General features: G+C 72.3%; 200 protein-coding genes and 1 pseudogene (2 of these 201 cut by a window edge). 112 read left to right on the top strand and 89 right to left on the bottom strand.

The genetic code is table 11. The features are described 5' to 3' along the window. The 3 genes in view from EIZ62_RS06755 to EIZ62_RS06745 are tightly spaced (each overlapping or abutting the next) and all read left to right on the top strand, a layout consistent with a single transcriptional unit that may run on beyond the window. On the top strand, positions 1-812 hold the 3' portion of the coding sequence (locus EIZ62_RS06755) for an inositol monophosphatase family protein (RefSeq protein WP_244375511.1). Its footprint begins 148 nt before the window's first position; 812 of the gene's 960 nt are visible here — the last part of the coding sequence; its start codon lies off the left edge, out of view; its stop codon occupies positions 810-812. Further along, the gene (locus EIZ62_RS06750; RefSeq protein WP_156691809.1) at positions 809-1,843 is read left to right on the top strand and encodes a zinc-dependent alcohol dehydrogenase; all 1,035 of its coding nucleotides are present in this window, start codon (positions 809-811) and stop codon (positions 1,841-1,843) included. Before EIZ62_RS06755 ends, EIZ62_RS06750 begins: the two co-directional genes overlap by 4 nt. Beyond that, positions 1,840-3,696, top strand: a complete 1,857-nt coding sequence (locus EIZ62_RS06745; protein ID WP_167536348.1) for a beta-galactosidase — start codon at positions 1,840-1,842, stop codon at positions 3,694-3,696. The genes EIZ62_RS06750 and EIZ62_RS06745 overlap by 4 nt, the downstream gene beginning before the upstream one ends. A gap of 58 nt (positions 3,697-3,754) precedes the next feature. Here EIZ62_RS06745 and EIZ62_RS06740 read toward each other — a convergent pair whose 3' ends face one another. Continuing rightward, positions 3,755-4,087 (bottom strand): hypothetical protein, encoded by a 333-nt coding sequence (locus EIZ62_RS06740; protein WP_156691807.1) that lies wholly within the window; start codon positions 4,085-4,087, stop codon positions 3,755-3,757. Between the two features lie 75 nt (positions 4,088-4,162). Here EIZ62_RS06740 and EIZ62_RS06735 point away from each other — a divergent pair, with 75 nt between their 5' ends. After that, complete coding sequence (locus EIZ62_RS06735) at positions 4,163-4,720, top strand: hypothetical protein (protein ID WP_156691806.1); 558 nt, start codon at positions 4,163-4,165, stop codon at positions 4,718-4,720. A gap of 19 nt (positions 4,721-4,739) precedes the next feature. Here the strand turns inward: EIZ62_RS06735 and EIZ62_RS06730 are convergent, their stop codons facing one another. Together EIZ62_RS06730 and EIZ62_RS06725 are read right to left on the bottom strand one after the other, a co-directional pair. Continuing rightward, positions 4,740-6,269, bottom strand: coding sequence for a helix-turn-helix domain-containing protein (locus tag EIZ62_RS06730; RefSeq protein ID WP_156691805.1), 1,530 nt, complete (start codon positions 6,267-6,269; stop codon positions 4,740-4,742). A 50-nt stretch (positions 6,270-6,319) separates the two neighbouring features. Continuing rightward, complete coding sequence (locus EIZ62_RS06725) at positions 6,320-6,676, bottom strand: VOC family protein (RefSeq protein ID WP_156691804.1); 357 nt, start codon at positions 6,674-6,676, stop codon at positions 6,320-6,322. A gap of 90 nt (positions 6,677-6,766) precedes the next feature. On the opposite strand from EIZ62_RS06725, the gene EIZ62_RS06720 reads away from it, so the two are divergent. The 3 genes from EIZ62_RS06720 (at position 6,767) to acnA (ending at position 10,915) form a co-directional block, all read left to right on the top strand. Continuing rightward, positions 6,767-7,219: a phosphatase domain-containing protein gene (locus EIZ62_RS06720; RefSeq protein WP_156691803.1), complete on the top strand. Its 453-nt coding sequence runs from the start codon at positions 6,767-6,769 to the stop codon at positions 7,217-7,219. A 51-nt stretch (positions 7,220-7,270) separates the two neighbouring features. Continuing rightward, a complete protein-coding gene (locus EIZ62_RS06715) occupies positions 7,271-7,861 on the top strand; it encodes a hypothetical protein (protein WP_244375509.1) in 591 nt (196 codons plus the stop codon). A gap of 339 nt (positions 7,862-8,200) precedes the next feature. Beyond that, the gene (acnA, locus tag EIZ62_RS06710; protein WP_156691802.1) at positions 8,201-10,915 is read left to right on the top strand and encodes an aconitate hydratase AcnA; all 2,715 of its coding nucleotides are present in this window, start codon (positions 8,201-8,203) and stop codon (positions 10,913-10,915) included. Between the two features lie 80 nt (positions 10,916-10,995). On the opposite strand, the gene EIZ62_RS06705 is transcribed toward acnA, so the two are convergent. Then, positions 10,996-14,829 (bottom strand): GH92 family glycosyl hydrolase, encoded by a 3,834-nt coding sequence (locus EIZ62_RS06705; protein WP_156691801.1) that lies wholly within the window; start codon positions 14,827-14,829, stop codon positions 10,996-10,998. Positions 14,830-15,246: 417 nt separating this feature from the next. Here EIZ62_RS06705 and ngcE point away from each other — a divergent pair, with 417 nt between their 5' ends. The 10 genes from ngcE (at position 15,247) to recQ (ending at position 29,764) form a co-directional block, all read left to right on the top strand. Continuing rightward, the gene (gene ngcE / locus EIZ62_RS06700; protein ID WP_156691800.1) at positions 15,247-16,725 is read left to right on the top strand and encodes an N-acetylglucosamine/diacetylchitobiose ABC transporter substrate-binding protein; all 1,479 of its coding nucleotides are present in this window, start codon (positions 15,247-15,249) and stop codon (positions 16,723-16,725) included. A gap of 73 nt (positions 16,726-16,798) precedes the next feature. Continuing rightward, entirely contained in the window at positions 16,799-17,722 is a 924-nt protein-coding gene (locus tag EIZ62_RS06695) for a carbohydrate ABC transporter permease (protein ID WP_156691799.1), read from the top strand. A gap of 11 nt (positions 17,723-17,733) precedes the next feature. After that, the gene (locus EIZ62_RS06690) at positions 17,734-18,663 is read left to right on the top strand and encodes a carbohydrate ABC transporter permease (protein WP_156691798.1); all 930 of its coding nucleotides are present in this window, start codon (positions 17,734-17,736) and stop codon (positions 18,661-18,663) included. A gap of 232 nt (positions 18,664-18,895) precedes the next feature. Beyond that, positions 18,896-20,095 carry an ROK family transcriptional regulator gene (locus EIZ62_RS06685; protein ID WP_156691797.1) on the top strand — a complete coding sequence of 400 codons (1,200 nt, stop codon included), beginning with the start codon at positions 18,896-18,898 and terminating at the stop codon, positions 20,093-20,095. A 121-nt stretch (positions 20,096-20,216) separates the two neighbouring features. Further along, positions 20,217-21,317, top strand: a complete 1,101-nt coding sequence (locus tag EIZ62_RS06680; protein ID WP_425281799.1) for a substrate-binding domain-containing protein — start codon at positions 20,217-20,219, stop codon at positions 21,315-21,317. 465 nt (positions 21,318-21,782) lie between these two features. Further along, the gene (locus EIZ62_RS06675) at positions 21,783-22,577 is read left to right on the top strand and encodes an ATP-binding cassette domain-containing protein (protein WP_156691796.1); all 795 of its coding nucleotides are present in this window, start codon (positions 21,783-21,785) and stop codon (positions 22,575-22,577) included. 170 nt (positions 22,578-22,747) lie between these two features. Continuing rightward, entirely contained in the window at positions 22,748-24,016 is a 1,269-nt protein-coding gene (locus EIZ62_RS06670; protein WP_156696247.1) for a sugar ABC transporter permease, read from the top strand. Positions 24,017-24,251: 235 nt separating this feature from the next. Continuing rightward, entirely contained in the window at positions 24,252-26,165 is a 1,914-nt protein-coding gene (dxs, locus tag EIZ62_RS06665) for a 1-deoxy-D-xylulose-5-phosphate synthase (protein WP_156691795.1), read from the top strand. Between the two features lie 187 nt (positions 26,166-26,352). After that, on the top strand, positions 26,353-27,837 hold the full coding sequence (locus EIZ62_RS06660; protein ID WP_156696246.1) for an amino acid permease: 1,485 nt from the start codon (positions 26,353-26,355) through the stop codon (positions 27,835-27,837). Positions 27,838-27,907: 70 nt separating this feature from the next. Further along, on the top strand, positions 27,908-29,764 hold the full coding sequence (recQ, locus tag EIZ62_RS06655; RefSeq protein ID WP_156691794.1) for a DNA helicase RecQ: 1,857 nt from the start codon (positions 27,908-27,910) through the stop codon (positions 29,762-29,764). 384 nt (positions 29,765-30,148) lie between these two features. Here the strand turns inward: recQ and EIZ62_RS06650 are convergent, their stop codons facing one another. The 5 genes from EIZ62_RS06650 to EIZ62_RS06630 all read right to left on the bottom strand — a co-directional run bounded on the left by EIZ62_RS06650 (position 30,149) and on the right by EIZ62_RS06630 (position 36,729). After that, positions 30,149-32,278, bottom strand: a complete 2,130-nt coding sequence (locus tag EIZ62_RS06650; protein WP_156691793.1) for a 3-hydroxyacyl-CoA dehydrogenase NAD-binding domain-containing protein — start codon at positions 32,276-32,278, stop codon at positions 30,149-30,151. Beyond that, complete coding sequence (locus EIZ62_RS06645) at positions 32,275-33,489, bottom strand: thiolase family protein (protein ID WP_156691792.1); 1,215 nt, start codon at positions 33,487-33,489, stop codon at positions 32,275-32,277. The genes EIZ62_RS06650 and EIZ62_RS06645 overlap by 4 nt, the downstream gene beginning before the upstream one ends. Positions 33,490-33,679: 190 nt before the next feature. Next, the gene (locus tag EIZ62_RS06640) at positions 33,680-34,975 is read right to left on the bottom strand and encodes a ribonuclease D (RefSeq protein WP_156691791.1); all 1,296 of its coding nucleotides are present in this window, start codon (positions 34,973-34,975) and stop codon (positions 33,680-33,682) included. Between the two features lie 78 nt (positions 34,976-35,053). Continuing rightward, positions 35,054-35,719: a response regulator transcription factor gene (locus EIZ62_RS06635; protein WP_064068756.1), complete on the bottom strand. Its 666-nt coding sequence runs from the start codon at positions 35,717-35,719 to the stop codon at positions 35,054-35,056. A gap of 335 nt (positions 35,720-36,054) precedes the next feature. After that, positions 36,055-36,729: a DUF3000 domain-containing protein gene (locus EIZ62_RS06630; RefSeq protein ID WP_156691790.1), complete on the bottom strand. Its 675-nt coding sequence runs from the start codon at positions 36,727-36,729 to the stop codon at positions 36,055-36,057. Positions 36,730-36,820: 91 nt separating this feature from the next. Between EIZ62_RS06630 and hemE the strand changes: the two genes are divergently transcribed. Beyond that, a complete protein-coding gene (gene hemE, locus EIZ62_RS06625) occupies positions 36,821-37,885 on the top strand; it encodes a uroporphyrinogen decarboxylase (protein ID WP_156691789.1) in 1,065 nt (354 codons plus the stop codon). 6 nt (positions 37,886-37,891) lie between these two features. On the opposite strand, the gene EIZ62_RS06620 is transcribed toward hemE, so the two are convergent. Both EIZ62_RS06620 and EIZ62_RS06615 read right to left on the bottom strand, forming a co-directional pair. Beyond that, positions 37,892-38,581 carry a DUF6882 domain-containing protein gene (locus EIZ62_RS06620; RefSeq protein ID WP_156691788.1) on the bottom strand — a complete coding sequence of 230 codons (690 nt, stop codon included), beginning with the start codon at positions 38,579-38,581 and terminating at the stop codon, positions 37,892-37,894. Positions 38,582-38,629: 48 nt separating this feature from the next. After that, on the bottom strand, positions 38,630-40,027 hold the full coding sequence (locus EIZ62_RS06615; protein WP_156691787.1) for an FAD-dependent oxidoreductase: 1,398 nt from the start codon (positions 40,025-40,027) through the stop codon (positions 38,630-38,632). Positions 40,028-40,114: 87 nt separating this feature from the next. On the opposite strand from EIZ62_RS06615, the gene hemG reads away from it, so the two are divergent. Both hemG and hemQ read left to right on the top strand, forming a co-directional pair. Continuing rightward, positions 40,115-41,563, top strand: coding sequence for a protoporphyrinogen oxidase (gene hemG / locus EIZ62_RS06610; protein WP_156691786.1), 1,449 nt, complete (start codon positions 40,115-40,117; stop codon positions 41,561-41,563). Between the two features lie 4 nt (positions 41,564-41,567). Continuing rightward, the gene (hemQ, locus tag EIZ62_RS06605; protein ID WP_156691785.1) at positions 41,568-42,281 is read left to right on the top strand and encodes a hydrogen peroxide-dependent heme synthase; all 714 of its coding nucleotides are present in this window, start codon (positions 41,568-41,570) and stop codon (positions 42,279-42,281) included. A 175-nt stretch (positions 42,282-42,456) separates the two neighbouring features. On the opposite strand, the gene EIZ62_RS06600 is transcribed toward hemQ, so the two are convergent. From EIZ62_RS06600 to EIZ62_RS06575, 6 genes are all read right to left on the bottom strand, one after another. After that, positions 42,457-43,218: a TIGR04222 domain-containing membrane protein gene (locus EIZ62_RS06600; RefSeq protein WP_156696245.1), complete on the bottom strand. Its 762-nt coding sequence runs from the start codon at positions 43,216-43,218 to the stop codon at positions 42,457-42,459. Between the two features lie 44 nt (positions 43,219-43,262). After that, positions 43,263-43,433 carry a hypothetical protein gene (locus tag EIZ62_RS06595; protein ID WP_156691784.1) on the bottom strand — a complete coding sequence of 57 codons (171 nt, stop codon included), beginning with the start codon at positions 43,431-43,433 and terminating at the stop codon, positions 43,263-43,265. Positions 43,434-43,540: 107 nt separating this feature from the next. Beyond that, a complete protein-coding gene (locus EIZ62_RS06590) occupies positions 43,541-44,548 on the bottom strand; it encodes a TIGR04222 domain-containing membrane protein (RefSeq protein WP_244375507.1) in 1,008 nt (335 codons plus the stop codon). Then, the gene (locus EIZ62_RS06585) at positions 44,545-45,858 is read right to left on the bottom strand and encodes an MbnB/TglH/ChrH family RiPP precursor modification enzyme (RefSeq protein ID WP_156691782.1); all 1,314 of its coding nucleotides are present in this window, start codon (positions 45,856-45,858) and stop codon (positions 44,545-44,547) included. Before EIZ62_RS06585 ends, EIZ62_RS06590 begins: the two co-directional genes overlap by 4 nt. A gap of 105 nt (positions 45,859-45,963) precedes the next feature. Further along, complete coding sequence (locus EIZ62_RS06580) at positions 45,964-46,728, bottom strand: DUF4142 domain-containing protein (protein ID WP_208827797.1); 765 nt, start codon at positions 46,726-46,728, stop codon at positions 45,964-45,966. A 65-nt stretch (positions 46,729-46,793) separates the two neighbouring features. Beyond that, positions 46,794-47,564, bottom strand: coding sequence for a peptidyl-tRNA hydrolase (locus EIZ62_RS06575; RefSeq protein WP_156691781.1), 771 nt, complete (start codon positions 47,562-47,564; stop codon positions 46,794-46,796). Between EIZ62_RS06575 and EIZ62_RS06570 the strand changes: the two genes are divergently transcribed. Together EIZ62_RS06570 and EIZ62_RS06565 are read left to right on the top strand one after the other, a co-directional pair. Next, the gene (locus tag EIZ62_RS06570; protein WP_156691780.1) at positions 47,533-48,210 is read left to right on the top strand and encodes an AIM24 family protein; all 678 of its coding nucleotides are present in this window, start codon (positions 47,533-47,535) and stop codon (positions 48,208-48,210) included. The genes EIZ62_RS06575 and EIZ62_RS06570 overlap by 32 nt on opposite strands. Positions 48,211-48,239: 29 nt before the next feature. Further along, the gene (locus EIZ62_RS06565) at positions 48,240-48,422 is read left to right on the top strand and encodes a hypothetical protein (protein ID WP_156691779.1); all 183 of its coding nucleotides are present in this window, start codon (positions 48,240-48,242) and stop codon (positions 48,420-48,422) included. Positions 48,423-48,428: 6 nt separating this feature from the next. Here EIZ62_RS06565 and EIZ62_RS06560 read toward each other — a convergent pair whose 3' ends face one another. Both EIZ62_RS06560 and EIZ62_RS06555 read right to left on the bottom strand, forming a co-directional pair. Then, positions 48,429-49,457 carry an aldo/keto reductase gene (locus tag EIZ62_RS06560; RefSeq protein WP_156691778.1) on the bottom strand — a complete coding sequence of 343 codons (1,029 nt, stop codon included), beginning with the start codon at positions 49,455-49,457 and terminating at the stop codon, positions 48,429-48,431. A gap of 62 nt (positions 49,458-49,519) precedes the next feature. Further along, positions 49,520-50,404 carry a polysaccharide deacetylase family protein gene (locus EIZ62_RS06555; RefSeq protein WP_244375503.1) on the bottom strand — a complete coding sequence of 295 codons (885 nt, stop codon included), beginning with the start codon at positions 50,402-50,404 and terminating at the stop codon, positions 49,520-49,522. A 127-nt stretch (positions 50,405-50,531) separates the two neighbouring features. On the opposite strand from EIZ62_RS06555, the gene EIZ62_RS06550 reads away from it, so the two are divergent. After that, the gene (locus EIZ62_RS06550; RefSeq protein WP_156691777.1) at positions 50,532-51,758 is read left to right on the top strand and encodes a cytochrome P450; all 1,227 of its coding nucleotides are present in this window, start codon (positions 50,532-50,534) and stop codon (positions 51,756-51,758) included. 238 nt (positions 51,759-51,996) lie between these two features. Here the strand turns inward: EIZ62_RS06550 and EIZ62_RS06545 are convergent, their stop codons facing one another. From EIZ62_RS06545 to zapE, 3 genes are all read right to left on the bottom strand, one after another. Continuing rightward, positions 51,997-53,412 carry an alkaline phosphatase PhoX gene (locus tag EIZ62_RS06545; protein ID WP_156691776.1) on the bottom strand — a complete coding sequence of 472 codons (1,416 nt, stop codon included), beginning with the start codon at positions 53,410-53,412 and terminating at the stop codon, positions 51,997-51,999. A 334-nt stretch (positions 53,413-53,746) separates the two neighbouring features. After that, positions 53,747-54,172, bottom strand: coding sequence for an OsmC family protein (locus EIZ62_RS06540; RefSeq protein ID WP_156691775.1), 426 nt, complete (start codon positions 54,170-54,172; stop codon positions 53,747-53,749). Positions 54,173-54,213: 41 nt separating this feature from the next. Next, the gene (gene zapE / locus EIZ62_RS06535; protein ID WP_156691774.1) at positions 54,214-55,284 is read right to left on the bottom strand and encodes a cell division protein ZapE; all 1,071 of its coding nucleotides are present in this window, start codon (positions 55,282-55,284) and stop codon (positions 54,214-54,216) included. Between the two features lie 37 nt (positions 55,285-55,321). Here zapE and EIZ62_RS06530 point away from each other — a divergent pair, with 37 nt between their 5' ends. From EIZ62_RS06530 to msrB, 4 genes are all read left to right on the top strand, one after another. Beyond that, complete coding sequence (locus EIZ62_RS06530) at positions 55,322-56,083, top strand: pyrimidine reductase family protein (RefSeq protein ID WP_208827795.1); 762 nt, start codon at positions 55,322-55,324, stop codon at positions 56,081-56,083. A 115-nt stretch (positions 56,084-56,198) separates the two neighbouring features. After that, positions 56,199-56,696, top strand: coding sequence for an indole-3-glycerol phosphate synthase (locus EIZ62_RS06525; RefSeq protein ID WP_156691772.1), 498 nt, complete (start codon positions 56,199-56,201; stop codon positions 56,694-56,696). A gap of 42 nt (positions 56,697-56,738) precedes the next feature. After that, the gene (gene murC, locus EIZ62_RS06520) at positions 56,739-58,145 is read left to right on the top strand and encodes a UDP-N-acetylmuramate--L-alanine ligase (protein WP_156691771.1); all 1,407 of its coding nucleotides are present in this window, start codon (positions 56,739-56,741) and stop codon (positions 58,143-58,145) included. Positions 58,146-58,155: 10 nt separating this feature from the next. Then, positions 58,156-58,563, top strand: a complete 408-nt coding sequence (msrB, locus tag EIZ62_RS06515; RefSeq protein ID WP_156691770.1) for a peptide-methionine (R)-S-oxide reductase MsrB — start codon at positions 58,156-58,158, stop codon at positions 58,561-58,563. On the opposite strand, the gene EIZ62_RS06510 is transcribed toward msrB, so the two are convergent. Continuing rightward, entirely contained in the window at positions 58,523-59,089 is a 567-nt protein-coding gene (locus EIZ62_RS06510; protein WP_156691769.1) for a GNAT family N-acetyltransferase, read from the bottom strand. The two genes, msrB and EIZ62_RS06510, sit on opposite strands and share 41 nt — an antisense overlap. Before the next feature lie 516 nt (positions 59,090-59,605). Here EIZ62_RS06510 and EIZ62_RS06505 point away from each other — a divergent pair. The 3 genes from EIZ62_RS06505 to EIZ62_RS06495 all read left to right on the top strand — a co-directional run bounded on the left by EIZ62_RS06505 (position 59,606) and on the right by EIZ62_RS06495 (position 61,447). After that, positions 59,606-60,136 (top strand): toxin-antitoxin system HicB family antitoxin, encoded by a 531-nt coding sequence (locus tag EIZ62_RS06505; RefSeq protein ID WP_156691768.1) that lies wholly within the window; start codon positions 59,606-59,608, stop codon positions 60,134-60,136. A 122-nt stretch (positions 60,137-60,258) separates the two neighbouring features. After that, positions 60,259-61,149: a DUF4097 family beta strand repeat-containing protein gene (locus tag EIZ62_RS06500; RefSeq protein WP_156691767.1), complete on the top strand. Its 891-nt coding sequence runs from the start codon at positions 60,259-60,261 to the stop codon at positions 61,147-61,149. 37 nt (positions 61,150-61,186) lie between these two features. Beyond that, positions 61,187-61,447, top strand: a complete 261-nt coding sequence (locus EIZ62_RS06495; protein WP_208827793.1) for a ferredoxin — start codon at positions 61,187-61,189, stop codon at positions 61,445-61,447. 85 nt (positions 61,448-61,532) lie between these two features. Here EIZ62_RS06495 and EIZ62_RS06490 read toward each other — a convergent pair whose 3' ends face one another. Next, positions 61,533-61,922: a VOC family protein gene (locus EIZ62_RS06490; protein WP_156691766.1), complete on the bottom strand. Its 390-nt coding sequence runs from the start codon at positions 61,920-61,922 to the stop codon at positions 61,533-61,535. 66 nt (positions 61,923-61,988) lie between these two features. Here EIZ62_RS06490 and EIZ62_RS06485 point away from each other — a divergent pair, with 66 nt between their 5' ends. Next, positions 61,989-62,615 carry a nucleoside/nucleotide kinase family protein gene (locus tag EIZ62_RS06485; protein ID WP_156691765.1) on the top strand — a complete coding sequence of 209 codons (627 nt, stop codon included), beginning with the start codon at positions 61,989-61,991 and terminating at the stop codon, positions 62,613-62,615. Positions 62,616-62,663: 48 nt separating this feature from the next. Here EIZ62_RS06485 and treZ read toward each other — a convergent pair whose 3' ends face one another. Continuing rightward, a complete protein-coding gene (treZ, locus tag EIZ62_RS06480; RefSeq protein ID WP_156691764.1) occupies positions 62,664-64,409 on the bottom strand; it encodes a malto-oligosyltrehalose trehalohydrolase in 1,746 nt (581 codons plus the stop codon). A 197-nt stretch (positions 64,410-64,606) separates the two neighbouring features. Between treZ and EIZ62_RS06475 the strand changes: the two genes are divergently transcribed. After that, entirely contained in the window at positions 64,607-65,155 is a 549-nt protein-coding gene (locus EIZ62_RS06475) for a DUF1707 and FHA domain-containing protein (RefSeq protein ID WP_156691763.1), read from the top strand. 122 nt (positions 65,156-65,277) lie between these two features. Here the strand turns inward: EIZ62_RS06475 and EIZ62_RS06470 are convergent, their stop codons facing one another. The 3 genes from EIZ62_RS06470 to glgX all read right to left on the bottom strand — a co-directional run bounded on the left by EIZ62_RS06470 (position 65,278) and on the right by glgX (position 70,459). Then, positions 65,278-65,634, bottom strand: a complete 357-nt coding sequence (locus EIZ62_RS06470) for a beta/gamma crystallin domain-containing protein (protein WP_156691762.1) — start codon at positions 65,632-65,634, stop codon at positions 65,278-65,280. A 238-nt stretch (positions 65,635-65,872) separates the two neighbouring features. After that, positions 65,873-68,209, bottom strand: a complete 2,337-nt coding sequence (treY, locus tag EIZ62_RS06465) for a malto-oligosyltrehalose synthase (protein ID WP_156691761.1) — start codon at positions 68,207-68,209, stop codon at positions 65,873-65,875. 126 nt (positions 68,210-68,335) lie between these two features. Further along, on the bottom strand, positions 68,336-70,459 hold the full coding sequence (gene glgX / locus EIZ62_RS06460; protein ID WP_156691760.1) for a glycogen debranching protein GlgX: 2,124 nt from the start codon (positions 70,457-70,459) through the stop codon (positions 68,336-68,338). 482 nt (positions 70,460-70,941) lie between these two features. On the opposite strand from glgX, the gene EIZ62_RS06455 reads away from it, so the two are divergent. Together EIZ62_RS06455 and EIZ62_RS06450 are read left to right on the top strand one after the other, a co-directional pair. Continuing rightward, on the top strand, positions 70,942-72,183 hold the full coding sequence (locus tag EIZ62_RS06455) for an SAV2148 family HEPN domain-containing protein (RefSeq protein WP_156691759.1): 1,242 nt from the start codon (positions 70,942-70,944) through the stop codon (positions 72,181-72,183). 105 nt (positions 72,184-72,288) lie between these two features. Further along, a complete protein-coding gene (locus EIZ62_RS06450; protein ID WP_156691758.1) occupies positions 72,289-73,020 on the top strand; it encodes a 3'-5' exonuclease in 732 nt (243 codons plus the stop codon). Positions 73,021-73,109: 89 nt separating this feature from the next. Here the strand turns inward: EIZ62_RS06450 and EIZ62_RS06445 are convergent, their stop codons facing one another. Continuing rightward, positions 73,110-73,967, bottom strand: a complete 858-nt coding sequence (locus EIZ62_RS06445; protein ID WP_156691757.1) for a phosphotransferase enzyme family protein — start codon at positions 73,965-73,967, stop codon at positions 73,110-73,112. A 128-nt stretch (positions 73,968-74,095) separates the two neighbouring features. Between EIZ62_RS06445 and EIZ62_RS06440 the strand changes: the two genes are divergently transcribed. From EIZ62_RS06440 to EIZ62_RS06415, 6 genes are all read left to right on the top strand, one after another. Beyond that, a complete protein-coding gene (locus EIZ62_RS06440; RefSeq protein WP_156691756.1) occupies positions 74,096-75,034 on the top strand; it encodes a carbohydrate ABC transporter permease in 939 nt (312 codons plus the stop codon). Next, complete coding sequence (locus EIZ62_RS06435; RefSeq protein WP_156691755.1) at positions 75,031-75,873, top strand: carbohydrate ABC transporter permease; 843 nt, start codon at positions 75,031-75,033, stop codon at positions 75,871-75,873. The genes EIZ62_RS06440 and EIZ62_RS06435 overlap by 4 nt, the downstream gene beginning before the upstream one ends. Continuing rightward, positions 75,870-77,177 (top strand): ABC transporter substrate-binding protein, encoded by a 1,308-nt coding sequence (locus EIZ62_RS06430; RefSeq protein ID WP_156691754.1) that lies wholly within the window; start codon positions 75,870-75,872, stop codon positions 77,175-77,177. Before EIZ62_RS06435 ends, EIZ62_RS06430 begins: the two co-directional genes overlap by 4 nt. 56 nt (positions 77,178-77,233) lie before the next feature. After that, positions 77,234-78,442 carry a macrolide-inactivating glycosyltransferase gene (mgt, locus tag EIZ62_RS06425; protein WP_156691753.1) on the top strand — a complete coding sequence of 403 codons (1,209 nt, stop codon included), beginning with the start codon at positions 77,234-77,236 and terminating at the stop codon, positions 78,440-78,442. A 297-nt stretch (positions 78,443-78,739) separates the two neighbouring features. Beyond that, on the top strand, positions 78,740-79,939 hold the full coding sequence (locus EIZ62_RS06420) for a S8 family peptidase (RefSeq protein ID WP_156691752.1): 1,200 nt from the start codon (positions 78,740-78,742) through the stop codon (positions 79,937-79,939). 73 nt (positions 79,940-80,012) lie between these two features. Beyond that, a complete protein-coding gene (locus tag EIZ62_RS06415; RefSeq protein ID WP_156691751.1) occupies positions 80,013-80,564 on the top strand; it encodes a DUF1697 domain-containing protein in 552 nt (183 codons plus the stop codon). Between the two features lie 20 nt (positions 80,565-80,584). Here EIZ62_RS06415 and EIZ62_RS06410 read toward each other — a convergent pair whose 3' ends face one another. The 14 genes from EIZ62_RS06410 to EIZ62_RS06350 form a co-directional block, all read right to left on the bottom strand. Continuing rightward, on the bottom strand, positions 80,585-81,322 hold the full coding sequence (locus tag EIZ62_RS06410; protein WP_156691750.1) for a sirohydrochlorin chelatase: 738 nt from the start codon (positions 81,320-81,322) through the stop codon (positions 80,585-80,587). Between the two features lie 10 nt (positions 81,323-81,332). Next, positions 81,333-82,229, bottom strand: a complete 897-nt coding sequence (locus tag EIZ62_RS06405) for an ABC transporter permease (protein WP_156691749.1) — start codon at positions 82,227-82,229, stop codon at positions 81,333-81,335. Next, positions 82,216-83,004, bottom strand: coding sequence for an ABC transporter ATP-binding protein (locus EIZ62_RS06400; RefSeq protein ID WP_156691748.1), 789 nt, complete (start codon positions 83,002-83,004; stop codon positions 82,216-82,218). The genes EIZ62_RS06405 and EIZ62_RS06400 overlap by 14 nt, the downstream gene beginning before the upstream one ends. A 42-nt stretch (positions 83,005-83,046) precedes the next feature. Beyond that, the gene (locus tag EIZ62_RS06395; protein ID WP_156691747.1) at positions 83,047-84,159 is read right to left on the bottom strand and encodes an ABC transporter substrate-binding protein; all 1,113 of its coding nucleotides are present in this window, start codon (positions 84,157-84,159) and stop codon (positions 83,047-83,049) included. 236 nt (positions 84,160-84,395) lie between these two features. Then, entirely contained in the window at positions 84,396-85,739 is a 1,344-nt protein-coding gene (locus EIZ62_RS06390; protein ID WP_156691746.1) for a sulfate adenylyltransferase subunit 1, read from the bottom strand. 2 nt (positions 85,740-85,741) lie between these two features. Beyond that, on the bottom strand, positions 85,742-86,674 hold the full coding sequence (gene cysD / locus EIZ62_RS06385) for a sulfate adenylyltransferase subunit CysD (protein ID WP_156691745.1): 933 nt from the start codon (positions 86,672-86,674) through the stop codon (positions 85,742-85,744). After that, positions 86,674-87,204 (bottom strand): adenylyl-sulfate kinase, encoded by a 531-nt coding sequence (cysC, locus tag EIZ62_RS06380; protein ID WP_156691744.1) that lies wholly within the window; start codon positions 87,202-87,204, stop codon positions 86,674-86,676. The genes cysD (EIZ62_RS06385) and cysC (EIZ62_RS06380) overlap by 1 nt, the downstream gene beginning before the upstream one ends. Positions 87,205-87,227: 23 nt before the next feature. Next, positions 87,228-87,929, bottom strand: coding sequence for a phosphoadenylyl-sulfate reductase (locus EIZ62_RS06375; RefSeq protein ID WP_156691743.1), 702 nt, complete (start codon positions 87,927-87,929; stop codon positions 87,228-87,230). After that, on the bottom strand, positions 87,926-88,105 hold the full coding sequence (locus EIZ62_RS06370; RefSeq protein ID WP_156691742.1) for a hypothetical protein: 180 nt from the start codon (positions 88,103-88,105) through the stop codon (positions 87,926-87,928). Before EIZ62_RS06370 ends, EIZ62_RS06375 begins: the two co-directional genes overlap by 4 nt. Then, complete coding sequence (locus EIZ62_RS06365; RefSeq protein ID WP_156691741.1) at positions 88,102-89,799, bottom strand: nitrite/sulfite reductase; 1,698 nt, start codon at positions 89,797-89,799, stop codon at positions 88,102-88,104. Before EIZ62_RS06365 ends, EIZ62_RS06370 begins: the two co-directional genes overlap by 4 nt. A gap of 125 nt (positions 89,800-89,924) precedes the next feature. After that, positions 89,925-90,008, bottom strand: coding sequence for a putative leader peptide (locus EIZ62_RS32810; protein ID WP_312846103.1), 84 nt, complete (start codon positions 90,006-90,008; stop codon positions 89,925-89,927). 140 nt (positions 90,009-90,148) lie between these two features. Beyond that, the gene (locus EIZ62_RS06360) at positions 90,149-90,721 is read right to left on the bottom strand and encodes a GNAT family N-acetyltransferase (protein WP_156691740.1); all 573 of its coding nucleotides are present in this window, start codon (positions 90,719-90,721) and stop codon (positions 90,149-90,151) included. Beyond that, positions 90,718-92,028: a GAF domain-containing protein gene (locus tag EIZ62_RS06355; RefSeq protein WP_156691739.1), complete on the bottom strand. Its 1,311-nt coding sequence runs from the start codon at positions 92,026-92,028 to the stop codon at positions 90,718-90,720. The genes EIZ62_RS06360 and EIZ62_RS06355 overlap by 4 nt, the downstream gene beginning before the upstream one ends. A gap of 137 nt (positions 92,029-92,165) precedes the next feature. Continuing rightward, on the bottom strand, positions 92,166-93,803 hold the full coding sequence (locus EIZ62_RS06350; protein WP_156691738.1) for an acyl-CoA dehydrogenase family protein: 1,638 nt from the start codon (positions 93,801-93,803) through the stop codon (positions 92,166-92,168). A gap of 17 nt (positions 93,804-93,820) precedes the next feature. Here EIZ62_RS06350 and EIZ62_RS06345 point away from each other — a divergent pair, with 17 nt between their 5' ends. Both EIZ62_RS06345 and EIZ62_RS06340 read left to right on the top strand, forming a co-directional pair. Continuing rightward, a complete protein-coding gene (locus tag EIZ62_RS06345) occupies positions 93,821-95,065 on the top strand; it encodes a YihY/virulence factor BrkB family protein (RefSeq protein ID WP_156691737.1) in 1,245 nt (414 codons plus the stop codon). A 1-nt stretch (position 95,066) separates the two neighbouring features. Beyond that, complete coding sequence (locus EIZ62_RS06340) at positions 95,067-95,804, top strand: helix-turn-helix domain-containing protein (protein ID WP_156696241.1); 738 nt, start codon at positions 95,067-95,069, stop codon at positions 95,802-95,804. Here the strand turns inward: EIZ62_RS06340 and EIZ62_RS06335 are convergent. Beyond that, positions 95,744-96,154 (bottom strand): VOC family protein, encoded by a 411-nt coding sequence (locus tag EIZ62_RS06335; RefSeq protein WP_156691736.1) that lies wholly within the window; start codon positions 96,152-96,154, stop codon positions 95,744-95,746. The genes EIZ62_RS06340 and EIZ62_RS06335 overlap by 61 nt on opposite strands. Positions 96,155-96,464: 310 nt before the next feature. On the opposite strand from EIZ62_RS06335, the gene rsgA reads away from it, so the two are divergent. Further along, the gene (gene rsgA, locus EIZ62_RS06330) at positions 96,465-97,568 is read left to right on the top strand and encodes a ribosome small subunit-dependent GTPase A (RefSeq protein WP_156691735.1); all 1,104 of its coding nucleotides are present in this window, start codon (positions 96,465-96,467) and stop codon (positions 97,566-97,568) included. 519 nt (positions 97,569-98,087) lie between these two features. After that, positions 98,088-99,485 carry a DNA-3-methyladenine glycosylase 2 family protein gene (locus EIZ62_RS06325; RefSeq protein WP_208827789.1) on the top strand — a complete coding sequence of 466 codons (1,398 nt, stop codon included), beginning with the start codon at positions 98,088-98,090 and terminating at the stop codon, positions 99,483-99,485. Here EIZ62_RS06325 and EIZ62_RS32135 read toward each other — a convergent pair. Both EIZ62_RS32135 and EIZ62_RS06315 read right to left on the bottom strand, forming a co-directional pair. Next, positions 99,394-99,876, bottom strand: coding sequence for a DUF456 domain-containing protein (locus EIZ62_RS32135; protein ID WP_156691734.1), 483 nt, complete (start codon positions 99,874-99,876; stop codon positions 99,394-99,396). The genes EIZ62_RS06325 and EIZ62_RS32135 overlap by 92 nt on opposite strands. A 36-nt stretch (positions 99,877-99,912) precedes the next feature. Continuing rightward, a complete protein-coding gene (locus EIZ62_RS06315) occupies positions 99,913-100,848 on the bottom strand; it encodes a helix-turn-helix transcriptional regulator (RefSeq protein ID WP_156691733.1) in 936 nt (311 codons plus the stop codon). Between the two features lie 221 nt (positions 100,849-101,069). Here EIZ62_RS06315 and EIZ62_RS06310 point away from each other — a divergent pair, with 221 nt between their 5' ends. From EIZ62_RS06310 to EIZ62_RS06300, 3 genes are all read left to right on the top strand, one after another. Beyond that, positions 101,070-102,299: a protein phosphatase 2C domain-containing protein gene (locus EIZ62_RS06310; RefSeq protein WP_156691732.1), complete on the top strand. Its 1,230-nt coding sequence runs from the start codon at positions 101,070-101,072 to the stop codon at positions 102,297-102,299. 27 nt (positions 102,300-102,326) lie between these two features. Beyond that, positions 102,327-104,069 (top strand): pyruvate dehydrogenase, encoded by a 1,743-nt coding sequence (locus EIZ62_RS06305; RefSeq protein ID WP_156691731.1) that lies wholly within the window; start codon positions 102,327-102,329, stop codon positions 104,067-104,069. Between the two features lie 356 nt (positions 104,070-104,425). Continuing rightward, positions 104,426-104,878 carry an ATP-binding protein gene (locus tag EIZ62_RS06300; protein ID WP_156696240.1) on the top strand — a complete coding sequence of 151 codons (453 nt, stop codon included), beginning with the start codon at positions 104,426-104,428 and terminating at the stop codon, positions 104,876-104,878. 28 nt (positions 104,879-104,906) lie between these two features. Here EIZ62_RS06300 and EIZ62_RS06295 read toward each other — a convergent pair whose 3' ends face one another. Together EIZ62_RS06295 and EIZ62_RS06290 are read right to left on the bottom strand one after the other, a co-directional pair. Next, entirely contained in the window at positions 104,907-106,007 is a 1,101-nt protein-coding gene (locus tag EIZ62_RS06295; RefSeq protein WP_156691730.1) for a DUF2637 domain-containing protein, read from the bottom strand. A gap of 207 nt (positions 106,008-106,214) precedes the next feature. Further along, positions 106,215-107,078 carry a (2Fe-2S)-binding protein gene (locus tag EIZ62_RS06290; RefSeq protein ID WP_156691729.1) on the bottom strand — a complete coding sequence of 288 codons (864 nt, stop codon included), beginning with the start codon at positions 107,076-107,078 and terminating at the stop codon, positions 106,215-106,217. A 152-nt stretch (positions 107,079-107,230) separates the two neighbouring features. Between EIZ62_RS06290 and EIZ62_RS06285 the strand changes: the two genes are divergently transcribed. Beyond that, positions 107,231-107,992 carry a GntR family transcriptional regulator gene (locus tag EIZ62_RS06285; RefSeq protein WP_156691728.1) on the top strand — a complete coding sequence of 254 codons (762 nt, stop codon included), beginning with the start codon at positions 107,231-107,233 and terminating at the stop codon, positions 107,990-107,992. Further along, on the top strand, positions 107,989-109,140 hold the full coding sequence (locus EIZ62_RS06280; RefSeq protein ID WP_156691727.1) for a WD40 repeat domain-containing protein: 1,152 nt from the start codon (positions 107,989-107,991) through the stop codon (positions 109,138-109,140). The genes EIZ62_RS06285 and EIZ62_RS06280 overlap by 4 nt, the downstream gene beginning before the upstream one ends. A gap of 51 nt (positions 109,141-109,191) precedes the next feature. Here the strand turns inward: EIZ62_RS06280 and EIZ62_RS06275 are convergent, their stop codons facing one another. The 3 genes from EIZ62_RS06275 to EIZ62_RS06265 form a co-directional block, all read right to left on the bottom strand. Continuing rightward, the gene (locus EIZ62_RS06275) at positions 109,192-109,953 is read right to left on the bottom strand and encodes a hypothetical protein (RefSeq protein ID WP_208827787.1); all 762 of its coding nucleotides are present in this window, start codon (positions 109,951-109,953) and stop codon (positions 109,192-109,194) included. 216 nt (positions 109,954-110,169) lie between these two features. After that, entirely contained in the window at positions 110,170-111,066 is an 897-nt protein-coding gene (locus EIZ62_RS06270) for a pentapeptide repeat-containing protein (RefSeq protein ID WP_156691725.1), read from the bottom strand. A 59-nt stretch (positions 111,067-111,125) separates the two neighbouring features. Continuing rightward, entirely contained in the window at positions 111,126-112,847 is a 1,722-nt protein-coding gene (locus EIZ62_RS06265; RefSeq protein WP_156691724.1) for a PucR family transcriptional regulator, read from the bottom strand. Positions 112,848-113,195: 348 nt separating this feature from the next. On the opposite strand from EIZ62_RS06265, the gene EIZ62_RS06260 reads away from it, so the two are divergent. The 13 genes from EIZ62_RS06260 to EIZ62_RS06205 all read left to right on the top strand — a co-directional run bounded on the left by EIZ62_RS06260 (position 113,196) and on the right by EIZ62_RS06205 (position 128,344). Beyond that, complete coding sequence (locus EIZ62_RS06260) at positions 113,196-114,086, top strand: FAD binding domain-containing protein (RefSeq protein WP_156691723.1); 891 nt, start codon at positions 113,196-113,198, stop codon at positions 114,084-114,086. Between the two features lie 2 nt (positions 114,087-114,088). Further along, on the top strand, positions 114,089-114,727 hold the full coding sequence (locus tag EIZ62_RS06255; protein WP_156691722.1) for a (2Fe-2S)-binding protein: 639 nt from the start codon (positions 114,089-114,091) through the stop codon (positions 114,725-114,727). A gap of 2 nt (positions 114,728-114,729) precedes the next feature. Continuing rightward, the gene (gene pucD, locus EIZ62_RS06250; RefSeq protein WP_156691721.1) at positions 114,730-117,138 is read left to right on the top strand and encodes a xanthine dehydrogenase subunit D; all 2,409 of its coding nucleotides are present in this window, start codon (positions 114,730-114,732) and stop codon (positions 117,136-117,138) included. 229 nt (positions 117,139-117,367) lie between these two features. Continuing rightward, positions 117,368-118,810, top strand: a complete 1,443-nt coding sequence (locus tag EIZ62_RS06245; protein WP_156691720.1) for an NCS2 family permease — start codon at positions 117,368-117,370, stop codon at positions 118,808-118,810. Between the two features lie 37 nt (positions 118,811-118,847). Continuing rightward, a complete protein-coding gene (locus EIZ62_RS06240; RefSeq protein ID WP_156691719.1) occupies positions 118,848-119,984 on the top strand; it encodes an XdhC family protein in 1,137 nt (378 codons plus the stop codon). Positions 119,985-120,135: 151 nt separating this feature from the next. Continuing rightward, on the top strand, positions 120,136-121,359 hold the full coding sequence (locus tag EIZ62_RS06235) for a GNAT family N-acetyltransferase (protein WP_156691718.1): 1,224 nt from the start codon (positions 120,136-120,138) through the stop codon (positions 121,357-121,359). 158 nt (positions 121,360-121,517) lie between these two features. Next, complete coding sequence (locus EIZ62_RS06230) at positions 121,518-122,624, top strand: glutamate--cysteine ligase (RefSeq protein ID WP_156691717.1); 1,107 nt, start codon at positions 121,518-121,520, stop codon at positions 122,622-122,624. 273 nt (positions 122,625-122,897) lie between these two features. Then, on the top strand, positions 122,898-123,065 hold the full coding sequence (locus EIZ62_RS31900) for a hypothetical protein (protein ID WP_167536346.1): 168 nt from the start codon (positions 122,898-122,900) through the stop codon (positions 123,063-123,065). 115 nt (positions 123,066-123,180) lie between these two features. Then, positions 123,181-123,663 (top strand): DUF5709 domain-containing protein, encoded by a 483-nt coding sequence (locus tag EIZ62_RS06225; protein WP_156691716.1) that lies wholly within the window; start codon positions 123,181-123,183, stop codon positions 123,661-123,663. Further along, complete coding sequence (locus EIZ62_RS06220) at positions 123,660-124,208, top strand: (2Fe-2S)-binding protein (protein WP_156691715.1); 549 nt, start codon at positions 123,660-123,662, stop codon at positions 124,206-124,208. The genes EIZ62_RS06225 and EIZ62_RS06220 overlap by 4 nt, the downstream gene beginning before the upstream one ends. Continuing rightward, positions 124,205-125,194 carry an FAD binding domain-containing protein gene (locus EIZ62_RS06215; protein ID WP_156691714.1) on the top strand — a complete coding sequence of 330 codons (990 nt, stop codon included), beginning with the start codon at positions 124,205-124,207 and terminating at the stop codon, positions 125,192-125,194. Before EIZ62_RS06220 ends, EIZ62_RS06215 begins: the two co-directional genes overlap by 4 nt. 42 nt (positions 125,195-125,236) lie before the next feature. After that, entirely contained in the window at positions 125,237-127,375 is a 2,139-nt protein-coding gene (locus tag EIZ62_RS06210) for a xanthine dehydrogenase family protein molybdopterin-binding subunit (RefSeq protein ID WP_156691713.1), read from the top strand. Positions 127,376-127,408: 33 nt separating this feature from the next. Beyond that, entirely contained in the window at positions 127,409-128,344 is a 936-nt protein-coding gene (locus tag EIZ62_RS06205) for a glutaminase (RefSeq protein ID WP_156691712.1), read from the top strand. Here EIZ62_RS06205 and EIZ62_RS06200 read toward each other — a convergent pair. Continuing rightward, positions 128,313-129,251: a helix-turn-helix transcriptional regulator gene (locus EIZ62_RS06200; RefSeq protein ID WP_156696239.1), complete on the bottom strand. Its 939-nt coding sequence runs from the start codon at positions 129,249-129,251 to the stop codon at positions 128,313-128,315. The genes EIZ62_RS06205 and EIZ62_RS06200 overlap by 32 nt on opposite strands. A 130-nt stretch (positions 129,252-129,381) precedes the next feature. On the opposite strand from EIZ62_RS06200, the gene EIZ62_RS06195 reads away from it, so the two are divergent. Both EIZ62_RS06195 and ctaD read left to right on the top strand, forming a co-directional pair. Beyond that, positions 129,382-130,026 carry an NAD(P)-dependent oxidoreductase gene (locus EIZ62_RS06195; RefSeq protein ID WP_156691711.1) on the top strand — a complete coding sequence of 215 codons (645 nt, stop codon included), beginning with the start codon at positions 129,382-129,384 and terminating at the stop codon, positions 130,024-130,026. A 170-nt stretch (positions 130,027-130,196) separates the two neighbouring features. Further along, entirely contained in the window at positions 130,197-131,939 is a 1,743-nt protein-coding gene (ctaD, locus tag EIZ62_RS06190) for an aa3-type cytochrome oxidase subunit I (RefSeq protein WP_156691710.1), read from the top strand. 55 nt (positions 131,940-131,994) lie between these two features. Here ctaD and EIZ62_RS06185 read toward each other — a convergent pair whose 3' ends face one another. The 6 genes from EIZ62_RS06185 to EIZ62_RS06160 all read right to left on the bottom strand — a co-directional run bounded on the left by EIZ62_RS06185 (position 131,995) and on the right by EIZ62_RS06160 (position 139,819). Beyond that, entirely contained in the window at positions 131,995-132,645 is a 651-nt protein-coding gene (locus EIZ62_RS06185; protein WP_156691709.1) for a phosphoribosyltransferase, read from the bottom strand. Positions 132,646-132,767: 122 nt separating this feature from the next. Beyond that, complete coding sequence (locus EIZ62_RS06180) at positions 132,768-134,090, bottom strand: lysine N(6)-hydroxylase/L-ornithine N(5)-oxygenase family protein (protein ID WP_156691708.1); 1,323 nt, start codon at positions 134,088-134,090, stop codon at positions 132,768-132,770. After that, a complete protein-coding gene (locus tag EIZ62_RS06175) occupies positions 134,087-134,680 on the bottom strand; it encodes a GNAT family N-acetyltransferase (protein WP_156691707.1) in 594 nt (197 codons plus the stop codon). Before EIZ62_RS06175 ends, EIZ62_RS06180 begins: the two co-directional genes overlap by 4 nt. Continuing rightward, entirely contained in the window at positions 134,677-136,461 is a 1,785-nt protein-coding gene (locus EIZ62_RS06170; protein ID WP_156691706.1) for an IucA/IucC family protein, read from the bottom strand. The genes EIZ62_RS06175 and EIZ62_RS06170 overlap by 4 nt, the downstream gene beginning before the upstream one ends. After that, positions 136,458-137,996, bottom strand: coding sequence for a pyridoxal phosphate-dependent decarboxylase family protein (locus EIZ62_RS06165; protein ID WP_244375501.1), 1,539 nt, complete (start codon positions 137,994-137,996; stop codon positions 136,458-136,460). The genes EIZ62_RS06170 and EIZ62_RS06165 overlap by 4 nt, the downstream gene beginning before the upstream one ends. A gap of 11 nt (positions 137,997-138,007) precedes the next feature. Beyond that, positions 138,008-139,819, bottom strand: a complete 1,812-nt coding sequence (locus EIZ62_RS06160; RefSeq protein WP_156691705.1) for an IucA/IucC family protein — start codon at positions 139,817-139,819, stop codon at positions 138,008-138,010. Positions 139,820-140,009: 190 nt separating this feature from the next. On the opposite strand from EIZ62_RS06160, the gene EIZ62_RS06155 reads away from it, so the two are divergent. Next, positions 140,010-141,524, top strand: coding sequence for an MFS transporter (locus EIZ62_RS06155; protein WP_156691704.1), 1,515 nt, complete (start codon positions 140,010-140,012; stop codon positions 141,522-141,524). A gap of 18 nt (positions 141,525-141,542) precedes the next feature. Here EIZ62_RS06155 and EIZ62_RS06150 read toward each other — a convergent pair whose 3' ends face one another. The 3 genes from EIZ62_RS06150 to EIZ62_RS06140 all read right to left on the bottom strand — a co-directional run bounded on the left by EIZ62_RS06150 (position 141,543) and on the right by EIZ62_RS06140 (position 145,505). Then, positions 141,543-143,618, bottom strand: coding sequence for an iron ABC transporter permease (locus EIZ62_RS06150; RefSeq protein WP_156691703.1), 2,076 nt, complete (start codon positions 143,616-143,618; stop codon positions 141,543-141,545). Then, entirely contained in the window at positions 143,618-144,610 is a 993-nt protein-coding gene (locus EIZ62_RS06145) for an ABC transporter substrate-binding protein (protein ID WP_156691702.1), read from the bottom strand. Before EIZ62_RS06145 ends, EIZ62_RS06150 begins: the two co-directional genes overlap by 1 nt. 91 nt (positions 144,611-144,701) lie before the next feature. After that, positions 144,702-145,505 carry an ABC transporter ATP-binding protein gene (locus EIZ62_RS06140; protein ID WP_156691701.1) on the bottom strand — a complete coding sequence of 268 codons (804 nt, stop codon included), beginning with the start codon at positions 145,503-145,505 and terminating at the stop codon, positions 144,702-144,704. A gap of 245 nt (positions 145,506-145,750) precedes the next feature. Here EIZ62_RS06140 and EIZ62_RS06135 point away from each other — a divergent pair, with 245 nt between their 5' ends. Next, positions 145,751-146,698 carry an NAD-dependent epimerase/dehydratase family protein gene (locus EIZ62_RS06135; RefSeq protein WP_156691700.1) on the top strand — a complete coding sequence of 316 codons (948 nt, stop codon included), beginning with the start codon at positions 145,751-145,753 and terminating at the stop codon, positions 146,696-146,698. A gap of 33 nt (positions 146,699-146,731) precedes the next feature. Here EIZ62_RS06135 and EIZ62_RS06130 read toward each other — a convergent pair whose 3' ends face one another. Continuing rightward, complete coding sequence (locus tag EIZ62_RS06130) at positions 146,732-147,388, bottom strand: maleylpyruvate isomerase N-terminal domain-containing protein (RefSeq protein ID WP_156691699.1); 657 nt, start codon at positions 147,386-147,388, stop codon at positions 146,732-146,734. 67 nt (positions 147,389-147,455) lie between these two features. Here EIZ62_RS06130 and EIZ62_RS06125 point away from each other — a divergent pair, with 67 nt between their 5' ends. The 3 genes from EIZ62_RS06125 to EIZ62_RS06115 all read left to right on the top strand — a co-directional run bounded on the left by EIZ62_RS06125 (position 147,456) and on the right by EIZ62_RS06115 (position 151,719). Continuing rightward, positions 147,456-147,860: a DUF6336 family protein gene (locus EIZ62_RS06125; protein ID WP_156691698.1), complete on the top strand. Its 405-nt coding sequence runs from the start codon at positions 147,456-147,458 to the stop codon at positions 147,858-147,860. Positions 147,861-148,068: 208 nt separating this feature from the next. Further along, entirely contained in the window at positions 148,069-149,364 is a 1,296-nt protein-coding gene (locus EIZ62_RS06120; RefSeq protein ID WP_156691697.1) for a hypothetical protein, read from the top strand. 249 nt (positions 149,365-149,613) lie between these two features. Continuing rightward, a complete protein-coding gene (locus EIZ62_RS06115) occupies positions 149,614-151,719 on the top strand; it encodes a DUF1996 domain-containing protein (RefSeq protein ID WP_425281798.1) in 2,106 nt (701 codons plus the stop codon). A gap of 132 nt (positions 151,720-151,851) precedes the next feature. Here the strand turns inward: EIZ62_RS06115 and EIZ62_RS06110 are convergent, their stop codons facing one another. Beyond that, the gene (locus tag EIZ62_RS06110) at positions 151,852-152,892 is read right to left on the bottom strand and encodes an inosamine-phosphate amidinotransferase 1 (protein WP_156691695.1); all 1,041 of its coding nucleotides are present in this window, start codon (positions 152,890-152,892) and stop codon (positions 151,852-151,854) included. A 1,067-nt stretch (positions 152,893-153,959) separates the two neighbouring features. On the opposite strand from EIZ62_RS06110, the gene EIZ62_RS06105 reads away from it, so the two are divergent. Continuing rightward, a complete protein-coding gene (locus EIZ62_RS06105; RefSeq protein ID WP_244375499.1) occupies positions 153,960-154,883 on the top strand; it encodes a response regulator in 924 nt (307 codons plus the stop codon). Between the two features lie 72 nt (positions 154,884-154,955). Here EIZ62_RS06105 and EIZ62_RS06100 read toward each other — a convergent pair whose 3' ends face one another. The 5 genes from EIZ62_RS06100 to EIZ62_RS06080 are packed head-to-tail and all read right to left on the bottom strand — an operon-like array spanning position 154,956 to position 163,394. After that, the gene (locus EIZ62_RS06100) at positions 154,956-156,080 is read right to left on the bottom strand and encodes an acyl-CoA dehydrogenase family protein (RefSeq protein WP_156691694.1); all 1,125 of its coding nucleotides are present in this window, start codon (positions 156,078-156,080) and stop codon (positions 154,956-154,958) included. 1 nt (position 156,081) lies between these two features. Further along, positions 156,082-157,236, bottom strand: a complete 1,155-nt coding sequence (locus EIZ62_RS06095; RefSeq protein WP_156691693.1) for an acyl-CoA dehydrogenase family protein — start codon at positions 157,234-157,236, stop codon at positions 156,082-156,084. A gap of 10 nt (positions 157,237-157,246) precedes the next feature. Then, complete coding sequence (locus EIZ62_RS06090; RefSeq protein WP_208827785.1) at positions 157,247-161,398, bottom strand: non-ribosomal peptide synthetase; 4,152 nt, start codon at positions 161,396-161,398, stop codon at positions 157,247-157,249. Further along, the gene (locus tag EIZ62_RS06085) at positions 161,395-162,519 is read right to left on the bottom strand and encodes a M20/M25/M40 family metallo-hydrolase (RefSeq protein WP_156691692.1); all 1,125 of its coding nucleotides are present in this window, start codon (positions 162,517-162,519) and stop codon (positions 161,395-161,397) included. Before EIZ62_RS06085 ends, EIZ62_RS06090 begins: the two co-directional genes overlap by 4 nt. Continuing rightward, positions 162,516-163,394 carry a RimK family alpha-L-glutamate ligase gene (locus EIZ62_RS06080; protein WP_156691691.1) on the bottom strand — a complete coding sequence of 293 codons (879 nt, stop codon included), beginning with the start codon at positions 163,392-163,394 and terminating at the stop codon, positions 162,516-162,518. The genes EIZ62_RS06085 and EIZ62_RS06080 overlap by 4 nt, the downstream gene beginning before the upstream one ends. Before the next feature lie 280 nt (positions 163,395-163,674). Here EIZ62_RS06080 and EIZ62_RS06075 point away from each other — a divergent pair, with 280 nt between their 5' ends. From EIZ62_RS06075 to EIZ62_RS05985, 19 genes are all read left to right on the top strand, one after another. Then, a complete protein-coding gene (locus EIZ62_RS06075; protein WP_208827783.1) occupies positions 163,675-164,409 on the top strand; it encodes a sulfotransferase-like domain-containing protein in 735 nt (244 codons plus the stop codon). 239 nt (positions 164,410-164,648) lie between these two features. Further along, positions 164,649-165,242, top strand: coding sequence for a hypothetical protein (locus EIZ62_RS06070; RefSeq protein WP_156691690.1), 594 nt, complete (start codon positions 164,649-164,651; stop codon positions 165,240-165,242). Further along, a complete protein-coding gene (locus EIZ62_RS06065; protein ID WP_156691689.1) occupies positions 165,239-166,309 on the top strand; it encodes a BtrH N-terminal domain-containing protein in 1,071 nt (356 codons plus the stop codon). Before EIZ62_RS06070 ends, EIZ62_RS06065 begins: the two co-directional genes overlap by 4 nt. Before the next feature lie 44 nt (positions 166,310-166,353). Continuing rightward, entirely contained in the window at positions 166,354-167,649 is a 1,296-nt protein-coding gene (locus tag EIZ62_RS06060) for a DegT/DnrJ/EryC1/StrS family aminotransferase (RefSeq protein WP_156691688.1), read from the top strand. Then, positions 167,646-168,488, top strand: coding sequence for a transketolase (locus EIZ62_RS06055; protein ID WP_156691687.1), 843 nt, complete (start codon positions 167,646-167,648; stop codon positions 168,486-168,488). The genes EIZ62_RS06060 and EIZ62_RS06055 overlap by 4 nt, the downstream gene beginning before the upstream one ends. Beyond that, complete coding sequence (locus tag EIZ62_RS06050) at positions 168,485-169,435, top strand: transketolase family protein (protein WP_156691686.1); 951 nt, start codon at positions 168,485-168,487, stop codon at positions 169,433-169,435. Before EIZ62_RS06055 ends, EIZ62_RS06050 begins: the two co-directional genes overlap by 4 nt. A gap of 22 nt (positions 169,436-169,457) precedes the next feature. Beyond that, the gene (gene lysW, locus EIZ62_RS06045; RefSeq protein WP_156696234.1) at positions 169,458-169,622 is read left to right on the top strand and encodes a lysine biosynthesis protein LysW; all 165 of its coding nucleotides are present in this window, start codon (positions 169,458-169,460) and stop codon (positions 169,620-169,622) included. 37 nt (positions 169,623-169,659) lie between these two features. Further along, entirely contained in the window at positions 169,660-170,685 is a 1,026-nt protein-coding gene (gene argC, locus EIZ62_RS06040; RefSeq protein ID WP_156691685.1) for an N-acetyl-gamma-glutamyl-phosphate reductase, read from the top strand. 22 nt (positions 170,686-170,707) lie between these two features. Beyond that, a complete protein-coding gene (locus tag EIZ62_RS06035) occupies positions 170,708-171,580 on the top strand; it encodes a [LysW]-aminoadipate kinase (RefSeq protein WP_156691684.1) in 873 nt (290 codons plus the stop codon). After that, a complete protein-coding gene (cysC, locus tag EIZ62_RS06030; protein ID WP_156691683.1) occupies positions 171,577-172,140 on the top strand; it encodes an adenylyl-sulfate kinase in 564 nt (187 codons plus the stop codon). Before EIZ62_RS06035 ends, cysC (EIZ62_RS06030) begins: the two co-directional genes overlap by 4 nt. After that, complete coding sequence (gene cysD / locus EIZ62_RS06025; RefSeq protein ID WP_156691682.1) at positions 172,137-173,102, top strand: sulfate adenylyltransferase subunit CysD; 966 nt, start codon at positions 172,137-172,139, stop codon at positions 173,100-173,102. The genes cysC (EIZ62_RS06030) and cysD (EIZ62_RS06025) overlap by 4 nt, the downstream gene beginning before the upstream one ends. A gap of 1 nt (position 173,103) precedes the next feature. Further along, a complete protein-coding gene (locus EIZ62_RS06020; RefSeq protein WP_156691681.1) occupies positions 173,104-174,429 on the top strand; it encodes a sulfate adenylyltransferase subunit 1 in 1,326 nt (441 codons plus the stop codon). Between the two features lie 100 nt (positions 174,430-174,529). Then, a complete protein-coding gene (gene rocD / locus EIZ62_RS06015) occupies positions 174,530-175,738 on the top strand; it encodes an ornithine--oxo-acid transaminase (RefSeq protein ID WP_156691680.1) in 1,209 nt (402 codons plus the stop codon). A gap of 252 nt (positions 175,739-175,990) precedes the next feature. Beyond that, entirely contained in the window at positions 175,991-177,289 is a 1,299-nt protein-coding gene (locus tag EIZ62_RS06010; protein ID WP_156691679.1) for an ATP-grasp domain-containing protein, read from the top strand. Next, positions 177,286-178,605, top strand: coding sequence for an MDR family MFS transporter (locus EIZ62_RS06005; RefSeq protein ID WP_156691678.1), 1,320 nt, complete (start codon positions 177,286-177,288; stop codon positions 178,603-178,605). Before EIZ62_RS06010 ends, EIZ62_RS06005 begins: the two co-directional genes overlap by 4 nt. After that, positions 178,602-179,360, top strand: coding sequence for an SDR family NAD(P)-dependent oxidoreductase (locus tag EIZ62_RS06000; RefSeq protein ID WP_156691677.1), 759 nt, complete (start codon positions 178,602-178,604; stop codon positions 179,358-179,360). Before EIZ62_RS06005 ends, EIZ62_RS06000 begins: the two co-directional genes overlap by 4 nt. Before the next feature lie 231 nt (positions 179,361-179,591). Then, positions 179,592-180,542, top strand: coding sequence for an ABC transporter substrate-binding protein (locus EIZ62_RS05995; RefSeq protein ID WP_244375495.1), 951 nt, complete (start codon positions 179,592-179,594; stop codon positions 180,540-180,542). Further along, the gene (locus EIZ62_RS05990) at positions 180,542-181,435 is read left to right on the top strand and encodes an amino acid ABC transporter permease (RefSeq protein WP_156691675.1); all 894 of its coding nucleotides are present in this window, start codon (positions 180,542-180,544) and stop codon (positions 181,433-181,435) included. The genes EIZ62_RS05995 and EIZ62_RS05990 overlap by 1 nt, the downstream gene beginning before the upstream one ends. A 78-nt stretch (positions 181,436-181,513) precedes the next feature. Beyond that, positions 181,514-182,791 carry a preATP grasp domain-containing protein gene (locus tag EIZ62_RS05985; protein WP_156691674.1) on the top strand — a complete coding sequence of 426 codons (1,278 nt, stop codon included), beginning with the start codon at positions 181,514-181,516 and terminating at the stop codon, positions 182,789-182,791. Here the strand turns inward: EIZ62_RS05985 and EIZ62_RS05980 are convergent. Next, positions 182,784-184,193, bottom strand: a complete 1,410-nt coding sequence (locus EIZ62_RS05980) for a M20/M25/M40 family metallo-hydrolase (protein WP_156691673.1) — start codon at positions 184,191-184,193, stop codon at positions 182,784-182,786. The genes EIZ62_RS05985 and EIZ62_RS05980 overlap by 8 nt on opposite strands. 247 nt (positions 184,194-184,440) lie before the next feature. Here EIZ62_RS05980 and EIZ62_RS05975 point away from each other — a divergent pair, with 247 nt between their 5' ends. Further along, positions 184,441-185,418, top strand: a complete 978-nt coding sequence (locus EIZ62_RS05975; RefSeq protein ID WP_167536345.1) for a toll/interleukin-1 receptor domain-containing protein — start codon at positions 184,441-184,443, stop codon at positions 185,416-185,418. Between the two features lie 82 nt (positions 185,419-185,500). Here the strand turns inward: EIZ62_RS05975 and EIZ62_RS05970 are convergent, their stop codons facing one another. The 4 genes from EIZ62_RS05970 to EIZ62_RS05960 all read right to left on the bottom strand — a co-directional run bounded on the left by EIZ62_RS05970 (position 185,501) and on the right by EIZ62_RS05960 (position 188,096). Next, the gene (locus tag EIZ62_RS05970; protein WP_156691671.1) at positions 185,501-185,980 is read right to left on the bottom strand and encodes a hypothetical protein; all 480 of its coding nucleotides are present in this window, start codon (positions 185,978-185,980) and stop codon (positions 185,501-185,503) included. After that, complete coding sequence (locus tag EIZ62_RS05965) at positions 185,977-186,978, bottom strand: caspase family protein (RefSeq protein WP_167536344.1); 1,002 nt, start codon at positions 186,976-186,978, stop codon at positions 185,977-185,979. The genes EIZ62_RS05970 and EIZ62_RS05965 overlap by 4 nt, the downstream gene beginning before the upstream one ends. Further along, complete coding sequence (locus EIZ62_RS31895) at positions 186,975-187,142, bottom strand: hypothetical protein (protein WP_167536343.1); 168 nt, start codon at positions 187,140-187,142, stop codon at positions 186,975-186,977. The genes EIZ62_RS05965 and EIZ62_RS31895 overlap by 4 nt, the downstream gene beginning before the upstream one ends. 276 nt (positions 187,143-187,418) lie before the next feature. After that, a complete protein-coding gene (locus tag EIZ62_RS05960) occupies positions 187,419-188,096 on the bottom strand; it encodes a DUF6338 family protein (protein ID WP_156691669.1) in 678 nt (225 codons plus the stop codon). Between the two features lie 199 nt (positions 188,097-188,295). Between EIZ62_RS05960 and EIZ62_RS05955 the strand changes: the two genes are divergently transcribed. Next, on the top strand, positions 188,296-189,972 hold the full coding sequence (locus EIZ62_RS05955) for a hypothetical protein (RefSeq protein ID WP_156691668.1): 1,677 nt from the start codon (positions 188,296-188,298) through the stop codon (positions 189,970-189,972). Between the two features lie 884 nt (positions 189,973-190,856). Next, positions 190,857-191,639, top strand: a complete 783-nt coding sequence (locus tag EIZ62_RS05950; protein ID WP_156691667.1) for a hypothetical protein — start codon at positions 190,857-190,859, stop codon at positions 191,637-191,639. A 310-nt stretch (positions 191,640-191,949) separates the two neighbouring features. Here the strand turns inward: EIZ62_RS05950 and EIZ62_RS05945 are convergent, their stop codons facing one another. Then, a complete protein-coding gene (locus EIZ62_RS05945; RefSeq protein WP_156691666.1) occupies positions 191,950-193,122 on the bottom strand; it encodes a magnesium and cobalt transport protein CorA in 1,173 nt (390 codons plus the stop codon). Between the two features lie 146 nt (positions 193,123-193,268). Between EIZ62_RS05945 and EIZ62_RS05940 the strand changes: the two genes are divergently transcribed. After that, entirely contained in the window at positions 193,269-194,375 is a 1,107-nt protein-coding gene (locus EIZ62_RS05940; protein ID WP_156691665.1) for a winged helix DNA-binding domain-containing protein, read from the top strand. Positions 194,376-194,401: 26 nt separating this feature from the next. On the opposite strand, the gene EIZ62_RS05935 is transcribed toward EIZ62_RS05940, so the two are convergent. Continuing rightward, complete coding sequence (locus EIZ62_RS05935; RefSeq protein WP_156691664.1) at positions 194,402-194,815, bottom strand: hypothetical protein; 414 nt, start codon at positions 194,813-194,815, stop codon at positions 194,402-194,404. 161 nt (positions 194,816-194,976) lie between these two features. On the opposite strand from EIZ62_RS05935, the gene EIZ62_RS05930 reads away from it, so the two are divergent. Then, entirely contained in the window at positions 194,977-195,390 is a 414-nt protein-coding gene (locus EIZ62_RS05930; protein ID WP_156691663.1) for a VOC family protein, read from the top strand. A 52-nt stretch (positions 195,391-195,442) separates the two neighbouring features. Here the strand turns inward: EIZ62_RS05930 and EIZ62_RS05925 are convergent, their stop codons facing one another. Further along, positions 195,443-196,099 (bottom strand): LysE family translocator, encoded by a 657-nt coding sequence (locus tag EIZ62_RS05925; RefSeq protein WP_156691662.1) that lies wholly within the window; start codon positions 196,097-196,099, stop codon positions 195,443-195,445. A gap of 80 nt (positions 196,100-196,179) precedes the next feature. Beyond that, positions 196,180-196,263: pseudogene (locus EIZ62_RS32350) on the bottom strand (helix-turn-helix transcriptional regulator); the annotation flags it as partial. A gap of 101 nt (positions 196,264-196,364) precedes the next feature. On the opposite strand from EIZ62_RS32350, the gene EIZ62_RS05915 reads away from it, so the two are divergent. Both EIZ62_RS05915 and EIZ62_RS05910 read left to right on the top strand, forming a co-directional pair. Beyond that, entirely contained in the window at positions 196,365-198,041 is a 1,677-nt protein-coding gene (locus tag EIZ62_RS05915) for an AMP-binding protein (RefSeq protein WP_156691661.1), read from the top strand. Further along, positions 198,038-199,669, top strand: coding sequence for an AMP-binding protein (locus EIZ62_RS05910; protein WP_156691660.1), 1,632 nt, complete (start codon positions 198,038-198,040; stop codon positions 199,667-199,669). The genes EIZ62_RS05915 and EIZ62_RS05910 overlap by 4 nt, the downstream gene beginning before the upstream one ends. Before the next feature lie 233 nt (positions 199,670-199,902). On the opposite strand, the gene EIZ62_RS05905 is transcribed toward EIZ62_RS05910, so the two are convergent. After that, a complete protein-coding gene (locus EIZ62_RS05905; RefSeq protein WP_156691659.1) occupies positions 199,903-200,823 on the bottom strand; it encodes a hypothetical protein in 921 nt (306 codons plus the stop codon). A gap of 198 nt (positions 200,824-201,021) precedes the next feature. On the opposite strand from EIZ62_RS05905, the gene gcl reads away from it, so the two are divergent. Continuing rightward, the gene (gene gcl, locus EIZ62_RS05900; protein ID WP_156691658.1) at positions 201,022-202,806 is read left to right on the top strand and encodes a glyoxylate carboligase; all 1,785 of its coding nucleotides are present in this window, start codon (positions 201,022-201,024) and stop codon (positions 202,804-202,806) included. Positions 202,807-202,898: 92 nt separating this feature from the next. On the opposite strand, the gene EIZ62_RS32345 is transcribed toward gcl, so the two are convergent. Continuing rightward, positions 202,899-203,792, bottom strand: a complete 894-nt coding sequence (locus EIZ62_RS32345) for a peptidoglycan recognition protein family protein (protein ID WP_244375492.1) — start codon at positions 203,790-203,792, stop codon at positions 202,899-202,901. Between the two features lie 74 nt (positions 203,793-203,866). Between EIZ62_RS32345 and EIZ62_RS05890 the strand changes: the two genes are divergently transcribed. Next, entirely contained in the window at positions 203,867-204,559 is a 693-nt protein-coding gene (locus EIZ62_RS05890) for an endonuclease VII domain-containing protein (RefSeq protein ID WP_208827780.1), read from the top strand. Positions 204,560-204,748: 189 nt separating this feature from the next. Continuing rightward, the gene (locus tag EIZ62_RS31890) at positions 204,749-204,910 is read left to right on the top strand and encodes a hypothetical protein (RefSeq protein WP_167536342.1); all 162 of its coding nucleotides are present in this window, start codon (positions 204,749-204,751) and stop codon (positions 204,908-204,910) included. Positions 204,911-204,913: 3 nt separating this feature from the next. On the opposite strand, the gene EIZ62_RS05885 is transcribed toward EIZ62_RS31890, so the two are convergent. Further along, positions 204,914-205,369: a MarR family transcriptional regulator gene (locus tag EIZ62_RS05885; RefSeq protein WP_156691657.1), complete on the bottom strand. Its 456-nt coding sequence runs from the start codon at positions 205,367-205,369 to the stop codon at positions 204,914-204,916. 162 nt (positions 205,370-205,531) lie between these two features. On the opposite strand from EIZ62_RS05885, the gene EIZ62_RS05880 reads away from it, so the two are divergent. From EIZ62_RS05880 to EIZ62_RS05865, 4 genes are all read left to right on the top strand, one after another. Beyond that, a complete protein-coding gene (locus EIZ62_RS05880) occupies positions 205,532-206,359 on the top strand; it encodes an alpha/beta fold hydrolase (RefSeq protein ID WP_156691656.1) in 828 nt (275 codons plus the stop codon). A gap of 256 nt (positions 206,360-206,615) precedes the next feature. Further along, positions 206,616-207,788, top strand: coding sequence for a heparin lyase I family protein (locus tag EIZ62_RS05875; RefSeq protein WP_167536341.1), 1,173 nt, complete (start codon positions 206,616-206,618; stop codon positions 207,786-207,788). A gap of 578 nt (positions 207,789-208,366) precedes the next feature. Further along, positions 208,367-209,224: a hypothetical protein gene (locus EIZ62_RS05870; protein WP_156691654.1), complete on the top strand. Its 858-nt coding sequence runs from the start codon at positions 208,367-208,369 to the stop codon at positions 209,222-209,224. An 82-nt stretch (positions 209,225-209,306) separates the two neighbouring features. Further along, positions 209,307-210,494, top strand: a complete 1,188-nt coding sequence (locus EIZ62_RS05865; RefSeq protein WP_244375490.1) for a hypothetical protein — start codon at positions 209,307-209,309, stop codon at positions 210,492-210,494. Between the two features lie 112 nt (positions 210,495-210,606). Here the strand turns inward: EIZ62_RS05865 and EIZ62_RS05860 are convergent, their stop codons facing one another. The 6 genes from EIZ62_RS05860 to EIZ62_RS05835 all read right to left on the bottom strand — a co-directional run bounded on the left by EIZ62_RS05860 (position 210,607) and on the right by EIZ62_RS05835 (position 216,639). Further along, positions 210,607-210,927 (bottom strand): coiled-coil domain-containing protein, encoded by a 321-nt coding sequence (locus EIZ62_RS05860; protein ID WP_244375488.1) that lies wholly within the window; start codon positions 210,925-210,927, stop codon positions 210,607-210,609. Between the two features lie 225 nt (positions 210,928-211,152). Further along, positions 211,153-211,689 (bottom strand): hypothetical protein, encoded by a 537-nt coding sequence (locus EIZ62_RS05855; RefSeq protein ID WP_244375486.1) that lies wholly within the window; start codon positions 211,687-211,689, stop codon positions 211,153-211,155. Positions 211,690-211,841: 152 nt separating this feature from the next. Beyond that, complete coding sequence (locus EIZ62_RS05850) at positions 211,842-212,051, bottom strand: hypothetical protein (protein ID WP_156691652.1); 210 nt, start codon at positions 212,049-212,051, stop codon at positions 211,842-211,844. A 1,168-nt stretch (positions 212,052-213,219) separates the two neighbouring features. After that, positions 213,220-214,677 (bottom strand): catalase, encoded by a 1,458-nt coding sequence (locus tag EIZ62_RS05845; protein WP_156691651.1) that lies wholly within the window; start codon positions 214,675-214,677, stop codon positions 213,220-213,222. Between the two features lie 197 nt (positions 214,678-214,874). Next, the gene (locus tag EIZ62_RS05840; protein WP_156691650.1) at positions 214,875-215,765 is read right to left on the bottom strand and encodes a 2-hydroxy-3-oxopropionate reductase; all 891 of its coding nucleotides are present in this window, start codon (positions 215,763-215,765) and stop codon (positions 214,875-214,877) included. A 34-nt stretch (positions 215,766-215,799) separates the two neighbouring features. After that, on the bottom strand, positions 215,800-216,639 hold the full coding sequence (locus tag EIZ62_RS05835) for a TIM barrel protein (protein WP_156691649.1): 840 nt from the start codon (positions 216,637-216,639) through the stop codon (positions 215,800-215,802). A gap of 264 nt (positions 216,640-216,903) precedes the next feature. On the opposite strand from EIZ62_RS05835, the gene EIZ62_RS05830 reads away from it, so the two are divergent. From EIZ62_RS05830 to EIZ62_RS05795, 8 genes are all read left to right on the top strand, one after another. Further along, complete coding sequence (locus EIZ62_RS05830; RefSeq protein WP_156691648.1) at positions 216,904-217,167, top strand: YkoF family thiamine-binding protein; 264 nt, start codon at positions 216,904-216,906, stop codon at positions 217,165-217,167. Continuing rightward, complete coding sequence (locus EIZ62_RS05825) at positions 217,164-217,541, top strand: helix-turn-helix domain-containing protein (RefSeq protein ID WP_156691647.1); 378 nt, start codon at positions 217,164-217,166, stop codon at positions 217,539-217,541. The genes EIZ62_RS05830 and EIZ62_RS05825 overlap by 4 nt, the downstream gene beginning before the upstream one ends. Positions 217,542-217,693: 152 nt before the next feature. Then, positions 217,694-218,239: a 2-oxo-4-hydroxy-4-carboxy-5-ureidoimidazoline decarboxylase gene (uraD, locus tag EIZ62_RS05820; protein ID WP_167536340.1), complete on the top strand. Its 546-nt coding sequence runs from the start codon at positions 217,694-217,696 to the stop codon at positions 218,237-218,239. Beyond that, entirely contained in the window at positions 218,236-218,640 is a 405-nt protein-coding gene (gene uraH, locus EIZ62_RS05815; protein WP_156691646.1) for a hydroxyisourate hydrolase, read from the top strand. The genes uraD and uraH overlap by 4 nt, the downstream gene beginning before the upstream one ends. Positions 218,641-218,647: 7 nt before the next feature. Next, the gene (pucL, locus tag EIZ62_RS05810; RefSeq protein ID WP_156691645.1) at positions 218,648-219,571 is read left to right on the top strand and encodes a factor-independent urate hydroxylase; all 924 of its coding nucleotides are present in this window, start codon (positions 218,648-218,650) and stop codon (positions 219,569-219,571) included. A gap of 69 nt (positions 219,572-219,640) precedes the next feature. Next, positions 219,641-221,041 (top strand): nucleobase:cation symporter-2 family protein, encoded by a 1,401-nt coding sequence (locus tag EIZ62_RS05805; RefSeq protein WP_156691644.1) that lies wholly within the window; start codon positions 219,641-219,643, stop codon positions 221,039-221,041. A 45-nt stretch (positions 221,042-221,086) separates the two neighbouring features. Next, the gene (locus EIZ62_RS05800) at positions 221,087-222,487 is read left to right on the top strand and encodes an 8-oxoguanine deaminase (RefSeq protein ID WP_156691643.1); all 1,401 of its coding nucleotides are present in this window, start codon (positions 221,087-221,089) and stop codon (positions 222,485-222,487) included. A 270-nt stretch (positions 222,488-222,757) separates the two neighbouring features. Then, positions 222,758-224,215, top strand: a complete 1,458-nt coding sequence (locus EIZ62_RS05795; RefSeq protein ID WP_167536339.1) for a nucleobase:cation symporter-2 family protein — start codon at positions 222,758-222,760, stop codon at positions 224,213-224,215. Between the two features lie 180 nt (positions 224,216-224,395). Here EIZ62_RS05795 and EIZ62_RS05790 read toward each other — a convergent pair whose 3' ends face one another. The 3 genes from EIZ62_RS05790 to EIZ62_RS05780 form a co-directional block, all read right to left on the bottom strand. Then, the gene (locus EIZ62_RS05790; protein WP_156691642.1) at positions 224,396-224,983 is read right to left on the bottom strand and encodes a 3'-5' exonuclease; all 588 of its coding nucleotides are present in this window, start codon (positions 224,981-224,983) and stop codon (positions 224,396-224,398) included. A 45-nt stretch (positions 224,984-225,028) separates the two neighbouring features. After that, positions 225,029-225,613, bottom strand: a complete 585-nt coding sequence (locus tag EIZ62_RS05785) for a TIGR03086 family metal-binding protein (protein WP_156691641.1) — start codon at positions 225,611-225,613, stop codon at positions 225,029-225,031. 84 nt (positions 225,614-225,697) lie between these two features. Then, positions 225,698-226,300: a hypothetical protein gene (locus EIZ62_RS05780; RefSeq protein WP_156691640.1), complete on the bottom strand. Its 603-nt coding sequence runs from the start codon at positions 226,298-226,300 to the stop codon at positions 225,698-225,700. A gap of 133 nt (positions 226,301-226,433) precedes the next feature. Between EIZ62_RS05780 and EIZ62_RS05775 the strand changes: the two genes are divergently transcribed. Continuing rightward, positions 226,434-228,628, top strand: the 5' portion of a protein-coding gene (locus EIZ62_RS05775) for a hypothetical protein (protein WP_156691639.1). 85 nt of this gene lie beyond the right edge of the window; only the first 2,195 of its 2,280 coding nucleotides appear in the window; it begins with the start codon at positions 226,434-226,436; its stop codon lies beyond the right edge, outside the window.

Raw genomic sequence — 228,628 nt, 5'->3', positions numbered from 1 at the left:
TACTGGACTACCTGCGGGAGAACGCCGAGATCCCCCTCGCCGTCTACACCGAGGACGGGTCGCTGGTCGAGCTCGCGCCCGACCCCCGGTACGTCCTGGTCGTCGACCCCATCGACGGCACCCGCCCCACCTCCGCCGGCCTGGAGATGGGCATGGTGTCCATCGCCGCGGCACCGCTCACCACCGCCTCACCGACCCTGGCCGACGTCACCGCCGCGCACCTCCTGGAGATCAAGAGCGGCGCCTGGATCTACGGCGACGACGAGGAGGGGCTGTCCAGCTCCGGCTACCGCCACGGGCTGCCGCGGCTCAGCCGGACGACCGACCCGGCGAGGATGTTCTGGTCGATCGAGTTCAACGGCCACCCCATGCACCTGATGAACGCGGCCTACGGGCACCTGGTGGACCGGTCGGCCAACACCGGCGGTGTCTTCGTGTTCAACAGCGCCACCTTCTCCATCTCCCGCATCATCACCGGCCAGCTCGACGCGTACGTCGACATCGGCAACCGCGTGCTGCGCGACCACCCGCGGACCGAGGCCGAGTTCCTGGCAGCCGGGCGCGGATCCATCCTCCACCTCTTCCCGTACGACATCGCCGCCGCGGTCTACCTCGCCAAGCAGTGCGGAGTGACGATCACCGACGCCTACGGCGACGACCTCGGGACCACCGCCCTGCTCGACCTGGACCCCATGAACCAGAAGTCCTGCGTCGCGACCGCCACCCCCGAGCTGCACAAGCACCTCCTGGACGCGATCCGGTGGGACATCCCGGCCACCGCCACCACCCCGACCACGGGAGACACCGCATGAAGGCCCTGATACTCGACGAACGGCGCACCCTCTCGCTCGTCGACCACCCCAAGCCGGAGGCCACCGCCCCCACGGACGTCGTCGTGCGGGTCGTCCAGACCGGGGTGTGCGGCACCGACCGCAGCGTGCTGGTCGGCAAGTTCCCCGCCGAGCCCGGCGTGGTGATGGGACACGAGGCGGTCGGCGTCGTCGACTCCACCGGCTCCGCCGTGACGGACCACAAGCCCGGTGACCGCGTCATCATCAACCCCACGCTCTACTGCGGCGGTTGCCCCACCTGCCTCGAGGGCCACTGGGACTTCTGCCAGAACAAGGCGGGCACCGAGGTCGGCCTCGACCTGGACGGCGCCTTCGCCGAGTACATCCGGCTGCCCCAGCGGTTCATCCACCCCATGCCCGACGGCATGGACTTCGACCGCGCGTCGGTGGTCGAACCCCTGGCCTGCGCCCTGAACAACATCGAGGCGGGCCGCCTCCAGGCCGGTGAGACGGCGGTCGTCGTCGGCGGCGGCCCCGTCGGCGTGGTGTGCGCGCTGGCCGCCCACCACTACGGCGCCCGGGTGCTGCTGACCGAACCCGACCCGTACCGCCAGGAACTGTGCCGCCAGGTGTTCTCCCACACCGACGACGGGCGGGTCAGCGTCCACGCCCCCGACGAGGAGGGCCTCACCGGACGCGGTGACGTCGTGATCGACACCGTCGGCAGCCTGCTCGAACAGAGCATGGAGTACGCCGCCACCCGCGGCCGGGTCGTCGTCATGGGCTACAACAGCAACGCGTCGGCGACCGTACGGCCCCTGGAGATCCTCCAGCGCGGCCTCCAGATCATCGGCGCCGGCGACTACAACAGCAGGCTGTTCCCCAAGGCGATCGAACTCGCCCGGTGGCTGCCGCTGGAGAAGCTGATCACCCACCGCTTCCCGCTGGAGGAGCACGACGAGGCGTTCGCCGCCCTCGCCGCGGCCCCCGGCACGCCGTACTCGGCACTCAAGGTCGTACTCGTCCCGGGACCGGCCGGAGCGCGCGGGTGAACCCTCCCTTCTCCTCCCACCTTCCCGGCCTCGACCGCCCGGTCGTCATCGGCGAGTACCCCTACTACCGGGCCCACCCCGACCGATGGGCCGCCAACCTGCGCGAACTGCGCGGACTCGGCGTCGACGTGGTCTCCTGCTACCTGCCGTGGCGCTTCCACGAGACCGTCACCGACGGGCAGCGCACCTTCGACTTCACCGGAGTCACCGACCCCCAGCGCGACGTGGCCGGCCTCCTCGACGCCGCCGCCGCGGCCGGGCTGCGCGTCCTGCTCAAGCCGGGGCCGTTCATCCACGCCGAGGTCCAGCTCGGCGGCCTGCCGGACCGGCTGTGCACCCCGGACCGCGCCCCCTACGCAGGGCTCCACGGCCGGGCGCTGACCTCCCAGGCCCAGCCGCTGCCCAGCCTGTTCGACCCGGACGTCCGCGACGAGGTCGCCGTCTGGATGCGGGCCGTGGCCGACCGGGTGATCACCCCGGCCCTCGCCCCGCACGGGCCCGTCGTGGCGGTCCAGTTGGGCAACGAGGGCATCTGCGGTGACGCCCACCTGCCGATCACCAGCCAGGACGCCGGCCCGGCCGCACGCGCCGAGTTCGCGAAATGGCTGGCCGGCCGCGGTGTCGGGGACCTGGCGCCCCAGGCGGCGGGCGACGCCGCCCAGTGGCCGCCGGAACTGCGCACACTGTGGTCCCAGTGGGCCGGCCACGCCATCACCGACGTGTGGGACTGGCTTGCCGGCCTCCTTCCGGACGGAGTCGCCAAGGTCGTCAACGTGCCGCTCGCGCCGGTCGCCGGCCCCGAGCCCACCGTCGACGCCTGGGCCGCGCGCACCCGAGCCATCGCCGGCTCCGGACACCACGTGGGCCACACCGAATGGGTGGGCAACCCGAGCGCCGACCCCGAGTCCTTCCGCGCCCACCTGCTCGGCATCCGGCTCGGCCGTACCGACGTCCTCGAAGCCAACTGGGGCTTCACCTGGACGGACAGCGGCTTCGCCGAGGCGCGCGTCCCGGTGTTCAACGCGCTCCTGGCGCTGATGCTCGGCTCCCGCACGGTGAGCGTCTACACGGCGTGCGCCACCTCCACGTGGGGCGCCGACATCGACATGGACGCCCAGGGCCTCCTGGCCGAAGGAGTGGAACCCGCGCTCCACGCCCCGCCCTACTGCCCGGGCGCGCCCGCCACCGAGAACGGCGAGCCCGGCGCCACGGCACAGGGACTGCGGCTGCTCAGCACGTTCCTCGACCGGTTCGGCGGCCACCTGCTGGCCGGGGAACTGGAACGGGACGCCGTCCTGGTCGTCGACCGCGCCCTGCCCGAGGCCGAGGCCTGGACGCCCGGCACGGACACCGCGCTGCGCCAGACCGCCGAAGCCGTCCACGACGTCCTGCTGCGGCGATCCCTCCTGGTCGACCCCCAGTGGCTCGGCGACGACGGCACCGTCCCCGGCGGCACCGGCGGGCTCCCCGTGGCGGTGCTCCGCCCCGGCGACGGCGCGCCCGCGGACCACGCGGTGGCCGAGCGGCTGGAGGAACTGCTCGCGGACGTGCCGTCGGCGGCATGGACCAGCACCGGGGGCCGGGCCGCCGTCCTGCGCCGGACGGACCGGGCTCGGCGCACCGAGTTCGTCGCCGCGTTCAACTCCACGCGGAGCACCGACCGGGTCACCGGACCGGTGGGCGACGAGCGCTGCGAGCTGACCGTCCCGCCCGGCACCGCCGTGGTGGCCGTCCTCACGGACGGCGCCCTCACGGCCTGGCTCACCACCCCCGCGTCACCCGGCGCCCCCGAGCCCGGCCTGACCGTGGGCGGCCGCCCCGCGGAGGACACCCGCATCCTGCCCCCGCACTGAGGCACGGGCCGCCGCCCGCGAACCACGGGCTCCCGCGCCACGGGAGCCCGTGGTCGCCTCACCGGCGAACCGCCCCCGACCCCGACCGCGCGGCCGCCTCCATCGCCACCACGGCCGCCAGACAGGCCGCGGCCGCGCCCATCGAGCCGAGGAACACCCCCTCGAACAGCACGCCGTTCGCCCCCTCGACCGTGCCGTCCTCGTGCACGCAGGACTTCTCGAAGGGGAACGCGGAGGTGCTCAGGTCCCCACACCGGTTCTCCAGGTCCTCGTGGACCACGCTCGCCCGCACCCAGGACACCGCCCACAACACCAGGAAGACCCCCGCGAAGGCGCACACGGCGCCCCACAGCCGGTTCAGCCGGACCTCACGCGCGCTGCTTCCCCTCATGCGCCGGAGCCTAACGGCCCCCGTTGAGTACGGGTACTCATGCCGTCGCCGCCGGCCCGTTCGTACGGTTGCCCCATGAGGAAGACCGCCCCGCTCCTGGCCCTGCTGCTCGCCGCCCTGACGGCCACCGGGTGCTCAGCCCTGGAGACCGACTACCCCTCCGGCGACCCGGAGGTGCTCCACCAGCGGCTGACCGACCGGGCGCAGTGGGCCTACGACGGCATGGCGCTCCCCCCGCACAAGGCGGTGACCCCCTCCACGGTGGACCCTGGTCACAGCTGCATGGCGGGCGGGTTCACCATCGAGGAGTCCCTCCCCGACGTGGTCACCTACGAACTCCGCTGGGAGGTCGAAGGCATCCCCGCCGAAGTCGCCCGCACCACGGAGGCCCGCCTGCGGAAGCGCTTCACCTCCGCGGGCTGGACCGTCACCCACCTGGACAACCGCAAGACCGCGCAGAGCATCCTGTACGGCTTCGTGGTGAAGGACCCGGCGACGGGCGACCAGTTCCACCTGGACTGGAACAACCACACCACCACCCTCTTCCTCACCGGCTACACCCCCTGCGCCCGCGTCCCCCAGGAAGCGGCCGACCACCCGTCACGCGAGACGTGGACCCCGCGAACCGGCTGACGGCCGCGTCATCCTTGTCTCAGATGTCCCGGAAGATCTCGATCTGCGCGCCCACCGAGTTCAGGCGCTCCGCCAGGTCCTCGTAACCCCGGTTGATGACGTACACGTTGCGCAGCACGGACGTCCCCTCGGCGGCCATCATGGCGAGCAGGACGACCACCGCGGGGCGCAGGGCGGGCGGGCACATCATCTCGGCGGCGCGCCAGCGGGTGGGGCCCTCGACGAGGACGCGGTGGGGGTCCAGGAGCTGGAGGCGGCCGCCCAGGCGGTTGAGGTCGGTGAGGTAGATCGCCCGGTTGTCGTAGACCCAGTCGTGGATGAGGGTCTGGCCCTGGGCGGCCGCCGCGATCGCCGCGAAGAACGGGACGTTGTCGATGTTCAGGCCCGGGAAGGGCATCGGGTGGATCTTGTCGATCGGAGCCTCCAGCTTGGAGGGCCGGACGGTCAGGTCCACCAGCCGGGTGCGGCCGTTGTCGGCGGCGTACTCGGCCGTGCGGTCGTGGTCGAGGCCCATCTCCTCCAGGACCGCGAGCTCGATCTCCAGGAACTCGATCGGTACGCGGCGGATCGTGAGCTCCGACTCGGTGACGACCGCCGCGGCCAGCAGGCTCATCGCCTCGACCGGGTCCTCGGAGGGGGAGTAGTCGACGTCCACGTCGATGGCCGGCACGCCGTGCACGGTGAGGGTGGTGGTGCCGATGCCCTCGACCCGTACACCCAGGGCCTCCAGGAAGAAGCACAGGTCCTGGACCATGTAGTTGGAGGAGGCGTTGCGGATGACCGTGACGCCGTTGTGGCGGGCGGCGGCGAGCAGCGCGTTCTCGGTCACCGTGTCGCCGCGCTCGGTCAGGACGATCGGCCGGTCCGGGGTGACCTGGCGGTCCACCTCCGCGTGGTACAGGCCCTCGGTGGCGGTGATGTCCAGGCCGAACCGGCGCAGGGCGATCATGTGCGGCTCGATCGTGCGCGTACCGAGGTCGCAGCCGCCCGCGTACGGGAGTTTGAACTGGCGCAGCCGGTGCAGCAGCGGGCCGAGGAACATGATGATGGACCGGGTGCGGCGGGCCGCGTCCGCGTCGATGGCCGCCATGTCGAGGTGCGCGGGCGGGACGATCTCCAGGTCCATCCCGTCGTTGATCCAACGGGTGCGCACGCCGATGGAGTTGAGGACCTCCAGCAGCCGGTAGACCTCCTCGATCCGGGCGACCCGCCGCAGCGTCGTTCGGCCCTTGTTGAGGAGCGAGGCGCACAGCAGCGCCACGCACGCGTTCTTGCTCGTCTTGACGTCGATGGAGCCGGAGAGCCGGCGCCCGCCCACTACGCGGAGGTGCATGGGTCCCGCGTACCCGAGTGACACGATTTCACTGTCGAGCGCCTCGCCGATCCGGGCGATCATCTCAAGGCTGATGTTCTGGTTCCCGCGCTCAATGCGGTTGACGGCGCTCTGACTTGTGGCCAGCGCCTCGGCGAGCTGCGTCTGCGTCCAGCCGCGGTGCTGCCGGGCGTCACGGATGAGCTTGCCGATGCGTACGAGGTAGTCGTCTGCCATGGGGGCAGGTTATCTCAGATATGAGATGACGCTCGCGTGGGGGTAGGCCATCAGGGTGACAGGCTGTGCGCCGTGGGGTGACGGGGTTCGTAGAGCGGGAGTTCGGCGCCGCTGGGCAGCCGTACCGCCGCCAGCAGGCCCCACCCCTGGTCACTGACCGGCCTTGAGACCTCCGCCCCCCGGTCCGCGAGCCTGCGGAGCGTGCCCTCGATGTCGTCGCACATCAGGTAGAACTCGTGCCGCGGCTCGCCCGGGGTCGGGTGTACGGCGACCTCGGCGGGCGGCAGCCTGAAGATGAGCCAGCCGCGCCCCGCGTCGACCCCGTCGAACCCGAGCACGTCCCTCAGGAACGCCCGGTCGGCGTCCGCGTCCTTGGTGTAGAGGATGACGTGCGCGCCACTGAACATGCTCCGATGCTCGGCACACCGGCCCGCCCCCGCCACCGGTGATCCGCCGTTCGGGGCCCACCGCCCCCGCGCCGTGACTACGGTGAGGGGATGACCCCCACCCCGAGCCCGCCCACCACCTGGAACGCCGACGAGCCGGGAGTCCTGCGGCTCCCCTCCGGGCGCCTGGTCCGCGGCCGTGCGCTGCGCCGGCCGCTCCCCGCGGGCCCCGCGCCCGACTTCGGGGTGTACCTGCTCGGCCGGCAGGCGCCCGCGGTTCCGTGGGAGGCGCGGTGGCTGCGCTGGCCGGACTTCCGGCTGCCCAGTGATCCGGTGCGGGCCCGGGACGTCCTGCGTATCGCGTGGGAGCGCGCCGCCGCCGAGCGCGTCGAGATCGCCTGCGGCGGCGGCCGCGGCCGGACCGGTACGGCGCTGGCCTGTCTCGCCGTACTCGACGGCGTCCCCGGGGACGAAGCGGTGCGCTTCGTGCGTCTCCACTACGACCGGCACGCCGTCGAGACCCCCTGGCAGAAGCGTTTCGTCCGCCGGTTCGACCGCCCCTGAGACACCCGCGGCCCCGCAAGGGTGCCGTGGAGCGGCGGATAGCGTGCCGGTATGACGATCACGACGGCGAGCAAGCGGCGGGTCCTGTACCGGCAGGGCACGGGTTTCTGGCGGATGACGGCGAAGTGGGCTCTGGTCTTCGGGGTCCTGGGCCTGCTGGACGGCGGGCTGCTCCGCTCCTGGGGCGACGGTCTGGTCTGGCTGGTGATCGGCGTCATTCTGTGGGTGCCGTTCGGCATCGGCGTCGTCTGGTACCCGAAGAAGGACCACCTGGTCACGCTGACGACGCGTGAACTGCGGATACGGCGCAAGCGCCTCCCCGTGGAGGAGGTGAACCTGCTCCATGTGGCGCGGCTGTGGCTGGAGGGGCGTTCGACCGCGGACGACCAGCCGGTGCTGGAGTGGCGGCGGTTTGACCGCGTGGTGTGGGTGCCGCTGCTGGACGGCCGGGCGTACGGCGTGGAGTTCCGCGACCCGGCCGCCTTCGCGAAGGTCTTCGGCGCCTTCGCGGTCGCGGCGTGCGGCGGGCCGGAGATCGTCCGCGCGAGGGCCGCGACGGCGAACTATCCCGAGCCGCGCCCGATGCGCGCCCGCCCCGCCGAGGGCGGATCCTGGGCGGATGCCCTGGACATCTTCGACTGAGCACCACACGAACGCACGGCGCCCACGGTGGGCCCCGCCGGTGCCCACGCGAGCCGCCGACAGGACGCACGCGAACCGCCGACAGGACGTACGCGAGCCGCCGACGAGACGCACGAGACCGCCCGCACCCGGCGAACCGCGACCGGCGACGGGGCGTGCCTCGTCGCGGGGCGGGGTCATGTACTAGAGTTATCTCGACATCGAGATATCTGCCGAAAGACGCACCGCAGCCGCGCCAGCCGGTAAGGGTTACCTAACTAAGTCTTACCTTAGCGGATCGGCGAGGAGCCTTCGAGGCAGGATGCGGTAAGAACGCGCACATTGATGAAGGAGACTGTCGTGTCGGCGAACAGCTTCGACGCCCGCAGCACGCTGCGCGTGGGCGACGAGTCGTACGAGATCTTCAGGCTGGACAAGGTCGAGGGCTCCGCGCGCCTCCCGTACAGCCTGAAGGTGCTCCTGGAGAACCTGCTCCGCACCGAGGACGGCGCGAACATCACCGCCGACCACATCCGGGCCCTCGGCAGCTGGGACTCCCAGGCTCAGCCGAGCCAGGAGATCCAGTTCACGCCGGCCCGCGTGATCATGCAGGACTTCACCGGTGTGCCGTGTGTCGTCGACCTCGCCACCATGCGCGAGGCCGTCAAGGAGCTCGGCGGCGACCCGGCGAAGGTCAACCCGCTCTCCCCGGCCGAGCTGGTCATCGACCACTCCGTCATCGCCGACAAGTTCGGCACCGCGGACGCCTTCGGCCAGAACGTCGAGCTGGAGTACGGCCGCAACAAGGAGCGCTACCAGTTCCTGCGCTGGGGCCAGACCGCGTTCGACGACTTCAAGGTCGTGCCCCCGGGCACCGGCATCGTCCACCAGGTGAACATCGAGCACCTGGCCCGCACCGTCATGGTCCGCAACGGCCAGGCGTACCCCGACACCCTCGTCGGCACCGACTCCCACACCACCATGGTCAACGGCCTCGGTGTGCTCGGCTGGGGCGTCGGCGGCATCGAGGCCGAGGCCGCCATGCTGGGCCAGCCGGTCTCCATGCTGATCCCGCGCGTGGTCGGCTTCAAGCTCACCGGCGAGCTGCCCACCGGCACCACCGCCACCGACCTGGTGCTCACCATCACCGAGATGCTGCGCAAGCACGGCGTCGTCGGCAAGTTCGTCGAGTTCTACGGCGAGGGCGTCGCCGCCACCTCCCTCGCGAACCGCGCCACCATCGGCAACATGTCGCCCGAGTTCGGCTCCACCGCCGCGATCTTCCCGATCGACGGCGAGACCCTGAGCTACCTCAAGCTCACCGGCCGCTCCGAGCAGCAGGTCGCCCTCGTCGAGGCGTACGCCAAGGAGCAGGGCCTCTGGCTCGACCCGGCCGCCGAGCCGGACTTCTCCGAGAAGCTGGAACTCGACCTCTCCACGGTCGTCCCCTCCATCGCCGGCCCGAAGCGCCCGCAGGACCGCATCGTCCTGGCGAACGCCGCCGAGCAGTTCAAGCAGGACGTCCGCAACTACGTCGACCTGGTCGACGAGGCGGGCCAGGAGTCCTTCCCGGCCTCCGACGCCCCGGCCATGAGCAACGGCGTGCCGTCCAACCCGGTCACCGTCACCGCCCCCGACGGCACCACCTACGAGCTGGACCACGGCGCCGTCACCGTCGCCGCGATCACCTCCTGCACCAACACCTCGAACCCGTACGTCATGGTCGCCGCCGCGCTGGTGGCCAAGAAGGCGGTCGAGAAGGGCCTGACCCGCAAGCCGTGGGTCAAGACCACCCTCGCCCCCGGCTCCAAGGTCGTCACCGACTACTTCGACAAGGCGGGCCTGACCCCGTACCTCGACAAGGTCGGCTTCAACCTCGTCGGCTACGGCTGCACCACCTGCATCGGCAACTCCGGCCCGCTGCCGGAGGAGGTCTCCAAGGCCGTCAACGACCACGACCTCGCCGTGACGTCGGTCCTCTCCGGCAACCGCAACTTCGAGGGCCGGATCAACCCCGACGTCAAGATGAACTACCTGGCGTCGCCGCCGCTGGTCGTCGCGTACGCCCTCGCCGGCTCCATGAAGGTGGACATCACCAAGGACGCCCTGGGCACCGACCAGGACGGCAAGCCGGTCTTCCTCAAGGACATCTGGCCCTCCGAGGCCGAGGTGAACGACGTCGTCGCGAGCGCCATCGGCGAGGACATGTTCAACAAGTCCTACCAGGACGTCTTCGCGGGAGACGCCCAGTGGCAGGCGCTGCCCATCCCGACCGGCAACACCTTCGAGTGGGACACCGAGTCCACCTACGTCCGCAAGCCCCCCTACTTCGAGGGCATGCAGATGGACCCGAGCCCCGTCACCGACATCACCGGCGCCCGCGTCCTCGCCAAGCTGGGCGACTCGGTCACCACCGACCACATCTCCCCGGCCGGCGCCATCAAGGCCGACACCCCCGCCGGCCAGTACCTCACGGAGCACGGCGTCGAGCGCCGCGACTTCAACAGCTACGGCTCGCGCCGCGGCAACCACGAGGTCATGATCCGCGGCACGTTCGCCAACATCCGCCTGCGCAACCAGATCGCGCCGGGCACCGAGGGCGGCTACACCCGCGACTTCACCCAGGCGGACGGCCCGGTGTCGTTCATCTACGACGCCTCCCGCAACTACATCGACCAGGGCATCCCGCTCGTCGTCCTGGCCGGCAAGGAGTACGGCTCCGGTTCGTCCCGTGACTGGGCCGCCAAGGGCACCGCGCTCCTCGGCGTCAAGGCCGTCATCGCCGAGTCCTACGAGCGCATCCACCGCTCGAACCTCATCGGCATGGGCGTCCTGCCGCTCCAGTTCCCCGAGGGCGCGTCCGCCCAGTCGCTCGGCCTGACCGGCGAGGAGACCTTCTCCTTCACCGGCGTCACCGAGCTCAACGAGGGCCGCACGCCCCGCACGGTGAAGGTCACCACCGACACCGGTGTCGAGTTCGACGCGGTCGTCCGCATCGACACCCCCGGTGAGGCCGACTACTACCGCAACGGCGGCATCATGCAGTACGTGCTGCGCAACCTGATCCGCAACTAAGGGTCGGTACGCGGCGAGGGCCGCACCCCGTCCGACGACGGGGTGCGGCCCTTCTGCGTATCGGAAAGCACACGCACGGCTCAGCGCAGCAGCTCCACCTCCGCCAGCACCGACACCGCGCCCGGCACCAGCCGGTACCTCGCGTACGTCCCCGGCCGGGACACGGTGAACACCCGGGTCTGCCGGTCCCAGGCGAACGACTCGCCCGACCGCCGGTCCAGGTCCGTCCACCGCGTACCGTCCCGCGACCCCTGGAGCACCCACCCCGTCGGGGCCGCGTCCCGCGCCGCCGACGTCAGCGTGTACCGCACCGCCCGCACACCGCCCGCCGGGACCGGCAGCTCCACCCCCTCCATGGAGGCGGACGTCGCCGAGGTGTCGTCGAACAGCTCGCCCGCGCCCGCCAGCACGTCACGCGGCGGCGAGGGCACCTTGTCGTCGCGGGTGAGGGAGACGGGCGCCGCGCCCGGCCCCGTGCCCCACGCCGAGGGCTCCGGCCCCATGGCGAACTCCAGCGTCCCGCCCCGCGCGAGCAGCGCGTGCGGCAGCGCCGTGGACGACCACCGCTCGCCGTTGACCTTCAGCCCCTGCACGTAGACGTTCCGCGCGCTGTTCTCCGGCGCCTTGACCACCAGCGTGCGGCCGTTGTCCATCCGCACGGTCGCCTTGGTGAACAGCGGCGAGCCGACCGCGTACTCCCCGCTCCCCATCACCAGCGGATAGAACCCGAGCGCCGAGAACAGCCACCAGGCGGACTGCTCGCCGTTGTCCTCGTCACCGTGGTAGCCCTGCCCGATCTCGCTGCCGGTGTAGAGGCGGGACAGCACCTCGCGCACCTTCTCCTGCGTCTTCCACGGCTGCGAGGCGGCATTGTACAGGTACGGGACGTGGTGCGCCACCTGGTTGGAGTGCCCGTACATGCCCATCCGCACGTCCCGCGCCTCCGTCATCTCGTGGATGACACTGCCGTACGAGCCGACGAACTCGGGCGAGGCGGTCTCGGGCGTGGCGAAGTAGGTGTCGAGCTTCTTCGCCAGCCCGGCCCGGCCGCCGTAGAGGTTGGCCAGGCCCCGGCTGTCCTGCGGGGCGGTGAAGGCGTACCCCCAGCCGTTGGTCTCGGTGTAGTCGTAGCCCCACACCCTCGGGTCGTACGAGGCCGACGGCACCCGCCACCCGCCCTTGAGGTCCCGGCCCTGGAAGAAGCCGGCCTCCTTGTCGAAGAGCGTGACGTAGGCGCGGGCCCGGTCGCGGAAGTAGGCGGCCTCCTCCCGGTAGCGCGCCTTTCCGGTCTTCTCGTGCAGCACCTCCGCCATCCTCGCCAGGCCGTAGTCGTTGAGGTAGCCCTCCAGCGACCAGGACAGGCCCTCGTGCGTCGCGGTCGAGGCGTAGCCGAGGAACGGTGACGTCTCCATGCCCTTGCGGCCGACGCCCGACGAGGGCGGCACCACCGTCGCGTTCTTCAGCGCCGCCTCGTACGCCGCCTCCGCGTCGAAGTCCACGCCCTTGACGTACGCGTCGGCGAAGGCCACGTCCGACGACGTGCCGGTCATCAGGTCCGCGTAGCCGGGGGAGGACCAGCGGGAGATCCAGCCGCCGTCCTTGTACTGCTGGACGAAGCCGTCCACCAGTTCGCCCGCCTTGCGCGGGGTGAGGAAGGAGTAGGCGGGCCAGGTGGTGCGATAGGTGTCCCAGAAGCCGTTGTTGACGTACACCTTCCCGTCCACGATCTTCGCACCGGTGTGCGTCGGGGTGTCGGGGCCGGTCCGCGGGGAGAACGGGCTCGCGTACCGGTTCTTCCCGCCGACCCTCTCGAAGCCCGAGTTGGGATAGAGGTAGAGCCGGTAGAGGTTGGAGTACAGGGTGACCAGCTGGTCGCGGGTCGCGCCCTCCACGGTCACCCGGCCGAGCAGCGTGTCCCAGGCGTCCTGCGCCCGCTCCCGCACCCGCTCGAACCGGGTGCCGGCCGGGATCTCCGCCGCCAGGTTCCGCTTCGCCTGGTCCACCCCGATCAGGGACGTCGCCATCCGCAGCGTCACGCTCCGGTCGGCGCCCGCGTCGAACCGCAGGTGCCCCTTGACGCCCGCCGACGCCGAGCCGGTGACCGGCGCGTCGAAGACGCCGTACACGAACATCCGGGTCGCGCCGGTCGACAGACCGCTCCTGACGTCCGAGAAGCCGGTGAACGACCGGGTCGCCGGGTCGAGCGTCAGCCCGCCCTCGTCGGTGACGTTGTCGAAGACGACCGACGCGTCCGCGCCCGGGTAGGTGAAGCGCATCATCGCCGCGTGGTCGGTCGGCGTGATCTCCGCCCTGATCCCGTTCTCGAAGGTCACCCCGTAGTAGTGCGGCCTCGCCGTCTCCTTCTCGTGGCGGAACGGCAGCGCCCGGCGCACCCGGTCGGTCTCCGGGGTACCGGTGGCCGCAGACGGCAGCAGCTGGAACGTCTGGCGGTCGCCCATCCAGGGGCTCGGCTCGTGACTGGCGGCGAATGCCTGCACCGTGGGCAGGTTGTCGGCGTTGTTGCCGCGCGCGTACTCGTACAACCAGCTCTTGGACGCCGCGTTGGTCACCGGCGTCCAGAAGTTGAAGCCATGGGGGACCGCCGTCGCGGGGAAGGCGTTGCCGCGCGAGAACGACCCGCTGGAGTGGGTGCCCCGTACGGTCGAGACGTGGTCGGAGGGGCGCAGGTGCCGCTCGGCCGGTGCGGCGCGCCCGATCGTGATGTCGTCGATCCAGCCCTGGAACGTCGCCGGGCCCTTGGGCGAGTCGTACGCCACCAGGATCCGGTCCACCGTCCGCCCGGCCGCCACCGACCCGATTCCGGACGTCACCTGGTTCCACTGGTTGACGTAGAGCCGCTTGGCCGCGCCCTGCCCCCGGGGCGAGAGCGGCCCGCCGTGGCTGTCGGCCGCCCGCAGGTCGCTCAGGTACGTGCCGTCGGTGAACGCCAGGTCGACCGCGACGTGGGTGGCGGGGTAGTGCAGGTCCGTCTCCGGCAGGGACGGGAAGATCCGGTACGACAGCTCGGTGTCGCGCCGCACGGCCGTGTGCACGTCGAAGACCTTGTTGTACGAGTACGCCCGGCCGCCCGGCCGGTGCGTGCCCGCGTACCGCAGCGCCCGCACCCCGGTGAACCCGGCGTTGGCCTTGGCCGTGGGGGAGCCGCCGGGGCCGCGGTGGACGTGGCTGCGCATGTCGGGCGGGACGGGGGTGGAGGTGTCACCGTTCGAGAACTGGACGTCGGCGAGCTGGACGATGTCCGGGGCGCCGTTGTTCGCGGTGACCTCCAGCCGGTAATGCGCGTACTCCGTTGAATTGTCGAAGTCGTACGTCCGGGTCTCGAAGCGCTTTTCGAATGTCTGGCCCTCGCGGGTGTCCAGCACCGTCCAGTCCGTGCCGTCGGCCGAACCCTTGAGCGTCCAGTTCCGTGGGTCGCGCGGGGCGTGGTCATTGGCGGAGGTGAGCGCGTACGTCACCACCTTGACGGGTTCGTCCAGGTCGAATTCGACCCAGGCGGTGGGGGAGAACGTCAGCCATTTGGTGCTCGGCTGGAGGTCGACCAGGTTTTCCTTGGTCTCGCCGGCCCCGCTGTTCTCCCCGCTCGCGCGCAGAGCGGTGACCTGGTCGGTGACGTTCCCCGGTATGCCCGCCGCGAAGCCCCCGTCGACCCCGGACGCCCGCTCGCGGCCGTCGGGTCCCCTCTCCACCGTGTCGCGCCAGTCCGGTGGGCGCTCGTCCGCCTCGAAGGACGACCGGAACTCCGTTCCCGTCGTGGGCGGTTGCCCGGGGAGGGCGAGGGCGGTGGCCGGTGGGGCGCCCGCCGCGAGCAGCGAAGCGGCCGCCACGAGGGCGGCCGTACGGGGGAATCGGTGACGGGTCCTGGGTCCGGACGTGCTGGGCTGTCTGGGCTGCATCCCGCGTCCTGCCTCCTGCCGAAAGCGCGTTGGACAACGTTGTCAGGCAATCTGCGCAGGAACCAGTAGGGAGGTAAGTGGCGCACGGTGTCAAGGGTGTTGACGGTACGGGAAGATCGTATTCAGCCGTTCTGTCGAAACCGGTGGCCGATGAATGCCGACCGGGCGCGGCGGCATTTCCCCGAGGTCTCAACTCGGGAAAGACTGCTGACCAAAGTTGCTTTCGATCTTGCTCAGATGACGAGAAGTGGACTATACCTGTCGGCGTCCGAGTGGCATGGCACGACCGGACTCGCGTGAACACCCAGCACCTGCACGACCCAGCAAATGACCGCGGTGGCGGGGCCCTTCGCCTCAGGCGAGCAGGACGGGCGACCGGTACACCGCCTGAGTCCTGGAGAAGGCGAGGACTTGAGCATGGGATCCACCTCCGCCCGCACCGATGAGGGCCTCGAGCACGAGGGCCACGGCAGCGAGGGCCTCGGTCGTCGCGATCTGATCAGGCGGTCCGCCGCGATCGGCCTGATCACCGTGCCCACCATGGGCTTCCTGTCCTCCTGCGCCACCGGCGGCGGTGGCGGCAACGCCAAGGAGACGAAGGCCCCCGGCGGCCCCAAGTCCGAGAAGAACCCGCTCGGCGTGGCCAAGGGCGCCCCGCTGGAGGCGTTCATCTTCAAGGGCGGCCTGGGCGACCAGTACGCCAAGGACGCCGAGGCCGACTACCGGTCCACCTACGGCGCCGACGTCAAGCACACCGGCACCCAGCAGGTCGGACCCAAGCTCACCCCGCGCTTCGCGGGCGGCAACCCGCCGGACGTCATCGACAACTCCGGCGCCGACCACCTCGACATGAACAAGCTGTCCACCCAGGGCCAGCTCCAGGACCTCGCCGCCCTGCTCGACGCGCCCTCCATGGACGACCCGGCCAAGAAGGTCCGCGACACCATCCACCCGAGCACCATCGAGAAGGGCACGCACGGCGACACGTTCGACGTGCTCTACTACGCCTTCACCATCTACGGCACCTGGTACTCGCAGAAGCTGCTCGCCGACAAGGGGTGGACGTACCCCAAGACCCTCTCCGAGATGGTCACGCTCTGCGGCGAGATCAAGAAGGCCGGCATCGCCCCCTGGACGTACGCGGGCAAGTTCCCCTACTACGTCCACTTCAACCTCTTCGCCCAGATCGCCAAGATCGGCGGCATGGAGAAGTGGATCGCGATCGACAACCTGGAGCCCGGCGCCTGGACCTCCAACGACGCGGTCAAGGAGGTCGTCGAGCACTACGAGGAGCTCGCCGCCAAGAAGTACTTCCTCGAAGGCAGCCAGGGCCTCACCCACATCCAGTCGCAGACCGCCTGGAACAAGGGCAAGGCCGTCTTCATCCCCAACGGCTCCTGGGTCGAGAACGAGGCGGCCCCGACCACGCCCGCCGACTTCGGCATGGCCGTCGGCGCGCTGTTCGACGGCACCGGCGACAAGATGCCGCACGGCACGCTGCGTGCCGAGCCGAGCGAGCCGTACCTGGTCGCCGCCAAGGGCAGGAACCCGGCGGGCGGCATGGAGCTGCTGCGCATCATGCTCTCCAAGAAGCACGCGCAGAACTTCGCGACGAAGGTGAAGTCCCTGACGTGCGTCATGAACGCCACCGAGGGCATGACCCTCTCGCCCGGCCTCGCCTCCGCCAGCAAGGTGTTCAAGGAGGCGGGGGACAACCTGATCAGCCTTCAGCTCCAGGAGTGGTACCCGGCGCTCACCGACGAGAAGATCGGCGGCCTGACCGGCCAGCTGCTCGCCGGCGAGCTGAAGGCCGCCGACTGGATCCGGAAGACGCAGGCGGAGTGCGACAAGGTCGCCAAGGACGACGCCGTCACCAAGTTCGAGCGCACCGCGTGAGGATCGCGGTACGGATCGCCTGACCTGGCAGTCCTACGGGTCCGACACAACGAGGGAAGGGCCGGGGAGCACCATGCAACACGGCAAGTACCGATTCATCGTGGGCTTCCTGGCCCTGCCTCTGATCGTCTACGGCGTCTTCGTCATCTCGCCCTTCGTCCAGGCCTTCCAGATCTCGATGACCGACTGGTCCGGCCTGGTGGGCACCGCGGAGTTCGTGGGCCTGGACAACTTCGCCAAGCTCTGGGAGAGCGACGACTTCTGGAACGCGCTGCGCCACAACGTCTACATGCTGGCGCTCGTCCCCGTGGTGACGCTCGCGCTGGGCCTCTTCTTCGCCTTCATGCTCAACGTGGGCGGCCGGCGCCGGAAGAACGAAGTCGTCACCGGCGTCGCCGGTTCCAAGCTCTACAAGTTCGTCTTCTTCTTCCCGCAGGTCATCTCCATCACGATCATCGCCGTCATCTGGTTCAACATCTACAACCCCGACCCGGACGACGGCATGCTCAACTCCTTCCTGGGCGCCGTCGGCCTGGACGGCCTGCAGAACTCCTGGCTGGGCGAGAAGAGCCTCGCCCTGTGGTGCATCAGCGCGGTCATGGTCTGGGGCCACGTCGGGTTCTTCGTGGTGTTGTTCTCCGCCGCCATGGCCTCCATCCCGCGGGACATCTACGAGGCGGCCCTGCTGGACGGTGCCAGCCGCTTCCACACGTTCTTCCGGATCACGCTGCCGCTTCTGTGGGACACGGTCCAGACCGGCTGGGTCTACATGGGCATCATCGCCCTGGACGCCTTCGCGCTCGTCCAGATCATGTCGGTGAACATGGGTGGCCCGGACGGCGCCACGGACGTGATGCCGCTGCGGCTGTACCTGACGGCATTCCGGGACAGCCAGTTCGGCTACGCCGCCGCCATGGGCGTCGCGATGCTCATCGTCACCATGACCTTCGCCGTGCTCACGATGCGCTTCGCGCGCCGTGAGCGGATCGAGTACTAGGGGTACGGCCGATGACGACCGAAGAGATCGAAACGGTGACCAAGCAGGGGCCCGCCGCGCCCGCCGAGGTCACCCGGCGGCTCGGCCCGACGAGCGGCCGCTCCTCCGAGGGCGGCGTGCTCAACGTCTTCTCCCACGGCATCCTCGTCGTGTGGGCGCTGATGGTGGGCGTGCCGCTGCTGTGGGTGCTGTGGAGCGCCTTCAAGGACAGCAATGGCATCCTGACCGACCCGTGGGGCCTGCCGACGACCCTGCACTGGGAGAACTGGTCCAACGCGTGGGACGACGCGAACATGGGGCAGTACTTCATCAACACGGCGATCGTGGTGGGCGGGTCCGTGGTGGGCACGATGGTGCTCGGTTCGATGGCCGCGTACGTCCTGGCCCGCTTCACCTTCCCCGGCAACCGGTTCATTTACTACTTGTTCGTCGCGGGCATGTCGTTCCCGGTCTTCATGCTGGTCATTCCGCTCTTCTTCGTCCTGCGGGACTTCCCCGGCAGCTCGCTGCTGGCGACGTACCACGGGCTGATCCTGGTCTACATCGCGTATTCGCTGCCGTTCACCGTCTTCTTCATGACGGCCTTCTTCCGTACGCTGCCGACCTCGGTCGCGGAGGCGGCGATGATCGACGGCGCCTCGCACACGCGGACCTTCTTCCAGGTGATGGTGCCGATGGCCAAGCCGGGCCTGATCAGCATCGGCATCTTCAACTTCCTGGGGCAGTGGAACCAGTACCTGCTGCCGATGGTGCTCAATCAGCAGGAGGACAAGTACGTCCTCACCCAGGGCCTGGCGATGATCGCGCTGCAACAGGGTTATGAGAACGACTGGGGCGCGCTGATGGCGGGCATGATGATCGCCATGCTGCCGGTGCTGATCGTCTACTCGGTCTTCCAGCGGCAGGTGCAGTCCGGTCTCACGGCCGGGGCGCTGAAGTAGGCCGCGTCGACAGTCCGCGTCCGTAGTTCGCGTCACGAACCGAAACGGCTCGCCGGTGGAGCAGGAGCTCCCGGCGGGCCGTTTCCTTGTGAACTGCTGCTAAATATCCGATTCCTCCGCATCCAATTCGCTCATCAGAGGCCTACAACGCTCAAGGTCTTGACGGGGACCAACCCAAAAGGCTCAGCTTAGAGTTCACATGTTGGAGAAAACGGCAGGAGTGAGTGAGTCGATGGAGACTCCGGGGTCGCAGACATCTCTGCATCGGGCCAATCTCGAGCGGGTCGTACGCGCCGTGCGCATGGCGGGTTCGCTCACCCAGGCGGAGATCGCCAGGACCACCGGCCTGTCCGCCGCCACGGTGTCCAACATCGTCCGCGAGCTCAAGGACAGCGGAACGGTCGAGGTCACGCCCACCTCCGCGGGAGGCCGCCGGGCCCGCAGCGTCTCGCTCAGCGGCGACGCCGGCATCGTCATCGGCGTCGACTTCGGCCACACCCACCTGCGGGTCGCCGTCGGCAACCTGGCCCACCAGGTGCTCGCCGAGGAGTCCGAGCCGCTCGATGTCGACGCGTCGTCCGCGGAGGGCTTCGACCGGGCGGAAGCCCTGGTCAAACGCCTGATCGCGGCCACCGGCATCAGCCAGGACAAGGTCGTCGGCGTCGGCCTCGGCGTACCGGGCCCGATCGACGTCTCCTCCGGCACCCTCGGCTCCACCTCCATCCTGCCGGGCTGGACGGGGATCAACCCGAGCGAGGAGCTGGCCGGGCGCCTCGGCGTCCCGGTGTACGTCGACAACGACGCCAACCTCGGGGCGCTCGGCGAGCTGGTCTGGGGCGGCGGCCGCGGGGTCAAAGACCTGGCGTACATCAAGGTGGCCAGCGGTGTCGGCGCCGGTCTGGTGATAGACGGGCAGATCTACCGGGGCCCCGGCGGCACCGCCGGCGAGATCGGCCACATCACGCTCGACGAGTCCGGCCCCGTCTGCCGCTGCGGCAACCGCGGCTGCCTCGAGACGTTCACCGCCGCCCGGTACGTGCTGCCACTGCTCCAGCCCAGCCACGGCCCCGACCTCACCATGGAGCGGGTGGTGCAGCTGGCCCGCGAGGGCGACCCCGGCTGCCGCCGGGTGATCGGGGACGTCGGGCGCCACATCGGCAGCGGCGTGGCCAACCTGTGCAACCTGCTCAACCCCAGCCGGGTCGTCCTCGGCGGCGACCTCGCGGAGGCCGGCGAGCTGGTGCTGGGCCCCATCCGCGAGTCGGTCTCCCGGTACGCCATCCCCAGCGCCGCCCGGCAGCTCTCGGTCGCTCCCGGTGCCCTCGGCGGCCGGGCCGAGGTGCTCGGCGCCCTCGCGCTCGTCCTGAGCGAGATGGGCGATTCGACCCTGTTGGAGAACGCTCTCGCGACCGCGAGCCCTGCGTTCACTTAGATAACGGATGGCACCGTTGTCATCTCGTTGTCAATTTACTCCTTGACGGCGACGTGGGGGCCGAGTTGACTTCCTGCCACCTCGGCCGCAACGTCGCGGCCTCGTCAGGGAGGCAACCCACATGAACGCAATGACGCGACGCATCGTCATAGGCACGGCAGCGGTCTCCATGGCCGCTTCCCTCGCCGCTTGTGGCAAGGCGGGCGACGGCGACAGCGCCGGCGGCGGTGGTGGCGACAACAAGACCATCGGTCTGTTGCTGCCGGAGAACAAGACGACCCGCTACGAGACCTTCGACCGCCCGATCATCGAGGCGAAGATCAAGGCTCTGTGCGGGGACTGCAAGGTGCAGTACAACAACGCCGCGCAGGACACCGAGACCCAGAAGAAGCAGTTCGACGCCCTCGTCACCCAGGGCGTCAAGGTGATCATCCTGGACTCGGTCGACTACAAGGCCACCAAGTCCTGGGTGCAGCAGGCCGACAAGCAGGGCGTGAAGGTCGTCGCGTACGACCGCCTCGCCGAGGGCCCCATCTCCGCGTACGTCAGCTACGACAACGAGAAGATCGGCCGCCTCCAGGGCGAGGGCCTGGTCAAGGCGCTGGGCGCCAAGGCCAAGGAGAGCAACGTTGTCATGATCAACGGCTCGCCGACCGACCCCAACGCCCCGCTGTTCAAGAAGGGCGCGCACAGCGTCCTGGACACCGGTGTCAAGAAGGTCGTCTACGAGCAGGACATCCCGGACTGGTCCCCGGACGAGGCCAACAAGAAGATGGGCGCCGCCATCGACTCCCTGGGCAAGGGCGGCTTCCAGGGCGTCTACTCGGCCAACGACGGCATGGCCGGCGGCATCATCACCGCCCTGAAGAAGCAGGGCGTCAAGGTCCCGGTCGGCGGCCAGGACGCCGAGCTCGCGGGTCTCCAGCGCATCCTGTCGGGCGACCAGGCGTTCACGATCTACAAGCAGATCAAGCCGGAGGCCGAGACCACCGCCGAGATCGCGGTCCGCCTGCTCAAGGGCGAGAAGATCGACGACCTCGCGCCGACGAAGGTCGACAGCCTCACCGGTGAGTTCAAGGGCATCCCGGCCAAGCTGTACGACGCGCAGGTCGTGACCAAGGAGAACATCGCCTCCACGATCATCGCGGACAAGGTCTACAAGGCCGCCGACATCTGCACGGCCGAGTACAAGGCGGCCTGCGCCGCCGCCGGCATCAAGTAACCCGCAGAAACGTTACGCCGCGCGCGGCCTGGCCACCCCGTGGTCTGCCCCGCCCCGTACCGGTCCGGCGACCCGCCCTTCCACGCCCCGCAAGCGCGGGCGGGCGCCGGACTCTCCCCGCCCCCGGCACGGCCCGCCCCGCGCGGGTCACGCCCCGGGAGCGGAGGCGGTCAGGGCGACCGGCGGGCGGGCGGGCCGGGGACCACGGCCACCGGTCGGGAGCCCCGGCCGGCGGCACCGGCACCAGGCCACCCGGCCCCCACCGCGTCACCAGGGCCACCAGGGCCACCGGCCCACCCACCGACGACCGGCCCCACGGCCCCCCAGCCCCCCAGGCCACCCTCCCCGCTCCGCGGTGAGACCCGGCCGCCCGGACCCGGAACCGCCGGGACGGTCAGGACCGCGCCGGGGCCACGTCTTCGTGCTCGACGTACCACCATCCCCGCCGGACAGGCGGCGAAGGAGATGATTCACGTGTTCGCTACGCCCGTGCTGGCGTTGCGCGGGGTCTCCAAGCGGTTCGGCGCCGTTCAGGCGCTGACCGACGTAGACCTGGAGATCCACGCCGGTGAGGTGGTCGCCCTGGTCGGCGACAACGGCGCCGGCAAGTCCACGCTCGTCAAGACCATCTCGGGGGTCCACCCCATCGACGACGGCGCCATCGAGTGGGAGGGCAGCACGGTCCGGATCAGCCGGCCGAACGACGCCCAGGACCTCGGCGTCGCGACCGTCTACCAGGACCTCGCCCTGTGCGACAACCTCGACGTCGTCGCCAACCTCTTCCTCGGCAGCGAGCTGAAGAGCCTCTCCGTCCTCGACGAGATCGCGATGGAGAAGCGCGCCAAGGAGCTGCTGGACACCCTGTCCATCCGCATCCCCAGCGTCCGCATACCCGTCGCCGCCCTGTCCGGCGGCCAGCGTCAGGTCGTCGCCATCGCGCGCGCCCTGATCGGCGACCCCAAGATCGTCATCCTGGACGAGCCGACCGCCGCCCTCGGCGTCGAGCAGACCGCGCAGGTCCTCGACCTGGTGGAGCGGCTGCGCGAGCGCGGCCACGGAGTCATCCTCATCAGCCACAACATGGCCGACGTCCGCGCCGTCGCCGACAAGGTCGCGGTGCTGCGCCTGGGCCGCAACAACGGTGTCTTCAACGTCGCGGACACCACGCACGAAGAGATCATCGCCGCGATCACCGGCGCCACGGACAACGCCGTGACCCGCCGGCAGGCGCGTACGGCCACGAAGGAGGACGCGAAGTGAGCGACCTCACCAAGACCCCCGGCGACCCCACCCCCGAGGGCACCACGAACCCCGACGGCACCACGAACCCCGACGGCACCGCCGACGCCTCAGCGGCTCCCGCCGGCGCCGGTGACGCCCCCGCGGCCCCTGTCGCCTCGACGGCCCCTGTCGTTACGACGGCCACCAAGGTGTCCGCCTCCGAGGCGACGGAGCAGTCGGCCGCACCCGTTCCGGCCGTCGACCCGCGCCTCCTCGTCCGCGAGGAGGGCCTCAAGGGCTACTGGACCGAGTTCACCCGCAAGGTGCGCGGCGGTGAGCTGGGCTCCCTGCCCGTGTTCATCGGTCTGATCGTCATCGCGATCGTCTTCCAGTCGCAGAACAGCAACTTCCTCTCCGCCAGCTCCGTCGCCAACATCGCGGTCTACACGTCCGGCCTCGGCATCATGGCGGTCGGCATCGTCTTCGTCCTGATCCTCGGCGAGATCGACCTGTCGGTCGGCTCCGTCGCGGGTGTCGGCGCCGCCGTCTGGGCCGTGCTCAACGTGAGCAACGGCATGAACGACTGGCTCGCCGTCGTGATCGCCGTGCTCTCCGGCCTCGCGCTCGGCCTGCTGCACGGCTTCTTCTTCGCCAAGATCGGCGTCCCGGCGTTCGTGGTCACCCTCGCCGGCTTCCTCGGCTGGTCGGGCCTCCAGATCTGGATGATGGGCAAGGAAGGCTCGATCAACGCGCCGACCGGCAGCGTCGTGGAGCACCTGACCGGCTACTACTTCGAGGACAAGGCCGCCGCGTACGGCCTCGCCGTGGTGGCCGTCCTCGCCTACGCCGCGTCCCTGCTGCTGGACAGCAAGCGCCGCAAGGCCGCCGCGCTGCCCGCCCGCCCCGCGAGCGAGATCGCGCTGCGGGCCGGCTTCGTCGCCGTGCTCTGCTTCGTCGTCGCGTACGTCCTGAACGAGCCCGCCGGCGCCCGCGGCCTGCCGCTCGCCCTGGTGCTCTTCCTCGCCGTGCTGGTCGTCGCCGACTTCGTCGCGCGCCGCACCACCTTCGGCCGTCAGGTGTTCGCGGTCGGCGGCAACGCCGAGGCGGCGCGCCGCGCCGGTATCAACGTCGACCGGGTCCGGATCGTCGTCTTCGGCCTCTCGGGCCTGCTCGCCGCCTTCGGCGGTCTCTTCGTGGCCAGCCTCTCCGGCGGCGCCACCAAGAGCCTGGGCGGCGGCAACACGCTGATGCTGGTCATCGCGGCGGCCGTCATCGGCGGCACCAGCCTCTTCGGCGGCCGGGGCAAGGTCTGGTCGGCGCTGCTCGGCATGATCGTGATCCAGTCGATCCAGCAGGGCCTGAACATGCTCGGCATGGCGTCGGAGATCCAGTACATGATCACCGGCGCGGTGCTCCTCGCCGCGGTCGTGATCGACTCCGTGTCCCGCCGGACCCAGAAGACCGCAGGTCGCGCCTAGTGTGACCGTGTCTGAACATGTCTGAGCAGGTCGGACCGTATCCGACGACACCTGCCCGGAAATGACCAACGTGTGACCATCGCAATGCCCGGCGCCCTCAACCGGCGCCGGGCATTGCTGCGTCTGAGCCAACGGCACGACGTGTAAGGCACCGCCCGATGACCATCACCAGGGGCGGAACATTAGACTCGACCAAATCGGCAGCTCGACCAGCTCAACACGCAAGGAGGCACGGGTGGCTCTGCTGACCCGTATCACGGGCCCGCGCGATCTCGACCGGCTCGCCCCGGAGCAGCTGGACCAGCTGGCCGCGGAGATCCGGTCCTTCCTGGTGGACGCCGTCTCCAAGACCGGCGGTCACCTCGGACCGAACCTCGGCGTGGTCGAGCTGACCATCGCCCTGCACCGCGTCTTCGAGTCCCCGAAGGACAAGATCCTCTGGGACACCGGCCACCAGTCCTACGTCCACAAGCTGCTCACCGGACGGCAGGACTTCTCCAAGCTGAAGATGAAGGGCGGTCTGTCCGGCTACCCGGCCCGCTCCGAGTCCGAGCACGACATCATCGAGAACAGCCACGCCTCGACCGTCCTCGGCTGGGCCGACGGCCTCGCCAAGGCCAACGAGGTGCTGGAGCGCGACGACCACGTCGTCGCCGTCATCGGTGACGGCGCCCTCACCGGCGGCATGGCCTGGGAGGCGCTCAACAACATCGCCGAGGCCAAGGACCGCCCGCTCGTCATCGTCGTCAACGACAACGAGCGCTCCTACGCCCCGACGATCGGCGGTCTCGCCAACCACCTCGCCACGCTGCGCACGACCGACGGCTACGAGCGCTTCCTCGCCCGTACGAAGGAGATCCTCGACCGCACGCCGGTCGTGGGCCGCCCGCTCTACGAGACGCTGCACGGCGCCAAGAAGGGCCTGAAGGACTTCATCGCCCCGCAGGGCATGTTCGAGGACCTCGGCCTGAAGTACGTCGGGCCCATCGACGGCCACGACATCGAGGCCCTGGAGTCCGCCCTGACCCGCGCCAAGCGGTTCGGCGGCCCGGTCATCGTGCACTGCCTGACCGAGAAGGGCCGCGGCTACCAGCCGGCCCTCGCCGACGAGGCCGACCGCTTCCACGCCGTCGGCAAGATCCACCCGGACACCGGCCTGCCGATCTCCACCTCCGGCGCCGACTGGACCGGCGTCTTCGCCGACGAGATGGTCAAGCTCGGCCACGAGCGCGAGGACATCGTCGCCATCACCGCGGCCATGCTCCAGCCGGTGGGCCTCGACAAGTTCGCCAAGGCCTTCCCCGAGCGGGTCTACGACGTCGGCATCGCCGAGCAGCACGGCGCCGTCTCCGCCGCCGGCCTCGCCACCGGCGGCCTCCACCCGGTCTTCGCCGTCTACGCCACCTTCCTCAACCGCGCCTTCGACCAGGTCCTGATGGACGTCGCCCTGCACAAGTGCGGAGTGACGTTCGTCCTCGACCGGGCCGGCATCACCGGCACCGACGGCGCCTCCCACAACGGCATGTGGGACATGTCGATCCTCCAGGTCGTCCCCGGCCTGCGGATCGCCGCCCCGCGCGACGCCGACCAGGTCCGCGCCCAGCTGCGCGAGGCCGTCGAGGTCGACGACGCGCCGACCGTCGTGCGCTACTCCAAGGGCGCGGTCGGCCCCGCCGTCGAGGCGGTCGGCCGCGTCGGCGGCATGGACGTGCTGCGCGAGGCCGGCACAGACACCCCGGACGTCCTCCTGGTCTCCGTCGGCGCCCTCGCGCCCATGTGCCTGGAGATCGCCGGCCTGCTCGACCAGCAGGGCATCTCCACCACCGTCGTCGACCCGCGCTGGGTCAAGCCGGTCGACGAGGCCATGGCGCCGCTCGCCGACCGCCACCGCGTCGTCGTCACCGTCGAGGACAACGGCCGCGTCGGCGGCGTCGGCTGCGCGGTCGCCCAGGCGCTGCGCGACGCGGGCGTCGACGTACCGCTGCGCGACTTCGGCATCCCGCCGCGCTTCCTGGACCACGCCTCCCGCAAGGAGGTCATGACCGAGATCGGGCTCACCGCCCCCGACATCGCGCGCCAGGTCACCGGCCTCGTCTCCAAGCTGGACGGCCGGTACGAGCAGGCGGAGGTCGAGGCCGCCCGCGACTGACGCAGCCGCCGTACCACCGCGCATTGGACCGGTCGGAGTAACCCCAGGGGTTTCCGGCCGGTCCATTCGTGTGAAAGGGGCTCTCAGGGCGGGCGCCGTCCCGCACCTCTCTCGATCATGGGCGGTAGAGGCCGATGGCTACGGAGGTACGCCGGTGAGTATGGGCCAGCAGTCACGCGACACCGGGATGTTCCGGACTAAGAGCGTCGAGCAGTCGATCCAGGACACCGAGGAGCCGGAACACGCACTCAAGAAGTCCCTGTCCGCCTGGGACCTGACGGTCTTCGGCGTCGGTGTCATCATCGGCACGGGCATCTTCGTCCTGACCGGAAAGGTCGCCAAGGAGAACGCGGGCCCGGCGACCGCGCTCGCGTTCGTCGCCGCCGGCATCGTCTGCGCCCTGGCGGCCCTCTGCTACGCGGAGTTCGCCTCCACGGTCCCCGTGGCCGGATCGGCGTACACCTTCGCGTACGCCTCCCTCGGCGAGCTGCCCGCCTGGATCATCGGCTGGGACCTGGTCCTGGAGTTCGCCCTGGGCACCGCGGTCGTCGCCGTCGGCTGGTCCGGCTACGTGCGCTCACTGATGGACAACGTCAACTGGCATCTACCCGCATGGTTGCAAGGGCCCGACGCGGAGGGCGGCACCTTCGACCTGCTCGCCTTCATCCTGGTCCTGGTGCTCACGGCCGTCCTGGTCGTCGGCATGAAGCTGTCGGCCCGCATCACCGCGCTCGTCGTGGCCATCAAGGTCACCGTGGTCATGATCGTGATCATCGCCGGCCTGTTCTTCATCGTGGGCGACAACTACTCGCCCTTCATCCCCAAGGCCGTGACCCCCGAGTCCTCGTCCGGCTGGGACGCCGCGCTCGTCCAGACGATCTTCGGCTACGACCCGACGAACTTCGGCGTCATGGGCATCTTCACCGCCGCGTCCATCGTCTTCTTCGCCTTCATCGGCTTCGACGTCGTCGCCACCGCCGCCGAGGAGACCAAGGTGCCGCAGCGGGACATGCCGCGCGGCATCCTCGGCTCGCTCCTCATCTGCACCATCCTCTACGTGGCGGTCGCGCTCGTCGTGACCGGTATGCAGCACTACACCGAGCTGTCCACCAGCGCCCCGCTCGCCGACGCGTTCAAAGCCGTCGGGCACCCCTTCTTCGGCGGCGTGATCGGCTTCGGCGCCGCGGTCGGTCTCACCACCGTGTGCCTCATCCTGCTGCTCGGCCAGACCCGCGTCTTCTTCGCCATGAGCCGCGACGGGCTGCTCCCGCGGTTCTTCTCGGTCACCCACCCGAAGTTCCGCACCCCCTACCGGCCGACCATCCTGCTCGGCGTGATCATCGCCTTCGTCGCCGGCTTCACCAGCATCGACGAGCTGGCGACCCTGGTGAACATCGGCACCCTCTTCGCCTTCGTCGTCGTCGCGATCGGCGTGATCATCCTGCGCCGCACCCGCCCCGACCTGCCCCGCGCCTTCCGCACCCCCTGGGTGCCCGTGGTGCCGATCCTGTCGGTGGCGGCCTCGCTGTGGCTGATGCTGAACCTGCCCAACGAGACGTGGTTCCGCTTCGCCGTCTGGATGGCGATCGGCATCGTCGTCTACTTCCTGTACGGGCGCTCCCACAGCCGCCTGAGCGGCCGCGGCCGCCCGGCGCGGACCGAGGCCCCGTAGCCCTACCGCAACCGCCGCCGCCCCGTCCGCCGTTTGGGCCGTTCGGGGCGGCCGCTCGTAGAATCGGCGGATGACATCCCCCGCCGGCCAGCACGCGACCGAGACCGAGACCGACGAAGCCCTGCGGGTGCTGGGCAAGGTCTTCGGGTACGACTCCTTCCGCGGCGAGCAGCGGGAGATCATCGACCACGTGGTGGGCGGCGGCGACGCCCTCGTCCTCATGCCGACCGGCGGCGGCAAGTCGCTGTGCTACCAGATCCCCGCCCTGGTCCGCCGGGGCGTCGGCGTCGTCGTCTCCCCGCTGATCGCCCTCATGCAGGACCAGGTCGACGCGCTGCGGGCCCTCGGCGTACGGGCCGGGTTCCTCAACTCCACCCAGGACCTGGACGAGCGGCGGCTGGTGGAGGCCGAGTTCGCCGCCGGGGAGCTGGACCTGCTGTACCTGGCGCCGGAGCGGCTGCGCGTGGAGTCCACGCTCCAGCTCCTCCAGCGCGGCACCATCTCGCTGTTCGCCATCGACGAGGCGCACTGCGTCGCCCAGTGGGGCCACGACTTCCGCCCCGACTACCTCCAGCTGTCCACGCTCCACGAGCGGTGGCCCGACGTGCCGCGCATCGCCCTCACGGCGACCGCCACCCGCGCCACCCACGCCGAGATCGCCGCCCGGCTCAACCTGGACGACGCCCGGCACTTCGTCGCGAGCTTCGACCGCCCCAACATCCAGTACCGCATCGCCCCCAAGAACGAGCCCAAGCGGCAGCTGCTGGAACTTATCCGCGCCGAGCACGCGGGCGACGCGGGCATCGTCTACTGCCTCTCGCGGGCGTCCGTCGAGAAGACCGCGGCGTTCCTCGTGCAGAACGGCATCGACGCCGTCCCGTACCACGCGGGCCTCGACGCCCGGGTCCGCGCCGAGAACCAGGCGCGGTTCCTCCGCGAGGACGGGCTCGTCGTCGTCGCCACCATCGCCTTCGGCATGGGCATCGACAAGCCCGACGTACGCTTCGTCGCCCACCTCGACCTGCCGAAGTCCGTCGAGGGCTACTACCAGGAGACCGGCCGCGCCGGGCGCGACGGCCTGCCGTCCACGGCCTGGCTCGCCTACGGGCTCCAGGACGTCGTCCAGCAGCGGAAGATGATCGACGGCAGCGAGGGCGACGCCGAGCACCGGCGCCGCCTCGCCGCGCACCTCGACGCCATGCTGGCCCTGTGCGAGACCGTCGAATGCCGCCGGGTGCGGCTGCTGGCGTACTTCGGCCAGGAGTCGGCGGCCTGCGGGAACTGCGACACCTGCCTGTCGCCGCCCAAGTCCTGGGACGGCACCATCGCCGCGCAGAAGCTGCTGTCGACGATCGTGCGGCTCAAACGGGAGCGGAACCAGAAGTTCGGCGCCGGCCAGCTCATCGACATCCTGCTCGGCCGCAAGACGGCCAAGGTGATCCAGTTCGACCACGACGCGCTGAGCGTCTTCGGCATCGGCACCGAGCTGAACGAGTCCCAGTGGCGCGGCGTCGTGCGCCAGCTCCTCGCCCAGGGCCTGCTCGCCGTCGAGGGCGACTACGGCACGCTCGTCCTCACCGACACCTCCGCCGACGTCCTCGGCGGCCGCCGCGAGGTCATGCTGCGCAGTGAACCGGAGCGCCCGGCCCGCGCGGCGAAGGCGGCCAAGCGCGCCCCGGTCGCCGACCTGCCCGAGGAGGCGCTCCCGGTCTTCGAGCGGCTCCGCGCCTGGCGGGCGGCCACCGCGAAGGAGCAGGGCGTCCCCGCGTACGTCATCTTCCACGACGCCACGCTCCGCCAGATCGCCACCGCCCCGCCCACCACGCTCGCCGAACTGGGCGGCGTCAGCGGTGTCGGCGAGAACAAGCTGGCCAAGTACGGCGAAGCCCTCCTCGAGGCTCTTGCGGAACCCGACCCGGAGGCCTGACCGCCCGTTGTGGGCAATCGTCCCGCCCCGTTGTGGGCAATCGTCCCGCCGGTCTCGGTGTGGGCAGTCGTCCCGCAGGGCGGGACGGGTGGGCACAACGGGACCGGGGCGGCGCCTTGTCCCGGTTCGCTGCGGGGCGGTGCCTCGTGCCGGTGACCCCCGGTGGGTGGGGGCGTGGCCCCTCCGGGCTCGCCTCCTCGGGGCCGGCGGCCTCGGGTCACGGGGATGGGAGCCCCGGTAACGCCGCCGGTCCCCTGCGGGGGCGACCCTGCACGGCCCCACCCCGGCGCGTCGCCGACTGCGGGCCGGTGAGTGGGGGCACGGCCCCGGAAACGGCCGACGGGCCGCAGGGGGACATCCCCCGCGGCCCGTCGCCTTCGGCGGTTACGCCGGGACGCTCGCCACGCCCTGCGCCAGGAAGCGCTTGCCGTTCACGCGCTCCGAGACGCCCTCGCGGTCCAGGTACGGCGTGATGCCGCCCAGGTGGAAGGGCCAGCCGGCGCCCGTGATGAGGCACAGGTCGATGTCCTGGGCCTCGGCGACGACGCCCTCGTCCAGCATGAGGCCGATCTCCTGCGCCACCGCGTCCAGGACGCGGTCCCGCACCTGCTGCTCCGTCAGGACGGTGTCGCCCTGCTTCAGCAGCGCCGCGACCTCGGGGTCCAGCTCGGGCTTGCCCGAGTCGTAGACGTAGAAGCCGCGCTTGCCCGCCTTGACGACGGCGGCGAGGTTCGGGGAGACCGTGAAGCGGTCCGGGAAGGCGCGGTTCAGGGTCTCCGAGACGTGCAGACCGATCGCCGGGCCGACCAGCTCCAGCAGCACCAGCGGGGACATCGGCAGACCGAGCGGCTCGATGGCCTTCTCCGCGGTCTCGACCGGCGTGCCCTCGTCGATGACGTTCTGGATCTCGCCCATGAAGCGGGTGAGGATGCGGTTCACGACGAACGCCGGGGCGTCCTTGGTGAGGACCGCGGTCTTCTTCAGCTTCTTCGCCACGCCGAAGGCGGTGGCGAGGGAGGCGTCGTCGGTCTGCTCGCCGCGGACGATCTCCAGCAGCGGGAGGATCGCGACCGGGTTGAAGAAGTGGAAGCCGACCACGCGCTCCGGGTGCTGGAGCTTGGAGGCCATCTCCGACACCGACAGCGAGGAGGTGTTGGTGGCGAGGATCGCGTGCGCCGGGGCGACCGCCTCGACCTCCGCGAACACCTTCTGCTTGACCGACATCTCCTCGAACACGGCCTCGATGATGAAGTCCGCGTCAGCGAAGCCCTCGGCCTTGTCCAGGACGCCCGAGACCAGGCCCTTGAGGCGGTTGGCCTTGTCCTGGTTGATGCGGCCCTTGCCGAGCAGCTTCTCGATCTCGCCGTGGACGTAGCCCACGCCCTTGTCGACGCGCTCCTGGTCGATGTCGGTCAGGACGACCGGCACCTCCAGGCGGCGCAGGAAGAGCAGCGCGAGCTGGGAGGCCATCAGACCGGCGCCGACGACGCCCACCTTGGTGACCGGACGGGCCAGGCTCTTGTCCGGGGCACCCGCCGGGCGCTTGGCGCGCTTCTGGACCAGGTTGAAGGCGTAGATGCCGGAGCGCAGCTCGCCGCCCATGATCAGGTCGGCCAGCGCGGTGTCCTCGGCATCGAAGCCCTTCTGGAGGTCCCCGTCCTTGGCCGCCTCGATGATGTCCAGGGCGCGGTACGCGGCCGGGGCCGCGCCGTGCACCTTGGAGTCCGCGATGAAGCGGCCCTTGGCGACGGCCGCGTCCCACGCCTCGCCGCGGTCGATCTCGGCGCGCTCGACGACGATCTCACCCTTGAGGACGGAGGCGGTCCACAGCAGGGACTGCTCCAGGAAGTCCGCGCCCTCGAAGATCGCGTCGGCGATCCCGAGCTCGTAGACCTGCTTGCCCTTGAGCTGCTTGTTCTGGTTGAGCGAGTTCTCGATGATCACCGAGACCGCACGGTCCGCGCCGATGAGGTTCGGCAGGATGGCGCAGCCGCCCCAGCCGGGAACCAGACCGAGGAACACCTCGGGCAGCGAGAACGCCGGCAGGGCCGCCGACACGGTGCGGTAGGTGCAGTGCAGACCGGCCTCGACACCGCCGCCCATGGCCGCGCCGTTGTAGTACGCGAAGGTCGGCACGCCCAGCGACGACAGCCGCTTGAAGACGTCGTGGCCGCCCTTGCCGATGGCCAGCGCGTCCTCGTGGCGCTTCAGCAGCTCGACGCCCTTGAGGTCGGCGCCGACGGCGAAGATGAACGGCTTGCCGGTGAGGCCGACGCCGACGATGGTGCCCTCGGCCGCCTCCTTCTCGACCTGGTCGATGGCGGTGTTCAGGTTCGCCAGCGACTGCGGGCCGAAGGTGGTCGGCTTGGTGTGGTCGAAGCCGTTGTCCAGCGTGATCAGCGCGAACCGGCCCGCCCCGAAGGGCAGGTCGAAGTGGCGTACGTGGGCGCTGGTGACGACCTCGTCCGGGAACAGCTCGGCCGCACCCTTCAAAAGCTCAGCGGTGGTGCTCACTTGCCCTCCCAGTGGGGGTTTTCCCAGATGACCGTCGCGCCCATGCCGAAGCCGACGCACATGGTGGTGAGGCCGTAACGGACCTCCGGCTGCTCCTCGAACTGCCGCGCCAGCTGCGTCATCAGACGCACGCCGGAGGAGGCGAGCGGGTGGCCGAAGGCGATGGCACCGCCGTACTGGTTGACGCGCGCGTCGTCGTCGGCGATGCCGTAGTGGTCCAGGAAGGCCAGCACCTGGACGGCGAAGGCCTCGTTGATCTCGAAGAGGTTGATGTCCTCGATCGACAGGCCGGCCTTGGCGAGGGCCTTCTCGGTGGCCGGGATCGGGCCGTAACCCATGACCTCGGGCTCGACGCCGGCGAAGGCGTACGACACGAGGCGCATCTTGACCGGGAGGTCGTTCTCGCGGGCGAAGTCCTCGGACGCGATGATCGACGCGGTGGCGCCGTCGTTGAGGCCCGCGGCGTTACCGGCGGTGACGTTGCCGTGGACGCGGAACGGCGTCTTCAGGCCGGCCAGCGACTCCAGGGTTGTGCCCGGGCGCATCGGCTCGTCGGCGGTGACCAGGCCCCAGCCCGTCTCGCCCGCCTCGGCGTTGGTGCGGCGCACCGAGATCGGCACCAGGTCGGCCTGGATCTTGCCGTTGGCGTACGCCTTGGCGGCCTTCTCCTGGGAGCGCACGGCGTACTCGTCGGCGCGCTGCTTGGTGATGTGCGGGTAGCGGTCGTGCAGGTTCTCGGCGGTCATGCCCATGAACAGGGCGGACTCGTCGACCAGCTTCTCGCTGACGAAACGGGGGTTCGGGTCGACGCCCTCGCCCATGGGGTGGCGGCCCATGTGCTCGACACCACCGGCGATGACGGCGTCGTACGCGCCGAAGGCGATCGAACCGGCGACCGAGGTCACGGCGGTCAGGGCGCCCGCGCACATGCGGTCGATCGAGTAGCCGGGCACCGACTGCGGCAGGCCCGCCAGGATGCCGGCGGTACGGCCGATGGTCAGGCCCTGGTCACCGATCTGGGTGGTCGCGGCGATGGCGACCTCGTCGATCCGCGCGGGGTCCAGGCCGGGGTTGCGGCGCAGCAGCTCCCGGATGGCCTTCACGACGAGATCGTCGGCGCGGGTCTCGTGGTAGATGCCCTTCGGGCCCGCCTTGCCGAACGGGGTGCGGACGCCGTCGACGAAGACGACGTCCCTGACGGTACGAGGCACGATGGCTCTCCTCCAGGGTGCGGGATGGCACTGCTGCGGGCACGCGGCTAAGCGCGCGCTTGCACGCCCCATGCTACTTACGGGTAACCAGACTGCACAGTCCCCCCGCCCGGAGCGTTGAACGTCACACCGCGTGGCCACGGAAGAAGGGTGCCCCCTCCGACGGAGGGGGCACCCTTCACTGCCGCTCTTACGCCTTCGAGGCGCTCAGCGCACCGACCAGCACCGGTGTGACCTGCTCGACCTGCCAGGACCGCGCCCCGTACCCGGCGAGCGCGCCCGCCACCGATTCGGCGGTGATCTCGGCGGGCGGCTCCCAGCACACCCGGCGCACCGTGTCCGGCGTGATCAGGTTCTCGGGGGGCAGGTTCAGCGCCTCGGCCAGCGCGGACACGGCCGCACGGGCGGCGGACAGCCGCGCCGCGGCCGCCGGGTCCTTGTCCGCCCAGGCGCGCGGCGGGGGCGGCCCCTGCACCTGCTGGCCGGGCTGCGGCAGCTCGGCGTCGGGCAGCGCCTTCGCGCGGTCCACCGCCGCCTGCCACTGCTCCAGCTGGCGGCGCCCCATGCGGTGCCCGAACCCGGGCAGGGCGGTCAGCGCGTGCACATTGGCCGGCAGCGCCAGGGCCGCCTCGACGATCGCGGCGTCGCTGAGGACCTTGCCGGGCGACACGTCACGCCGCTGGGCGATCCGGTCGCGCGCGGTCCACAGCTCCCGGACGACCGCCATCTGACGGCGCCGGCGCACCTTGTGCATGCCGGACGTCCGGCGCCAGGGGTCCTTGCGGGGCGGGGGCGGCGGGGCGGAGGCGATGGCGTCGAACTCCTGGTGCGCCCAGTCCAGCTTGCCCTGCCGGTCCAGCTCCTTCTCCAGCGCGTCACGCAGGTCGACGAGCAGCTCGACGTCCAGCGCGGCGTACCGGAGCCAGGGCTCGGGCAGCGGGCGGGTGGACCAGTCCACCGCGGAGTGGCCCTTCTCCAGGGCGAACCCCAGCACCGACTCGACCATCGCGCCGAGGCCGACCCGGGGGAACCCGGCGAGGCGGCCGGCCAGCTCCGTGTCGAACAGGCGGGTGGGCACCATGCCTATTTCGCGCAGGCACGGCAGGTCCTGGGTCGCGGCGTGCAGGATCCACTCCGCGCCGGCCAGGGCCTCGCCGAGGCCGGACAGGTCGGGGCAGCCGACCGGGTCGATCAGCGCGCTGCCCGCGCCCTCCCGGCGCAGCTGCACCAGGTAGGCCCGCTGGCCGTAGCGGTAGCCCGACGCGCGCTCGGCGTCGACGGCGACGGGGCCGGTGCCGCCCGCGAAGGCGGCGATCACCTCGGCGAGGGCATGCTCGTCGGCCACGACGGGCGGGATCCCCTCACGGGGCTCCAGCAGGGGAATGGGCGTCTCTTCGACCACGCCGTCTGCGACGCCGTCGTCCGGAGGGCCGCCCCCGGTGGTTCGCAGTGCTGTCTCTGCTGCGGTCTCTTGGGCGTCGGTCACCTGTCAAGGGTATCCGTGAACGGCGGGCGCCCGTCGACGGAACGTTCCGTCGACGGGCGCGGGGGTGGTGTGAACCGGTCAGTGGATGATTCCCGTACGAAGTGCCACGGCGACCATTCCGGCCCGGTCGCCGGTGCCCAGCTTGCGGGCGATGCGGGCGAGGTGGCTCTTGACGGTCAGCGCGGACAGGCCCATCGACACGCCGATGGCCTTGTTCGACTGACCCTCGGCGACCAGTCTGAGCACTTCGACCTCGCGGCCGGAGAGCTCCCGGTAGCCGCCCGGGTGGCTCGGGGCACCCGGGGGGCGGCGGTGGCCGAGCCGGGCCGCCGCGGCGCCGATGGGGGCGGCGCCGGGGCGGGTCGGGTGGCCGATGTTCGTGCGCGTACCGGTGACGACGTAACCCTTGACGCCGCCGGCCAGCGCGTTGCGCACCGCACCGATGTCGTCGGCGGCCGAGAGGGCGAGCCCGTTGGGCCAGCCCGCCGCACGGGTCTCGGACAGCAGGGTGAGCCCGGAGCCATCGGGCAGGTGGACGTCGGCAACGCAGATGTCGCGCGGGCTGCCGACGCGGGGACGAGCCTCCGCGATGGACGACGCCTCGATGACGTCACGCACTCCGAGCGCCCACAGGTGGCGGGTGACGGTGGAGCGGACGCGCGGGTCGGCCACGACGACCATGGCCGTCGGCTTGTTCGGGCGGTAGGCGACCAGGCTTGCGGGCTGCTCGAGGAGAACGGACACCAGGCCTCCTGGGAAGGTGCGGCACACAGCCGGCTCGGGGAAGAAGCCGGGCGAACCGTGTTTGAAGGGTCACAGACCTCTTCGGCAGCCCGGGCGCCCGCCTTTAGGGGAAGATCACGATTTAGTGAGTAACAATTGGGGCAATTCGGACAGGCGATCGATCATCCTACGAGCGCCCCGTCCCACGCGGGGCGCCCGCCGTCCGTCAGGACACGCCCCCGCGCGCCGGTTCGGACGCTGCCGGGAGTGCGGTGTGGGCGCGCCGCCGGTGCCCGCAGCCTATGGGCTCACGCCGGTGGTGCGGTCGGGCGCCGGAGCCTCCGGAGGGCGGCGCCCTACGGGTGTTGCGGGCCGCGGCGCTGGGGGAGGGAGACCACCGCCGCGGCGCCCGGCTCCAGCGGGCCCGGCGCGGAGGGCGGGAGGCCACCGATCTGGCAGAGCAGGTCACACCAGGCGGCGAGGTGCGCCGCCGTGTCCGGCACCCCGCCGTGGCCCTCGCGCGGCGTCCACGACGCCCGGATCTCGATCTGCGTCGCCGGGCGGCGCTCCGCGAGTCCACCGAAGTAGTGAGACCCCGCACGGGTGACCGTGCCCGAAGCCTCCTCGTACGACAGGCCGCGCGCCTCCAGCGCCCCCGTCAGCCACGACCAGGACACCTCCGGCAGCAGCGGGTCGGCCGCCATCTCGGGCTCCAGCTCGGCGCGGACCAGCGTCACCAGACGGAAGGTGCCCTGCCAGGCGTCGTGACCGGCCGGGTCGTGCAGCAGCACCAGGCGGCCGTCCGCGAGGTCCTCGTCGTCCTCGACGACCGCCGCCTCCAGGGCGTACGCGTAGGGGGCCAGCCGCTGGGGCGGGCGGGACGGATCCACCTCGATCTCCGGCCGCAGCCGCGCCCCGCGCAGCCCTTCCACCGCCAGCCGGAAGGCGGGCGGGACGGACGTACCCTCCCTGTCGTTCTTTCCTTCGGCGTCGTCGGAGTGATCGGAGAACTGTCCCTGAGCCGCAGCCATGCGGGGAAGAGTAGGCGGAAGGACGGCCTCGCGCAGGGAGGGACACCCTCACCATGCGAGCCGCTTGGCCACACATGCGAAGATTCGGGGCGTGAGTGCCATTGACCGCCCCTCGGGCCAGCAGACGAAGACCTACGACTCCGCGTTCCTGAAGGCGTGCAGGCGCGAGCCCGTGCCCCACACGCCGGTGTGGTTCATGCGGCAGGCGGGACGGTCGCTGCCGGAGTACCTGAAGGTGCGCGAAGGCATCCCCATGCTGGAGTCGTGCATGCGGCCCGAGCTGGTCACCGAGATCACGCTGCAGCCGGTGCGGCGCCACAAGGTCGACGCCGCGATCTTCTTCAGCGACATCGTGGTGCCGCTCAAGGCCATCGGCGTCGACCTCGACATCAAGCCGGGCGTCGGACCCGTTGTCGCCGAGCCGATCCGCACCCGCGCGGACCTGGACCGGCTGCGGACCCTCACCCCCGACGACGTCCGGTACGTCACCGAGGCCATCGGCATGCTCACCGGCGAGCTGGGCGCCACACCGCTCATCGGCTTCGCCGGCGCGCCCTTCACCCTCGCGAGCTACCTTGTCGAGGGCGGACCGTCCCGCAATCACGAGCACACCAAGGCCCTCATGCACGGCGACCCGGAGCTGTGGGCCGACCTGCTGGACCGGCTCGCCGACATCACCGCCGCCTTCCTGAAGGTGCAGATCGAGGCCGGCGCCTCGGCGGTGCAGCTCTTCGACTCGTGGGTCGGCGCGCTCGCTCCCGCCGACTACCGCCGCTCGGTGATGCCCGCGTCCGCGAAGGTGTTCCGCGCGGTCGAGGAGTACGGCGTACCGCGCATCCACTTCGGTGTCGGCACCGGCGAACTCCTCGGCCTCATGGGCGAGGCGGGCGCCGACGTGGTCGGCGTCGACTGGCGCGTCCCGCTGGACGAGGCGGCCCGCCGCGTCGGCCCCGGCAAGGCGCTCCAGGGCAACCTCGACCCGGCCGTCCTCTTCGCCGGCACCGAGGCGGTCGAGACGAAGACCCGCGAGGTCCTCGACTCCGCCGCAGGCCTGGAGGGCCACGTCTTCAACCTCGGCCACGGCGTCCTGCCGACCACCGACCCGGACGCCCTCACCCGCCTCGTGGAGTACGTCCACACGAACACCGCCCGCTGACGGTCCCTACACGGCGGTGACGTTCACCGACGCGATCCGCCCGGCCTCGTCGAACGCCACCGTCACCGGGGAGCCGTTCGGCAGGTCGGCGCCGATCGCGGCGGGCGACGGGCGCTGCGGCAGGCCGTGGTGGGCGAAGTAGCCCTCCACCACCGCGCGCGGCGCCGCGCCGGCGGTCACGCCCGCGCCGGTCAGCAACACCCTCGGCAGAGTGATCGCGTCCGGGGCGGTACGCGGCACCGACGGGTCGTCCGGGACCAGGTACAGCCGGGTGCCCGGCGCGGCCTCCACGCCCAGGTATCCGGCGGCGCCCAGCACTCCCATGGCGCCGAACGCCAGGTGCTCCACCGCCATGCGGGTGTCGGCGAAGCCGGAGAGGTCCACGCCCTCCTCGGTGAACTCCGGCACCCCGGCCCGCGCACCGCGCCGGCGCACCTCCGCCGAGGCGCCCACCACGGGCGCGTCCCCGAAACCGGGGTTGGCCCAGCCCCACAGCCACGAGCCGTCGGACTCGTCGAACGTCCCGAGTATGGAGATCCGCAGATCCCGGCCGCCCTGCCGGTACAGGCACGCGCCGAGGTCCGCGGTCCAGGGGCCGGACGGCATGAAGGCGGTGAACGCCTCGAGCTGCTCCCAGGCCCAGGCGGCATGGGGCTCGGTGGCACGGACGAAGGCGTCGCTGAAAGAAGTGATCATGACGCCGACCCTAAGCCCCGCCCCTGACACCCGGCGCCGCTCCCGGTGCTACGCGCCCGCCTTCCGCACCGCCGCCACCGCCTTGCGGGCCGCCGCCTGCACCGGGTCCCAGACCGGGGAGAAGGGCGGGGCGTACCCCAGGTCCAGGGCCGTGACCTGCTCCACCGTCATGCCCGCCGTCAGCGCCACCGCCGCGATGTCCACCCGCTTCGCCGCGCCCTCGCGGCCCACGATCTGGCAGCCCAGCAGCCGGCCGGTGCGCAGTTCGGCGAGCATCTTCACCGTCATCGGCGCCGCCCCGGGGTAGTACCCGGCCCGGCTCGTCGACTCGACCGTCACCGTCACGAACCGCAGGCCGACCGCGTGCGCGTCCTTCTCGCGCAGGCCGGTACGGGCGATCTCCAGCGAACAGACCTTGCTGACCGCCGTACCGACAACACCCGGGAACGTGCCGTAACCGCCCGCCACGTTCGACCCGATGACCTGACCGTGCTTGTTGGCGTGCGTGCCCAGCGGGATGTGCCGCTCACGGCCCGAGACCAGGTCCAGCACCTCCACGCAGTCACCGCCCGCCCAGATGTCCTCCCGGCCCCGCACCCGCATCGACAGGTCGGTGAGCAGCCCGCCGTACTCGCCCAGCGGCAGCCCGGCCTGTCGCGCCAGCGTCGTCTCCGGCGCCACGCCGAGGCCCAGCACGACGACGTCCGCCGGGTACTCGGCGTCCTCCGTCGCCACCGCCCGCACCCGGCCGTCCTCACCGGTGAGGATCTTGGTGACCTCCGCACCGGCGACCGTGGTGATGCCGAGGCCGTCCATCGCCTCGCGCACCAGCCGCCCCATGTCGGGGTCGAGCGTCGACATCGGCTGCTCGCCCCGGTTGAGGAGGGTCACCTCGTAGCCCCGGTTGAGGAGCGCCTCCGCCATCTCCACACCGATGTACCCGGCGCCCACCACCACCGCGCGCCGCCCCGGCGTGCCGTTCAGTCCGGTCAGCGTGTCGATGAGCGCCCGGCCGTCGTCCAGCGTCTGCACCCCGTGCACGCCCGCCGCGTCGATGCCCGGCAGCGGGGGCCGCACCGGGCGGGCACCCGTCGCGACGACCAGCTTGTCGTAGCCCTCCCACGACTCGGCGCCCGACTCCGCGTCCCGGACGCGCACCCGGCCCCGGTCCGGGTCGAGTTCGGTCACCTCCGTCCGCAGCCGCAGGTCGATGCCGCGTTCGCGGTGCGCCTCCGGCGTACGGGCGATGAGCCGGTCCGGTCCGTCGACGTCGCCCCCGACCCAGTACGGGATGCCGCACGCCGAGTACGAGGTGAAGTTCCCCCGCTCGAACGCGACGATCTCCAGCTCGTCGGGCCCCTTCAGGCGGCGCGCCTGCGACGCGGCGGACATCCCCGCCGCGTCCCCACCGATGATCAGCAGTCTTTCTCGTCCCAGCTGTCCCATGCGGGACACGCTACGTCCCGCGCTCCCGTCACGGCCGTCGGACCGGCCACCACGGGGACGGGGAACGGCGTTTGAGAGAGTGGAGCCATGAACGCGGACACAGGCGCCCCACACGAGCGCGGCCACATCGTCGTCATCGGCGGCGGCATCGCGGGCCTCGCCGCCGCCCACCGGCTGGCCACCGCCGGGCGGCGGGTGACCCTGCTGGAGGCCACCACCACCCTCGGCGGCAAGCTCCGGGCGGGCGAGATCGCCGGCGTGCCCGTCGACCTCGGCGCCGAGTCGATGCTGGCCCGCCGCCCCGAGGCGGTCGACCTGGCCCGCGCCGTCGGCCTCGGCGACCGCCTCCAGCCGCCCGCCACCACCAGCGCCGCCGTCTGGACCCGGGGGGCGCTCCGCCCGATGCCCAAGGGCCACGTCATGGGCGTCCCCGGCGACGCGACCGCCCTCGCCGGGCTGCTGACCGCCGAGGGCCTCGCCCGCATCGAGCACGAGCGGGACCTGCCCCCCGCCGACGCCACCGCCCTCGGCGACGACGTCGCCGTCGGCCGGTTCGTCGCCGACCGCCTGGGCCGCGAGGTCGTCGACCGGCTCGTCGAACCGCTCCTCGGCGGGGTGTACGCGGGTGACGCGTACGCGATCTCGATGCGCGCCGCCGTGCCCAAGCTCTTCGAGGCCGCCCGCGCCCACGGCACCCTCACCGAGGCGGTACGCGCCCTCCAGCGCGGCGCGCAGGCACAGACCGGGCCCGCGTTCATGGGCATCGCCGGCGGCATCGGCACCCTGCCCGGGGCGGTCGCCGACGCGATCACCGCGCAGGGCGGCGAGGTCCTCACCGACACGCCCGTCCACGGCCTGACCCGCTCGGCCCGGGGCGGCTGGGACGTCCGCACCGGCGACCTGGTCCGCCACGCCGACGCCGTGGTCGTCGCGACCCCCGCCTGGTCCGCCTCCGAGTTGCTCGCCGCCGAGTCCCCGTCCGCCGCCGCCGAACTGGCCGCCGTCGAGTACGCCTCCATGGCGCTGGTCACCCTCGCCTTCCGGCGGGCGGACGTGGCCGGCGCGCTGCCCGAGGGCTCCGGCTTCCTCGTCCCGCCCGTCGACGGCCGCACCATCAAGGCGTCCACCTTCTCGTCCCAGAAGTGGAAGTGGACCGGCGAGGGCTCCGGCGACCTCGTCGTCCTGCGCACCTCCGTCGGCCGGTACGGCGAGGAGGAGCACCTGCACCGGGAGGACGCCGAACTCGTGTCCGTGTCCCTCACCGACCTCGCCGCCGCCACCGGGCTGGCCGCCCGGCCCGTCGCCACCGAGGTCACCCGCTGGATCGGCGGCCTGCCGCAGTACCCCGTCGGCCACCTCGCCCGCGTCGCCCGCGTCCGTGACGCCGTCGCCAAGCTGCCCGCGCTGCGCGTGTGCGGAGCCGTGTACGACGGCGTCGGCATCCCCGCCTGCGTCGCCAGTGCCCGCCGTGCGGCGGACGAGATCCTCGCCACGCCGACCCTGGCGCAAGGCACCCTGAGTGACGAGCGAGAATAGCCCTATGAGTGCGCCCGAAAAGATCCCGAACGCCGGTAAGAAGGCGAAGGACCTCAACGAGGTCATCCGCTACACCCTGTGGTCCGTGTTCAAGCTGCGCGACGTCCTGCCCGAGGACCGGGCCGGGTACGCCGACGAGGTGCAGGAGCTGTTCGACCAGCTCGCCGGCAAGGACGTCACCGTCCGTGGCACGTACGACGTCTCCGGTCTGCGCGCCGACGCCGACCTGATGATCTGGTGGCACGCCGAGACCTCGGACGCGCTCCAGGAGGCGTACAACCTCTTCCGCCGCACCCGGCTCGGCCGTGCGCTGGAGCCGGTGTGGTCGAACATGGCGCTGCACCGCCCCGCCGAGTTCAACCGGTCGCACATCCCGGCTTTCCTCGCCGACGAGACCCCGCGCGACTACGTCTCGGTGTACCCCTTCGTGCGCTCCTACGACTGGTACCTGCTGCCCGACGAGGACCGGCGCCGGATGCTCGCCGACCACGGCAAGATGGCCCGCGGCTACCCCGACGTGCGCGCCAACACGGTCGCCTCGTTCTCCCTCGGCGACTACGAGTGGATCCTCGCGTTCGAGGCGGACGAGCTGTACCGGATCGTGGACCTGATGCGTCACCTGCGCGCCTCCGAGGCCCGGATGCACGTCCGGGAAGAGGTCCCGTTCTACACCGGCCGGCGCAAGTCGGTCGCGGATCTGGTCGCGGGTCTCGCCTGACGGCCTCGACCTGACCGACCTGGTGACGGCGGGCGCGGCGGTGTCACGACCGGCCGCCCGTACGTCACCCACCGACCCGGAAGATCAGACGGCGGCGCCCCGCGCCCGCCGCTCCAGCGACACCGGGTCCGGCTCCGGGTGCGGCGCGTGCACAGCGCGCCGCACCCGCGTCTTTTCACCGGTCGCCCGGCCGCCCCGGCGAGAGAGCCGCCCGCAGCTCCGGGTCGTCGAGCGCCTTGAGCCCGCCGATGGCGAGGGCGGCGAGCGGGTCGCGCGTGCCCGCCGTGCCCATCTTCGCCAGCAGGCTCTGCCCGGCCGGGGAGGCCCAGCGGGTGTACGGGTGGACCTCGACGCGCGCGATCACCAGGCACCCGAGGGTGAGGACCAGCGGGAGGGCGAACCAGGCCATCCCCCGGGCGTCCGGGGCGTGTTCGGCCGGCAGCAGCACGACGGTGGCCGCCGCGAGGACCACGGTCAGGACGGCCGCGCCCCGTACGGCCCGCAGCGCGGCGACGATGCCCGACCTGGCCGCGTCCGGGACGGCCAGCCCCGCCGTGACCAGCCGGTCGGCGAGCGCCCGTACCGCGTCGGCGGCCGACGCCGTGGCGCGTACCGCCGCTATCCGCGACTGGCCCCCGGGCCCTATCGCCCCGATCACGGACCGCTCCAGGTCGTCCGCGCCCTCCGGGTCCACCACCGTCGCCCAGCCGGTGTGCGCCAGCCACAGCCGTCGCCGCCGGTGCATCACCACCAGCGCCAGGTCGGTCACCCGCTGGGGGCCGCCGGCCAGGAACGCGGCCTCGTACAGGCTCAGTTCGGGCTCGCCGTGCGTGGTGGCGGGCACCGGCCGCGCGGCCTCGACGGCGGCCAGGCACAGCCGCGCACAGCTGATGGCCGCCGCGGCCCACGTCACCAGCAGGAAGGGGACCCAGAACATGCCGGAGTTGTACGCGAGGCGGGGGGTGCGGCGCCACGGGGTTTTCACGATGTGGACGTACGGTGACCGCTCGTCGTGATCGCCTCCAGGGCGTTCAGGTCCCGCAGGAGGAGGCGCACGACGTCGTCGGCGAGCGCCCGGACGAGGGTGTCGCCGGTGGTGGCGCGGATCTCGGCGGCGGCGGAGAAGAGGGCGCCGTGCTCCTGCCGCAGCATCGCATGGTGCGCCGCACGCTAGCGGGAGGCGCGGCGACCCGGCGGAAGGTTGCCGGGCCTGCCCTCAACTCTTCTGCCACAGTAGTACGTTGGACGGTCGGACGCCGTCAGTCGCCGCCTCCGCCTCCGCCGCCCCCGCAGCTGGACCCGCCACCGCCACCGCAGCTCGACCCGCCGCCGCCCCCACCGCTTCCGCAGCTCGACCCGCCGCTGCACGCGGAGCCGCCTCCGCCGCCGCCTCCGCAGCCTCCGCCGCAACTGGAGCCGCCCGTCTCGGCGCTGGCGCACCACACCGCGACCGTGACACCGGAGAACAGGTCGTCCCGCTCCCGTGCCGTGGTCGACGCGCCCACACCACGGCGCCTCCGTCCGCCGTACATCCGGGCGGCGGCGACCAGTTGCTCCTGGAACACCGGGTCGGGCAGCGCGCCCAGCCCGTTCAGCGCCACCAGGTCTCCCGGCCCGGTCCGGTGCCCCTCCGCCCTGCGGTACGCGGCGAGGGCGCGGCGGCCCGCGCCGGTCAGCCGCCTGCTCGCGACGGCTCCGCAGATCATCGCGATCACCAGGCCGGGGAGCACGGCGGGCAGGACGGTGACCACGAACGGGAACGGGGTGTCACCGAGGTCGGCGGCGGCGAACTCGGCCACGGTCACCAGGATCGACACGGGGAAGAGCACGAAGCAGCCGATCGCCTGCGCGGCGCTCCACCGGCGCCAGGTGCGTCCGGCCGAACGCGGCACGATGAGCCCGCGCGCGGCGAGCCGGTCGCCGATCTCCTGGACCGCCGGGTTGCGCATCGCGGCCAGCCGCACCACGTGCAGCGCACCGCTGGGCGCGGCGGACAGCTCGTGCAGCACGGCGCGCTCGACCGGGTCGTCGCCCACCGCGCGGACCACGTGCACGATGCCCGGTCCGCCGACGGTCACCCGCCCGTTGCCCTGCAGCGAGGCGAGCGCGGAGTCGACGACCCGGGCGGGGCCGCCGCCCAGGAACGCGGCCTCCACCCGGTAGTGGACGGAACCGCCCGGCCCGCGCCGCGAGGCGGCCACGCCCCTGATGAGGAGGGCCGACGAGACGACGACGGCGATGTAGACGAGGATGACGAGGACGTTCACGCGGCCCGCCTCCCCACGAACGCGGCACGGGCGGCGCGCACCAGCCGGGTCGCCCTGCCGGGCGGACGCGCCCCGGCACGGTCCTGCCACCAGGCGGTGAGCCTTTGGCGGGCTCCGGGGTCGTCGGGTCGCCCGGCTATCAGCAGGTGCTCCGCGAAGTCCAGCGCGTCCCGCCGGTAGCCGCCGCGCAGGGGGTGGGCCGCGGCGTACGCGAGGAACGCGTGCCGGTAGCCGTCGCCGAGGATCTCCGGCAGCTCGGGCGCCAGCCTGGCGACCACGCCGGCCCGCTTGCCGGCCAGCGCCCGGCTCTGCACCCGCAGCCGCGCGTGGTCGAACCCCTCGGGCGCGGGCGTCCCGGCCACCAGCGCCGACAGCAGCGCGGCCTGCGCGATCCCCAGCCGCTCCCGCGCCCCGGCCCCGGCATCCGGGCCGGTGCCGCCGGCGGCGGTTCGCGTACCCCGGGCACGGGTCGGCGCACCCGCCACGGCAGCGGCCGCCACCGTCGCGCGGATGGTGGCGAGTTCGCCCGCCAGCTCCTTTGGCGGCGGGAAGTCGTCGTCCCGTTCCAGCAGCACGCCCGGCGGGCTGACCCGGGAGGCGAGGTCCGACAGGACGTCCAGGACCGCGGGCGGGACCGGGTGGGCGTGGGTGTCGTGCCAGACGCCGTCCCGTTCGACGCCACCCGCCACGTGGACGTACGCGATCGCCTCCACCGGCAGCTCCGCCAGCGCCTTCGCCGGGTCCTCGCCCCGGTTGACGTGGTTGGTGTGCAGGTTCGCCACGTCGATCAGGAGGCGGACGCCCGTGCGCTCCACCAGCTCGGCGAGGAACTGCCCCTCCGTCAGCTCCTCGCCCGGCCAGGAGAACAGCGCGGCGATGTTCTCCAGCGCCAGCGGCACCGGGAGCGCGTCCTGGGCGATGCGGACGTTCTCGCACAGCACGTCCAGGGCGTCCCGGGTGCGCGGGACCGGCAGCAGGTGGCCCGCCTCCAGGGCGGGGGAGGCGGTCAGCGGGCCCCCGGCCCGGACGAACGCGATGTGCTCCGTGACCAGCGGCGCCCCCAGGGCCGTGGCCTTCGCCGCCAGCTCCGCGAGCCGCTCCGCGTCCGGCCGGTCCGCGCCGCCCAGGCCCAGCGACACGCCGTGCGGGACGACCGTCACGCCCCGCTCGCGCAGCCGCACGAGAGAGTCGGGGAGGTGGCCGGCGCAGACGTTCTCCGCGACCACCTCCACCCAGTCCACCCCGTCCAGCGCTTCCACCGCGTCCGCGATCTCCGGACGCCAGCCGATGCCGGTACCCAGTTCCCTCATGTCCCCCTCCTCCTGCGTCGGTCGGAAGGGTAATGGCCCCGCAGGCGGCGGCGCGAAACGAAGGAACCGCAGTTCAGAGCTTGATTTGAGGTTACGGACCGGTCATCACGGGCGGGTCGTGTTGATGGCCGTCGGCGGGCCGGGCTGCGTCGAGGGCCGGGACGTGAACGACTGGTCGTTCCCGGTCGGCACCGCCGGCGACGGCGCCGGCGGCAGGTTGCCGTTGGGGGCCGGCGGGCCGGACGGGCTCGCGGTCGCGTTCCCCGCCGCCTCGTTGGCGATCGCGTCGAAGTCGACCTTCCCGGTCGCCTCCAGCATCGTGATGTGGTCCAGCACCGTCTGGTTGGCGTCGCTCGCCAGCTGCCGTATCAGCGCGTTGCGGGTCGTGTGCCGGACCTGGGCGACCAGCGCGAAGACCTTGCCGTGCGCGTTGCGCAGCAGGTTGGCGAACTTGCGCTCGTACTCCTCGCCGCTGGCCGCCGACAGCTCGCGCAGCCAGCCCTGCTGCTGCTCGGACGGCTGGTTGGGCAGCTCCACGCCCAGCTTCGCCGCCACGTCCCGGGCGCGCTGGTCCAGGTCGGAGTGGCCCACGACGAGGTGGTCGCCGGCGTCCTTGATCGCCTGGCTGGGCGCCCGCTCGATCGCCTGCTGGCCGGCGGGCAGTTCCCACAGGCCCGCCAGCCGGACCTTCACCAGGAAGTCACGGTCCGTCGCCGACAGCGGGCCCCACTGGGTGGCCACGGTCGAGGCGTTGAGATTGGCCTGGCCGGTGCCGGAGCGGTCGGCGTACGACCAGACCGGGAACGCGAGCGCCCCGACCGTGACGACGAGGGCCGCGATGATGAGTGCCGTGCCGTTGATGCGTCGCAACAACAAGGTGGTGCCTCCCGAACTGATGGCAGTACTGGGAGGTACGTATACATGGAACGGAACGTTCAGTCGCCCTTGACCGGGAAGTCGGAGACCACGGTGGACGACCCGGGGGCGATCTCCGTGAAACCCGCGTCCCGCACCAACGGCAGCCCGCTCGTGGTCAGTTCGGCCCACCGGTCGGGGTGAACGGTGCGCACCGCGAGCGGGAAGCCGGCGTCCCGCCAGGCCTCGCGGTCCTCGTCCGTCATCGCCCACCACAGCAGCTGGGCGCCGTGACCGACCTGGGCCATCTCCTTGCCGGTCGACATGTGCAGGTCCGGGTTGAGCCACAGCAGCGCCTGCCCGGGGCGCACGTCGGGCAGTTCGCCGGTGTCGTCCAGTTCCGTGCCCGACACCTGGAGCTTGGCCAGCTCCTTGGGCCAGCCGTCCAGGGGCACGGGCGGGAAGACCCGCACCTCGGCCGTGGCGCCGGTGACCGTGATGCCCGGGAGCTGCGAGGCCTTGCGCCACTCCGCGCCGCGCGCCCTGCGCACCACCTTGCGGATCCGTGCGTCCTGCCAGGCGCGCACGGCCCCGGCCCACTCCCCGTCGCCGAGCGACCGGTCGTCGGACAGCATCACCAGCACCGCCCGCGCGGCGGTCTCCAGCGCGTCGGTGCGCTCGGGCGGCTCGGTCTTCTCGACGCGGACGACGAGGGGGAGGACGTACTGGGGTGCGTCGTTGCTGCTCACCCGGCCAGTCTGCCAGGCGCTTCGGACCCCGTTCTTGGCAGAACGGGCGGTTCCGGGACACCATGCCCGCATGAAAAGCGATCTTTTCGCGTCCGAGAACATGGCGCAGCAGGCGACGGTCCCCGGGATGACCCTCCAGAACGCGAAGTCGGTCAAGTACGCCGTCAACGGCGAGATGCACGCCCGGCAGGGATCGATGATCGCCTACCGGGGCAACCTCCAGTTCGAGCGCAAGGGCCAGGGCCTGGGCGGCATGCTCAAGCGGGCCGTCACCGGCGAGGGCCTGCCGCTGATGGCCGTCCGGGGCCAGGGGGAGGCGTGGTTCGCGCACGAGGCGCAGAACTGCTTCATCGTCGACATCGAGCAGGGTGACGCGCTCACCGTCAACGGCCGCAACGTCCTGTGCTTCGACGCGACCCTCTCGTACGAGATCAAGACCGTGAAGGGCGCCGGGATGACCGGGGGTGGCCTGTTCAACAGCCTCTTCTCCGGGCACGGCAAGCTCGCCGTCATCTGCGACGGCAACCCGGTCGTCATCCCGGTCACCACCAACCAGCCGGTGTACGTCGACACCGACGCCGTGGTCGGCTGGAGCGCCCAGCTGAACACCTCGCTGTCCCGCTCGCAGTCCCTCGGTTCGATGATCCGCGGCGGGTCCGGCGAGGCCGTGCAGCTGATGCTCCAGGGCGAGGGCTTCGTGATCGTCCGGCCCAGCGAGCTGACGCCCGAGAAGGCGAAGCAGGGCTGACGCGGGACGGGACGCGTAGGCTCGTACACATGGACGATCCCGATGTGTACGAGGAGACGGCACCCGCCGCCGGGGAGTCCCGGGGCGGGCCGCCGTACGCCGCGTGTGTCCAGTGCCAGGAGCCGACCGAGTACCCGGAGTCGACCAGGGGCATCACCCTGTGTCCGGTCTGCGAGTGGCGGGAGGCCGAGCGCGCCGCCTGCTCCGGCTGACTCCGGTCACCCCGTGCGGCCGGTGCGCCGGTCGTCGGTGCCGTCGATCTCGGCGTGCCGGTCGCCGTACACGTTGCGCACGATGCCGGGCTCGCGCAGGAAGTCGTGCGGGAATCCGAGCGAGACCGCGCTGACCCGGTCGAGCCGCTCGACGGCGTCCGCGTCCAGCTCCACGCCCAGGCACCCGAGGTTGTCGGCGAGCTGGTCCGGCCGGGAGGCGCCGATGAGGGGGACGATGCCGTCCGGCCGGGTGCGCAGCCAGGCCAGGGCGACCTGGGCCGGGCTCCAGCCACCCTGTCCGGCGATGTCCAGCACGGTGGTGATGATCGCGTGCTCCCGCTCGTCCTCCCGCGCCCCGTCGGCGAGGCGGCCCGTCTCGCCGAGGCGGTACTTGCCGGTGAGCTTCCCGGCGGCGAGCGGGGCCCAGGCGAAGACCGTCTGACCGAAGCCGCGGGCCTGGGGGAGCAGCTCGCGCTCGGGGGTCCGGTCCAGCAGGTTGTAGCGCAGCTGCGAGCCGGCGAAGCTCGTCCAGCCGCGCAGCTCGGCGAGGGTGTTCGCCCGGGCGATCTCCCAGGCGGCCCAGTCGGACACGCCGAGGTAGAGCACCTTTCCGGCGCGTACGAGATCGTCCAGGGCGCGCATGACCTCCTCGACCGGGGTGTACGCGTCGCGCGCGTGCACCCACAGCACGTCGAGGCGGTCGGTGCGCAGCCGGCGCAGGCTGGCCTCCACCGACTGGACCAGGTTCTTGCGGTGGTTGCCGCCGGAGTTCACATCGCCCGGGTGGGTCGCGCAGGTGTACTTGGAGGCCAGTACGAACCGGTCCCGGCGGCCCTGGAGGAGCGTGCCCACGACCTCCTCGGAGGCGCCGCCCCCGTAGACGTCGGCCGTGTCGACGACGTTGCCGCCCGCGTCCGCGTACGCGTCGAGGATGCGGCGGTTCACGTCACCGCCGGCGTCGTGGCCCATGGTCATGGCGCCCAGCGCCAGCTCGCTGACCCGCAGCCCGGTGCGGCCGAGCAGTGTGTAGCGCACGGTGTGTCCCCTCGTCGTCCTTGGTCATTCCGGTGCACCGACGCTAGGACCTGGAGCGCACTTCAGCGCAAGTCCGCCCGGGGGTCGCGCCCGGTGGTGGCCATCAGCTCCGAGACCTTGACGAAGCGGTAGCCGCGCTCGCGCAGCTCGGGCACGATGCGGCGGATCGCCCGCTCGGTGACGGGGGCGGCGCTGCGGGTGCAGTGCAGGACCACCAGCGAGCCCGGTGTCACGCCCGCGAGGACCTGTTCGGCGACCGCGTCGGCGTCCGTGGCGAACGCGTCGCCGCCGACCACGTCCCACTGGACGGCGGTCACCCGGGTGGTGGCCAGGGCGCGCAGCGCCTCGTCGTCGTGACAGCCGCCGGGGAAGCGGAAGTACGGCACGACGTTGCGCGCCCCGGCCGTGCGGAACGCGTCGAAGGCGCGGCGTACGTCGGCCGCCATGTCGGGGCGAGCCAGGGTGGGCAGCCCGTAGCAGGGGGCCTTGAAGGCGTGGTGGCTGTAGGAGTGGTTGGCGATCTCGAAGCGCGGGTCGTTGCCGATGGCCCTGGCCTGGTCGGGGTACTCCTCGGCCCAGCGGCCGGTCATGAAGACGGTCGCGTCGACCTTCAGGCGCCGCAGCGTGTCGATGAGGGCGGGGTTGTCGAACCGCTCGCCGCGCGCCGCGCGGGGCCCCTGGTCGGCCGTCATGTCGGCGTCGAAGGTGAGCGCCACGGTCTTGCCCGCCGTCGCGGGCCCGCGTGCGAACACGGGAGTGAGCCCGCCGGGGCCGGGTGCCATGGCCGGGGGCGTCCCGGCGGGGGAGGGGGCCGCGGCCCCGGCCGGCCGTTCCGGCGCGGCGGGCCGTGCGCCGCCGGACGTACCGCTGCCGGACGTACCGCCGCAGCCGGCGAGGACCGCGCAGAGGGCGACCGCGAGGGAGACATTCCGTACAAAAGTGATCACGTGCGGAAAATATACGACGATCGTAATGGTGGGTGCTCTTCGCGCTTCCGTCCGGAGTAGTCCAGCGCGATGTCCCGCCCCGCCCGGGTGATCGTGAGGGAAAACCCCATGTCGAAGGGACGGACGCATGATCGAGGACACCGCCACACGGCCCGTACTGGGTCCGCCCCCCGTGCGGCACTGGCCCGCGCTGGACATCAGCGGCACGGATTTCGACCCGGTGCTCGCGGAGCTGATGCGGGAAGGACCGGTCAGCCGCATCCAGCTGCCCCACGGCGAGGGCTGGGCCTGGCTGGTGACCCGCTACGAGGACGTCCGGATGGTCACCAACGACCCGCGCTTCACCCGCGCGCCCGTCGTCGACGGCAAGGTCACCCGGCTCGCGCCCCACTTCAAGCCCAAGAAGGGCTCACTGGCCTTCGCCGACCAGCCCGACCACAACCGGCTGCGGGCCGCCGTGGCGCCCGCCTTCACCCTGCGCGGCGTCGAACGGCTGCGCTCGCACGCCCAGGACACGCTGGACGGCATGGTGGACGCCCTGCTCGACGCCGGTCCGCCCGCGGACCTGGTCGCCCGCGTCCTGGAGCCCTTCCCCATCGCGGTGGTCTGCGACGTCATGGGCGTGCCCGCCGCCGACCGCGAGCGGATGCACGCCTGGACCCGGCAGATCGTCTCCTCCTCGGGCGGCGCCGAGGCCAGCGCGCGGGCCAAGGACGGCATGTACGGCTGGTTCACGGAGACCATCCGGTCGCGGTACGGCAGCACGGACGAGGACGTCATCTCCCTGCTGGGCGCCGCGGTCGGCCGGGGCGACATCACCGAGGAGGAGGCGATCGGCCTCGTCGGCCCGCTCCAGATCGGCGGGGAGGCGGTCACCGCCAACACCGGCCAGATGCTCTACCTCCTGCTCACCCGCCCGGCCCTCCTGGAGCGGCTGCGCACCGAGCCGGCCGCCCGGCCGCGTGCCCTCGACGAACTGCTGCGCTACATCCCGCACCGCAGCTCCGTGGGGCTCGCCCGGATCGCCCAGGAGGACGTGGAGCTCCACGGCGTGCGGATCAGCGCGGGAGACGCCGTCTACGTCTCCTACCTGGCCGCCAACCGCGACCCGGACGTCTTCCCCGACCCCGAGCGCATCGACCTCGACCGCGCGCCCAACCCGCACGTCGCCTTCGGGCACGGGCCGCACTACTGCATGGGGGCCATGCTGGCGCGGATGCAGACCGAGCTGCTCGTCGACACCCTCCTGGACCGCCTGCCGGCCACCCTCGGCCTTGCCGTCCCGCCCCAGGAGGTGCCCTGGCGGCGCAGCACGCTCATCCGCGGCCCGGAGGGCCTGCCCGTCACCTGGTGACCGCGCGGTTCGCGGTGACCGCGCGGCACCCGGCGCACGGACTCAGGGCCTTTCGTTCGGATCTTGCTGGGCTCGCGTGCCCTGGCACGCACATCTGCGGCGTTGTCGTCGGTCGCCAATGTCCCCCGTAGCCCTTCGGGCACGGGAGGTGCCCCCACCGCAGTGGCTCCCTCCTCCGCCTTGCATCTGCACGCACCAGACCCCGCTCACTGGTCCAGCCTGATCCAAACGAAAGGCCCTAGGCCCAGGGCCCGGTCACCGCGAACGTCGTCCCCGGCGTGTAGCAGTTGACGTACATCGTCCCGCCGTCCGGCGAGAACGTGACCCCCGCGAACTCGCCCCACTCCGGGTCCTCCGGCGTACCGATGTTCTGCGCGCCGCGCGCCATCGCGTACACCTCGCCCCGCTTGGTGAGCCCGTACACGTGCTGCGCGCCGTTGCCGTCCTCGCACACCATCAGGTTGCCGCCGGGCGCCAGGCAGATGTTGTCGGGGGACTCGCCCGGCAGCCGGACGTCGCTACTCGGCCCGAACACGACGACCAGCGTGAGCCGGCGCCGGTGCGGCTCGTACCTCCACACCTGGCCGTAGTGGTCGGCGGCCGAGCCCTCGGCGGCGCGCGCGAAGCTGGAGACGAAGTAGACGGACCGCCCGCCCCAGTAGCACCCCTCCAGCTTCTGGGCGTGCGTGATGCCCCGGGGTCCGAAGTCCTGATGCCGGATGGGCGTCTCGCGCGCCTGGCTGTCGGGCACCGGCACCCACTCCACGCCGTCGAACGCCGTGCCCGTCTCCTGGACGGCCGACAGGTCCGGCACGCCCGGTACGCGCATCGCCTCCAGCGCTCCGCCGGCCCGCAGCGAACCGGTGCCGCCGAGCGGCCTGCGCGGCAGGAAGCGGTAGAAGAGCCCGAACGGCTTCTCGAAGGCGTCCTCGGTCTCGTACACGATCCCGCTGCGCGGGTCGACGGCGACGGCCTCGTGCTGGAAGCGGCCCATCGCGGTCAGCGGTACGGCCCCGGTACGCAGCGGATCGGCCGGGTGGACCTCGAAGACGAAGCCGTGGTCCTTGGTGTAGCCGTTCGTTCCGGCCCTGTCCTCGGTCTCCTCGCAGGTGAGCCAGGTGCCCCAGGGGGTGAGCCCGCCCGAGCAGTTGACCGCGGTGCCCGCGATGGCGACGCGCTCGCCCAGGACGTTGTCGCGGCCGTCCAGCTCCAGCGCCGTGCAGCCGCCCTTGGCCGCCGGGTCGTAGGTCAGGCCACGGGCGGTGGGGACGCCGCGGGCGGCGGTGGCCCGGTTCTCGTGGTTGCGCACGAGGTGGACGCGCCCGCGCCGGCCGGCGAAGGCGCCCATGCCGTCATGGTTGCCGGGCACCCTGCCCTCGCCGGAGCGGAGCGGGTCGCCCTCGCGGGAGAGGACCTTGTAGCGGAACCCCCGGGGCAGGTCCAGCAGACCGGCGGGGTCGGCGACGAGGGGGCCGTATCCCGCGTGGCCCCGGGCGGCGGCGGTGCCGGTGAACAGTTCGGAGAAGGCACCGGTGAAGGCGATCCCGGCGACGGACGCGCCGGTGCGGGCCAGGACCTGGCGTCGAGTTGCGGACAGCCGGTCGGACACTTCGGGTGCTTCGGGCGCTTGTGAGGCTTTGGACGCTTCGGGCACGCGACAACTCCCTGCTGAGGGCCCCCGGGGCGAGCGGCCGAGGGGGAGGACAGGTGACCCGCATGTGTGTACCACGCAGTGTGGTGCACGTGAACCAGGTGAACCATGCGGGTCACGCCGTCCCGTGTACCGGGAGCCTTAGGGCCGTTCGTTCGGATCTTGCTGGGCTCGCGTGCCCTGGCACGCACATCTGCGGCGTTGTCGTCGGTCGCCAATGTCCCCCGTAGCCCTTCGGGCACGGGAGGTGCCCCCACCGCAGTGGCTCCCTCCTCCGCCTTGCATCTGCACGCACCAGACCCCGCTCACTGGTCCAGCCTGATCCAAACGAAAGGCCCTAGACGAGCTTGGCGGTGAGGGTGATCGTCGTCCCGGTGAGCGCCTGGCTGACGGGGCAGTTCTTCTTGGCGTCCTCGGCGGCCGCGGCGAAGCTCTCCGCGTCCATGCCCGGGACCTCGCCCTCCACGGTGAGGTGGATGCCGGTGATGCCCGTGCCCGGCTGGAAGGTCACCTCCGCCTTGGTGTTCAGGCGGGTCGGCGGGTTCCCGGCCTTCGCCAGGCCGCCGGAGAACGCCATGTTGAAGCAGCTGGAGTGCGCGGCCGCGATCAGCTCCTCAGGGCTGGTCTTGCCGTTCGGCTGCTCGGCGCGCGCCGGCCAGGACACCGGGTACTCGCCGATGCCGGAGGAGTCGAAGGTCACGACGCCCTTGCCCTGGAGGAGGTCGCCCTCCCAGACGGTGTGCGCCTGACGCGTGGTGGCCATGGTGGTTCCCTTCGTACGGTCTAAACCCGACTGGCCCAAACCTACTGCGCCACCAGCCCCTTCGCGTCGCGCGCCAGCGCGGTGAGCCGCGAGATCGCCCGGAAGTACTTCTTGCGGTACCCGCCGTTCAGCATCTCGTCACTGAACAGCTCGTCGAACGGCAGCCCCGAGGCGAGCACCGGGACCTCCCGGTCGTACAGCCGGTCGGCCAGCACCACCAGGCGCAGCGCGGTCGACTGGTCCGGCACGGGCGTCACGCCGGTGAGGCAGACCGCGCGCAGGTCGTCGGTCAGCGCGCCGTACCGGCTCGGGTGCACCCGAGCCAGGTGCGCGAGCAGGCTCGGGAAGTCGTCGAGCGACGCGCCGGGCGTGGCGTGCGCCGCCCTGGTCACCTGTTCGTCCGCGTACGGCGCCGGGGCCTCGGGCAGGCCGCGGTGGCGGTAGTCCTCGCCGTCGATGCGCAGCGGCCGGAAGTGCGCGGACAGGCCCTGGATCTCGCGCAGGAAGTCGGCGGCGGCGAACCGGCCCTCGCCGAGCTTGCCCGGCAGCGTGTTGGACGTGGCGGCCAGGGCCACGCCCGCGTCGACCAGCTTGCCCAGCAGCGTCGACACCAGCACGGTGTCGCCCGGGTCGTCCAGCTCGAACTCGTCGATGCACAGCAGCCGGTGCCCGCTCAGGGTGGCCACCGTCTGCTGGAAGCCGAGCGCCCCGACCAGGTTGGTCAGCTCCACGAAGGTGCCGAACGCCTTCAGGGACGGCTCGGCGGGCGTGGCGTGCCACAGGGAGGCCAGCAGGTGCGTCTTGCCGACGCCGTAGCCGCCGTCCAGGTACACCCCGCGCGGTGCGGCGGGCGCGGGCGGCTTCTTCTGGAACCAGCGCCGCCGTCCGGCGCCCGTCGCGTGGGCGCCGCCGAGCCCGGCCGCGAACGAGGCGAGCACCTCGACCGCCTGCGTCTGGCTCGGCTGGTTCGGGTCCGGGATGTACGTGTCGAAGCGGACCGCGTCGAAGCGCGGCGGCGGCACCATCTCGGCGACCAGACGGTCTGCCGGGACGTGCGGCTCGCGGGCGCAGAGGGACAGCGGGGCCGCTTCGGTTATGGCACTGGTCGACACGGTTACTCACTCTAATCGCCGTGCCACACTGCACGACATGCGACGACTGTTCCCTGTGACCGACCAGACAGTCCCCGTCACGGAGGGCGAGTGGTCCCTCGACCGGCTGGCCGAGGCCTACGCGTACCCCGAGCGGGGCCCCTGGCTGCGGGCCAACATGGTGTCGTCCCTGGACGGGGCGGCCCAGCACGAGGGGCGCTCCCAGCCCATCTCGTCCGACACCGACATGCGGATCTTCGGCACCCTGCGGGGCCTGGCCGATGTGGTGATCGTCGGCGCCGAAACGGTACGCCTCGAGGGGTACCGCCCGGCACGCGCGCGTGAGGCCTTCGCCGAGCGGCGGGCGGCGGCCGGGCAGGGCCCCGCGCCCGCGATCGCGGTGGTCAGCGCCTCGCTGGACCTGGACTTCGCCGCCCCGCTGTTCACCGCGCCGCTCGTCCCGACGCTGCTGCTCACCGGCGCGGGCGCGCCGCCGGACCGGGTCCGCGAGGCCGAGGCGGCCGGGGCCCGGGTGATCGTCGCGGGCGACGGCCCCGGCGTGGAGCCGCGCCGGGCCCTCGCCGCCCTGGCCGAGCGGGGGCTGACCCGCCTGCTGACGGAGGGCGGACCGCGTCTGCTGGGGCAGCTGGTGGCGGCGGGCGTACTGGACGAGCTGTGCCTGACGGTGTCGCCGACGCTGACCGCGGGGGAGGCCCAGCGGATCGCGGGCGGGCCGTCGCTGAAGGTCCCGGAGCGGTTCGCCCTCACGTCCCTGCTGGAGGAGGACGGCTTCCTCTTCACCCGGTACACGCGGTCCTGACCAGTCCGGGCAATCATCGGAATTATCCGTTCCGGTTAGCTCCGGGTGGGCAGACTTACTTTCGCAGTCCCCGTGCGGACACGGGGAAGGATGGTTTCCGCAGAAGGGCTCCCAAGTGTTCACAAGCGTTCTGATGATCGAGAAACCGCTGTCGTCCGTGGACGTGGAGTTCGTCACCACCCTCCACGCGGACGAACAGATGTCCTTCATCGTCCTGATGCAGCCGCGCGGCGACCAGGTCGTCCTGCTGCGAGCCATCGACGACGTCGCCCTCGGCGAGCTGAAGGAGGCCGTCAAGGAGGGCGAGGAACCCGAGGGCAAGGCCGCGAGACTCCCGGCCGGAGAGGGCCTGGAGCACTCCCTGCGCGCCCTGCGCGACGCCGGCTGCGAGGCCGTGGGCCAGGTCGTGGAGGACCACCCGCTGGACAAGCTGAAGGCCGTCGTCGACGAGGCCGGCGCCGACGAGGTGATCGTGCTCACCAAACCGCACTACGTCGAGGAGTTCTTCCACCGGGACTGGGCCTCCCGGGCCCGGCACAAGGTCGGCGTACCGGTGCTCAAGCTCTTCGCGCACAACGACGAGCCGGACACCGCACGGCCGGACACCGCATAGGCTGGGCCCCGTCACGCCGCCGCACCCCGGGGAGAACCACCCATGGCACCCGCCCTTCCTGCCGCCATGATTCCTGCCGCCATGGAGCGGCCGCACTTCATCGGCATCGGCGGCGCCGGAATGTCGGGCATCGCCAGGATCCTCGCCCAGCGCGGGGCCGAGGTCGCCGGCAGCGACGCGCGCGAGTCCGAGACCGCCGCGTCCCTGCGGGCGCTCGGCGCGACCGTCCACATCGGACACGCAGCGGAGAACGTCGCCGGGACGACGAGCTGTGTCGTCGTCTCCAGCGCCATCCGCGCCGACAACCCCGAGCTGGCCCGCGCCACCGAGCTGGGCATCCCGGTCGTCCACCGGTCCGACGCGCTGGCCGCCCTGATGAGCGGGCTGCGCGCGATCGCCGTGGCCGGGACGCACGGCAAGACCACCACCACCTCGATGCTCGCCGTCGCCCTCACCTCGCTCGGCCTCGCCCCGTCGTACGCCATCGGCGGCGACCTCGCCGGGCCCGGCACCAACGCCCTGCACGGCGACGGCGAGATCTTCGTCGCCGAGGCGGACGAGAGCGACCGCAGCTTCCAGAAGTACGACCCCGAGGTCGCCATCGTCCTCAACGTCGAGCTGGACCACCACGCCAACTACGCCTCGATGGACGAGATCTACGAGTCCTTCGAGGCCTTCGTCGCCAAGATCCGCCCCGGCGGCACCCTGGTCGTCGGCGAGCACGCCGGCGCCCGCGAGCTGGCCCGCCGGGTCTCCGGCCGCGACGACCTGACGGTCGTCCGGGTCGGCGAGTCGGCCGACTCCGACGCCCGGATCCTCGCCATCACGCCCAAGGGCATGACCAGCGAGGTCACCGTCGCCCTCGACGGCACCGAGCACACCTTCACCGTCTCCGTGCCCGGCCGCCACTACGCCCACAACGCCGCCGCCGCCCTCGCCGCCGGCGCCCGCGTGGGCATCGACCCGGCCGCCCTGGCCCAGGCCCTGACCGCGTACACCGGCGTCGGCCGCCGCCTCCAGCTCAAGGGCGAGGCCGCGGGCGTCCAGGTCATCGACTCGTACGCGCACCACCCCACCGAGATGACCGCCGACCTGGAGGCCATGCGCGGCGCCGCCGGGGACTCCCGCCTCCTGGTCGTCTTCCAGCCCCACCTCTTCTCCCGCACCCAGGAGCTGGGCAAGGAGATGGGCCAGGCCCTCGCGCTCGCCGACGCCTCCGCCGTCCTGGAGATCTACCCGGCCCGCGAGGACCCGATCCCGGGCGTCACCAGCGCCATGATCATCGACGCGGCCCGCGCCGCCGGCGCCGACGTCACCGCCGTGCCCGACAAGGACACCGTCCCGGACGTCGTCGCGGGAATGGCCAAGCCCGGTGATCTCGTTCTCACCATGGGCGCCGGGGACGTCACCGACCTCGGCCCCAGGATCCTGGCCCGCCTGTCGAACTGAGGAGCAGCGGATGTCGTACGACGTCGACAAGCCGGACGAGCAGTGGCGCGCGGAGCTGTCCCCCGAGGAGTACCACGTCCTGCGCGAGGCCGGCACGGAGCGCGCCTTCACCGGTGAGTACACCGACACCAAGACCAAGGGCGTCTACTCCTGCCGCGCCTGCGGGGCCGAGCTGTTCACCTCCACGACCAAGTTCGAGTCCCACTGCGGCTGGCCGTCCTTCTACGACCCGAAGGACTCCGACGCGGTCGAACTGATCGAGGACCGCTCCTTCGGCATGGTCCGCGTCGAGGTCCGCTGCGCCCGCTGCGGCTCCCACCTGGGCCATGTCTTCGAGGGCGAGGGCTACCCGACCCCGACCGACCAGCGCTACTGCATCAACTCGATCTCACTGAGGCTGACCCCGGACGAGGGCTGACGTCGTCCGGGCGGTCCGTGCTGTCCGCCCGGCCCTCGTCCTCCGCCGGGAGGTGGCGGACGAAGGCGAGGCCCGGGCGGCCGTCCAGCTCGATCTCGGCGGTGGGCGTGAAGCCGGTACGGGCCAGCACGGCACGGGAGGCGGGGTTGTCGAGGGTCGTGACGGCCCGCAGGGAGGTCAGCCCGTACTCCGCGCGGGCCAGGGCGCAGACCTCCCGGACGGCGGCCGTGGCCAGCCCGCGGCCGGTGGCGCGTTCGGCGAACCGGTAGCCCAGCTCGGCCGAGCCGTCCGCCACGTCGACCAGGTTGACCCGGCCCAGCACCTCGCCGCCGCTGCCCGGCACCAGGTGGAAGAAGCACGTCCCGGCCGCCTGTTCGGCCAGCAGCCCGGCATGACGTGCGGCGAAGTGCGCGAAGTAGTCGTCACCCCGGTCGGGGACGGACGCGGCGAAGTAGTCCCGGTTCTCCCGCTCGAACGCGAGCAGGGCCTGGGCATGATCGGGCCGGAGACGCTGGAGCAGAGGCATCCCGCGAGACTACCCAACGAGGCCGCACCGCCCGCCGGTTGGGCCCGCGGCGCCGCCGTACACGCGACGCGCCGCCGCCGTACGCGCGACGGGCCCGCCGGGGCGGTCAGCCCGATGGAGCGGGCCCACGCCGACCCGGGAGCACGCGCCGCCGGGCCGGTGCGCCGTACGCGCGGCAGGCCCAGCGGCGCCGGGCCGCTGGGCCTGATCACGGCCGGCCGGTCGTCAGCCGACCGGTTCGTGCGCGCGCCGCGGCGGCACCACGTGCCCGGCCTGCGCCGTGCGCGCGAGCTTCTCGCCCTCGACGTCGAGGTCGGAAGCCGAGCGCGGCCTTGAGAGAAGTCGCCTTGGGTGGTGCCACCATGGCGCCACTTGGCGTCAATGGCAAGTCGTCACCCGGTCCGGGTTGCGCCTTTGGTCCGGGGCGGCTGAGAAAATGACCAGGTAGACCGCGCCTCCGCAGGAATGTGGCGGAGTGGCTCGCGGGCGGCGCCACTTATGTGCCATGATGGCGTCATGGACCTTACGCCCTACGTCGACAACCTCCGGCACGAGCTGGCCGTCGCCGCGGACGCCGGCGGCGACGACGCCCGTGCCCTCGCCGAGCGGCTCACCGCCCCCCTGGAGTCCGCCGCCCGCCTGACCCTGCTCAACGCGCTGTCCGCGGCCATGGGTGAGGTCACGCGGGACTTGGCGCCGGGTTCGGTCGACGTACGGCTGCGCGGACTCGACCCCGAGTTCGTGGTGACACCCCCGCCCGCCCCCGAACCGTTCACGGACACCCGGGAGCCGGTCGCGGCCCCCGCCGCGCCCACGCCGCCGCCCCCGCCCGCGGACGCCGACGACGGTGCCGTGGCGCGGATCAACTTCCGCCTCCCCGCCCACCTCAAGGCCCGCGCCGAGGACGCCGCGGCGGCGGAGGGCCTGTCGGTCAACGCGTGGCTGGTGCGGGCCGTGTCCACCGCCCTCGACGGCGGGGAGCGCGCCGCCCCGCCGGCCCGCGGCAAGGACTCCGGCGGCCGGGGCTTCACCGGCTGGGTCCGCTAGCGCGCCGGCGCGCCGGCCCCACCGGCCGCCCCTGTCACCGGCGGGTCGCCGATCCCGCCGACGTCGGTCACCACCCGCCGCACGGGCGGGATCACCCACCCGAACCAGAGGACGGAACCGCCATGCCTGCTTTCGAGACGCCCGAACCGATCTCCGTCACCCTCGAACTGGAGGCGGGCACCGCCCGCATCACCGCGGGCAAGCGCACCGACACGGTCGTGGAGGTGCTGCCGCGCAACGGATCCGACGACAACGACGTACGCGCCGTGCAGCAGACCCAGGTCACCTGCTCCGGGGGGCGCCTCACCGTCAAGACGCCCAAGAAGCGCTCCCTGTTCGGCAAGCCGGGCTCCATCGAGGTGAGCATCGAACTGCCCGCGGGATCGCACGTCCGGGGCGCCACCGCCATGGGTGGCTTCTTCTGCGAGGGCCGCCTCGGAGACGTCGTCCTCAAGACCTCGTTCGGCGACCTCCAGGTGGACGAGGTGGCCGGCGCCGACCTCAGGACCGACCACGGCGACATCCGCCTGGCCCGCTCGACCGGGGACGTGGAGGTCGTCGGCGCGGGCCGGATCGAGGTCGGCACCGTGGCCGGCGCGGCGACCGTCAAGAACGCCAACGGTGCCACCGAGGTCGCCGAGGTCACCGGCGCCCTGACGGCCGGCGCCGCCAACGGCGACATCTCGGTCGGCGTCGCGCACAGTGGCGTGGGCGCCAAGTGTGCCAACGGCCGGATCGAGATCGGCGTCGCCCACGCCGGGGTCGACGCGGTCTCCGCCAACGGCCGCATCCGCGTCGGCGACGCCACACGCGGCCGGCTCGACCTGCGCACCTCCGTCGGCGACCTCGAGGTGGGCATCCACGAGGGCACCGCCGCCTGGCTCGATGTCACCACGAAGTACGGCGCGGTGCGCAACGCGCTCGGCACCTCCACCGGCCCCGCCGAGTCCGACGAGACCATCGAGGTGCACGCCCGGACCGGGGTCGGCGACATCGTCATCCGCCGCGCCTGACCGCGCCGGTCCGCCCCAGAACGAGGAGGAGCCCTCCATGAGCACCCCGTCGAATGCGCTGCCCCCGTCGAACCAGCCGCACCCGCTGCGCCTCAGCGCCGACCGTGACCGCTGTGCCGGTGCCGGTATGTGCGCCCTCACGGCTCCCGAGGTCTTCGACCAGGACGACGAGGAGGGCCTGGTGGTGCTCTTGAGCCCCACCCCGGGCCCCGAGCACCGGGCGGCCGCCCGGATGGCGGTCGGCCTCTGTCCGGCCGGGGCCATCGCCCTCGACGCCCCGGACCCCGCGGAGCAGTAACGGAGCCGGCGGCCCGCACCCCGCGCGGCGCCCGGGTCGGCCGGGGGCTGACGAGATCAAGACCGGGCGCGGCGCCGGACCGGGGTCAGGCCGGCTGGAGCAGGTCCCAGCGGTTCCCGTAGAGGTCCTCGAAGACCACGACGGATCCGTACGGCTCGTGACGCGGCTCCTCCAGGAACCGCACCCCGGCCGCCAGCATCCGCGCCCGGTCACCGTCGAAGTCCTCGGTGTGCAGGAAGAATCCGACGCGCCCGCCGGTCTGCGCGCCCACGCTCGCCTCCTGCGCCCCGCCGTTGGCCCGGGCCAGCAGCAGCCCCGTGCCGGGCCCGGCGCCCCGGGGCCGCACCACCACCCAGCGCGAACCGTCCCCGCGGTCGGTGTCCTCGACGAGCTCGAAGCCGAGGGCTCCGGTGTAGAAGGCGATGGCCTCGTCGTAGTCACGGACGACGAGGGTGATCAGGGCGATGTGCGGCATACCCCCAGACGTTATACGTATGACAGCGGGCTGACCAGCCGACCGCGCGGCTGCCACACTGCTCCCATGGACCCGCACGTGTTCGCCGAGCTCACCGACCGCGCCCGCGGCCTCGCCGTCCCCGGCACCCGCCGCGTTCTGGGCCTGGCCGGCGCGCCGGGCGCGGGCAAGTCGACGCTCGCGGCCCGGCTGGCGGACCGCCTCGGCGGGCTCGCCGCCCTCGTGCCCATGGACGGCTTCCACCTCGCCGCGGCCGAACTGCACCGCCTGGGCCGCGCCGGGCGCAAGGGCGCCCCCGACACGTTCGACGCCGCCGGGTACGCCGCCCTGCTCACCCGCCTCCGCGCCGCCGAGCCCGGCACCGTCGTCTACGCCCCCGCCTTCGACCGGGCCCTGGAGGAGCCGGTCGCCGGCAGCATCCCGGTCGGACCCGACGTACCGCTCGTCATCACCGAGGGCAACTACCTCCTGCACGACGACGGCCCCTGGGCGGCCGTCCGCCCGCTCCTCGACGAGGTCTGGTTCCTGGAGCTGGACGACCGGCACCGCGTCCACCGCCTGGTGGAACGGCACGTGCGGTTCGGCAAGGACCGTTCCCACGCCGAGCGCTGGGTCAGCGAGTCGGACGAGGCCAACGCCCGGCTCGTGGCCACCGGACGCGGTCGCGCCGATCTCGTCGTCCGCACGGACTGACCGCTCCGGGTGCCCCGGGCGGGCGCGCCCCCGTCCGGCGGAACGGGCTCACGCGTCCGCCAGCACCACGCACGACTCCGGGGGCAGGGTCATCAGCCCGTCCCCGTTCGGCATCTCCACCGCTTCCCAGGACGCCAGGACCCGGCCGCGGCTGCCGAGCGGGATCCTGACGGGCTCCTTGGCGAAGTTGACCGCGACCCGCAGGTCGCCCCGCCGGTACGCCAGCCAGCGGGCCTCCTCGTCGAAGGCCACCCGCACCGCGGCGAGGTCCGGATCGGCCAGGTCCGGCTGGGAGGCCCGCAGCGCGATCAGCTCCCGGTACCAGGCGAGCAGCCGGGCGTGCGGCTCCCGCTCCCGCTCCGCCCAGTCCAGGCAGGAACGGTCCCGGGTCGCCGGGTCCTGCGGGTCCGGCACGTCCTCCTCCGCCCAGCCGTGCTCGGCGAACTCCCGGCGCCGGCCGCTGCGGACCGCCTCCGCCAGCTCCGGGTCCGTGTGGTCGGTGAAGAACTGCCACGGGGTGCTCGCCCCCCACTCCTCGCCCATGAAGAGCATCGGGGTGAACGGGCCGGTCAGCGCCAGGGCCGCCGCGCACGCCAGCAGCCCGGGTGAGCAGGACGCCGACAGCCGGTCGCCCGTGGCCCGGTTGCCGACCTGGTCGTGGGTCTGGGTGTACCCGAGGAAGCGGTGCGCCGGGGTCCGCACCCGGTCGACCGGACGGCCGTGCGTACGGTCGCGGAACGTGGAGTACGTGCCGTCGTGGAAGAACACATGGCCGAGCGTCTTGGCGAGGGCGGCGAGCGGGGCCCGCGCGAAGTCCCCGTAGTATCCCTGCGACTCGCCGGTCAGGGCGGTGTGCAGGGCGTGGTGGAAGTCGTCGTTCCACTGGGCGTGCAGGCCGAGGCCGCCCTCGGCGCGCGGGGTCGTGGTGCGCGGGTCGGCCAGGTCCGACTCGGCGATCAGGAACAGCTCCCGGCCCTGCTCGGCGGCCAGTTCGTCCACGGCGGCCGTCAGCTCCTCCAGGAACGTCAGCGCCCGGGTGTCGGCCAGCGCGTGCACCGCGTCGAGGCGCAGCCCGTCGATCCGGTAGTCGCGCAGCCAGCTCAGCGCGCTGCCCAGCAGGTAGGCCCGCACCTCGTCCGAGCCGGGCGCGTCCAGGTTCACCGCGGCGCCCCACGGGGTGTGGTGGGTGTCGGTGAAGTACGGTCCGAAGGCCGGGAGGTAGTTGCCGGAGGGGCCCAGGTGGTTGTGCACCACGTCCAGCACCACGCCGAGGCCCAGGCCGTGCGCCGCGTCGACGAAGCGCTTCAGCGCCTGCGGGCCGCCGTACGGCTCGTGCACCGCCCACAGCGACACGCCCTCGTACCCCCACCCGTGCCGTCCGGGGAAGGGGCACAGCGGCATCAGCTCCACGTGCGTGACACCCAGGTCCACCAGGTGGTCCAGCCGCCCGGCGGCCGCGTCCAGGGTGCCCTCCGGCGTGTAGGTGCCGACGTGCATCTCGTACAGCACGGCCCCGCGCAGTCCGCGCGCCGGGGGCTCGTGGCGCCAGGCGTACGTGGTGTGGTCGACGAGCGCGCTCAGACCGTCGGGCCCGTCCGGCTGGCGCCGCGACCTGGGGTCGGGCAGCACGGGCCCACCGTCCAGCGCGTACCCGTACCGTGCGCCGTCCCCGGCCTCCACCTGGGCCACCCACCAGCCGTGCCGCTGGGGATCCCGCTCCAAGGGGTGCGACCCCCCGTGGAGTTGGAGCTCGACCCGGTCCCCTGCCTGCGGTGCCCACACCTCGAACAGCACTGGTCATCCCCTCGTCGTCGTGACGCCCCAATCCTGACAAGATCGAGATCGGGAAGCACGACACTTGGCCGAATGGACCACATGCGTCGTCGTACGTGCCGAGCCCCCCGCTGATCACGTACCAAGACCGTACCAACGGGGTCCGACAACGGGGCCCGTCTGGACACTCCGGCCCGGCCGGACCGACAATCAGTCCCGTGACGTCCGCTTTCGAGTCCTACACGCCCCCCGTTCGGCTCTCCGACGCCGAACGGGACCGTGCGCTGGGGCTGCTGAGGGAAGGCGCCGCGCAGGGCAAGCTGTCGCACGACACGTTCCTGCGGCGCATGGAACTGGCCCTGGTCGCCCGCCGCCCCGACGAGCTGGCGGCCCTCACCGCCGACCTCCAGACCGAAGGCCGCTGGTCCAAGCGGCTGTTCGGCGCGGTCGAACGGGCCTCCGCGTTCCATGTGCGGCTGCGCAGGGCGTGGCAGGCGGAGCGGCTGCCCAAGCTGCTCCTCCCGGAGCCGGGCCCCCACCCGTTGCGCATAGGGAGGGACCCGGCCAACGGACTGCGGCTCAGTCACGAGACGGTCTCCCGGCTGCACGCCGAACTGGCCCTGCAGAACGGGATGTGGGTGCTGCGCGACCTCGGTTCCACCAACGGAACCTCCGTCAACGGACGGCGCGTCACCGGCGCGGTCGTCGTCCAGGCCGGCGACATGGTGGCGTTCGGCCGGATGAGCTTCCGGCTCTCCGGCCGCTGAGGCGTCCCCGGGCCATCGGCTTCGCCGTACCCGGTGGACCGTCCCCGTGACGCGTCACAGAAAGTACCGCGCCACAGAATATGCCGCGCCACATATGGTGCCGCGTCGCAGAAAGTGCCGCGTTACAGGATTTCGATGGAATTCACCTTCGGGGGCCGGTTCGGGAAGCTGATGTCCGTCCACCGGTTGATCCTGACGGAATCGCCGTTCGCGTCGTAGTAGATGAGGTCGTTGTTCCCGGTGGAGATCCGGTCGACCCACCAGCCGCCGAAGTCGGTCCGGCCGCGGTTCGCGTAGCAGTCCACGCTGTGGCGTCCGCCGCCGCTGTGCGACCAGATCTTTAAGAAGTTCTCACCGCCACGGCATTCGACATGGTTGATGGCGTACGCGTTGCCGGTCGGCAGCATCATGGTGAACGCGGCCGCGGCGGAGACCGCCACGGCCGCTGAGCGTGCGACCCGCTTCGCTCGTGAAATCACAGGTTCTCCCTGGCTCGAATATCGCCGAATGGCCACTTCGCAACCCTCACGGACAGCGTGGAAAGGTGCCGCGTCGCACGGCTTTTCCGGCGCATCCGCGATTGTTGTCGTGGCCTCGTTTCGTACTGCGACAACGACGATCCTTCGCAACCGCTGTACACGGCAATCGGTTGTGTGGAGCCAGTCCGGAATGCACCCCCGAATGTCCAGATCGATCACGCGTGGCCTCGACTTCGCGTCACCCGGCCTGTTCCGCACCCTCCGTCAGCGGGCGGCGGCTGAGCAGGGCCACCGGACGCGCCGCGAACAGGTCCGCCACGGGCACCTCCCCGCCCCGGAACTCCCGCCCCGTGTCCAGCGCGTCGAACCAGCGGCCCTCCGGCAGGGCCAGGGAGGTGTCGCCCCAGCCGCCGCCCTCGGCGAGCCGCAGCGACAGCCGGGTGACCGCCGTGACCGTCTCGTCCCCACGGGCGAACGCCACGCAGTGTCCGGCCGCCGGGCCGCTCGCCGTCAGCGCCCGGTACGTCCCCGACGCGCCGAACGCCTCCGGGTGGCGCCGCCGGAGCCGCAGCGCCGCACGCGTGACGGCCGTCTTCTCATCCGGCGGCCCCTCACGGAACGGCCGCCGGTTGTCCGGGTCGACGAGTGCCAGGTAGACGCGCTCGGTCTCCTGGTACAGGTCAGGAACGCCCGGCATGGTCAGGTGCAGCAGGGCCGCGCCGAGCGTGTTCGCCCGGACGTGGGGGTCCAGATCGCGGGCCAGCAGGGAGACGGTGTAGAGGCCGGGGCCGGCCGGGCCCGCGTCCACGAAGTCCAGCACCGCCTGCTCGTACGCCGGATCCGGCTCCGTCCAGCTCGTGCGCAGCCCCGCCTCCCGCGCCGCCTTCAGCACCGCCGGCGCCAGCCGGTCCCCGTACGGGTAGCCGAAGCCCAGCGCTGTCTGCCACGCCGCCCACGCGACCTGACCGTCCGGGGCGGGCGTCCGCGCCACGTCGTCCAGCAGCTTCGCCCACCGCTGGGGGCACTCCGACAGCACCGCGATCCTGGCCCGCACGTCGGCGCTGCGCTTGGTGTCGTGCGTGGACAGCACCGTCCCGGTGGCCGGCCAGTCCCGGTCCAGCCGCTCGCAGTACGCGTGGAACTCCGCCGGGTCCACCGCGGGCCTGCCCGGCTCGCCGCCCACCTCGTTCGCCGAGACCAGCGGCGTGTACCGGTAGAACGCCGTGTCCTCGACGGACTTCGCGCGCAACGCCGACGAGGTCTGCGCGAAGCGCGTCAGGAACGCCCGGTGCGCCGGCCCGTCCCCGAGGCGGCCCAGCGCCAGGTCGCGCACCACGTCGACGGCCGCCGCCTCCTCCGGCACCGTGAACGTCGCCTTCGCCTCCTCGGCCGCCTCCGGGGTCAGGACGTCCTCGGCGCCCGGCCCGTAGGGGCGGTAGACCGGCACCCGGATCAGCAGCTCCCGCACGGCGGCGCGCAGCGCCCACGGGGCATGGTCCCGCAGCGCCGGGTCGGCGGCGCAGACGGACACGGCCGTGCGGGTCAGGTACGCGACCTCCGAGGCCAGCTCGTGCGTCACCACCTTGTACGCGGCGCGCCGCGCCGTCGCCTCCCAGTCCCCGCCGCGGTCACCGGCCGGGTTGGCGAAGCGCCGGTAGTGTTCGGCCAGTTCCCCGGCGCCCGCCTCGTCGACGAACAGGCCGTCGATCCGCCGCAGCGCGTCGTAGCCGGTCGTGCCCGCGACCGCCCAGTCCGCGGGCAGCCGTTCCTCGTCGGTGAGGATCTTCTCCACGACGATCCAGCAGTCCCCGCCCGTCGCCCGCCGCAGCCGCTCCAGGTACGCCCCGGGTTCCGCCAGCCCGTCCGGGTGGTCGATCCGCAGCCCTTCGATCACACCGTCCCGCACCAGCTCCACGATCTTGGCGTGGGTCGCCTCGAACACCTCCGGATCCTCGACCCGTACCCCGATGAGGTCGGAGATGGTGAAGAACCGGCGGTAGTTCAGGTCGGTGCGGGCCAGCCGCCACCAGGCCGGCCGGTACCACTGGGCGTCCAGCAGCTCCGGCAGCGCCAGCCCCTCCGTACCCGGCCGCAGCGGGAACTCCTGCTCGCCGTGGCGCAGCGTCCCGCCCTCGACGCGCAGCTCCGCCAGCTCGTCGCCGATGCGGCCCGGCAGCACCGGCAGCAGGACCTTGTCGCCGCCCGCCGCCCAGTCGATGTCGAACCAGCGGGCGTACGGCGACGAGGGCCCGTCCCGCAGCACCTCCCACAGGGCCCTGTTGTGCCGGGGGGCCGCGGCCATGTGGTTGGGCACCAGGTCCACGACCAGGCCGAGGCCGTGGGCGCGGGCCGTGCGCGCGAGGGCCCGCAGGCCGGCCTCGCCGCCCAGCTCCTCGCGCACCCGGCCGTGGTCGGTGACGTCGTACCCGTGCGTGGAGCCGGGGACCGCCTCCAGGACCGGCGACAGATGCAGGTGCGAGACCCCGAGCGAGGCGAGGTACGGCACCGCTTCCCCGGCGGCCGAGAAGGGGAAGTCCGGCTGGATCTGGAGCCTATAGGTGGAGTTGGGCGTCATGCGAACGTACGTACCCGCTTGGGCGGCCTATGTGTCATCGGGTGATGCGATTTACGCCCGACGCCACGTTCCGTCCGGGTGTACGCGTACACCTGTCCGGGCGCACGCGTACACCCGTCCGGGCGGTCAGGCGGGGCGCCGGAGCACCGTCAGGCTGCGGCCGATCAGGGTGAGGCGGTCGCCGGCGGCCACCTTGGCGCCCTGTCCCGGCTCGACGCCCCCGGGCTGGGCGGTGTCCACGACCACCTGCCACTGGCGGCCGTGGTTGACCGGCACCACGAAGTCCAGGTCCTCGGCGCTCGCGTTGAACATCAGCAGGAACGAGTCGTCCCCGATCCGCTCCCCGCGCGGTCCCGGTTCGGAGATCGCGCTGCCGTTCAGGAACACCGACAGGGCCTTGGCGTGGGCCGCCTGCCAGTCGCGCGCGGTCATCTCGTCACCCTCGGGGGTGAACCAGTTGATGTCCGACAGTTCGTCGTGCGTCCCCTCCACCGGACGCCCGTGGAAGAAGCGCCGCCGCCGGAAGACCGGGTGGTCGCGCCGCAGCCACACCATCGAACGGGTGAACTCCAGCAGCGCCCTTGCCGTCTCGGAGTCCTCCTCCGGCCAGTGCACCCAGGCGATCTCGTTGTCCTGGCAGTACGCGTTGTTGTTGCCGCCCTGGGTCCGCCCGAACTCGTCGCCGTGGCTCAGCATCGGCACGCCCTGCGACAGCATCAGCGTGGCGATGAAGTTGCGCATCTGGCGCAGCCGCAGCTCCTCGATCCCCTCGTCCTCGGTCTCGCCCTCGGCGCCGCAGTTCCAGGAGCGGTTGTGGCTCTCGCCGTCCCGGTTGCCCTCGCCGTTGGCCTCGTTGTGCTTGTCGTTGTACGAGACGAGGTCGCGCATGGTGAAGCCGTCGTGGCAGGTGACGAAGTTGACCGAGGCGAGCGGGCGGCGCCCGTCGTCCTGGTAGAGGTCCGAGGAGCCGGTCAGGCGGGACGCGAACTCCGCCAGCGTGCGCGGCTCGCCCCGCCACAGGTCCCGCACCGTGTCGCGGTACTTGCCGTTCCACTCGGTCCACAGCGGCGGGAAGTTGCCCACCTGGTACCCGCCCTCGCCGACGTCCCAGGGCTCGGCGATCAGCTTCACCTGGCTCACCACCGGGTCCTGCTGCACGAGGTCGAAGAACGACGACAGCCGGTCCACCTCGTGGAACTGGCGCGCCAGGGTCGCCGCCAGGTCGAAGCGGAAACCGTCGACGTGCATCTCCGTCACCCAGTACCGCAGCGAGTCCATGATCAGCTGGAGCACGTGCGGCGAGCGCATGAGCAGCGAGTTCCCGGTGCCCGTGGTGTCCATGTAGTACCGGGGGTTGTCCTCGACCAGCCGGTAGTACGACGGGTTGTCCAGGCCCCGGAAGGAGAGCGTCGGGCCCAGGTGGTTGCCCTCGGCCGTGTGGTTGTAGACCACGTCCAGGATGACCTCGATGCCCGCCTGGTGCAGGGCGCGCACCGCCGACTTGAACTCCAGCACCTGCTGGCCGCGGTCGCCCCAGGAGGCGTAAGTGTTGTGCGGGGCGAAGAACCCGATGGTGTTGTAGCCCCAGTAGTTGGCCAGCCCCGCGTCCGCCAGCCGGTGGTCGTTGACGAACTGGTGCACCGGCATCAGTTCCAGCGCCGTGACCCCCAGCTCGGTCAGGTGCTCGATCACGGCCGGGTGGGCGAGCCCCGCGTACGTCCCGCGCAGCTCCTCCGGCAGGGCCGGATGGAGCATCGTCAGGCCCTTCACATGGGCTTCGTAGATCACCGTCCGGTGGTAGTCGGTACGCGGCGGACGGTCGTCGCCCCAGTCGAAGTACGGGTTGACGACGACGGACGTCATCGTGTGCGGCGCCGAGTCCAGGTCGTTGCGGGAGTCCGGCTTGCCGAAGTGGTAGCCGTACACCGCCTCGCCCCAGTCGATGGCGCCGGCGACCGCCCGCGCGTACGGATCGAGCAGCAGTTTCGCGGAGTTGCAGCGCTGTCCCTGCTCCGGCGCGTACGGCCCGTGGACCCGGAACCCGTACCGCTGGCCCGGCATCACGCCGGGCAGGTACGCGTGCCGTACGAACGCGTCGGACTCGCGCAGCTCCACCGCGGTCTCCGAGCCGTCGTCGTGGAGCAGACACAGCTCGATTCGGTCGGCGGCCTCCGAGAAGACCGCGAAGTTAGTCCCGGCGCCGTCGTACGTGGCGCCGAGCGGATACGCCTGTCCCGGCCAGACCTGCATAGATAAGACTCTTCCACTTCTGATCCGGCTGATGGGGGTCACTTGAGCCAGAATCCTCCCCGAAAGTGGTGCCGCGTCCTAGGACTTCGGCCGGTCCTACCGGGTGACCGGGGGGTGCGACGGGCACACTGGCCGGAAATCGCCCTCCGGGTCTGATTCGTCCGATCAGCACACCGCGCGGGTCGCCGGCGGGGACCGCCCGGTTGCCCGGGTCAACCTCGCGTTCCCCGCCGTCGCCCCCGGCCGCCATGGGGGCGCCGTGCCGGTGGACGGAGCGCCGCCGCCGGCGCGGGCCGGGCGGCCCGGCGGGCGGACCATGGTGAATCCGCTCACTCGGGACCGCGCCGGCCCGGGGAACGGGCGGAAGAATCATGGCCGTTGGCGAAGGAGCCTGGGGGATCGGGCTGCACCGCCTCCCGGTCCCGGAGTACCCTTCCTTGATCGTTGGAGACGGGCGTCCAGGAGCAGAAGGCGGTGCGCGGGTGAGCTCGGGAGGGCTGGAGCTGCCCCCAGGTGACTCAGGTCATGAGGGGGACTCCACTGACCCCGCTGATGTCCCGCCCGGCGCGGTCTCACTCGCCCGGCCGATGGAGATCGGTGCGGAACTGGACTGGGGTGCGGAGGCCTGGAGCGAGGTGCGGACCCGCGCCCAGCGCGCCGGACGGGCCTATATCTGGCTGAATCTGGTCGAACAGCGGCTGCGTGCCGTGGTGGCCGCCGTCCTGCGGCCCGTGTACGAACCGGTCCACGGCGACGACTGGGTGGTGGCCGCGGCCGGGCCGGCCGGGCAGGAGTGGGTGCAGCGGGCCGTCGCCGTGCGCGAGGTGTCCCGCCGCAAGGGCTATCTCCTGGACCCGGCGGACGACAACGTTCTCAGCTTCCTCACGCTGCCCCAGCTGCGCGAGCTGATGATCCAGCACTGGCCCTGCTTCGAGCCCTACTTCGACGACCGGCGCGAGGTGGAGCTCGCCCTGGACGAGCTGGAGGTCACCCGGAACGTGGTCTCCCGCAACCGGGCCCTGTCGCGCACCGTGCTCGACCAGTCCGAGCGGGCCTCCGCGCGGCTGCTGGAGATCCTGGGCGGCGGAGCGGGCGTACCGTCCGCGCACCGGCTGCCGGTCGACGCGGTCGAGGACCTCGTCGGGGACCGGTACGCCGACGTCGTCTCCGTCCACCCCGACCGGGTGCGGCTCCAGCGGCAGCTGCCCGCCGAGGACCTCTTCGGCGGGGCGCGCCGGCTCGACGCGATCGGCATAGGCCTGAACCTCCTCGTGCAGAACTTCTCCGGGCGGCGGCTGGTGCGGCTCGCCGAGTCCGGCTGCCGGATACGCCTGCTGTTCCTCAACCCGGCGAGCAGTTCCGTCAAACGACGCGAAAGGGAACTCGGGATCAAAAAGGGCGAACTCAGCCGCTCGGTGGAGATGAACATCCTCCACATGCGGCGCGTGCGCTCCAGGCTGCGGGACCCGGGGGCCTTCCAGATCCAGGTCTTCGACGAGACGCCGCGCTTCACCGCGTACCTCGTCGACGGCGACGGCGCGGACGGGGTGGGAGTCGTCCAGTCCTACCTCCGCCGGGCCCGGGGCATGGAGGCACCGGTGCTGGTGCTGCGCGGCGGCAGGCGACCGGTCGTCACCTCTGGGGCGGAGAGCGACCACGGCCTGTTCGCGACCTACCGCGAGGAGTTCGAGTCGGTCTGGGCCGACTCCCGTCCGGTCTCGTGAGAGCCGCGTCCGAGCGGCGTTGTCAGTGGTGCGTGCGAAGGTGAAAACCCACAGGGGGAGTGCACCGACTGGGGGGCGCACCACAGCATCGCGAGGAGGAGCAGCATGGGCTGGCACGGGGAGACGCTCGTCGGCTTCGATCTGGAGACGACCGGCACGGAGCCGCTCGAGGCGCGCATCGTGACGGCCGCCGTCGTGGAGGTGCGGGGCGGGGAGGCGGTGGTACGCCGCGACTGGCTGGCCGATCCGGGCATCAGGATCCCCGCCCAGGCCTCCGCCATCCACGGCATCAGCAACGAACGGGCCGTGGCGGAGGGCCGCCCGGTCCGCGAGGTCGCCGACGAGCTCGCCGACACCCTCGTCGGGTACTGGACACGCGGCGTCCCGGTCGTGGCGTACAACGCGGCCTTCGACCTGACCCTGCTCAGCGCCGAGTTGCGCCGGCACGGCCTGCCGGACCTCGGCGAACGTCTGGGCGGCGCGCCGACAGGACCGGTCGTCGACCCGTACACCATCGACCGCGCCGTCGACCAGTACCGCCGGGGGAAGCGGAACCTGGAGGCGGTCTGCGCCGAGTACGGCGTGGTGCTCGACGGCGCCCACCAGGCGGCGGCCGACGCGCTGGCGGCCGTCCTCGTCGCCTGCGCGATAGCCGAGCGGCACGCCGCCGTCGCGGCGCTCACCCCCGAGGAGCTGCACCGGCGCCAGGTGGTGTGGTACGCCCGCTGGGCGGCCGACTTCCAGCGCTTCCTGCGCCGCAAGGGCACCCCGGACGCCGTCATAGACCCGTCCTGGCCGCTGCGCGCACTCGCCCCGGCGCCGACCGCGGCCGGCTGAGTCCGCGGGGCGGCTCCCCGCCTCCCCGGTCACCCGAGGAGGGCCACCCGCACGTCAAGCCTCCCGCCCGGGACCGGAGTTCGCCGATGTCAGAACGGGTACCAGCGGACCTCCGCGTCCCCTTCCCGCAGCGAGGCGACCCGGCGGCGGAACTCGGCGAGCGCCTTCGGGTTCGACGGCGCGTGCTGGGCCACCCAGGCGCAGCTCGCGGTCTCCCGGGCGCCCCGGAGCACCCCGCAGCCGTCCCACTCGCGCACGTCCCAGCCGTACGCCTCGGTGAACGCGTCGTGGGCGGCCGGGTCGAGGCCGTAGCGGTCCCGGGCCAGCGCGAGGACCACCAGGTCGTGCTCGCGCAGGTCCACCGAGAACGTCTCCAGGTCCACCAGGACCGGGCCGTCCGGGCCGACGTGCACGTTGCGCGGCAGCGCGTCCCCGTGGATCGGGCCGCGCGGCAGGTGCGGGACGAGCGCGGCCGCCGCCCCGGCGAACCCGTCACGCCGCTCGCGCAGGAACGCCGCGTCCGCCGGGTCGATCGCGTCGCCCGCGAGCCGCAGCCACCGCTCCACCCCGCCCAGCAGTTCGCGGGGCGGCAGCGGGAAGGGCGGCTCCGGGAGGGCGTGGACGCGGCGCAGCAGCGGGGCGAGGTCCCGGGGCTCCGGCGGGCGGACGGCGTCGGGCAGGCGGTGCCAGACCGTCACCGGGTGGCCCTCCACCAGCCGCGGCTTCGGCTCCGCGGCCCGTACGGCGGGCACCCCGGCCTCCGCCAGCCAGGAGGCCACGGCGACCTCCCGCTCGGCCCGCTCCAGCAGCCCGGCGTCCCGGCCCACCTTCACCACCAGGTCGCCGGCGGCGAAGACGGCGTTCTCACCCAGCGCCAGGAGCACCGCGCCGCCCGCGCCGTCCAGCCCGGCGGCGCTCAGGACCTCCCGCGCCCGTACCTCGTCCATCGCGTCCGTCCCTCCCGTGCCCGTGCCGACCGGGCAAAGTCTCGCATCCGCGCACGTTGCCTTGACGAACCGGCGGCCCGTCAGGACGATGACGGCCGGCCGGCCCGACCGCCCGAGGGGGACTGCCCGTGACATCGGTGACCGCCACGAAGCGGAGGACCGGCCAGGGAGCCGGACGTCCGCCGCACCGGCCGCCGGGCCGTCCGGTGGACCACGGGGCCTGGTTCCTCGTCCTGCCCGCCCTGATCCCCATCCTCCTGCTCAGCGTCGGCCCGCTGCTCTACGGCATCGCCCTCGCCTTCACCGACGCCCAGTCCGGGCGCACCCGGGCCACCCAGTGGGTGGGCACCCTGAACTTCCAGGACCTGCTGCACGACACCCTGTTCTGGGAGTCGTTCCGGATCGGCCTCCTCTGGGCGGTCGGCGTCACCGTCCCGCAGTTCCTGCTGGCCCTCGGCCTCGCCCTGCTGCTCAACCAGAAACTCCGCCTCCGCTGGCTCGCCCGGGCCCTGGCGATCATCCCCTGGGCGATGCCCGAGGTGGTCGTCGGCATCATGTGGCGGCTCGTCTACAACCCCGACGCCGGCATCCTCAACGAGACCCTCCGAGACCTCGGCCTCGGCGACGGACGGGACTGGCTCACCTCCCTCGCGACCGCGCTGCCCGCCGTGATCCTCGTCGGCATCTGGGCCGGCATGCCCCAGACCACCGTGGCCCTCCTCGCCGGGCTGCAGAACACCCCGCGGGAGCTCCACGAGGCGGCCGCCCTCGACGGCGCCGGCGCGTGGCGCCGCTTCCAGACCGTCACCTGGCCCACCCTCAAGCCCGTCGCCCTCGCCATCACGGCGCTCAACCTCATCTGGAACCTCAACGCCTTCGCCCTGGTGTACGTGCTCACCGGCGGCGGACCCGGCGGCCGCACCCGCCTGCCGATGCTCTTCGCCTACGAGGAGGCCTTCCGGTACGGACAGTTCGGCTACGCGGCGGCCATGGGCTGCGTGCTGGTCGCCGTCGTCTCCGTACTCCTCGCCGTCCATCTGGTGAGCCGGCTGAAGGGGGACGAATGACCGGCGCCCGCACCCGGGGCCCCGCCCGGGCCGGCCAGTACCTCGCGCTCCTCGCGTACCTGGCCTTCCTCGCCCTGCCGTTCCTGTGGCTGGTCTCCACGGCCTTCAAACCGGCCCGGGAACTCGGGTCCCTGCACCCCACCTGGATCCCCGAGGACCCCACCCTCGCCAACTTCCGGCAGGCCTTCGACGAGCAGCCGCTCCTCCAGGCGGCCGCCAACAGCCTGGTCGCGGCGCTCGGCGCCGCCCTGATCGCCGTGACCGTCGCGACCCCGATGGCCTATGTGATGGCCCGCCGGCGCGGCCGGCTCTCCGCCGCCGCCACCGGCTGGGTCGTCGTCAGCCAGGCGTTCCCCTTCGTCCTGGTGATCATCCCGCTCTTCCTGGTGCTGAAGAACCTGCACCTGATCAACACGCTCACCGGACTGGTCCTGGTCTACGTCACCTGGTCCCTGCCGTTCGCGGTGTGGATGCTGACCGGTTACGTCCGGGCCGTCCCGGCCGAGCTGGAGGAGGCCGCGGCCGTCGACGGGGCGGGCCGGCTGCGCACGCTCTGCTCCGTCACCGCGCCGCTGCTCGCACCCGGCATCGTCGCCACCGCGCTCTTCGCGTTCATCACCGCGTGGAACGAGTTCTTCTTCGCGCTCGTCCTGCTCAAGACCCCGGAGAAACAGACCTTGCCGGTCGTCCTCACCCACTTCCTGGGCGCGGAGGGCGTCGCCGACCTCGGCCCGCTCGCCGCCGCCGCGTTCCTCGCGACGCTCCCCTCACTCGTGGTCTTCGCGCTCATCCAGAAGCGGATCACCGGCGGCATGCTGGCCGGGGCGGTGAAGTCATGACGCGCCGCCTGGCCGTCGCCGTCATGGCCGCCGTCCTCGCCCTGCTGCCGGCCGGCTGCTCGTCGGGCGGCGACGGAGGCGGGCGGGACGCGGAGGGCCGGATCGTGCTCCGGTTCCAGTCGCTGGCCTGGCAGAAGGAGTCCGTCGACGCCAACAAGGAGCTGGTCGCGGAGTGGAACGCGGCCCACCCCGACGTCCGCGTCGACTACGAGCAGGGCAGCTGGGACAGCGTCCACGACCAGCTCCTCACCTCCTTCGAGGGCGGTGAGGCGCCGGACATCATCCACGACGCCTCCGACGACCTCGCGGACTTCGCCCACGGCGGCTACCTCGCGGACCTGCGCCCCCTGCTGTCCGGCCGGCTCAAGGCCGACATCCCGCGCACGAGTTGGGAGACCACCACCTTCGGCGACGGGGTGTACGGCGTGCCGTTCCTCCAGGAGCCGCGCGTCATCATGGCCAACAAGAAGATCCTCGAGGCCTCGGGCGTCCGCCTCCCCACGCCCGTCAAGCCCTGGACCTGGGCGGAGTTCCGGCAGGTCGCCCGCGAGGTGACGGTGACGATGGGGGAGGGGAGGTACGCCGTCGCCTGGCCGCTGAAGGAACCGGTCTCCGTCTCCCTCAACCTCGGCCTGTCGGCGGGCGGGCGGCTCTTCCACCGGGGCGACGACGGCAAGGTCGCCGTCCGGTTCACCGAGGCCGACGCGGTCGTGCCCGGGACCGTCCACGCCCAGATCAACACCGACCGCAGCGCGTCGCGCAGCACGCTCGGCATGGGCGGCTCGGACACCCTCCCCGGATTCTTCGGCGGCACGTACGCGATGGTCCCGCTCGGGTTCTCCTACCGCCAGCAGATCGTCCAGCAGGCCCCCGAGGGGTTCGAGTGGATCGTGCTGCCCGCGCCCGCGGGCGCGGACGGCCCCGCGCAGGGCGTGAGCCCGCAGACGCTGTCGATCGCCGAGGACAGCCCGTACAAGAAGGAGGCCGCGCGGTTCATCGACTTCCTCCTCCGCCCCGCCAACATGGTGCGCCTGGCACGCGGCGACTGGATGCTGCCGACCGGCGCACAGGCGCTGAAGGACCCGTCGCTGCGCACGGCGGAGGACGGCTGGGCGACCGGCACCGCGCTGGCCGGCCATCTCCGTCCCGCGCCCGCGCAGTCGGTGCGCGGCTACCCCGAGTGGAAGGACAAGGTCGCCGCCCCCGCCTACCAGGAGTACTACAGCGGCGCCATCGACGCCGCCGAGCTGGAGGAACGTCTGGTCGACGACGGGAACCTGGTGCTGGCGCGCTACCAGCGGTGAGGGGCCCAGGCGGAAATTAGTTGCACGAGACGTCTCGTCTCGTTAGGGTGCCACACATGACCTCACCCGATCGTGCCCACATCGCCATGTTCTCCATCGCCGCCCACGGGCACGTCAACCCGAGCATCGAAGTGATCCGGGAGCTCGTCGCCCGGGGCCACCGCGTCAGCTACGCGATCCCCGCATCCTTCGCGGACAAGGTCGCCGAGACCGGCGCGGAACCCGTGATCTACACCTCGACCCTGCCGACCGACGACGACCCCGAGGCGTGGGGCACCGAACTGATCGACAACATCGAGCCGTTCCTCGACGACGCCATCCAGGCGCTGCCCCAGCTGGCGGAGGCCTTCGCGGGGGACGAGCCGGACCTCGTGATCCACGACATCACGGGCTATCCGGCCCCCGTCCTCGCCCACCGCTGGGGCGTGCCCGCCGTCGCCCTCTGGCCCAACCTCGTTCCCTGGGAGGGGTACGAGGAGGAGGTCGCCGAACCGATGTTCGCCGAAGTCAAGGCGTCCGAGCGCGGCAAGGCGTACTACGCGCGCTTCGAGGAGTGGCTCACCGGCAACGGTGTCGACACCCACCCCGACCGGCTCATCGCCCGGCCCCGCAAGGCCGTCGTGCTGATCCCCGAGGTGCTCCAGCCGAACGCCGAGCGGGTCGACCGGTCCGTCTTCACCTTCGTCGGCGCCTGCCAGGGCGAGCGCGCCGAGCAGGGGGAGTGGCAGCGCCCGGCGGGAGCGGAGAGGGTCCTGCTCGTCTCGCTCGGCTCGTCCTTCACCAAGCAGCCGGAGTTCTACCGCGCCTGCGCCGAAGCCTTCGGCGACCTGGCCGGCTGGCACGTCGTCCTCCAGATCGGCAAGCACGTCGACCCCGCCGAACTCGGCACGCTGCCCGCCAACGTGGAAGTGCACGACTGGGTGCCGCAGCTGGCGATCCTCCGTCAGGCGGACGCCTTCATCACCCACGCGGGCGCGGGCGGCAGCCAGGAGGGCCTCGCCACCGGCACGCCCATGGTCGCCGTCCCGCAGGCCGTCGACCAGTTCGGCAACGCCGACATGCTGGTCTCGCTCGGGGTCGCCCGCCACCTGCCGATGGCCGACGCCACGGCCGAGGCCCTGCGGGCGGCGGTGCTGGAGCTGGTGGCCGACCCCGAGGTGGCGCGCCGTGCGGAGGACATCCGGCGCCGGATGGCCGCCGAGGGCGGTACGAAGCGCGCGGCGGACCTCATCGAGGCGGACCTCCCGCGCGGAGGCCGCTCGTAGGGTCACCGGACCGTCGCGCGAGGACCGCGGCGGCCGTCCGTTCGTGGACCGTCGCCGCAACAACAGCTCGCAAAACGTCACGTGGCATGGCCATTTGGGCCGTGCCACGCCGCGTTGCCGCAAAAAACGCCGCGCTGGGGTGATTTGTTATTAAGGAAGTTTGTTGAGTAAGTCACGAGTATGTGAAGGCCTTGATCTGCGCGCATCAATCGACCAGGGTTTCGAATCACCCCCCGGTGGATTTCTCACCGGAGGGCAAACCCCCCACACAACTTGATGACGAGGAGACCCCTCTTCATGGCAACTCACAAGCGCGCACGCGGAGTTCGGCTCGCCGCCGCCACAGCTGTCGTCGCCGGCCTCACGGCCTTCGGCGCGGCCCACGCGGGCGCGGCGCCCGCACCCGCACCCGCCGAAGGAACGGTCTACGGCCTCGGGGCCGAAGGCGCCGTCTCCGGCAGCTACATCGTCCTGCTGGACGAGAAGGCGGACAAGGCGAAGCTCGCCGAGGAGTACGGCGGCAAGCTCCAGCGCAACTACACCTCGGCCGTCAACGGCTTCTCCGCCGCCGGCCTGTCGCAGACCGAGGCCAAGCGCCTCGCCGCCGACCCGGCCGTCGCCAAGGTCGTGCAGAACAAGAAGTTCAGCATCAGCGCCACCCAGGACAACCCGCCGTCGTGGGGCCTGGACCGCGTCGACCAGGCCGACACCGCCGGTGACAGCAAGTACACCTACCCCGACGGCGCGGGCGAGGGCGTGACCGCGTACGTCATCGACACCGGTGTGCGCGTCAGCCACAAGGACTTCGAGGGCCGGGCGACCTCCGGGTTCGACGCCATCGACAACGACAACGACGCGAGCGACGGCAACGGCCACGGCACCCACGTCGCGGGCACCATCGCCGGCGCCTCGCACGGAGTCGCCAAGAAGGCGAAGATCGTCGCCGTCCGCGTGCTCGACGACAACGGCTCGGGCACCACCGAGCAGGTCGTCGCGGGCATCGACTGGGTCACCAAGAACCACCAGGGCCCGTCCGTCGCCAACATGAGCCTGGGCGGCGGCGCCGACCCGGCCCTCGACGAGGCCGTGAAGAAGGCCATCGCCTCCGGCGTCACCTTCGGCATCGCCGCCGGCAACGAGTCCTCGGACGCCGGGCAGAGCTCCCCGGCCCGCGTCCCCGAGGCCATCACCGTGGCCTCGTCCACCAAGGACGACCAGCAGTCCGACTTCTCCAACTTCGGCTCGGTCGTGGACATCTACGCCCCTGGCTCGGACATCGCCTCGACCTGGAACGACAGCGACGAGGGCACGAAGACCATCTCCGGCACGTCCATGGCGACGCCGCACGTCGTCGGCGCCGCGGCCGTCTACCTGGCGGGCCACCAGGACGCCACCCCGGAGCAGGTCGCCAAGGCCCTCACCGACGGTGCCACGGCCGACAAGATCTCCAACCCCAGCCAGGGCACGCCGAACAAGCTGCTGAAGGTCGTCGAGTGACCGACGCGGCCCGCTGACCGGCGGCCGCCGTGCCCTCCCCCACGGGGCACGGCGGCCGCCTTATGGTGTGACCATGACGACGAGGTACGCCGCCCTGCTGCGCGGGATCAATGTCAGCGGCCACAAGAAGGTCCCCATGGCACAACTGCGCACCCTGCTCGCCGAACTGGGCCACAGCGACGTCACGACGTACCTCCAGAGCGGCAACGCCGCCTTCACCAGCGCCTCCGGCGCCGACGAGGACACCCTGGCCACCGCACTGGAGGCGGCCATCGAGGAGCACTTCGGCTTCCGCGTCGACTGCCTGGTCCGCGGCGGCCCCTACCTGCGCGCCGTCGCCGACGCGTGCCCCTTTCCCGCGGCCGGGCTCGAAGGCAGGCAGCTCCACGTCACCTACCTCTCCGGGCCCGCCGACCCGGACCGGTTCGCCGGCCTCGACCAGGAAGCCTTCCTCCCCGAGGCGTTCCGGCTCGGCGACCGCGCCGTCTACCTGTACACACCCGAGGGGCTGGGCCGCTCCAAGCTCGCCGAGGCACTCTCCCGCCCCGCCCTCGTCAAGGGCGTCACGGCTACCACCCGCAACTGGAACACCGTCCGCAAACTGGTGGAACTCACCCGCGACTGAGCCCGTCCACCCCGGGCGTCCTACGCGGCGACCGCCCGCAGCCCGGCGGCGCGCGTCTCGTCGTACCGTTCCAGCAGCAGCCGCGCCAGCTCCGGCGACGGGCCGAGCACGTCCGCCAGCACGTCCGCGCCGGCGGCGCCGGCGGCGATCCGCTCGGGCAGACGGCCCGGCGCGATGACGTACGGGGCGACCGCCACCCGGCGGACCCCGTCCTCCCGCAGTGCCCGCACCGCGTCCTCGGTGCGGGGAAGGGATGCGGAGGCGAACGCAGGCCGCACGGCGCACCAACCGGTGTGCCGCAGCTCCCGCGCCATTTCAGCGATCACTGCGATCGCCTCCGGGTCGGTGGAGCCCGCCGAGGCCAGGACGACCCCGGTCGAGCGCTTGTCGGCGGGCGTGAGCCCCGCCTCGTACAGCCGCCGCTCCAGCGCCGCGACCAGCAGCGGCGAGGGGCCCAGCACCGGCGCCTGCCGGATCCGCAGGCACGAGGGCGCCTCCCGCAGGACGGCCGGGATGTCGGCCTTGGCGTGGAAGGCGCGCGTCAGCAGCAGCGGCAGGGCCACCACGTCGCGCACGCCCTCGGCGGCCAGCCGTTCCAGGACGGACGGCACCGACGGCACGTTGAAGTCCAGGAACGCCGTCTCCACCCGGACACCCGGGCGCAGCCGGCCCGCGCGCCGCACCAGGGCGTGCACGGTCGCGGCGTGCCGCGGGTCACGGCTGCCGTGGGCGATGACGAGAAGGACCGGACGGTTCATGACGGAACGCTCAGCTCTTGACGAGGAGACCGCGACGGCGCAGGACCGCCCGCTCCAGGGGGCTGAAGATCAACAGGTCGATGGCGATACCGACCACGAGGATCAGCAGGATCGCCAGGAAGATGCCGGGCATGTCGATGTTGTTGCGGCCGTTCTCCAGCAGCTGCCCCAGGCCCAGGCCCAGTTCGGGCGAGGACGCGATGATCTCGGCGGCCATCAGCGAACGCCACGAGAACGCCCACCCCTGCTTCAGGCCCGCCAGGTAGCCCGGCAGCGCCGCGGGCATCACCACGTGCCAGGCGCCCCGCAGACCGGTCGCGCCCAGCGTCCGCCCCGCCCGCAGGAACAGCGGCGGCACCTGGTCCACCCCCGACACCAGGCCGTTGGCGATCGACGGCACGGCGCCCAGCAGGATCACCGCGAACATCATCGAGTCGTTGAGCCCCAGCCACAGCACCGCCGGCGCCACCCACGCCACCGACGGCAGCGACTGGAGACCCGACAGGATCGGCCCGATCGCCGCCCGGACGAACCGCACCCGCGCCACCAGCAGACCCAGCGGCGTACCGATGGCCAGCGCCATCAGGAAACCGAGCAACGCCCGCGACACGCTCGTCCACAGCACGTCGAGGAGCGTGCCCTCCAGCCACATGGTGGCCAGGCTGTCCCACACCGCGGACGGCGGCGGCAGCTTGTACGCGTCGGTGACCTCGGCCCACACCAGGAGCTGCCACACCACCAGCACCAGCGCCACGGCCACCAGCGGCGGCAGGACCTTCTTCACCAGGACCTCGCGCACCGGCGTCCGGCGCGCCTGCACCGTCTCCAGCGCGTCCAGCCCCGCCTCCAGGCCGGCCAGGTCGTCCGTCTTGGCGACGGCCCCGGTCGTCGTCTCAGTGCTGGCCATGGCGGCGGATCTCCCCACGCAGTTCTTCGGTGATCTCAAGGGACAGCTCCGCGACGGCGGCGTCCTCGATGCGGCGCGGCTGAGGGATGTCGATGCGCCACTCCCGGGCGATCCGCCCGGGCCGGGAGGACAGCAGCACCACGCGCTCGGCCAGCCGCACGGCCTCGCGCACGTTGTGGGTGACGAACAGCACCGACAGCCGCGTCTCGCGCCAGATGCGCGTCAGCTCGTCGTGCAGCACGTCACGCGTGATCGCGTCCAGCGCCGCGAACGGCTCGTCCATCAGCAGCAGGTCACTGTCCTGCGCCAACGCCCGCGCCAGGGCCACCCGCTGGCGCATGCCACCGGACAGCTCGTGCACCCGCTTGCCGTACGCCCCGCCCAGCCGCACCAGTTCCAGCAGCCGCTCCGCCTCACCGCGCCGCTCGTTCTTCGGCACGCCGCGCAGCCGCAGCGCCAGCTCGATGTTCTTGCCTGCCGTCAGCCACGGGAACAGCGCGTGCTCCTGGAACATCAGCGCCGGCCGGCCGCCGGGGGTCTCGATGGACCCCGCGGTCGGCCGGTCGAGCCCCGCCACCAGGTTCAGGAGCGTGGACTTGCCGCACCCCGAGGCCCCCAGGAGGGTGACGAACTCGCCCGGGGCGACATCGAGCGAGATGTCGTCGAGCACCAGCTGCCGGCCGGTGGGTCCGGGATAGGACTTCGAGACGTGCGCGATACGGGCCGCGTGGCTCACCGCGACACGGTCCTCGGCCTTGGCGAAGGTCGTGGCCATGGTCGTCACCTCCTGGGAACGGGGAATCGGGCTGCTGGACGGTTACTTGACGCCGAGACCGGCGTCGGCGACCCCGGGCCTGCCCTCGGCCTTCAGGACCTTGTTGAGCGGCCTCAGGTCGTAGATGCCCTTCAGGTCCGGCTCCTCCAGGAGACCGGCGGCCACCGCGTGACCGGCCTGCGCCCGGAGCGTCGCGGCCAGCGGGTCGTCCACGAACTGGATCGACGGCCACGCCGGGTCGATGACCTTGTCGCCCAGCGGCTTGCCGGTGAGCGCCTCCAGCCGGGCGTTGGCGGAGTCCTTCGCCTTGTCCGGGTTGGCGTTGATCCACGCGTTGGTCTTCACCGAGCCGCGCAGCACCGCCTCGACGACGTCCGGGTGCGCGTCGAGGAACCTCTGCGACACGATGATGTTCGTGATCACGAACTTCTTGTCCGGCCAGAGGGACGACTCGTCGAGGAGCACCTTGGCGCCCTCGCCGACCAGCTTGGACGCGGTCGGCTCCGGCACCCAGGCACCGTCGATCGAACCGGACTTGTAGGCGTCCGGGGCGACCTTGTTCTCGGTGCGGACCACGGAGACGTCGCCCTTGCCGCTCTGGGCGTCGACCTTCCAGCCGCGCTCCTTGATCCAGTTGAGGAACGCCACGTCCTGCGTGTTGCCCAGCTGCGGGGTGGCGATCTTCTTGCCCCTGAGGTCGTCCAGGGTCTTGATCTTCTCGGGGTTCACCACCAGCTTCACCCCGCCGGACGCGGAACCGCCGATGATCCGCAGGTTCTTGCCCCGGGACTTGACGTAACCGTTGATCGCGGGGGAGGGGCCGATGAAGCCGATGTCGATCGAGTCGGCGTTGAGCGCCTCGATCTCGGACGGACCCGCGTTGAAGGTCGACACCTTCAGCTCGGTGCCGCCCAGCTCCTTCTGGATGATGCCTTCCTGGTCCCCGACCAGGGCGGTGGCGTGGGTGAGGTTGGGGAAGTACCCGAGTCTCACCCGGTCGGCGGAGAGCTTCTCGCCCTCGGCCGCCACCTTCTTCTCGTCCTTCGGGGCCTTGGAGCCGTAGCCGCACGACGCGAGCGCGCCGATCAGCAGGGGCAGGGCGGCGGCAACGGCGAGCCCGCGGCGCAGGGCCGCGGTGCGGGACGTGGCAGGCACGGGAGGGGGTTCCTCTCGTCGGTCCGGCTCCCACGTCCCCTGTTCGTCAGGGACGCGGCGGCCGGGAGGTCGGCGGATGTCGGTCTTCGGTGGCCCGGGGGTCACGGACGGCCCGGGCGGGGCGGGGGGCGGCGGTCACCGGACACATCGCGCGACACCCCCGGTCCCCGCGCCGAGGAGGCCGCTGCCCACCCGGCCGCCCTCCTTCGCGAAGGTGGCGTACACGTCGGTCACCATCAGAAGTCCCAGCCCTCCTCGTCCTGCGCGGCGGCGACGGGAGCCGTCGCCGAGGCGAACGCGTCACCGGCCATGCCCGCGGCGAGGGTGGTGCCGTCGGCCGGGTCGATGAGGAGGAACGAGCCGGTACGGCGCGAGTCGGCGTACGTGTCGAGCGCCAGCGGCTCGGCGGTGCGCACCACGACCCGGCCGATGTCGTTGGCGACCAGCTGCCCGGGCGCCGGGTGCTGGGACAGGTCGTCCAGCGTCAGCCGCGACGGGATGTCCTTGACGATCGCCTTGACCGTACGGGTGGTGTGCTTCAGGAGCACCCGCTGCCCGACGGCCAGCGGCTGGTCCGCCACGTGGCACACCGTCGCCACGACGTCCTGCGTGGTCGCCGGGGCGTCACCGGCCGGGGCGAGCAGGTCGCCGCGCGAGATGTCGATGTCGTCGGCCAGCCGGATCGTCACCGACTGCGGCGCCCACGCGATGTCGACGCTCTCGCCGAGCGCGTCGATCGCGGTGATCGTGGAGGTCTTCCCCGACGGCAGCACGGCCACCTGCTCGCCGACGCGGAAGGCACCCGCCGCGATCTGACCGGCGTACCCGCGGTAGTCGGGGTGCTCGGCGGTCTGCGGCCGGATCACGTACTGCACCGGGAAGCGGGCGTGGCAGGCCGTCAGGTCGTGGCTGACCGGCACGGTCTCCAGGTGCTCCAGCACCGTCGGCCCGCCGTACCAGTCCATGTTCGCGGACGGCTCCACCACGTTGTCCCCGGCCAGCGCCGAGATGGGGATCGCGGTGATCTCCGGGACGCCCAGCTCCGAGGCGTACGTGGTGAACTCCTCGGCGATCGCCGCGAAGACGGGCTCCGCGTAGTCGACGAGGTCCATCTTGTTGACGGCCAGCACCACGTGCGGGACGCGCAGCAGCGCGGCCACCGCGGCGTGCCGGCGGGTCTGCTCGACGACGCCGTTGCGGGCGTCGACCAGCACCACGGCCAGCTCGGCGGTGGAGGCACCGGTGACCATGTTGCGGGTGTACTGCACATGGCCGGGCGTGTCGGCCAGGATGAACCGCCGCCGGGGCGTGGCGAAGTAGCGGTAGGCGACATCGATGGTGATGCCCTGCTCCCGCTCGGCCCGCAGCCCGTCCGTCAGGAGCGCCAGGTCCGGGGCGTCCTGGCCACGGCTCAGCGACGCCGCCTCGACCGCCTCCAGCTGGTCGGCCAGCACCGACTTGGAGTCGTGCAGCAGCCGGCCCACCAGCGTGGACTTGCCGTCGTCGACGGAACCGGCGGTGGCGAACCGCAGCAGGGTGGTGGCCGAGAGGTCGGCGAGCTGCTCGCTCGTGGTGCTCATCTCTAGAAATACCCTTCGCGCTTGCGGTCTTCCATCGCGGCCTCGGACAGCTTGTCGTCGGCGCGGGTGGCGCCCCGTTCGGTGAGCCGGGACGCGGCGATCTCGGCGATCACGGCCTCCAGCGTGGTGGCGTCGGAGTCGACGGCACCGGTGCAGGACATGTCGCCGACCGTGCGGTAGCGGATCGTCCGCCGGACCACCGGCTCGCCGTCCTTCGGGCCGCCCCACTCGCCGGCCGTCAGCCACATGCCGTTGCGGGAGAACACCTCACGCTCATGTGCGAAGTAGATCTGCGGCAGCTCGATGCCCTCGCGCTCGATGTACTGCCACACGTCCAGCTCGGTCCAGTTGGACAGCGGGAACACCCGCACGTGCTCACCGGGCGCGTGCCGGCCGTTGTACAGCTGCCACAGCTCGGGCCGCTGCCGGCGCGGGTCCCACTGCGAGAACTCGTCGCGCAGCGAGAACACCCGCTCCTTGGCCCGGGCCTTCTCCTCGTCGCGCCGCCCGCCGCCGAAGACGGCGTCGAACCGGTGCTGCTGGATGGCCTCGGTCAGCGGCACCGTCTGGAGCGGGTTGCGGGTGCCGTCCGGGCGCTCGCGCAGCTTCCCCGCGTCGATGTACTCCTGCACCGAGGCGACGTGCAGCCGCAGCCCGTGCTTCTCGACCGTGCGGTCGCGGTACTCGATGACCTCGGGGAAGTTGTGCCCCGTGTCGACGTGCAGCAGCGAGAACGGGATCGCGGCCGGCGCGAACGCCTTCAGCGCCAGGTGCAGCATCACGATCGAGTCCTTGCCGCCGGAGAACAGGATCACCGGCCGCTCGAACTCGCCCGCCACCTCGCGGAAGATGTGCACCGCCTCGGACTCCAGCGAGTCCAGGTGCGACAGCGCGAACGGGCTGTCGGTGTCGTGGACGTCGGTGACGGTGGTCATCACAGGCCCCTCTCGGTCAGCAGGGCGTGGACCGCCGCGGCGGACTCCTGCACGGTCTGGTTCTGCGACTCGATCCGCAGGTCCGGGCTGGTGGGCTCCTCGTACGGGTCGTCCACCCCGGTCAGGCCGCTGATCTCACCCGCGGCCTGCCGGGCGTACAGGCCCTTCACGTCCCGCACCGAGCACACCTCCACCGGAGTGGCGACGTGCACCTCCAGGTACGCGGTGCCCTGCTGCTGGTGGCGCTTGCGGACGGCGTCGCGGCTGTCCGCGTACGGGGCGATCACCGGCACCAGGACCTGCACGCCGTTCGACGCCAGCAGCTCGGCCACGAAGCCGATCCGCTGCACGTTGGTGTGCCGGTCCTCACGGCTGAACCCGAGGCCCGCCGAGAGGAACTCGCGGATCTCGTCGCCGTCGAGCACCTCGACCCGGCGGCCCTCGGCGCGCAGCCGGTCCGCCAGCTCGTAGGCGATCGTGGTCTTGCCGGCGCTCGGCAGCCCGGTGAGCCAGATGGTGGCCCCAGTCACGTTCTCTTCTCCCACAGTCGTCATCAGCCGTGCAGCCCGCACTCGGTCTTCGTCCGGCCCGCCCAGCGGCCGGCCCGCGCGTCCTCGCCCTCCAGCACGCGGCGCGTGCAGGGCGCGCAGCCGACGGAGGCGTACCCGTCCATCAGCAGCGGATTGGTGAGGACACCGTGTTCGGCGACGTACGCGTCGACGTCGTCCTGCGTCCAGCGGGCGATCGGCGACACCTTCACCTTCTGCCGCTTCTCGTCCCAGCCGACGACCGGGGTGTCCGCCCGGGTCGCCGACTCGTCGCGGCGCAGCCCCGTCGCCCACGCGTCGTACCCGGTCAGGCCCTCCTCCAGCGGCTTGACCTTGCGCAGGGCGCAGCACAGGTCCGGGTTCCGGTCGTGCAGCCGCGGGCCGTACTCGGCGTCCTGCTCGGCCACCGTCTGGCGCGGCGTGAGGGTGATGACGTTGACATCCATGACCGCGTCGACCGCGTCACGGGTGCCGATGGTCTCGGGGAAGTGGTAGCCGGTGTCGAGGAAGACGACGTCCACGCCGGGCATGACCCGCGAGGCGAGGTGGGCGACGACCGCGTCCTCCATGGAGGAGGTGACGCAGAAGCGCGGACCGAAGGTGTCGGCGGCCCACTTCAGGATCTCCAGGGCGGACGCCTCTTCGAGGTCGCGGCCCGCCCGCTCGGCGATGCCCTTCAGCGCTTCTCTGTCCTGAAGCAACGTCATATCGCTTCCCCTCCACCGTCGTTGCGTCGAAGACCCCGGCTGAGCAGCCCGAGGAACTTCAACTGGAAGGCCCGGTTGCACGCCCCGCATTCCCAGGCGCCATGACCCTGCTCGCCCGGGCGCAGGTCCTCGTCGCCGCAGTACGGGCAGTGGAACGGTGCCGCACGCTCGCTCATGACAGGGCCTCCTCGGGGGCGCGCGCCGCCCAGGTGGCGAAGCGTTCGCCGTCCTCGCGCTGCTCCTGGAAGCGGCCCAGGACCCGCTCGATGTAGTCGGGCAGCTCCGCGGCGGTGACCTTCAGGCCGCGCACCTTGCGGCCGAAGCCCGCCTCCAGGCCGAGCGCGCCGCCCAGGTGGACCTGGTAGCCCTCCACCTGGTTGCCGGCGTCGTCGAGGACCAGCTGGCCCTTGAGACCGATGTCCGCCACCTGGATGCGCGCGCAGGCGTTGGGGCAGCCGTTGATGTTGATGGTGATCGGCTCGTCGAAGTCCGGGATGCGGCGCTCCAGCTCGTCGATCAGCGACGCGCCGCGCGCCTTGGTCTCGACGATGGCGAGCTTGCAGAACTCGATGCCGGTGCAGGCCATCGTGCCGCGCCGGAACGGGGACGGCTTGACCTGGAGGTCCAGCGCCTCGAGACCCGCCACGAGCGACTCGACCTGCGCCTCCTCGACGTCCAGGACGATCATCTTCTGCTCGGCGGTGGTCCGCAGCCGGCCCGAGCCGTGCGCCTGGGCCACCTCGGCGATCTTCGTGAGCGTGGCGCCGTCGACCCGGCCGACACGGGGCGCGAAACCGACGTAGAAGCGGCCGTCCTTCTGGCGGTGCACACCCACGTGGTCGCGCCACCGCTGCACCGGCTGCTCGGGCGCGGGGCCGTCGACCAGCTCGCGCTTCAGGTACTCGTCCTCCAGCACCTTGCGGAACTTCTCCGGGCCCCAGTCGGCGACCAGGAACTTCAGGCGGGCGCGGTTGCGCAGCCGGCGGTAGCCGTAGTCGCGGAAGATCGAGATGACGCCCTCGTAGACGTCGGGGACCTCGTCGAGCGGGACCCACGCGCCGAGCCGCACACCGATCTTGGGGTTGGTGGACAGGCCGCCGCCGACCCACAGGTCGAAGCCGGGACCGTGCTCGGGGTGGTTCACGCCGACGAACGCGATGTCGTTGATCTCGTGCGCCACGTCGAGCAGCGGCGAGCCGGAGATCGCCGACTTGAACTTGCGGGGCAGGTTGGAGAAGTCCTTGTTGCCGACGATCCGGCGCTGGATCTCGTCGATGGCCGGGGTGCCGTCGATGATCTCGTCCTCGGCGATCCCGGCGACCGGGGAACCGAGGATGACGCGCGGGGTGTCACCGCACGCCTCGGTCGTGGACAGGCCCACCGCTTCCAGCCGGTTCCAGATCTCGGGCACGTCCTCGATCCGGATCCAGTGGTACTGGACGTTCTGCCGGTCGGTGATGTCCGCCGTCCCGCGCCCGAACTCCTGAGAGATCTCGCCAATGACCCTCAGCTGCTCCGTGGTCAGCCGGCCGCCGTCGATGCGGACCCGCAGCATGAAGTACTCGTCGTCCAGCTCCTCCGGCTCCAGGATCGCGGTCTTGCCGCCGTCGATCCCGGGCTTGCGCTGGGTGTAGAGGCCCCACCAGCGCATCCGGCCGCGCAGGTCGTTGGGGTCGATCGAGTCGAAGCCGGCCTTCGAGTAGATCGTCTCAATGCGTGTCCGCACATTGAGACCGTCGTCGTCCTTCTTGAACTGCTCGTTGCCGTTGAGGGGCGTGAAGTGGCCCACGGCCCACTGACCTTCGCCACGGTGGCGCCCGGTCTTGCGGCGGGCGGTGGCGGAAGCGGGCTTTTCCGGGGTGGCGGCCATGACGATACGTCCTTCGGGACTGCAGGAGGGCGGCTCTGACCTGCACACTCGCGCGCTGCGCAGGAGAAAGCGCGGCGGTGCGCCGGGGGTTCAGAAATTCGGGGATCGCGGTGGTGCTGGGCTGATCAGCTCACCGGACAGATGGCGCTGGACATGCGGCCGAGGTCGACGTGCCGCCGACTCACCAAGGCAATTCCAGCTCGAGACATGACGGAAGCGTGCCACGGGACTTTGGACCCAGTCCAGGTTCGTCCGCGATATGGACATCAGTGTCCCGCATCGTGGACGCGTGTGGTGTGGGTCACTCCGCGGACGCGCGGGTGACCCGACGGGCGTACGAGAAGAGGACTCAGCGCGACGCGAAGGCGCCCGGCCACGGGCCAGGGTTCGCCGTGTCCGGCTCCTCCGTCACCCGGGTGTCGAAGAGGGCGAACCCACGCCGCACATAATTGGCCATCGCGTGCTCACCGTCCAGGGAGCAGGTGTGCAGCCAGACCCGCTTCGTCGGGGTCCGCCCCGGCCAGCGCTCGGCGAGGTCCCAGGCGCGCGCCGCACCGTACGACAACAGGTGCCCGCCGATCCGCCGCCCCCGGAACGCCGGTATCAGCCCGAAGTAGACGATCTCCACGACCCCGTCGTCCTGCGCGTCCAGCTCGACGTACCCCGCCGGCGTCCCCCGGTCGTACGCCACCCACGTCTCCACGCCCGGCCGCCCGAGGATCTCCTCCCACTGCGCGTACGACAGGCCCAGCCGGTCCGTCCAGCGGATGTCCCCGCCGACCGCGCTGTAGAGGAACCTGCTGAACTCGGGCGACGGCACCTCGGCCCGCTCGATCCGCACGTCCCCGGAGGGCGCGGCGGCAGGACGCAGATCGGCGACGGAGGTCTGTTCGAGGGACCAGGTGGTCACGGTGATGCTCATACGCCAAGCGAACCACGCCCGTCCCGGCAGGCACGCACCGCCGGGGCCGTGGAGTGCGGGAGCAGGTCCGCGGGGTCCTCGGGGCGGACCACCTCCACCTCCACCTCCTCGCGGAAGCGGTACGGACGGTGCTCCAGCAGCCCCGCCAGGGTCCGGCGCACCCGGGACATCTCCGCCCGCACCGTCACCGTGCGCGTCGGGTCCCCGAACACGTCGTACGCCAGCTCCGCCGCCGTACGGCCCTCCCGGTGCACGGCCAGCACGAACAGCAGCTCCGTGTGGCGCGGGCTCAGCTCCTGCGTCCAGCTGCCCGCCGCCCCCGACAGCTCCAGCGACCAGCGGCGCGGCCGGCTCACGTCCAGCACCAGCCGGCTCGCCCCGGCCGCCGCCCGCGCCTCCTCGTCCACCAGCCGCAGCAGCCACCCGCCGGGCAACGGTTCCACCGCGCACAGCCCCAGCGACGGCAACCACGCCCGGCCCGCCCCGAACGACGCCGGCAACGGCAGCCGGTCCACCGGCGGCATCCCGGTCACGCCCGCCAGCCACCCGTGCGCGTCCACCACCAGCGCCCGGCCGCCCACCCGGCACAGGACCGGCGCCGCCACCGCCCGCAGCCGCGCCAGCTCGGCGAAGTGCCGGTTGCGCAGCTCCGCCTCCGCGAGCCGCGCCACCGAACTCACCAGCATCAGCGTCGCCGGATGCATCGTCGCCAGCGGCCCGCTCACGTCCACCGCGCCGATCAGCCGCCCGTCCCGGGGATCGGTCAGGGGGGCACCCGCGCACGTCCACGAGTGGTGCGTCGAGACGAAGTGCTCCGCCGAGTGCACCTGCACCGGGCGCCGGGTCACCAGCGCGGTGCCCACCCCGTTCGTACCGACCGTCGACTCCGTCCAGTCGGCACCCGGCTCGAAGCCGTGCCCGTCCGCCTTCCGCAGGACCGGCGCACTGCCCTCGCGCCACAGCACCCGGCCGTCGGCGTCCGCCACCACCATGATGTGCGGCACGGCGCCCGACGCGGCCGAGCAGGACACCAGCCCCTCGCGCAACACCGGCAACACCTCGGCCAGCGGTGACGCGGCGCGCCGGCGCTCGACCTCCTCCGCGTCCAGCAGCCGCGACCGGTGGTCCCGGTCCGGGTCCAGCCCCCTGCGCAGCATCCGCTGCCACGACTCACCTATCTCCGCCCGCGGCGCGAACGGCGCCCGCCCACCCCGCAGCGTCGCGTCCCGCACCCCCTTGAGCAGCAACGCCGCCTCGCGCGTGTCCATCGCGGCGAGCCGCGTCATGTCCACCCTGGTCCGACGCACCGGTCCTCCCCCCTCCTCCCTCACCCGCACCGCTGCAACCCCCTGCAACCCTCGCGGACCCCCGCGCCCCCGTACGACAGTGGTACCGCGACGGGATGGTGCCGTGTCGGCGCAGCACCATCCCGCGCTTCCTCCCGTCAGACCACCGCCCGCGCCCGCTCCACCAGCGACGCGAGGTCCAGGGTGTGCGGCAGCGTGCCAAAGGCCGTGCCCCAGTCGGCGCCCAGGCGCGACGCGCAGAAGGCGTCGGCGACCGCCGGCGGGGCGTACCGGACCAGCAGCGAACCCTGAAGCACCAGCGCCATCCGCTCCACCAGCCGCCGGGCGCGCGCCTCGATGCCGTCCAGGTCCGCCAGCTCGGCCAGCATGTCCTTGATCGCCCCATCCAGCCGGTGGTCCGCGCCCCGCGCCCGGCCGACCTCCTCCAGGAACGCGTTCAGCGCCATGGGTTCGCGCTGGAGCGCCCGCAGCACGTCCAGCGCCTGGACGTTGCCCGAACCCTCCCAGATGGAGTTCAGCGGCGCCTCGCGCAGCAGCCGGGGCATCCCGGACTCCTCCACGTACCCGTTGCCGCCCAGGCACTCCAGCGCCTCCGCCGTCACCGGCGTGCACCGCTTGGTGACCCAGTACTTGGCGGCGGGCACCGCCAGGCGCAGGAACGCCCGCTCCTGCTCGCTGTCGTTGTCGTACGCGGCTGCCAGCCGCATCGCCAGCGCCGTCGCCGCCTCCGACTCCAGCGCCAGATCGGCCAGCACGTTGCGCATCAGCGGCTTCTCGATCAGCACCCCGCCGAACGCGCTGCGGTAAGCGGCGTGGTGCACCGCCTGGGCCACCGCCTGCCGCATCAGCGCGGCCGAACCGACGACACAGTCGAGGCGGGTCGCCGCCACCATCTCGATGATGGTGCGCACCCCCCGCCCCTCCTCACCCACCCGGCGCGCCCACGTCCGGTCGAACTCGACCTCGCTGGACGCGTTCGACCGGTTGCCCAGCTTGTCCTTCAGCCGCTGGATCCGGAAGACGTTCCGCTCGCCGTCCTCCAGCACCCGCGGCACCAGGAAGCAGGTGAGGCCCCCGGGCGCCTGGGCCAGCACCAGGAAGGCGTCGGACATCGGCGCCGAGCAGAACCACTTGTGCCCCGTCAGGAGGTACTCGCCCTGCGCGTCCAGCGGCGCCGCCGCCGTGGTGTTCGCCCGTACGTCGCTGCCGCCCTGCTTCTCCGTCATGCCCATCCCGAACAGCACCCCGGTCTTCGCGGCGGCCGGGCGCAGGTCCTCACCCTCGTAGATCTGCGAGGTCAGCTTGGGCTCCCAGAAGGCCGCGAGCGCCGGGTCGGTGCGCAGCGCCGGGACGGCGGCGTGCGTCATCGACAGCGGGCAGCCGTGCCCCGCCTCCGCCTGCGTCCACACCAGGAACCCGGCGGCGCGCCGGACGTGACCGCCCGGCCGGCCCCAGGCGTTGGTGAGCCCGTTCGTCACCGCGTGGCCGAGGAGCCGGTGCCAGGCGGGGTGGAAGTCGACCTCGTCGATCCGGTGGCCGTACCGGTCGTGGGTGCGCAGCTCCGGCGGGTGCTCGTTGGCGAGGAACCCCCACTCCCGCGCCTGGACGGACCCGGCGGTGGTGCCGAGCGAGGACAGCTCCTGGCGCGCGTCGTCGAGCAGTTCGAGCGGAAGGTGACGTTCCACAGCCTCGGTCAGCGCATGATCGGCGGTGAAGACGTCGTACCCGACCAGGGGCGGAGGCTGGTTGGTCACTGTGTGGGTGGTGGTCGCCATGCGGATACGGTAAGGAGGTGCAGGCAGCAAATGAAACACCCCCGGGGCCACCTCCGTCCCAGGGAAGACTCCACCGGGCCCGGGCCCTCTACCGCAACGTGTCGAAGCGGAGGATGACCTGGCTGCTCCTGAAGGACACCGTCAACTCGTGCATCGAGTACCGGATCCTCGGCCTCGCCGCCGAGGCCGCGTTCTTCACCCTGCTGTCGCTGCCGCCCCTGATGCTGGGTCTGCTGGGTCTGCTCGGCTACATCGACGACTGGACCGACACCACCACCGTCGCCTCCATCGAGCGCAACATCCTCGGGGCGGTCGGCACGGTCCTCTCCGACCGGGGCGTCAACGACATCGCGAAACCCCTCCTCGCCGACGTCACCCACGGCGGCCGCCCCGACATCATCTCCATCGGTTTCGCCATCGCGCTCTGGTCGGGCTCGCGCGCGGTGAACGTCTTCATCGACACCATCACCGTGATGTACGGCCTCGACGGCCACCGCGGCATCGTCGCCACCCGCCTGCTGGCCTTCCTGCTCTACATCATCGCCCTGATCATCGGCGCGGTCGTCCTGCCGCTGGCGGTCGTCGGCCCCGACCGCGTGGTGGAGCTCGTCCCCTGGGGCACCGAGGTCGTCGCGATCCTGTACTGGCCGGTCGTCATCCTGCTGTCGATCGCCTTCCTCACCACGCTCTACCACGTGTCCGTCCCCGTGCGGTCCCCGTGGATCGAGGACGTCCCCGGCGCGCTGGTGGCGCTCGGCATGTGGGTGCTCGGCAGCTTCCTGCTCCGTATCTACCTGACCAGCACGGTCGAGGGCCCCACGATCTACGGCTCGCTCGCCGCGCCCATCGCGGTGCTGCTGTGGATCGGCATCTCCGCCTTCGCGGTCCTGGTGGGGGCCGCGGTCAACGCGGCGATCGACCGCGTCTGGCCGTCGGTCGCCACCGCCGCCGCCCGCGCCGAGAACGAACGGGTCCGCACGGCCGAGGCGGCGGCGCTGGTCGCCCGCGCGAAGGCGGCGGTCGAGGGCCTGGACGACGACGACCCGGACATGCCCTCGGAGTTCCCCGAACGCTGGTCGCGGTTCCTGCCCCCGGACGACGTGAAGTCCCGGCTGCACTCGGCGAAGGACAAGGAACGCGAGCGCGAGCGTGAGCGGGAGCGGGAGAAGGGACGCGAGCGGGACGGGGGCCGGGACGAGGGCCGCGCTCAGGACCGGGACGAGGACCGCCCTCAGGACCGGGACCAGGGCGGGCCCGTCTAGCCTGGGAGGCGTGTACGAGGAACGGCCCTCACGGCTCGACGGCGCCGTCGTCTGGGCCCGCACCGGCGGCCCGGCGGCCCCCTTCTCCGTGCTGCCCGACGGCTGCATGGACCTGCTGTGGAGCGACGGACGGCTGTACGTCGCCGGCCCCGACACCCGGGCGTACGTCCCCGACGACCCCGGCGCCGAGTACGCGGGCGTCCGCTTCGCTCCCGGCGACGCCCCGGCGCTGCTCGGGGTGCCCGCGCACGAACTGCGCGACCGGCGCGTGGACCTCGCCGCCCTGTGGCCCGGCGCCCGCGTCCGGGGGCCGGCCGCACGCATCGGCGAAGCCACCGACCGGGCCGCCGCGCTGGAGGACCTTGCACTGCGGTGCGCCGCCGACGCCCCCCGCCCCGACCCGCGCCTGCGGGCCGTCGCCGACGGGCTGAACGCCGGACGGACCGTCGCCCAGGTCGCCGACGCCGTCGGGCTCGGCGCCCGTCAGCTCCACCGCCGGTCGCTGGACGCCTTCGGATACGGCCCCAAGACGCTCGCCCGCGTGCTGCGCCTCCAGCGCGCCCTCGCGCTCGTCCGGGCGGGCGTGCCGTACGCGCGGGCGGCGGCCGAGGCGGGCTGCACCGACCAGGCCCACCTCGCGCGCGAGATGCGCGCCCTGGCGGGCAGCACGCTGAGCGCCTACGACGCGTCCGCGAACAGGGAGACCCCGCAGCCGTCCGGGTCCAGCACCACCGCGTAGCGCTGGCCCCACACCGCGTCCCACGGTTTCAGGTGCCCCCGGTGACCCGCCGAGACCAGGGCCTCGTACGTCGCGTCCACCGCGGCGGGGTCCGCGCACCGGAACGCCAGGCCGATCCGGTCACCGCCCCGCGGGCGGGTCCACTCCGGGTCGAAGGAGCGCATCACGTCCTCGGTGTCCCACAGCACCCGCATGCCACCGGGCAGGATGGCCTCGGCGTGCGGAGCGGACTCGGCGCCGTCCGGGATCTCCAGGCCGAGACGGCGGTAGAACGCGAGGGAGGCGGCCATGTCGGCGACGACGATCCCGATCGCGTCGAGCTGGGGTACGGGGGTTCGTTCGGTGGTCATACGGCGACGGTAGGCGGGCGCGAGCAGCGGGTCTTGTACGAATCGGACACACCGCCGGGGCCCCGGGAGGTCCACCGGAAAAACCCTTGGCGCGTGCGGCGGGCGGGCCGCTAACCTGGCGCCGTTCCGCCGACCGCGGGACATCGAACCCCTAACGGGAGGTGCGACCGATGGCTGTCAGCGCGATGGGCGTTGCCCACATCCAGACGTTCCGTCACATCCTCCCCGTGGCCACCGGCTGACACTCCTACTCCGCGCTCGACCACTGCGCTCGACGCGCCCGCCGGGGCCGCCCTCCGAAGGGTTCCCCTTGTCTCTCGCTTCCGTTCCGTCCTCCTCCCACACCCTGTCCGCCCACGGCTGGGACAGCGCATGGGAGGCGGCCTTCGCCCCGTACGCCGCCCAGGGGCTCGTCCCCGGACGGGTCGTCCGCGTCGACCGCGGCCAGTGCGACGTCGTCACCGCCGACGGCGTGGTCCGCGCCGACACCGCGTTCGTCACCCCGCACGACCCCCTGCGGGTCATCTGCACCGGCGACTGGGCCGCCGTCGAAACCAGCGGCAACCCCCGGTACGTGCGCACGTACCTGCCGCGCCGTACCGCGTTCGTACGCTCCACCTCGTCCCAGCGGTCCGAGGGGCAGATCCTCGCCGCGAACGTCGACCACGCGATCATCGCCGTGCCGCTCTCCGTCGAGCTCGACCTCGGCCGCGTCGAACGGTTCCTCGCCCTCGCGTGGGAATCCGGCGCCCAGCCGCTCGTCGTCCTCACCAAGGCCGACCTCGTGCCCGACCCCGTCGGCCTGTCGTACCTCGTCCAGGACGTCGAGACCGCCGCGCCGGGCGTCCAGGTGCTGCCGGTGAGCGCCACCAGCGGCGAGGGCGTCGAGGTGCTCGCCGCGGTCGTCGCGGGCGGCACCAGCGTGCTGCTCGGCACGTCCGGCGCGGGCAAGTCCACCCTCGCCAACGCCCTGCTCGGCGAGGACGTCATGACCGTCCAGGCGACCCGGGACGTCGACGGCAAGGGCCGCCACACCACGACCACCCGCAACCTGCTCGCCCTGCCGGGCGGCGGCGTGCTGATCGACACCCCCGGGCTGCGGGGCGTCGGCCTGTGGGACGCGGAGACCGGTGTCGGCCAGGTCTTCTCGGAGATCGAGGAACTCGCCGCGCGGTGCCGCTTCCACGACTGCGCCCACGGGGCGGAGCCGGGGTGCGCCGTCCTCGCCGCCATCGAGGACGGCTCCCTGCCCGAACGCCGCCTCGACAGCTACCGCAAGCTGCTCCGCGAGAACCAGCGGATCGTCGCCAAGACCGACGCGCGCCTGCGCACCGAGATCCTCAAGGACTGGAAGCGCAAGTCCGCGGCGGGCCGCGCGGCCCTGGAAGCCAAACGAGGCCCCCGCGCCCGCTGACGCCTCGTCGGACGCCCCGCGTGACGGTTCCCGCCCGCCGGCGCCCCACCCGTTGTGGGCACTCGTCCCGCTGGGCTCGCTCCCGTCCCTCGCCCACCCGTTGTGGGCAGTCGTCCCGCTGGGTCCCCCCCACCCTGTTGTGGGCAATCGTCCCGCTGGGGCGGGACGGGTGGGCACAACGGACCGGGGCGGTGCCTGTCGTCGGTTCGCCCAGGGGCGGTGCCTGTTCCCGGTTCGCCTGCGGGCGGTGCCTCGTGCCGGTTACCCCCGGTGGGGGTGGGGCGTGGCCCCTCCGGGCTCGCCTCCTCGGGGCCGGCGGCCTCGGGTTACGGGGATAGGGAACCCCGGTAGCGCCGCCAGCCCCTGCGGGGGCGACCCTGCACGGCCCCACCCCGGTACGTCGCCGGGCGCGGGACGGTGGGTGGTGGGCACGGCCCCACCCCGGTACGTCGCCGGGTACGGGATCGTGGCGTCCGAAAACCGCCAGTCCGCGAGGCCGGGGCGGCGGAGACTGGGGGCGTGGACGACGACAGCAGGTACGAGGCGGTCAGCAGCCGGGACGCGCGGTTCGACGGGGAGTTCTTCTTCGCCGTCGAGACCACCGGCATCTACTGCCGGCCCAGCTGCCCGGCGGTCACGCCCAAGCGGTGCAACGTGCGGTTCTACGCCACCGCCGCGGCGGCCCAGCGGTACGGGTTCCGGGCCTGCCGGCGGTGCTGGCCGGACGCGGTGCCCGGCTCCGCCGCGTGGAACGTACGCGCCGACGTCGTCGGCCGCGCCATGCGCATGATCGGCGACGGCGTGGTGGACCGCGAGGGCGTCCCCGGGCTCGCCGGGCGGCTCGGGTACAGCGCGCGGCAGGTGCAGCGGCAGCTCAACGCCGAGCTGGGCGCCGGGCCCGTCGCGCTCGCCCGCGCCCAGCGCGCCCACACCGCGCGGACCCTGCTCCAGACGACCGGGCTGCCCGTGACGGAGATCGCCTTCGCCGCCGGGTTCGCCAGCGTGCGGCAGTTCAACGACACCGTGCGACGCATCTACGGCCGCACCCCGAGCGCGCTGCGCGCGGAGGCGCGGGGAACGGCGGGCGCCGGGGGCGGGGGCGTGCCGCTGCGGCTGGCCCACCGGGGCGCCTACGCGGCCGGTGACGTCTTCGACCTCCTGGTGGCGGAGACCGTCGCGGGCGTGGAGGAGGTCGTGGGCCCGGCCGGCGCCCGCACCTACCGGCGTACGCTGCGGCTGCCGTACGGCTCCGGCATCGCGGCGGTGGACGAGCGGTCGGGCGGCCGGTGGCTGGACGCCCGCATCCACCTGAACGACCTGCGCGACCTCACCGCCGCCGTACAGCGGCTGCGGCGCCTGTTCGACCTGGACGCCGACCCGTACGCGGTCGCCGAGCGCCTCGGCATCGACCCCGGCTTCGGGCTGCGGTCGCCCGGCGCCGCGGAGCCCGAGGAGTTCGCGGTCCGCGCCCTGGTGGGCCGGGCGGAGGCGGGCCGGCTGGTCCGGGCGTACGGGACGCCCCTGGACGTACCGTGCGGCGGGCTCACGCACCTGTTCCCCGAGCCGCGGGCGCTCACCGGCCACGCGACGGCGGGGCCGCTCGCCGCGGCGCTGGCCACCGGTGACCTGCGGCTCGACCCCGGCGCCGACCGGGGCGAGGCCGAGCGGGTCCTGCGCGCGCTGCCCGGGGTGGACGCGCGCACCGCCGCGCTCATCCGGATGCGGGCGCTGGGCGACCCGGACGTGGCACCCGAGGGGGACGCGGACCGCGCGGAGTGGCGGCCCTGGCGCTCGTACGCCACGCGCCTGCTGGCCCGGGGGACGGTCAGCCGGCGAATACCGCACCCGTCCACGCGCCCACGATCATCAGGCACGCGAACAGCTCCACCAGCACACTCGTACCGATCGCCCGCATGACGGTGCGCGTGGACGTCATGGCCGACCGGTGCCCGCCGAGCCGGAGCCGCTCGCACAGGTAGATCCCGCCCACGTACCCCGGCACGGCGCCCACGACCGGCACCAGGACGAACCCGAGCAGGGCGCCGACCCCGGCGTACGCCACCATCCGCCGCGTCACCCCGACGCCCCGCAGCCGGCGCGGCGGGAGGTGCCAGACGACGACCTGCGTCACCAGCATCAGCGCGGTGGAGCCGACGAGCAGCCACCACGCCAGACCGGACTGCACGTGCAGCGACCACCACATCACCGCGGCCCACACCAGCCACGCGCCCGGCACGCCCGGTACGAGCACGCCGAACAGGCCGAGCAGCATCACCAGCCCGGCCAGGAGCAGCTGCCACGCACCCATGGGGCCAGCCTGCCGGACCCTCCCGGCTCCCGCAGGTCAGGCGCGGGTCACCCAGCCGCGCTCACGGGCGTGCCAGCCCAGTTGCAGGCGGGTCGTGACCCCCGCCCGTTCCATCAGGCCCCGCACCCGTCGCTGGACCGTTCGGAGGCCCAGGTCCAGCTGCTTGGCGACACTCGCGTCCGTCAGGCCCGCCAGCAGCAGCGACAGGATCTCCAGGTCCGTCGCGTCCGGGCCACCGGCGTCGTCGTCCCCCGCCCCCAGGCACAGCGGCACCGCCTCCCGCCACACCGCCTCGAACAGTGCCGTCAGCGACTCCAGCAGCCCGCTCGCGTGCACCACGAGGGCCACCGGCTCCGCGTCCGGGCCCGTCAGCGGCACCATCGCCGGCGACCGGTCCGCGACGACCAGCCGCGCGGGGACCCGGTCCGCCACCCGGACCCGTACGCCCGGGCCGAGCGCCGACAGCTCCCCGACCCCGCCCGGCAGCGACAGCGCCTCCCGCTCCACCACCACCCGGCACGCCACCGCGCCCCCCGTCACCGGGACCGCACCGCCCACGACGAGGGCGCACACCTCGTCCCGCGCGCCCAGCAGGAGCTGGCTCAGCCGGTGGTCCACCGCGCTCGCACCGCTCACCACCTCGACCAGATCGGGCACCGCGGGCTCCGCCGCCTCCGCCCGGTACTCCTCCGCCAGCCGGATGGCCGCCAGCTCCGCCTGCTCCAGCCCCTGCCGCTGCCGCGTCAGCAGCGGGCCCAGCGCCACCGCCGGGGGCGCCGCCACCCACCGGCCCGTCCGCGCCGACGACCGGGCGGCGAGGCCCTGCGACTCCAGCCGCCGCAGCACCCGCTCCGTCTCCGGCTCCGGCAGCCCGAGCCGGTGCGCGAGATCGGCGACCTCCGCCGCGCCCAGCCCCACCAGCGCCCGGTACGCCGACTCCTGCCGCTCGTCCAGACCTATCGCCGCCAGCACCCCTGAGAACCCCCTTCTCGCCCCGCAGCGCTCATCATCCCCGACCGCTCTCACTCCGTGGACAGACTGTTTACGATTTGACGAAAGTCATTAGTCTCGAAGAGCGCCCGACCCCCGGACCGGTCCGCCGGGCGTCCTTCCCGTGGGGGGTGGGGCCGCCCGGCGGACCACTTTTCCCGATGCCCGTTTTCGCCACGCGCGCACGGTCGACAATTAAGGGCATGAGCCCACAGGGGGAGACGCCCACCACCGGCGGCGAGGACGACTGGTGGGACAAGCTGTACGACGCCACCGCACCGGACACGGCCCCGGCCGCTTCGGGCGACACCCTCGACGACCGCTTCGACTCCGCCTCGGGCACCGTCGCCGATGGGCCCCCTGGGCGCGGCCGCGCCCCCTGGGAGCCGCCGGACCACCCGCCCGGCGCCCCGCGCACCTTCCCCGGCGGCCCGCCGCCGCCCCGCCTGCCCCGCCCCCGGGTGGAGCACGTCGGCGACGGCCCGCCCACCTACGAGCCCGAGCCGACCGCCCTGCCGCCGGCCCACGCGCACGGGCTGGACCACCTCGTCGCCGACACCGTCCTGGACGGCGCCCGGTACGGGACGTACACGCTGCGGGCCGCGTCCGTACGGGGCGACTCCGCCCGCTACCGCGGTGAACCGCGCCGTGACGCGCTCCTCACCGCCCGCTTCGGCACCGGCGAGACGGCGCTCGTGCTGGTCGCCGTCGCCACCGGCGCGCGCGGCACCGACGGCGCCCACCTTGCCGCCGCCGACGCCTGCGCCCGGCTCGGCGAGGCCGTCGGCCGCAGCCACGGCCGGCTCGCCGAGGACATCCGCGCCGGGCGGCGGCGCGACCTCAAGTCCGGGCTGCACCGGCTCACCGACCGTTCCTACGGCAGGCTCCGCGCCCGCGCCGCCGACTTGGGCCTGACGCCCGGCGAGTACACGGCCGGGCTGCGCTGCCTGCTGCTGACCGCCGACCCCGGCTGCCGCACCCGGATCTTCTTCGGCGTGGGGGACGGCGGCCTGTTCCGCCTCCGGGACGGCGTCTGGCAGGACATCGAACCACCGGTCCCCGAGGCGGCCGCCCTCACCGGCGACCCCGTGATCGGCTACGGCTCGCCGCCCGCCGAGACACCGGAGGGCGACCGGCTGACCATGGACCTCGGCATCCCGACGCCCCCGTCCCCGTACGTCGAGGACCCCGTCCCGCCGCCCGCCGAACCCTTCCGCTTCCGCGCCTCGGTGGCCCGCCCCGGCGACACGCTGCTGCTCGCCGGCCCGGGCCTCGCCGAGCCGCTGCGCGGCGAACCGGCCTTCGCCGAGGAGCTGGCCGGGCGCTGGGCGACGGCCGAACCGCCCGGCCTGGCGCAGTTCCTGGCGGACACCCAGCTGCGGGTGAAGGGATACGCCGATGACCGTACGAGTGTGGCCATCTGGGAGGCGTAACCGCGGGCACCGTGCGTGGATGGACACATGGCCAAACAGAACGTCGCAGAACAGTTCGTCGACATCCTCGTCCGCGCCGGTGTGCGGCGGCTGTACGGGGTCGTCGGGGACAGCCTGAACCCCGTCGTCGACGCCATCCGCCGCACCTCCGGGATCGACTGGATCCAGGTCCGGCACGAGGAGACCGCCGCCTTCGCGGCCGGCGCCGAGGCGCAGATCACCGGCAGCCTCGCGGCCTGCGCCGGGTCCTGCGGGCCGGGCAACCTCCACCTCATCAACGGCCTCTACGACGCCCACCGCTCCATGGCCCCCGTCCTCGCCCTCGCCAGCCACATCCCGTCGAGCGAGATCGGGCTCTCCTTCTTCCAGGAGACCCACCCCGACCGGCTCTTCCAGGAGTGCAGCCACTACAGCGAGCTGATCTCCAGCCCCCAACAGATGCCCCGGCTCCTCCAGACGGCGATCCAGCACGCCGTCGGCCGCGGCGGCGTCAGCGTGGTGTCGCTGCCCGGGGACATCGCCTCGGAGCAGGCCCCGGAGAAGGCGCCCGAGCACGCGCTCGTCACCACCCGGCCGACCGTCCGCCCCGGTGACGAGGAGCTCAACGCCCTGGTCCGGCTCATCGACGACGCCGACCGGGTCACGCTGTTCTGCGGCAGCGGCACGAAGGGCGCGCACGCCGAGGTCATGCAGTTCGCCGAGCGGATCGCGTCCCCGGTCGGACACGCCCTGCGCGGCAAGGAGTGGATCCAGTACGACAATCCGTACGACGTGGGGATGAGCGGGCTCCTGGGGTACGGCGCCGCCTACGAGGCCACGCACGAGTGCGACCTGCTGATCCTGCTGGGCACCGACTTCCCGTACAACGCCTTCCTGCCCGACGACGTGAAGATCGTGCAGGTGGACGTGCGTCCGGAACACCTGGGCCGCCGCTGCAAGCTCGACCTGGCGGTGTGGGGCGACGTCCGCGAGACGCTGCGCTGCCTCACCCCGCGCGTGCGACCCAAGACGGACCGCCGGTTCCTCGACAAGATGCTGAAGAAGCACGCCGACGCCCTGGAAGGGGTCGTCAAGGCCTATACCCGCAAGGTCGACAAGCACGTCCCCCTCCACCCCGAGTACGTGGCGGCGGTGCTCGACGAGATCGCCGACGACGACGCGGTCTTCACCGTCGACACGGGGATGTGCAACGTCTGGGCCGCCCGCTACCTCACCCCCAACGGGCGGCGCCGGATCATCGGCTCGTTCAGCCACGGCTCCATGGCCAACGCCCTGCCCCAGGCCATCGGCGCCCAGTTCACCGACCGCAGGCGGCAGGTCGTCTCGATGTCCGGCGACGGCGGGTTCTCCATGCTGATGGGCGACTTCCTCAGCCTCGTCCAGCACGACCTGCCGGTGAAGGTGGTGCTGTTCAACAACTCCTCGCTGGGCATGGTCGAGCTGGAGATGCTGGTGGCGGGCCTCCCCTCCTACGGCACCACCAACCACAACCCCGACTTCGCGGCGATCGCCCGCGCCGCCGGCGCGTACGGGGTGCGGGTGGAGAAGCCCAAGGAACTCGCGGGCGCGCTCAAGGACGCCTTCCGGCACAAGGGCCCGGCGCTCGTCGACGTCGTGACCGACCCCAACGCGCTGTCCATCCCGCCGAAGATCAAGGCCGAGATGGTGACCGGCTTCGCCCTCTCCGCCGGCAAGATCGTGCTCGACGGGGGAGTGGGCCGGATGCTCCAGATGGCCCGCTCAAACCTCCGCAACGTCCCCAGGCCCTGACGGGCCGACCGGGTCGGGTGGGCGGGTTGAGTTGAGTCGGGGGCCGGGCCGGTTGGGTCGGGAGCGCACCGGCTGGGGCGGGGGACGGGCCGGTACCGTGCGGGGCGCACGGGGTGGCGCACGGCTCGGGCGGAGGGGCGTGCCGTCCGGTGGTGGTCGTCACGCGGGGTGCGTCGCGGCCCACGCGGCCGTCGCCCGGTCGCCGCTCCGCGTGCCCTGTCGCGGACTTACCCCGATGCGCCCCCCTGGCGCCCCCCGGACCGGTGAATCCCAGGCGTGACGGCGCGTAGGCGGGGGCATGCATCCCGTGAACCTGTTCGAGGGGAAGGGCCGACGACGTGCGGGTGGGGGAGATGATGGGGCGTCAGGGAGGGGCTGGACCCGTAACCGACGGGCGGGTCCCCGGAGTGGAGCGGCACGGGCGGCTGGTGCAGTGGCGCCGGCACGTGGGCAACGCCGACCTGGCGGCGGTGCCGGAAGTGCGGCGCGCCCTGCGTGAGCTGCTGCGGCACTGGGGCGAACCGGGCGCGTCGGACGTCGCGGAGCTGCTCGCCAGCGAACTGGTGACCAACGCGCTGATACACACCGAGCACGGCGCGGTCGTCTCGACCACGATGACCCCGTCGACGCTCCGGGTGGAGGTGCGGGACTTCGCCACCTCGCTGCCCACGCCGTTCTGCCCCACCGACGACGACGGTACGCACGGCAGGGGGCTCGTCCTGGTGCAGGCGCTCGCCGACGCGTGGGGGGTGCTCACCCACGGCGTCGGCAAGGTCGTCTGGTTCGAGCTGTCCGGGGGGCCCGCCTGACGACGGGCCCCGCGCCCCCACGGAGCGGTCAGCCGAACTGCTGCTCCAGGTCCTTCAGCTTCCGCTCCAGCGAGTCGAGCCGGGGCAGCGTCTGGGTGTCGTCCTCCGCGGTGAGGTCGACCGTCCGGGGCGGGTCAGTGCCCTTGACGGCCTGGAGGGAGGGCCGGGACCGGGACGGCGAGTGCTTCCGGTCGGATATGGCGGGCTCCGCGACGGACGCCCCGACGGCGGCCGGTGTGGAACCTCCCAGGGCGTTGCCCTGGTTCACGGGCTGGACGTCCACCTGGGTGGCGGTCATCGGCTGGACCTCGACCTGGCGCCCGCCGCGCCCGGCGCCCCAGGCGCGGTGCTGACGGTTGAACGCCCGCAGGCGCGCCCGCTCCATCTTCTGGTGCTCCCGCCGCCGCTCCCGCTCCTGCTCCTTCTGCCGCCGGTCCTCGCGGACCTCGTCCACCGCCTCGTCCAGGGTGCGGACGCCCTCCAGCAGCATCAGGGACCAGGCGCCGAACGTCTCGCGGGGGGCCCGGAGCCACCGTACGATCCGGATCTGCGGCAGCGGGCGGGGCACCAGACCCTGCTCGCGCAGCGCGGACCTGCGGGTCTGCTTCAGCGCCCGGTCGAACAGCACGGCCGCCGACAGCGACATGCCCGCGAAGAAGTGAGGGGCGCCCGCGTGGCCGATGCCGCGCGGCGCGTGCACCCAGTTGAACCAGGCCGCCGCGCCGGCGAACGTCCACACCAGGAGGCGGGAGCCGAGCGCCGCGTCGCCGTGGCTGGCCTCGCGCACCGCGAGGACCGAGCAGAACATGGCGGCGCCGTCGAGGCCGAAGGGGACGAGGTACTCCCAGCCGCCCGACAGGCTCAGGTTCTGCCGGCCGAAGCCGACCAGGCCGTGGAAGGAGAGCGCGGCGGCGACCGCCGCGCAGCAGAACAGCAGCAGATAGGAGGCGGTGCCGTAGACCGCTTCCTTGCGGCGGCGACGCTCCTCGCTGCGCTCCCAGGAGTCGTCGGCCGCGGCCTTCTCGCCGACGCGCCTGCCGCGCGTGAGCACCGCCACCGCCGCCAGGACTCCCACCAGCATCACGCCGCCCGGAAGCAGCCAGTCCAGCGATATGTCGGTCAGTCTCATGCGGTGTCCCTTGCATCGCTCGCGGTAGGGCGTTTCGGCGCCATAGTGGCCGAAGGCCGCCGCGCCCCACGGGCTTTCGGGGCAAGAGAACGCCATCGGGGCCGCAGGGCATACGAATAGGTGCCATCCACTCGAACAGCCGTATGCGCGAAGAGAGTTGAGTTCGATTCACGTCACCCGTGCGGGTGGCGTGGACTCAGCCGGAGGTCACGCGGATGCGCTCAACCTGGCGACACGGTCGGCGTCGCAGGTACGCGGACAGGTGACACAGGTGTCCTCGGGGCGCAGGGTGTAGAAGAGGCAGCAGCTCGCCCGGTCGCGGGTCGGCAGCGGCGTGCCGTCCGGACCGGCCAGCTCACGGAAACCGGCCGTGCCGACGTACGGCTTCGCCGCACCCGACCCCGGCAGCAGCAGAGCCAGCTCCGCCATGGCGCGGGGCTCCTCGCCCAGCAGGTGCCCCACGTACCACAGGCCCTCGACGATCTCGTCGGTCGCCATCCCCCACAGCGCCCGCTTGCCGCGCCGCATCCGCGGCCCGAAGCCGTCCAGGACCGGCCCCAGGTGCTCGGCGACCGCCGCCCGCACCTCGCCCCGCAGCGCCTCCTCGTCCGGTACGACCCGGGCCCCGGGCAGCGCGGCGGCCGGGTCGCCCGGCAGGCAGGCGAACTCGGAGACGCGCACCGTCATCCGCCCGAGCGCCCGCTGGAACGTCACGTCCCCCACCGGCAGGCGCGGCACCCGGCGGTGCAGGAACCACGGCACCGTGATCAGCAGGCAGGCGGGCCAGGCGTACCGGTGCAGGCCGAAGCTGGCCACCACGTCGGGGCGGGCCTGCTGCCCGTAGTCCCGCAGCACCTGCGCGTTGTCCCAGGCGAGGAACGCGTCCAGGGCGGCGCCGCCCGCCGCCAGTTCGTCCGCGCCCACCCAGCCCGCGCCCCGCGGGGCCCGCTCGTCCTCGGCCAGCTCGAGCACCCGAAGCCCCGGGAAGACCTCCGTCAGCCGGGCGTAGGCGTCCGTGACGGGTGAGGCCAGGCCGCGGGCGGCCGTGGGGAGCAGAGCGGGAGCGGGCATGCGGGGGACCACCGAATCGCGATCGTTAGCAGGTAAGCCTTACCTTACCCGATCTGATCGAACTGTGAACGGCGACCCCGTGCGCCTATCGTGCACAGGGGCCCCGTCCGCCGCGAGCCGGGCCCTCTGCACGTACGACCAGGAGGACCCGAGTGGAGCAGGGCAGCACGCGCGACGGCGCCGCGCCGCACGCGGCGGGGCGACCGGAGCCGCACGCCACCGTCCGGGTGCCCGAACAGGCGCGGGGCGAACACACCCACGGCGAGACGCCCGGCCGGACCGGGCCCGCCCGCCCCGTCCAGCGCCACTCCGTACGCGGCCAGGTCCTCGACGCCCTGCGCACCGCCCTCGTCGGCGGCGACCTCATACCCGGCGAGGTCTACTCCGCCCCCGCGCTCGGCGCCCGCTTCGGCGTCTCCGCCACCCCCGTGCGCGAGGCCATGCAGCAGCTCGCGACCGAGGGCGCTGTCGAGGTGGTGCCGAACCGGGGCTTCCGGGTCACCGAACGCACCTCCCGCGAGCTGGCCGAGCTCGCCGAGGTCCGCGCCCTGATCGAGGTCCCCGTCATGCTCCGGCTCGCCCGCACCGTCCCGGCCGGCCGCTGGAGCGAACTGCGCCCCCTCGCCGAGGCGACCTGCGCCGCGGCCGCGCACGGCGACCGCGCCCACTACGCCGAGGCCGACCGCGCCTTCCACCGGGCCGTCCTCTCCCTCGCCGGCAACGAACAGCTCGTCACCGTCGCCGAGGACCTGCACCGCCGCTCCCAGTGGCCCCTGGTGGCCGGCCCCGCGGTCCGGCGCGCCGACCTCGTCGCCGACGCGGCCGAGCACTCCGCCCTGCTGGACGCCCTGATCGCCCAGGACCTCCCGGTCGTCCAGTCCCTGGTCCGCGAGCACTTCACCAGCGCGAAGTGACCGTGCGCGGCGCGGTCTGGGAGGTGGCGAACCGGCTCGGCGTCGTCGCCGGAACGCCCGCCGAACTGCTCGCGGCGCTGCTGGCCGGGCCCCGCCGGACGGTACGGGTACCCCTGCCGCCCGACCACGACCTGGTGCGGAGCCTGCGCGGTCTGGGGTACGTGGACGTGGTCGCCGACGAGGCGCCCGCGCCGCCCCCGCCCGCCGCCCCCGTCGACCTCGGCGACCCGGCCGCCGTCTGCGCGGCCGACCCGGTCCTCGTCACCGAGGCGTACGAGGCCCGGCCCGAACCCCGCGGCGGTCTGCGCCCCGCCTGGCTGCGCGCCGGCCAGTCGCTGGTGCGCGAACAGGACCCCGCCCAGCGGGCCCTCGTCCTGCTCGCCGCCCTGGACGACGGCGCGGACCCGCATGTGGTCCGCGCCCTCACCGAGCGGGCCGCCGGCGCCCCGTGGCGCCTCGTGGACACGTCCCGCGAACGGTGCGCGGCGCTGACGACCACGCCCGACGGGCGGCTCGTGGTGCGCGGGGACCGCGTCCTGGCGGTGGCGTGCCCGGGCGACGGCCGGACCCTCACCCTGGACGAACGCGGCCGCCTGCACCGGGCCGGCCCGGCCACCCGGCTGACGGACGCCGTGGCGGCGACGCTGGCGAGCCACCCCGCCACCGCCCTCGCGGCCCTGGACGGCACGGTCCTGACCGGCGACCGGATGGGCACCGTCCACGCGTTCAGCCTCACCGGGCTGGACCAGTCGGCACTGCACTCCGGCCGCGTCACCGCCCTGACGGCGACCGCGCCCCCGGTGACCGGGCCCGGGGCCGGCGCCCCGCCGCTCGCCGCGTCGGTGGTGGCGTACAGCGGCGGAGCCGACGGCACCGTACGGGCGTGGCGGCCCGGACGTCCGCAAGGCCGGCGTCCGGTGGCGCGGCGTTCCTGCCCGGTCGTCGCCCTGCACGCCGCGGGCGGGCTCCTCGCGGTCGCCTGGGCGGACGGCCTGGCCGAGCTCCGCCACCTCCGCACCGGCCGGACCGTGCCCTTCCGGCCCGGCCCGCGGGTCCGCGCGGTGGCGGTGACACCCGGGGGGAGCCTGGTCGTCGGGCTCGACGACGCGGTGCTGTGCCTGGCCCCGGCGGGGCGCCCGGCGGGCTGACCCGTCCGCGCAGGCGCCGTACCGCCGCGAGTCGCCGCCGGCGACCGGTCCTCAGGCCGCGGCCGTCGGGGCCAGTCGGGCCGCGAGCCAGGTCGGTACGCCGCCGAGCAGCTGGTACAGCCGCCGCGCCTCGGCCCGCAGCCGGGTCGCCTCCGGTTCGGGCTCGGCGTCCGCCAGGGACACCAGTGCCGGGGCCGTACCGACGAGGTAGCCCAGCTCCTCGCGCAGCCGCAGCGACTCGGCGAAGCCGTGCCGGGCCTCGGGCAACTCCCCTTCGCGCAGGGCGAGTCCGGCGAGGTACCGCCAGGTGGCGGAGAGCAGCAGGGTGTCCCCCTGGTTGGTGGCGCCCACGTGGGCGCGGTGGTACGCGGCGCGGGCGGCCTGCGGGGAGTCGCCGAGGTTCTGGGCGATCAGCCCGCGCCGGAGGTCCAGCAGCGGGCGGCCCGGTGCGGACGGGGCGAAGAGCGCCGCCGCCCGTCCGAGCGCCGCGCGCGCCTCGTCGGCCCGGTCCCGTACCCCGAGGAGGGTCGACGCGTAGGCGAGGTAGCCGCGTTCGCAGGCCGCCGCGCCGCGCTCGTCGTCGTCCTGCGCGATCGCCTCGGCCACCCGCAGGGCCTCCTCCGCCTCGGCCCAGCCCTGCTCGGTGTAGAGGCACCGCTCGATCAGCAGCGACGCGCGCTGGAGGGCGACCGCCGGGTCGTCGGCGCCCGGTGCGAGAAGGGCGGCCGCGTCGGTCCAACAGCCGCGCGAGCGCAGCCGCCATACCGCGGTCTGGAGGGGATCGTCGCCTGAGGTCGTTCCGGAACCAGACATGGCGGTATGCGCCACATTGCCCTCCCCGAGCGCGCCATTGAGCTGTTGGGTCCGATGCATCTCAGCACGGAACGGACGCGCGGCCAAGAGGGTCAGGTGAAATGTTTCACAATCCAACTCCCGTGATTTCCGGCCTCGGACGGTCTCCGGCGCGTGGTGCGCTTCCCCCGAAAGAGTGACCCCACGGGGTGCCGCCCGGCGGGCGCGCGGGCCGCCTCAGGTCCCGGACGTCCAGTGGGCGGGGCGGGAGAGCCGCGGCGGGAGGAGTGTGCGGGCGTCGCCGCGGGCGGCGTTGACCTGGGGCTGGGTGAGGAAGAGCGCGCCCCTGAGGTCGGCGCCCGCGAGACGGGCGTCGCGGAGGTCGGCGCCGAGCATGTCGGCCTCGCGGAGGTCGGCGCCGGTGAGGTCGGCGGCGATGAGGTACGCGCCGCGCAGGCTCGCCCCGCGCAGGTCGGCTCCGGTGAGGCGGGCGCCCATGAGGTCGGCGCCGCGGCGGTTCTTCTTCTTGCTCCGCGCGCCCGGGACGCCCGCGCGGACCAGCTCGCCCGTCCGCGACAGGAGGTCGCCGACGAGGCGGCGGTGGGCGTCCAGGTCCAGGGCGGCCAGGCCCTCGGGGGACAGCAGCGTGAGTCGTTCGGTCTCGTCGAGGACGTGGCGCAGCTCGCCGTGCAAGGAGCGCGCGGGCTCCAGCGTCAGCGCCTCGGTGAGGTACGCGAGCAGTTCGTGCAGGTGCCGTACGACGGGGAAGGCGGCGAACATGCGCCCCGCCGTGTCCGGGTGCTGCCGCCAGTCCCGGCCGCCGAAGGTGATCTGGGAGACCTTCTGGCCGGCGCCGAAGCAGTCGTACACCGTGCAGCCGGTGAAGCCCCGGTCGCGCAGCCGTTCGTGGATGCCGCACCGGAAGTCGGCGGCGAGGTTGCCGCACGGCGTGCCGGCGGGCTTGTCGACGGCGAAGTCCGCCGAGGCGGCGAAGGGCAGGGCGACGCAGCACAGGCCGAAGCAGTTCGCGCAGTCGCCCCGGAGGGAGTCCGGGGCGGCGTCCGCGGGGCCGGCCGAGGCCCGCTGGGCGGCCTCGTCCTCGGGGCGGGAGGTGTCCGATCGTCCGGACGTCACGTGGTGGTCCGCTTTCTGTGGGTGGGGGAGCGGGTGGGGGCGGGGCGCCTGGCGTGGCGTCAGGACATGCGCAGCGCCAGGAAGAAGTCCAGCTTGTCCTCCAGGCGGGACAGGTCGCGGCCGGTGAGCTGCTCGATCCGGCCGACCCGGTACCGCAGCGTGTTCACGTGCAGGTGCAGCCGGCCGGCGCAGCGGGTCCAGGAGCCGTCGCAGTCCAGGAACGCCTCCAGCGTCGGGATCAGCTCCGCGCGGTGCCGCCGGTCGTAGTCGCGCAGCGGGTCCAGGAGGCGGGCCGTGAACGCCCGCCGCACGTCGTCCGGGACGAACGGCAGCAGCAGGACGTGGGACGCCAGTTCGTGGTGGCCCGCCGCGCACACCCGGCCCGGCCGCGCCGCCGCGACGCGCCGGGCGTGCCGCGCCTCCTCCAGGGCGCCGCGCAGCCCCTCGGCCGAGTGGACGGGGGCGCTCACGCCCAGGGTGAGGCGCCCGTCGTCGGCGAGGCCCGCCGTCAGGGGGGCGCGCACCGTGGCCAGCAGGGCGTCGGCGTGCAGCCCGGTGTCGGTGCCGGTGGCGGGGCCGTTCTCGTCCTCCGCCGCGGGGGCGCCGCCGTCCGCCCCCGGCGCCGTCGGCAGCGGCACCAGGGCGATGGCCTCGTCGCCGGTGTGGGCCACCGCGATGCGGTCGGCCGAGTCGGGGCCGACCGTCGCGGGGTCGACGAGGATCTCCTCCAGCAGCGACTGGGCGACCGGCCCGGCCTCGATGCCGGGCGCGCCCGCGCCGCCCTCGCCCCACTCGACGCGGGCCACCACGACCTGCCAGTGCGGCGCGGTCCCGAGGCCCGGGAGCAGCACCGGCGCGGCCACCCGGAGACGGGCGGCGATCTCGGCGGGGGCGGCGCCCGTCTGGACGAGTTCCAGGACTTCCTGGGCGAGCCGTCGCCGTACCGTGCGCGCCGCGTCCCGCCGGTCCCGCTCCACGGCGATCAGCTGGGTGACGCCCTGGAGCAGGTCGAGCCGGGCGGCGGGCCAGTCCCCGGCGTCGGCTTCGACGGCCAGCAGCCAGTCGGAGAGCACCGTCTCGCGTACGTCCCGCGAGGCGGGAGCGGCACCGCGACCGGTGTTACGGATCGGGAAGAGCGAGTACGTCGTGCCGCGGGTCACCGCCCGGTGCGGACCGCGCCGCCCGGTGCGGGTGGCGGACAGGTGCTCACCGGCCAGGACGGCGCCGGTCCCGGCCGGCAGCGGCGCTCCGGCGCCGGCGATCTGGCGGCCGGTCGGTGACAACACCCAGGCGCGAAGGTCCAGGTCGGAGCCGAGCAGGTCCAGGACGACCTCGGGGCCGCCGCCCGCCGGTCCGGAGGTCATGAGCCTCCTGTGGCGATCGACGACAGCGGCGAGGTCTCCGGCCCGCTCGCCCGACACCTGTCGAACGACGTACTCCGTGATGGTTGCGAATGCAACGGATTCGTTCACTGCGAACAGGGGGAGCCGGTGGCGCAAACACGCCTGCACCAGGTCGTCCGGGATCGCCCCGAGTTCCGCCTCGCCGGCCGCCATGCCGGCCACCCCGGCGCCCGCCAGGATCCGGACGAACGGCTCGGAGTCCGCCTCGTCCCGCCGCCAGGCCAGCCCGGTGAGCACCAGCTCGCCGCCGGAGAGGTACCGACTGGGGTCCCGCAGGTCCGTCGTCATCACGCCGCGGACCGTGCGGTCCAGCTCGTCCTCGCCGCCGAGCAGCCGCAGCCCCAGCGCATCGGTTTCCAGCAGTGCGCGCAGCCGCATGTGATCGCCGCCGATCTGTCTCGTGGGTGTCTCGTTGTTGCCGGTGAGCCGTGGCCACCGTTTCCGGGGGGAAACGGAGAGGGCACTGCTCCTCGCCTTTCGTTCGAATCTACAAGACGAAGAGGGCGACCAGCCAACTCCTTCATGGTTTCGGTGACTGCACCGGGCGGAGCACCGCTGGGTGTACTTGGGCCACGACGCGTTAACAGCACATGAACACCAAGACGTGGGCCGGCCGTCCCCGAGCCCCGGCGAAGCAACTGATCACGCGGAACCCGGAAACCCGTCGATCGCCAGGATCACGACCCGCCGGACCCACTGATCACCGGATCTAGAAGAGAGCCACTCATGGACTTCCTTCGCCCCGCCAGCTGGGAGGAAGCGCTCGCCGCGAAGGCCGAGCACCCCACGGCTGTGCCCATCGCGGGTGGCACCGATGTCATGGTCGAGATCAACTTCGACCACCGGCGGCCCGAGTACCTGCTGGACCTGAACCGCATCGAGCTGCTCCGCGAGTGGGAGGTCGGCGAGGAGAACGTCCGGCTGGGCGCCTCCGTTCCGTACACCCAGATCATGGAGCACCTGCGGGCCGAGCTGCCGGGCCTGGCGCTCGCCTCGCACACGGTGGCCTCGCCGCAGATCCGCAACCGCGGGGGTGTCGGCGGCAACCTGGGCACGGCGTCCCCGGCCGGCGACGCGCACCCCGCCCTGCTGGCGGCCGGTGCCGAGGTGGAGGTGGAGTCGGTGCGCGGCTCCCGCTTCATCCCGATCGACGAGTTCTACACGGGCGTGAAGCGCAACGCGCTCCAGCCGGACGAGCTCATCAAGACCGTGCACATCAAGAAGGCCGACGGGCCGCAGCAGTACTCCAAGGTGGGTACCCGTAACGCCATGGTGATCGCGGTGTGCGCGTTCGGTCTGGCGCTGCACCCGGACACCCGGACCGTACGGACCGGCATCGGCTCGGCCGCCCCCACGCCCGTACGGGCGAAGGAGGCCGAGGAATTCCTGAACGCCGCGCTGGAAGAGGGCGGGTTCTGGGAGAGCGGCAGGATCATCACTCCCTCGATCGCCAAGCAGTTCGCGGAGCTCGCCTCCGGGGCCTGCAACCCGATCGACGACGTGCGGGGCACGGCCAAGTACCGCCGCCACGCCGTGGGCATCATGGCCCGCCGCACGCTCGGCTGGACCTGGGAGCAGTACCGCGGCACCGGCCGCACCCTTGAAGGAGCTGCATAACCATGCGCGTGAATTTCACGGTCAACGGACGTCCGCAGGAAGCGGACGACGTCTGGGAGGGCGAGTCCCTCCTCTACGTCCTGCGTGAGCGCCTGGGCCTGCCCGGCTCGAAGAACGCCTGCGAGCAGGGCGAGTGCGGTTCCTGCACGGTCCGCCTCGACGGCGTCCCGGTCTGTTCCTGCCTCGTCGCCGCCGGACAGGTCGAGGGCCGCGAGGTCGTCACCGTCGAGGGCCTCGCCGACTTCGCCAAGCAGCGTGCCGAGCACAGCGGCGCGTGCGGCACCGGCGCCTGCGGCTCGGCCGACGGCAAGACCGGCACCTCCCTCCAGGAGGCCCACGGCTGGTCCGCTCGCCCTGCCGACGGGGTCTCCGACTCCCAGACCGGCGAAGGCACCGAGCTCTCCCCGATCCAGCAGGCCTTCATCGACGCGGGCGCCGTCCAGTGCGGCTTCTGCACCCCCGGCCTGCTCGTCGCGGCCGACGAGATGCTGGAGCGCAACCCCTCCCCGTCCGACGAGGACATCCGCGAGGCGCTCTCCGGCAACCTGTGCCGCTGCACCGGCTACGAGAAGATCCTCGACGCGGTGCGCCTCGCCGCCGCCCGTCAGGAACGTCAAGGGCTCCAGGAAGGCGTGGCCTGACCATGTCACAGAACACCCGAGTCGCCGCCGCCCCCGCCGGCACTCCCACCAAGGTCACCCAGGGCTCCCCGACCAAGGGCGGCATCGGCGAGTCCACGCTCCGCCCCGACGGCACCCTGAAGGTCACCGGCGAGTTCGCCTACTCCTCAGACATGTGGCACGAGGACATGCTGTGGGGCCAGATCCTGCGCTCCACCGTCGCGCACGCCGAGATCGTCTCCATCGACACCTCCGAAGCCCTCGCCCAGGCCGGCGTCTACGCCGTCCTCACCTACGAGGACCTGCCCACCGAGGTCAAGAACTACGGCCTGGAGATCCAGGACACCCCCGTCCTCGCCAACGGCCGGGTACGCCACCACGGCGAGCCCGTCGCCCTGGTCGCCGCCGACCACCCCGAGACCGCCCGCCGCGCCGCCGCGAAGATCAAGGTCGAGTACAAGGAGCTGCCCGTCGTCACCGACGAGGCCTCCGCGACCGCCCCCGACGCGCCGCTGCTGCACCCGGGCCGCGACGACCACCACTCCGGTCACGTCCCGCACCCGAACATCGTGCACCGCCAGCCGATCATCCGCGGCAACGCCGACGAGGCCGCCAAGAGGGCGGACGTGATCGTCTCCGGCGAGTACGTCTTCGGCATGCAGGACCAGGCCTTCCTCGGCCCCGAGTCCGGCCTCGCCGTGCCCTCCGAGGACGGCGGCGTCGACCTCTACGTCGCCACCCAGTGGCTGCACTCCGACCTCAAGCAGATCGCCCCCGTCCTCGGCCTGCCCGAGGAGAAGGTCCGGATGACGCTCTCCGGCGTCGGCGGTGCCTTCGGCGGCCGCGAGGACCTGTCGATGCAGATCCACGCCTGCCTGCTGGCGCTGCGCACCGGCAAGCCGGTCAAGATCGTCTACAACCGGTTCGAGTCGTTCTTCGGCCACGTGCACCGCCACCCGGCGAAGCTCTGGTACGAGCACGGCGCCACCAAGGACGGCAAGATCACGCACATGAAGTGCCGGATCGTGCTGGACGGCGGCGCCTACGCCTCCGCCTCCCCGGCCGTGGTCGGCAACGCCTCCTCGCTCGCCGTCGGCCCGTACGTCATCGACGACGTCGAGATCGAGGCCGTCGCCCTGTACACCAACAACCCGCCCTGCGGCGCCATGCGCGGCTTCGGCGCGGTCCAGGCGTGCTTCGCGTACGAGGCCCAGATGGACAAGCTCGCGGCCAAACTGGGCATGGACCCCGTCGAGCTGCGCCAGCTCAACGCCATGGAGCAGGGCACGCTCATGCCGACCGGCCAGCCGGTCGACTCGCCCGCCCCGGTCGCCGAGATCCTGCGCCGCATCAAGGCCCGCCCGCTGCCGCCCGAGCGCCAGTGGGAGACCACCGAGGGCGCCGACGTCCGCGCGCTGCCCGGCGGCCTGTCCAACACCACGCACGGCGAGGGCGTCGTCCGCGGCGTCGGCTACGCGGTCGGCATCAAGAACGTCGGCTTCTCCGAGGGCTTCGACGACTACTCCACCGCCAAGGTGCGCATGGAGGTCATCAACGGTGAGGCGGTCGCCACCGTCCACACCGCGATGGCGGAGGTCGGCCAGGGCGGCATCACCGTCCACGCGCAGATCGCCCGCACCGAGCTCGGCGTCACCCAGGTGACCATCAACCCGGCCGACACCCAGGTCGGCTCCGCCGGCTCCACCTCCGCCTCCCGCCAGACGTACGTCACCGGCGGCGCGGTGAAGAACTCCTGCGAGCTGGTCCGCGAGAAGGTCCTGGAGATCGGCCGCCGCAAGCTCGGCACCTACCACCCCGCCTGGGCCACCGCCGAGCTGCTGCTCGAGGGCGGCAAGGTCGTCACCGACGGCGGCGAAGTCCTCGCCGACCTGGTGGACGTCCTGGAGGACGAGGTCGTCGAGGTCGAGGCCGAGTGGCGCCACCGCCCCACCGAGGCCTTCGACCTGCACACCGGCCAGGGCAACGGCCACGTCCAGTACTCCTTCGCCGCGCACCGCGCGGTCGTCGAGGTGGACACCGAGCTCGGCCTGGTCAAGGTCATCGAGCTGGCCTGCGCCCAGGACGTCGGCAAGGCCCTCAACCCGCTGTCCGTCATCGGCCAGATCCAGGGTGGTACCACCCAGGGCCTGGGCGTGGCGGTCATGGAGGAGATCATCGTCGACCCCAAGACCGCGAAGGTGCGCAACCCCTCCTTCACGGACTACCTGATCCCCACCATCCTCGACACCCCGACCATCCCGGTCGACGTGCTCGAGCTCGCCGACGACCACGCGCCCTACGGGCTGCGCGGCATCGGCGAGGCGCCCACCCTGTCGTCCACCCCGGCCGTCCTCGCGGCCATCCGGAACGCGACGGGCCTGGAGCTCAACAAGACGCCGGTACGCCCCGAGCACCTCACCGGCACCCTGTAGCCCTCCGGGCGGTGCGTGCCTCCCGGGAACGTCACACTTCCACCGCCCGCACCGCCCGGAGCAACCCCCACCCCCCCACCACCCCCACGGCAGTACCGCTCAACCCCCGCACCATCCCGTTCGTCTCGGGCCGTCCCCCGGGTCGTGCAGCCCACGCACCATCCCAAATCCCGCAGTCTTATGCCCCCCCGGCATGCGGGTGCCCCTTTGAACCTTGGGAGTAGGCACCATGACCCAGTCGTCAGTGGAGCCGAAGACCGTCGCCGAAGACGCGGGACCCGGTTCCCGCGTTCCCGCCGGACGGTCTTGGCTCGACCGGTACTTTCACATAACCCACAGAGGATCCACGGTCGCGCAGGAAGTGCGCGGCGGCGTCACGACCTTCATGGCCATGGCGTACATCCTCCTGCTCAACCCGCTGCTGCTCGGCGGCCCGGACGCGAATGGCGACAAGCTCAGCCAGCCCGCCCTGATCACCGCCACCGCTCTCGCCGCAGCGGTCACCACTCTGGCGATGGGTTTCATCGGCAAGGTCCCGCTCGCCCTCGCGGCGGGACTGAGTGTCGCGGGCGTCATCTCGACCCAGGTCGCCCCGGACATGACCTGGCCGCAGGCCATGGGCATGTGTGTCATCTACGGCGCCGTCATCTGCCTCCTGGTGGTCACCGGTGTCCGCGAGATCATCATGAACGCGATCCCCCTGGCGCTGAAGCACGGCATCACCATGGGAATCGGCCTCTTCATCGCGATGATCGGCTTCGTCAACGCCGGCTTCGTCGGCAAGGGCGAGGGCGGCGGCCCCGTCACCCTCGGGGTCGGCGGCTCGCTCGCCGGCTGGCCGGTCGCGATCTTCTCCTTCACCCTGCTGCTGATCTTCATGCTCCAGGCCCGCAAGATCCCCGGAGCGATCCTCCTGGGCATCGTCGTCGGCACGATCGTCTCGGTGACCGCCACCGCGACCGGCCTGATCAACGAGGCCGCCTGGGCCGGCAAGGCGCCCGTCCTGCACGGCAGCGTCGTCTCCATGCCGGACTTCTCCCTCTTCGGCCACGTCGAGTTCGGCGGCTGGGAGAGCCTCGGCTACACCACGGTCTCGATGATCGTCTTCACCCTGGTGCTGGCCGGCTTCTTCGACGCCATGGCGACGATCATCGCCGTCGGACAGGAGGCCAAGCTGGCCGACGCCCAGGGCCGCATGCCGGGCCTGAGCAAGGCCCTGTTCATCGACGGCGCCGGCGGCGCGATCGGCGGTGTGTCCGGAGCCTCCGGCCAGACCGTCTTCATCGAGTCCGCCACGGGCGTCGGCGAGGGCGCGCGGACGGGTCTGTCGTCCACCGTCACCGGCCTGTTCTTCGCCGCGTGCCTGTTCTTCACCCCGCTCACCCAGCTCGTGCCGGGCCAGGTGGCGTCCGCCGCCCTGGTCGTCATCGGCGCGATGATGCTGCAGAACGCCCGGCACGTGGACTGGACCGACTGGTCCATCGCCGTCCCGGTCTTCCTGACGGTCGTGCTGATGCCGTTCACCTACACCATCACCACGGGTGTCGGCGCCGGTGTCATCGCCTACTGCGCCATCAAGGCCGCGCAGGGCAAGTGGCGGGAGCCCAGCATCCTCATGTGGGTGCTGTCCGCGGTGTTCATCTTCTACTTCGCCTCGGGTACCGCGCACTGACGGAACCCCTCACACATCCGCCCGTAAGGAGGCCGACATGCTGGACATCGCCGAGGAGCTCCACCGGTGGGTCGAGCAGGGACGTGACTTCGCCGTCGCCACCGTGGTGGCCGTCGGAGGCAGCGCGCCCCGCCTGCCGGGCGCCGCGCTCGCCGTCGACAGCGAGGGCACGGCGATCGGGTCGGTCTCCGGCGGATGTGTCGAGGGAGCCGTGTACGACCTGTGCCGACAGGCGCTGGAGGACGGCGAGACCGTCCTGGAGCGCTTCGGCTACAGCGACGAGGACGCCTTCGCGGTCGGCCTGACCTGCGGCGGCGTCATCGACATCCTCGTCACCCCGGTCCGCGGCGGGATCCTCCCCGCCGCCGTCGGAGCCGCCGCCGGAGGGGAGGCGGCGGCTCTGGCCCGGATCACCGAGGGCCCGGCCGGTCTCATGGGCCGCGCCCTGCTGGTCCACCCCGACGGCTCGTACGAGGGCGGCCTCGGCGGCCACCCCGAACTCGACCGCACCGCGGCGGGCGAGGCCCGCGCCATGCTCGACGCCGGCCGCACCGGCACGGTCACCATCGGCGAGGACGGCTCGCGCTGCGGGCAGCCCCTGACCCTGCTGGTCGAGTCCAGCGTGCCCGCCCCCCGCATGATCGTCTTCGGGGCGATCGACTTCGCCGCGGCGCTGGTACGGGTGGGCAAGTTCCTCGGCTACCGCGTCACCGTCTGCGACGCCCGCCCCGTCTTCGCCACGCCCGCGCGCTTCCCCGAGGCGGACGAGGTCGTCGTCGAGTGGCCGCACGAGTACCTCGCGCGCACCGACGTCGACGCCCGCACCGCGCTGTGCGTCCTCACCCACGACGCCAAGTTCGACGTCCCGCTGCTCGAACTGGCCCTCAAGCTTCCCGTCGCCTACATCGGCGCGATGGGCTCCCGCCGCACCCACGAGGACCGCAACAAGCGCCTGCGCGAGGTCGGCGTCACGGAACTGGAGCTCGCCCGGCTGCGCTCCCCGATAGGCCTCGACCTCGGCGCCCGGACGCCGGAGGAGACCGCCCTGTCGATCGGGGCGGAGATCGTCGCCGCCCGGCGCGGCGGCAGCGGCGTGTCCCTCACGGGCGCCCACACCCCGATCCACCACGACGGCCCGGACGCCCCCGCCGGACGCATCGGCTCGGTGGCCTGAGGCGCCGGCCGGCTGCCTGAGGCGCCGACCCGGTGGCCTGAGGCGCCGGCCCGGCGGGACGGCCACCGCCCCGGCCTGGGGAAGACCCCAGGCCGGAACCGGGGGAAAACTGTCGTGACCCGTCCGTTATCCGGCGACTACAGTCCGGACCATGGACATCCGAGATGTGCCCGAGGCCCATGTGGACCGGGCCATGGAGCTCGTGTACCTGGTCTTCCACGACAACCCCGACGAGGAGAAGCGCAAGCACCACCGGGAGCTGGTGCTGGCCTGCGAGCGCGTCGGCGCCTACGACGGCGACACCCTGGTCGGGTTCGTCGCCGCACACCGCTTCACCCTCTCCGTCCCCGGTGGTGACCTGCCCTGCCCCGGGCTGACCTTCGTCTCCGTGGCGCCCACCCACCGGCGGCGCGGCGTGCTCTCGGCGATGATCGCCGAACTGTTCCGGCGCGGCGCCCGGCAGGGCCGGCCGCTCGCCGCGCTCTGGGCGTCCGAGGACGCCATCTACGGCCGCTTCGGCTTCAGCCCGGCCATGTACGGGCTCAGCGTCGAGATCGACTCCCGGCGCCCGCTCGGCCTGCGCATCGCCCCCGACGAACGCCCGCTGAGGCTGATCGACCCGGCGGACGCACCCGCCGTCGCCGGGCCGTACCTCGACGCCACCCGGGCCGCCCGCGCGGGCCGCATCGCCCGCGACGCGGAGCGCTGGACCGGCGAATGGCTGACCGAGGAGGCGGAGGAGGACGACGAGCTGTCGCCGCCCCGGATCGTCGCCCTCGGCGCCGAGGGCGACCCCCTCGCCGGGTACGCCGTCTACCGCACCAAGGCGGGCAACGACGACACCGGTACGCCCGGCGTCGTCCGGGTCGACGAGCTGGAGGCGGACGACGCCGCCGCGGCCGCCGCCCTGTGGCGGTACGTGACGTCCATCGACCTCACCGGCACGGTCCGCGCCTGGGGCCGCCCCCTGGACGACCCGCTGCTGCTGTTCGCCGCCGACCGCGACCAGGTGCGGGTCACGGGTGTGCACCCCGGCCTGTGGGTGCGGCTGGTCGACGTCCGGGCCGCGCTCACCGGGCGGACCTGGGCCGCCCCCGTCGACCTCGTCCTGGACGTCCACGACGCGCACCTGCCGGCCAACACCGGCCGGTTCCGCCTCACCGCGGGCCCGGACTCGCGCACGTACGAGCCCACTGGCGACGCCCCCGACCTCACCCTGGACGTCCGGGAGCTGGCCGCCTGCTACCTGGGCGGCACGGAGGTGCGGCACCTGGTGCGGGCGGGTCTCGTACGGGAGCACACCGAGGGCGCCGCCGCCCGCCTGGACGCGGCGCTGCGCACCGACCTGCTGCCCAACACGGGGGACGAGTTCTGACCCGGTCGGCGCGCGGAGCGGCTTTTGGCCGGAGGCGTCGGGAACCCGCCACATCCCCGCCGCGGGCCGGGCGGACCGGTGCGCGGAGCCCGCCCAGCCGGGATGATGGTGCGTCCCCGCGCAGTCCCCGCTGGATGCGATCGGAAAGGTGGTTTCCGTTGCGCACTGTCGGAGTGGAAGAGGAACTGCTCCTGGTGGACCCGCGGAGCGGCGAGCCGCGCGCCCTGTCCGCCGCCGTGCTGGCCGTCGCCGCCAAGGAGAACGCCGGCCGGCCCCACGCCTTCACCAAGGAACTCCAGGAACAGCAGCTGGAGTTCGCCACGCACCCGCAGACCGGTATGAAGGAGCTGGCCGCGGAGATAGAACGCTGCCGTGCCGAGGCCGCCCGGCACGCGGCCGGCGCCGGCGCCGCCGTGGCGGCCCTCGCCACCTCGCCGCTGCCCGCCGGGCCGGCCCTCACCGAAGGCAGGCGCTACCGCTGGATCCGGGAGCAGTTCGGCCTGACCGCCCTGGAACAGCTCACCAGCGGCTGCCACGTCCATGTGTCGGTCGAGTCCGACGAGGAGGGCGTCGCCGTCCTGGACCGGATTCGGCCCTGGCTGTCCGTCCTGCTCGCGCTGAGCGCCAACTCCCCGTTCTGGCAGGGCCACGACAGCGGCTACAGCAGCTACCGCAGCCGGGTGTGGGGGCGCTGGCCGTCCTCGGGCCCCGCCGACACCTTCGGCTCGGCCCACCGGTACCACCAGCAGGTGCGCGAACTGCTGTCCACCGGCGTCCTCCACGACGAAGGGATGATCTACTACGACGCCCGCCTCTCCCGGAACTACCCGACCGTCGAGGTCCGCGCCGCCGACGTCTGCCTCGACGCCTCCACCACCGTCCTCCTCGCCACCCTCAGCCGCGGCCTGGTGGACACCGCCGCCCGGCAGTGGCGCGACGGCGAACCCCCCGCCCGCCACGGCATCGGCCTGCTGCGCGCCGCGGCGTGGCGAGCCGCCCGCTCCGGCCTGGACGACGAGCTGATCCATCCGCTCACCATGCGCCCCGCCCCCGCCGACCGCGTCGTGTACGCCCTCCTCGGCCACATCGAGAAGGCCCTCGACGAGAACGGCGACCTCGCCCACGCCCGCCAGGGCATCGCCGACCTCCTCACCCACGGCACCGGCGCCCACGTCCAGCGCCGCCTGCTCCGCCGCACCGGCAGCCTCCGCGAGGTCGTCGCCGCCTGCGTGCGCCGCACGCTGGAGGGGGCGGTAACCGGCTGAGGGCGGGGCTCCCCGGGGACGGGTCACCTCTCGGGGCGTGCCCCACGCCCCCGGTCGGTCCACCGCACGGGGCGTACCGGCCGGGCCGGCCGTGCGTGCTCCCGCCCCCGGGCGTACCCGGCGGGCGCCCCCACGGCCGCTCGGCCGGCGCCGTGTACGTCACAACAGATCCGGCGCATGATCCGTGGTGCCTCGGGCAGGTGCCGGGCGCCGGGGTCGGCCCGGCGTGTTCGACCTGCCCGGGAGCCGCCGGGCCCGAAGGAGTGACCAGCCGTGTTTCCGCGCCACACCGCCCCCGGGTCGCCGATCTACGACGAGCTCGTCGCCGAGCACGGAGACGTGCTCGGCGAGGCGAGAGCGCTCGCCGAACGCACCAGCCGGGAGGCGGACCGGCTGCTGAGCTGGGACCTCGCGTCCTTCGGGCAGGAGCAGTCCGAGTAGCGGCCCCCGCGCCGCACCGGGGTGCGCCGCCCGGAATGCCGGGATGTGTGACCTGATCCAGGCTGGATACGCGATCAGGCATACGAGAGCAGGCGCAGCACACGGGAGCGATGCCATGGGAACCGAAAGCGCGATGGGCGACGACGTCTACCAGCCGGACGACGCCGAGGGCCGGGAGGACGACGGCATCCTCGACCCCGAGGACACCCTGTCGGACCGGGAGGCGGACCCGTACGACGAGGGCTGGTCCCCGCCCGAGCGGCCGCTCGCCGTCAACCACGTGGGCACCACCGCCCGCGAGCAGCACGAGGGCGAGACGCTCGACCAGCGGCTCGCGGAAGAGGTGCCGGACCCGGCGCTGGGGGAGCCCGACGACTCCAACGGCATCGGTGACCTCCCGGGCGGCGAGGGCGAACCGATCGACGACCAGGTGGGCCGGGACCGGTCCGGCCGGCTCGTCGCGCCGGACGAGGGCGTGCGCGCGGACGAGGAGAAGGACGTCGTCGCGCGGGACGTCGGTATCGCCGGAGCCGCGGCGTCCGCCGAGGAGGCCGCCATGCACACCGTCCCCGACGAGGCCGACGAGACGCCTCGATGACCGCGCCCGACGACCCCGCCACCGGCTCCACCCGGTCGCGGATCACCCTCCAGGTGAACGGGGACGCCACCGACCTCACCGTGGACCACCGGGCCACCCTGCTCGACGTGCTGCGTGAGCGGCTGGGGCTGACCGGCGCCAAGAAGGGCTGCGACCACGGGCAGTGCGGGGCGTGCACGGTGCTGGTCGACGGGCGGCGGGCCAACAGCTGCCTGCTCCTCGCGGTCGCCCAGGACGGGGCCGAGGTCATCACCGTGGAGGGCCTGGCCGCGGGCGGCGAGCTGCACCCGTTGCAACAGGCGTTCCTCGACCGGGACGCCTTCCAGTGCGGGTACTGCACACCCGGGCAGCTCTGCTCGGCCGTCGGCGTGTTCGCGGAGGCGGCCGCCGGGCACCCCTCCCGGGTGACCGACCCCGCGCGGCCGTCCGGCCAGGGCCCGGTGGAGCTGACGCCCGCCGAGATCCGGGAGCGGATGAGCGGCAACCTGTGCCGCTGCGGCGCCTACCCCCACATCGTCGCCGCCGTAGAGGACGTGACCCGGTGAAGCCCTACGCCTATGTGCGCGCCCGGAGCGTCGAGGAGGCGGCCGCGGCGCACGCGGCCCGCCCCGGCGCCCGCTACCTCGCCGGCGGGACCAACCTCGTCGACCTGATGAAGCACGGCGTCGAGACCCCCGACACGCTCGTCGACGTCAGCCGGCTGCCGCTCGACACGGTCGAGGAGCTGCCGGACGGGTCCCTGCGCGTCGGCGCCACCGTACGCAACAGCGACCTCGCCGCCCACCCGCTGGTGCACGACCGCCACCCGGTCCTGTCGCAGGCGCTGCTCGCCGGGGCGTCCGGGCAGCTGCGGAACATCGCCACCACCGGCGGGAACCTGCTCCAGCGGACTCGCTGCCCCTACTTCCAGGACACCGCCAAGCCCTGCAACAAGCGGGAGCCCGGCAGCGGGTGCGGCGCCCGGGACGGCGTCCACCGCGACCACGCCGTCCTCGGCCACTCCCGGCACTGCATCGCCACCCACCCCTCCGACATGGCCGTCGCCCTCGCCGCCCTAGACGCCACCGTCGAACTGCACGGCCCCGACGGAGCCCGCACCGTTCCCGTCACCGGCTTCCACCGGCTGCCCGGCGACCACCCGGAGCGGGACACCGTCATCCGCCCCGGCGAGCTGATCACCGCGGTCGTCGTGCCGCACGCCACGGCCGGGCTCCCGTCCGCGTACCGCAAGGCCCGCGACCGCGCCTCGTACGCCTTCGCGCTCGCGTCCGTCGCCGCCGTCCTCGACGTCGCGGACGACGGGACCGTACGCCGGGTGGGCCTCGCGTTCGGCGGGCTGGCCCACCGCCCGTGGCGGGCCGCGCTCGCCGAGGCGGCGCTGTTGGGGACCGCGCCCACCGAGCGGGCGATCGCCCACGCGGTGGACGCCGAGCTGGGCGCGGCGCAGCCGCTGCGGGACAACGCCTTCAAGGTGCCGCTCGCCCGCAACCTGGCCTGTCGCGTCCTGTCCGAGCTGGCCGCCCGCCCTTGACCTGAACGACCTGGCCGCCCGCCCCTGAACCGGAGGACCGGTATGCACTCCACCCGCCCCCGGGTGCCCGCCGCGCCCGCCCCCGCCCTCGGCACGGCCGCCGAGCGCATCGAGGGGCGCGACAAGGTCACCGGCGCCGCCCGCTACGCCACCGAGCACGCCCACACGCCGCCCGACTGCGCCTACGCGTGGCCCGTCCCCGCCACCGTGGCCCGCGGCCGGGTCACCGCCGTCGACACGGCCGCCGCGCTCGCCCTGCCCGGCACCCTCGCCGTCCTCACGCCCGAGACGGCGCCCCGGCTCGGCGAGCCCGACGACCCGACGCTGAAGGTCCTCCAGGACACCGCCGTGCCGCACCGCGGCTGGTACGTCGCCCTCGCCGTGGCCGACACCCTGGAGGACGCCCGGGCCGCGGCGTCGGCCGTCCGCGTCACGTACGACACCGAACCGCACGACGTCACCCTCACCGAGGACCACCCCGACGCGTACCGCCCCGACCTGGCCAACGGCGGCCAGGCGGCCCACCGTGAACGCGGTGACGCCGAGACGGCCCTCGCCGCCGCGCCGGTCCGGGTGGACGTCACCTACCGCCTGCCGCCGCTGCACAACCACCCGATGGAGCCGCACGCCGCGTTCGCCCGCTGGGACGGCGACGGCGACGGGACGCACCTGACGGTGTACGACTCCAGCCAGGGCGCCCACCCGGTGCGCAAGGCCCTCGCTACCCTCTTCGGCCTCCCCGAGGACCGGGTCACCGTCGTCTCCGAGCACGTGGGCGGCGGGTTCGGCTCCAAGGGCACCCCGCGGCCGCACGCGGTGCTCGCCGCGATGGCCGCCCGCCACACCGGCCGGCCCGTGAAGCTCGCGCTGCCCCGAGGGCACCTCGCGGCCGTGGTGGGGCACCGCGCGCCGACGATCCAGCGCGTCCGGCTGGCCGCCGAACGGGACGGCACCCTCGTCGGCCTGGCCCACGAGGTCACCACCCAGACCTCCCGCGTCAAGGAGTTCGTCGAGCAGGCCGGCGTCCCCGGCCGCGTCATGTACGCCTCGCCGCACAGCCTCACCGACCACCGCGTCGTGCCCCTCGACGTCCCCAGCCCGTCCTGGATGCGCGCGCCCGGCGAGGCGTCCGGGATGTACGCGCTGGAGTCGGCCATGGACGAACTCGCCGACGCCCTCGGGATGGACCCCGTCGAGCTGCGCGTGCTGAACGAGCCCGCCACCGAACCCGACAGCGGCCTGCCCTTCAGCAGCCGCAACCTCGTCGCCTGCCTGCGCGAGGGCGCCCGCCGCTTCGGCTGGGCCGACCGCGACCCCCGCCCCGGGGTGCGCCGCGAGGGCGACCTGCTCACCGGAACCGGGGTCGCCGCGGCGACCTACCCGGTGCTGGTCTCGCCGTCCACGGCCACCGTCACCGCCCGCCACGACGGCGGGTACGACGTCCGCGTCGACGCCACCGACATCGGCACCGGCGCCCGCACGGTCCTCGCCCAGATCGCCGCCGACGCGCTGGGCGTCGCCCTCGGCTCGGTGACGATCGGCATCGGCAGCACCCGCCTGCCGCGCGCCCCGCTCGCCGGCGGGTCGTCCGGCACCGCGTCCTGGGGCTGGTCGGTCCACCAGGCGTGCACCCGCCTCGCGGAACGCCTGGCCCGGCACACCGGTCCGCTGCCCGTCGAAGGCCTGTCCGCCACCGCCGACACCACCGAGGACGCGCGCCGCACCCCGCCGTTCGCCCGGCACGCCTTCGGCGCCCACTTCGCCGAGGTGCAGGTCGACACCGTCACCGGCGAGGTGCGGGTGCGGCGGCTGCTCGGCGTGTACGCCGCCGGGCGGATCCTCAACCCGCGCACGGCCCGCTCCCAGTTCGTCGGCGGCATGATCATGGGGCTCGGCATGGCGCTCACCGAGCACAGCACCATGGACCCCGCCTTCGGCGACTTCGCCGAACGGGACCTCGCCTCCTACCACGTACCGAGCCACGCCGACGTCCCGGACGTCGACGCGCACTGGGTCGACGAGGACGACCCCCACCTCAACCCGATGGGCAGCAAGGGCATCGGCGAGATCGGCATCGTCGGCACCCCCGCCGCCATCGGCAACGCCGTCCACCACGCCACGGGCGTCCGCTTCCGCGAGCTGCCGCTCACCCCCGACCGGGTGCTGACCGCCCTGTCGTGACCCGGACGGGGAGCACCCGTAGGGTGGGGGACCGTGCCACCTTCCTCCCCGCCCGGCGCGGACTTCCGGCCCGTGCTCGACCGCATCGCCGCCGACATCGCCGCCACCCCCGGCCGGGGCCGCCCCGCCGACTACATCCCGCTGCTCGCCGAGGCCGACCCCGGGCGCTTCGGGATGGCCGTCGCGGAACTCGACGGCACCGTGTACGGGGTGGGGGACTGGCGGCAGCCCTTCTCGGCGCAGTCCATCACCAAGGTCTTCACCCTCGCTCTGGTGCTCGCCATGGAGGGCGAGGCCCTGTGGGAGGGCGTCGGGCGCGAACCGTCCGGCAACCCGTTCAACTCGCTGGTGCAGCTGGAGTACGAGAACGGCATCCCGCGCAACCCGTTCATCAACGCGGGCGCCCTCGTCGTCACCGACCGCCTCCAGTCCCTGACCGGCGACGCCTCCGGCAGCCTGCTGGACTTCCTGCGCGCCGAGAGCGGCAACGCGGCCCTCGGCTTCGACGGGCGGGTCGCCGCCTCCGAGACCGCCCACGGCGACCGCAACGCCGCCCTCGCCCACTTCATGGCCTCGTACGGCAACATCACCAACCCGGTGCCGGACCTGCTCGGCCAGTACTTCCGCCAGTGCTCGGTGGAGGCGTCCTGCGCCGACCTGGCCCTGGCCGCCGGCTTCCTCGCCCGGCACGGCATACGGGCCGACGGCTCCACGCTGCTCACCCGCAGCCAGGCCAAGCAGATCAACGCGGTGATGCTGACCTGCGGGACGTACGACGCCGCCGGCGACTTCGCCCACCGCGTCGGCCTGCCCGGCAAGAGCGGCGTCGGCGGCGGCATCATCGCCGTCGTACCCGGCCGCTGCACCCTGTGCGTCTGGAGCCCGGGCCTGGACCACCGCGGCAACTCGGTCGCGGGCGTCGCGGCACTGGACCGCTTCACGACGCTGACGGGGCTGTCCGTGTTCTGACCGGCCGGGCGGCGTCGCCGCGGCCCCGCACCGCGGTGCGGAAGGCGAGCGGGGTGTGGCCGGTGCGGTGGTGGAAGTACTTGCTGAAGTTGGTGGGGCTGGAGAAGCCGAGCTCGCGGGCGACGCGGGCGGCGGGCAGGTCGCTGTGGGCGAGCAGGCGCTTGGCCTCCAGGACCACCCGGCGGTCGATGAGTTCCTTCGCGCCGCCCCCTTCGGCGGCCGTGGTGGCGCGGGTGAGGGTACGGGACGAGTAGCCCAGCGCCCGGGCGTAGTCCTCCACGCGCCGGGTGCGGGAGAAGTGGCGCTCGACGGCCTCACGGAACCGCAGGTGGACCTCGTCCGGCTCGGGTCCCGGGCCGGGGCGGGCGAGGTGGGCGAGGCGCAGGACCAGCACGGCGAGCAGGTGGCGCAGGGCGGCCGTGTGCACCTCCAGGGGCATGCGGCCGAGGGCGCCGAACTCGTACGCGAGGTGGTCGGCGGCCGTACGGAGCGCCGCCGCGTCCTGGGGATCGGGGGTGTGGACCGGCGCGGCCCAGGGATCGTCCAGGCGGGCGGCCGCGGCGGTGGCGGAGTCCAGGAAGTCCGTCTCGAACAGCACCGCGACCCCTTCGGCCGCCCCCAGGTCGTACCACTGCTGCACCTGGCCCGGCCGGACCCACAGCCAGGAGCCGGGGGCGACGGTGTGGTCGGTGAAGTCGACCGCGTGCCGCAGGGTGCCGGCGGTGGGCCCCAGCAGGTGGTGGAAGGCGGGTCGCTGCGGGGTGAGCAGGCTGTGTCGCGGCAGCCGCGCACCGAGCCGGGCGAGCGGCATCACCTCCACCCCCGACGGGACACCCGCCGGGGCGGCGAAGGGGACGTGCCGGATGCGCTCGCCGGCCTCCCGCGCGGCCTGTCGCGTTTTGACCATCATCGGTCGCCAGCGTATCCCCGGGCGGTCCCTACGGCCTCCTACGTTGGAGGTGGCCGGTGAGAACGCCGGCATCGGGTGTCCGGGAGAGTGCATCACGACCTCCCCGGCAGAGGAACAGGAATCCCCCATGAAGATCACGCTTTTCGGTGCCACGGGTATGGTCGGCCGGCGCATCGCCGCCGAAGCGGCGCGCCGCGGCCATGACGTCGTGGCCGTGTCCCGCTCCGGCGTGCTGCCGGTGGACGGGCCCGGGGTGACCGCCCTCGCGGCGGACGCGGGCGCTCCCGAGCAGGTCGCCGGCGCGGTCGCCGGTGCGGACGTGGTGGCCTCCGCGCTCGTACCGCCGCGCGACGGCACCGACCCCCGGGCGCCCTTCACCGCCGTGTACGACGCGTTCCTGGACGGGGTGCGGGCGGGCGGGGTGCGCAGGGTGGCCGTCGTCGGCGGCGCCGGCTCGCTGACCGTGGGGGAGCGGGGCACCGCTCTGATGGACACGCCCGGCTTCCCGGCCGAGTACCGGGGCGAGGCCCTGGCCCACGCCGACCTGCTCGCCGCGCTGCGGACGGTCACCGACCTGGACTGGTCCTACGTCTCCCCGGCCGCGGTGATCGCCCCGGGAGCCCGGACCGGGACGTACCGCCTCGGCGGCGACACCCTGCTGACCGACGCCGACGGCAACAGCACCATCAGCGCGGAGGACTACGCCGTCGCCTTCGTCGACCACCTCGAAGGGGGCGACCACCTCCGGCGCCGGACGTCCGTCGCCTACTGACCCCCGGCGGCGCCCCGTACCCCGCCGCTTCCCCTGCCCATACGAGTGACGTGCCCAGCGCTGTACGGGCGCAAAGCGGGACGGGTCACCGTCGCATTGCGTAGCGTTTCGAGGCGCGGTGAGGGGGCTTGCCGCGCCTCCTGCCCGCGTGTGCGACGACGAGGATGCGTATGGTGACGACGACGGAGCCGGTCGCCCCGGTACCGGTGGCGAAACGCGGCCCGGGGCGGGTCGTGGTGGAGTGGCTCACCACGACGGATCACAAGAAGATCGGGCACCTGTACCTGATCACGTCGTTCGCCTTCTTCCTCTTCGCCGGCGCCCTCGCCATGCTGATGCGCATCGAACTGGCGCGCCCCGGCATGCAGTTGATCTCCGCCGAGCAGTACAACCAGGCGTTCACCCTGCACGGCACGGTGATGCTGCTGCTGTTCGCCACGCCCACCTTCGCCGGATTCGCCAACGCGGTCATGCCGCTCCAGATCGGCTCGCCGGACGTCGCGTTCCCCCGGCTCAACATGCTCTCGTACTGGCTGTTCCTCTTCGGCGGCCTCGTCGTCGTCGGCAGCCTCCTCACGCCCAACGGGAGCGCCGACTTCGGCTGGACGGCCTACGCGCCGCTCAACAACCAGGAACGCTCCCCGAGCCTCGGCGCCGACCTGTGGATCATGGGCCTGGCGCTCTCCGGCTTCGGCACGATCCTCGGGGCGGTCAACTTCATCACCACCATCGTCGGGATGCGCGCACCCGGTATGACGATGTTCCGCATGCCCATCTTCACCTGGAACGTGCTGCTCACCTCGGTGCTGGTGCTGCTCGCCTTCCCGGTGCTGGCCGCCGCGCTGCTGTGCCTGGAGGCCGACCGGCGCTTCGGCTCCCACGTCTTCGACGCCGCGAACGGCGGGGCGCTGCTGTGGCAGCACCTGTTCTGGTTCTTCGGCCACCCCGAGGTGTACATCCTGGCGCTGCCGTTCTTCGGGGTGGTGACGGAGATCCTCCCCGTGTTCTCCCGCAAACCGCTCTTCGGCTACATCGGGCTGATCGGCGCCACCATCGCCATCACCGGTCTGTCGGTGGTGGTGTGGGCGCACCACATGTTCGCCACCGGTGCGGTCCTCCTGCCGTTCTTCTCCTTCATGAGCTTCCTCATCGCCGTGCCGACCGGGGTGAAGTTCTTCAACTGGGCGGGCACCCTGTGGAAGGGGTCCCTCACCTTCGAGACCCCGATGCTGTGGGCCATCGGTTTCCTCGTCACCTTCCTCTTCGGCGGCCTGACCGGTGTCGTCCTCGCCTCGCCGCCGATGGACTTCCACGTCACCGACTCGTACTTCGTGGTCGCCCACTTCCACTACGTGCTCTTCGGCACCATCGTGTTCGCCATGTTCGCCGGATTCCACTTCTGGTGGCCCAAGATGACCGGCACCATGCTCGACGAACGCCTCGGGAAGATCCACTTCTGGACCCTGTTCGCCGGCTTCCACCTCACGTTCCTCGTCCAGCACTGGCTGGGCGCGGAGGGCATGCCCCGCCGGTACGCCGACTACCTCAGCGCCGACGGGTTCACCGCCCTCAACACCCTGTCGTCGCTGGGGTCCTTCCTGCTCGGCCTGTCGACGCTGCCGTTCCTCTACAACGTGTGGAAGACCGCCAAGGACGGCAAGCGCGTCGAGGTCGACGACCCCTGGGGCCACGGCCGCTCGCTGGAGTGGGCGACCTCCTGCCCGCCGCCCCGGCACAACTTCACGACCCTGCCCCGCATCCGCTCCGAGTCGCCCGCCTTCGACCTGCACCACCCGGACATCACCGGCCTGGAGAAGGCGCAGACCGGTGGCCGCCGGGACGTGGTGGAACCGGGCCGCGGTGTCGCGTCCCCGCCCGGCGGCCGGGACGAGCGGGGCGAGGGCCACGCCTGACGGGCCGGTCACACGGTACGGGCGGCCCCCGGCCGCCGGGCCCCGGCCCGGGGTGTCAGCCGCCGTGCGCGGCGCTCAGCGTGCGGACCACCTCGTCGTCCGTGAGCTGCGCGAAGTCGTCGTACCACTGCCCCACCGCCTCGAAGTGCGGTGGCTGGTACAGGTGCACGATCTCGTCCGCCTCCCCGCGCAGCGCCGTCAGCGCCTGACCGGAACACACCGGCACGGCCAGCAGCACGCGCGCCGGGGCGGCGGTGCGCACCGCCCGCAGCGCGGCACGCGCGGTCGCCCCGGTGGCCAGCCCGTCGTCGACGACCAGGGCCGTCCGCCCGGCCACGTCCGGGGCCGGGCGGCCGCCCCGGTACAGCTCCTCCCGGCGGCGCAGCTCCGCCCGCTCCGCGTCGATCCCGGCGCGCAGCCGCTCGGGCGTCAGCCCGAGGATCGCCAGCGCCCGCTCGTCGAAGACCGGGGGATGGTCCCCGACCAGCGCGCCGATGCCGACCTCCGGGTTGTACGGCGCGCCGATCTTGCGGACGACGAGGACGTCCAGGGGCGCGCCCAGCGCCCCCGCGATCTCGTCGGCCACCGGCACGCCGCCACGGGGCAGCGCCAGGACGACCGGGTCCTCCAGCCGGCCCTGCCGCTGCCGCTCGACGAGCCGGGCTGCCAGCGCGCGACCGGCCTCCCTGCGGTCCTGGAAACGCATCGTGCCGCCTCGCTTCCCTGCTCCGGGCCCCGGTCCACCGGGCCGGCACCGGGTACCGGGTGCCGAGTACCCCGCCCGCGCGACGTCTCCCGCCCGGCCGGGCGGGAGACGCCGCCGGTCCCTCAGAGGCGTCCGGGTACGTCGAAGCTGGTGAACGCGGAGCGCTTCGGCAGCCGGTAGGCCTCCCGTCCGGTGACGGCGTTGAGGATCGTGGCGTTGCGCACGGCGCCGATGTCCAGGTTCGGCGCCGAGACGCCGTGGCTGTGGATCTCGGCGTTCGCCACGAAGACACGGCCCGTGACGCCGTCGGCGAGCTCCACGGAGTGGTCCGCGCGCACCCGGGGGCGGCCCCGGGCGTCCCGTGCCAGCAGCCCGTCGACCGGCTCCAGGAAGGCGGGTGTCCGGTTGCGGTAGCCGGTGGCCGCCACCACCAGGTCCGTGGTGTGCTCGAAGGCCTCACCCGTGTCCCGGTGCCGGCAGGTCAGCACCACCCGGCCGGTCGCCGGGTCGACGGCCGAGGACTCCACCGTGATCCCGAACCGCAGCTCCACCTCCGCCGGGCCGTGCTCCAGCTGGCGCTGGTAGAGCAGCTCGTGGATCTCCTCCAGGGTGTCGGTGGAGATGCCCTTGTAGAACTGCCACTGCTCCTTGACCAGCCGGTCGCGCACGTCCTGCGGCAGCGAGTGGAAGTACCGCATGTACGCCGGGGTCGTCAGCTCCAGGTTCATCTTGGTGTAGTCGAGCGGGGCGAACGACGGGGTGCGGGTCAGCCAGCTCACCGCGGGCCCGCCGTCGGTGTTCCGCCCGAGCAGGTCCACCACGACCTCGGCGCCCGACTGGCCGGAGCCGACCACGGTGACCTTGTCCGCGGCCGCCACGTCGGACGTCCGGTACAGGTACGCGGAGGTGTGCAGCAGCCGCGCCTCCGGCAGGGCCGCCAGGGCGTCCGGTACGTACGGGGCGGTGCCGATGCCGACGACCAGGTCGCGGGCGCGCACCCGCAGCCGCGTGCCGTCACCGCGTACGACGTCCACGGTGAAGCGTCCGTCCGCCGCGTCCCACCGGACCTCCTCCGCCCGGTGCGAGAAGCGGACCGAGGGCAGCTTCGCCGCCGCCCAGCGCAGGTAGTCCTCGTACTCGCGGCGCGAGGGGAAGAAGTTCTCCCGCACGGTGAACGTGTAGAGCCGGTCCATGTCGTGCAGGTACGCCAGGAACGACAGCGGGTGGCTGGGGGCGACGAGGGTGACGAGGTCGGCGAGGAAGTTCACCTGCATCGACGCGTCGCGCAGCATCATGCCCCGGTGCCAGGTCAGCTCCGGCTCCTCCTCCAGGACGACCAGGTCCACGTCGTCGACGGTGGAGGCCAGCGCGGCCAGCCCCAGGTTGAACGGGCCGCAGCCGATGGCCACCACGTCGTGTTCCGTGGTGGGGACGGTCTCGGTCATCGGGGCATGTCCTCCTCCGAGCGCGGGTGGACGAGCAGGGCGGCCGTCTTGTCGGGGAAGGTCACCGTCCCCGCGGGCCGGAAGCCCGCCGCCTCGAACGCCCGCAGCGACGGCGCGTTGGTGACGTCCGGCTCGGCGACCACCCGGACGCAACGAGGGTCGGCGGCCAGCAGCCCCTCGGCGAGGGCCCGCAGCAGCGCCCGGCCCAGGCCCTGCCCGGTGCGGGCCTCCTCGCCGATCGCGATGTGCACGCCCAGGTCGTGCGGCAGCTCCGGATAGTGCCCGGCGAGCCGGTCACGGACCACCCGGTACACCTCGATGTACGCGAACGGCGCCCCGTCCCGGTCGATCAGCACCGGCAGGATCGCGTCGCCCGCCAGGTGGCCGGCGATCTCCTCGTACCAGCGTGTCCGCGGCCACGCCTGGTGCCAGAAGGCGTCGATGTGCGGGGACTGCATCCAGCCGTGCACCAGGTCCAGGTCGGCGCCCTCGGCGCGCGCGACCCGGGCCGACCAGGGGGCGGGCAGTAAGGGCAGCGGCGGGCCGGGGACGGTCGCCGCGTCCGGGTGTGCCGGGTGTGCCGAGGTCATACGGAGGCCTCCTGGAGGGGGTTGGGTGCGTCGAGGTACACGGACTGGGCGTCGAGCGGGGCGAGGACCTCGTCGATGCCGTGCAGCCGGGTCAGCAGGTTGCCCTTGCACGGCAGGGAGTCGGCCTCCAGCCAGCGGCGCGCCAGCCGGTCGCCGTCCGGCCCGGCGGCGGCGAGCGCGGGCAGCGCGGCCCGCAGCCGCCCGGCGAGGACGGCGAGCAGGTCCCGCTCGTCCGCCAGGCCGTCGACGGCGAGGGCGCCGACCACCGACAGGGCCTGGTTGCGCAGGAGGTAGTACGACAGCCGGTCGTCGACGAGGGCGTCGTCGACCACGGCGAGCGTGGAGGAGTCGGCGCCCAGTCGCTTCAGCAGGCCGGGCAGGTGGGACGTGGCCAGGTAGTAGCCCTGGTTGTCGCGGAACGTGGAGCCGGTGACCCGGCCCGCCGCGTCCAGCCGGACCAGCGTGTTCTGCTGGTGCGCCTCCAGCCCGATGCCGGTCGCGGCGTACAGGTGCAGCATCGGCACCAGCACCCGGTCCGTGTAGTCGGCCGTCCACCGCTCGGCGGCGCCCGGGCCGAGCGCCGCCACCAGGTCGCCCAGCGCGCTGCGGCCGAGGCCGGGGCGGGGGGCGACCAGGCCCACCAGGCAGCGCAGGTCGGCGATGCCGTCGGGGACCTCCCGCACGGCGACGTCGAGCCCGGTCACGTCCGGGCCCTCCGGGCGGCCCGGTTCGTCGACCGCGATCCAGGCCGGGTCGCGGGTGATGGCGAAACCGGGGTGCGCCAGGAACGTGTCGTCCGCGTACCCCGCGTCCAGGAGCCGGTTGATCTCCAGCCCGCGGCGCAGCTCCGTACGCGTCGACTCCCGCCGGGAGTTGGTCAGCCGCAGGCCCAGCGACAGTTTCAGCATCACGTCGGCGTCCGGCCGGTACACCGTCCGCACACTGGAGGTGGGCCACCACTCGGGGCCCAGCTCGCCGAGCGGCTTCAGGGCGCCGGAGGCGACGAGCGCCCTGACGCGCGGGCGGTGCAGCAGGTCGCGGGCCTGCCACGGGTGCGCCGGAACGAGGATCCGCCCGTCGTCCAGGCGCCGTTCGGCCAGGTCGGCGAGGAGCGCGACGGTGTCCCGGCCCGCCAGCGAGGGGGCGCCCTCGACGGCGTCGTGGGAGACGACCGACTCGTCGGCGGCGAACCAGTGCAGCCGGAACGACCCGCGCAGCTCGGGCGAGAAGGCCCGCGCGTCGTGGTCCGATACGCCGTCGCGGCTCTTGGGCGCCGGATGGTTCAAGTGGCCCAGCAGCAGCGCCTGTTCGGCGTCGAGGAAGCCGTCCACGCCGGGCGGCGGCTCGGGGTGGGCGCGCCGGTCGGCGATGAAGGTGGCGACCCGGCGCACGGATTCGGCGGTGCGCTCCACCAGGTCGGCGACCTCACCGGCCGGTACGCCGCCGGGGCGGCTGCCGCCGCGTACCGCCGCCTCGGTGGACAGCAGCGCGACCGCCGTCACCGGGTCGGCGACCGGGCCGAGCGGACCGCCGGGGCCCTCCAGGCGGGCGGGGGCGAAGCGGTGCCAGCCGGTGGGGGAGCGGTGCGTCACCTCGGTGACCAGGGCGAGCCCCGCCGTGGGCAGCTCGACGCGGAGCGGGCCGGGCGTGACGTCGGTGCCGGTCTCGCGCAGCCAGCACCGCAGCAGCGCCTCGATGTGCGCGTGCTCGGCGGCGCCGCGCGGATCCAGGTCGTGCAGCGGGTCGGTGCGGGTGGTCGCCGTCGTGGTGGTGACGCTCATGCGGCGCCCTCCTCGAAGAGTCGTTCACAGGTGCGGCCGGCGTCGAGGACGGTGTCCACGAGACCGTCGATGTCGTCGGTGGTGGCGGTGGGGTTGAGCAGGGTGAACTTCAGGCACACGCGCCTGGGCGAGCCCGGCCCGTCCGTGGCGGCCTCGGTGCGCCCGATCAGCGCGGTGCCGGACTCCAGCAGCCGTCTGCGCAGGGCGCCGTTCAGCTCGTCGGAGAGGGCCGGGCCGGCGGCGCGGTAGCGGAAGACGACCGTGGTCAGCTCGGCCGGGGCGACGAGTTCGAGCCGCGGCTCGGCGAGGACGCGCCGTTCGGCGTGGCGTGCGAGGCCGTGGCACGCGTCGACCATCCGGGCCATGCCGGTGCGGCCGTACGCGAGCAGCGTGGCGGCGGCCTTCACCGCGTCGGGGCGGCGGGTGGTCTGGAGGCTGCGGCCGAGGAGCCCGTCGTAGCCCGCCTCGGAGTCGTCGACCGGGTTGAGGTAGGCGACCTCGCGGTCGAGGGAGGTGAACGCGGTCGTGTCGGAGACCAGCAGCACCCCGGTCGCGGCGGGCTGCCAGCCGATCTTGTGCAGGTCGAGCGTGACGGAGTCGGCCAGGTCCAGGCCCGCGAGCCGGCCGGCCAGCCGCTGCGAGAACAGCGCGCCGAACCCGTACGCGGCGTCCACGTGCATCCACAGGCCGTGCCCGGCGGCGATCTCGGCGATCTCCGGGAGCGGGTCGACGGAGCCGAAGTCCGTCGTCCCCGCGGTGGCGACCACCGCGACCGGTGTCCGGCCGGGGCCGAGCGAGTCCAGGGCGGCGGCCAGCGCGTCGGGCCGCATGCGCCGGTGCTCGTCGACCGGCACGGGGTGCACGGCGGCCTCGCCCAGGCCCAGGGCGGCGCAGGCGCGGTGGGTGGAGAAGTGGGCGAGCTCGGAGCAGAACACCACCGGTCCGGGCAGCGCCCCGACGCCCTGCTCGCGGGCGTCGATGCCGCGGCGCAGCGCGGTGGCGTCCCGGGCGAGCAGCAGGCCCATCAGGTTGGACAGGGACCCGCCGGGCGTGAGGACGCCGTCGGCGCGCTCCCCGAGCCCGGCCAGCCCGATCAGGGTGCCGATGAGCCAGCGTTCGACGGCCAGGGCCGAGGCGCCGGAGTCGTAGGTGTCCAGGGAGGCGTTGCCGGCGCTCGCCAGGGTGTCGGCGGCGACGGCGACCGCCAGGGACGGCGGCTGGAGGTGGGCGGCGGCCCGGGGATGGGACAGGTCGATGCCGTGCTCGGTCAGCACGGTCGTCAGCAGTTGCAGGGCGGCCTTGGTGCCGAGCCCCTCGGCGGGCAGTCCGGCGGGGCCGAGCGCCCGGGAAGCGGCGGCGAGGACCTCGGCGGGGGTGCCGGGCGGGACGGGGCCGTCGGGGCGGCGGGCCGTCGACGCGGTGTCGACCGCCTCGGCGAGCGTGGCGAGCACCTCGGCGAGGCCCTCGGAGGATCCGGCGAGCACGGAGGGCGGGAACGGGGACAGTGGGGGTCGTGTCTCGGTCAGCGGTGTCACGCCCTGTCTCCTCAGTGCTCGGCCAGCGGGTTGGGGTGCGTGCCGTTCGGGTACAGCGCGTGGCGCAGCGCGCGGTCGGTGTACCGGGTGACCACGATCCGGTCGCGGTTCAGCCCGTAGCGCGGTATCTCGGGGGTGAGCAGGTCGTACTCGGCGAACCGCTCGGACAGCTCGGGGAACCGCTGCTGGAAGTCGAGGATCGTCTGCCGGACCAGCCGCCAGAACGTCTTCTCCGGTACGCCGAGCTGGTCGGCGCAGAGCGGGGCCAGGTAGCGGAAGTGCCCGACGAAGACCTGGTCGACGACGTGCTGCTTGATGATGGAGGGGTGTTTGCGGGGCAGGACGTGGTCGTGGCCGTCCGGCTCCGGCCCGCGTTCGGGCACGTCGGTGAACGACACGCACACGTCGTCCACGAAGTCCTTGAGGTACAGACGGGTCGGGACGTCGTTCTCGTCGTACCCGATCAGGGTGTTCTGCCCGTGCGGGTTGAAGGTGACGCCGTACCGGTACAGCACGTGCATGACCGGCACCAGCAGGGTGTCGAACAGGCGCCGCAGCCACTCCTGGGGGTCGAGGCCGGAGGCGCGGACGAGTTCGGCGACGAACGCGTCGCCGGCGTTGTCGGTGTGGAGGAGGGAGGCGAAGGTGCGTACCCGCTCGTCCGGGTCCTTGGCGGCGGACACCGAGTCGCGCCAGATGCAGCCGAGTGTCTCCAGGTGCTGGTAGGGCGCGTCCTCCAGCTTGGTGAGGTAGGGGTGCCGGACGGTCACCGAGGCGACCTCGCCGAGGAAGACGGTGCGGCACTCCTCGGTCAGGAACGCGTCGCGCTCCACGAGTCCGCGCAGCCACTGGGTGACGACGGGCGCGCCCATGGTGCAGTGGGGCGGGATGCCGCGCCAGACCAGGGTGTTGAGGATCTTCAGCGGGAGTTTGACGTCGTACCGCTCGGGGGTGGTGACGTTGGCCATCGTGCGGATGGACTGGCCGGGCAGGTACGCGTCCGGGCTCTCGCCCAGCGGGACGATGCGGCGCTGCGCCACGTCGGCGGCGTGCAGGGTCTGCACCGCGTGGTCCCACTGCCAGGGGTGGACGGGCAGCCACACGTAGGCGGCGGGGTCGACGCCCGCGTCGTGGAGCACCTGGGTGAAGCGGGCCCGGGTCTCCTCGTCCAGCTCCGCGTCGAGGATGCTGTTTTCGGACAGCTCGGAGGTGCCGCGGAACTCGGCGAGGCCGCGGTGGACGGCGACCCAGAGGAGTCTCAGCGACTGGGCGGACTCGGGGGCGTAGGCGCGGACGTCGGTGGCGGAGAAGCCGATGCGGCCCTTGTTGGCGACGAGGAGGTTGTGCCCGGTCATGCGGCACTCGAGTGCGGTGTGGTCCAGTGCGCGCATCTCGGCCACGGTCTCGCCGCCGTGGGTGATGCGGGCGGCGTCCACGGCCAGGGTGGCGGACAGCTCGGTGAAGTAGGTGGCGACGGTCGAGGGGTCGCTGTCGATGGTCGACGCCGCCTCGATGAGGAACTCCTGCGCGTCCCAGGCGGGTTGGGCGATGGAGTTGCCCAGCATGCTGGTGGCGGTGCGGGTGATCGAAGCGGGGTCGACCCGCAGCCAGCCGAAGGCGCCGGGCGTGGCGCCGAACGCGTACGTCGTGCCGCTGTCCAGGTCGACGCGGTAAGTGCCGTCTCCGGTCTCGACCGCCTTGAGCATGTCCTCGAAACACCACTCGCCCAAGGCCTTGGCGAGAAGTCGTCGATTGGCTTCCCGCCATGCTGCGGGAGCCACATCGGGCAGCGCGGGCACGGGATGGTCGGCGGGGGTGGGCATCAGGCAGCTCCGATGTCTGTCCGGATCATTGCGCTCGAACGTCTGGACGTCCGAGCGGGGTTAGATTAGGTTAGGCTTACCTAAAGGGGCAAGGTCAACTTCAAGCCATGCGGCCGAAGTTGCAGCCTGACGCGCCATCAACTCGCCGCCCGGTCGACCGGCCCTCCCGCTCCCATGGAGGTGATCAGCGGTGCCCTCCCGCAGTCGTACCCCGCGCTGGACCTTCGCCCTGGTCAGCGCCGGCGGCGTGATGATGACCCTGGACGTGACCGTCGTCAACGTCGCCCTCTCCGACATCGCCCGGGACGTCGACGCCGGGCTGGGCAGGGTCCAGTGGACCGTGTCCGCCTACTCGCTGGCGTTCGGCGCCCTGCTGCTCACCGCGGGCGCGCTCTCCGACCGCATCGGGCGCCGCACGGTGTTCACCGCCGGCATGGCGCTGTTCACCCTCGCGTCGGCCGCGTGCGGCCTCGCCCCGGACGCCGGCACCCTCATCGCCGCACGCGCCGCCCAGGGGCTGGGCGGCGCCCTGGTGTTCGCCCCGACCCTCGCCCTGCTGGCCGCCGTGTACGAGGGCGCCCGCCGCCAGGCCGCGATCGCCGCCTTCGCCGCCATCGCCTCCGCGGCCGGCGCGCTCGGCCCCATCGTCGGAGGACTCTTCGTCCAGTTACTGGGATGGCGCTGGATCTTCCTGGTCAACGTCCCCATCGGCGTCCTCGTCGTCGCCGGCGCGCTCACCCGCATGCCCCGGTCGGCGGCGCCCCGCGACGCCCGGCGCCGCCTGGACCCGCTGGGCGCCGCCCTCGGCGTCGGCGCCCTCCTCGCCCTGCACTACCCCCTGGTCACCGGCCCCGAAGCCGGATGGGCCGCACCGCAGGTGCTGCTCTCCGCGGCCGCCGGCGTCGTCCTCGCCGGAGCCCTCGTGGCCAGCCAGCGCCGAGGCGACGGACTGCTCGACATGACCCTGCTGCGGGTCCGGGCCTTCTCCGGCGCCGCCGTCCTGGGCTTCCTCGCCCGCCTCTCCAGCCTCGGCGTGCTCGCCTTCGTCACCCTGTGGCTCCAGAGCACCCACGCCTACACCCCGCTGGAGGTCGGCCTGCACCTGCTGCCCCTCACGGGCAGCCTGCTCGTCGTGGGTCTCTTCGTCGCCCGGCTGCAACGGGTCTTCTCGCCCGACGTCCTGGTCGCCGCCGGGTTCGCCGCACAGGGCGTGGGCCTGGCCGGGCTGGCCGCCGCCGGAGCGGGCGGCGCCCGGCCGGTCACGACCGTCGCACTCGTGCTCCTCGGCATCGGCGGGGCGGTCATCTTCCCGCCCCTGATGGGCGTCGCCGTCGGCGCCGCGCCCGCCGACCGGGCGGGCATGGCGTCCGGCCTGACCAACGCCTGCTACCCGCTCGGCACGGCGACCGGCGTCGCCGTCTTCGGCGCCGTGTTCTCCGCCCGGCTGAGCGACGGGCTCGGCACCGGACCCGACGTCACGGGAGCCGTGCGCGAGGCCGTCGAGACCGGCCGGTTCGACGTACTGGACCCCGCGCTCCAGCCGCTCGCCCGCACGGCCTTCTCCGGCGCGTTCACCGCCGTGTGCCTGGCGTCCGCGCTGGTCTGCCTGCTGGGTGTACTGGCCGCCCGCACCCTCAGGCCCGGCGCGGAGAGCGCCGGCGGGACCGCGAAGCGGCCCCGGTCCCGGATGGCGCGGGCGTCCTGAACGGCCGCCGCCGGAAGGTCACAGCCGACGCAGCAACCACACCAGGTACGGAGCCCCGACCAGAGCCGTGACGATGCCGACCGGGATCTCGGTCGGGGCCAGCAGCCACCGCCCCAGGGCGTCCGACGACACCACCAGCACCGCGCCCAGCACGGCCGCCATCGGCACCATCCGGGCCGTGTTGTTGCCGACGAGCCGCCGGGCCAGGTGCGGGGCGACCAGCCCGACGAAGCCCACCGCGCCCACCGCCGCCGCCGTACCAGCCGCCAGCACCGCGCCCGCGCCGAGGACCAGCAGCCGGGCGCGGCCCAGCTCCAGCCCCAGGGCGCGCGGCAGTTCGTCACCGAGCGACAGCAGGTTCACCGGCCGCGCGGCGACCACCAGCACCACCGCGACCAGCGCGGGCAGCGCCAGCCACACCAGGGCGGAGTAGTCACGGGCGTACGTGCTGCCCGCGAGCCAGCCCAGCGCGGACGAGATGTTCATCTGCGCCCCGACCACCATGATGTTGACCAGCGCCATCGACGTGGCGGCCGCGCCCAGCCCCACCAGCACCACCCGGGTCGGGTCCAGACCGGCGCGCCCGTCCTTGCGGCTTCCCCGCGCCACCAGGACCACCAGCGCGAGCATCAGCACGCCGCCGATGCCCGCGGCGGCCGGCAGCGCCACCAGCGGCGCCGACGGGACCACGAGGATCACCGCGACCGCGCCGAGCGACGCCCCGCCGGTCACCCCCACGAGCCCCGGCTCGGCCAGCGGGTTGCGCACCACCGCCTGCACGGCCGCCCCGGCGACCGCGAGGCACGCCCCGGCCAGCGCCGCCACCAGGACGCGCGGCAGCCGGTAGTCCACCACGGCCTCGGTGATCTGCTCCGCCGACCCGAACAGGGCGGCCCCCAGCTGACTCCAGCTGATCTCCACGTCACCGACGCGCAGCGACACGGCGATCGCCGCCGCCAGCGCCACCAGTCCGGCGCCGAGGGCCACCGTGTAGGCGGGGGCCCGCCGCCGGTCGGACACCACGACCGCGGCGCCCGTGTCGGCGTCGCCGGTGCTCACCCGCCGGGCCAGCGCCATGAACACCGGCCCGCCGATCAGCGCGGTCACCACACCGACCGGGATCTCGGCCGGCTGCGTCGCGGACGGCGACACGATCGCTTGCGCCGCCGCGTCGGCGCCCAGCACGAGCGCCGACGCCAGCAGCGCCGCCATCGGGATCATCGCCGCATGGGTGCGGATGCCCAACTGCCGTACGATCACCGGCGCGATCAGCCCGACGAAGCCGATCGGCCCGGCGAGCGACACCGCCGCCGCGGACAGCAGGACGGCGACCAGGAACGCGGCCGGCCGGACCCGCTCCACCCGTACGCCCATGGCCTCGGCCGTCTCGTCGCCGAGCGACAGCAGGTCCAGCGGACGGGCCAGCAGCGGTGCGACCAGCGCACCGGCGACGACGACCGCGCCGAGCGTCAGCGGCCGTTCCAGACCGGACTGCATCAGCGTGCCGTTGCCCCAGAAGAACAGCCCCCGGGTCGCCTGCACGTCCAGCATCTGGAGGAACTCGGCTCCCGCGGTGCCCGCCAGGGCCACGGTCGCACCGGCGAGCAGCACCCGCCCGGGCGTCATCACCCCGCTGCCGCTGAGCACGTACACCACGGCGACGGCGACGAGGCCGCCGAGGAACGCCGCGCCGCCCGCCGGGACCGGCCCGAGGCTCACCCCGGTGAACGCCACCAGCACCACGGCGAAGTACGCCCCCGCGTTCACGCCCAGGGTGTCGGGGGCCGCCAGCGGATTGCGCGTCGCGCCCTGGACGAGCACACCGGAGACGCCGAGGGCCACGCCGACGACCAGCCCGGTGAGGGTACGCGGCAGGCGGCTGCCGAGCAGGACGTCCGCGGTGCGCGGATCGCCGTTCCCGAGGAGCAGGCGGGCGATGTCGCCGATGCCCACGCCCGAGGCGCCGAGCCCCAGGTGGACCGTGCCGACCAGGCACAGAGCGAGTGACAGGGCGCCGCCCACGAGCACAGCTCGTGGGCGGCGGCCGAGCAGACGGGCGGCGGGTGCGGCCGTCGTCAGTCCGTCCGGGGCCATCAGACCTTCAGAGCCTTGCCGGTCTCGTCGAGGATGTGCAGCGCCGACAGCGGACCGCCGAAGAGCCAGGTGCCCGGGTCGAGCGGCAGGGCCTTGTCGTTCTTGACGAAGTCCAGGCCCTTCCACACCGCGTTGCCGGCGAAGGCACCGGTGAACGGGTTGTCGTTGTCCGCCGCCACGTACAGGAACGTGGCGTCCTTCTCGACCTTCGTCAGACCCTCGACGCCGACGGTGGTCATGCCCCACGTGTCCGACTGGCCCTTCCAGCCGTTCTTCAGCCCGGCCAGGTTGAGCACCTGCGGAGCGATGGCGTCGTCGGTGAGCATGCGGATCGAGGCGGTGCCGTTGGCGGTGAAGCCCTGCGCGAGCGCGTACTTCAGACCGCCCTTGCCCGCCTTGTCGAGCCGCCCCTTGAGGTCGGCGGCCTTCGTGTCGATCCGCCCGCTGACCTCGGCGGCCTTCTCCTCCTTGCCGACCGCCTTCGCCAGCTCGCCGAAGTTCCTCTTCATCGTCTCGAGCTGCGGCTTGGTGGTGTACGTGAACGACAGCACGGGTGCGATCGCCCGGAGCTGCTTGAGGTTGGCCTTCGACCGGTCGTTGTCGATCACGATGAGGTCCGGCTGGAGCGCCCTGATCTTCTCCAGGCTCGGCTCGTTGCGGTCGCCCACGTCGGTGACGCCGCCGGGCAGGGCGGCGCCCTTGGCGGTGATCCAGGTGCCGTACCCCTTGTTGTCGGCGTTGCCCGCGGGCGTGACCCCGAGCGCGACCAGCTCCTCGGTGTACGTCCACTCCAGCGCCACGACCTTGGTGGCGGGCTTGTCCAGGCTCACGCTGCCCTGGGCCGTCTGGACGGTGATCCTGCCGCCGGCCTTGCCCCCGCCGGTCTCGCCGTCCGTGGTGTCGCCGACCGTGCCGGACCCGCATCCCACCGCGGTCAGTAACAGGGCCGCGACGGTTCCGCCGGTCGCGAGGGCGCGCAGCATCTTCTGCATGGTGTCTCTCCTTGGGTGCGGTGGTGCGGGTCGTACGGTGGGTCGGTGCGTACGGGCGGGGCGGGCCGCGGGTGCCGTACGGGTGACGGGTTCAGGAGGCGGCGGGAGCCTGGGACCTCTGGGGGAAGCAGGCGAGGTAGCCGGTGGCCGGATCGCGGACGACGCTGACGCGCAGCCCGAAGGCCCGCTCGATGACCTCGGGCGTGAGGACGTCCCCGGCCGGCCCCGCGGCGGCGACCCCGCCGTCGGCGACGACCACCACGTCGTCGGCGTAGGCCGCGGCCTGCATCAGGTCGTGCAGCACCACCCCCACGGCGATGCCGTGCTCCCGCGCGAGGCGTCGTACGACATCCAGCACCTCGAACTGGTGGCGCATGTCGAGGTACGTGGTCGGCTCGTCCAGCAGCAGCACCCCGGCGCGCTGGGCCAGCACCATGGCCAGCCAGGCGCGTTGTCGCTCGCCGCCCGACAGCTCGTCGAGGCGGCGTTCGGCGAGCGGCGCCGCGTCCGTGACGTCCAGCGCCCAGTCGATCGCCTCCGTGTCGTCCGCCGTGTGGCGGGCGAGGGCGCCGCGGTGGGCGTACCGGCCGTGCCGCACCAGCTCGCGGACGGTCACGCCCGCGGGTGCCTGGGAGGTCTGGGGCAGGAACGCCAGCCGCTGGGACAGGGTGCGGCGGGCGAACGAGCCGAGCGGCGCGTCGTCGACGCGCACCTCCCCGCCGAGCGCCGGGAGCAGGCCCGCCACCGTGCGCAGCAGGGTGGACTTCCCGCAGCCGTTGGGGCCGACGAGCACGGTGATCGACCCGGCCCGGAGCGAGAGGTCCACCTGTTTGAGCACCGGGCGACCGCCGTGCCCGACCTCCAGGTCCTTCGCCACCAGGCGGACGTCACCCATCGACACCACTTTCCTTCCCCCACCGCCGGTCCGACGGCGCCACCATACAACTTAGGTAAGGCACACCTTAGAGGTCTGACCTCAATGGTTCAGCTTGTGACCATGTCGAGATCTTCCGCACCCCCATGCGCCCCCTGACGCACATTCAAGCCACTGTCACGGACTACCACTTGAGGTATAGGGAGAACCATTCTCCACAGGCTTCTGACAGAAAATCAGTGCCCGTGTCGCGTTAGTGTGCGTACGTGAATCTTCATGTGGTCATCGGTTTCGGGCCCGCCGGGGCCGCCACCGCCCGCCTGCTGGCCGGTCAGGGTCACACGGTGCGCGTCATCACCGCTTCGGGCCGCCGCCCCGAGCCGGGCATCGAGCACGTCGCGCTGGACGCGACGGACACCACGCGGCTCACCGAGACCGTCCGGGGCGCCGACGCGATCCACCACTGCGCCGCGCCGCCCTACCACCGCTGGGCCGGCGAACTGCCGCCGCTGGCCGCGTCGGTCTGCGCCGCCGCCGAGTCCACGGGCGCCGTACTGGTCCTCCTGGGCAACCTCTACGGCTACGGCCCCGTCGACCGCCCCATGACGGAGGACCTGCCCCTCGCGGCGACCGGCCCCAAGGGCCGCGTGCGCGCCGCCGTGTGGGAGCGGGCGCGCAGCCTGCACGAGCAGGGCCGCATCAAGGCGGTGGAGGTGCGGGCCTCGGACTTCTTCGGGCCGGGCGTGACCGGCGGCGGGCACCTGGCCGAGCGGGTCGTGCCCCGCGTGCTGGCGGGAAAACCGGTCACCCTGCTCGGCGACCCGGACGCCCCGCACAGCTGGACCTACGTCCCCGACGTGGCGCGGGCCCTCGCCGAGGCCGCCCGGAACGAACGGGCCTGGGGGAGGGCCTGGCACGTCCCGACCGGGCCCGCCCGGTCCGGCCGCGAGATGATCGACCGCCTCGCCGCCCGGGCGGGCACCGGACCGGTCCCGGTGCGCCGGCTGCCGCCGGCCGTCCTGGGCGTCGGGTCGCTCTTCTCACCGCTGCTGCGTGAACTCAAGGAGATCCGCTACCAGTTCGACCGCCCCTTCGTCGTCGACTCACAGGCCGGTGAGGCCGCGCTCGCGCTGGGGGCCACCCCTCTCGACAAGCAGATCGAGGCGACGGTCGACTGGTGGCGCGAACGCCCGGAGCGCCCGGCCGCCGGGTGACGGGTGACGGCCGGGGCGGGGGTCGGCCGCCGCTCACCCGAGGACGAGCGGGAGCCTCCCGGCCATCGCGCCCAGCGCGGTCCGCTCCGCGTCGGTCGGCGCACGCCGGCCCGTTCCGACCAGCAACGCGTCCTCGTCGGAGAACGACGCCGGGAACGCGGCTCCGGCGATCGCCTCCAGCATCTCCCGTGACCGCGCAAGCCCCTGAGGGGGCGGCCCCGCCACGTGCGGCAGGTGCGCGACCAGGTCCAGGTGGTGGAGCGTCCACTCCAGCACGTACGCCGAGAGGAAGTCGCCCGCGGTGAGGACCTGGTCACGGGTGCCGACGCGGGACTCCGGGTCGGCGAGCCGCGCCGCGCGGCCGGCGGCGGAACCGACGTCGTCGAGGTGGAACGTGAGCAGCGACGGCTCCTGGTAGGCGGCGGCCAGCCGGACGACCAGCGCGTCCAGCGGATCGTCGCCGGTCGGCGGCGTCCCCATGACCTCCCAGTAGGTCACCGCGTCCCGGGTCGGCGCCGTCCGCTCGGGCGTCGCCAGGGTGATCAGGACGTCCTGGGCGTCGATCACCAGGTGGCACACCAGGTCCCGCACGAGCCAGCCCGTACAGCCGGAGGGCCGTGCGAAGTCCGCCTCCGCCAGCCCGGCGACCGCGGTGCGCAACGCCGACCACGTGTGTGAGAAGAGGTCCACCCCGGCACCGTAGTGCGCGCCGGGCCGCCTTGGCGACCGGCTTGGGGGCCGGGTTACCGTGCGGGGCATGAACAGCGAGCGTCGCATCACCACACCCCCGCTCCGGCTCCGTGACGTGGTGGGACGCGGGGCGCTGTACGGGCTCGTCTCCGTACCCGTACTCGGCATCGGCTCGTTGTTCGTCACCGACCACCACGACCGGACCACCTTTCTCGCCGTGGCCGGCGGGTTCGCCGCCTCCATGGCGGCGGTCTGCCTCCTGTTCGGGCTCTTCTTCTGGTGGACCTGCGGGGGAGACATCCGGCGCTGCCGCGACTGGCGCACCATCAAGGGCCAGACCGAGCACCTCACCGTCGCCGCCCCGGTCATGGTGCGGATCGGGGTCCTGGCCCTCGTCCTGTTCCCCGGCGCCTTCGGGCTGTACCACCTCGTGGACGCCGCCGCGTACGACAGCTGGCTCCACGGCGGCTGACGGCACGGGCGAGGGCGCTCGTTGTGTCGGTACGCCGTGAGGTCGGTCGCTGGTCACGGGGTCGGCGTGCATGGCCCCGGGCACTGGCGCGGGCCGGCGAAGAACCTCGTGGAGCCGCACGACCCGATCAGCGACCCGCTCCGCGAATCACCCGAACAGCACGAGGCGACAGGCGGAGCCTCCACGGCGCGTCCGTCACTCTGTGTGCATGAGAACGTGGGTACACACGGTGCGGTGGTCTCTACTGGCCGGGGGGCTCTGCGCGACCGCCATCGAGCTGGGTGCGTTTGGGCTCGCGGACGTCTCGAACGCGCTGACGTATGCGGGAAGGCTCAACGGTGTCGCCTTCCTCGCGGCAGCGCTTCTGGAAGTCGCGGCCCTCGTCGCCCTGAACATCCTCAGGAAGGCGGACACGGCGAGCATCTCCGCCGTGGTCGTCCTCGTGGGTGTTCTGGTATCCCTGCTGGCGAACGTGGTTCTGCTCATCCTTCAGCTGGACGGCTGGAGCTACACGCGCTACCTGTGGGTCTGGGCGCTGCTTCTGCCGTGGTCGCTGTGGGCTCTGTGGGAGCTGCACCTCCTGAAGGTGTGGAGCCACGTCCCCCACGCCAAGGGCATCGCGGTGGGTGTGATCATTACCGGCGTCCTCGCCGTCGCCAACTTCGCGTACACGCAGATCTACCAGCCCTATACCTCGAAGGCCATGCTCACGAATTCGGTGGAGTTCGGGAAGGCGACCGTGGTCGACGGGGGTGTCAGTGTGCCGGTGCGCATGCGGACCCGGAACACGGGAGAGGTGGGCGTATACGTCCTTGGCTCCTTGTACCAGGTGAGCGGGCGAAGGCAATCGTTCGTCCCGACTCCGAGGAAGTCGTCGGACTGGTTCCACGACTTCGGCAGTCGGCAGAGGGACTTCATGCGGTACAGCGACGTCAGGGAGAAGAAGTACGAACTCTTTGCACAAGGCCAGTTCATCAGCAGGTCGGGGCCGGTGCACGTGCTGGAGCCCGGCGCGGAGGTGTTGACCGAGAAGATCGTCCAGTTCCCGGCGGGAGCGGACTTCGAGCTGCTGGGCGTCACGGCGAACATCGCCTACGTGCGAAGGGACCGGGTGAAGATCATTGACAACTACGACACATCTGGTCGCACTTCCTGGACCAAGGGGTACAAGTGCTGCTCCGAGGACGTGGCACCGCCGTGGGTCGCCCATGGCGTCCACACCATTCGCTTCCGGTCCCGCATCACGCACAGCAACGCCCTCCTGGAGAACACCAGGGCTCCGCACGACGTCACGCTCTGGTGGGTCCTGACCGAGCCTGCGCTCGAATCCGCCTATGGGCCGGAACTCAGGGCCCTCATCGGGCCGGAAGACGCCCATGAGCACGAGCCGACCCCTACCGAAGTGCGGCAGATGAAGGAGCGGTACGGGCTGGCCCACGCTCCCAGCGGAACCGTGCAGAAGACCGTGGCGGCCCTGCTGAAGCCGGAGTCGGACAGTCGTTGATTCGAGTGCACCGCCGGACGTGCCCTGACGGCCCCGGCCCGGGGCGGCCTCCGCCGCCGTGGACGCTGTCGCGAAGAATTTCCGAACCGGTTGAACGGATCACGCGCGCCGTCCGTATGTAGCTCGGCGCTTCCCCCACGGCAGGTGCGTGTCGAGGGTCGACGCCCCCCCGGTACGCGGCTAGGAGTTGTCATGACACATTCGCAGCGAAGACGCTCAAGACGAGGCAGAAGGACCGTCGTCCTCTCGATGGCGCTGATGTTGGGCGGGGGTGGACTGATCGCGGTCAACTCCTATGCGTCCGCCGGCGAGGGCTGGCTCGGTGGCGAGACCAACCGGACGCGGAGCACCGGTCCCACCGCCTCCACGATCGACTGCCCCGAGGTGGCGAACGGGCTCCCGGACGTCCCGGAGGCCGCGAGGCCCGAGGTCGACCGCGAGCTGGCCACCCTGGACAGCCAGATCACCGAGGCGTACCAGCGGTTCGTGGACGTGAAGGAGCAGGTCGACAAGGACCCGGCGTTCGCCCGGAACTCCGTCCTCGAACCGCTCAAGAACCAGCGCGCGGCGGGTCTGGACCGGATCGCCGTGGCCATCGGCCGGGTGGCGGGGGAGCGTCCGCAAGGGCTCCACGAGATGGCGACCTGCACTCTGAAGACGGACGGCGCCGACGACGCCGGAGCCGGAGCCCGCGGAGGCGGCCAGGAGCAGCAGGACGAGGGCCAGGAGCAGGGGCAGGATCAGGGCCAGAATCAGGGTCAAGGCCAGGGTCAGGGTGGCGGCGGTCAGGCCGGCAACGGTCCGGTCGCCGGCGACTTCGTCGACATCCAGAGCGTCCAGCCCAACGTGCGGAACCCGCAGCAGCGTCGCGGTGCCTCGCGCGGCGTGTTCTCGACCGACTGCGGTGTGAACGAGAACGGCAAGTTCAACCCGGACAACGTCATCGTGGCGCCCGGCGTCAGCAACGGCGCCCACCACATGCACGACTACGTGGGCAACCAGGCCAACGACGCCTTCGCCAGCGACGACGACCTCGCCAACGGGCAGACCACCTGCCGTAACCAGGGCGACAAGTCCACCTACTACTGGCCCGTGCTGCGCGCGCAGAACGGGAAGGCCGAGAACGACGCCGGCGCCGACGGCGGCGGCAAGGACCAGAACGTCGGTGAGATCCTCACGCCGACCGAGGTGACGCTGAACTTCGTGGGCAGCCCGGTCGCCAAGGTGACGGCGATGCCGCGCTTCCTGCGGATCATCACCGGTGACGCCAAGGCCTTCGTCAACGGGAATGCCAACGCCAACGCGTCCTGGAGCTGCACCGGGTTCGAGGACCGGCAGCTGAAGGACAAGTACCCGATCTGCCCGCAGGGCAGTCAGGTCGTCCGGTCGTTCAAGTTCCAGAGCTGCTGGGACGGCCAGAACGCCGACAGTGCCAACCACCGCACGCATGTCGCCTTCGCGGACGGCAACGGCAACTGCCCGGGCGGTTTCCAGGCCATTCCGCAGCTCCAGCAGCGGATCGTCTACGACGTCCCGCAGGGCACGGTGTTCGCCGTCGACTCGTTCCCCGAGCAACTGCACAAGCCGGTCACCGACCACGGAGACTTCATCAACGTCTTCGACGACGGTCTGATGAAGGACCTGGTCTCCTGCATCAACGAAGGACGCACCTGCGTCAACGGCGCCACGGGCAACGCACCGCCCGCCGGTGACGACGCGGGCCCGGCTCCCGACGCCCCGGAAGCCCCGGACGCCCCGGACGAGCAGAACGAGCCGAACGAGCCGCCCGCCGTCCCGGACCAGCAGGACCGTCCCACCGCCGCCCCGGAGGTGAAGGACCGGCCCGCCACCCCTCCGGCACAGCCCGAGGTCAAGGAACAGCCCGCCACCGCCCCGGCCCAGCAGGGCAAGCCCACTCCCGCCCCCGAGCGGCCGGACGCGCCGGCGCCCGCCTCCGGGGACGTACCGGACACGAAGGACGCCAAGGACGCGCCGGAGCCCGAGGGCGCGGGCGCCAAGTCGTCCGCCGCCGCCCCGCCCCGCGAGCAGGACTCGACGGACTCCGGCAGTGGGAACGGAGCCGGGACGAACGGACCCACGGCGAACGGACCGGCGACAAACGCACCCTCGACGACGACGACCGAACCCGCGACGGCCGCACCCGCGGCGAACGAACCGGTGTCGAACGGAGCGGGCACGTCACAGGCCGCGGAAGGCGGACTAGCCTCCACCGGCGCCCAGTTGTGGCCGTCCGCCGCAGGGGCGCTGCTGCTGATCGGCGGTGCCGCGCTCCTGTGGATGGGCAAGCGCCGTGAGCCCGCCACCGTCGGGAGGGGTTCCCGGCGCCGCCGGTGACACCTCGTTACGCCGGTGAGCCGGACACTCGCCGGCCGGGCCGGACCCGTACGTACCACGGGTCCGGCCCTCGGCGTTTCCGCGGACGTACCGGCCGACAGGCCGAGCGGCCGGCGGGGGCGCCCGGAGCCCCTACCGGTAGGTGGCGAGTTCGCCCGCGCGGCGCACGTCGAGCGTGACGCAGTGGAAACCACCGCCGAGGGTCCTGGAGTGGGTGAGCTGCGACGGGATCACCTCCACTCCGTGGCGCTCCAGCTCGCGGATGAGCCCCGTCTGGCGCTTGTCGACGATGGCCTTGCCGGGCGCGATCACCAGGAAGTTCATCCCGATCCAGACGGATGACTTCGGGTGGTCGCCGACGAAGCCGGTGTCCACCAGCTCCGGGCAGACGATCCGGTCCCAACCGCGCAGGAAGTCCGGGAAGTTGTCCTCGGTGACCCGGGCGGGGTTGACCAGCAGGAGCCCGGGGCGCAGCGGCACGATGGTCGAGTCGATGTGGGTGGACGTGTACAGGTTCTCGCAGGGGTGCACCGTGTACTGCGGCCCGAGCACCGACTGGAGCCACCGTGCGCCGCGCTTGTTGCCGCTGTCGGACACCTGGTAGAGCAGGTCCGTACCGAACCTGAGGATATTGGCCGCGTCGAAGGCCGGTTCCAGGTCCCGCAGGCGCTGTCCCGGCGGGGCGGTCGGCTCGTACATGTCGTCGGTCAGCTGGGGCTTGGGCGCCGACAGCCAGCGGGCACCGCTGTCCGAGTACTCCAGGAACAGGTCCTTGTAGGCGAACCCTTCGAGCCACCGGGACCGCAGCACCATGGGGGACTCGATGATCGCGTCGCCGACGGCGAGGAAGCCGTCCCGGGGGCAGTAGTCGTAGAAGCCGTCGGTGCTCCAGTCCGGTGTGGAGACGATCGACTTGTGGTCACGTCCGCCGGGCCGTCGTACGGTCACGCCGAGGCCGGTGAGCAGGTCGGCCAGCGCTTCGAGCTCGGCCTCGGTCTCCTCGGCCACCTGGGCGGGATAAAGGCCGGTCGGAATCTGTTGTGGGTCGTCTATGTCCGGGAATTCCGTGGCGAGCAGGCTCCGATCGACGATCGGCATCCGTGCGCCTTCCATGGTCCCTACGACGATTTCTTCGAGCGGGTCCCATTCCGTGTGGACATTGACCAGGCTCATCGGTTCGTCCCTCTCATGTCGTACGCCGTCGGTGCGGCGTCGGTAAGTCGTCCGAACACCGTGGTGAAGCGATCGAGCGGTAGCGAGGCGTCCTCTCCGGCTCTCCGGGTAAGCGAGGACGGTCGACTCAGACATGGCGTGGATATCCCCCCGGCAACACCGGGTGGCACGTGCAGCGTAATTGATCTACCGCCCGATATGGCAGGCCCACCTCAAGTATGGCTGGAATCGGACTCCAGTCCCGTGGCGTGCCCGCCGGGTGGTCCAGGCCGCCCCGCGGCCCGTGCGCGCCCGGCCGTGGCGGCGCCCGGACGGCGGGCGTGGCGGGGTCTCGCCGCACGTCGTGGTCGGGCCGTCCGTCCTGGCACGGGTACCCGGACATCCGGCACGGGTGATATCGGGGAGTGCGCCGGCCCTGCCGTTCACACCCGGCGTCAACCGGTTGGTGTGAAACTCCAATTGCGGGCCGAAAAGCATCCCCGGTGGCCGGACCGGGTTGACTTGACACTCGCTTAAAACATGAACTAGAACCTCCTAGGTTCGATCTTTGTGCGAAGAGACCCGTTCTGCCCATTGACATCTCCTCGTCACGGGAATGAGCCGCTCGTCCCCAGTAATCGCGCATGAGACAAGGCCGGGAGCGCTCCTCGCCGAATTTTTGATCATGACGCTTTTCCGAGCGTCCGCAGCGCCGTTGCCCGGTCGATGGTGAGACGCTCTGAGGAGCGGTGAGCGACACGACCCATGAGGTCGACGCGTCCAACAAGGGGGAAACCACAGTGCTGATCACATCGGTGGACCGGGGACGACCAGGCGGGCGTCCCCGGCGCCGGCACCGGGCCGCGGGCGGGCGCGTCGGCCGCCCCCGTCCGCGCGCCCTGCCCCGCGCCTCGTGTCGCGGCCCGGCGGTGCCCCCTACGCGCCGGTGATCGGCGCGGTGTCCTCCGCCCCGTAGGCGGTCATCCCCACACCGGGCAGGGCCACCCTGCCCCCCTTCACCCCACCCCCCACTCCCATCCCCCCACCCTTCATCCCCCCACAACCCGTTCTCGTCATGAATCAACACCTTGTTCGCGCTGTTCGTGCTGTTCGCGGTGCGGGATCCCGCTCTGAGCTCGGGCACGATCAAGCTCATGGCCGGTTCCGGTGCCGTCGGTGCATTGGCCGGGTCACTGGTCGCCGGTGTGGCGACCAGACGGTTGGGACTCGGTGCGGCGACGACCTCGTCCGCAGTCGAGCGAGGCTTCCAGCTACCCTCATGGAGGCGGAACAGAATGACCATTCGGGTACTCATCTGCGACGAACTCCCGGTCATCGGCGACGGTTTACGGACGTTGCTCGATGCCGTACCGGACATCGATGTGATCGGTTCGACCGACAACGGCATGGAGGCCATCGTGCTGGTGCGCACCGCACGGCCCGATGTCGTGGTCACCGATCTGACCCTGCGCACCATCTCCGGCCTGGAGATGATCCGCAGGCTCGGAAAAGAGGAAGCGCGCCCCAATATCGTGGTGTTCACGCGCCTGTCCGACGCCGACAAGACCGTCAGCGACGTGCTGCACACCGGCGCGAGCTGTCTGCTCGGCAAGGACGCCAGCCCGCAGGAACTCGTCACCGCGATCCGGGCGGCCGCCGTGGGCCGGACCGTGCTCGCGCCCGACATCGCGCACCGCCTCGTCGAGTGGTTCCGTGAACAGCCGGACAGCGCGGAGCCGGCACCCTGTCCGGAGGTGGACGAACTGACCCCCCGCGAACGGGAGGTGACGCAGATGGTGGCCCGCGGCATGTCCACCGAGGAGGTGGCCCGCGAGCTGACCATCGGCGTCGCCACCGTCCGCACCCACCTCTACCGGGTGCGCACCAAGCTCGGGGCCCGCGACCGCGCCCAACTCGTGTCACTGGCCTACCGTTCCGGACTCATCCAGCCGGCCGGACGCGCCCCCGGCGAGGAGGAGCCGGGCGCACGACAGGACCTCCGGGCGGGCTGACCCCTGCTGAGGCCGGCCGGGCCGGGCGGCGCCGCCGTCGCTGCGGCCGGCCTCACCGCACCTCACCGCACCTCACCGCGACCGGGCCGCCGCCGCGACCTGAGAGCCGGCGGCGCCCCCGCCGGCGGCTCGCCGGGCGCGGTCGAGGCGGGCGGCGCCGGCGAGCCGCCAGAGCGCGGCGGGCTCGCCGTACCGGCCCGCCTCGGCCGCGACCAGCCGGAAGTACCGGTGCAGCCCGAGCTCGTCCGTCATCGCCCGCACCCCGCACGCCTGCATGCACGAGCGCACCACGTCCCGGGCGGTCTCGGCGGCCGTCGCGAGCGCCACCAGCGGCGCCGTTCCGGTCCCGGCGGCCGTCGCGAGGGCCGCCACCGGCGCCGTACCGGTCCCGGCGTCCTGGGAGTCGACCAGCGAGGCGCCCCGGTAGACCACCGCCCTGGTCGCGCGCAGCGCCACCATCGCCCGGGCCAGTGGGAAGGCCACGGCGGGCAGGTCGCGCAGCCGGGTGTCGAACTGCCGCCGGACACCGGCGTGGCGCACCGCGATCCGGTGCGCGCCGTCGGCGACGCCCAGCAGGTAGGCGGCCTGTCGCAGCCGCGCCCGCGCCAGCGGACCCGTGGGCGAGTCGTCCAGCGCCCCGACCACGTCCGCCGGCGTGACCGGCGTGGCCTCGAACCGGACGACCTGCGGCCAGCACCCGGTCCCCGCCGTAAGGCCGGGCGCACCGGGCTCCACCGCCACCAGCAGCGGCTCACCGCCGGCCCGGGCGGCCACCAGGAGCGGCCCGTCCGCGGGGCCGTCGGCGGTGGCCGCGCCGGTCAGGTCCCAGCCGCCCGCCCGGGCCGTCGCCGTCACTCCGGCGCCGACCGGCAGCGCCTCCCAGCCGGCCGACGCGGCGCCACCCGGGTGCCCCAGGGAGGCGGCCAGCGCGTCGGCCCGGTAGGGGTTCCCGCACGCCGCACGGCCGAGTTCCTCGGCGACGACCACCCCGGCCGTCAGGCCGAGACCGAGCCCGCCGGCGGAGGCGGGCCGCTCGAAGTCGGCCGCGCCCAGGCGGTCGAGCACCTCCCGCGCGGGGCCGGAGGGGCCGTCGGCCACCGGGGGGCCGTGCACCCCGGACCGTACGGGGACACCGGCGAGGGCCGTGCGCAACGCCCCGCGCAACTGGACGAGGAGGGGATCGGGGGTGAGGTCCATGTCAGCGCTTCTCCTGTCCCAGGGAGTCGAAGGCGGTCGCCATGATTTGCAGCATCACCTCGGAGGTCCCCGCCGACAGGGTGAGCCCCGGGGCCTCCCGGTAGGCGGAGTCAAGGACCACCGCGGCCGGGGCGCGGTCCGCCCGCTGGCCGGGATCCGGGACACCGGCCGCCCATTCCGCGACGTCCCGGGCGAGTTCGCTGCTGTGGTACTTGGCGACGGCGGCCGTGACGGGATCGACCCGGCCGGAGGCGAGTCCGGTGAGCACCTCCCAGGCGAGGACGTGGTCCGCCGCGAGCGCGCCGTCGAAGCGGCCGATGTGCTCGAGGTGGGCGTCGTGCGTGGATTCCGGATCCCGGTCGGCCAGCGCCTCCAGGGCGGCCTCCAGCCAGCGTTCCGCCTTCAGGAAGTAGTCGAGACCGGTGCGTTCGATGGCCAGCGCCTCGTTGAGCAGCGGCCACCCCTGGTCACGGGCCCCGATGAGGTCGTCACCGGAGACCGGCACCGCGTCGAGGTCCACCCGGTGGAACTGCTCGTCGCTGACGCCGGGGATCACCGACACCGTCACACCGGGGGCGGTCAGGTCGACCAGGAACAGGCTGATCCCCTGGTACTTCCCGGCCCCCGGCGTCGTACGGGCCGCGCACAACCCCAGGTCGACGAAGCGCGTCTTGAGGCTGAACACCTTGGTGCCGGTGAGCCGGTAGCCGTCGCCGTCCGGTTCCGCCACGGTCCGCAGCGCGCCGAGGTCCGACCCCGCGTCCGGTTCGGTGTAGAGCACCGACGCGAACCGTTCGCCCTGGGCCAGTGCGGGCAGGTGCCGGCGCTTCTGCTCGGCGCTGCCCGCCATCAGCAGGAACTGGCCGACGATCTGGATGGTGTTGACGTGCAGCGTGTCCGGCACGCCCGCGCGCACCAGCTCCTCGGCGACGATCGCCGCGTCGGTGAGCGGCCGGTCCGCCCCGCCGAACTCGGCGGGCCAGTGCACGGCGAGCAGTCCGAGCTTGCCGAGCAGGCGGTACAGCGTCCGCATGTCCGGCTCGACGCCGTCCGCGGGCGTGGCGTCCGCCACCGCAGCGCGCACCTCGGCGGAGCGCAGCGCCTGCCGCACGTCCGCCCGGAACCGTTGTTGTTCCTCGGTGAATCCGTACCGCATGTGCGTCTCCTCAGGGGGCGAGCGTCTCTTCGATCGCGGCGACGATCCGGCCCAGCGCCGGTTCCGTGAACAGGGTGTAGTGGTCGCCGGGCAGGCCGCCGGCCCGGAAGGGACCCGTGCACACCGACCGCCACTCCTCCTCCACGGCGGCGCGGCGCGAGGCGGCCAGCAGGGTCACCGGGCCGCCGTACGGGCCCGGCGGGCGGTACGCCTGCAACGCCAGCGCGCACGCCCGGAAGACGTCGTAGCGCCCGGCCAGCTCCTCGTCGCTCAGGGCCGGTTCCACCCCGAGGTCCGTCAGCGCCCGCCTGAGCCCGGCCGGGCCGGCGGCGGGGGCCGGGACCGCGCCGGCCTCCGCGCCGTCCCACCCCGCCAGCCTGGCGACGTCGTGCACGAACCGCCGTCGCACCGTCGCCTCGTCGAGCGGTACGGGATCCTCGTTCCAGGAGGCGTCCAGCAGCACCACCGGTGGCCGCAGCCCGGTGTCGCGCTCCAGCTGCCGGGCGATCTCGAAGGCGAGCACCCCGCCGTAGGACCAGCCGGCCAGGCAGGACGACTCCGGCAGCCCGGCCGCGGTCAGCGCCTTCGCGATCCTGGCGGCGGCCACAGTCATACCGTCCTGCGCGGGTACGGCCGCGTCCCGGGCGTCGGCGGCGAACCCGGCCACACCGACGCCCTCGCGCAGCGCCCGCACCAGCGGCACGTAGCAGAACAGTTCACCGCCCGACGGGTGCACCAGGACCACCCGCGCCGGGCCGGGCGGCCGCATCAGCACCGGCGCCCGGTCGTCGCCCCCCGCGACGTCCGCGACCGCGACCGCACGGCCGCCGTCCGTCGGAGGCCGGGACGACGAAGACCGGGACGACGAAGACCGGTCCGCCTGCGGGGCCGGCCGGTCGCCGTCACCGAGCCGCGCGGCACGGACGGAGTCGATGGTGGCGGCCAGGTGCGCGACCGTGGGCGAGACGAAGAAGTCGCCGAGCGCGACCTCCACGTCGAACCTGCGGTTGATCGCCGACATCAGCTGGGCGGCCTGGAGACTGTTGCCGCCCGCCTGGAAGAAGTCGTCGTGCACACCGAGCCGCTCGTTGCGCAACAGCGGGACGAGCACCTCGCGCAGCAGCACCCGCTCGGTGGCGGTGCGCGGCTCGTCCCCCGACACGTCACCCGCCGCGCCCGGGTCCGGCGCCGGCAGCCTGCGCCAGTCGACCTTGCCGCTGCTGGTGAGCGGCAGTTCGCCGAGGACGACGAAGTACGAGGGGACCATGTACGACGGCAGGAGGGTGCCCAGCCGCTCGCGCACCGACGGCACCCGCTGCTCGTCGATCCCCGTCAGGTAGCCGACCAGGTGCTTGTCACCGGCGTCGTCGGTCCACGGCCGCACGCTGACCGGACCCATGCCGTCGATCGAGGCCAGCGCCGACTCCACCTCGCCCAGCTCGATCCGCAGACCCCGGATCTTGACCTGCTGGTCGAGCCGGCCGAGGAAGACCAGCCGTCCGTCCGGCAACCGCTTCACCAGGTCCCCGGTCCGGTACAGACGCCCGCCGGGCGCGGTGCCGAACGGGTCGGGGACGAACTTCTCCGCGGTCAGCTCGTCCCGGTCGAGGTAGCCGCGGGCCAGCCCCGCCCCGCCGATCACCAGCTCGCCCGGCACCCCGACCGGGACGGGGCGCAGGCCGCGGTCCAGGACGTGCGCGACGTGGTTGGCCATGGGCAGGCCGATCGGCGGGGTGGTGTCCCAGGTGCCCGGGCACTCCTCGACGATCATCGTCACCGTGCACTCGGTCGGGCCGTAGCCGTTGAACAGCCGCCGGCCCGGGTTCCACCGGTTCACCAGCTCACCGCTGAACGCCTCGCCGCCGACGAACGCGATGCGCAGGTCGGCAAACTTCTCCGGCGCCAGCAGCGGCATCACCGTCGGCGGCAGGTCGATGACGGTGATGCCGGCGCGTTCCATCAGCGCCTGGAGCCGGTCGATGGACAGCCGCTCGTCATCGGTCGCCAGACACAGGCGCGCCCCGGTCAGCAGCGCGGAGAACGTCTCGAACACGGAGACGTCGAAGGTGATCGACGCGAACCCGAGCACCCGGTCGGCGGGCGTCAGGCCGAACAGGTCCCGGGTGGAGTCGATGAAGTTGACCACGCCGCGGTGTTCGAGGAGCACCCCCTTGGGCCTGCCGGTGCTGCCGGAGGTGTAGATGATGTACGCGACGTCGCCGGGTTCCGCCGCGAGCGGCGCGTTCCGGTCGGGCATCGCCGCCAGTTCCGCGCGGACGTCGTCCAGGATCACCACGGGCGCGGCGACCTCGCGGACGGCTCCCGCGACCCCGGCGTGCGCGACCACCGCGTGCACCCCCGCGTCGGCGGCGATCTCCCCGACCCGGGCGGCGGGATGCGCCGGGTCGAGCGGCACGTACGCCGCGCCGGTCTTGAGCACCGCGAGCATCGCCGCCGGCAGGTCGGCGTTCCTGCGCAGGCACAGGCCGATCCTCGTGCCCGGTCCGGCACCGCGCTCGCGCAGCAGGGCGGCGAGCCGGTTGGCGCGGGCGTTGAGCTCGGCGTACGTGGTCGGGGTGTCCTCGACGACGACCGCCACGCTGTCGGGCGCCTCGTGGACGCGCGCCTCGAACTCCGCCACGACGGTCGTCTCGCGCACCGGCCGCACCGGTCCGCTGCCGACCCGGGCGAGGAACTCCCGGTCCTCCGGGCTCAGCACGTCCGCGGCGGACAGCGGGGCGTCCGGGGCGGCGGTCAGGGTGCGCAGGAGCCCGTCGTAGTGCCGGGCGAACCTGGCGATGCTCTCGCCGTCGAAGAGACCGGTGTTGAACCCGATGTCCAGGCGCGCGTCGACGCCCGGCGCTGCCGGCTCCTCCACCTGCCAGGTCATGTCGAACCGGGTCCTGCCGCTCCGGACGGTCTCCCGGGTGGTCACCAGGCCGGGCAGGCCGGGCGGGCCGGTCGTGGGCGACGCGTCGCGCGTACCGAACACGATCTGGAAGACCGGTGAGCGCGACGGGTCGGCGGCCGGGCCCACCGTGCCGGCCGGTTCACCGAACGGCACGCCGCCCTGCGCGCGGGCGTCCGACACCGCGTGCCCCACGCGCCGGACCAGTTCCCGGAAGGCCGGGTCGCCGGAGAGGTCCCCGCGCAGCGCCGTGAGCGTGGCGAACGGCCCGATCACCGACGACACGGCGTCGTCCCGCCGGTCGCCGTCCGGTGAGCCGATCACCAGGTCCTCCAGGCCGGAGTACCGGTGCAGCAGGGTGAAGAACGCGGCGAGGAGGACGTCGAACGGGGTCGCGCCCTCCTCCCGGGCCAGTTCCGCCGCCCGCTCCAGGCCCTCGCGGCCGAGGGTGAAACCCGCGGTGTCCCCGGCGAAGGACGGGGTGTCGCCGCGGGGCCGGTCGGTCGGGAACTCCAGCACCTCGGCGCCCGCGAGCCTGTCGCGCAGGCGGGCGGCCCGCTCGTCCGGCCCGCCGTCGTCGAGCCGCCCCCGCTGCCACACCGCGTAGTCGGGGTACTGCACCGGAAGGGCCGGCAGCCGCGGCGCCCCGCCGTCGCGCGACGCCCGGTACGCCTCGGCCAGTTCGTCCGCCAGCAGCCCGAGCGACGAGCCGTCGCACACCAGCCGGTGCGCCTCGAACAGGAACAGGTGGTCGTCCGGCGCCACCCTGATCAACGCGGCACGCCACAGGGGCGACCTGCCCACGTCGAACGGCGCCTCGACCCGTTCCGCGGCGAGCGCCCGCGCGGCGGCGAGCCGCTGCCCGGGCCCCTCACCCGCCACCTCGATCAGCGGCAGCTCGACCCGCACCCGGGGCGCGACCACCTGCACCGGCCCGTCCTCGCCGTCCACGACCGCGGTCCGCAGCGCCTCGTGCCGGGCCACGACCGCGGCCAGCGCCGCCCGCAGCGCGCCCGCGTCCAGCTCCCCGCGCAACCGCAGGCACAACGGCTCCACGTCCGCGGGGCCATCCGGCGCGGACCGGCCGAGGAACCACCAGGTCTCCTGCGCGGACGACAGCGGCGCCGGCCCGGTGTCCCCGCGCGGTACCGGACCCCGCCCGGCCGCCTCCGCCACCTGCGCCTCCAGCAACGCGAGGAACCCCGCGCGGCGCTCGGCGGGCAGGGCGGCGAGACGCTGGGTCATGTCGGTCATCGCAGACTCCTCTCCGGAAGCGGCGCGTCGCTCGCCCCGCCGTCCACGCGGACCGGCAGGTGCGCCAGCTCCGCGATGGCCAGGGACAGCACGTCGACGCCCCGCAGGAAGTCCGACAGCACGATGTGCTCCGTGTCGGCGTGGTCGAGCCTGCTGTCACCCGGGCCGTAGGTCGCCATCGGGATGTCCCAGACCTCCGCGAGGGTGTTCATGTCCGACGTCGCCGTCTTCACCACCAGCCGGGGCTGGGCGTGCAGCCCCCGGATACCGGTCACCAGCGCGCGGACGGCCGGGTTGGCCCGGTCCGCCCGGCAGGCCGCCACCGAGTTCAGCACCTCCAGACGGCCTGCCGGCAGCCGGTCGCGCAACCCGCTCACCAGCCCCTCGACGTCGAACCCCGGCGGGGTGCGGACGCTGAGGTCCGCCGTCGCCGACGTCAGGTCGGCGTTCAGCCGGCACAGCGTCGCGCCCGGCCGGGCGAACGCGTCGTGGCCCGCGTCCGGCCCGAGCAGGTCGACCAGCGCGGCCCAGCAGGCGACGGCCAGTTCGGACGCCTTCGGCTCCGGGTTGCTTGGATGCGTGGCCGGGCACTGGACGGTGTAGCGCAGGTCGAGCTTGCCCTTGTAGCCGATGACCACGCTGGACCAGCCGCTCGGTTCGCCGACGATCAGCGCGTCCGGCCGGTCGTGGGCGGCCCGGATCGCCATCGCGCCGCGCGAGCGCGGGGTCTCCTCCTCGACGACGCCGATCACCACGATCCGCCCGGGGAAGTCCACCGCGCCCGCCGCGGCGCAGATCATCGCCGCGAGCGGACCCTTCGCGTCCACCGCGCCCCGGCCGTAGAGCCTGCCGTCCTCGGAGCGGACCGGGATCTGGCCCGGGACGGTGTCCATGTGCCCCAGCAGCATCAGGGTCGGACCGTCGCCGCGCTCGATCACGCCGATGACGTTGCCCACCGTGTCGATGTGCGCCCGGTAACCCAGGTCCGTCATCGCCTCCGCCAGGAAGTCGGCCAGCGCGCGCTCCTGGTAGGACGAGGACGGTATCTCCAGCATGCCGCGCAGCAGCCCCACGGCGCTCGTCTCGGTGACGTGGCCGGACTTGGTGAATGCCCAGTTCATCGTTGCGCTCGCTCCCGTAGGTGTTCCACGATGCGGTCCGCGACGTCGACCCGGTCGCCGAACGCGGACTGGAACCCGCTGAACTCGACCCGGTGGTTGACCTCCAGCACCAGCAGCCGGCCGTCCCGGTCCTCGATCAGGTCGACACCCGCGATGTCGGTGCCGACGGCGGCCGCCGCGTCGAGCGACAGCTTGGTGATCTCCGGTGTCGCCTCGCACGGCCGGGCCCGCGCGCCGAGCGCCACGTTGGTGCGCCACGACTCACCGGTCCGGTGGACGGCGCCCAGCACCTGGCCGCCGACGACGATCGCCCGGATGTCCCTGCCCGGCTTGTCGATCAGCTCCTGCACGTACGTCAGGTGGGACTGCGGGCCCGGCAGCGCGGCGACGTACTCGAACACGCCCTCCGCGGCCGCGCGGTCGGGCAGCCGTACCACCAGCCGGCCCCACGAGCCGACCAGCGGCTTGACGATCGCCGGGTAGCCGAGGGACTCCAGGGCGTCCAGCGCGGCCTGCGGGGTGAGGCCGAGCGCGGTGCGCGGCGTCGGCACCGCGGCCGCCCGGAGCGCCAGGGTGGTGCGCCACTTGTCCCCGCACACCTCGGTGGCGTCCGCGCTGTTGAGCACCTCGACGCCCGCCGAGGTGAGGCAGCGGGCCGCGTACGTGGCGCGGGCCTGGCCGATCTCCCGGTTCAGCACGAGACTCCACGGCAGGTCACGCTGCCCGGCCAGGAACCACTGGCCGCGCGTGTCGACGTGGTCGAAGGGAACACCACGCCGTTCGAGTGCGTCGAAGAGCCGTTTCTCGTCCGCGCCGACCCTGCTGGCGAGCACGGCGATCCTGCCGTCACCCGGGGGCTTGGATGTCGCTGACACGTGACCTCCGTCGTAGGACCACTGGTTGACCGGATGGCACAACCGGTCTGTCGCGTCCACGGGAGGCTATGGGCGGTCCGGCGGCGGGCGCGTCCGCGACAAGCTCATCCGCGGCGACGCACCGCGTTTACTTCGCGGCCCGGCGACTGCACATGTCGCTTACCCGGCCCGGGCGCCGCTCGTGCCACTCTTGAACCGCATTCCGAATGCCTTTCGCATGAGTTCACCGCACGCTTTCCGGCCGGACGCGCGAGCGCCGTGCCAGACGGAAGGGGAAACCGTGGACGACATATCAGGGCGGATACCGGTGCTCGCGCTCTGGAGCGCGCCGCGCTGCCGTTCCACCGCGTTCGCGCGGATGATGGCGGAGCGGGGAGACCACGTCGTCGTGCACGAACCGCTCTCCCAGGTGGTCGACTTCGGAGAGGTGAAGGTGGGCGACCGGGTCGCCCGGTCGGAGCAGGACGTACTCGCCGCACTGCGGGACCTCGCGGAGGAGAAGAAGCCGGTGTTCTTCAAGGACACCACGGACTTCGCCTACCCGGCGGTGCTCGCCGACCGGGACTTCCTCGCCGGCGCCACGCACACCTTCATCATCCGCCACCCGGACGAGGCCATCGCCTCGCACCACGCGCTCAACCCGGACCTCGGCCGCGACGAGATCGGGTTCGCCCGGCTGCACGAGATCTTCACGGCCGTACGGGCCGCCACCGGCACCACGCCGGTCGTCGTCGACTCGGACGACCTGCTCGACCGGCCGGCCGACACCGTGCGGGCGTACTGCGCGGCGGTGGGCATCCCCTTCCTCGCGGACGCGCTGAACTGGCAGCCGGGGATGCGGACGGAGTGGCAGGCGACCAGCCGGTGGCACGAGTCGACCAGCAGGACGGCCGGCTTCACGCGCGCGCCGGGCCGCGGGGCCGAGAAGGTGGCCGCCGACCCGGTGCTACGGGCCCACCGCGACTACCACCTGCCGTACTACGAGGAGTTGCGGGCCGCCGCACTCCGGCCGTGACCGTCCGGCCGGCAGGGCCCGGCGGAACCACCAGGCGAGAACACCGGACCAGCGATACGGAAATCCGAGGTCGACACGATGCGGATGAACTGTGCGATGCGCCCGCCCGGCATACGAATACAGCCCGGCATACGAATACAGCCCGGCACACGAATACCGGCCGGTACACGAATACCCGTCGGCACGCGAATGCCGCGCGGTACCGGAATACCGGGCGTGATTCCCGTGAGGGGGACCACGTGACGGACACGACGGCGCCCTCCGCCCCCACCCGGCTGTGCGATCCGGTCGACATCTCCGGCCATCGCAACAACACGGCCGTCTCCGCGGCGACGGAGACCAAAGCGGCGGCGTTCAACGTGTGGGGGAACTCGTTCGCCGCCGAATACCTGCCCGCGGGCGGAACTCTCGTCCATATCGCCGGAGTTCCCTTCCGGTTCCCCCCGGTCTGCGACGGACCGGACAACATCCGCTGCGCCGGACAGTTCCTCGACCTGCCCGAGGGCCGGTACGACTGGATCCACGTCCTGGCCGCCGCGGAACGGCGCTGCGAGGACACCGCCGAACTGCACTTCGACGACGGCTCGGTCGACCCGGAGCCGCTGCGGGTCTCCGACTTCTGGTCGGCGCCCGCCTGGTTCGGCGAGGTCAAGGCGTACGAGAGCCCCGTCATGCACTACCCGCACCACGTCCAGCGCAACGTCTCCGCCGTCATGTGGGCGCAGCGGGTGCCCGTGACCCGGCGCGCCGGCCTGACGGGCGTCCGGCTGCCCCGCAACGACGCGCTCCACCTCTTCGCGGTCACCCTGCAACGGGCGGAGGCGGCGGCATGACCGGTGACGTGACGACGAGGACGTACATGATCACCGGCCCGGAACCCCAGTGGTGGTACCGCGACCTGATCAGCTGCCTCCAGGCCACGTTCGGCACGGTGGTGGCACGCGAGGGGGCCGACCCGCTGGCCGTGCTCGGCGCCGGCTGGCGCTTCCTGCACCTGCCCGGCGACGTCAGGTCCGAGGAGTTCTACTACCCGTGCCCGCCCGGCGCGTCCGGCGAGGCCGACCTCGGTGCCGCCCTGGCGCCGCACCACGACCTGCGCGCACGCTGGTGGCAGCCCGCCGACGAGGACGACCTGTGGCGGGAGGTGCGCGACACGCTGACCGCCGACCGGCTGGTCATCGCCGCCGTCGACAACTTCCACCTGCCCTTCCGGCCCGCGTACGGCGACGTGCACGCCGCGCACCTCGTCGTGGTGTACGGCCTGGACGAGGCCCGCGGCCTGGTGTACGTCTCGGACGCGATGCCGCCCGCGTTCCGCGGCGCCGTCCCCGTCGAGGCGTTCCTGCGCAGCTGGGGCTCGGCCAACCCGACCGACGTCCAGGACGCGTTCTTCAGCGACTCGCGCATCGGCAGGCGCTGCCTGGACGTCCGGCTCGACACCCCGCCCCCGCCGCTCACCCCCGAGCTGCTCGGCGGCTTCCTGCGCACCGACACCGACGCCTTCACCACGGCCACCGCAGCCACCTCGGCCACGCAGGCCCGTGCTGGTCTCGCCGGATTCGACGCGTTCGCCGCCGAACTCGTCGAACGGTGCCGAGCCGGGGACGACACCGCCCTGCGCGAGCTGTACCCCTTCGGCTGGGGCATGCAGGCCCAGGCGTCCCTGCACGGCGAACTCCTGCGCCGCTGCGGCCGCACCTGGGGCGACCCGGCGCTCGCCGGGGCCGGACGCGCGGTCGAGTCCGTCGCCCACGCGTGGACCGGGCTGCGGATCACCGGCGCCCACGGCCACGCCGACCCCCGAGCGGTCTCGGCCGACATCGCGCACCACGCCACCGTGCTGCGCGGCCTGTACGCGCGTGCCGTCGACGCCGTGGGCGCGGCAGCCGCACGCCTGTGACCGCGCCCGGCCCGACCACCCGAGACCATGTCGAGAGGACAGTGATGAGCAAGCTGGCAGCGTTCGGCGGTCCCCCGGCCGTGCCGAGGGACCGGCGTCACGTGGAATGGCCGCTGGTCGAGGACGAGGACCGCAAGGCCGTCATCGACGCGCTCGACGGCGCCAGACTGGTGTCCAACTCGGACGGGGAGAACCCGGTCTCCACCCTCGAGGAACAGTGGGCGGGCCGGTTCGGCTTCGGCCACTGCGTCGCGGTGTCCACCGGAACCGCCGCCCTGTCCCTCGCGCTGGCCGCGCTCGGCGTGGGCCCGGGGGACGAGGTGATCGTGCCCGCCCTCAGCTTCATCGCCACCGGGCTCGCGCCGGTGCACCAGATGGCCGTCCCCGTGTTCGCCGACGTCGACCCGGTCACCTTCAACCTCGACCCGGACGACGTGGAGCGGCGGATCACCGGGCGGACCGCGGCGATCATCCCCGTGCACCTGCACGGCGCACCCGCCGACATGGACCGCATCACGGCCATCGCGCGCCGGCACGGCCTCGCCGTGATCGAGGACGCCGCCCAGGCCCCCGGCGCCACCCACCGGGGCCGGCCGGTCGGCGGGATCGGCGACGCGGGCGCGTTCAGCCTCCAGGCCACGAAGAACATCCCCACCTGCGGCGAGGGCGGGCTGCTCGTCACCGGCAACGCGGAACTCGCCGAATCCGTACGCAGGGGACGGCAGTTCGGCGAAGTGATCGAAAGCGGCCGCGAACGCGACTACGTGTCCTACGGCCTCGGCTGGAACCACAAGATGAACGCCCTCCAGGCCGCGTTCACCAGCGCGCAGCTCACCCGGTTCGACGACTACGAGAGCGCGCGGCAGCGCAACGTCGCCGCGTTCCTCGCACGGCTCGCCGAACTGCCCGGGCTGCGGGTGCCGACCGCCGCCCCGGACACCACCCACGCCTGGCACATCCTGCGCTTCCGGTTCGACCCGGCCGCCTTCGGCCTGGACGGCGTACGGCCCCAGGCCCTGCGCTCGGCCCTGCGGCGGCTGCTGCGCGCCGAGGGCGTACCGATGTCGCAGTACCAGCTCATGCCGCTGCCCGACCAGAAGGTCTTCGTCGACCGCGTCGGCTTCGGCGGCGGCTACCCCTGGACCGTGACCGGTGCGACCGGGCCGGCGGCGGGGGAGGACCACCCGGTGGCGCGCGCGGTCATCGCCGACTCGCTCACCCTCCAGAAACGGCACCTCCACCCGGAGTCGGGCGAGCTGCTGCACCTCTACGCGGACGCCTTCGAGAAGGTGTGGGCCAACCCCGACATGGTGGCCACCCTCGCGGGGGCGGCGTCATGACCGCCACCCAGGCACAGGCGCAAGGCACCCTGGAAGCGGTCGCCGCACGCATCCGCTCGCACGTCGTCGACATGTGCGCCGGGCCCGAGGGCGGTCACCTCGGAGGCGCGTTCTCCTGCGCCGATGTACTGACCGCGTTGTACTTCTCGGTGCTGAACGTCGACCCCGAGCGGCCGGACGACCCCGACCGCGACCGCTTCCTGCTCAGCAAGGGCCACGCCGCCGTCGGCCTGTACGCGACGCTCGCCGAACGGGGCTTCTTCCCGGTCGCCGAACTCGCGAGCTACGGACGGCCCGGCAGCCGGCTGATGGGCCACCCGGTCCGCGCGGTGCCGGGCGTGGAGATGCCGACCGGCTCCCTCGGCCACGGGCTCGCGCTGGCCTGCGGCTTCGCCCTGGCCAACCGGTACGCCGGCCGCGACGCGCGCAGCTTCGTGCTGCTCGGCGACGGCGAACTCCAGGAGGGCTCCGTGTGGGAGGCGGCCATCGCGGCCGCGTCGCTGCGGCTGGACCGGCTGGTCGCCGTGGTGGACCGCAACGGGCTCCAGCTGACCGGCGCCACCGAGCGGATCGCGCCGATGGAACCGCTGGCCGACCGCTGGCGCAGCTTCGGCTGGGCGGTGCGCGACGTCGACGGCCACGACCCCGCCGCACTGGCGGACCACCTCTCCGCCGCCCCGTGGGAGCCGGGCCGGCCGAGCGTGCTGATCACCCGGACCGTCAAGGGCCAGGGACTGCCGTTCCTCGCCGGCCGGGCGGCCAGCCACTACGTGACGCTGTCCGAGCGCAACCACGCACGGGCGATGGCCGCCCTCCGACCCAAGGACACCGACGGATGAGCCGCGCGACGCGAGAGGCCTACCGGGACACCCTGCTGCCGCTGCTGGCCCGCCACCCCGAACTGATCTGCCTGGACAGCGACACCGGCCTGTTCAGCGCGGACCACGCCGCGGCGGCCGGCGAGCAGTACCTCAACCTCGGCATCGCCGAGCACAACCTGATGGGCATGGCCGCCGGGCTGGCGGCGTGCGGACGGGTCCCCTTCGTCAACACGATGGCCGCGTTCGCCGCGTCCCGCGCCCTGGAAGCCATCAAGATCGACATCGCGTACAACCGGCTGCCCGTCCGCATCATGGCCACCCACGGTGGTCTGGCCGCCGGCCACCTCGGACCGACCCACCAGGCCCTGGAGGACCTCGCCGTCCTGCGGGTGCTGCCCGGGATGACCGTCGTCGTGCCCGCCGACGCCGCCGCCACGGAGGCGTTCGTCGAACAGAGCCTGAACCTGCCCGGACCGCTCTACGTCCGGCTCGGCCGCAAACCGTCACCCCCGCTGCCCGCGGGTCCGCCACCGGTCATCGGACGGGCGCAGACCCTGCGGCAGGGCGGCGACGTCGTCCTCGCCGCCTGCGGCCCCTACCCGGTGCTCGCCTGCCTCGCCGCGGCGGACGCCCTCGCCGGACACGGCGTCGAGGCCACCGTGCTCAACCTGCACACGCTGCGGCCGTTCGACACCGACACCCTGGTCGCCGCGGCACGGCCCGCCCCCCTCGTCGTGACCGTCGAGGAGCACTGGCGGGGCGGCGGCCTCGGCGGCGCGGTGGCCGAGGCACTGGCCGAGGCGGCGCCCACCCGGGTGCTGCGGATCGGAGTGCCGGACCGGTTCGTCGACACCGTCGGCAACCAGGAACACCTCGTCGACCACTACGACCTGACCGCGGAGCGGGTGGTGAGGACGGTCCGTACCGCCCTCGACACCGCCGCCCTCTCCGGGACGACCATCTGAAAGGACACCTCACATGACCACCATGCAGGCCTGCCCCGAGTGCGAGGACGAGGTGCGGATCAGCGACTCGGCGCGCCTCAACGAGATCGTCGAGTGCGCGGGCTGCCGCAGCGAACTGGAGATCGTGGCGCTGAGCCCGGCGGTGCTCGCCCTCGCGCCCGAAGTCGAAGAGGACTGGGGGGAGTAGTCGTGCACGGACACACCACTCACAACGGGGCGCGGACGTGATCCGCGTCGCCGTGGTCGGCGCGGCCGGCTACATCGGCGGAGAACTGCTGCGACTGCTCATCGGCCACCCCGAGGTCGACGTGGTGGCCGCGGTGTCCTCCCGGTTCCCCGGCAAACGCGTCGACGGCGTGCACCCCAACCTGCGGTCCGCCACCGACCTGCTGTTCTGCACGGCCGACGACGTGGAGGACTGCGACGCGGTCTTCCTCGCCACCCCGCACCGCGCCGCCATGACCCAGGTCGAGCACTGGATCGGACGGGCCAAGCAGGTCATCGACCTCACCGGCGACTTCCGGCTGGACGACACCGAGGTCTTCGAGCGCTACTACGGCACCGAACACGCCGCGCCGCACCTGCTCGGCGACTTCGTCCCCGGGATACCCGAGCTGTACCGGGAGAGCCTGCGCACCGCCGACCTGGTCAGCGTGCCCGGCTGCATGGCGGTCGCCGGCGTGCTCGCCCTCTATCCGCTCGTGGCACGCGACCTGGTCGAGCCGGAGGCCCAGTTCGACGCGCGCACCGGTTCCAGCGGCTCCGGCGCCACCGCCGGCGAGGCCAACCTGCACGCCGAACGCAGCGGAGCCATGCGGGTGTTCGCGCCCACCGGCCACCGGCACGAGGCGGAGATCTCCCGGCACCTCGGGATACGGGCCGCCATGACCGCGACCGGCGTCGAAGCGGTACGCGGCGTGCAGACCATCTGCCACGCCCGCCTGCGCCCCGGCGTCGACAAGTCGGCGGTGCGCAGGGCGTACCGAGAGCAGTACCGGGACGAGCCGTTCGTCCGGGTCGTCGCCCACCAGCGCGGCACCTTCCGCTACCCGGAGCCGAAGATCCTCCTCGGGTCCAACTTCTGCGACGTCGGGTTCGCCGTCGACGAAGAGGCCGGGCGGCTGGTGACCATCGCCGCACTGGACAACCTGATGAAGGGCGGCGCCGGCAACGCGGTCCAGTTCCTGAACATCCGCATGGGCTGGCCCGAGAACCTCGGCCTGTCCTTCCCCGGCCTGCACCCCGTCTGAACCCCGGCGAAACGGAGGCACCGTGACCAGCAGACCGCTGACCGTCGTCAAGAGCGGCGGCAACCCGGCCGTCGACGCCGCGGAGATCTGCGCCGACATCGCCGGACTCGTCGAGGAGGGACAGTCGGTCCTCCTGGTCCACGGCGGCTCCGGCGAGATCGCACGACTGGCCGGGAGGCTCGGCGTCCCGCAACGCACCCTCACCGCCCCGGACCGGGTGTCCACCCGGTACACCGACCCGGCCACGCTGGAAGTGGTCGTCCTCGCCCTGGCCGGCGGGGTCAAACCGCGGATCGTCGCCGAGCTGACCCGGCTCGGGGTGCCGGCCGTCGGCCTCACCGGCCTGGACGGCGGGATGCTCCGGGCCCGCCGCAAGACCGCCGTCCGGGCCGTCGTCGACGGCCGGACGGTCCTGGTCCGGGACAACCTCAGCGGCCGGCTCACCGAGGTGCGCGCCGAACCGGCGCAGACCCTGCTGCGGGCCGGCTACGTCCCCGTGGTCTCACCGCCCGCGATCGACGAGCACGACCAGCCGGTGAACGTCGACGCCGACCGCGCCGCGGCGGCACTCGCCGTGGCGCTCGGCGCCGACCGGCTGGTGCTGCTCACCGGCGCACCGGGCGTACTCGCCGATCCGGACGACGAGACCAGCGTGCTCAGCGGCTACGAGGTGCCGGCGACCGGCGCGCCCGGCCGGTTCGCCGGAGGCGGCATGGCACTCAAACTCGTCGCCGCACGTGAGGCACTGTCCGGCGGGGTCCCGTCGGTACGGATAGCGGACGGGCGGGTGCCCAGCCCCGTCGGCCGGGCCCTGGCCGGGGCCGGCACCACGGTAACCATGACGTGCGCGGGCGCGGCGACCACCGGCCCGTACGAGAGGGAGCACCGAACATGACCGAACCAAACGGCGGACCGGCCGTGTGGCAGGGCGGCACGGTCTGGCTGACCGGACTGCCGAGCGCGGGGAAGACCACCCTCGCGCGGGGCCTCGCCGAGCGGCTGAAGGCCGAGGGACACCGGGTCCAGGTCCTCGACGGCGACGAGGTCCGGGCGGCACTCTCCGCGGAACTCGGATTCTCGAAGGAGGACAGGGACACCAACGTCCGCCGGGTCGGCTACGTGGCCGCGCTGCTCGCCGTCCACGGCGTCACCGTACTGGTGCCGGTCATCGCCCCCTACGCGGTGTCCCGCGCGGCGGTGCGCGACCTGCACGCCGCGCAGGGCGTCCCCTGCCTGGAGGTGCACGTGGCGACCGCGCTGGAGACGTGCGCCGACCGGGACGTGAAGGGCCTCTACGCCCGGCAGGCGGCCGGCGACCTCCGCGGCCTCACCGGCGTCGACGACCCCTACGAGGCACCGGTCGACCCGGACTTGCGGATCCACACCGAGGACCACACGGTCGAGGAATCGATCCGGCACCTGCGGGCGCTGCTCACCGCTCGAGGGCTGTCGTGACCCCCGTCGCCCGGGCCGCGGCCGGCGCACCGACCGGACCCACCGGCCCCAAGCCCCCGCCCGCGGTGTCCCCGCTCACCCACCTGGAGACGCTGGAGGCCGAGGCGGCCCACATCTTCCGCGAGGTGGCAGGCGAGTTCGACCGGTCCACGCTGCTGTTCTCCGGCGGCAAGGACTCGATCGTCATGCTGCACGTGGCGCTCAAGGCGTTCGCCCCGGCGCCGCTGCCCTTCCCGCTGCTGCACGTGGACACCGGCCACAACTTCCCCGAGGTGCTCGCCTACCGGGACCGGATCGTCGCCCGGCACGACCTGCGCCTCGACGTGGCGTCCGTACAGTCCTACATCGACGACGGCACGCTCCGCGAACGCCCCGACGGCACCCGCAACCCGCTGCAGACCCTGCCCCTGCTGGACGCCATCCGCGACGGCCGGTTCGGCGCCGTGTTCGGCGGCGGCAGGCGCGACGAGGAGAAGGCGCGCGCCAAGGAACGCGTGTTCAGCCTGCGCGACCAGTTCGGCGCCTGGGACCCGCGCCGCCAGCGGCCCGAACTGTGGCAGCTCTACAACGGCCAGCACGAGCCTGGTGAACACGTCCGGGTCTTCCCCCTGTCCAACTGGACCGAACTGGACGTCTGGCAGTACATCGAGCACGAGGGCATCGAACTGCCCGAGATCTACTTCGCGCACCGGCGGAAGGTGTTCCGGCGCGACGGCATGTGGCTGGCGCCCGGCGACTGGGGCGGCCCCCGGGACCGTGAGGAGCTGTGCGAGCGGCAGGTCCGCTACCGCACGGTCGGTGACATGTCCTGCACCGGCGCCGTCGACTCGTCGGCGGCCACCGTACAAGAGGTGATCACCGAGATCGCGGCGAGCCGCGTGACCGAGCGCGGCGCGAGCAGGGCCGACGACCGGCTGTCCGAGGCCGCCATGGAGGACCGCAAGCGAGAAGGGTACTTCTAGGATGTCAACGGACCTCGCGGAAGCGGAAACCCGGCCCGGCCCGTCCGGGCGGCTCTCGGGCGGCCTGCTGCGCCTGGCCACCTGCGGGTCGGTCGACGACGGCAAGTCCACCCTGGTCGGCAGGCTGCTGTACGACACCAAGTCCGTGCTCGGCGACCAGCTGGCGGCCATCGAGGAGGTGTCCCGCCGCCGCGGGCAGGACGCCCCCGACCTGGCGCTCCTCACCGACGGGCTCCGGGCGGAGCGGGAGCAGGGCATCACGATCGACGTGGCCTACCGCTACTTCGCCACCCATCGGCGGCGGTTCATCCTGGCGGACACACCGGGACACGTGCAGTACACCCGCAACATGGTGACCGGCGCCTCCACCGCGGACCTCGCGGTGATCCTGGTCGACGCCCGCAACGGTGTGGTGGCCCAGACCATGCGGCACTGCGCGATCACGGCGCTGCTGCGGGTCCCCCACGTCGTGCTGGCCGTCAACAAGATGGACGCCGTCGGCTACCGGGAGTCCACGTTCACCGCGATCGCGGACGAGTTCACCGCGCGGGCCCGCGAGCTGGGCGCCGCCGACGCCGTCGCCATCCCCATGTCGGCCCTGGCCGGCGACAACGTCGTCGAACCGTCGACGAGGATGGACTGGTACGACGGCGACACGCTGCTGTCCCACCTGGAAGGCGTGCCGCTCGGGGCGGACCCGACCGGCAAACCGCTGCGGCTGCCGGTGCAGTACGTGATCCGGCAGCCGTCCGGCGACCGTGGTGCGGTGGAACGCTGGCTGGCCGGACAGCTCGCCTCCGGCGTGCTCAGGGTGGGCGACCCCGTCACCGTGCAACCGGCCGGGGCGACCAGCACGGTCGTCGGCCTCACCGTCCTCGGCAGGGAGACGGACACCGCCTGGGCGCCCCAGTCGGTGGCCGTCCGGCTCGCCGACGACATCGACATCGCCAGGGGAGACGTCCTCGCCGCGGGTGAGGCCCCCGTACCGCTGCGGCGCCTCACCGCCACCGTGTGCCACCTCGACGAGCGTCCGCTGCGCGCACGGCAGCGCGTACTGCTCAAGCACACCACCCGGACGGTCCCCGCCGTGGTCGAGGACATCACCTACCGCACGGACGTCGCCGTCGCCCGCCGGCTCCCGTGCCACGACGGGCTGTCCGCCAACGACATCGGCGGCGTCCGGATCCTCACCGCCGAGCCGCTCGCCGTCGACGACTACGCCGAGAACAAGCGCACCGGCTCGTTCCTGCTCATCGACCCGCAGGACGGGTCGACGCTCAGCGCCGGCATGGTCGACACCGGGGCGGACGACCAGCAGCGACCCTGACTCGCACCCCCGTGAACCACATGCGGTGATCCGCACCCCCGTGATCCGCGCCCCCAGTGATCCGCACCAGCGATCCATCGCCGAAAGGGTGAACCACGCCATGAACCCGACCCCGGACGCCACCGCCACCCCCGACCACATCGCCGTCTCCGACCGCTGGGCCGCGCACAACTACCACCCGCTGCCGATCGTGCTCACCCACGCGGAAGGCGCCTGGGCGACCGGTCAGGACGGGCGGCGCTACCTCGACTTCGTCGCCGGGTACTCCGCCCTCAACTTCGGCCACCGGCACCCCGAGATCGTCGCCGCCGCCAAGGACCAGCTCGACCGGCTGACCCTGACCGGCCGCTCCTTCCACAACGACCAGTTCGGGCTGTTCTGCCGCGAACTGGCCGAGCTGACGGGCACCGAGACGGTGCTGCCCGCCAACACCGGCGCCGAGGCGGTCGAGTCGGCCGTGAAGGTCGCCAGGAAGTGGGCCTACCAGGTCAAGGGCGTGCCGGACGGCGCCGCCGAGATCATCGTCGCGGGCGCCAACTTCCACGGCCGCACCACGACCATGGTGTCGATCTCCACCGACCGCACCGCCCGCAACGAGTTCGGCCCCTTCACCCCCGGCTTCACCGTGGTGCCGTTCGGCGACATCGACGCACTGCGCGCGGCGGTCAACCCCAACACGGCGGCCATCCTGCTGGAGCCGATCCAGGGCGAGGCGGGCGTGGTCGTCCCGGCGAAGGGGTACCTGGCCGACGTCCGCCAGCTGTGCGACGACACCGGCACCCTGTTCCTCGCCGACGAGGTCCAGTGCGGACTGGCCCGTACGGGCACGACGCTGGCGCTGGACCACGAAGGCGTCCGCGCGGACCTGTACGCGCTGGGCAAGTCCCTGGGCGGCGGGCTCATGCCGGTGTCCGCGGTCGTCGGCCGGGCCGACGTCCTCGGCGCGCTGAAGCCCGGCGAGCACGGCTCGACCTTCGGCGGCAACCCGCTGGCGTGCGCGGTCGGCCGCGCGGTGGTGCGGCTGCTGGCGACCGGGGAGTTCCAGGAACGGTCCCGCGAACTCGGCACGTACCTGCACTCCCGGCTCGGTGAGCTGGAGGGCGTCACCGAGGTGCGCGGCCGCGGCCTGTGGGCGGGCGTGCAGATCGCCGAGGGCCGTACGACCGGGGTGAACGTGTCCGAGGCGCTGGCCGGGCGCGGCCTGTTGTGCAAGGAGAACCAGGGCCACCTCCGGGTGGCACCGCCGCTGGTGATCACCCGTGAGGAGATCGACTTCGGCGTCGACGCGATCGCCGACGTGCTGGGCTGACCGGAAACCGACGGTCGGGGAACCGCCCGGTGGCGCACCGTACCGGGCTGCCGGAATGATCCCTCCCGGCCGGGACGCCGCCCCCGGGGCCGCCCTGGCCCCCCGCGTACGGCCCCCTACACAGGACCCCGCCCCGGACCCCCGACCGCCGACCGACACCCCACCCCCGAGTCCCGAGTCCCGCCCCCGGACCCCCGACACCGGCCCCGGCTCCCGGCGAGCCGCGGCCGGCCCGTGAGACAAGGAGCCACCATGTCCATCGACGCCGTACCCACCGGTCACGAGTCCCCGACGGCCGCCGCCAGCGGACGGCCTCGCGTACTGGTCATCGGCGGCAAGCTCAAACTCGTGCGCAAGGCCAGGGAACTCGGCCTGGACGTGGTGCACGCCCAGTACCCCGACGCCTACGACCGCGGCCACTGGCCCTACGTCGACCAGGCGCTGCTGCTCGACTACGGCGACATCGACCGGCTCCTGCCCCTGGCCCGGGCGCTGCACGCGGCGTACCCGTTCCAGGCGGCCGTGTCGCTGTTCGAGCTCGGGCTGCTGCCGGCGGCGCGCATCAACGAGGCGCTCGGCCTGCGCGGCGAGTCCGTCGACACCGTCGAACTGCTGCTGGACAAGTGGCGGATGCGGCAGCAGCTGGCCGCCAAGGGCATCAGCCCGATGGCCTCCGCGGTGGGCCGGTCCGCCCAGGACGTCCGCGACTTCGTCGACCGGCACGGGCTCCCGATCATCGTCAAGCCGGTCCGCGAATCGGGCAGCGTGGGCGTGTTCCGCGTCACCGACGAGGCCGAGGTGGACACCGTCGCCGAGCGGTACCGGTCCCTCGACGACCAGGAATGGGTCGTCGGCGACCTGTTCGCGGCCGACTCCTTCGACGAGTTCCTCATGGAGGAGTACCTCGACGGCCCCGAGGTCAGCGTGGAGACGCTGAGCTTCGACGGCCGGCACGTCATCGTCGCGGTGACCGACAAGGCGGAGTTCGGCGGCGGGTCCGGCTTCGTCGAACTCGGGCTCTCCCAGCCCAGCCGCCACCCGGAGGAGACCCTGCGCGAGGTCAGGCAGCTGGTGACGGACTTCCTCGACGCGATGGGGCTGCGCAACGGCCCGAGCCACACCGAGATCAGGCTGACCTCCCGCGGACCGCGCGTCATCGAGTCCCACAACCGCATCGGCGGTTACGGCGTCAACGAGATGGTCGAGACCGCCTACGGCGTCGACATGGAACTCCACACCCTCGGCACCCCGTTGGGCCTGGTGGAACCGCTCACCGCGTCACCCGAACCCCGCGGGGGAGTGGCCCTCCAGGCACTCACACCGGAGCCCGGCCGGGTCGTGGAGGTGACCGGCGTCGACGCCGTGCGCGCGGACCCGGCGTTCGTCGACCTCCATGTGAAGCTCCGGCCCGGCGACGTGGTGGCACCGCTGACCTGGAACGAGGACATCGGCGGTTACGTCATCGCCCGCGGCGCCGACGCGACCGAGGCGATCGCCCACAGCAAGCGGCTGGCCGAGGCGATCCACGTACGCACCGAGCCCGTCCGTTGAGCGCCGCACCACCGGACCAGGCCGGCGTCGACGAGCCGCGGTTCCGCGACGCGCTGCGCAGCCTGCCCGGCCGGGTGTGGATCATCAGCGTCGGCATCCTGGTCAACCAGGTGGGCAACTTCCTGCCCGTGTTCATCGTCCTCTACCTGACCGACCGGGGACACTCCGCCGGGGCCGCCGGGTTCGTACTCGGCGTGTCCGGCCTCGGAAAGGTGCTCGGCAACGCCGTAGGCGGCTACCTCACCGACAAGCTCGGCCGGCGGTGGACCATCGTCCTGTCCGCCGTGACCACAGCCGGGCTGACGGCGATCGTCCCGTACCTCGAATCCCTGCCGGTCATCGTGGCGATCGTCGGGCTCATCGGCGTCACGTCACAGATCTACCGGCCCGCCGCGGCCGCGGTGCTGATCGACGCCGTGACGACCAACCAGGAACGGCTCGCGGCCTTCGGCGTGTTCCGGTTCGCGATGAACATCGGCTCCGCCCTCGGCGGTGTCATCGGCGGTGTGCTGGCCGCCACCTCCTACGTCGAACTCTTCCTGGGCAACGCCGTCGCGTGCCTGCTGTTCGGCGTGGTCATGGCGCTGCTGCTGCGCGAACCGTCCGGGTCCCGCTCCGGGCAGGACGACCCGGACACCAAGGCGGACCGGGCGGCCGGCTACCGCCAGGCGCTCGCCGACCGCACCCTGGTGCGGTTCCTGGTGATGATCCTGGTCGCCGAGTTCGTCTACATCCAGTCCACCGTCGGTCTGCCCCTGCACGTCAGCGACGTGGGCCTGAGCGAACGCGACTTCGGCCTCCTCATCGGCCTCAACGGCCTGCTGGTGCTGGCCCTCGAACTCCCCATCACCGGCTGGGTCTCCCGCTACCGGCTGGAATACGTCCTGGCCGTCGGCAACCTGATCATCGGCGTCGGGCTCGCCCTGACCGGGCTCATGGACAGCATGGTCCTGCTGGCCGCGACGGTGGTGCTGTGGTCGCTCGGCGAGATGATCTCCACCTCCGTCTCCCAGGCCTACCTGGGCAGCCTCGCCCCGCCCCAGCTCGTCGGGCGCTACCAGGGGCTGTACGGCGTCGCCTACACGATCGGCACCGGCGCCGGACCGCTCATCGGCGGCGCCCTCTACGCGTACGCCCCATGGATGTTCTGGACGCTGGTCGGCGTGTCCGGACTGCTGGCGGCCCAGCTCAGCCTGCCGCGCCGCCGCGCGAAACCCACCGCCACCGACACCAACACCGCCACCGCCAAGGACTTCGTCGACGCCGAGCCAGCCCCCGACCCCCACCGACCGGAACGGACAGGAGAGAACTCATGAGTGATTTCGCAGGACTGGTCGCCATCGTCACCGGCGGTGCGTCGGGCATCGGCCTCGCCACGGCGAAACTGCTGAGCAGCCGGGGAGCCAAGGTGGCCGCCTTCGACGTCAAACCCGACGGGCTGCCGGACGGCATCGTGGGCATCGAGGTCGACGTCACCGACGACGCCCAGGTCCGGTCCGCCGTCGACGCCGTGGTCGAGCGGTTCGGCCGGCTGGACGTGGTCGTGAACAACGCCGGCATCAGCGCCGTCGGGGACGTCGCCGGCAACGACGACGACGAGTGGCTGAGGGTCCTGGACGTCAACGTGGTCGGCATGGTCCGGGTCGCCCGGCACGCCCTGCCGCACCTGCGGCGCTCTCCCGCCGCCGCGATCGTCAACACCTGCTCGATCGTCGCGTGGGCCGGGCTCCAGCAGCGGGTGCTGTACTCGGCCAGCAAGGGCGCCGTGTACGCGATGACGCTCGCCATGGCGGCGGATCACGTCCGCGAGGGCATCCGCGTCAACTGCGTCGCCCCCGGCACGGCCGACACGCCCTGGGTGGACCGGCAGATGGACCAGGCGCCCGACCCGGAGGCCGCCCGGGCCGCGCTCACCTCGTTCCAGCCGTCGGGGCGCCTGGTGACGGCCGACGAGGTGGCCGGCGCCATCGCCTACCTGGCCAGCCCGCTGTCCGGGGCGTCGGTGGGCACGGTGCTCGCCGTGGACAACGGCATGCACGGCCTGCGCCTGCGCCCGCCAGCCCAGCCGTAGCACCGGAGGCACACCCGCGGGAGCCGCCACCCCGCGGGACCGTCACACGGCGCCGACCGCCGCATGTCGGTGACCGCCACACGTCGCTGACCGGCCGCGCGCAGGCCGGACGGGGTCCGGCTCTCCGGGGCCGGGCCCCTCGGCATGCCCCGGGCCGGCGCCACACCCCGCGAGCGACGACACCACCCCCCTTCCCCCTCGCACCGGACATCCCCGTTTGGAGCCATCGACGTGACCGCGCGCACCTCCCTCCCACGCCGTACCGCAGCCCTCCTCCTCGCCGGTGCCGCCCTGGCCGCCGCAACCGCCTGCGGTGACCAGCGGGACCACGGACACGCGGGCGGGAAGCCGAGGACCTCCGCCGCCGACGCACGGCTGGCGGACCGGCTCCCCGAGGACGTCCGGTCCGCCGGCGTCATCACGGTCGGCTCCGACATCGCCTACCCGCCCGTCGAGTTCGTGGACGCCTCCGGCGAGGTCACCGGCCTCGACGTCGACATCGCCCGGGCCCTCGGCAACCAGCTCGGCGTCGGCGTCCGCTTCGAGAACGGCACGTTCGACACCCTCGTCACCGGCCTGCGCGCCAACCGGTACGACATCGTCATGTCGGCCATGAACGACACCGAGGACCGGCAGAACGGCATCGACTCCGCCACCGGCAAGAAGGTCGGCGAGGGCGTCGACTTCGTCGACTACTTCACCGCCGGCGTCTCCCTCTACGGGCGCAGGAAGGACACCGGAGACGTCCGCGGCTGGACGGACCTGTGCGGCAGGACCGTCGCCGTCCAGCGCGGCACCGTCGCCCACGACCTGGCCAAGACCGAGCGCGACACGTGCGCCCGGGCCGGCGGCCCCCCGCTCGACCTGGAGGCCTACGACACCGACCAGCAGGCCCAGACACGCGTCCGCAGCGGCGGGGCGGACGTCGGCTGCTCCGACTTCCCGGCCGCCGCCTACGCCGTCAAGACCTCCGGCGGAGGCAAGGACTTCACCCTGATCGGCGAGCAGACGGGCGCGGCCCCGTACGGCATCGCCGTCGCGAAGCGGGACACACGGCTGCGCGACGCGCTCGCCGCGGCGCTCGACGCCATCATCGCCAGCGGGCAGTACGGCAAGATCCTCGCCGACTGGGGCGGCCAGGACGGCGCCGTCACCAAGGCCGTCATCAACGGCGGTGCCTGATGCGTGACGACGACCTCGCCCTGCGCACCGTCCCGGTCCGGCACTACGGCCGGTACGCCGCCGCCGTGGTGGTCCTGGCCCTGATGGGGGCGATCGTCCACGCCTTCGCCCAGGGGAAGGTCACCTGGACGGCGGTCCCGGAGCACCTCTTCGACGACCGCATCCTGCGAGGGGTGCGCGAGACGCTGTTCCTGTCCGTGCTCTCCATGGCCGTCGGGGTGGCCGGCGGCGTCGTACTGGCGGTGATGCGTCTGTCGCGGAACCCCGTGACGTCGTCCTTCGCGTGGTTCTTCATCTGGTTCTTCCGCGGCACCCCGGTCCTCGTCCAGCTCTTCGTCTGGTTCAACCTCGGCCTGGTCTTCGAGTACATCAACCTCGGCCCCGTCTACCAGGACGAGTGGTCGGACTTCATGACACCGTTCCTCACGGCGCTCCTCGGCCTCGGGCTCAACGAGGCCGCGTACATGGCGGAGATCGTCCGCGCGGGCCTGCTGGCGGTGGACGAGGGCCAGACCGAGGCCGCGTACGCCCTGGGCATGCGGCACGGCAAGACCCTGCGCCGGATCGTCATCCCCCAGGCGATGCGGGTGATCGTGCCGCCGACGGGCAACGAGTTTATCAACATGCTGAAGACGACCTCGCTGGTGGCGGCCGTCCAGTACTACGAACTGCTGCGGCACGCGCAGGACATCGGCCAGACCTCCGGCGCCCCCGTGGAGATGCTCTTCCTCGCCGCCACCTGGTACCTGATCCTCACGTCGCTCCTCAGCGTCGGCCAGTACTACCTGGAACGCCACTACGCCCGCGGCACGGCCCGGCACCTGCCGCCCACGCCCTGGCAGAAGGTCCGCACCACCCTGACCACGTTCCGCCGCCCGCGGGTGCCACGCTGACGGAGCGGCGCGCCACGTCCCACGGAGGTAGGTTGCCGGTACGGGAGGGGGGCCGCCGCAGCGGAACGGAGAGGCGTCGTGCAGGACCGGTCACCGTGGCTCGTGTACGCCAACTTCGTCTCCGACCTGGCGCTCGGCCTGGAAGCGGGCGACGTGCTGGAGCGGTGGGCCACCCAGGCCCCGCGGAAGGTGTGGCTGCTGCGGGCGGGCGACGTCCTCGTGACACCGGTGCCGGTGAGCCCGGACTTCCGGACGTACGCGCTCGGCCTGCTGGACGTGCCCGACGCGAGCGTGTCGGTGCTCCACGCGCCAGGCCGGCGCGGCGCCGCCATGGCCGACGCGCTCCGCCAGGACGGCCTGCTGGAGACCGTCCGCGGCCTGGTCGCCGGCCGCGCGGGAATGGCACTGCTGCCCACCGCCCTGGACGCGTCCGCCGTCGCCCTCGCCGCGGAGCTCGGCATCCCCGTGAGCGGGTACGCCTCCGCCGAGGGGGCGGGTGCCGCGCTCGGCGTGACCTCCCTGCTGAACACCAAGGCGGGGTTCCGGCAGGTCGCGCCCGAGCTGGGCATCCGCGTGCCGCGGGGCCTGGTGTGCCGGCGGGACGAACTGCGCGACGCGGTGCGCAGCCACCTCGCCGGCCACGGGCGGGCCGTCCTCAAACCCGACCGTTCCGCCGGGGGGCACGGCATCCTGTTCGTCTCGCCCGGTGACCCGTGGTGGCTCGGCCTGGACGAAGGGGGACTGGGCGGCGCCGAGGGGCCGTGGATCGTCGAGGAGCGGCTCGATGTGGCCCACTCCGTGAGCGTCCAGATGGACGTGGGCCCCCACGGCGTCGGTCCGGCCTTCAGCGGGGAGATGCGCACGGTCGGCCCGGTGTTCTCGGGCTACCTGTCCCCGCTGACCGGGGCCACCGCCGGGGCCGCCGAGGAGCTGGAGCGGTGGGGGAGAGCGCTCGGGACGTACCTCGCGGACCGTGGGTACGCCGGCCCCTTCGGCATCGACGCGGTGATCACACGGGACGGCGCCCTGGTCGCCACGGAGAGCAACATCCGTCGCACGGCCACCACCACTCCCCAGGTCATGATCGCCCGCCTGGCCCGGTCCGCCGGGCTCACCGGCACCCCGGCGTGGCTGCTCGGCCAGCGCAGGGCCGCGGCCGTGCTCGACTTCGGGACGGCGGCCGGCCGCCTGAGCGCGGCGGGGCTCGACTGGACGACGGCCCGGCAGGAGGGCGTGGTGCTCTACGCCGACGCGCCCCACGACGGCCGCTCGTGGCGCTACGCCGTCATCGGACCGCACCGGGAACGGCTGCTGGAACTGGAGGCCGCCCTGTCGGAGGTGATGGGCCTCAGCTGACCCGCCCCGGCCGGCCCATCGCGGACGCGAGGTCCTCCAGGAAGTACGCCAGCGTCTCCGCGCCCTGGAGCAGGGCCCGGATCTCCACCTTCTCGTCGTGGCCGTGCCAGCGGTCGTCCACCAGGCCGGTACCGAAGAAGACGACCGGCGCCCCCGTCTCCCGGGCCAGCTGCGCCGCCGGGGCGGCCCCGCCGTTGCGCATCCGCAGCGGAGGGCGCCCCAGGGCCCGCGACATCGCCCCTTCGAGCGCGACCGCGGCCGGGTGCCCCGTCGGGGTGAGGTAGGGGTCGGAGATCGTGGACGAGACGGTCAGCTCGTAGTCGTAGCCCGCCACCCGGTGGTCCTCCAGCCACCGGCGCAGCTGCCGGGCGACCTCGTCCGCGGTCTGCTCCGGCACCAGGCGCAGCAGCAGGTCCGCCCGGGCGGTGGGCGGGATGACCCCCCGGGACGGCTGCTCGGCGTCCCCGCCCAGCAGGCTGCTGACCTCCACGGACGGCCGCGTCCAGATGCGCTCCAGTACGCTCCGGCCGTGCTCCCCCCGGACACTGCGGGTGTGCGAGTCGGCGAGCCAGGCGGCCTCGTCGAACGGAAGGGCGTCGAGCTCGGCCCGCTCACGGCGCGACAGGGGGGCCACGGCGTCGTAGAAACCGGGCAGCGTGACGCGCCCCTTCTCGTCGTGCAGGAGCCCCAGCAGGCGGCACAGCTCCGTGCACGCGTTGGGCGCGGTGCCGGCCACCGCCCCGCTGTGCACATCGGCGTCCGCGCCCCGCACCTCCAGCCGGCCGTTCACCGAACCGCGCACCCCCGTGCACACCGCCGCGTCCGTCAGCGACCACAGCATCGTGTCGGAGACCATCACCACGTCCGCCGCGAGCTGCTCCCGATGGGCGGCGAGCAGATCCGCCAGATGGACGGAGCCGATCTCCTCCTCGCCCTCGACGAGCAGCGTGACACCCACCGCGGGCGCCCGCCGGCCCGCCGCCATGTGGGCCCTCAGCGCCCACAGGTGGCACAGCGTCTGCCCCTTGGCGTCCGACGCCCCCCGCCCATACATCCGCCCCTCGCGCACCACGGGCGAGAAGGGGGAGGTCTCGCGCCACTCCCCGTCCTTCACGGCGTGCACGTCATGGTGGCTGTACACCAGCAGCGTCGGCGCGCCCGCGTCCTCGGCGGGCCAGTGCGCGTACACCGCCGGAAGCCCGTCCGTCTCCCACACCTCGACCACCGGAAACCCGGTGGACCGCAGCGCCGAGGCCAGCCACCGGGCCGACCGCACCACGTCCGGACGATGCCCCGGCACCGCCGACACCGAAGGAACGCCCACCCACCCGGCCAGCGCCTCCAGCATCCCCGGCCTGCCGTCGTGGACCGCTCTCCGCAGCCGGGCGTCCGCCTCCCACATCGCACCGCCTCCTGCGGGGCCGGGTTCCCGAGCCCGGGCGTTCCATGCGGGGCGGCCGGCCGCGGCCGAAGCCGACGCCTGGAGCCACACAGCGGGTCTCCTCGCCCGTGCGCGCACTACCCGCGTGCGCCGTCTGCGCGCTCCCCTGCACCCTTGTCTTCACGTGTGCTTGTCGGAAGGCTGCGTACAGCGCCCTCGTGGTCCCCTCCACATGAGCCGGGCGGACAGGACGCGAGCGGGAGCGGCCATGCAAGCACCTGAGGATCGGACGTCCGCGAAGGAGCGGCGGGCGATATTCCTCTCGTATCGACGTTCGGACTCGGCTCCGTGGACCGGACGACTCGCCGCCGACCTGCGGAGGTATTTCGGGAAGGAACGCGTCTATCTGGACATCGATTCGAACCTGCCCGCCCGGGACTACGTAGGGGAGTTGGAACGGGCGTTACTCGCGTCTCGCGCGGCCATCGCGGTCTTGGGGCCCGACTGGCTGAGTAGCTCGAACGACCAGGGGCAGCGGCGGTTGGACGAGCCGGCCGACCTGGTACGCGTGGAGTTGGAGACCGCTCTCCGGCACGGCAAAGCCGTCATACCGGTGCTCGTCGGAGGGGCAGTGATGCCACCTGGCCCTGAACTGCCTCCCTCGCTTCAGACGCTTTCCCGCCTGCAAGCCGTCAGACTCGCTGATGCGGACTGGCCGTACGACTTCGGCCGCCTCCTGGAGACGCTTGAGGGGCACGGGGTACTTCCCGCCTCCGCGGCAGACGCAGCTTCTCCCGGCGAGCCGACGCTCCTGACCACCAGGCGCTACGAGCGCCGGTTGCAGGCTTCCCGCCGTCGGGCCTTCGACGCACTGACGGGAGCCGTCGAGTTGCTGCGTTACCCCATCATCGAGGTGGCGCCGGAAGCCGCGATGGTGACCTTCCATGCTCGTCGCGGCGGAGCGGTTTCGGCGGCGGTGGTCGACGCCGATCCGGGTCATTCCACTGTGGTGTTGAAGCTGCCATCGGTCAAAACCGGGGCGGTTGCCGGCGCTTCCGTGGCGCTGGCGTTTGCCACCGGCGGCTTCTCGCTGGCAGCCGTACCTGCCCTGCTGGCCTGGCAGCGGCGTTTCGCCGTCGGCTTCTTCGACAATGTCGAGGGCGTCTTGGAGGGGCGCGGGGTCGGTGAGGACTCTTCGCTGCTGCCGGGTGTCCATGCGTGGCGCAACAGGCGCCGAGAAGTCTGAGGGCCGCCGTCCCCACCGAGCGAATGGGCGGCGTCGAACACGAAGGCCAGGTGTGGCACGAAGGCTGAGTGACCTCTGGGTTCTACTGCCTGGTCGAGCCCGGTGGCCAGATGATGCGGACGTCCATGCCTCGCTGCCGGGCATAGGCCACGATATCGGCGGTGCCGCCTTTTCCGCCCGCCGGCCTGCCGTCCCAGACTGCCAGCAGGATATCGCTCTGATCAGCCACCTCTTGCCCTGCGGCCAAGTATGCGTCTTCACTGGCCGTAGAAAAATCGAGCTCTGAGCGCGAGCCGGCAAGCTGGAGCAGAGAGTTGTAGGTCGATCGCGCCTCGTTGCTTTGGAAGCTGTTCTCGTAGTCCTTACTCGGGATGACAGCATGCAATTGTCCTCCGCGTGCAAGCATGGCCAGCGCGAAAGCCTGATCCGCTCCCTCCGCGAGACACGTCACCCCCAAGATTTCCTCACTTATGTCGCTCAGCTCAGCCAGCATGGCTTCCACGACGTGCCGCCGTGTGGCGACGCCCAACGTCTGGTGTCCGGTACACCCGATGCGCTTCATAACACCTTCCGTTTGGCCAGCTTCCAGAAGTACTGGCCCATGGGAGTCAAGTACACCTCTCCGCTTTCCATGGCAACCCAGTAATGATCACGTTTCCCGTCCGTGGTGACAAGGTTGGCGTTGCGCAGCCGCCCGAAATAGTCGAACTGCTGCTGTTTTGGGGTGCCTGACGTTCCTGGAGGCAGAGGTCTCCCTTCGCCCTCGTGCTCCGGGCTCAGACGTACTCGACTGTCCGCCTCGGGAAAGTGTTCGGGCAACCTTCGCAGCATGGCGGCGTCCAGCCATGGGGGACCGATGCGCAGGGCAACGGGCTCGGTGAGGTTCGCCTTGAAGACCGGACGCTGCTGCCACGCATCAAAGGCCGGGCTCACGTATCCGTACAGACTGAGCGCGGTGACCTTTCCCAGGTGGTCGGTGGCTCCACCTTCGAGTCCGTCGAGGAGGACGCGGGTGAAGGCGCCGTGTCCGTCCACCTCCTGCGATGTCTCGATTGCGCGGCTTGCGGCCAGGATGGTGACGTTCTCCCGCAGGATGCTCTTGTTCAGGCGAAAGCTCTCCGCGACGGCTGCGGCCTGCTGCCCTGGTGTGTTTCCCAGGTCTCCGCTGAAGCAACAGTCGAGTATCAGCGTGACACTGCGGGCGGGTGAATCGTTGGCCAGGGTGATCAGGTCGTTCATCGATACGCCCAGCGTGTGGTCGGTGGCGTCCTGCGTGACCAGATCAGCGCCCCAGGGCGTCTGCGCCCCGTGGCCGGCGAAGAAGAAGAGTAGATCCGTGTCACGAGCGTTGCCGAACAGCTGGGTGAGGGCGTGACGCAGGCCGTCCCGCGTCACCTCGGGGCCGCCCTCCTCTCCTGTGATCAATTGAGTGCGCCAGTTCGGGCTGCCATCAGCGTTGGCGGAAAGCAGCTTGTCGAGCGCCGTCGCATCTGCGACGCAACCCCCCAGGGATTGACCGTCCGGGTAGTGGTCAATGCCGACGATGATGGCCCGCTTCACGCGTTCTTGGCTTCCCACTGGTTCTGGGGCAGCGATATCTTGCTCGACCATTCTTCGACGGTGAACGGCGCGGGCGAGTCGCTCACCGCTGGGCCTGTGAACATCTTCTTCTGAAGCTCGTTGTGATCAAAGACGAAGCTGGGGAACGCGCGGGGATTCGCCATGGTCTTCCTTGCTCCCGAGCAGGACCGGTGCAGCCTCAGACTAGGCGACGGGCCTGGCAGCGCGGTGGCGTTTTGTCGCTTCGTCACCCCCGGGATTCACAGCTCTGTAGGCTCCACGCAAGGAAGGTCCTGAGCGTTGTCACGGCAATCGCCAGGACGTGCGTGTCCGGGAAGGATGCACCATGGTCGATTCGCCCAACAGGCCTGGTTCAGGCGGCCAACCGCAGAAGAAGCCGCCGGGTTCATCGGGTTCAACCGATACGCGCGGTCACAAACCTACGAGGCGGCCGGGGCGGACCCCTGCGTCGCCGCCGCCCCCGCCTCCTGCTCAGGATCGGGGTAACTGACGAACATGGTCACGATACGGCGGGCCGAGACGCATGCCGCCCCCCATGGGAAGTGCTCTACCTCGGTCGCGCCGGGCGCCCGGTACTTCAACGGTTCCACCAACACCAGGTCCCTGTCCGGGGAGTCGTCCGAGCTGACGTTGAACGACGCCTGCCGCCCCTCGATGTAGGAGCCGTCTTCCAGGACGCAGCCGACGAGAGGGTCTTCTCCGGGATACCAGCGGTCGAACATGACCCACCATGCCGACATGACGGATGCGTGGGGTCGCTTCCCTGTGACGGCTGCGGCCGCGGCCGCCAGAGCACACGAGAACAGCAACAGAGCGCCGGCCCACCAGCCAAGTTGCACATACTGGTCGCGCGCGTAGCCACCGCCTTCGCGCACGAGGCGCCCGACGTCCGGCGTCAGACCGGGCATGAGGCCGCGCGCCGCCGCGAAGAGCGCGAGTGTCAGCAGTTCGGTGAGAACGCTGCAGAACACCACGGTTCCGGTCTCCCGGAAGGGCGTAGGCCGACGCTCGCTGCCCTGACGCTCGCGGACGACGAACGTCAAGCCTGGCAGCAACAGGACGACCAGCAGTATGAGACCGGTGAACGTAGTGGGCACGGCGGCCCCTTCCTGCCGTGGACGAACAACGACAGTCGGCCACCGTACAGCTCACACGCGCCATGTGGTCGGGATCGTGTGTGCTGGTTACCCCGGCGGGATTCGAACTGACAAGGGTGGATACGTTCATTTACCACCTTCGTCGCGGTGTGAGCCTACTTGTCGCATGTCAATGTCCGAGCGAGAGCCCCACACCGGTATGACGCGCTACGTGTTACGGCGCTCAGGAGTCACCGGGGCTTGGTACGCCGTCGTCCTCTTCGTCACTTTCGGCGCCCTTTTCAGAGGCTTCGCCGCCATCGGGCTGGCGTTCGACGGAGGGTTTCACTGGAGGTTGGTGCTCTGGTCCCTCGCCTGGTTCGCCGTCGCCGCGTTCGGGCTGTGGGTAGCCGGGCCGATCGGGCGGACCTTCGCGATGCGGATCCAACCCGTCGTGGACCTGCCGACGGACCTCTCGGCCATGACGTTCGTCCTGTACCTGCGCTCTTTCGGGATCGACCGGGAACTCGCCGATCCGAGGAGGACGCTGGGGTCGAGATTCTGGCTGTCGAACGGGGAGATCCTGGGCCATGACGTAGGCAATGCTGCAGCCACAGAAGAAGAGAAGGTCGCTCGATTCTTCCGCCGCTTCGGCAAATTGCTTGCGATCGGCCACCCCGGCGACACGTACCCGCTACCCGGTATTGATCGGTCCTACCTCAAGGCGGATGAATGGAAATCCGAGGTGAGCGAACTGATCCGACGTGCACGCCTGGTTCTCCTGGTGGCCGGAACCTCGCATGAAAGGGAATCTGCACAGGGCACACTGTGGGAGTTCACGGAGGCCGTGAAAACCCTGCCGCCGGCCCGCCTGCTCCTTCTTCTGTGCACGGGACCGGATGCGTATCACCGATTCCGCGACGCAGCCGCGGAATATTTCGCCGAGCGGGGTGAGGAGTTGGGCCGGGACGGGGCGGCGTCGTCACGTATGCCGATGTTGCCGGACTATCCGCCCCTGCGGTCGCCGCGGCTGCGGAGAGGGCGACATCCACTGCGCGGGGTCATCAGGTTCGCCGACGACTGGACCCCGGAGTTGGTGCTCTTCGACCCGACCGTCGAGCGCGGCCGGACCGCTCGGCGCAGATGGCGGGCCACGGTCAAGGCGCAGGTCGACCCACTTCTGGAGCGGTTGGAGGACCGGCTGCCGGGCCAGGCCGTGCAGCCCGACACCTTCCGCCGCGGGTTCGTACTGGCCCTGGCCGGGATGGCCGCTTCGACGATCACGGTGCCGATCTACGGCATGAGACATGATCCGGTCACCGTCCGCGGCGCGGTCCTTGCCCTTGCGGTGCTGCTCGCCGTGGGATTCATCCGGACATTCGTTTCGCTGGAGCGAAACAGAGTCGCGCACGATGTCAGGGTGCTGGTGACTCCGGAGGAGCAGAGAAAATACCATGCCGGTTACCCGGCCCGGTCGTGGCTGGATAAACTGAGTGACGAATTCGCCTTCTTCGCCGCCGACATCTTCTTCTGCGTCTTCTGGGGTACGCTGTGCGGCACGCTCGCCCAGGTTGCCGTCCTGCATCGCATGCAGAACGTCGACGACCGCTACGCAGTGGTCGGCGCTGCACTGGGCGGCCTGTTCGGACTCTTCCGGCAGTTGAGGAGGAGTTCCTATCGTGTCCATCGCGCGTTGCGATCCAAGCCGGTGCAGCTCAGGTCCGCCCTTGTCGCCGCCCTCCTCTGGCTCAGCGTCCTGGGTGCCGCGGGCGGCGGTCTGATCGTTGCCCGCGTCACCCATCATCCCTCTATCGGCATTTATGCCGCGGTGCTGATCGGCGTGCCCTGCATCTCTCTGTGGACGAGACTCCGCATGCCGCACGCCTCGGCGCCCTGACTTGCGGCCACCGTCCGATCACCGTGTCCGGCCCGATCTCTACAGCCAGTCCTTCTTCTTGAAGACCACGTAGAACAGAATGGCCGCCCAGGACGAGATCTTCTTGAAGTGGCCCAGAGGCCCCGCACGAGCGGTCGACGCAGAGTGACAGCGTCCCGCATTGCATCGTGGATACGCGATACCTCAACATGCGGGCCTACCAGTCCCGAGGCCGTCCCCGACCCTGGCCGGGGCCGGGGAATCGCTTGCCGCGGCGAGCTGGGGGTGCGAGTGCGGGACGACCTCGGCATGCTGGAGAGAGCGCCGCGGCGGATTGCGGTGCGAAGGAGTCGATAACATGCCCTTCCCGACGGTTCCCGCGCTCACTGTCTGCCCGCCCGGCTTCGTACCGGCCGGCCGGGAGGCGTCCGCCGTCGTGTCGGCTCCACAGGGTCACGTGAGTGCTTGGCGTCCCGCACAACGTCGTGCTGACGCTCCTGTGGTCCGCCTTCGCCGTCCACGACATGGTCACGCTGTTCGTGATCCTCTTCACCAGGCGTCAGCAGCGGCGCTGCCCGAACGCAACAGGGCCGACTTGCGCCGGCAGATGGTACGTGTACGGCGCTCAGGGCAGGGGCCGCTCCACCTGCCCGGTCTCGAGGCCGGCCGTCCCACGGGCCTCGGCACCGCCTGCCCCTGAACGGCTGAGGTGGCGGCCGCTCGCCCGCCCTCCCTCCCGGCCTCCCCGGATCATCCCTCTTCGACCATGGTTTCCGCTGCTGGGGCGGGGGCCTGGGCCCTCTGGCGGCGTTCGTCTCCGCCTGGGACGAGGAGGAGACCTCCGTCCCGAAAACCGACTCACCCTGTGTTCCCACCCACCCTCTCCATCGATCGCGAGGTGTGCGATGAGGCTGCGACGCGCTGCCGCCGCTGCGGCTCTGCCGATCCCCCTGTTGTGTGTATGGCTGGCTCCGCCCGCCTCCGCGGCCACCACACACACCATCTCCCTGACCGGAACGATGACGGTGACCAACGCGGGTGGCGTCTTCGACGACGACACGACCCAGACCTTCGATTTCAGACGGCAGGTCCGCCTGACGCACGACAATCCCACGAACACTCTGACCACCTCGCACTGCGTGGCGAACCAGACCGTGGGCTCGCTGAGCGTCCGTGTGCAGCTCAGGAACAACGAGATGGTGGTGGAAGCGCCGACGTTGCGGCTTCTCGAGGGATCGAGCTGCCTCACCAGCGACCTCGACGGCTCGTCCGAGGGCATCCAGCAGGGCATGCGCCCGGGCGGGAGCCTTACGGGCGCGAGACTGTCCGCCCGTAACAGCGAAGCGTTCTCCCCCGACCGAGCCTCGGTGACCTTCAACCTGCGACACGCAACCGGATCGGGCGTGGGGGCCGGGCGCCCGGCCCCGGTGGCGGGCGTGGTCGCCAGCAGACCCGACCCCGCGGACCCGTCCCGGGTACGGGTGGACTGGCAGGACGTGGTGACCGACGAGACGCACTTCCAGCTCCGCAACAGCACCCTCAACACGACCGTGAGCGTGGGCCCGAACACCACGTCGTTCACGTTCACCGGCCAGCCGGCGGAGCGGCAGTGCTACCAGGTGCGGGCAGCCAACAGCCACGGCCCGTCGGACTGGACGCCCGTGAGCCCCACCCAGGAATGCGTCTGACGGCCGGTCGCGTACGCGGTCCCTGGTGACGGGCGGGACCGACCCCGGTGCACGCGGTGCTACGGGCCGGCCGTATCGGCCGGCCCGTAGGCGCCGGACGGTGTGCAGCCCGCGTCGCCCCGCACCTCGGACTCCACGTCCCTGGTATCCCCCGGCCTGCTACGAGCACGGAACACCGGCGCGAACCTGCGACGAAGCGCCCCCGGCGCCCCCGGCCGAACCGACGGCCGTCAGACCGCCACGTCCCTCGAATCAGCCTTCCGCGAGCATTCGCGGAAACAAAGTTGATCAACGTTCGAGGGTCTGCTCGCTACAGCCAGTCCCGCCGCTTGAAGATCACGTACAGGCTCGTGCACACCACCGCCATCAGCAGGATCGCGAAGGGGTAGCCGTACACCCAGTGCAGCTCCGGCATGTGGTCGAAGTTCATGCCGTAGATCGTGCCCACCAGCGTGGGAGCGAACAGAATGGCCGCCCACGACGAGATCTTCTTGATCTCCTCGTTCTGTTCGAAGCCCGCTTCGGCGAGTGCCCGCATCTCCGCGTTCTGCTGCTGGGAGACCAGGGTGGCGTTGACCGTGAGGATCTCGGTGAGGGCCTGGCGGAAGCCGTCCACGCGTTCGCTGGTGTGGGTGACGTGGTCGGCGACGTCGCGGAGGTGGCGCTGGAGTTCCTCGTCCGTGCCGTACTTGGCGAAGCCGGCCATCAGGTTGTGCAGCATGCCGACCAGCGGGCGGGTGGCGCGCTGGAACTCGACCATTTCGCGGGAGAGTTCGTAGATGCGACGGGAGACCTCCGGGTCGCCGCGGAAGACCTCCGTCTCGATCTCGTCGATGTCGTTCTGGACGCCCGCCACGACCGGGGCATAGCCGTCGACCACGGCGTCGAGGATGGCGTACAGCACCGCCTCCGGACCCAGGGCGAGGAGTTCCGGGGTCGCCTCCATGCGGCGGCGTACGGCGGACAGGTCGGGGGCGGCGCCGTGGCGGACGGTGATGAGGAAGTCCGGGCCGAGGAAGACGTGCAGCTCACCGAAGTCGACCTCCTCCGGGGCGTCCAGGTACCGGGCGGCGCGCAGCACCACGAAGAGGGTGTCGCCGTACCGTTCCAGCTTGGGGCGCTGGTGGGCCTCCATGGCGTCCTCGACGGCCAGTTCGTGGAGGTCGAACTCGGCGGCGAGGGACAGCAGTTCCGCCTCGGTGGGGCGGTGCAGCCCTATCCAGGCCATGCCGTCGGGTTCGTCGCGCAGCTGCCGGAACGTCTCCGCGAGCGAGCCGGGGGAGGAGACCTTGCGGCCGTCGCGGTACAGGGAGGCCTGGACCACGCTGCCGCCCCCACCGGGCGACGGGGAGGGGTGGACGGCCTGCGAGGGCGCGGACGCGTGGGCCGCGGACGCGGGCGCCGCCGGCGCGTGGCCGGGAGTCGTGGGGCCGGGGGCCGTGGGGCGCCGGAGCCAGTGGGGCTTTTTCGAGGGCAGGGTCATACGGGTCTCACCTCCCGGGCCGTACCTTATATGTCATGGTTTGCCCCGGCATGACGGGGCGGGCGGGGTGGAACGGTGCCGGACGGCGTCAGTGGGTCACGCGTTGAGGACAGCGGCTGTCCTGAAGAGTGCGTAGCGTGCCGTGCATGGTCTCCAGGAACACCCACCACCCCGTGCTCACCACCCGCGCCCTCAACCGCGCCACGCTGGCACGGCAGCTCCTGCTGCGCCGTACCCCCATGACGGCGAAACATGCCGTGTCCCACCTCGTCGGCCTCCAGGCCCAGAACACCAAACCGCCCTACTACGCCCTCGCCGCCCGCCTCGACGGCTTCCGCCCCGAGGAACTGTCCACGCTCATGGAGACGCGGGAGGTGGCGCGGATCGTCACCATGCGCTCCACCATCCACACCCACACCGCCGAGGACGTCCTCGCACTGCGGCCGCTCGTCCAGCCCGCCCGAGACCGCGAGGTGGGGGTGTTCCGCAAGGGACTGGTGGACGTGGACCTGGACCGGCTCGCGGAGATCAGCCGCGACCTGGTCGAGGAGCGCCCCCGGACGCCGAAGGAGATCCGCGAGGCGCTGCTGGAGCACTGGCCCCACGCCGATCCGCTCGCCCTCGGCGTGGCCGCCCGGTGCCTGCTGCCGCTCGTCCAGGTCACCCCGCGCGGCCTGTGGGAACGCAGCGGCCAGGTGGCCCTCACCACCGCCGAGGCCTGGTTCGGCTCGTCCGCCCGCGCGGCGACCCAGGAGGACACCGTCCTGCGCTACCTCGCCGCCTTCGGTCCCGCCTCCGTCAAGGACATGCAGACCTGGTCGGGCCTGACGAGGCTGCGCGACGCCTTCGACCGGCTGCGGCCCCGGCTGGTGGCCTTCCAGGACGAGTACGGCGCGGAGCTCTTCGACCTGCCCGACGCGCCCCGCCCTGACCCCGACACGCCGGCACCACCGCGGTTCCTGCCCGAGTTCGACAACCTGCTGCTCTCGCACGCCGACCGCACCCGCGTCGTGCCGAAGGAGTACAAGGAGCGCACCTGGAAGGGCAACCAGGCGTACCGCACCTTCCTCGTCGACGGGTTCCTCGCCGGCATCTGGCGCCCCGAAGAGACGAAGGCCGGTGCCACGCTGACGGTGCAGCCGTTCGGCACGCTCACCCGCGAGCAGCGCACCGCGGTGGCGGAGGAGGCCGAACGGACGATGCTGACGATGGCGCCCGGCACGGCGTACGACGTCAGGTTCGGGACGCTCTGACCTCCCTCAGCGGTACGCGGGACTCCTTAGTACGGCGCTGTCCACCAGCCGGACAGCCACAGATTGTTGTTGTTGTGCTCGGTGACGCGAGCGGTGTACTCGCAGCGCGAGCGGGGGGTGATGCCGTAGGGAACCACAGCTCCCTGCCCGGCGGGCACGGCCGCACGGGTCAGCACCCCGCGCCCCCCTCCGCCGTAGCAGTACCCCTCAAACAACTGCACCTCTTTGTAACGGCCGTTGGGGTTGCCCGTGACGTCGGCGTGGATCAGGTAACGGGTGTCGTTCATCCACAGCCGGATGTTGGGATTGCCACCGCTCTGCCGCAGGATCGAGTAGTGGTCGTCCTGTTCACGCGCTGACGACGGCGCGGCGAGCGCCGACAGGCTCAGCATCGCGGCGATGCCGATGCCGATGGTCCGCCGCAGACGGCTTGCGTTCATATGGCTCCTCGATGTGCGATGCGCGGGAACTCCATGGTTGGTGCACTCACCGTCAGGGTGGCAGGACGGGGAGTGGGAGCACACCGGCGTGAGGAAGCACCCGGGTAGCGCTGCATACCATCGGAAGAGTCCGGCCATGGATGCTGTGGCAAGATCACGGGATGATACGACTCACCGACTTCATCATCGACTGTCCGGACACGATGAAGCTGGCAGCCTTCTACTCCGAGGTGACGGGGCTCCCGGTCAAGGAGAGCAGCAACGAGAACTGGGCCGGGATCCTGGTCGGCGACATCGAGCTGGCCTTCACCCCGGTGCAGGACTACCGCGCCCCGCGGTGGCCCGACAGCGAGCACCCCAAGCAGTTCCACCTCGACTTCGAGGTCGACGACATCGAGGCCGAACAGCGCCGCGTCCTGGCCCTCGGCGCGACCCTCATGCGGGACTGCGTTCGCCCCGACGGCTACGGCTTCCGGGTCTACGCCGACCCCGTCGGCCACCCCTTCTGCCTCTGCCGCAACAAGGGCGTCGTCTGGAGCGATCAGGGTCCGGTCTGGCCCAACCGCGGTCAGTAGGCCGTGCGGCGGTGATGCGGACGGCTGCTCGGCGCCGGGCCCGGCCGGCGCCCTACTCCGCGCGTCCCGTCGCCGCCACCGTCACACCGAGGCCGATCATCGCGAAGCCGCCCGCCCCACCCACCATCGACAGGCGGCGGTCCGAGCGGGCGAACCAGCCGCGGGCGGCCGCCGCCCCCAGGCCCCACAGCGTGTCGGTGACCAGGCCGATGCAGATCGGCACCAGGCCCAGCAGCAGCATCTGGCCCGCCACCCCGCCCGCCGCGTGGTCGACGAACTGGGGCAGCACCGCGGCGAAGAAGACGATCCCCTTCGGGTTCGTCACGCCCACCACGACACCGTCCACGACCGTCCGCAGGTCGCCGCCCCGCGACCCGGCGGCCGTGGGCGCCGGCGTGTGGGTCAGCGCGGCCTTCATGTCCTTGCGGTGCCGGAACGCCTGCACCCCCAGGAAGACCAGGTACGCCGCGCCCGCCAGCTTCACCGCCATGAACACGGCCACCGAGCGCTCGACGATCGCCCCGACGCCCAGCGCCACGGCCACCACCAGCGCGTACGACCCCAGCACGTTGCCGAACACCGTCGCCATCGCGGTACGGCGCCCGTGCGCCAGGGCACGGCCGATCACGAACAGCACGCTCGGGCCCGGGATCACGATCACGAGCAGGGACATGGCCGCGAAGGCCAGGACACGGTCCATGGACACCATGGCCCCAGCGTAGGCGCACGCGGGGCCGTGCCGTCAGGCCCCAGAGGGACACGTACGCCCTCGTCCCCGCCCTCGCCCCCTCACGGCAGCAGCCCCGCCCGCCTCGCGGCCACCACCGCCTGCCCCCGCGTGCCGGCGCCCAACTTCCGCATGGCCGATCGCAGGCTCGGGCACGGCACCGCTCCTTTACCCCCGTTCGGGGGTAGTGAGACCTGGGTCACCGATTACACGATGCCGGTGACGGGTCCCGCAACGAGGAGGACGCATGGCGGCAAGCGGCGCGACACAGGAGTTCCGGGAGGCCCGGGACTTCCTGCTGCGGCACCGGGAGGACTACACGGCGGCGTACGAGGGGTTCGCCTGGCCCCGGCCGGACCGGTTCAACTGGGCGCTGGACTGGTTCGACGTGATCGCCGAGGGCAATGACGCGACCGCGCTGCACATCGTCGAGGAGGACGGCACCGAGACGCGCGTGGGCTTCGACGCGATGCGCAGCCGCTCCGACCGGGTCGCCAACTGGCTGCGCGGGCTGGGCGTGCGGCCGGGGGACCGGATCGTCGTCATGCTCGGCAACCAGGCCGAACTGTGGGAGACCGCCCTCGCGGCGATGAAGCTGCGGGCCGTCGTCATCCCGGCGACCACCCTGCTCGGCCCCGCCGACATCACCGACCGCGTCGAACGCGGCCGTGCCCGCCACGTGATCGTCCGCTCCGAGGACACCGGCAAGTTCGAGGACGTGCCGGGGAACTACACCCGGATCGCCGTCGGGGCACGCGTACCGCACTGGATCGCGTACGAGGACGCGTACGGCGCGTGCGAGCCGTTCGTGCCGGACGGGGTCACCCACGCCGACGACCCGCTGATGCTCTACTTCACCTCCGGCACCACCGCCCGCCCCAAGCTCGTCGAGCACACCCACACCTCGTACCCCATCGGCCATCTGTCGACGATGTACTGGATCGGGCTGCGGCCCGGCGACGTCCACCTCAACATCTCCTCGCCCGGCTGGGCCAAGCACGCCTGGTCCAACCTCTTCGCGCCCTGGAACGCCGAGGCGACCGTCTTCATCCACAACTACACGCGCTTCGACGCCGCCCGCCTGATGGCCGAGATGGACCGGCACGGCGTGACGAGTTTCTGCGCGCCGCCCACCGTGTGGCGGATGCTCATCCAGGCCGACCTGTCCGCGCTGCGCACCCCGCCCCGCGAGGCCGTCGCGGCCGGCGAACCGCTGAACCCCGAGGTCATCGAGAGCGTACGGCGCGCATGGGGCGTGACCATCCGCGACGGCTTCGGGCAGACCGAGACGGCCGTGCAGGTCTCCAACAGCCCCGGGCAACTCCTGAAGGCCGGCTCCATGGGCCGCCCGAGCCCCGGCTTCCGCATCGAGCTGCTGGACCCGGCGACCGGGAAGCCGGGCGTGGCGGAGGGCGAGATCGCCGTCGATCTGTCGACCGCGCCCGTCGGCGTGATGGCCGGCTACCACGGCGACCCGGACCGGACGGCCGAGGCAATGGCCGGCGGCTACTACCGCACCGGCGACATCGGCTCGCGCGACGCCGACGGGTACGTGACGTACGTGGGCCGCAGCGACGACGTGTTCAAGGCCTCCGACTACAAGATCTCGCCGTTCGAGCTGGAGAGCGCGCTGCTGGAGCACGAGGCGGTCGCGGAGGCGGCGGTCGTCCCGGCGCCCGACCCGGTCCGCCTCGCGGTTCCGAAGGCGTACGTCGTCCTCGCCGAGGGCTGGGAGCCCGGCCCGGACACGGCGAAGGCCCTGTTCGCGCACTCACGGGCCGTCCTCGCCCCGTACAAGCGCGTCCGCCGCATCGAGTTCGCCGACCTGCCCAAGACGGTGTCGGGGAAGATCCGCCGGATCGAACTGCGTGAGCGTACGGCGTCGGGTTCGGCGGCCGAGTACGTGGAGGGGGACCTCGCATGAGCCTCTCCGTCGCCCACGCGGCCCTCTCCTACGCGCACGGGACGAGCGGTACCGCCCTGCTCGGCGAGACGATCGGCGCGAACCTGGCGCGGACGGTGGCCCGCCACCCCGGCCGGGAGGCGCTGGTCGACGTCCCGTCCGGGCGGCGCTGGACGTACGCGGAGTTCGGCGCCGACGTGGCGAGGCTCGCACGCGGCCTGCTGGCCGCCGGAGTCGCCAAGGGCGACCGGGTCGGGATCTGGGCGGTCAACTGCCCCGAGTGGGTCCTCACCCAGTACGCCACCGCCCGGATCGGCGCCATCCTGGTCAACATCAACCCGGCTTACCGCGCCCACGAGTTGAGGTACGTGCTCGACCAGGCGGGGGTCTCGCTGCTCATCGCCTCGCTCGCCCACAAGACCAGCGACTACCGGGCCCTGGTGGACGGGGTGCGCGCCGACTGCCCGGGACTGCGGGCCGTGCACTACATCGGCGACCCGTCCTGGGACGACCTGGTCGCCGGAACCGTACCCGGCGCCGTAGCCGAGGAGGAACTCACCTCTCGCGAGGCGGAGCTGTCGTGCGACGACCCCGTCAACATCCAGTACACCTCCGGCACCACCGGATTCCCCAAGGGCGCCACCCTCACCCATCACAACATCCTCAACAACGGCTACTTCGTGGGGGAGACGCTCGGTTACACCGAACACGACCGGATCTGCCTGCCGGTGCCCTTCTACCACTGCTTCGGCATGGTCATGGGCAACCTCGCCGCCACCTCTCACGGCGCCACCATGGTCGTCCCGGCCCCGTCGTTCGAGCCCGCCGCCACCCTGCGGGCCGTCGAACGCGAGCGGTGCACCTCGTTGTACGGCGTGCCGACGATGTTCATCGCCGAGCTGAACCTGCCGGACTTCGCCTCCTACGACCTCTCCACGCTGCGCACCGGAATCATGGCCGGGTCGCCCTGTCCGGTCGAGGTGATGAAACGGGTCGTCGCCGAGATGAACATGGCGGAGGTGTCGATCTGCTACGGCATGACGGAGACCTCGCCGGTCTCCACCCAGACCCGGCGCGACGACGACGTGGAGCGCCGCACCGGCACGGTCGGGCGGGTGCTGCCGCACGTCGAGGTCAAGATCGTCGACCCCGCGACCGGTACGACGCTGCCGCGCGGCGGGGCGGGCGAGCTGTGCACCCGGGGCTACGGCGTGATGCTCGGCTACTGGGACGAGCCCGACAAGACCGCCGAGGCGATCGACGCGGGCCGCTGGATGCACACGGGCGACCTGGCGGTGATGCGCGAGGACGGGTACGTACAGATCGTCGGCCGCATCAAGGACATGATCATCCGGGGCGGTGAGAACGTCTACCCGCGCGAGATCGAGGAGTTCCTGCACGCCCACCCCAAGATCGCCGACGTGCAGGTGGTGGGGGTGCCGGACGAGCGGTTCGGCGAGGAGATCCTGGCCTGCGTGATCCCCCGCGACCCGGCCGACCCGCCGACGCTCGACGACATCACGGCGTTCTGCCGCGAACGCCTGGCCCACTACAAGATCCCGCGCCGGCTGGAGCTCCTGGACACCTTCCCGATGACGATCAGCGGCAAGGTGAGGAAGGTGGAGTTGCGCAGGACGTACGGGGGGTGAGGGGGTGGCCCGGGGCCCGGGGCCCGGGGCCCGGGGTTGCCGGGGGGCTTCGGAGCCGCCGGGGGCTCCGGGGGCTCGGGGCGCTCCGGAACCCCGGGGGCTGCCGGGGGCTTCGGGGCCGCAGGGGGCTTCGGAACCCCGGGGGCTGCCCGGGCTTCCGGGGCCCCTCCCGGCCTCGCGTACCTGCGAGGCCCGCGGGCCCTCCGGGCGTGACCGGACGGGGCGCGTACCGGTCAGGCGCCTCGGGCGATGAGTTCGTCGGCGGGGCCGTTGAGGGGTTGGGGCGTGCCGGTGAGGTCCAGGACGAACAGGGGGAGCCGCAGCCGGTCGGCGCGGGCGCGCGCCTTCTCCTCGTAGCCGGCCAGCGAGAACGACACGCTCGTGGCCGAGGCCGCGAGTCCGGTCAGCCAGAGGCACTCCACCGCGCGCAGGGACGTGGGCCTGGTCGTCGGGTCGACCTGGGCCACCAGGCCGGGGCCGCGCAGGTCCACGCCGAACCCCCCGCCGGCGGCCGGCGCGGTGCCCGGGACGTCCTCGGGCTGGACGACATCCTGGAACCCGAGCCAGTGGAGGTAGAGCGCGGCGGTGGTGACCGCGTCGCGCGCGGTGCGGATGGTCACCGGCCGGAAGGCGGGGCGCGGCACGGCGGCGGTGCGCGGCAGCGGGATGTGGGCGGGCACCGTGGAGACCCCGGTCGTGGAGGCGGTCGCCCCGGGCGGGGACTCGGGGCCGCCGGGCTGCGAGTCGGTGCCGCCGGGCGGGGAGTCGGCAGCGCCCGGGCCGGCCGCGCCGGGCGTACCGGAGTCAGGCGTGCCGGGCGCACCAGGGCCGGGCGTACCGGGGCCGGGAGCGCCGGGCGCCGTGGGGGCGGAGGGCCGCTTGGGGGCGGCGGTCACCGGGCGCACCGGGACGCGGAGCACCGTGCCGCACGGGCAGCCCAGCTCGGGCTGCGGCCACTGGTCGTGGCGTCCGCACGCGTCGCAGCGGACGGTGACCCAGTCGTCGGTCCAGGTGCGGTGGGTGATCGGCTCGGCGGGGGCGCCCTTGAGCAGGGGCGGGACGACGGGGACGCCGCAGGGGCACGGGTAGACGGGCGGCGCGTAGCCGTGGGTGCGGCGGCAGGCCGGGCAGCGTACCGGGACGTTCTCTCCCACGTAGGACCCCCTTCGTTCCGCCGTCCATCGTCCACCACGGGCGCGCTCTTGGGGAGGGAGTTCGGCCATCCCTTGACTGTGTCCATCTCACGGCCTAGATTGCTTCCGTATAGCAGAACTACACTTCCGCATTACGGAATCGAAGCTCTCAGGTGGCGCGACAGAGCCCGAATCCGCCGGCCGGAGCAGGAGCCCCCAATGCCTCGTATGACCGCCGCCCGAGCGGCCGTTGAGATCCTCAAGCGCGAAGGCGTCACCAACGCGTTCGGTGTGCCGGGCGCGGCGATCAACCCCTTCTACAAGGCCCTCAAGGAGGGCGGCGGGATCAGTCACACCCTCGCCCGGCACGTCGAGGGCGCCTCGCACATGGCCGAGGGTTACACCCGTGCCAAAGCCGGCAACATCGGTGTCTGCATCGGCACCTCCGGCCCGGCCGGCACCGACATGATCACCGGCCTGTACTCCGCGATCGCGGACTCGATCCCGATCCTGTGCATCACCGGCCAGGCCCCGGTCTCGAAGCTGCACAAGGAGGACTTCCAGGCCGTCGACATCGCGTCGATCGCCAAGCCGGTCACCAAGGCCGCGACCACCGTCCTGGAGGCCGCGCAGGTCCCCGGCGTCTTCCAGCAGGCGTTCCACCTGATGCGCTCCGGCCGCCCCGGCCCGGTCCTCATCGACCTGCCGATGGACGTCCAGCTCACCGAGATCGAGTTCGACCCCGACACCTACGAGCCGCTGCCGGTCTACAAGCCGTCCGCGACCCGCGCCCAGGCCGAGAAGGCCCTGAGCTTCCTCCTGGAGTCGGAGCGCCCCCTGATCGTCGCCGGCGGCGGCATCATCAACGCCGACGCCTCCGACCTGCTCGTCGAGTTCGCCGAGCTGACGGGCATCCCGGTCATCTCCACCCTCATGGGCTGGGGCACCATCCCGGACGACCACGAGCTGGCCGCCGGCATGGTCGGCGTCCAGACCGCCCACCGCTACGGCAACGCGACCTTCCTCGAGTCGGACGTCGTCCTCGGCATCGGCAACCGCTGGGCCAACCGCCACACCGGCTACAACCTGGACGCGTACACCAAGGGCCGGAAGTTCGTCCACGTCGACATCGAGCCCACCCAGCTCGGCAAGATCTTCGCCCCGGACTACGGCATCGCCTCCGACGCCAAGGACGCGCTGGAGCTGTTCATCACCGTCGCGAAGGAGTGGAAGGCCGCCGGCCGGCTGCCCGACTTCTCCGCCTGGGCCGCCTCCGCGCAGGAGCGCAAGGCCACCCTCCAGCGCCGCACGCACTTCGACGACATCCCGATGAAGCCGCAGCGCGTGTACGAGGAGATGAACAAGGCGTTCGGCCCCGAGACCCGCTACGTCACCACCATCGGTCTCTCCCAGATCGCCGCGGCGCAGTTCCTGCACGTCTACAAGCCGCGCCACTGGATCAACTGCGGCCAGGCCGGCCCGCTCGGCTGGACCATCCCGGCCGCCATCGGCGCCGCCACCGCGGACCCGGACACCCCGGTCGTCGCCCTGTCCGGCGACTACGACTTCCAGTTCATGATCGAGGAACTGGCGGTCGCCGCCCAGCACATGGTCCCCTACATCCACGTGCTGGTGAACAACGCCTACCTGGGCCTCATCCGGCAGGCGCAGGGCGGCCTGGGCATCAACTTCGAGGTCAACCTCGAGTTCGAGAACATCAACACCCCGGAGATCGGCGTCTACGGCGTCGACCACGTCAAGGTCGCCGAGGGCCTGGGCGTCAAGGCGATCCGCGTCGAGGACCCGAGCAAGCTGGGTGAGGCGCTGGAGCAGGCCAAGAAGCTGGCCGTCGAGCACCGCGTCCCGGTCGTCGTCGAGGCCATCCTGGAGCGCATCACCAACATCGCGATGAGCAAGACGGTCGACATGAGCGACGTCACCGAGTTCGAGGAGCTCGCCACCGAGCCGGGGCACGCCCCGACGGCGATCCGCCCGCTCGTCTGACCCGCCACACGCGTGAGGAAGGCCCCCGCCCGGGGAACCGGGACGGGGGCCTTCCCCATGGCGGCGCACCGGCGCCGGGCGGCGCGGCCCGCTCAGGAGGACCAGCGCAGGGCACGCAGCACCCGCCAGGTGACCGTGGCGGCGCGGTCGGCCTTGATCTCCACCCTTAACACCTCACGGGCGTCCAGGACACCGTTGCGGGTGACGGCGACGTTCAGCACGCCGTCCGGGCCGATGGTGCCGCAGTCGATGGGCAGGTCGTAGGAGCGGTGCTTGGTGCCCGTGTGGTCGTCGTAGAAGCGCATGGTGACGCGCGTCCCGGCCTGGCCCTTGACCGTGGCGTACGTGGTCGCGGAGTACGCGCACGCGCCCTGGAGCAGCGCGGCGTCATTGGCCATGGCCAACTGCTTGTACGTGTTGGCCACCAGTGACGGGCCGCCCTCCTGGGTCTCGTTGATGACGGTCGGCATGGGGTCCTCCTCTGACTGGCCGTTCGCCCGGGCGACGATTCCCGGGAAGACGACGTTCCTGAACTGGCGCACCCGGGCGTCCCCGGGGCAGGCCGTGCCGCCGCTCGACCAGGCGGCGTGCAGCCGGTGATAGCCGTAACCCGGGTCGGAGGCACTGCGGCAGATCCGCAGCGGGATGCCGTGCCGCTGGTGCAGCCACACCCCGAGCCGGATCAGCTGCTCGACCTGGTCGGCCGTCCACGGATCGGTGTGCTGCAGGTTGGACGCCGTCTCGATGGACACCGCCCCGGTGCCGTCGGGGCGCCTGTTCGCCTGGTAGTTGGCGTCCGCGCGGGTCTCCGTACCGATGTACTGGCCGAGGTCGCCCCCGTACCCCAGGCCGAAGTGGGACTCGAGCGAACTGGTCTGCCAGTACTCGTATATTCTCTGCGCGGTCCAGGGCGCGGCTAGGCTGTGCAGGATGAACTGGGTTGGCCTGATAGCGGGTTGCTGATCGCTCTCAGGCTGCAGCTCCATTTTCCTCGCGAACGGGCACCAGGCCATCAGGGTGCCTCCTTTGACTCGGGAACGTCCTTTCGGGGGACATCGGAATGAACGAACTCACCTGCAAGGTCGAGGGTTGCGGCCGCCGTGTGCGCGTAGTGGCCCGGGGATGGTGCTCCATGCACTACCAGCGTTGGCAGCGCCACGGGGACACCGGCCCAGGAGCGGCGCATCGCGTACATGTCAGTACGGCGGCCGAGGCCCGGCGGTGCGAATTCCCCGGCTGCACGCGGAAGTACATCAGCAAGGGCTTGTGCGCGAGCCACAACTGGCAGCGTGGCGCAGGGCGTGAGCTGACCGCCCTGCCGGACCGGCGGACCGCGAAGCCGCACGACCGGAACTCGCGCGGCGAGAAGCAGTGTCGTACCTGCCGGCGCTGGCTTCCCCCAGACACGTTCAACCGCAACGGCAGGGCCAAGGACGGCTTGCAGGGGAACTGCCGGAGCTGCGCACGGGAAGTGCAACGCAAGGTGCTGTACCGCCTGACCCCTGATCGGTACACGGAGATGCTGGCGAGCCAAGGAGGGGCGTGCGCCATCTGCGGGCAGCCCGACGGCAATGGCTTCGCTCTGCCCGTCGACCACGATCACGGTTGCTGCCCGGCTGCCGCCAGAACCTGCGGGACGTGCGTCCGTGGCCTGGTCTGCAGCGCGTGCAACCACGGGCTGGGGCAGTTCCGCGACAGCCCGGAGCTCCTGCGTGCCGCAGCAGCCTACCTCGAACGCCACGACCGACGGTGACCGGGCGAGGGGCGTCCCTGGTCGACACTGCCGTAACTCCATGCGCGTCGCAGCGGGATACCACGCCATGGGCCCCCCTTCCCGGAGCTCCTGACGCATGCACACCTCGTGCACGTCCAGTCAGGTGATACCCACGGTCAGTAATCACCACCCATGCACGGTGGCGCGGAATCTGGGTATCCGTTCCCTATGGCAGACGTTGTGGACGCGGACGAACTGCTCCGTCGCATCCGGGTCACCCGGGACTGGGCGCGCCGGCAGGAGCAGGAGGCGCAGGACGAGATGGCGGCAGCGGCGTACGAGGCGGTGAGGAGGACGCTGGACAAGCTGATCAACCCCTCCTCCGGGTAGGGCTCAGACCGAGCGCACGCGCGCGGTGGCCTCCCGCACCGAGGTCAGGAAGCGGCGTACCGTCTCCAACTCGCCCTGCTCGAAACCTTCCGCGACCGTCACGACCTCGCCGATCACCGGCCCGAAGAAGGCCCACCCCAGTGCCGTGGCCTTCTCCTCCACCTCCAGCAGTACGCGGCGCCGGTCGGAGGTGTCCCTGCTGCGCCGGACCAGTCCGAGCCGCTCCAGCCGGTCCACCAGGGCGGTGGTTCCGGCCGAGTTCAGGCGCAGTTGCCCGCCGAGCCACCCGGGCGTGGCGGGGGTGCCGGCCCGTGCCGCGTCCAGCAGGTGGATCAGGGCGCGGACATCGGTGGGGTGCAGCCCGTTGCGTGCCGCGAACTCGGCGCCGAGCAGGTCGAACTCCACCGTCACCGCCCGCAGCAGGTGCACCAGTCCCATCGCCGGACTCCGGTCGTCCATGCGCCCTCCCTCCGCCCTCGCGTTCACAGGCTCCGACCGCATAGTATCTCGCTGAACGAGAGACTCGCTGAACGAGCCGAGTGACCATGGTGAGCCGAGCGAACCGAGCGAGCCGACCGAGCTGCGATCTGAGCGAGCTGCGATCCGAGTGAGAGGCATGCCGTGGACCTGTCCGCCTTCGACCTTGCCTACGACCAACTCCGCGCCCGCTGGCCCGAGTCCACCGAAGAACGCGACGTCACCACGCCGTACGGGCGCACCCGCGTCCATGTGCACGGCCCGGCGGACGGCCATCCGCTCGTGCTGCTCCCCGGCGGCTCGGCCACCGGCCTGGTGTGGTTCGCCAACGCACCCGCTCTCGGTGACCGCCATCGAGTCCATGCGGTGGACCTGCTGGGCGACGCCGGCCGCACCGAGCGCAGTGGCAGACCGCTGAGGAACGCCGACGACCTGACGGCCTGGCTGGACGCGTTGCTGGACGGGCTCGGGCTCGACCGCACGCACCTGTGCGGGCACTCGTACGGCGCCTGGCTGGCCGCGAGGTACGCGCTGCACGCGCCAGGGCGGGTCGACCGTCTCGCCCTCGTCGATCCCACCCAGGTCTTCGCCGGGTTCCGCCCCGGCTACCTGCTGCGCGCCCTGCCGACCCTGATACGCCCGACCGAAGCCCGTGCCCGCGCCTTCCTGGCCTGGGAGACGGCGGGCCTCCACCCGGACGAGACCTGGCAGCGGCTCTACGCGCTGGCCGCCACCGTCCCCGGCCGCAGGCTCATCGCCGGCCGCCGCCCCCAGGTCGCCGGACTCCGCATGCCGGTGCTGGTCCTGCTCGCGGAGCACAGCCGTGCCCACCACACCGCCACCGTCGCCGACCGGGCCCGACGGGCGCTTCCCCGGGGCGAGGTGGCCGTACTGACCGGAGCCACCCACCACTCCCTGCCCCTCACCGAGCCGGAGCGGCTCAACGACCGCCTGACCGACTTCCTCCGTTGACACCGCCGGACGTCACCGTGCGGGGAACGGGTACGGCGGTCGCAGTCGGCCGGCGTGGGCCATTGGTCGGTGGTGCGGCGTGGATGCCCGTTGTGCTCCCGTGCGCCGCGGCCGTCGCCTTGTCCGTCCCCCCGGCGGCGGGAAGAGTCGCGCCCGCACCCGGTGCCCGCACGCGGCGGGTGCACCCAGTGACAGCAGACGTCCCAGGGGGGTACGGGCAATGAAACGATGGTTCCGCAGAACACGGACGGGGCTCATGGCGGCCACCTCGACGGTCCTGGTCGGGGGACTGGCCCTGGCACCGGCACAGCCGGCCGCGGCCGACCCGGCGGGAGTGCAACGCGTCCTCGACTGGGAACAGCCGGCCGACCGGACGCTGCCCACCGCCGCGCCGCCCCAGTTCACCAAGCAGTGGGCGACGGCGTACGGGGCGACGAACACCACCGGTGCCACCCGCGACGGCTCGTACGCGGTCCGCTTCGAGCTGCGCAAGTCCGACCCGGTCGTCTCCGGCAGCAAGCGGGCGGAGATCTCCCAGCGCGACGAGCAGCCCGCGAACGCGGAGCGGTGGTACGGCTTCAGCACACAACTGGCGTCGACGTGGGCCCACGACACGTCGGCCGAGATCGTGAGCCAGTGGCACCAGTGTGACGTCGGCTGCCCGGGTGGATCGCCGCCGCTGGCGCTGCTCACGGACGAAGGGCGCTGGAAGATCGACTTCCGTGGCCAGTTCATCGACCTGGGCCCGTACACCGCCGGGGCCTGGGTCGACTGGGTCTTCCACGTGACCTGGCGTACGGACAGCGCGGGCCTGCTGCAGGTGTGGAAGGACGGCGAGCGTGTCGTCCACCGCACGGGCGCGACCCACGGTGGCGGCCCGCGGTCCCCCTACTTCAAGTTCGGCATCTACAAGTGGGACTGGAACACCGGCGCCCCCTCCAGCGTCACCCAGCGGGTGCTGCACCACGACGCCCTGCGCCTCGGGGACGAACGCGCCGCCTACGGGGACGTGTCGCCCCAGCGCGGCTGTACGCGCACGGCGGCGGTGACCGCGACGTCCGCCACGACGCACGAGCCGGTCAACCCGCCGGCCCACGCCGTCGACGGTGACCTGACCACCCGCTGGTCCGGACAGGGCTTCGGCGCGGCGCTGACCCTGGACACCGGTGCGGTCCGCCGGCTGTGCGGCGCGTCGGTGGCCTGGCACCGCGGCGACCTCCGGTGGAACGACTACGCCCTCCACGCGTCGGCCGACGGCGTCTCGTACACGAAGGTGTGGGAGGGCCGGAGCTCCGGAACGACCACGGCACCGGAGACCGTGCTGTTCACCACCGGCTCCCTGGACGTCCGCCACCTCAGGATCTCGTTCTGGGCGAACCCCGAGAACGACTGGGCCAGCATCACCGAGGCCCGCCCGCTCGTCCTCTGAGAGCCCCGCCCCCTGGCAGGCGGCCCGAGGGCGGACGGACGACCGGCCCCGTCCGGGCGCTGTTCCGGGCGGGGCCGAACGGTCCACAGCACGCAGCAGCCAGCAGCGCGGGTAAGGACGTGTTCCACGGTAGGGGGCACCACTGACAACGAGGAGTACGAGGAAGACCGCGGCGGCTCACCACCGCCGAAGTCGTTGCTCGATTCTCTCGCCTATGCCGAGTTGTTGCCGAACATCAATCGATCACGGGTCGTCTGTAGCTCCCCACGCCAAGCCGGTTTAGGGACGTGCGACGTGCACTGGCATCTGTCCAATGAGCACTGGACTTGTCGCGCTGGGTAGTCGAGTTGGCGGGCGGGTTGGCCCCCGTCGAGCGTGAGCGGGTGGGGTTGCAGACGGGGTGAGCGCTGGACCGAAAGGGTTTGGCACGGGGGCCACGCATCGACGATGATCACCTCATGACCACCGGAAAGGGCCATGCCTTCTAGGCGGCCCGCTTCGCTCTCCACCGCTCGTGCACCGCCGCCGCTCACCGCAGCGCCCGAACGCCGTGACCGCCCACCCAGGAGAGCCCGCCCGTGCAGAAGACTGCCCTCGTTCCCTATGCCCACCTGCCCCGAGCGCACCACACCCACCATGTCCTGACCAGCACCGTCGACGTCTTCGGCACCGCCCACTGGCTGCTTGCCGACCGCGCTCCGCAGCCCGGCGGCGATGCCCTGCCCTTCGACGCGCTGGTCGTCTCCGTACATCCGGGCGGCGACGTCGAACTCACCGAGCTGAGCGCCGTGCGGGCCCGCTGGCCGCACCTGGACCGCCTGCCTGACGGCGGGTTCGTCGTCGCAGCATCCCGCGCCCGCCGGTACGAGGACGCGGACCAGGTCCAGGTCTTCGACGCGCTCGGCCGCGGAACCTCCTCCTTCTCCGTCGGGGACGCCATCGAGCACATGCTCGTGGACGAGGCCGGCCACATCTGGGTTGGACACTTCGACGAAAACCCGGCCGGAATCCGCCGCTGGAGCCCCACAGGCCACATCTACTGGACGTCCGACGGCGCAAGCATCCCTGGCCTCTTCGACTGCTACGCCCTGAACGTGTCGGGCACCACCGCCTGGGCGTGCACGTACACCGACTTCCCGCTCGTCGAAATACGCCCCGACCGGCCCGTGAGGGTGTGGCCGAACCAGGTACGGGGCGCCAAGGCAGTCGCCATCCACGGCGAGCGGGTCGCCTTTTACGGCGGCTACGGCGAAGAGGTGGACCGGCTCACCCGCGGAGAGCTCACCGAAGCATCCGTCGAGCCAACGGACGTGGGCCTGCTCACCCTGCCCGACGGCCACCTGCCCGGCCGCCGCCGCGCCGTCAGCCGAGGAAGCAGGATCTACGTCCAGGCTGAGCCGTTCACCGCGTGGGGCGTGGTTGACCTCAGCAGCTGAGCCCCGAAAGGAGAGACATGCGGCAAGATGCGGACGCATGCCCCTCTCATCGCGTTTCACCGTGCCGGGCCAGGTCCGGGCTGTGGCCACATCCGACCCCTCCGGGCCACTGACCGTGACCGGCTACGGCCCGAATCCGCTGGCGACCGTCATCACGAGGGTCGACCTTTCAGGCACGGTGGAGTGGCGGCGGACCTACCCTGGGACAGGCAAGCCGCAATCCCGTCTGGCCACGGACGGCGCGCTGTGGCTCGCCTACCCAGACCGCGACGGTCAGCTCCTGGAAAGTGTTCTGCCGGACGGTTCCACGGGGCCCACCGCCCGCCCGGAGTGCCGCGCCGATGAGGAGATCGGCGCATTCGTCCTCCTCGACGACGGGTTCGTCATTTCCTGGGTCAGCGGCTCCCGCATGGTCCGTAGGGAACGAAGCCGACCCACCTCTGTACCGGAGCCTCGCGTGGCCCGGTACACGAGAGAAGGGGAGTGCCTCTGGTCCACGCCGATTGCGCTCGGTGCGGTCTCGTTCCCAGGTGTGGTGGAGACAGGAGACCGGACCGGATGGGAGATCCGGCCGCGTAGGCCTTGGGTCCCGGAGGAGATCGGCATTGATCACTGGGAGCCACTGCTCGTATCGGCCGACAGAATCGCAGCCAGTTTCACCGACACACGGGGTGGCATCGGAAGGACGTTCTTCCTCGACCTGGACAGTGGCGCGATCATCTCGGTCACCGCTCCCGCGCCCACAGGCCGAAAGGCGATAGCTGGCCCTGGCCAGTTCCTGCTCGGATCCCAGGGTTACGGTGCCTTCACGACCGGCCGTTTCGGCCGGGACGGTGTCGAAACCGCGCGCTGGGCCAGCCATGGGGCAATGCTCGTCGACAAGAACGGCGGCTTCTGCGGCCCGGAGCTCGAAAACAGCCTGCCTTCGCGATCACGCTTCCGGCGGCTCGCACCGGACAACAGCCTTGTGGACGGGCCGCCACTGACGGGTTACTACACGTCCTACCCCGCGATGGACTGCGAGGGAACCACGGTGTTCTGGCGAGACGGCAAGCTGCTCGCTGTGGACACGGATCTCGCCGGACACGAGCTGTTCGCCATGGATGACAGCCGAGCGGTAATCAGTCGTGCGCTACTGCTGAGCGAAGGCAGTGTCGTCGTCTCCCTGGACAACGAGGTCCTGGTCTTCCGTACACCGCTGGGGCCGCTGGCCGAGGGCCCCTGGCCGTGCGGGGAAGCGAACCTCAGGGGCAATCCTCTGCTGAGCTGAAACTGCCTGGCGTGACGGCGGAGGAGACTGAAGCCGAGCGGGGAGCTGGCAGGACGGGTCGACTACAAGACTCGTTCACAGGACGCGCTCAACAGCCATGTCGCCTCGCCCTTCAGACCCTGGTCGGCAGGCGCCGGACGGGGCTGCGGTGGGTGGTGCTGTCGGTGCGCCTGTCCAGCTCGGTCCGGAGTTCGTGGATGACCTGGGCATAGACGGCGACGCGCTCGCGAAGCCGGTCGTTGTCCTCTCGCAAGGCCTGGGCGGCGACTTCGGCGTCGATGGCGCGGGCGTGCAGGTGTTGGAACGCGGGCGGGATGCCGTTCGCCTCGGACTCTCTCGTTCCGGCCGCATCCTCCGGCGTGCAGCGCGCGGACTCGTTCGCGGGTCTCTTCGGTGACGGGGTGCGTGAACTGGTTGCCGCCCACGTGATCACCTCCGGACATGACGAAGGCCCCACAGGGTGGCGGGGCCTTCGGGAGTTTCGTCTGTGTCCGGGCAAGCCGGATCGGGTTCTGATTCGGCCAGACGCACCTGCGGGCGCAGTTCGGTCAGCTGAGCAGGCCGCCGAGGTCCGCGCCGATGGACATCCCGTACAGCGCGGCGACGACCAGGCCGGTGATGACGACGGTCCAGGCGATGGCCCACTGGAAGTCGGTCATCAGAAGTTGCCGTTCGCGAGGATCTGCCCCTGGCCGTCGTACACGGTGACGAGACCGTTCTTTGATGTCTTCCACTCGGCGAAGATGCTCGCGAGGAGCTTGCCGTCCCCGCCGTGCGGGCCGAGGAGACCGCCGGTGTAGTCGGTGTGGATCTCGGCGGAGTCCAGGACGTTGTTCTGCTCGTCGGCTCCCTGGACGCGGGTCACGTGCTGGGCGGCGGCCTTCTCCGCAGCCGTCCCCTCCTTGACCACGAACGCCTTGAACTGGTCCGTCTGCGACTGCTCTTCAGGGGCTGCGGCCGGCTGCTCGGCGGGCTTGGCGTCCGGCGTGCTGCTCTTCACGGCGGTGACGTCCTTCCTGCCGGTGTCGCTGCCGCTGCCGGCCAGGGCGCCGACGATGCCGAGGAGCACGATGACGCCGACGACGCTGCCGAGGGTGATGGCGACGATCGCGCCGGCGCCCATGCCCTTCTTCGGCGGCAGGGGCGGCGGGTATGGGGCGTACTGGCCAGGGTACTGCGGCGGAGGCTGGTTCACGGTGGTCCCCTCGGGCGGTGCGGCGGTGGTGTGGGGGATGGTGAACGTACCGCTGGTGGATGGGCGGGTGTGAGGGGTTCGCGGGATCCGGACACGAAAGAGGACGCGCCGCGTCGGAGGGACGCGCGGCGGCGCCGGTCTCGATGCGGCGGTCAGGGCGTGGGTGCCACCTTCATGGGGATGAGGCGCGGCTCACCCAGGGACTTCGATCCGTCGTTAGCTGTCACCACCGGCTGGTAGCGGATGAACCTGCCGGCAACGACCTGAACGTCCTCGCCGATGGCGTCCGGGTCGAGCCCGTTGGCCCGGACCCATTCGATCGTGGCCGGTCGCCGTTCCTCGAAGCTCTTGTGCTGGTTCATGTGGCCCATCTTCCCTTCTTCTGCTCGGGTGCGTCGTGGGCTGGTTCTTCTCGGCGGATCGGGCGGCCTTGCTCTGCTCATTCCGGTCGCGGGATTCGCTCAGGGGCATGGTCTTCTTCGCGGGTGCCATGATGGCGCTCCCGTCTCCCATGTGGGATGGGGCCGGGACGGCCGCCCCGGGGTCAGTGAGTGTGCGCGGTGGTGGTGACGGGGTCGTGGGCGATCCGTCCACCGGCACCCTGGTGCTCTACACGCAACCCGTCTCCGAGGCCTTCCGCCACGCCGTTGTGTCGTGGTGCGGCTCCTGACCTGCAACACCAACTGTCGCCAGGGGCGCCGACCTGGGCCGGAGGGGCGGGCGGGGTGTCGCTCCGGTGCACCCGGGCCCGTTCCCCGCAGCTCATGACCGCAGGGGCCCCAACAGTCCTGGCAGGCGGCCCACCGATGCTGCAAGGGCCGGGATGGGCGAGGAGGAAGTGCGGCGGGCGACGAATGCCCTGGCCCCAGCACCGTGCAGGTCGTGCTCCGCGGCTACACCGGCTCGGGAGAACACCGGCCGAAGAAGGGCGACGACGAGTGAGCGGAGGGCTGGTCTCGGTCGCCGCTCTCTTCCGCCCGTACCTCCGGTGCACATCGTCTGCGGTGGGATTGCCGATGGTCGCCGGGTGTACCTGGCCGTACGGTCGGTGTGCCGGAGCACGACAGGCCGGGAAACACGTGAGCACATCCCATCGTGTCCCCACACGAACGGGGTTCCCTGATGACGAAGTGGGAATGCTGCACGTCAGACGCACGCAGAAGAGCGCGGAGTTGGGGGACCGTAAACCCCAACTCCGCGCTCTGGCCTGTTGCCCGGTCGCCCGGTGTGCAGTGGTGACCGTCCGACGGTGCGAGGCTGGCGCGACAGGACGTTCGCGCCGCCGGACGGGGGTCTGGAGGGGGAGGTGTGGCGTTGGGACCGCGGCGGCGGCGACGGAGTTCCGGCCGGGCCTTCCTTCAGGTCAAGAAGGTGGCCGGGATTCCTTACCACCGCACTGGCACGCTCGCCGCCGCGGTCCTCACGCTGTCCGTACCGCTGACCACCCCTCATCCGGGCCCGCGGTGCGGACTGCGTACGGCTGCCGACCTCCCGTCAGGAGCCGTACGCGGTCTGGGTTCGCCCCTGGGATCAGTCCTCGCGCAGGGCGCGGACCGCTTCCTCGACGCGCTTGCCGTAGTCCGGGTCGGCGGCGTGGAAGTGGGCGAGGTTCTTCTCGATGACGTCCTCGCGGGAGACCTGGGACAGGCCGCCGGCGATGTTCGCGACGAGGCGGGACTTCTCCTCCTCCGACATCAGGCGGTACAGCTCGCCCGCCTGGAAGAAGTCGTCGTCCTTCACGTGGGCCGGGGCCGCGTGGGTGCCGGTGTGGCCGCTGACGGCGAGCGGGGCGGAGAGCGCCGCGTCGGTCTGCGCCGGGCCGGAGTACGAGTTGGGCTCGTAGTTCTTGTCGTGGCGCGAGCCGTAGCGCGTGGCCATGAGACCGTCACGGCCGTAGTTGTCCGCCACCGTGGCCTTCGGGGCGTTCACCGGGAGCTGGGTGTGGTTCACACCGAGGCGGTAGCGGTGGGCGTCCGCGTAGGCGAAGAGGCGGCCCTGGAGCATCTTGTCCGGGGAGGGGCCGATGCCGGGGACGAAGTTGTTCGGCGAGAACGCGGCCTGCTCGACCTCGGCGAAGACGTTGTCCGGGTTGCGGTCGAGGACCAGGCGGCCCACGCGCTGGAGCGGGTAGTCGGCGTGCGGCCAGACCTTGGTGAGGTCGAACGGGTTGAAGCGGTAGTCCGCCGCCTCGGCCGCCGGCATGATCTGCACGTACAGGGTCCAGGAGGGGTTCACACCGCGCTCGATGGCCTGGAGCAGGTCCGTCTGGTGCGAGTTGGCGTCCTTGCCGACGACCTCGGCGGCCTGCTCGGACGACAGGGAGCGGATGCCCTGGTTCGTCTTGAAGTGGTACTTGACGAAGAAGGCCTCGCCCGCCTCGTTGGTCCACTGGTAGGTGTGCGAGCCGTAGCCGTTCATGTGGCGGTACGAGGCGGGGATGCCGCGGTCGCCCATGAGCCAGGTGATCTGGTGCGTCGCCTCGGGGGCGTGCGCCCAGAAGTCCCAGACGTTGTCCGGCTCCTGCTTGCCCGTGAACGGGTCGCGCTTCTGGGAGTGGATGAAGTCGGGGAACTTGATCGGGTCCTTGATGAAGAACACCGGGGTGTTGTTGCCGACGAGGTCGTAGTTGCCCTCTTCGGTGTAGAACTTCACCGCGAAACCGCGCGGGTCGCGGACCGCGTCCGCGCCGCCGAGGGAGTCGGCGACGGTCGAGAAGCGGAGGAACAGCTCCGTACGCCTGCCGACCTCGCCGAGGAAGTTCGCCTTGGTGTAGGCGGTGACGTCGTCGGTGACCTCGAAGTAGCCGTACGCACCGGACCCACGGGCGTGCACGACACGCTCCGGGATGCGCTCACGGTTGAAGCGGGCGAGCTTCTCCAGCAGGTGCTGGTCCTGGAGGAGGAGCGGGCCACCGACGCCGGCGGTGGCGGAGTTCTGGTTGTCGGCGACGGGGGCGCCGGACTCGGTCGTAAGCACGCGCTTCGACATCGTGACCTTCCGATACGTACGGGGCTGCTGGCGGTGCGAGGAGCGTAAGTACGCCTCCGAGCTCACGTCAACAGTTTGTTGAAAGTGAAGAAGGGGTGTTCCGGACGGCGCCGCCGCCTGGGCGCGACAGGACAGGTGTCAGCGACGACGCCGCCCGGAAATCTGGGGAGCCGGAAGGCTCAGACCTGCGAGAGGGCTCAGACCTGCGAGCCGGAGAGGCGCTCGACGGCGCGCAGCAGGGCCGAGTGGTCCAGGCCGCCGTCGCCCTGCGCGCGCAGGGAGGCGACCAGCTGGGCGACCACGGCGCCGACCGGCAGCGAGGCGCCGACGTTGCGGGCGGCGTCGGTCACGATGCCCATGTCCTTGTGGTGGAGGTCGATCCGGAAGCCGGGGGCGAAGTCCCGGTTCAGGAAGTTGTCCTTCTTGCGGGTCAGCACGGTCGAGCCGGCCAGCCCGCCGTTGAGGACGTCGAGCGCGGCCTTGAGGTCGACGCCGGACTTCTCCAGGAAGACCACGGCCTCGGCGCAGGCCTGGATGTTCACCGCGACGATCAGCTGGTTGGCGGCCTTCACCGTCTGGCCGGAGCCGTGCGGGCCGCACAGGACGATGGTCTTGCCCAGCGCCTCGAGGATCGGCTTGGCGGTGTCGAAGTCGGCCTGCTCGCCACCGACCATGATCGACAGTACCGCCTCGATGGCACCGGCCTCACCGCCGGACACCGGGGCGTCCAGCACCCGGATGCCCTTGTCGGCGGCGGCCTTCGCCAGGTCGACGGAGGTCTGCGGGGTGATCGAGGACATGTCGATCAGCAGGGCGCCCTGCTTGGCGTTCTCGAGGATGCCCTCGGGACCGTAGGCGATGGCCTCGACCTGCGGGGACGCGGGGACCATGGTGATGACCACGTCCGCGTCGGCGACGGCCTCGGCGATCGACTTGGCGGCCGTGCCGCCGGCCTTGGCCAGCCGGTCCAGCTTGTCCTGCTCCAGCGTGTAGCCGGTGACCGGGTAGCCGGCCTTCAGCAGGTTCTCGGACATGGGCGAACCCATGATGCCGAGACCGATCCACGCGATCTTGGGGAGCGTGCTCATGAGGGTACCTCTCTCAAAACTGTTGTACGTGACGTCAGTTGGCCGCGCGCTGCGACCGCGGAAGCCACTCGAAGCTCTCCGCGCTCGGGCGGTCGCCGGCCTTGTACTCCAGGCCGACCCAGCCCTCGTAACCGGCCTTCCTCAGGCGGTCGAGGAGGCCCTCGAGGTCGAGGTCGCCGGTGCCCGGCGCGCCGCGGCCCGGGTTGTCGGCGATCTGGACGTGGCCGGTCTTGGCGGTGTAGTTCTCGATGACCTCGGGCAGGTCCTCACCGTTCATCGACAGGTGGTACAGGTCCAGCAGGAACTTGGCGTTGCCAAGACCCGTGGCCGCGTTGACCTTGTCGACGACCGCGACGGCGGCCGGGGCGCTCACCAGGGGGTAGCGCGGCGACTCCGGCTTGTTGAGCGCCTCGATCAGCAGGATCGCACCGATCCGGTCGGCCGCGCGGGCCGCCAGGACCAGGTTCTCCAGGGCGAGCTCGTCCTGTACGGCCGGGTCGACGCCGTCGACGCGGTTGCCGTACAGGGCGTTGAGGGCCTTGCAGTCGACGGAGGCGGCGAAGTCGGCGGCCACCTCGATGTTGGCGCGGAAGCGCTCCGACTCCTCACCGGGGACGGACAGGGCGCCGCGGTCGGGGCCGGGCAGCTGCCCCGCGTAGAAGTTCAGGCCGACCAGCTGGGTGCCGGCGTCGTCCAGAGCCTTCTTCAGGGCGTCGAGCTCGCGCCGGTCGGGCGTCGGCGTCTCGATCCAGGGCCACCACAGCTCGACCGCGGTGAAGCCGGCCGCGGCGGCGGCCGCGGGACGCTCCAGGAGCGGGAGTTCGGTGAAGAGGATCGACAGGTTCACATTGAAGCGCTGGTCCGTGTATCCCATGAGGGGTTCGGCGCTCCTTCCGTATTGCGGAAGTTCGTTTCTGCTTAACGGAAGATTGCCTGTCGTGGGGGAGGGCTGTCAAGGGCGGACGGCAAAAATCGCGCCTTCCGGCCGAACCCCCGAACGACACCCCGCCCGCTTGTGCGGCGCTACAACCTGCGGCGCGCTGAGACAGAGGGGGGCGCCGAGGCGGGGCGCATCGCCTCGGCGTACCCCGCCACCTCCGCCGTCGCCCGCGGTGGCGCCATTGCTTAACGTGGGGGCATGCAGCGACTGAGAGTGGAGTTCACGACAGAGCCCTTTGACCTGGACGAGGCGCCCGCTCATGCGGTGGTGGCCCGGGAGGTCATTCAGGCGGCCGATCTGGACGCCGTGGACGTGGGGCCGTTCGGCAATACGGCCGAAGGCGGTGCGGACGCGGTGCTCACCGCGGTCGACGCCCTGCTCCGGCAGACCCTGGGCGCGGGTGCCACCCGGGTCTCGCTGCAGGTCAACGTGATCGGCGAGGCCGGGGAGGGCGAGAAGTGACCGAGCCGGGAGATCACCCCCTGGTCGCCGCGGTGAAGCCGCTGGTGGACGCGATGGGAGCCCAGATGATGGGGCCGGAGCAGGCCACGGCCGACGACGTCGTCCTCGCCTGGGAGGGCGAGGACGTCGTCGCCGTCCGCCTGCCCCAGCTCGCCGACTCCCTGGACCACATCCTGGCGGCGATGGAGCGCCGGCACGGGAAACCGCTCTCGGAGCTGGACCGCAAGACCAAGCAGGCCGTCGTACGGACCCTGGAGGCGCGCGGCGCGTTCTCCGTCCGGCACGGTGTGGAGACGGTCGCCGGCGCCCTCGGGGTCAGCCGGTTCACCGTCTATAACTACCTGAACAGGGAAAACGCCGCGAAGAGTGAGTAGGTGAGTACGTTGTGGAGTCAGCCGCCGTCCGGATGCCGGGACGGCGGCTTTTGTGTCACCGAAGTTTCAACAAAGTGTTGACGGCGCGTTGGGCGAGGGCGTTAGCTATCCGCAGCCCGTCCAAGCACAGGAATACAGCCACGGAGGCTCCCGTGACTTCGAGTACACAGCGCTTCTCGGGGGAGACCCCCGAACCCACCGCGGGCCTCACACGGTTCAACACCTCCGCGGACGGCGACGCGCTCGCCGCCCTGCACGAGGTGTGTGCAAGCTCGGCCTGGGGGAGCAAACTGCTCGCCCAGCGCCCGTACGCCACCACCGAGGCCCTCTTTCTCGCCAGTGACGCCGCCATGGCCGAGCTGACCGCGGAAGACCTGGCCGAGGCCATGGCGGGACACCCGCCGATCGGCCGCCCCAAGCCCGGAGACCCGACCTCCTCCCGCGAGCAGAGCGGGATGGCCGGCGCCTCCGAGGAACTCAAGGCGGAGATGCTCGAACTGAACCTGGCCTACCAGGAGAAGTTCGGTCACGTCTTCCTGATCTGCGCCACCGGCCGGACCGGCGAGCAGATGCGCGACGCGGTCCGCACCCGGATCGAGAACTCGCCCGAGCAGGAGCGGGAGATCGTCCGCACCGAACTGGGCAAGATCAACCGCATCCGGCTGACCCGTCTCGTAGAGGAAGAGAGCGCCGCATGAGCACCGAGACCACGGCGTCGGTGTCCACGCACATCCTGGACACCAGCATCGGCCGCCCCGCCGAGGGCGTCGCCATCTCCCTGTCGGCCCGCAGCGGGTCCGGCGCGCGATGGGTGGCGCTCGGCGGCTCGGCGACCGACGCGGACGGGCGATGCAAGGACCTGCCGGCCCTGCCGGAAGGCACCACCCACGTACGTCTCGACTTCGAGACCGAGGCGTACTTCACGGGTTCCGACAACACAGTGAAGCAAGCCGAGGCGCAGCAGGACGCCCCCCGCGTAAGGGACAGCGGCGCGTTCTTCCCGGAGGTGGCGATCACGTTCGCCGTCGTCCCGGGCGAGCACTACCACGTACCGCTGCTGCTCAACCCGTTCGGCTACTCCGTTTACCGAGGGAGCTAGCAGACACATGCCCACGATTCTCGGCCAGAACCAGTACGGCAAAGCAGAGAACCGCGTCGTCAAGATCACGCGGGACGGCGACACCCACCACATCAAGGACCTCAACGTCTCGGTCGCCCTCTCCGGCGACATGGACGACGTCCACTACTCCGGCTCGAACGCCAACGTCCTGCCGACCGACACCACCAAGAACACGGTGTACGCGTTCGCCAAGGAGTACGGCATCGAGTCCGCCGAGCAGTTCGGCATCCACCTCGCCCGTCACTTCGTGACCTCGCAGGAGCCGATCCACCAGGCGCGCATCCGCATCGAGGAGTACGCCTGGGAGCGCATCGCCACCTCCGACGCCAACTCCAAGTTCATCGGCGCCGACGAGGTCAAGCACTCCTTCGTCCGCAAGGGCCAGGAGACCCGCGTCTCGGAGATCACCTACGACGGTGAGAACTGGCAGGTCATATCCGGCCTGAAGGACCTGGTCGTCATGAACTCCACCAACTCGGAGTTCTGGGGGTACGTGAAGGACAAGTACACCACCCTCCAGGAGGCGTACGACCGCATCCTCGCCACCCAGGTCTCCGGCCGCTGGCGGTTCAACTGGACCGACGACGAGCAGCGGATGCCCAACTGGGAGAAGTCCTACGAGCAGGTGCGGAAGCACATGCTCCAGGCCTTCGCCGAGACGTACTCCCTGTCGCTCCAGCAGACGCTGTACCAGATGGGTTCGCGCATCATCAACAACCGGTCGGAGATCGACGAGGTGCGCTTCTCCCTGCCGAACAAGCACCACTTCCTGGTCGACCTCGAGCCCTTCGGGCTCAAGAACGACAACGAGGTCTACTTCGCGGCGGACCGCCCGTACGGCCTCATCGAGGCCACCATCCTCCGGGACGGTGTGGAGCCGCAGATCCCGGTCGACATGACCAACCTCTGATTGCCAGGCCGATGACCGCCCCGCCCCGCCCGCAGCGGGCGGGGCGGCACCGGACCGGAGGGAACAGCAATGGCACAGCCCGCAATGGGGCCGGCACCTGAAGGCCCGTGTTCCACCCCACCGGAGAAGATCCCCTGCCACCCGGTGGACGAAAAGCTCCCCCTCGCACGGCTCGTCCCCGCCGCGCTCCAGCACATCGCCGCCATGTACGCGGGCGTCGTCACCCCTCCGCTCATCATCGGCCAGGCCGTCGGCCTGGACACCGCCGGGATGACCCGGCTGATCGCGGCGAGCCTGCTCATCGCCGGCCTCGCCACCATCCTCCAGACCATCGGCGTCACGAACATCGCCGGGAACCGGCTCCCGTTCGTCAACGCCGCCTCCTCCGCCGGTATCGCGCCGATGCTCGCCATCGCCGAGACCAGCGCCCCGGGTCACCAACTGCCCGCCATCTACGGTGCGGTGATGGTCGCCGGAGTGTTCTGCCTCGCCGTCGGCCCCTTCTTCGGCCGGCTGCTGCGCTTCTTCCCGCCGCTCGTCACCGGCGTCGTCATCACCCTCATCGGGGTGACCCTGATGCCCGTACCGGTCGGCTGGGCGCAGGGCGGGGACAAGAGCGCCGCCGACTTCGGAGCCATGAAGTACCTCGCGCTCGCCGCCTTCACGCTCGTCGTGATCCTGCTCTTCCAGCGCTTCGGCCGGGGCTTCGTCAAACAGATCGCCCTGCTCCTCGGTCTGTTCATCGGCACCCTCGCCGCCATCCCCTTCGGTATGGCCGACTTCGCCGCCCTGAAGGACGCGCCGGTCGCCGCGCTGCCCTCGCCCTTCGCCTTCGGCACCCCCGAGTTCCAGCCCGCCGCGATCCTCTCCCTGTGCATCGTGATGCTGGTCCTGATGACCGAGTCCAGCGCCGGGATGCTCGCCCTCGGCGAGATCTGCGAGCGCCGCACCGACGGGCGGACCATCACCCGCGGCCTGCGCACGGACGGCCTCGCCACCCTGGTCGGACCCGTCTTCGGCGGGTTCCCCACCTCCGCGTTCGCCCAGAACGTCGGCGTCGTCTCCCTGACCCGGGTGCGCAGCCGCTACGTCGTCGCGGTCGCCGGTGGCGCGCTCCTGGTCCTCGGAACGTTCCCGGTGCTCGGCGCGGTCGTGTCGCTCGTCCCCATGCCCGTCCTGGGCGGAGCCGGTATCGTCCTCTTCGGCTCGATCGCGGTCAGCGGCATCCGTACGCTCTCCGAGGCCGGCCTCGACGACAGCTCCAACATCATCCTGGTGGCCGTCGCCCTCGGAGCGGGCATCATCCCGCTCGCCGCGCCCACCTTCTACGCGGAGTTCCCCGCCTGGGCGCAGACCGTGCTCGGTTCCGGCATCAGCGCCGGGGCACTCGTCGCCGTCCTGCTCAACCTGTTCTTCCACCATCTCGGCACCCGGAGCCGTCAGACGGTCCCGGCACTCAAATCCTCCTAGGGTCCTGCCGTGCCCACACCGCCACTGACAGAAGAAGGAAGCACCATGGCACCTTCGGCAGCCCAGAGCGCCACCCAGCGCATCGTGATCGAGAACTGCGCGATCGCGACCGTCGACGCGAACGACACCGAGTACGCCTCGGGCCACCTCGTCATCGCGGACAACAGGATCGAGTCGGTCGGGGCGGGCAAGGCCCCCGCCAACCTGGAGAACGTGGTCCGGCGCATCGACGCCACCGGCCACCTCGTCACCCCCGGCCTCATCAACACCCACCACCACTTCTACCAGTGGATCACCCGTGGCCTGGCCACCGACCACAACCTCTTCAACTGGCTCGTCGCCCTCTACCCGACGTGGGCGCGCATCGACGAGCAGATGGGGTACTCGGCGGCCCAGGGCTCGCTGGCCATGATGGCCCGCGGCGGCGTCACCACCGCCATGGACCACCACTACGTGTTCCCCAAGGACTCCGGCGACCTGTCCGGCGCCATCATCAAGGCCGCCTCCGAGATGGGCGTCCGCTTCACCCTGGCCCGCGGCTCCATGGACCGCAGCGAGAAGGACGGCGGCCTGCCCCCGGACTTCGCCGTCGAGACCCTCGAAGGCGCCCTCGCCGCCACCGAGGAGACCGTCAAGAAGCACCACGACGCCTCCTTCGACGCCATGACGCAGGTCGCCGTCGCCCCCTGCTCCCCGTTCTCCGTCTCCACCGAACTGCTCAAGCAGGGTGCCGAGCTGGCCCGCCGCCTCGGCGTCCGGCTGCACACCCACGGCTCGGAGACCGTGGAGGAGGAGCAGTTCTGCAAGGAACTGTTCGGCATGGGCCCGACCGACTACTTCGAGTCCACCGGCTGGCTCGGCGAGGACGTGTGGATGGCGCACTGCGTCCACATGAACGACTCCGACATCGAGGCCTTCGCCCGGACGAGGACCGGTGTCGCCCACTGCCCGTCGTCCAACGCCCGCCTCGCCGCCGGCATCGCGCGCGTACCGGACATGCTCAAGGCCGGCGTCCCGGTCGGCCTCGGCGTCGACGGCACCGCCTCCAACGAGTCCGGCGAGCTCCACACCGAGCTGCGCAACGCGCTGCTGATCAACCGCCTCAACAGTGTGCACCGCGAGGCCGCCCTGAACGCACGGCAGGCCCTGCGCCTCGGTACGTTCGGCGGCGCCCAGGTCCTCGGCCGGGCCACGCAGATCGGCTCCCTCGAGGCGGGCAAGCTCGCCGACCTGGTGCTGTGGAAGCTGGACACGCTCGCCCACGCCTCCATCGCCGACCCGGTGACCGCACTCGTCTTCGGCGCGGCGGCCCCGGTCACCGCGTCGTTCGTCAACGGCAAGCAGATCGTCGAGAACGACCGCCTGCTCACCGTCGACGAGGACGCCATCGCGCGCTCCACCCGGGAAGAGGCCCAGCGCCTCGCCCGGATCGCCGCCCAGGGCTGAGCCCCGGGCGCACATCGCCGCCCGCGCTCCACGCGCGGTGGGCGATCCACGAAGTCCGGTCGAGGGGGACGGCCCTCGACCGGTCGCCGTGGACCCGAGCGGGGTCCGCGGCAGCCGGACCGGGGGGTGCCGTACCGCAATGAGGTACGCACCCCCCGGAACGGTGAAGGGTGTCGGTCCCCTGGACGACACACCCCCCGGGCGCAACACCTGCAGCACCTCCCTGAAATCCACGTCCCACAGCACGTGTAACCGACCGGAGGAACCCACGTGGCCGCCAAGCCCAGGTTTCGCAACGACGAAGACGCCACCGACGCAGGAGCCGCCCCGGCGGACCGGAAGCATCCGGTCGACGAGACGCTCCCGCCCCTGAAGATGTTCACCAGCGGCCTCCAGCACGTGGCCGCCATGTACGCGGGCGTGGTGGCCCCGCCGCTGATCGTCGGCGCGGCCGTGGGGCTGTCCGGCACCGAACTCACCTTCCTCACCGGCGCGAGCCTCTTCACAGCGGGCCTCGCCACCTTCCTCCAGACCCTCGGCGTCTGGAAGATCGGCGCACGGCTCCCGTTCGTCAACGGCGTCACCTTCGCCGGTGTCGCCCCCATGCTCGCCATCATCGACACCACCGACGACAAGGCCGACGCGCTCCCGGTCATCTTCGGGGCGATCATCGTCGCGGGCCTGCTGGGCTTCATCGCCGCGCCCTACTTCAGCAAGCTGGTCCGCTTCTTCCCGCCGGTCGTCACCGGCACCGTCATCACCCTGATAGGTGTCTCCCTGCTGCCGGTCGCGTTCGGCTGGGCGCAGGGCCCCAATCCGGCGGCGGACGACTACGGTTCGACCACCTACCTCTCCCTCGCGGCGATCACCCTGGTGCTGGTCCTGGTGCTCCGGCGCTTCACCCGCGGCTTCGTCAAGCAGATCGCCGTACTGATAGGCCTGGTGCTGGGCACGCTCATCGCCATACCCTTCGGCGCCACCGACTTCAGCCCGGTCACGGAGGCGGACATCGTCGGCTTCCCGACACCGTTCCACTTCGGCGCCCCGCAGTTCGCCCTCGCCGCGATCATCTCCATGTGCGTGGTGATGCTGGTGTCGATGACCGAGTCGACCGCCGACATGCTCGCGCTCGGCGAGATCGTCGAACGGCCCGCCGACGAGAAGACCATCGCCGCCGGCCTGCGCGCCGACACCCTCGGCTCGGCGATCAGCCCGCTGTTCAACGGCTTCATGTGCAGCGCCTTCGCCCAGAACATCGGGCTCGTCGCCATGACGAGGATCCGCAGCCGGTTCGTCGTCGCCGCGGGCGGCGGCTTCCTGGTCCTCATGGGCCTCTCCCCGGTCGCCGCCTCGCTGATCTCGGTCGTCCCGCGCCCGGTGCTGGGCGGCGCGGGCGTCGTCCTCTTCGGCTCGGTCGCCGCGAGCGGCATCCAGACGCTGGTCAAGGCCGGTCTGGAGAAGGACAACAACGTCCTGATCGTGGCCGTCTCACTGGCCGTGGGCATCATCCCCATCACGGCGCCGGAGTTCTACCACGCGTTCCCGGAGACCGCGAAGATCATCCTCGACTCCGGCATCTCCACCGGCTGCGTCGCCGCCGTCCTGCTCAACCTGGTCTTCAACCACCTGGGCAAAGGAGGCCGCGACGCCGACGAGGTCACCGCCCCGATGGAACCCGGCGAGGAGATCTCCGAAACCCGCACCGCGAAGCCGGCCCCGGCGCACTGACCGCCCCGGCCCGGCGGGCGCGTACGGCACCGACGGGGTGCCGTACGCGCCCGCCGCGCGTCGGGGGCGTGGGCTCGGCCCCAGCCTCAGGGCGCCAGCACAAACACCGAGGTCGGGCCCCGGACACGACCCGGCACCAAGCCCCCGAGTTCAGGCTCGGCCGTCATCCGGCCCCCGGCTTCAAGCCCCCGGCCACGCCATCAGGTTGCTGAAGAGTTCCGCCTGCTCGATGGCGTCGTCCAGGGCGTGGTGCGTGTGGCGCCGTCGGGACAGCAGCTCGGGCGGCATCGTCCGCTTGGCCACGGCCCGGAGCGGCAGACGCGCCTTGGTGGCGTACAGCGTCTTCATGTCCATGCAGCCGGAGTGGCCGAAGGGGCTCGCGCCCGTGAACCGCATCAGGTACCAGTACAGGAACGTCCAGTCGTACGCGGCCGGATAGCCGCACATGACCGGCTGGGCGTCCCCGCTCACCCTCCGCACCCAGGCGCTGAACTCGTACAGGACGGCCTTCGGTTCGGCGCCCTCACGCAGCAGCCGCGCCCGGTCCAGGCCGCTCACCGCGAGCGCCTCGGGGACGAAGTCCTCGCTGATGGGCCGCAGCTCCCGGTAGAACGTGCGCGCCTGCGGGTCGGCCGCCGTGTACGCGTCGGCGTCCTGCCGGCCCGCCACCGCCGCCCCGATGCTCAGCATCGAGTACGGCCCGGGGATGGGACCGTCGGCCTCGATGTCGACGGAGATGTACAGACTGGGTCGGGGAGGGCGTGCCATGGTTCCGGAGCATGGCACGGCGCCCCCGCACCGCTCATCCGGTTTTCACGCGGCCACCCCCGGACGCCAGTCCGGTCGCCGGCCGCTGAGGCCGATCACCCGGTCGAGCAGGGGCGCCCCGTCGGCCACCGGCATCGGGGGGCCGAACGGGCCGCGCTCGGCGGGGTCGTCCGCGCCCGGGGCGAGGAAGGCGTACGAGATCTCCAGGGACGCCTCGTCCGGGGCGTACCCCTGGCCGGTCGCCCGGGCGAGGTCCCAGCCGTGGATCAGCACCTCGTTCAGCGCGACCAGCCCGGCCACCTCCCCGGGCAGGGTCACCCCGCCGGCCCGCGTGGTGCCCTCCCACGCCTCCGGGGCGCGCCAGGCGGCGGCGAGCTCGTCGAGCCGGCGGGGGAGCGCGGTGCGCCAGTCCTCCGTGAGCGGCGGCAGACCGGTCCCCGGATCCGTGTCCGTGGTGGGCCCGAGGTCCTTCCCCGCGGCGTCGCGGAAGGCGACCGCCAGCCCCTCCAGGTGGGCGAGGATGTCCCGCACGGTGTAGTCGGGGCAGGGCGTCGGGCCGTCCAGCCGGTCGTCCCCGACGGCGTCCAGCAGCCGCGTCACCCCGAGGGTCGCGGGTCCAAGATCGATCATGTTCTCTCCGTAGGTGTCCGTCCGTACGTCTTCGGTACGTCCCGTGGGCAGACCGCGACGGGCCCGGAATCTCATCGTCGGCCCTCACCGCGCCCTCCGCCCGCACTCCGCCGCCAGCCACGGGTACGCCCGGGCGATCGCCCCGTACACCCGCTCCCGCAGCAGCCGCTCGGCCTCCGCCCTCCCGGTCGCCCCGAAGAGGCCGTCCAGCAGCGCGTCGTACCGGCTCAGCACATGCCGCAGGTAGTCCACCTGCCACGCCGCCAACGCCCCGGGAGACCCGGGCCGCACCGCCCCCGGCCCCGGGCCGCCGCCACCGCCCGGGGGCTCGCCCGACACCAGCCGGCGGTGCCGGACCGCGCGGCGCTCCAGCTCCGCCCGCGGCAGCCTCGGCACCCGGATCGGCTCCGCCCGCAACGCCGCCAGAACCGCCTGCCTCCGGCGCTCCGCCCCCGCCCGGGCCGCCGCCCCGCCGCGCCCGGCGGCCGCCGAGCACGCCGCGAACTCCGGTGTCCGCTCCACCGCCTCCACCCGCGCCAGCAGGAACAGCCGCACCGGCGCGACCGACCACCGCCGCGGGTCCCGGCCCTGCACGTCCGGCTCTCCCAGCAGTTCCCGCACCATCCCGTCCGTCCACCCGCGCTCCCGCAGCCCGGTGAACGTCACATACGTCAGACGCCCCGTCATGATCCCCCCAACATGGTCACGGAGAGTGATGGATCCAGTGAAGCGCACCCCACTGACAACGGCATCGCCTGATCGGGCTACCCCGGCCGTGCGCGAGCGGCGCCGGGCCGGACGCGGACCATACGCTCCCCGAGTGACCGTGATCCGTACCCCTGCGCTGAACACCGGACTCGACGACTTCCTGAGCCGGGCGGACGAGGAACGGGAGGCCCGCGGCGAAGCCCCCCTGCCCCCACGCGCCGCCGACGCCGTCCTGACGCTGCTCGCCCTCCGCGGAGCCGAGCGCAGGACCGGCGTGCCCGAGCCGACCGCGCGGCTGCTGGGCCCCGTGCTCCACGAGGACCTGCCCGCCCTGCTGTGGGCCGGCCCGGAGGAGACCGACGCCGTGCCCGAGGTGCTCGTCGCGCTCGCCGACCGGGCCCGGGCGGCCGGGCGCCTGAACACCAAGCGGCACGCCCGGCTGCTCGCCGCGATCGAGGACGCCCTGCCGGAGTTCCGCCGGGCCATGGCCGACCCGTGGAACCTCACCTGGCCGCGCTGGTACGCGTCCCTGCTGCGCGCCGACGGGGCCGACGCGGACGACCCCGCCGCCGTACGGGCGTGGCTCGCCGCCCACGAGGACACCCCGCACGCCGAACGGCCCGCGCTCCCCGCGCCCCTGCACCGCTCCGACGTCGCCGCCCGCACCTTCACCGCCCGCGCGCAACTCGGCGAGACGCTGCTCGCCGCCTTCGCCCGCGACGTCGAGGAGCCCTCGCCGGCCGGCCCGCTGCTGCCCGGCGGGCCCCTGGGGGCGGACCGGCCCGACGAGGCCCTGCCCGCCGAGCTGGAGCGGATCGCGGCCGCGCTGAGCGACCGCTGGACGGCCGACGGGCTCGCCGCCGCGCTCGCCGGACCGGACGGCCCCCACGCCGGCCTCGCGCCGGGCCCCGAGTCGATCCCCCACTTCGCCCTCGCGGACCGGCTGCTCGGCGAACACCTCGACTACTACGGCGACTCCCGCCGGCCCCTCCCGCCGCCGCCCGCGCCGCCCGCCCCGGAGGAGATCGGGGCACTGCTGCACGCGGCCCCGCTCCCGGCCGCGCTGGCCGCCGGCTCCGACGACGTCCCGCACGAACTCGCCGAACGCTGCTTCGACGGCGCCGCCGCCACCGTATGGACCGACGGTACCCCGGAGGAGCTGACCGAGCTCGCCGCCGACATCCTGGCCGCCGTGGTCGAGGACATCGGCTCCACCTCCGACTCGGAGTACGCGCAGGACGCCGCGCACCTGCTGTACGCGCTCTACGAGCGGGGCGGCACCGCCGACTCCGTCGTGCGCAAGGCCGCGGAGAACGGCGACCTGCCGGTCGACCCGGAACTGGAGGACGCGCCCGTGGAGGTCCCCGAGCGCGGGCCGGACCGGCCGGCGCACGAGCCGTACGAGATGCCGCCCCGGGACCTGCTCCCCGCCCTCCTGGGCGTCCCGGACCCCGGCGACGAGGAACTGGCCGGGATCGAGGAGCACGCCCGCGCCCTGGCGGACGTCGTCGACCGGCTGGCCGCGACGGGCTGCGTCTACCGGGTGGACGACGCGTACGGCCTGACCCCGCTCGGGAGCGCCGTCCTGCGGCACGTCCTGAGCGCCGGTCACGTGGCGGTGCCGGACGCCGAGGAGGTCTCCGAGTGGGAGGCGGCCGAGGTCGTCGCCGCCGTCCGGAGCTGGCCGGAGCGGACCGCGGCCGACACCCTCGGGCGGTGGACGGCGGGCCGCGGCCTCACCGCCTGGAGCGCGCTGCTCGACGCCGCCGAGGCAGCCGGCGCCGGGACGGGCGCGGGCGCCGACGACCGGGCGGCCCGGGACCGGGGCGGGGACGACCGGCGCGGGGAACGGGACCAGGACCGGGACGGGGACCACGGGGCCGCCGGGGTCGACACGGCCGCCGTCTTCGCCCGCTTCGCGCTCGCCGCCGTCCCCGCCGAGGCGCTGCGCGCGGCCCTCGCCCGGCCGGTCACCGGGGCCCACGCCCACCGGCTGCTGGTCTCCCGCGGCGAGGCCGGCCCCGCCGACGCCGAGCGCGTGCCGCTGGGCGCCCGAGCGGCGCTGACCCTGGAGACGCTGGCCGAGTACGGACGCCGGGACCTGCGCACCCACGCCCGGGCCGCCGGGCGGAGCGGCGGGGAACCGGACCGGGACACCCCGCCCCGGGCGCTGCCCGCCGCCTTCGACGCCGCCGCGGCGGCCTGGCCCGGCGGCGCCCCCGCCCTCGTCGAGGCCCTGGTCAGGGCCGACAGCCCGGCTTCCCGCGGGGGCACCGCCCTCCGCGTCCTCGAAGGCGTCGCCGCACA

This window comes from Streptomyces ficellus (assembly GCF_009739905.1).
Classification (GTDB): domain Bacteria; phylum Actinomycetota; class Actinomycetes; order Streptomycetales; family Streptomycetaceae; genus Streptomyces; species Streptomyces ficellus_A.
The sequence above is the reverse complement of the archived record's forward strand: the minus strand, read 5'-3'. Positions and strand labels throughout refer to the sequence as shown.

Bases quoted from the DNA above. Each gene is read 5' to 3' on its own strand.
- EIZ62_RS06350 (WP_156691738.1), bottom strand. From the start codon at position 93,803: ATGGCGACCACCACCCACACAGTGACCAACCAGCCTCCGCCCCTGGTC.
- EIZ62_RS06020 (WP_156691681.1), top strand. From the start codon at position 173,104: ATGTCAACGGACCTCGCGGAAGCGGAAACCCGGCCCGGCCCGTCCGGG.
- EIZ62_RS06210 (WP_156691713.1), top strand. From the start codon at position 125,237: ATGCACTCCACCCGCCCCCGGGTGCCCGCCGCGCCCGCCCCCGCCCTC.
- EIZ62_RS06530 (WP_208827795.1), top strand. From the start codon at position 55,322: ATGCGACGACTGTTCCCTGTGACCGACCAGACAGTCCCCGTCACGGAG.
- EIZ62_RS06235 (WP_156691718.1), top strand. From the start codon at position 120,136: ATGGACATCCGAGATGTGCCCGAGGCCCATGTGGACCGGGCCATGGAG.
- EIZ62_RS06110 (WP_156691695.1), bottom strand. From the start codon at position 152,892: ATGAGCCTGGTCAATGTCCACACGGAATGGGACCCGCTCGAAGAAATC.
- EIZ62_RS06585 (WP_156691782.1), bottom strand. From the start codon at position 45,858: ATGAGGGAACTGGGTACCGGCATCGGCTGGCGTCCGGAGATCGCGGAC.
- EIZ62_RS06260 (WP_156691723.1), top strand. From the start codon at position 113,196: ATGGACTTCCTTCGCCCCGCCAGCTGGGAGGAAGCGCTCGCCGCGAAG.
- EIZ62_RS06630 (WP_156691790.1), bottom strand. From the start codon at position 36,729: ATGGCTGCGGCTCAGGGACAGTTCTCCGATCACTCCGACGACGCCGAA.
- EIZ62_RS31895 (WP_167536343.1), bottom strand. From the start codon at position 187,142: ATGGCGAATCCCCGCGCGTTCCCCAGCTTCGTCTTTGATCACAACGAG.
- EIZ62_RS06060 (WP_156691688.1), top strand. From the start codon at position 166,354: ATGAGCAAGCTGGCAGCGTTCGGCGGTCCCCCGGCCGTGCCGAGGGAC.
- EIZ62_RS05910 (WP_156691660.1), top strand. From the start codon at position 198,038: ATGAGCCTCTCCGTCGCCCACGCGGCCCTCTCCTACGCGCACGGGACG.
- EIZ62_RS31890 (WP_167536342.1), top strand. From the start codon at position 204,749: ATGGCAGACGTTGTGGACGCGGACGAACTGCTCCGTCGCATCCGGGTC.
- EIZ62_RS32135 (WP_156691734.1), bottom strand. From the start codon at position 99,876: ATGGGTGCGTGGCAGCTGCTCCTGGCCGGGCTGGTGATGCTGCTCGGC.
- EIZ62_RS06370 (WP_156691742.1), bottom strand. From the start codon at position 88,105: ATGAGCGAGCGTGCGGCACCGTTCCACTGCCCGTACTGCGGCGACGAG.
- EIZ62_RS06305 (WP_156691731.1), top strand. From the start codon at position 102,327: ATGGCCAAACAGAACGTCGCAGAACAGTTCGTCGACATCCTCGTCCGC.
- EIZ62_RS06180 (WP_156691708.1), bottom strand. From the start codon at position 134,090: ATGACCGAGACCGTCCCCACCACGGAACACGACGTGGTGGCCATCGGC.
- mgt (WP_156691753.1), top strand. From the start codon at position 77,234: ATGACCTCACCCGATCGTGCCCACATCGCCATGTTCTCCATCGCCGCC.
- EIZ62_RS06010 (WP_156691679.1), top strand. From the start codon at position 175,991: ATGTCCATCGACGCCGTACCCACCGGTCACGAGTCCCCGACGGCCGCC.
- EIZ62_RS06295 (WP_156691730.1), bottom strand. From the start codon at position 106,007: ATGAGACTGACCGACATATCGCTGGACTGGCTGCTTCCGGGCGGCGTG.
- EIZ62_RS06140 (WP_156691701.1), bottom strand. From the start codon at position 145,505: ATGGGTGACGTCCGCCTGGTGGCGAAGGACCTGGAGGTCGGGCACGGC.
- EIZ62_RS06400 (WP_156691748.1), bottom strand. From the start codon at position 83,004: ATGGCCACGACCTTCGCCAAGGCCGAGGACCGTGTCGCGGTGAGCCAC.
- glgX (WP_156691760.1), bottom strand. From the start codon at position 70,459: ATGCAGGTCTGGCCGGGACAGGCGTATCCGCTCGGCGCCACGTACGAC.
- EIZ62_RS06220 (WP_156691715.1), top strand. From the start codon at position 123,660: ATGACCGCGCCCGACGACCCCGCCACCGGCTCCACCCGGTCGCGGATC.
- EIZ62_RS05800 (WP_156691643.1), top strand. From the start codon at position 221,087: ATGGCACCTTCGGCAGCCCAGAGCGCCACCCAGCGCATCGTGATCGAG.
- EIZ62_RS06150 (WP_156691703.1), bottom strand. From the start codon at position 143,618: ATGGCCCCGGACGGACTGACGACGGCCGCACCCGCCGCCCGTCTGCTC.
- EIZ62_RS06735 (WP_156691806.1), top strand. From the start codon at position 4,163: ATGAGGAAGACCGCCCCGCTCCTGGCCCTGCTGCTCGCCGCCCTGACG.
- EIZ62_RS06490 (WP_156691766.1), bottom strand. From the start codon at position 61,922: ATGCCGCACATCGCCCTGATCACCCTCGTCGTCCGTGACTACGACGAG.
- EIZ62_RS05975 (WP_167536345.1), top strand. From the start codon at position 184,441: ATGCAAGCACCTGAGGATCGGACGTCCGCGAAGGAGCGGCGGGCGATA.
- EIZ62_RS05940 (WP_156691665.1), top strand. From the start codon at position 193,269: ATGGTCTCCAGGAACACCCACCACCCCGTGCTCACCACCCGCGCCCTC.
- hemQ (WP_156691785.1), top strand. From the start codon at position 41,568: ATGAGTGCGCCCGAAAAGATCCCGAACGCCGGTAAGAAGGCGAAGGAC.
- EIZ62_RS06125 (WP_156691698.1), top strand. From the start codon at position 147,456: ATGAACAGCGAGCGTCGCATCACCACACCCCCGCTCCGGCTCCGTGAC.
- EIZ62_RS06055 (WP_156691687.1), top strand. From the start codon at position 167,646: ATGACCGCCACCCAGGCACAGGCGCAAGGCACCCTGGAAGCGGTCGCC.
- EIZ62_RS06660 (WP_156696246.1), top strand. From the start codon at position 26,353: ATGTTCCGGACTAAGAGCGTCGAGCAGTCGATCCAGGACACCGAGGAG.
- uraH (WP_156691646.1), top strand. From the start codon at position 218,236: ATGAGCACCGAGACCACGGCGTCGGTGTCCACGCACATCCTGGACACC.
- EIZ62_RS32810 (WP_312846103.1), bottom strand. From the start codon at position 90,008: ATGTCTCGAGCTGGAATTGCCTTGGTGAGTCGGCGGCACGTCGACCTC.
- EIZ62_RS06360 (WP_156691740.1), bottom strand. From the start codon at position 90,721: ATGAGCATCACCGTGACCACCTGGTCCCTCGAACAGACCTCCGTCGCC.
- EIZ62_RS06505 (WP_156691768.1), top strand. From the start codon at position 59,606: ATGGACCTTACGCCCTACGTCGACAACCTCCGGCACGAGCTGGCCGTC.
- EIZ62_RS06680 (WP_425281799.1), top strand. From the start codon at position 20,217: ATGAACGCAATGACGCGACGCATCGTCATAGGCACGGCAGCGGTCTCC.
- EIZ62_RS06690 (WP_156691798.1), top strand. From the start codon at position 17,734: ATGACGACCGAAGAGATCGAAACGGTGACCAAGCAGGGGCCCGCCGCG.
- EIZ62_RS06595 (WP_156691784.1), bottom strand. From the start codon at position 43,433: ATGCTGCGGCAGGAGCACGGCGCCCTCTTCTCCGCCGCCGCCGAGATC.
- EIZ62_RS06290 (WP_156691729.1), bottom strand. From the start codon at position 107,078: ATGCCCGCTCCCGCTCTGCTCCCCACGGCCGCCCGCGGCCTGGCCTCA.
- EIZ62_RS06335 (WP_156691736.1), bottom strand. From the start codon at position 96,154: ATGACCACCGAACGAACCCCCGTACCCCAGCTCGACGCGATCGGGATC.
- EIZ62_RS06750 (WP_156691809.1), top strand. From the start codon at position 809: ATGAAGGCCCTGATACTCGACGAACGGCGCACCCTCTCGCTCGTCGAC.
- EIZ62_RS06725 (WP_156691804.1), bottom strand. From the start codon at position 6,676: ATGTTCAGTGGCGCGCACGTCATCCTCTACACCAAGGACGCGGACGCC.
- EIZ62_RS06405 (WP_156691749.1), bottom strand. From the start codon at position 82,229: ATGGCCAGCACTGAGACGACGACCGGGGCCGTCGCCAAGACGGACGAC.
- EIZ62_RS06510 (WP_156691769.1), bottom strand. From the start codon at position 59,089: ATGCCTCTGCTCCAGCGTCTCCGGCCCGATCATGCCCAGGCCCTGCTC.
- EIZ62_RS05850 (WP_156691652.1), bottom strand. From the start codon at position 212,051: ATGAACCAGCACAAGAGCTTCGAGGAACGGCGACCGGCCACGATCGAA.
- ngcE (WP_156691800.1), top strand. From the start codon at position 15,247: ATGGGATCCACCTCCGCCCGCACCGATGAGGGCCTCGAGCACGAGGGC.
- EIZ62_RS06675 (WP_156691796.1), top strand. From the start codon at position 21,783: ATGATTCACGTGTTCGCTACGCCCGTGCTGGCGTTGCGCGGGGTCTCC.
- EIZ62_RS05835 (WP_156691649.1), bottom strand. From the start codon at position 216,639: ATGGGATACACGGACCAGCGCTTCAATGTGAACCTGTCGATCCTCTTC.
- EIZ62_RS06435 (WP_156691755.1), top strand. From the start codon at position 75,031: ATGACCGGCGCCCGCACCCGGGGCCCCGCCCGGGCCGGCCAGTACCTC.
- EIZ62_RS06450 (WP_156691758.1), top strand. From the start codon at position 72,289: ATGGGCTGGCACGGGGAGACGCTCGTCGGCTTCGATCTGGAGACGACC.
- recQ (WP_156691794.1), top strand. From the start codon at position 27,908: ATGACATCCCCCGCCGGCCAGCACGCGACCGAGACCGAGACCGACGAA.
- EIZ62_RS06185 (WP_156691709.1), bottom strand. From the start codon at position 132,645: ATGCGTTTCCAGGACCGCAGGGAGGCCGGTCGCGCGCTGGCAGCCCGG.
- EIZ62_RS05945 (WP_156691666.1), bottom strand. From the start codon at position 193,122: ATGACCCTGCCCTCGAAAAAGCCCCACTGGCTCCGGCGCCCCACGGCC.
- EIZ62_RS06085 (WP_156691692.1), bottom strand. From the start codon at position 162,519: ATGAACTGGGCATTCACCAAGTCCGGCCACGTCACCGAGACGAGCGCC.
- EIZ62_RS06685 (WP_156691797.1), top strand. From the start codon at position 18,896: ATGGAGACTCCGGGGTCGCAGACATCTCTGCATCGGGCCAATCTCGAG.
- EIZ62_RS06245 (WP_156691720.1), top strand. From the start codon at position 117,368: ATGACCCAGTCGTCAGTGGAGCCGAAGACCGTCGCCGAAGACGCGGGA.
- EIZ62_RS06275 (WP_208827787.1), bottom strand. From the start codon at position 109,953: ATGTCTGGTTCCGGAACGACCTCAGGCGACGATCCCCTCCAGACCGCG.
- EIZ62_RS06565 (WP_156691779.1), top strand. From the start codon at position 48,240: ATGGACGATCCCGATGTGTACGAGGAGACGGCACCCGCCGCCGGGGAG.
- EIZ62_RS06695 (WP_156691799.1), top strand. From the start codon at position 16,799: ATGCAACACGGCAAGTACCGATTCATCGTGGGCTTCCTGGCCCTGCCT.
- EIZ62_RS06000 (WP_156691677.1), top strand. From the start codon at position 178,602: ATGAGTGATTTCGCAGGACTGGTCGCCATCGTCACCGGCGGTGCGTCG.
- gcl (WP_156691658.1), top strand. From the start codon at position 201,022: ATGCCTCGTATGACCGCCGCCCGAGCGGCCGTTGAGATCCTCAAGCGC.
- EIZ62_RS06225 (WP_156691716.1), top strand. From the start codon at position 123,181: ATGGGAACCGAAAGCGCGATGGGCGACGACGTCTACCAGCCGGACGAC.
- EIZ62_RS06390 (WP_156691746.1), bottom strand. From the start codon at position 85,739: ATGAGCACCACGAGCGAGCAGCTCGCCGACCTCTCGGCCACCACCCTG.
- EIZ62_RS05780 (WP_156691640.1), bottom strand. From the start codon at position 226,300: ATGACGGGGCGTCTGACGTATGTGACGTTCACCGGGCTGCGGGAGCGC.
- EIZ62_RS06200 (WP_156696239.1), bottom strand. From the start codon at position 129,251: ATGGTCAAAACGCGACAGGCCGCGCGGGAGGCCGGCGAGCGCATCCGG.
- EIZ62_RS06705 (WP_156691801.1), bottom strand. From the start codon at position 14,829: ATGCAGCCCAGACAGCCCAGCACGTCCGGACCCAGGACCCGTCACCGA.
- EIZ62_RS06145 (WP_156691702.1), bottom strand. From the start codon at position 144,610: ATGCAGAAGATGCTGCGCGCCCTCGCGACCGGCGGAACCGTCGCGGCC.
- EIZ62_RS06265 (WP_156691724.1), bottom strand. From the start codon at position 112,847: ATGCGGCTGCGCGCACTGCTGGAAACCGATGCGCTGGGGCTGCGGCTG.
- EIZ62_RS05845 (WP_156691651.1), bottom strand. From the start codon at position 214,677: ATGTCGAAGCGCGTGCTTACGACCGAGTCCGGCGCCCCCGTCGCCGAC.
- EIZ62_RS05950 (WP_156691667.1), top strand. From the start codon at position 190,857: ATGAGGCTGCGACGCGCTGCCGCCGCTGCGGCTCTGCCGATCCCCCTG.
- lysW (WP_156696234.1), top strand. From the start codon at position 169,458: ATGCAGGCCTGCCCCGAGTGCGAGGACGAGGTGCGGATCAGCGACTCG.
- EIZ62_RS05830 (WP_156691648.1), top strand. From the start codon at position 216,904: ATGCAGCGACTGAGAGTGGAGTTCACGACAGAGCCCTTTGACCTGGAC.
- EIZ62_RS05840 (WP_156691650.1), bottom strand. From the start codon at position 215,765: ATGAGCACGCTCCCCAAGATCGCGTGGATCGGTCTCGGCATCATGGGT.
- EIZ62_RS05930 (WP_156691663.1), top strand. From the start codon at position 194,977: ATGATACGACTCACCGACTTCATCATCGACTGTCCGGACACGATGAAG.
- EIZ62_RS05925 (WP_156691662.1), bottom strand. From the start codon at position 196,099: ATGGTGTCCATGGACCGTGTCCTGGCCTTCGCGGCCATGTCCCTGCTC.
- EIZ62_RS06430 (WP_156691754.1), top strand. From the start codon at position 75,870: ATGACGCGCCGCCTGGCCGTCGCCGTCATGGCCGCCGTCCTCGCCCTG.
- msrB (WP_156691770.1), top strand. From the start codon at position 58,156: ATGTCGTACGACGTCGACAAGCCGGACGAGCAGTGGCGCGCGGAGCTG.
- EIZ62_RS05955 (WP_156691668.1), top strand. From the start codon at position 188,296: ATGACGCGCTACGTGTTACGGCGCTCAGGAGTCACCGGGGCTTGGTAC.
- EIZ62_RS06550 (WP_156691777.1), top strand. From the start codon at position 50,532: ATGATCGAGGACACCGCCACACGGCCCGTACTGGGTCCGCCCCCCGTG.
- EIZ62_RS05890 (WP_208827780.1), top strand. From the start codon at position 203,867: ATGAACGAACTCACCTGCAAGGTCGAGGGTTGCGGCCGCCGTGTGCGC.
- EIZ62_RS06195 (WP_156691711.1), top strand. From the start codon at position 129,382: ATGAAGATCACGCTTTTCGGTGCCACGGGTATGGTCGGCCGGCGCATC.
- treY (WP_156691761.1), bottom strand. From the start codon at position 68,209: ATGACGCCCAACTCCACCTATAGGCTCCAGATCCAGCCGGACTTCCCC.
- rocD (WP_156691680.1), top strand. From the start codon at position 174,530: ATGAACCCGACCCCGGACGCCACCGCCACCCCCGACCACATCGCCGTC.
- EIZ62_RS06375 (WP_156691743.1), bottom strand. From the start codon at position 87,929: ATGACGTTGCTTCAGGACAGAGAAGCGCTGAAGGGCATCGCCGAGCGG.
- EIZ62_RS05885 (WP_156691657.1), bottom strand. From the start codon at position 205,369: ATGGACGACCGGAGTCCGGCGATGGGACTGGTGCACCTGCTGCGGGCG.
- EIZ62_RS05785 (WP_156691641.1), bottom strand. From the start codon at position 225,613: ATGATCGATCTTGGACCCGCGACCCTCGGGGTGACGCGGCTGCTGGAC.
- EIZ62_RS06170 (WP_156691706.1), bottom strand. From the start codon at position 136,461: ATGAGCGTCACCACCACGACGGCGACCACCCGCACCGACCCGCTGCAC.
- EIZ62_RS05915 (WP_156691661.1), top strand. From the start codon at position 196,365: ATGGCGGCAAGCGGCGCGACACAGGAGTTCCGGGAGGCCCGGGACTTC.
- EIZ62_RS05875 (WP_167536341.1), top strand. From the start codon at position 206,616: ATGGCGGCCACCTCGACGGTCCTGGTCGGGGGACTGGCCCTGGCACCG.
- EIZ62_RS06050 (WP_156691686.1), top strand. From the start codon at position 168,485: ATGAGCCGCGCGACGCGAGAGGCCTACCGGGACACCCTGCTGCCGCTG.
- EIZ62_RS06615 (WP_156691787.1), bottom strand. From the start codon at position 40,027: ATGGGACAGCTGGGACGAGAAAGACTGCTGATCATCGGTGGGGACGCG.
- EIZ62_RS06175 (WP_156691707.1), bottom strand. From the start codon at position 134,680: ATGACCTCGGCACACCCGGCACACCCGGACGCGGCGACCGTCCCCGGC.
- EIZ62_RS05790 (WP_156691642.1), bottom strand. From the start codon at position 224,983: ATGGCACGCCCTCCCCGACCCAGTCTGTACATCTCCGTCGACATCGAG.
- ctaD (WP_156691710.1), top strand. From the start codon at position 130,197: ATGGTGACGACGACGGAGCCGGTCGCCCCGGTACCGGTGGCGAAACGC.
- EIZ62_RS06410 (WP_156691750.1), bottom strand. From the start codon at position 81,322: ATGAACCGTCCGGTCCTTCTCGTCATCGCCCACGGCAGCCGTGACCCG.
- EIZ62_RS06500 (WP_156691767.1), top strand. From the start codon at position 60,259: ATGCCTGCTTTCGAGACGCCCGAACCGATCTCCGTCACCCTCGAACTG.
- EIZ62_RS06065 (WP_156691689.1), top strand. From the start codon at position 165,239: ATGACCGGTGACGTGACGACGAGGACGTACATGATCACCGGCCCGGAA.
- EIZ62_RS06100 (WP_156691694.1), bottom strand. From the start codon at position 156,080: ATGGACCTCACCCCCGATCCCCTCCTCGTCCAGTTGCGCGGGGCGTTG.
- EIZ62_RS06255 (WP_156691722.1), top strand. From the start codon at position 114,089: ATGCGCGTGAATTTCACGGTCAACGGACGTCCGCAGGAAGCGGACGAC.
- EIZ62_RS05805 (WP_156691644.1), top strand. From the start codon at position 219,641: ATGGCACAGCCCGCAATGGGGCCGGCACCTGAAGGCCCGTGTTCCACC.
- EIZ62_RS06300 (WP_156696240.1), top strand. From the start codon at position 104,426: ATGGGGCGTCAGGGAGGGGCTGGACCCGTAACCGACGGGCGGGTCCCC.
- EIZ62_RS06575 (WP_156691781.1), bottom strand. From the start codon at position 47,564: ATGTTCTCGGACGCGAAAAGATCGCTTTTCATGCGGGCATGGTGTCCC.
- EIZ62_RS06160 (WP_156691705.1), bottom strand. From the start codon at position 139,819: ATGCCCACCCCCGCCGACCATCCCGTGCCCGCGCTGCCCGATGTGGCT.
- EIZ62_RS06730 (WP_156691805.1), bottom strand. From the start codon at position 6,269: ATGGCAGACGACTACCTCGTACGCATCGGCAAGCTCATCCGTGACGCC.
- EIZ62_RS06120 (WP_156691697.1), top strand. From the start codon at position 148,069: ATGAGAACGTGGGTACACACGGTGCGGTGGTCTCTACTGGCCGGGGGG.
- EIZ62_RS05990 (WP_156691675.1), top strand. From the start codon at position 180,542: ATGCGTGACGACGACCTCGCCCTGCGCACCGTCCCGGTCCGGCACTAC.
- EIZ62_RS06495 (WP_208827793.1), top strand. From the start codon at position 61,187: ATGAGCACCCCGTCGAATGCGCTGCCCCCGTCGAACCAGCCGCACCCG.
- EIZ62_RS06365 (WP_156691741.1), bottom strand. From the start codon at position 89,799: ATGGCCGCCACCCCGGAAAAGCCCGCTTCCGCCACCGCCCGCCGCAAG.
- cysC (WP_156691683.1), top strand. From the start codon at position 171,577: ATGACCGAACCAAACGGCGGACCGGCCGTGTGGCAGGGCGGCACGGTC.
- murC (WP_156691771.1), top strand. From the start codon at position 56,739: ATGGCACCCGCCCTTCCTGCCGCCATGATTCCTGCCGCCATGGAGCGG.
- EIZ62_RS06600 (WP_156696245.1), bottom strand. From the start codon at position 43,218: ATGTTCTGGGTCCCCTTCCTGCTGGTGACGTGGGCCGCGGCGGCCATC.
- EIZ62_RS05935 (WP_156691664.1), bottom strand. From the start codon at position 194,815: ATGAACGCAAGCCGTCTGCGGCGGACCATCGGCATCGGCATCGCCGCG.
- EIZ62_RS06540 (WP_156691775.1), bottom strand. From the start codon at position 54,172: ATGGCCACCACGCGTCAGGCGCACACCGTCTGGGAGGGCGACCTCCTC.
- pucD (WP_156691721.1), top strand. From the start codon at position 114,730: ATGTCACAGAACACCCGAGTCGCCGCCGCCCCCGCCGGCACTCCCACC.
- EIZ62_RS06310 (WP_156691732.1), top strand. From the start codon at position 101,070: ATGAGCCCACAGGGGGAGACGCCCACCACCGGCGGCGAGGACGACTGG.
- EIZ62_RS06115 (WP_425281798.1), top strand. From the start codon at position 149,614: ATGGCGCTGATGTTGGGCGGGGGTGGACTGATCGCGGTCAACTCCTAT.
- EIZ62_RS06570 (WP_156691780.1), top strand. From the start codon at position 47,533: ATGAAAAGCGATCTTTTCGCGTCCGAGAACATGGCGCAGCAGGCGACG.
- EIZ62_RS05970 (WP_156691671.1), bottom strand. From the start codon at position 185,980: ATGAAGCGCATCGGGTGTACCGGACACCAGACGTTGGGCGTCGCCACA.
- EIZ62_RS32345 (WP_244375492.1), bottom strand. From the start codon at position 203,792: ATGGAGCTGCAGCCTGAGAGCGATCAGCAACCCGCTATCAGGCCAACC.
- EIZ62_RS06415 (WP_156691751.1), top strand. From the start codon at position 80,013: ATGACGACGAGGTACGCCGCCCTGCTGCGCGGGATCAATGTCAGCGGC.
- hemG (WP_156691786.1), top strand. From the start codon at position 40,115: ATGAACGCGGACACAGGCGCCCCACACGAGCGCGGCCACATCGTCGTC.
- EIZ62_RS06445 (WP_156691757.1), bottom strand. From the start codon at position 73,967: ATGGACGAGGTACGGGCGCGGGAGGTCCTGAGCGCCGCCGGGCTGGAC.
- EIZ62_RS06095 (WP_156691693.1), bottom strand. From the start codon at position 157,236: ATGCGGTACGGATTCACCGAGGAACAACAACGGTTCCGGGCGGACGTG.
- EIZ62_RS06620 (WP_156691788.1), bottom strand. From the start codon at position 38,581: ATGATCACTTCTTTCAGCGACGCCTTCGTCCGTGCCACCGAGCCCCAT.
- EIZ62_RS05980 (WP_156691673.1), bottom strand. From the start codon at position 184,193: ATGTGGGAGGCGGACGCCCGGCTGCGGAGAGCGGTCCACGACGGCAGG.
- EIZ62_RS06715 (WP_244375509.1), top strand. From the start codon at position 7,271: ATGACGATCACGACGGCGAGCAAGCGGCGGGTCCTGTACCGGCAGGGC.
- EIZ62_RS06090 (WP_208827785.1), bottom strand. From the start codon at position 161,398: ATGACCGACATGACCCAGCGTCTCGCCGCCCTGCCCGCCGAGCGCCGC.
- pucL (WP_156691645.1), top strand. From the start codon at position 218,648: ATGCCCACGATTCTCGGCCAGAACCAGTACGGCAAAGCAGAGAACCGC.
- EIZ62_RS06720 (WP_156691803.1), top strand. From the start codon at position 6,767: ATGACCCCCACCCCGAGCCCGCCCACCACCTGGAACGCCGACGAGCCG.
- EIZ62_RS06740 (WP_156691807.1), bottom strand. From the start codon at position 4,087: ATGAGGGGAAGCAGCGCGCGTGAGGTCCGGCTGAACCGGCTGTGGGGC.
- EIZ62_RS06485 (WP_156691765.1), top strand. From the start codon at position 61,989: ATGGACCCGCACGTGTTCGCCGAGCTCACCGACCGCGCCCGCGGCCTC.
- EIZ62_RS06240 (WP_156691719.1), top strand. From the start codon at position 118,848: ATGCTGGACATCGCCGAGGAGCTCCACCGGTGGGTCGAGCAGGGACGT.
- cysD (WP_156691745.1), bottom strand. From the start codon at position 86,674: ATGACCACCGTCACCGACGTCCACGACACCGACAGCCCGTTCGCGCTG.
- EIZ62_RS06420 (WP_156691752.1), top strand. From the start codon at position 78,740: ATGGCAACTCACAAGCGCGCACGCGGAGTTCGGCTCGCCGCCGCCACA.